This window comes from Cellulomonas palmilytica (assembly GCF_021590045.1).
Classification (GTDB): Bacteria; Actinomycetota; Actinomycetes; order Actinomycetales; family Cellulomonadaceae; genus Cellulomonas; species Cellulomonas palmilytica.
Window position 1 is genome coordinate 2,870,791 of record NZ_CP062221.1, and the last position, 227,729, is coordinate 3,098,519.

Genomic DNA, 227,729 nt, shown 5'->3' on the forward strand with positions numbered 1-227,729 from the left:
GCGCCCGGGCGTACGGCGCGCGCCGGACTGGCCGCAGGACGAGGACCGGTGGTTCCCCGGCGGCGTGTCGGTCCCGGCCGCGCTCGCGGCGGCGGTGGCGTTGCAGGACGCGACGGCGACGGCGGCCGACCGCGACCGGCGGCTGCGCCCGCTCGTCGACGAGCTGCGGGGCACGGTCGCCGCACGCGTTCCCGACGTCGACGTCGTCGGCGACCCGGTGCGCCGGCTCCCCCACGTGCTGACGTTCTCGTGCCTGTACGTGGACGGCGAGGCGATCGTCTCCGAGCTCGACCGCCGGGGCTTCGCGGTGGGCTCGGGGTCCGCGTGCTCGTCGAGCACGCTCGAGCCGTCGCACGTGCTCGCCGCGATGGGCGCCCTCACGCAGGGCAACGTGCGCGTGGCGCTGCACCACGCCACCACGCCCCAGGACGTCGCCGACTTCCTGGCCGTGCTGCCGGGCGTCGTCGCGGACCTGCGCGCGAGCCTCGGCGTGGTGTGACGGGCGCTCCCGCAGGAACGACGAAGGCCCGCTCGCTCGCCGGGGGCGAGGAACGGGCCTTCGTCGTGCGAGGTCCGAGGCGTCAGCTGAAGGAGCCGCCGCACGCGCAGGCGCTGCCCGCGTTCGGGTTGTCGATCGTGAAGCCCTGCTTCTCGATCGTGTCCGCGAAGTCGATCGTCGCGCCCTCGAGGTACGGCACGGACATGCGGTCCACGACGACCTCGACGCCGTCGTAGTCGCGCACCGCGTCACCGTCGAGCAGGCGCTCGTCGAAGTACAGCTGGTAGATGAGGCCGGAGCAGCCACCGGGCTGCACGGCCACGCGGAGCCGCAGGTCGTCGCGACCCTCCTGCTCGAGCAGGCTGCGAACCTTGTCCGCCGCGACGTCGGTGAGGTTCACGCCGTGCGTGGCGACCTCGGTGGTCTCGCTCATGGGCACTCCTGACGGAAGACGAACGTTCTTCGCAGGACCCAACCACGGCGCGGTCGCAGATGTTCCCGGCGGCTGGCGCGGATCCTCGCCACCAGCGTACGCCCGCGCGCGCGACGCACCGCGCGACCGAGACGGATGCCACAGCGCGTCGCGGCCGGCGCCCCGGGGCGGCGGCGGTCAGGCGGGTGACCAGGTCCGCGCGACGCGGGCGACCCGCGCCGCGAGCGTGCCCGTCGGGTCGGCGAGCGCGGCGGCGACGAGGTCGTCGCGGTCGGCGACCGCGTACGCGCCCGCGAGCCCCGCGGCCGCCCACTCGCGGCGGCCCACCTCGACCTGACCGGCGACGACGATCGTCGGGACCGCGTACGGCAGGGCGCGCTGCGCGACGAGCGCGGCGACCTTGCCGTGCAGCGACTGCCAGTCGAACCGCCCCTCCCCCGTCACGACGAGGTCGCTCGCCGCGATGCGCGCGTCGAGGCCCACGGTGTCCGCGACGAGCGCAGCGCCCGGCACGACGCGTCCACCGAGGAGCGCGAGGCCGAAGCCCAGGCCCCCGGCCGCGCCGGCGCCCGGGGCGTGCGTCAGGCGCTTGGCCGCCGCGGCCGCACCCGCCGCGCCGGCGAGCAGATCGGGTCGCAGGTCTGCGCCGAGCGCGTCGACCGCGGCACGCGAGAACGTGGCGAGCGCGCGCTCGAGGTCCTGCGCCTGCTCGGGGGTCGCGCCCTTCTGCGGCGCGAATCCCGCGCTCGCGCCCTGCAGGCCGAGCAGCGGGACGTCGACGTCGGTCGCCACCAGCAGCTCCACGCCGCGCCACGCGTCGCGCAGTGCACGCAGCCCGCCCAGGTCGTCGGGGCGCACGCCCACGAGCGCGCCGCCGCCGTGCGCGAGCACGCCGCGCGGGTCCGGGTGGCCGAGCCCGACGAGCAGGCCCGCGCCGGCGTCGTTGGTCGCGGACCCGCCCAGCCCGACGACGACGCGGCCGGCGCCCGTGGCGCGCGCGGCGGCGAGCAGCTCGCCGAGGCCGCGGGTCGTCGTCCGCGTCGGGTCCCGCCGCTCGGCGGGGACGAGCGGGAGGCCGACGGCGTGCGCCGACTCGACGTAAGCGGTGCGTCCGCGCTCGTCGTCGACGACGAGCACCGCGGCCGGGGCGGGGTCGCCGAGGGGTCCCGGGACGGTCACCGCGACGAGCTCGCCGCCGAGCGTCGTGCGCAGCGTCTCGACGAAGCCGGGCCCGCCGTCCGACAGCGGGCAGCCCGTCACCTCGTCGTGCGGTGCGGCCGTGCGCCACGCGTCGACGACGGTCGACGTGGCCTGCGCGGACGTCAGGCTCGAGCCGAAGCAGTCGGGGGCCACCAGCACTCGCACGCCGCGCATCGTCGCACGCGCGGCCGATGTGTGACGTCGCCCACGCCCACAGCGGGGCGAAGGCCTCGCGGGCGCGCGGGCGCGTTGTGCGAGGATCGGCCCGTGAGCCTGACGACCCCTGGCACGTCCGCGCCGGCCTCTCGCGCGTTCGTCGAGCCCGCCCCCTCCGCCCTGCTCCTGCTGGGCCGCGGCGTGGACCTCGCGTCCGAGCGCGGTGTCGAGTGCGCGGGCGCCCTGCCCGCCCCAAGCGACCCGGACCTCGTCGAGCGTGCCCGTGCGGCGCGTGCGGCGCTCGGCGACCGCGCGTTCGTGCTCGGCCACCACTACCAGCGCGACGAGGTGATCGCGTTCGCCGACGTCACGGGCGACTCGTTCAAGCTCGCCCGCGAGGCCGCGGCGCGTCCCGAGGCGGAGTTCGTCGTGTTCTGCGGCGTGCACTTCATGGCCGAGTCCGCGGACATCCTCACGTCCGACGCGCAGCAGGTCGTCCTCCCGGACCTCGCGGCGGGCTGCTCGATGGCCGACATGGCCGCCATCGACCAGGTCGAGGACGCGTGGGACGTGCTCGTCGACGCGGGCGTCGCGGACGACACCGTCCCGGTCACCTACATGAACTCGACGGCGGCGATCAAGGCGTTCACGGGCCGCCACGGCGGCACGGTCTGCACGTCGTCCAACGCGCACGTCGCGCTGCGCTGGGCGTTCGACAAGGTCGGCGGCGTCGACGGCACCGGCAAGGTGCTGTTCATGCCCGACCAGCATCTCGGCCGCAACACCGCGGTGCAGCAGCTCGGCCTGTCGCTCGACGACTGCGTCGTGTTCGACCCGCGGCGACCCGGCGGCGGCCTCACGGCCCAGCAGCTGCGCGACGCGCGGATGATCCTGTGGCGCGGGCACTGCTCGGTGCACGGACGGTTCTCGGCGCAGAACGTCGCGGACGTGCGCGCGGCGGACCCGGGAGTCACGGTCCTGGTGCACCCCGAGTGCAAGCACGAGGTCGTCACGGCCGCGGACATGGTCGGCTCGACGGAGTACATCATCAAGGCGCTCGACGCGGCCCCCGCGGGCTCGTCGTGGGCGATCGGCACCGAGCTGAACCTGGTGCGGCGCCTCGCCGCCGCCCACCCGGACAAGACGGTGCACTACCTCGACTCGACGGTGTGCTTCTGCTCGACGATGAACCGCATCGACCTGCCGCACCTGGTGTGGACGCTCGAGTCGCTCGCCGCGGGGCGGGTCGTGAACCGGGTCGTCGTCGACCCGGACGACGCGCACTGGGCGCGCGTCGCGCTCGACCAGATGCTCGCCCTGCCCGGCTACTGACCGGCAGCAGTCCGCCCGCTCGTCCCCGGCCCGGCACCCAGGAGGAGTCGTGTCCACCGAGAAGCCCGTGCGCATCGGCCTGTTCGTGTTCGACGGCTGCGAGGAGCTCGACGTCGTCGGGCCGTACGACGTGCTCGCGTCGTGGGCGCACCACGTGCGCTCGGACACCGAGGTCGTGACGTTCTCGGCCGACGGCCGCGCCGTGCGCTGCGCGAAGGGGCTCGGCCTGGTGCCCGACCTCGGCGCCGACGACGTCGAGGACCTGCACGTGCTGCTGTACCCGGGCGGTCAGGGCACGCGCGCGCTCCTGCGCGACGAGGAGCACCTCGCGTGGGTGCGGAGGATGCGCGCGAGCACGCCGCTGGTCGCGAGCGTGTGCACCGGGTCGCTCGTGCTCGCGGCGGCGGGTCTGCTCGCGGGCCGACCGGCGACGACGCACTGGGCCTCGCTCGACCTGCTGACCGAGATCGACCCGAGCGTGCAGGTCGACCGCGAGGCGCGGTTCGTCGACGACGGCGACGTGGTCACGTCCGCGGGCGTCTCCGCGGGCATCGACATGGCGCTGCACCTGGTCGCGCGGCTCGACTCGGTCGATGCGGCGCGCGGCGTGCGGCGCGGCATCCAGTACGACCCGCGCCCGCCCGTGTGACCGGGTCCGGGTCGCGCCCCGACGGCGCACGACAGCACCCGGACGTACCGCTGAGTAACATCGCGACGTGATCCGCACCCTCCAGCTCGCGGCCGCCACGTTCCGTCCGCGCCGCGCGGTCCCCGGTCAGGACCTGTTCAGCCCGTCGGTCACGCGCATGCGCGTGCACCTGTCCGACCTCGACCTGTACCGCCACGTCAACAACGGCATCTACCTGCAGTGCATGGACGTGGCCCGGTCGAACTACCTCGCGGACCTCGGGTCCTTCGCCGCGCTCAACGAACGCGGCTGGTACCCCGTGGTCGCCGCGCAGACCATCAAGTACCGCCGCTCGCTCACGTTCCGTCAGCGGTTCGAGATCACGACGACGCTGCTCGGCTGGGACGCGCGCGTGGTCTACCTCGAGCAGTCGTTCTCGCGGCGCGGGAAGGACGGGCGGCCCGAGCACGTCGCGCGCGGTGTGGTCGCCGGGCGGTTCCTCGGGCGCGACGGCACCCGCGTCGCGGCGCCCGACGTGGTCGAGCTCCTCGCCGGCGCCCCGGTGCCGAGCCCGCCGGTCCCCGACGACGTCATGGCGTGGGCACGAGCGGTGGACGTCGCCGCCCGCTGAACCGGCCGCGAGAGCCCGGACGCGCGACGACCCGCGCAGCACGCGCCGCGCGGGTCGTCGGGAGACGGCGTCGAGGTCGACGCCGAGGTCAGTGCGCCAGGCGGTCCAGCAGGAGCGCCTCGGCCAGGACGACCTTCTCGAGCTCGCCCAGGTGCACCGACTCGTTGGCGCCGTGCGCACGCGAGTCCGGGTCCTCGACGCCGGTGACGAGGATCGCCGCGTCGGGCCGCAGCTCGAGCAGGTCCGCGATGAACGGGATCGAGCCGCCGATGCCGATGTCGACCGGCTCGGTCCCCCACGACTGCGCGAACGCCCAGCGCGCGGCCTGCATCGCGGGCGAGTCGGCCGGCGCCTGGAACGGCTTGCCCTGCTCGCCCTCGCGCACGGTGACGCGGGCGCCGAACGGCGCGTGCGCCTCGAGGTGAGCGCGCATCGCCGCCATCGCCTCCGCGGGGTCGCTGCCGGGCGCGATGCGGACCGACAGCTTCGCCGTGGCGCGAGGGGCGATGGTGTTGGACGCGCTCGCGACACGCGGCGCGTCGAACCCGATCACGCTGATCGCCGGACGCGTCCACAGCCGCGCGGTGAGCGGGCCGGTGCCGGCGAGGCGCACGCCGTCGAGCACACCAGCGTCGGCACGCAGCGCGGCCTCGTCGTAGTCGACGGCCGGGTCGGCGGCGCGGTGCAGGCCGGCGACCGCGACGTCACCGTTCTCGTCGTGCAGCGTCGCGACCAGGCGCGCGAGCAGGGTCGGCGCGTCGAGGACCGGGCCGCCGTACATGCCGGAGTGGATCGCGTGGTCGACGGCCTGGACCTCGACCTCGAGGTCGACCAGGCCACGCAGCGACGTCGTCAGGCCGGGCGTCCCGACCGCCCAGTTCGACGAGTCCGCGACGACCATGACGTCGGCGACCGCGAGCTCGTCGTGGTGCGCCTTCAGGAAGTCCGCGAACGTGGGCGAGCCGATCTCCTCCTCGCCCTCGACGAACACGACGAGGCCGACGCCGAGCTCGTCGCCGAGCACGCGCAGCGCGCCGAGGTGCGCGACGATCCCGGCCTTGTCGTCGGCCGCGCCGCGCCCGTACAGGCGCCCGTCGCGCTCGACGGGCTCGAACGGAGCGGTCTGCCACTCGGCGTCGTCGCCCGGGGGCTGCACGTCGTGGTGCGCGTACAGCAGCACGGTCGGCGCGCCCGGGGCGGCGGGGCGCGTGGCGAGGACCGCGGGGCGGCCGCGACGACCGTCGGCGCCCGCCGCGTGGACCACGCGCACGTCGGGCAGGCCGGCGCCCCGCAGCAGCTCGGCGACGTGCGCCGCGCTCGCCGCGACGTGCGCCTGGTCGAACTCGGCGTTGGAGACGCTCGGGATGCGCACGAGCGTCTCGAGCTCGGCGCGCAGCGCGGGGAAGGCGGCCGCCGTGCGCGCGCGCAGCTCCGCGACACGCTCGGGGGTGGGAAGGGCGGGAAGGGCGTGGTCGTTCGTCACGGCCAGCCACGCTACTCGACTACCCTGGAAGGGTGTTCGGACGCCAGAAGCCCCCTGTGACGACCCCCGGCCCGGTCGACGACGTGCCGGTCGGCATCATCGAGGAGGGCAAGGGCCGCCCGACTCCGCGCCGCAAGGAGGCCGAGGCCGCCAACCGGCGCCCGCTGGTCCCTTCCGACCGCCAGAGCGCCGCGAAGGCCGCACGGGCCGCGCAGCGCGAGCAGCGGGACCGCGAGTACAAGGCGCTGCAGGCGGGCGACGAGAAGGCGATGCCGCCGCGCGACCGCGGTCCGGTGCGCCGCTACGTGCGCGACTACGTCGACGCGCGCTACAACCTCGGCGAGTGGTTCCTGCCGATCGCGGCCGTGTGTCTGGTCGTGCAGCTCTCGTTCGCGCAGATCAACGCGTACGTCTCGGTGATCGCGCTGTTCGGGCTGTACGCGTACGTCATCGCCTCGATCATCGACGCCGTCGTGCTGTGGTTCCGCATCAAGCGGCGGATCATCGCGAAGTTCGGCGAGGTGCCGCGCGGCACGCTCATGTACGCCGTGATGCGCGCGTTCCAGCTGCGCCGCTCGCGGCTGCCCAAGCCGCAGGTGAAGCGTCGCGCCTACCCCGAGTGACGGGTGCCGCGCGCCCCCGGTCGAATCGGTTCGAGCGACGGCCTAGGGTGAGCCCATGGTCAACTACCGATTCCTGGGCCGCTCCGGCCTGAAGGTCACCGAGATCATCTACGGCAACTGGCTGACGCACGGCTCGCAGGTCGAGAACGACACCGCCAGGGCGTGCGTGCGCGCCGCGCTCGACGCCGGTATCACGACGTTCGACACGGCCGACGTGTACGCGAACACCGCGGCGGAGACCGTCCTCGGCGAGGCGCTGAAGGGCGAGCGCCGCCAGTCGCTCGAGATCCTCACCAAGGTCTACTGGCCCACCGGCCCCAAGGGCGCGAACGACTCCGGCCTGTCGCGCAAGCACATCCTCGAGTCGATCGACGGCTCGCTGCAGCGCCTGCAGACGGACTACGTGGACGTCTACCAGGCCCACCGGTTCGACCACTCGACGCCGCTCGAGGAGACGATGGTCGCGTTCGCGGACGTCGTGCGTCAGGGCAAGGCCCTGTACATCGGCGTCAGCGAGTGGACCGCGGACCAGATCCGCGCGGGCGCGGCACTGGCGCGCGAGCTGCGCGTCCCGCTGGTCTCGAGCCAGCCGCAGTACTCGATGCTGTGGCGCGTCATCGAGGAGGAGGTCGTCCCCGCGTCGCGCGAGGAGGGCCTGTCGCAGATCGTGTGGTCGCCGGTCGCCCAGGGCGTCCTGACGGGCAAGTACCTGCCCGGCCAGCCGGCGCCCGCCGGGTCGCGCGGCACCGACGAGAAGGGCGGCGCGCGCATGATCGGCGGCTTCCTGGAGAACCAGACGACGCTCGAGCGCGTGCAGCAGCTGCGCCCGGTCGCGGACGAGCTGGGCCTGACGATGGCGCAGCTCGCTGTCGCGTGGGTGCTGCAGAACGACAACGTCGCCGCGGCGATCATCGGCGCGTCGCGCCCCGAGCAGGTCGCGGAGAACGTCAAGGCGTCGGGCGTCACGATCCCCGACGAGCTGCTGGCCCGCATCGACGAGGTGCTGGGCGACAGCGTCGTGCGGGACCCGGGCGAGACCGCCAAGTCCTCGCCCGCGTCGCGCTGACCTGCCGGGTCAGGACACCTCGGGCGCGCGTGCCCGGTCGGGCCGGTCGTCGTGGTCGACGGTCGGCCCGGCCTCGTCCCGGGCGTCCACCACGACGACGTCCACGGTCGGGGCCTCGACGCGCAGGCGCGGCAGCAGCACGTGCACGAGCGGTCCGACGAGCAGCGCGTACGCGATCGTCGCCACCCCGAATCGCCCGCCGAGCAGCATCCCGGTCACCACGACGACGACCTCGATGGACGTGCGCACGACCGCGACCGACCACCCCGTGCGCGCGACGAGGCCCGTCATGAGCCCGTCGCGCGGGCCCGGTCCGAGGCCAGCGCCCACGTAGAGCGCGGTGGCGAGGCCGTTGAGCGCGATCCCCGCGGCCGCGACGAGCACGCGCCAGCCGAGCCCCAGGTCGCCCACGCCGTCGAGCAGCGCGAGGAACGGGTCGACGAGCACGCCGATGACGAGCACGTTGGCGATCGTCCCGAAGCCGGGTCGCTGCCGCAGCGGGATCCAGCACGCGAGCACGAGGGCGCTGATGGCCAGCGTGACGGTGCCGAAGCTCGCGCCCGTGCGGCGGGCCACGCCCTGGCTCAGCACGTCCCACGGCATGTTGCCCAGCCCGGCGTCCACGAGCATCGCGATCGACACGGAGTAGAGGACGAGGCCGACTGCGAGGCGCACGAGGCGACGACCGGCGGGGGCGGGGATCACGAGCCCATCCTCGCCGACGACGCCGACGTGCTGCGCGGCAGCTCGAGGGTGGTGCCCTCCGCCCAGTCCCGGCTCGCCGCGCCCGCACCGGCCCCGCGGCCTCGCGATCCGTCCCCGCGGACGACCCTCCCCAACGCTGCCACCAGCGCGACGAGCACACCCGCCGCGGCCATCACCATCTCCATGGCCCCAATCTGGCGACCAGTGGCTACCGAATCCAGGGCCACTTCTGCAAGAGTGGCCCCATGACCGATCTCACGAGCGACCGCCGGATCTCCGGCCACGGCGTCGCGACGATCATCGGCGCCTGGTCGCGGCCCGGTGCGGCCTACGCGGCGCTCGCCGACGCGCTGCGCCAGGCCGTGCTCTCCGGGTCGCTCCCGCTGCGCACGCGCCTGCCCAGCGAGCGCGAGCTCGCCGACGCGCTGCAGGTCTCGCGGACGACGACGACCGCGGCGTACGACGCGCTGCGCGACGAGGGGTACCTGGTCTCGCGCCGCGGCTCCGGCACGGTCACCACCCTGCCCGAGCGTCTCCCCCGCCCGGGCGCGCCCCTCACGCGGCCGACGAACCTCGACGACGACGTCGTCGACCTCACCACGGCGGCCCCGCAGGCGCCCGAGGGCCTGCACGACGCGGTGCGCGACGCGCTCGACCTCCTGCCCCGGTACCTGCCGACCACCGGCTACTCCCCCGCAGGCCTGCCCGAGCTGCGCGAGGCGATCGCCGCGCGCTACACCGAGCGCGGCACCCCCACCAGCCCCGACCAGGTGCTCGTCACCACCGGGGGCCAGGAGGCGATCCACCTGCTCGTCGCCGCGCACGCCGGTCCGGGCGACCGCGTCCTCCTGGAGCACCCGACGTACCCGCACGCGCTCGACGCGGTCCGGGCCGCCTCCGCGCGCCCCGTCGCGGTCCCGTCGGGACCCGACGGCATCGACCTCGACCTGCTCGCGTCGACCGTCCGCCAGGCCTCGCCGCGGCTCGCGTACCTCATCCCCGACCACCGTAACCCCACGGGCACGTCGCTGTCGGCCGACGACCGCGCCCGCGTGCGCGACCTCGCGCAGCGCACGCGCACGCTCGTCGTCGGCGACGAGGCGCTGACCGACCTCACGCTGGACGGCCCCGAACCCGCGTCGTTCGCGGGCGACGGGGCGGGCACCCACGTCGCGTGCCTCGGATCGGCGTCCAAGACGTTCTGGGGCGGGCTGCGGATCGGCTGGGTGCGCGCGCACCGCGACCTCGTCGGCCGACTGACGGCGCAGCGCGCGCACGTCGACATCGGCTCGTCGGTGATCGACCAGCTCGTCGTCGCACGCCTGCTCGCCGACCGCGACGCGGTCCTGACGCAGCGCCGGGTGATGCTGCGCGAGCGCCGTGACCTGCTGCGGGACCTGCTCGCGCAGCGGCTGCCCGGCTGGACCCCGAACCTGCCGCCCGGCGGCCTCGCGCTGTGGGTCGACCTGGGTGCGCCCGTCTCGTCGGCGCTCGCCGCGCTCGCGCCGCGGCACGGCGTGCGCGTCGCGGCCGGTCCGGTGTTCGGCGTGGAGCCCGGGCTCGAGCGCTACCTGCGCGTCCCGTTCACCGAGCCGCCCGCGCGGCTCGAGCGCGCCGTCGACGGCCTCGCGCGTGCCTGGGCGGAGCTCGGCGCGGCCGACCGCGAGCCGGCCCGGGCCGAGCCGTCGCTCGTCGTGGTCTGACGCGTCAGACGCGCGGCAGCGGGATCTGCGGCCCGACGGGTCGGTCCTCCTGGCGAAGCGACGCGGACGTCACGCCCTGCTCGGCGAGCGTGCGCCAGTGCTCGCCGAGCCACTGCTCGGCGTCGTACCGGTTGCCGAACACCGGGCTGACCGGCCGGTCCACCGGACCCGACGGCCCGGACAGCAGCCACTCCCACTGCGGACGCAGCGTGCTCACGCCGCCTGCCCCCGTCGGGCGTCGGTCGCCAGCGCGCGTCCGACGCGCGCCGCCCACGCGGGGCCCTCGTAGATGAACGCGGTGTACCCCTGCACGAGCGTCGCGCCGACCGCCAGGTACTCGCGCGCGTCGGCGGGCGTCGTGATGCCGCCCACCCCGATGATCACGGCGTCCTCGCCGAGCCGCGTGCGCAGCCGCGCGACGACGTCGAGGCCGCGCGCGAGCACCGGCGGGCCGGACAGGCCGCCGGGGCCCAGGTCGTGGCCGATCGTCGTGTTCACCGCGACCACGCCGTCGAGCCCGAGCTCGGCAGCCAGGTCGGCGACCGCGTCGACGTCCTCGTCCGACAGGTCCGGCGCGATCTTCACGAGCAGCGGCACCGGGTTGACCGCGGCCGCCGCGGTCGCCTCGTCCGCGGCCGTGCGGACCGCCTCGAGGATCGGGCGCAGCGCCTCGACCGACTGCAGGTCGCGCAGGCCCGGCGTGTTGGGCGAGGACACGTTGACGACGAGGTAGTCCGCGTACGGCGCGAGCCGCGACGCGCTCGTCGCATAGTCCGCGGCCGCCTCCTGCGCGGGCGTCACCTTCGTCTTGCCGATGTTGACGCCGACGACGAGCGAGCGCCCGTGCGGCGTGCTGCGCAGCCGCTCGAGGCGGCGCGCGACGACCTGCGACCCCTCGTTGTTGAAGCCCATCCGGTTGCGCAGCGCGCGGCGGTCCAGCACGCGCCACAGGCGGGGCGCCTCGTTGCCGGGCTGCGCCTGCGCCGTGACCGTGCCGATCTCGACGAACGAGAACCCGAGCATCGCCAGGCCCTCGACCGCGCGGGCGTTCTTGTCGAAGCCCGCCGCGAGCCCGAACCGGCCGGGCAGGTCGCGTCCCCACACGCGCACCGCGCCGCTGCGCGGGACCGCGAACAGCGGGGCGACGAGCCGGCGCAGCAGGGGCGCCCGCCCGACGAACGAGATCAGGCCGAACGCGACCTCGTGCGCGCGCTCGGGGTCCATACGCCGGAAGACCAGGTCGAACAGGAGGCGGTACACGCGCTCACCCTACGGTCGGCGGGGCCGCGTCGTCGGGCGTGTCCAGGTCCGCCGCCCGGCCCGTCCGGCCCGTGCGCCACAACCACCACAGCCCGAGGAACGGCAGCACGAGCGGGACGTACCCGTAGCCCGCGCCGAACTGCGACCACACGGTCTCGTCGGGGAAGTCGCCCACGTCGACGAGCGACAGCGTGCCCACCGTCAGCACCCCGACGAGCTCGAAGCCGACCGTGACCCACGCGAGACGGCGCAGGTCCCGCGCGAGCGCGACCGTTGCCACGACGTACACGATGCCTGCGAGCAGCGACAGCGCGTACGCGAGCGGCGCCTCGTCGAGCTTGGTCGTCACCTGGTACAGGCCGCGCGCCGTCGCCGCGAGGGCGAGCACGCCGTACACCGCCACGAGCAGACGTCCCGCGCCCGAGCCCGTCGAGCGGTGCGTCGGCGCACCGGACGGGCCGGCCGTCGCGCCCCCGGTCGGCTCGGTCACAGGGTCCCCCAGATCTGCAGGAGCCTCAGCTCCAGGAACGCGACGGTGAACGTCGCCACCAGCAGCACGACCGAGCTCCAGCGCGTGCGCTCGGCGAACGCCCAGGCCGCGGCGAGCGGCAGGATGATCAGCTGCGTGATGACGTAGCCCCAGATCAGCACGCCGTCGACGTCGTGCCCGCCCGTCGCCTGCACGACCGCGAGGACCACGGCCTGCACGACGAGCACGCCCTCCACGACCGCGGCGCCCCACAGCTGGCGGAGCACGACCGCGCGGTCCCGCACGACGAACCACAGGGCCCAGCCGGCGAGAGCCGCGCAGAGCAGGGCGACGAGCGCGGCGAGGACGAGGTTCACGGCTGCACAACCTACCCGCCCGACGCCGACCCCTCCCACCGCCGCGGCGTTCCCGGGGCGCGCGTCCCGGCGCACGTCCCGGGGCACGGCACCCTCGCGCGGTTACGATCGTCGCGTGATCTCACTGACCTCGAAGAACCCCGCCCAGCTCGCCGTCGACGCCCTCGTCGTGGCCGTCCGACCGCGCGGTTCCGCGGTCGGTGCGGTGTCCGCCGACTGGCTCCCCAAGGAGCTCGTGCAGCTCCTCGCGCGCGACGCGAAGCGCCTCGGGATCACGGGCGCGGTCGACGAGGTCCGTCGCCTGCCCGGGACCGGGATCAAGGCCACGACGATCGTCGTGACGGGTGTCGGCGACGCCCCGCTCGACGGCTCCCCCGCCGGGCGCGAGGCGCTGCGCCGCGCCGCGGGTGCCGCGACGCGCGAGCTCGCCGGGCTCGAGTCGGTCGCGCTCGCGCTGCCCACGCCCGACGCCGCGTCGGTCGGCGCGGTCGCCGAGGGCGCGCTGCTCGGCGCGTACGCGTTCAGCCGCTACCACTCGCTGCACGACGCTCCCGTGTCGCGCGTCGAGCTCGTGACCGACCGCGACCGCGACAAGGCCGCGCAGGAGGCGCTCGCGCGCGCCGAGGTCGTCGCCGCCGCGGTGCACGCGACCCGCGACCTGGTCAACACCGCGCCGAACGACCTGTACCCGGCCGTGTTCGCCGACGAGGCGAAGACCGCGACCAAGGGCGTCAAGGGCGTCAAGGTCACCGTGCTCGACGAGAAGGCGCTCGCCGGCGGCGGCTACGGCGGGCTGGTCGGCGTCGGCCAGGGCTCGGCCCGGCCCCCGCGCCTCGTCCGCGTCGCGTACGCGCCGTCGAAGCCGCGGGCGACCGTCGCTCTCGTCGGCAAGGGCATCACGTTCGACTCGGGCGGCATCTCGATCAAGCCCGCGGCCGGCATGGAGGCCATGAAGTCCGACATGGCGGGCGCGGCCGCGGTGCTGCACACCGTCGTCGCCGCCGCGCGGCTCGGCCTGCCCGTCGCCGTGACCGGGTGGCTGTGCCTCGCCGAGAACATGCCGTCGGGCACGGCCCAGCGCCCGTCCGACGTCATCACGATCCGCGGCGGCACGACCGTCGAGGTCCTCAACACCGACGCCGAGGGCCGCCTCGTCATGGCCGACGGCCTCGTCGCGGCGCTCGAGGAGAAGCCCGACGTCGTGCTCGACATCGCCACCCTGACGGGCGCGCAGGTCGTCGCGCTGGGCCACCGCGTGTCCGCCGTCATGGGCACCGACGACGCGCGCGAGCGCGTGGTCGCCGCCGCGGGCGAGTCCGGCGAGCTGTTCTGGCCCATGCCGCTGCCCGACGAGCTGCGCGCGGGCCTGAAGTCGAAGATCGCCGACATCGCGAACATCGGTGAGCGCTGGGGCGGCATGCTGTCCGCCGGCGTGTTCCTGCGCGAGTTCGTCGGCGAGTCGTCGTGGGCGCACCTCGACATCGCTGGCCCCGCGTTCAACGAGAAGAGCGCGCACGACTACACGCCCGTGGGTGGCACCGGTGTCGGGGTGCGCACGCTCCTGGCGCTGATCGAGTCGTACGCCTGACCTGACCCGCACTCGGCCGCGGTTCGGTCCGACGCACGTCCCGGCACGTCGTCGGACCGAACCGCGGCCGTGTCCCAGGTCGCACGGCTACCCTCGCGGCATGGGTCTGTTCCGCCGCCTGTCCCCGCGACGCAACCGCCAGGCCGCCGCGCCCGGCGGTGAGCCCGCGCCCTCGGCCAAGGAGGCGCGCGAGGCCACGCTCGCGCACCTGCACGAGTTCGTGCGCACGCGCGTCGGCGTCGAGGCGTACGTCGAGCCGCAGACCAACGTGACGCCGACGACCGTCATGCTCGTGGCGACCGACGGCGAGTGGACGCGGCGTCGCGTCCCCGACGCGCGCGCCGCCGCGCAGCTCGCGGCCACGCTCGGCATCCCGGTGTACGACGTGCAGCGCACGGGCTACCCGCAGCGCGTGCGCGACTGGAACGCCCGCCAGCGCGTCGAACGGCGCCGCGCGGCGTCGTCCTGACCCGCGCCGGGCGACCGGCCGGCGGTGGACCCGGCAGACCTGGGATGACTGTTCCGAGCGTCACACCGGCCGCCGAGCGGCTACGGTCGATCCGTCGCAGCGGTGATGACAAGATGGTCGCCGACTCGACAGACCCACACCTCGCGTGCGCGGCCTGCCATCCTGTCGTATGAAGCTGAGGAGTCTGCACGTGGCCGAGACCACCGGCACCGCCTTCGACATCGTCGTCCTGGGAGCGGGAAGCGGTGGCTACGCGGCCGCCCTGCGCGCGGCCCAGCTCGGCAAGAACGTCGCCCTCGTCGAGGCCGACAAGGTCGGCGGCACCTGCCTGCACAAGGGCTGCATCCCCACCAAGGCGCTGCTGCACGCCGCCGAGCTGGCCGACAACGCTCGAGAGGGTGCGCACTACGGCGTGCACACCACGCTCGACCACGTCGACATGGCGGGCGTCAACCAGTACAAGGACTCGGTGATCGGCGGGCTCTACAAGGGCCTGCAGGGGCTGATCAAGTCCCGCAAGATCACGGTCGTCGAGGGCTACGGCAAGCTCACCGGGCCGAACACCGTCGAGGTCGACGGCCAGACCCTGACGGGCGAGCACATCGTGCTCGGCACCGGCTCCTACGCGCGCTCGCTGCCGGGCCTCGAGATCGGCGGCCGGGTCATGACGTCCGACCAGGCCCTGAAGCTCGACTGGGTCCCGCAGTCCGCGATCATCCTCGGCGGCGGCGTGATCGGCTCGGAGTTCGCGTCGGTCTGGAAGTCGTTCGGCGCGGACGTCACCATCATCGAGGCGCTCCCCCACCTGGTCCCGAACGAGGACGAGGCGCTGTCCAAGGCGTTCGAGCGCGCGTTCCGCAAGCGCGGCATCAACTTCAACCTGGGCGTCCGGTTCTCCGGCGTCACGCAGGACGACAACGGCGTGCACGTCTCGCTCGAGGACGGCAAGACGTTCGACGCCGACGTGCTGCTCGTCGCGGTCGGCCGCGGGCCGAGCACCTCGGGCCTCGGCTTCGAGGAGCAGGGCATCACGCTCGACCGCGGCTTCGTGATCACCGACGAGAAGCTGCACACGGGCGTCGCGAACATCTGGGCCGTCGGCGACATCGTCCCCGGCCTGCAGCTCGCGCACCGCGGCTTCGCGCAGGGCATCTTCGTCGCCGAGCAGATCTGCGGCCTGAACCCCGCGCCGATCGTCGAGTCCGGCATCCCGCGCGTCACGTACTCCGAGCCCGAGGTCGCCTCGGTCGGCGTCACGGAGGCGCGCGCCAAGGAGCTGTACGGCGCGGACGGCGTCGAGACGCTCGAGTACAACCTCGCCGGCAACGGCAAGAGCAAGATCCTCGGCACGCAGGGCTTCGTGAAGCTCGTGCGCCAGAAGGACGGCCCCGTCGTCGGCGTGCACATGATCGGCGCGCGCGTCGGCGAGCTCATCGGCGAGGGTCAGCTCATCGTGAACTGGGAGGCGTACCCGGAGGACGTCGCCGCCCTGGTCCACGCCCACCCGACGCAGAACGAGGCGCTCGGCGAGGCCCACCTGGCTCTCGCCGGCAAGCCGCTGCACGCCCACAACTGACCTGGAATCGAAGGAGACGACGCGGTCATGTCCCAGAACGTGCAGCTTCCTGCGCTCGGTGAGTCCGTCACCGAGGGCACCGTCACCCGCTGGCTCAAGAACGTCGGCGACACCGTCGAGGTCGACGAGCCCCTGCTCGAGATCTCGACCGACAAGGTCGACACCGAGATCCCCTCGCCGTTCGCCGGCGTGCTCGAGCAGATCCTGGTCCAGGAGGACGAGACGGTCGAGGTCGGCGCGACGCTCGCGGTCATCGGCTCCGGCGAGGGTGCGCCCGAGCAGGCGGCCGAGCAGGCCCCCGCCGACGAGGCGCCCGCCCAGCAGGCGCCCGCCGAGGAGCCCGCCGCCGAGGCGGCCCCCGCGCAGCAGTCCGTCGAGGAGCACGAGGAGGCGGCGCCCGCGCCGGCCGCCGCTGCCCCGCAGGCCTCGGGCGACTCCTCGGGTGCCCCCTCGGGCGACACGGAGGACGTCACGCTGCCCGCCCTGGGCGAGTCCGTGACCGAGGGCACCGTGACGCGCTGGCTCAAGTCCGTCGGCGACACCGTCGAGGTCGACGAGCCGCTGCTCGAGATCTCGACCGACAAGGTCGACACGGAGATCCCGTCGCCGGTCGCCGGCACGCTCGTCGAGATCCTGGTCCAGGAGGACGAGACCGTCGAGGTGGGCGCCGTGCTCGCGCGCGTCGGCTCCGGCGCCGCCTCCGCCCCGGCCGAGGCCCCCGCCGCGCCGGCGCAGCCCGCCCCGGTTCCCGCGACGCCCGAGCCCGCCCCCGCGCCGGCCGCGGAGGCGCCCGCTGCTCCGGCGGCTCCGGCGGCGCCCGCTCCGGCGCCCGCTGCCCCGGCTGCCGCGGTCCCGCCGGCCGCCGCTCCGGCCGCTCCCGCGGCTGCCGGTGGCTACCTCACGCCGCTCGTGCGCAAGCTCGCGGCGGAGAAGGGCGTCGACGTCGCGACCCTGACGGGCACGGGCGTGGGCGGTCGCATCCGCAAGGAGGACGTCCTCGAGGCCGCGGCGAAGGCCGAGGCCGCGAAGGCGGCACCCGCCGCGGCGGCTGCACCCGCCGCCGCCCCGGCCGCCCCCAAGGTCCCGGCGGTCTCGCCGCTGCGCGGCACGACCGAGAAGGCGAGCCGCCTGCGCCAGATCATCGCCGAGCGCATGGTCGAGGCGCTGCACACGCAGGCGCAGCTCACGACGGTGGTCGAGGTCGACGTGACCAAGATCGCGCGTCTGCGCGCCGCCGCGAAGGAGGACTTCAAGGCGCGCGAGGGCACCAACCTCACGTTCCTGCCGTTCTTCGTGCTCGCCGCGATCGAGGGCCTCAAGGCGTTCCCGAAGATCAACGGCGTCCTCGAGGGCAACCAGATCACGTACCACGGCCAGGAGAACGTCGGCATCGCGGTCGACACCGAGCGCGGCCTCGTCGTGCCGGTCATCCGCGACGCGGGCGACCTCAACCTCGCCGGCCTGTCGCGCAAGATCGCGGACCTCGCGACGCGCACGCGCGGCAACAAGGTCTCGCCGGACGAGCTGTCGGGCGCGACGTTCACGGTCACGAACACGGGCTCGGGCGGCGCGATCATCGACACGCCGATCGTCCCGGTCGGGACGTCCGCGATCCTCGGCACGGGCGCGATCGTCAAGCGCCCCGCCGTGGTCAAGGGCCCGGAGGGCGAGGACGTCATCACGGTGCGCTCCATGTGCTACCTGTGCCTGTCCTACGACCACCGTCTGGTCGACGGCGCGGACGCGTCGCGCTACCTGTCGGCGGTCAAGGCCCGCCTCGAGGAGGGCGCGTTCGAGGCCGAGCTCGGTCTCTGACCTCTCGTCGCGAAACCTCTCGTCGCGAAACCTCTCGTCGCGAGGCCCGGTCCCCTCGGGGGCCGGGCCTTCGGCGTTCCCGGTGCCGGTCCTGCGACGGACGGGCGCGCGGGTCGCCCGCTGCCTAAGGTGACGGGCATGCACATCCTGGTCGCGGGCTCGCACGGCTTCATCGGCACGGCGCTGCTCACGCGGCTGCGGGATGCGGGCCACGACGTGCGCGTGCTCGTGCGCCGGTCCCCGACGGGTCCCGACGAGGTCACGTGGGACCCGGCGCGCGGCGAGCTCGACCCCGCGACGCTCCTCGGGATCGACGCCGTGGTCGACCTCGCGGGCACCAACCCGGGCACCCGGCCCCTGACGGCGGCACGCAAGCGGGACGTGCTCGCCTCGCGCGTCGACACTGCGGGGCTGCTCGCGCGCATGATCGCCGGGCTCGCCGGCGAGCGCCCCGCGCTCCTGCAGGCCTCGGGCATCGGCGCGTACGGGGACCGCGGCGAGACCGAGGTCGACGAGACCGAGCCGCTGGGCACGACGTTCTTCGCCGAGGTCGTCCGGCAGTGGGAGGAGGCGACGACCCCCGCGCGCGAGGCGGGCGCGCGCGTGGTCCTCCTGCGCACGGGCGTCGTGCTCGGCCGGGGCGGCGGGGCGCTGCGCCCGCTGTGGCCCGTGCTGCGCGCGGGGCTCGGTGGGCGGCTCGGGTCGGGCCGTCAGTTCTGGCCGTGGATCACGCTGCACGACGAGGTGCGGGCGATCGAGCACCTGCTCACGGCCGACGTCGCGGGGCCGGTCAACCTCGTCGCGCACGCCGACCGGAACGCGGACGTCGTGGCCGCGCTCGCGCGGGCCCTCGGCCGACCCGCCGTGGTCCCGGTGCCCGCGTTCGCGCTGCGGCTCGCGCTGCGGGACTTCGCCTCGGAGGTGCTCGGCTCGGTGCGCGCCGTCCCGGCCGTCCTCGACGCGAGCGGCTTCGTCGCCGAGCACGCCGACCTCGACACGGCAGCACGCTGGGCCGCGGGAGGTTCCTGAGCGTCACGCCCCCGCGGCGACGTCCCAGACCCGCCAGCCGTGCTCGGTCCACCGCAGGACGAGCACGACCGTGGACGTCGCAGCCGGCCCGCCGGCGCGGCGCGTCCCGTCGGGCGCGACGCGCTCGTACGCGCTCGTCGTGCTCGTGAGCCGCACCCGTGCCTCGTCCCCCGTGCCGTCGTCCAGGGCCTCGACGCGCGTGACCGTCACCTCGAGCCCCGCGACCCGGTCGTCGCCGAGGCTCGCGAGCATCCGCTCGTCGGCCTCGTGCGCGGGCGACCCCTCGACCTCGACCTGCTCCAGCGCCGCGCGCTCGCCCGCCTCGAGCAGCGCCGCGCGCCGCTGCGTGAGCGCGACCGCCGCGTCGTCGGGCGCGAGACGCCGCGACCCGTGCCCGGACCCCGCCCCCGGGACCGTCCCGGCGAGGGCGGGCGTCGAGGGCACGGACGCCGCGGCGGGTCCGCCGTCCGTCGTGCCGCGCCACGGGGCGACGAGCACCACGGCGGTCCCGGCGGCGGCGAGGCCGAGCGCGAGGGCACCGATGAGCACGGGTCGCACCACCCGGGCGCGCGTCCGCGACTCTCGTGCCCCCCGTGGCACGCGGTGCGCGCCCGCCCCTCCTCGACCTCCGTCACGCAGCGCGGCGATGCTGCGCGTGGGAGCGCCGGCCTCGTCGGCCCCCGGAGCGGTCCGGCGCGGCGCCGTGAGGTCCGGCGCCGCGGGCAGGCGCAGCGCGCACGGCACCGCGGCCCGGAAGCAGCGGTCGACGACCCGGCCCGCCGCGGGCGCGGTCTCGTGCCACAGGTCCTCGAGCGCGGCGCGCAACCCGTCTCCCGGGACCGTCGGCTCGCGCGCGACCGCCAGGTACGAGAGCACGGCCGCGAGCAGCGCGCGCACGTCCTCGGCGGACTCGTCGTGCGCACGCGGCACGTGGCGCAGCGCGGCGCCCAGGCCCGCGAGCACCGGCCGGCCGTCGTGCCCGACGACGACCGCGCCGGCCGTCACCGCGCCGTGCTGCACCCCGGCGGCGTGCAGCGCCTCGAGCGCCTGCGCGACGGGGATCGCGACGGTGGCGGCCTCCCCCGGCTCGAGCGGCTCGCGCGCCGCGCACAGCCGGTCGAGCGGCAGGCCTTCGACGTGGTCGGCGAAGACGCCGAGCCGTGCCTCGTCGAGCACGACGACCTCGAGCACGCGTGCGAGGTGCTCGTGCCGGGCGGACTGCAGGGCGTGCGCCCGCGCGGTCGTCGTCGCGTCGCGCGGCAGCACGTGCATCTCGACGGCGCGGTCCGAGCCGTCCAGCGCGACGGCGTGCCACGAGCCGTGCACGTCCCGTGCCGCCGCGCGGAAGCCCGCCGCGGCGAGCGCCCTGTCCACCGCTGGGTCCAGCGCTGGGTCCACCCGTGCGTCCATGGACCGCATGGAACCCGATCGCGCCCGAGCGCGTCGGGCGTCATCCACAGGCGGCTGGGCGACCGGGTCGCCCACCGGGTCCGTCAGCCGAGCGGGACCACCGCGTGGCGCTGCGCGGACGCGAGCGCGGCGTCCAGCACGCGGGCCGTCGCCACGGTGTCCGCGGGGTCGACCGGAGCGGGGGCGTCACCCCGGACCCACGCGGCGAGCGCCGGGTAGATCTCGTGGTGCCCGCCGCTCGGCGCGGGCACGGGCGTGCGCTGCGCGCCCCGCACGAGCCAGCCCTCGTGCACGGGCTCGCCCGGCCGCCGGCCCTCCTCGTACGCGTCGTCGAGCACGCCGAACGGTGTGGGCTCCCCCTCGAAGCTCGTGACGAGGTACGCGCCCGACGAGCCGAGCACGCGCGTGCGCGGGCCCGGTGCCCCGACGAGCCCGCCCGCCTGCAGGTGGCTGAGCACACCGGACTCGTGCCGCAGGGCGAGGAACACGTCGTCGACCGCGGGCGTGCTGCGCGCCGCGAGCTCGGCGTAGACCTCCTGCACGGGACCGAACAGCTGCACCGCGGAGTCCACGAGGTGCGCGCCGAGGTCGAGCAGCAGCCCGCCGGCCTCGACGTCGTTCTCCTTCCAGCGGTCCTGCGGCTGCGGCCGGAACCTCTCCCACCGCCGCTCGAACCGGTGCACCTCGCCGAGCTCGCCGCGTCCCAGCAGCCCGACGAGCGCGAGCTGCTCGGGGTCCCAGCGGCGGTTCTGGAACACGGTGAGCCGGTCGCCGCCCCGCGCGACGAGGTCCGCGGCGTCCTGCGCGGTCGTCGCGAGCGGCTTGTCGGCGAGGACGTGCGCACCCGCGTCGAGCGCCGCCGCGACGTGCGCCACGTGGTCGCCCGTCGGGCTCGCGACGACGACGAGGTCCACGCCGGCCAGGTCCGCGACGAGCGAGTCGACGTCCGGCACGACGCGCGCGCCCGGCCAGTCCGCCTCGACCTGCGCGGCACGGCTGCGGGTGACGACCGCCACGACCTGCTGCCCCGCGGCCCGCACGAGGCGCGCGTGGATCCCGCGTCCCGCACCGCCGTACCCGACCAGAGCGACCCGTAGCGTCCCCATGCGCCTCACCCTAGGCGTGCGAGCAGCACCTAGGGTGGGTGGCATGCGGTTCGAGGAGCTCGACCTGGGCGACCGGCTGGTCCCCTACGTCCCGACGTGGGACCTGCAGCGACAGGTGCACGCCCAGGTCGCCGACGGCGCACGCGAGGACACCGTGCTGCTGTGCGAGCACGAGGACGTGTACACCGCAGGGCGGCGCACGGCGCGCTGGGACCGGCCCGTCGACGGCACACCCGTCGTCGACGTCGACCGCGGCGGTCGCATCACGTGGCACGGCCCGGGCCAGCTCGTCGGCTACCCGATCGTGCGCCTGCGCGAGCCCGTGGACGTCGTGCGGTACGTGCGTGCGCTCGAGGAGGCGCTCATCCGCACGTGCGCCGACCTCGGCCTCGGCGCGGTGCGCGTCGACGGACGCAGCGGCGTGTGGTTCGAGGCACGTCCGGGCGGGCTGCAGCGCAAGGTCGCGCAGCTCGGCGTGCGCGTCTCACGTGGCGTGACGATGCACGGCTTCGCGCTCAACTGCGAGCCGGACCTGCACGCGTTCGACCGCATCGTGCCGTGCGGCATCCCCGACGCCGACGTGACGTCGCTGAGCGTCGAGTGCGGCCGGCGCGTCACGATCGCCGAGGTGCTGCCGTCCGTGCGGCGCCACCTGAGCGACGCGCTCGCGCCGGTGCGGGCTCAGGCCGCGGACTGCAGCTCCGCCGCGACCCCCACGGCCCACGCGCGCACCTCGTCGAGGTCGCGGTAGTCGCCGTCCTGTGCCCGCACGAGCGCGACGAGCGCGCGCTCGGACAGCGACAGCGACGCCTTGTCGAGCGCGCCGACGAAGCACCGCGCCTCGCGCGCCCCGGTCGCCTCGACCATGGCCTGCACGTCGTCGGGCTCGCTCGTCGTCGGGTTCGCCCCGACGGGACCCGACCAGAACAGCCAGACGGGACGCAGCCGCAGGTGCGCGCCCTGCCGCAGGACGAGATCGCGCAGCGACGCCGCGAGGCGCCCCACGTACACCGCCGAGCCCAGGACCACCGCGTCGTACGGCATGACCCGTTCGACGTCGTCGGGCTCCACGACGTCCACGAGGTGCCCTGCCTCGCGGAGCACCTCGGCGACCACGTCGCCCATCTCCTTCGTCGCGCCGTGCCGGGACGCGACCGTCACCAGGACTCTCATCGCGGGTCTCCCTCCCTCGGGGCCTCGTCGCCTCCACGTCCAGCGTCGCCGTCGCCCGCCCGCAGGTCACGGGACCTGGGTCCCGACGAGTGTGACGCCCGCCTCTGCGGTGTACGGGTGCAGGCGTCGCCGCGGCGGCTAGTGTGGCTCGCGTGACGATCGCACCCGAAGGGCGCCGGATGCTGCGCGTCGAGGCCCGCAACGCCGCCACGCCCATCGAGAAGAAGCCCGAGTGGATCCGCACGCGCGCGACCATGGGCCCGGAGTACTCCGAGCTCAAGGGCCTCGTGAAGCGCGAAGGCCTGCACACGGTGTGCGAGGAGGCGGGCTGTCCCAACATCTTCGAGTGCTGGGAGGACCGCGAAGCCACGTTCCTCATCGGTGGCGACCAGTGCACGCGGCGCTGCGACTTCTGCCAGATCGACACGGGCAAGCCCGCGGACTTCGACGCCGACGAGCCGCGGCGCGTCGCCGAGTCCGTCCAGGCGATGGGGCTCAAGTACTCGACGGTCACGGGCGTCGCGCGCGACGACCTGCCCGACGGCGGCGCGTGGCTGTACGCGGAGACCGTCCGGCAGATCCACGCCCTCAACCCCGGCACCGGCGTCGAGCTGCTCATCCCCGACTTCAACGCCGTCCCCGAGCTGCTCGACGAGGTCAACGAGTCGCGCCCCGAGGTCCTCGCGCACAACCTCGAGACGGTGCCGCGGATCTTCAAGCAGATCCGCCCGGCGTTCCGCTACGAGCGGTCGCTGTCCGTGATCACGCGGGCACGCGAGGCGGGGCTCGTCACCAAGTCCAACCTCATCCTCGGCATGGGCGAGACGTACGACGAGGTCGTCGACGCGCTGGGCGCGCTGCACGAGGCCGGGTGCGACCTCATCACCATCACGCAGTACCTGCGCCCGTCCGTGCGGCACCACCCCGTGGAGCGCTGGGTGCGGCCCGAGGAGTTCGTCGAGCTGTCGAAGGTCGCCGAGGAGCTCGGCTTCCTCGGCGTCATGTCGGGTCCGCTCGTGCGCTCGTCGTACCGTGCCGGGCGCCTGTGGGGCCAGGCGATGCGGCGCCGCGGGCTGCCCATCCCCGAGGCGCTCGCGCACCTCGGGGAGCCGACGACCGCGCGCCAGGAGGCCGCGAGCCTGCTCGCCCGCTGACGCGCGCGGGAGGGGTCTCCCGGCTCGGTAGACTCGCCCGCATGGCCCGAGACAAGTCCGCCTCCTCGAACGCGCCCAAGACCAAGAAGGTCCGCTGGTACCACCAGCTGTGGCAGGCGTACCAGATGACGCGGGAGACCGACCCCGCCGTCACCTGGGTCATCGTCGGGGCGTTCGTCGTCGTCCTCGGGATCGGTGTGATCGTCGGGCTCCTGCTCGACTCGGTCGTCTACTTCATCCTGCTGTCGCTGCCGTTCGCGCTGCTCGCCGCGATGTTCCTGCTCGCGCGCCGCGCCGAGGCCGCCGCGTACTCCCGGATCGAGGGTCAGCCCGGTGCCGCGCTCGCGGCGCTGCGCACGCTGCGCCGCGGCTGGACGTTCGTCGAGGAGCCCGTCGCGATCGACCCCCGCTCGCAGGACATGGTGTTCCGCGGTGTCGGCCGCCCGGGCGTCGTGCTCGTCGGCGAGGGCACCGGCAACGTCGCCCGCCTGCTCGAGGCGGAGCGCAAGCGCACCTCGCGCGTGCTGCCGAGCGTCCCGGTGACCGTGATCGTCTCGGGCCGCGGCGAGGGCCAGGTGCCGCTGCGCAAGCTCCCCGTCGCGGTCCGCAAGCTCAAGCCGAAGCTGACGAAGCCCGAGGTCGCCGAGGTGACCAAGCGCCTGCAGGCGCTCGGCGGCGCGCGGCTGCCCGTCCCGAAGGGCATCGACCCCCTGCGCATGCGTCCGGACCGCAAGGGCATGCGCGGCCGCTGACGGCCTGAGACGTCACGAAGGCCCCGTCCTCGACGGGGCCTTCGTCGTGTCCGGGGCCGACCGCCTCGTCCCGCCGGTCCGTGCCGGTCGGCTCAGCGGCGGACGATCGCGGTGCCGGCGGACCGGTCGTGCAGCCCGCGCCCGTCGGAGTCCCACACGACCGCGGGGATCACGAGGCACAGCAGCACGGTGCGCAGCGCCGCGCGGCCCAGCCCGGGCGCGCGGCCGTCGTCGGGCAGCGGACCGTCGGGCGTCATGCCCGCGCGGCGCACGCGCAGCCCGAGCACGCGGTGCCCCACGGTGAAGCCGAGCGTGCCGACGAGCAGCAGGTTCTCGACCGCGAACACCGCGAGCGTCACCATCCCGTCCGCGCGCTCCCAGAACGGGCCGTCGCCGGACGAGAAGAACGCCGACGCGATCAGCAGGCACAGGACCCAGTCGAGGACGAGCGCGACCGCGCGTCGCCCGAGCGGTGCGGCCGAGCCCGACCCGCGCGGCGCCAGCCCGAGACCGGCGCCCCGGTCGCCCTCGCCCGACGGCCCGCCCTCGAGCCACGACCCCACGTTCTGCCTCGTCGTCACCGCCCAAGCCTACGTGCGCGAAGGCGCCTGCCCCGTCCCGGCCACCGGGCGCCGCGGCCCCGCGTCCCGGCCGTCCGACCCGACCGTTTCGCACGATCGTTACACGCGGGCCACCCGCGTAACCTCGCGGAAACAAAGGACACACACCCGAGAAATCCCCCCGCCCTAGTTTCGGCACAGCCCGATGGGGGCACCACCAACCGAGGAGCAGCGGATGTTCAGCAAGCCAGAGGAAGTCCTGGCGTTCATCAAGAGCGAGGACGTCAAGTTCGTCGACGTGCGGTTCTGCGACCTGCCCGGCGTCATGCAGCACTTCAACGTCCCGGCCCAGTCGCTGGACCTCGACTTCTTCACCGACGGCCAGATGTTCGACGGTTCCTCGATCCGCGGCTTCCAGGCGATCCACGAGTCGGACATGAAGCTCGTGCCGGACATCAGCACGGCGTACGTCGACCCGTTCCGCACGGAGAAGACGCTCAACATCAACTTCCACATCGTGGACCCGTACACCGACGAGCCCTACAGCCGCGACCCGCGTCAGGTCGCCGCGAAGGCCGAGGCGTACCTGAAGTCGACCGGCATCGCGGACACGGCGTTCTTCGCCCCCGAGGCCGAGTTCTACATCTTCGACGACATCCGCTTCGAGACGAAGCAGAACGCGTCGTACTACTACATCGACTCCATCGAGGCCGCCTGGAACACGGGCCGCGTCGAGGAGGGTGGCAACCTCGGCCACAAGACGCCGTACAAGGGCGGGTACTTCCCGGTCCCGCCGGTCGACCACTTCGCCGACCTGCGCGACCAGATCTCGCTGCAGCTGGACGCCCTCGGCCTGGGCGTCGAGCGCGCGCACCACGAGGTCGGCACCGCCGGCCAGGCGGAGATCAACTACCGCTTCGACGAGCTCGCGAAGTCGGCCGACAAGGTCCAGCTCTTCAAGTACGTCGTGAAGAACGTGGCCCACGCCGCGGGCAAGACCGCGACGTTCATGCCGAAGCCCCTCTTCGGCGACAACGGCTCGGGCATGCACGTGCACCAGTCGCTGTGGAAGGACGGCGAGCCGCTGTTCTTCGACGAGAAGGGCTACGGCGGCCTGTCCGACCTCGCCCGCTGGTACATCGGCGGTCTGCTCAAGCACGCGCCCGCGCTGCTCGCGTTCACGAACCCGACGGTGAACTCCTACCACCGCCTGGTCCCGGGCTTCGAGGCGCCGGTCAACCTGGTCTACTCGGCCCGCAACCGCTCCGCGTGCATCCGCATCCCGGTCACCGGTTCGAACCCGAAGGCCAAGCGCATCGAGTTCCGCGTGCCGGACCCGTCGTCGAACCCCTACCTGGCGTTCGCGGCCATGCTCATGGCCGGCATCGACGGCATCCAGAACCGCATCGAGCCGCCGGAGCCGGTCGACAAGGACCTGTACGAGCTGCCGCCCGAGGAGCACGCGCAGATCCAGCAGGTCCCGGGCTCGCTGTCCGAGGTCCTCGACAACCTCGAGGCCGACCACGACTGGCTGACGGCGGGCAACGTGTTCACGCCCGACCTGATCCAGACCTGGATCGACTACAAGCGCTCGGCAGAGGTCGACCCGATCCGGCTGCGTCCGCACCCGCACGAGTTCGAGCTCTACTACGACGTCTGATCGGCTGCTCCCGATCAGTTCGGCACGAGGGGCGTCCCGTTCGCGGGGCGCCCCTCGTGGCGTTCCCGGCCGTCAGCCCCCTACCGCGTCAGGGGCGCATGCCGGCGAGCGGGATGTCGACGAGGCGCGGGACCAGGTCGGGGACCTCGCGGGTGACCGGCTCGGGCAGTGGGCGGGTCACGAGACCGACGGCCAGGACGAGCTCGAGCGGGGCCAGGTCGGGCCGGACGAGTCCGGCCCCGCGGGCCACCGTCAGCACGCGGTCGACCGCGGCGAGCGCTTCGTCCTGGGCGGCGGTCGGGTCGCGGCGCCTGCGCACGGCAGCGGCGCGGGAGGAGCAGGTCGTCGCCGCCTGAACGCAGGATCCCCGAACCGAAAGGTGCGGGAATCCTGCCGAAAGGATTCGTGGCCTGGCGACCCTCGTCGACGCGTGACGAAGGTGTGATCGTTCACACCACGCTCGAGGGGAGACACAGCCATGTGGAGCGCGCAGTTCAGAGCGACCACAGCGCGAGCAGCGCTCGTCGCACTCGTCGCCGTCGGGGCGGTGGCGGCGACCAGCACGGCCGCTGACGCCGTCACGACCACACCGAACGTGGCGTACGCGCCGGCCGACCCGGCCGGCAGCCGCGGGCACCTGCTCGACCTCTACGTCCCCGACGGCGCCGGGCCGTGGCCGCTCGTCGTGTGGTCCACCGGGTCCGCCTGGACGTCCGACGACGGCAAGGCCGGGGCCAACGCGATCGCGCAGCAGCTCAACCCGCGCGGCATCGCGGTGGCCGGCGTCAGCGTCCGGTCCAGCTCGCAGGCGAAGTTCCCCGCCCAGGTCCACGACGTCAAGGCCGCGATCCGGTACCTGCGCGCCAATGCCGCGCAGTACCGGCTCGACCCCGGCAAGTTCGCCACGATGGGCGACTCCTCGGGCGGGTGGGTCGCCGCGATGGGCGCCCTCACCGGCGGCGTCGCCTCGCTCGAGGGGAACCTCGGCACGACCGGCGTCTCCAGCGCGGTGCAGGCCGGCGTCGACTTCTTCGGACCCACCGACTTCATCCGCCTCGCGCAGCAGGACCAGGGCGGCTGGATCGACCACAACAGCCCCGATGCACCCGAGGCCCAGCTGCTCGGCTGCGCGATCCCCTCGTGCCCCGACAAGGCGCGCCAGGCCGACCCGATCAGGTACGTCGACGCGAACGACCCGCCGATGCTCCTGCTGCACGGCCGAGCGGACAACGTCGTGCCGCACGCGCAGACCGAGATCCTCTACGACGCACTCAAGGCCGCGTGCGTCGACACGCAGTTCTTCTCCGTCCCCGGCGCGGGCCACAGCCACGCCGACGTCACGAGCTCGTCGCGCTTCGGCCAGCAGACCGTCCGCACGACCGACGGGTGCCGGGAGACGGTCACGCAGGGCACGCCGAACCCGAGCTGGGACACGATCGCCGCGTTCCTCAAGGACGCCTGGGCCGACGTCGACCCGGGTCCCGGGCCGACGGACGAGCCGACCGACGAGCCGACCGACGAGCCGACCGACGAGCCCACGGACGAGCCGACCGACGAGCCCACGCAGGAGCCCAGCGACTACCCGACGACCCAGGGGCCGCGAGAGCTGTGCACCGCGACCTACACCGTCACCAGCAGCTGGCCCGGCGGATTCGTCGCCGACGTGCGGGTCACCGCCGACACCGTGCCGCTCACCGGCTGGCGGGTCACCGTCTCGCTGCCGTCCGGCTCCGCGACGAACGTGTGGAGCGGGACGCCCAGCGGCACGGGATCGACCATCACCGTGGCGAACGCCCCGTGGAACGGGCGTCTGGACCCGAGGCAGAGCACGACGTTCGGGTTCCAGGGCACCGGCTCGGGCGCGGGCGCGACCGTGAGCTGCTCCGCGGCGTGACGACCGCCTGACACGGACCGGCGGGCACGGGCAGGACCCGCGCCCGCCGGTCCTGTCGTCCGCGCCACGGCCGGGCGCGTCGAGCCGGTTCCGACCTGTGGCCGACGGCCCCCGCCTCTGCCACTCTCGGGGCATGGAGGCGCCCGACGAGGGATGGCGGGAACGCCGGGTGCTCGTCGGCGAGCACCGGGTGCTGGTGCGGTGCAGCGAGGACACCCACCTCGGCCGGCTCCCGGTGGTCCACGTGCACGGCTTCGCGATCTCGGGCGCCTCGCTCATGCCGACCGCGCGACGGCTCGCCGCCCACGGCACGCAGGTGGTCCCCGACCTGCCCGGGTACGGCGGGAGCGAGCGGTGGGGACCCACGCTCGGCATCCCGGCGCTCGCGGACGCGCTGCTGCGGGTCCTCGACGCCCTCGAGCTCGAGCGCGTGGTGCTGCTCGGCAACTCGATGGGCTGCCCGGTGAGCCTCGAGCTCGCGCACCAGGCACCCGACCGGGTGGACCGCACGGTGCTGGTCTCCCCCGCCGGCGGCGTGCAGAACCAGCCGTTCGGGCGCGCGCTGCGCCAGCTCGCCCGGGACGTGCTGCGGGAGAGCCCGCGCATGGCACCCATCGCGATCCCGGACTACGTGCGGTTCGGGCCGCTCAACGCGTTGCACCTGTTCAGCGAGCTGACGCGGTTCCCGTCGCTCGAGCGGCTGCTGCGTACCCCGGTGCCGGCGCTCGCGGTGCTCGGCAGCCGCGACCCGCTCATGCCGCGGCCGGCGCGGGTCCGGGAGATCGCGCGGCTCGCTCCCCCGCACGTCACGGTGGTGCTCGTCGAGGGCGCGGCGCACGCCGTGAACTTCAGCCACCCGGGCGAGCTCGCGCACGTCGTGCGCTCCTGGCTCGACGGCGTCGAGATCCGCGACGACCCCGACGAGCCGGGGCTGACGCGGGTGCTGCAGATCGGGCGGCGCTAGCGGCCGCCCGACAGGACGTGCGTGACGACGAGGTCCTCCAGGGCCGGGTCCGCGAGCGCACGGAAGTGGCCGGGCGTGGGCAGCGTGACGTCCGGGAGACCCTCGGGCGCCGCGGCGTCGGGCACGTGCGGGTCCCACACGCTGCGCACCGCGACGATCCGGGCGTCGACCGTACGGTCGAGCACGAGCGCACGGATCGCGGCGTCGCCGGGCACGAGGGCACGCACCGCGGGCAACGGCACCCAGCGCGCGTACCGCGAGCCGGCGAACGGGGTGTTGACGGTGATCATCGACCCGATGCGTGGGGCGCCCGACGCGAGGTCCTCGATCATCGCCCGCTTGCCGATCAGGCCGCCCTTGCTGTGCGCGAGCAGGACGACGTCGCGCAGCCCGAGCGCCGCGATCGCCGCGCGCAGGATCTCGGCCGACTGGCCCACCGGGCGGTGGTTGCGGCCCAGCCCCGGGACGGCGTGCACCGCGAGGCCGCGCGCGTGCAGCCGCCGGGCGAGCGGGCGCAGGAAGTGCCACGCCTCGTACACCCCGGGCACGAGCACGACCGGCCGTCCCCGCACGGGTGGGGCGACGAGGTCGTCGGCGCCACCGGGACGCACCGCACCCGCGAGGATCCAGCCCGTCGCCGACGCGTAGTCGCGCGCGCGCCACACGGGGTGCGCGCCGCGGACCCACGCCGCCGGGCGCACCATGCCGCCGCCGGTACCTCAGAGCGCCGGGGCGGTCGGCGGCCCTGCGGGTGGCGCGGGTGCCGACGCCCCGGCTGGTTCGACGCTCGCCGGTCGCGCGAGCAGCGACGTCACGAGCAGGACGAGCACCGCGACGAGCGCGGTCCAGCCGACGAGTGCGGGCGTGATCCGGTCGGCGAGCACGATCACCAGGCCCGCGACCGATGCGACCACGATGCGCACGAACACCCGCTGCTCGTCGAGCCAGCGGCCCACGGGTCCGGTCGAGACGCCGTGCCGGTCACCGAGCCCGCGCAGCCACGCCGCACCGCGCCGCCACGACGCGCGCAGCGCCCGCGCCGCCGACGACCCGCCCGCGACGAACGCGACGACCGCCACGACGAGCCCCAGCACGGCGACCGCGCGCAGCGCGACCCGCAGGAACCAGACCACCTGGTCGTACACCACGACCGCGACGTCCGGTCGCTGCACGGCGTCCGGCAGCGACTCGACATACAGCGACCGCCCGACCGCGATGCCGATCCCGAGCAGCAGCATCGCGCCCGCGAGCGAGAGCCCCGCGACGACGAGCGTGCGCGCCCGGTGCTGCGCGGCGACCACGCCGCCCGCGAGCAGCAGCACCGACACCCACGGCAGCCACGTGCCGAGCGCGTGCAGCGCGCGGTACGCGTTCTGCAGGCGCACGAGGTCCGCGCTCTGCATGAGCGGGAACGACGCGTTGATCTCGGGGACCCGCTCGAGGATCGTGAGGCCCCGGTCGATGAGAAGCTGCTTGACGGCCTCGATGACTGTCGTGAGCTCGACGCTGAGCGTGCCGTCCGCGCCGATGCTCGCGATCGCGTCGGGGTCGCCCTGCAGCGACGCGACGAGCTGCTCGTGCGCGGTCCTGTTCGCCTCGGTCCAGGCGGTGGCGAACGCGTCCGACGTCACGACGTTCTCGACGCCGCGCCGCACGAGGTCCGTCGCGGCGGTGGCGAGCGGCCCCTGCAACGACTCGACGAGCGTGGAGACACGTGGCGGCAGGCCGAGCCCGGCGAGCGCGGACGTCGCGTCCGCCGCGAGCTCGTCGACTCCCACGGCCTCGACGATCGCGTTCGTGATCCGGTTGGTGACCGCCTGCTGCACGCCGGGGTCGTCGGCGAGCGGGCCGACCGTCGCGACCCACCGGTCGGTGTCCTCGACGAGGTTGCTCGCCCAGGACGCGACGACCGCGACGGGCGCGAGCAGCGCTCCGGCGACGACGAGCGCGACGGCGAGCGCCGACCGACCGACGTGCCGCCGCTCGCGCGCGACCGGCACGGCTGCGGTGGGTGGCGCCACGGCCGCGGGCGCCGCGCTCAGCCGCTCACGCAGCCGGGCGTTCTCGGCCTCGAGCGCCGCGAGCCGCACGCGCAGCTCGTCGTCCCCGGCACCACCGACGGGCACGGGCTCCGTCACGTGCTCGACGGGGTGCGCACCGGGATCGGGGCGGCGGGGCCGTGACCCCTTGGCCGTCCGCGGGGTCGACTCGTCGTCCGCCATGACGCACCTCCGTCGAGGGTCGGGTGAGGCCGCAGCCTCGACGACCATCGCAGCACCGGTCCCGCGGCCGCACCACCCGCCGTGGGCGATGCGCCGAGCGAGCACGACGTCGCGCGCGGGGACGAACGGACAAGCGGGCGGACGGGGTCGAACGGCATGGCCGGGTTCCGCCCGCGCAGGTCGCGGTCCCGGTACCGTCGTCGCGACACGCACCGCGACGCCCCGACGTGACGAGGACCGATGCCGAAGCCCCGTACCGCGTTCGACGCCCGCCGGCCCCCCGCCTGGCTGCCGCGAGCGCTGCTCATGTGCGTGCTCGCCGTGTTCGCCGCCGTGCTCGTGTGGCGCTCGCTGGGGCTGCTGACGAACGTCATCACGATCATCGCGTGGGCGTGGTTCATCGCGCTCGCGATGGAGCCGCCGATCCGCTGGCTCGTCCGCCGCGGGATCCGCCGCACGCGCGCCACGGGTCTCGTGATGCTCACCGCGGGTGTGCTGATCACTGTCGTGATCGCCCTGTTCGGCAGCCTGTTCGTGCAGCAGGTCGTGGACTTCGTCAAGCACCTGCCCGAGTACTACGAGAACCTCGCGGAGTGGCTCGACGACCGGTTCGGCGCGCAGATCCCGACCGCCGACGAGGCGCTGGACACGATCGGGAACCACTGGCAGGACCTCGCGCCCGGCCTCATCGGCGCGGGCGCGTCCCTCCTGGGAGGGATCTTCAACGCGTCGTCGATCCTGCTCGTCACGTACTACATGGCGAGCGCCGGACCGCGGTTCCGCGCCGCGGTGCTCGCGTACCTCGAGCCGGGTCGCCAGCGCGAGGTGCTGCGCGTCTGGGAGGTCTCGCAGGAGAAGGTCGCCGACTTCATCAACTCGCGCGTCGTGCTCGCCGCGCTGTCCACCGTCTTCACGTGGGTGTTCTTCGTCGTCATCCAGCTCCCGTACGCGCTGCCGCTCGCGGCGTTCACGGGCGTCGTCTCGCAGTTCGTGCCGACGATCGGTACGTACATCGGTGGCGCGCTGCCCGTCGCTGTCGCGCTGACCGTCTCGCCGCTGAAGGCACTGCTCGTGCTCGCGTGGATCATCGCCTACCAGCAGCTCGAGAACTACGTGTTCTCGCCGAAGATCTCGGCGCGTGCCCTGCAGCTCAACCCGGCGGTGTCGTTCCTCGGGGTCATCGGCTTCGGTGCCGTGTTCGGGGCGATGGGCGCGTTCCTCGCGCTGCCCGTCATGGCGACGATCCAGGCGGTCGCCTCGACCTACGTGCGGCGGCACGAGATCGTCGACGACCCGCTCCTGCACGAGGACGCCGAGGCGATGCGGCGCAACCGCGGGTGGGAGGACGTCGAGACGGAGACCGCCCCCGACGCCCCGCGCTCGTGGTCGGAGCGCATGCGCACGCGCCGCTCGTCGGCCGTCGCCCCGCTGCCGCCCGAGGCCACGGACGACGACGCGTCCGACGACGGCCGGGACGACTGAGGACGGGTTTTCACCCGGGTCCTCCCCCGGTCCCGCGGCGGTCGGCCGGCTCGTGTGACGCGCGCGTGACGCGCGTGAGGCGCCCCGCGACGCACGCTCCGTCCCGGGGGCTGTGACGCAGGCGTCCGAGCCTGCGGGCTTCCGTCGCCGGTGCACCGCGCCGGTGGTCGTCGCGCGAGGAGGAAGCCATGGCGACGCTCGTCGTACCCGGGGTGCAGGTCGAGACACGGTTCGACGTCCTGCCGCCGCTGCCCGCCTCGTCGGGCGTGGTCGGCATCGCCGGCATCGTCGACCGACCACCGGTCCCCGCCGCGTTGGTCGGCCTCTCGCGGGCCGCGGAGATCCCCGGGCTGCTCGGCCCCGGGACCGTCGCGTCCGCGCCCGAGATCGTGCACGCGCTCGCCAACGGCGCCTCCGAGGTGCTCGTCGCGCCCGTCGGCGGCGGCGGCGCGGCCTCGCTCGTGCTGCGCAACGCCGTCTCGACCGAGGCGGTGCTGCTGCGCGCACGGTCTGTGGGGACGTGGGCGCACCAGGTCGCGGTCGACGTGCGGACCGTCACGAACGCCGCGGGCGAGACCGTCCGCGTGAGCCTGCGCGTGTTCCGCGCCGGCCAGGTGGTCGAGGAGTTCACCGACCTCGTCGTGGAGCCCGGCTCGCACCAGGACCTGTTCGACACGATCAACACGCGCTCGCTGTACCTCGTCGCGCTCGACCCGTCGCTCGCCGACGCGCTGCCCGCAGCGGGCACGTACGTCATCCCGGCGGACGGGACGGGCGTCGCCGTGCCGCGCTCGGGCGCCGCGCAGACGCTGCTGACCCTCTTGGCCGAGCCCGAGGTGGACCCCGCGGGGCTCACGGTCGAGATCCTGTCGCCGTCGGCGGACAACATCCGGGTGCGGGTGTTCCGCGACGGCGCCCAGGCCGAGGAGTTCACGCGTCTGACGATGAACCCGGACTCCGCGAACTACCTGCCCGCCGTGGTGCTGCGCGAGAGCGCGCTGGTCCACGTGCGCCAGGCGTCGTCGCTCGCGGGGCCGGACCGGCTGCCCGTGGCGATCGCCCCGACCCCGCTCGCGGGGGCCACCTCGCCGTCCGTGGCGGACTACCAGGCCGCGATCGACCTGCTCGCGACCGAGCCGCGGATCAGCCTCGTGGCCGCGTCCGTCGAGCCGACGCGCGGCGAGACGCTCGTCGCGGCCGTGCACCAGGCGCTCGTCGCGCACGCCGTCGCGCAGGCCGACGCGGGCGCGCCCCGCATCGCGTTCGGGTCGGTGACGCCGGCCGAGCAGGGCAACCTCGACCGCATCCGCGACCACGCCGCGGGCGTGCGCAACCGCCGGTTCGTGCTCGTCACGCCCGCGGGCGCGGCAGGTGCGGTGCTCGGGGCGGTCGCCCGCACCGGCCCGTCGGTCTCCCCCACGTTCAAGCCGGTGCCGCTGTTCGGCATCCCGCCGGCCCGCTACACCGACAGCGAGCTCAACCGCCTGCTCGGCCCGACGCACAACGCGCTCGTCGTCGCGGAGCGGTCCGGCCGTGGCGTGATCGTGCTGCGCGGCCTGGACACCAGCGGCGACCAGATCTCCGTGACCCGCGTCGCGGACGCGTGCGTGCGCGAGGTCAAGGCCATCGCGGAGAACTTCATCGGCCAGCTCAACACCGTCGACGCGCGCACGGCCCTGCGTCAGCAGATCGTCGCGACGTTCACCCGCATGGAACGCGCCGGCGAGCTCGTGCCGTCGACCGACGGGACCGACCCGGCGTTCCTCGTCGACGTGTACTCCACGCAGCTCGACTTCGCGCAGGGCAACGTCCGCATCGACATCGCGGTCCGCCCCGTGCGCGCCATCGACTTCGTCTACGCCACCATCCGCGTGAAGAACTGAGAGGCGCGCCATGCCCACCGTGTACGCAGCCAACGAGAGCTCCGTCCTCGTCAACGGGACGCCCGTCGAGGGGGTTCGCTCCGTCGAGCACCGCTCCCTCGTCGCCCGTTCCGACCTGTACGCGATCGGCTCGTCCGAGCGCATCGGCGTCATCACCGGAGGCCGCAGCGTCGAGGGCCGGATCCGCGTCGCGTCGTCGGCGCCCGACCTGGACGCGCTCGTCGGCGACGCCTTCTTCCAGATCACCGCGCCGCTGCGGCAGGGCGAGACCACGGTGACGGTGAGCTTCGACGAGTGCCTGCTCACCGAGAAGTCGTTCGCGATGAGCGCGGGCGGCCACGGCGAGACGGTCTACGCGTTCACCGCGACGCGCGTGCGCGAGGAGCGGTGAGGTCGACCAGCCATGGGTGCTGCGGTCCAGCTCGTCGCCGGGCAGGTGCGGGTCGGCGACGCGACGTTCCCGGGGGCGCTGCTGCCCGACGGGCGGGTCGCGCTGCTGGGCGCGCACCTGCGCCGGCTGCGGCTCGGTGAGCGCGACGACCTCGTCGCGCTGGCCGCGCAGCTCGCCGGGCGCGACGCGGTGCGCACGCTCGCACGCCTCGTCCTGACGGCGGCTGGTGGTCTCGGCGACGACGAGGGGGGCGGGGACGACGAGGCCGCCCGCGCCGTGCTCGAGGCGGTGGCGCTGCACCTGGCGGGGGCCGAGCACGACGGTGCCCTGGTCCGCACGCGCCTGCTCGCCGCCCGGGCTGCCGGGGCCGCGTCCGCCGACCTCGCGGCCGTGGACGCCGACGACCTCGCGGACGGGCTGGCGGACGCACTGACGGACGACGGCGGCTGGACCCGGATCACGCTCGACGGCGCCCAGGGCGCAGCCGCCCGCGGAGCACCGCGCTCGCCCGACGACGTGCGCGACCACCTCGCGGCCGCGCTCCTCGCCCGCGCCGCCGAGCCCTTGGACGCGCAGCTCGCGCGCGTGCTCGTGCTGACCGGCCCCAACGACCCGCCGGACCCTGGACGGTGGGCCCCCACCGCCCCTCCGGACCTCCGGCCCGCCCTCGCGGATGCACCCGGGGCACCGGGCCCGACCGCGCCGACCGACCCGGGGACGTGGTCAGGCCTCCGTGAGCCGACCAGCGACGCGACGCTCGTCGCCGGCCGAGGGCCGACGAGCCAGGACGACACCCGGTGGCGTGCGCGCGGCGGCGGGGACCCGGCCGCGTCCCGGGCGAGCGACCTCGCCTCCGTCGCGACCGACCCACCGTCCGCCGTGGCGTCCGCGCGCCGCGAGCCGCCCGCCCGCGGTCACGCGCACGCCGGGCCGCGCACCCCGAGCACTACGACGGGCCTCCCGCCGGCACCCGTCCGCACCGTGCAGCGCGGCGGCGGGCCGGGCAGCGGGACGGCCGGGCCCGCGACGCCCGGGCGGACGATCGCGGTCGACGCCGCCGCGTCCGACCCCCGTGACCGATGGGGCGCCCCGGCGGCCGACCCGTCCGCAGCGACCGCGCGCGACCCGTGGTCCGACGCGGGCTCCTGGCCGCTCGGCGTGCCGACGCCCGGCACGAGCGCGCTCGTCGGCTCCCCTGCCGCGGCCGTGCCGGAGCCCGGCCGCCTCGCCACGGGGTCGCTCGTCACGCGGGGGCGCGGCTCGACCGGTCCCGGCACCGACCCCCGGACCCGCGAGGCGACGCCCCCGCTGCCGGCCTGGACGCCGGACGCCCCCGGTGGACCGGCCGGTCCGGCGCAGCCGATCGACACCGACGCCCTGGCCCGCGCGCTGCACCGCGCGGCCGACCTGCGGGGGGTGCGGCGATGAGCATCCCGACCTCGCTGCCCGCGACCGGCCCGGAGCCCGGCGCCCGCCCCATGCCCGTCATCGGGGACGTGACGCTCACCGCCGCCCAGCGCGTCGACCACGCGCTCGACGGCGGGTTCGTCGACGTGCCCGTGCTCGGCCTGCCGGGGCACGCGCAGCAGCGCTCGGGGCGGCCGAGCCACCGCGTCGCGATCGCGGCGGTCCTCGCCGGCCCGAGCGCGCTCGACGACCTCGGCAAGCTCCAGGCGCTCGCGGCGTCCGGCGAGCCGACCACGTTCAGCGCGGACATCGTCACGGCGCTCGAGCTGCAGCAGGTCGTCGTCACACGGCTCGCGGCGAGCGAGGTCGCGGGGCGCCCCGGGGTGGTCGACGTGCTGGTCGAGCTCGCCGAGGACCCCCCGCTGCCCCCGCCCGCCCAGCTCGCGGGCTTCGGCGGGCTCGACGACTTCGGGCTCGGCGACCTCGGGTTCGACACCGACCTGCTCGACGACCTCGCGGGCCTGGCGGACGACGTCGCCGGTGCGGTCGAGGGCGCGCTCGCGGCCGTCGACGCGCTGTCCGCGCTGTCGGGGCTCGCGTCGTTCGACTTCGACGGCGTCCTGGCCCCCGTGCAGGACGTGCAGCGGTCGATCGAGGACGCAGGCGCGCAGCTCGGCACGGCGCTCGACGCGCTCGGGCAGGTGTTCGGCTCATGACCCTCACGACCGGCGCCACCGTGACGCTCGACGACCTGCGCTACACCGTGCAGATCCGCTCGGTCGCGGCCGAGCTGGTGCTGCTGCCCGGCGTGAACCGCGCGGAGGTCGCGATCGCCGCGGGCGTCGACGTGCCGGCCGCCGCGGGCGCGCGGGCGAGCGTCGAGCTCGACGGTGGGGACGGCGCGGCGGTCGTCCTGACCGGGACCGTCGACCACGTCGAGCGCACGACGAACGGCGCGGTCGTCGTCGTGACCGACGCGGGTGCCGCGCTCGCGGCGACCCGGCCCGCCGAGACGTACAACGGGCTGACGGGCGTGCAGGTCGTCGGCAAGCTCGCCGACCTCGCGTCGGCGGACACGGGTCAGGTCGTGGCGCTCACGCAGACCGCGGCGTACGTCGCGGACGCGAGGCGCACCGCGGCCGAGCACGTCGCGACGATCGCGCAGCGCTCCGACGCCGTCGCCGCGGTCGACGCCGAGGGACGCGTGACGGTCGTCGCGTGGCCGGTGGGCGTGGCGACGGCCGCGATGCGGCTCGACCGGGAGTTCACGTCGTTCACGACGTCCGCGCACTCACCCGGCCACGAGTTCGCGCCCGTGGGCGCGGGTGGCTCGGGCGCCGCGCAGGCCCCCGACGTCTGGGTGCCGAGCACCGACGCGGTGACGGGAGCAGACGACCCCGACGGCACGCGCACGTGGTCGCCGGACCCGGTGCTGCGCACGCGCACCGACGTCGACCTCGCGGCGCGCGGCGAGGCGAGCCGGCGCGGCGCGGCGACGGCTCGCATGCGCGCCACGTGCTGGTTGCAGCCCGCGCGTCGCCCGGGCGACGTGGTGCGGATCGACGAGACGAGCGACGCCGCGCAGTCCGGCCCGTGGCTGCTCACGTCGGTGCGGCACGAGCTCGCACCGGGCATCGCCCGCACGACGCTCGCGGGGGTCGCGGCCGGCTCGTCCGACGGCCTGCTCGGCGCGACCGCCGGAGCACTGGGAGGTCTGCTGTGACCGACGTGCTGTACGACGCGGTCGCGCGCATCGCGCGCCACGAGGCCGACGCGCGCTCGTGGGTCTCGGTCGCCACCGTGACGGAGGTGCACACCACCGCCGCGGGCTCGCCCGTGCACGCCGTGAGCGTGCGCCTGCGCGACACCGCGGTCGTCGTGCCGTACGTCCCGGTCGCGGTCGGCGCGCTCGGGTTCGTCGCGACGCCCGCCGTCGACGACCTCGTCGTCGTCGCGTTCGCCGACGGCGACCCGCACGCGGGCGTCGTCGTCGGACGGCTCTACCACCGGGACCTGGCGCCACCCGAGCACGGGGACGGGAAGGTCGTCCTGCAGCTCCCGCCGGGGAGCAAGGACGTCGACCTGCAGGTCGACGCGAGCGCGCCGCAGGTCACGCTCGTCGTCGGGGACACGAACGTCGAGATCGCGAAGGACTCGACCACGCTCACGATCGGCGACTGCGAGGTCACGGTCGACGGCGCGTCCCCCGGGAGCGTCACCGTCAAGGCGAAGGACAGCACGCTCACGCTCGGCGGCAACGGCGAGGTGAGCCTCGAGGCGTCGACGAAGCTGACCCTGAAGGCCCCCGAGGTGGTCATCGACGGCTCGGCCAAGGTCACCGTCTCCGGCGGCGTCGTGGAGGTGAACTGAGATGGGCACCCCCGCCGTGGGCGCCGACGCGATGGTCGTCGCGGTCGACACGCACATCGTGCTCGTCCCGACGCCCGGCGGCACCGTCCCGACCCCGCTGCCGCACGTGTTCTCCGGCACGATCTCGAGCGCCACCTCCTCGACCGTGAAGGTCGGCGGGAAGGCGGCGGCCACGCTCGACTCGGTCGCCAAGAACCAGCCGCCGCACATCGCCATGCCGCCCGGGACCTCGTTCCAGAGCCCGCCCTCCGACGAGGGGAAGGTCACCCAGGCGTCGACGACCGTGACCGTCGGCGGCAAGGGTGTCGCGCGCGTCGGCGACCAGGTGACCACGTGCAACGACCCGACCGACCAGCCCGTGGGCAGCCTCGTCGGACCCGTCGGGACGGTGATGGTCGGATGAGCGACGTCCTGGGCACGGACCTGCGCGTGCTGCTCGGCCCGCCGGGCATGGCGGCGCACGACGCCGCGTACCTCGACCTGCGGCTGGGCGCGGGTGTCGTCGACCGCGCCGCGGACGGTCCGCAGCTCGTCTCCGACCGGCACAACCTCGGCCAGGCGCTCGTGCTGCGCCTGCTCACACCGCGCGGCACGCTCGCCGACCTCGGGCACGCGGAGTACGGCTCACGCCTGCACGAGCTCATCGGCGAGCGCAAGGACGAGGCGAGCCGCGCGCGGTGCAAGGCGTTCGTGCTCGAGGCGGTGGCGGCCGAGCCGCGCGTGCAGGACGAGGTGGTCGAGCTCGCGTTCGACCTCCCGTCCGAGCGCCCGTCGGAGCTGCGGTTCCTGCTCACGGTGCAGCCCGTCGACGGCGGGGCGCCCGTGTCGGTCGGACTGGGGGTGGAGCTGTGAACGGCCTGCCGGACGGCTTCTCGCCGCGCCCGTACCCGGAGATCGTGCGCGACACGCTCACCACGCTCACGGGCGGCACCGTGCGCGAGGTCGTGACCGTGCCCGCGGGCGACCTCGTCCTCCTCGACGCACTGCGCGACCGCCCGATCCGGCGGGTCAGCCACCTGCAGGGTGTCGTCGAGGTCACGCGGCCGCTGCGCGACGCCAACGGTGACCTCGTGCGGGACGCGCAGGGCCGCACCGTCGAGGAGCAGGTCCCCGTGCCGTACCGGTTCACGGACGCGGACTTCGAGGTCGTCTCCACCGGACGTGAGGGCGTCGAGCGCGACGCGATCCGGTTCCGCCCGACGGGCCGCCGCCCGCCGACCGGCTCGACCGTCGTCGTCAACTACTACCCGTCGCAGTCGCGCCCCGCGCCGATCACCGACCTGAGCGTCGGGTCGGTCGCGCGCACGCTGCTGGAGTCGGTGGCGCGCGAGCTCGCGCTGGTCGAGCTGCAGCTCGACGCGGTGTACCGCTCGGCGTTCCTCGAGACCGCGCAGGGCACGTCGCTCGACAAGGTCGTCGCGCTCGTCGGGATCGCCCGGCGGCCGGGCGGCGTCCCGACCGCACGGGTGCGGTTCACGCGCGCGACCGGCTCGACCGGTCGCATCACCGTGCCCGTCGGCACCGTCGTCGCCGACACGCAGGCCAACCGCTACGCGACGACCGTCCCGCTGGTCCTGGAGATCGGCGAGGACTCGCGCGAGGTGCTCGCCGCCGCGCTGTCCCCCGCGACGGCCGCGGTCGAGGCGGGCGCGCTCGACCGCCTCGAGGTGCTCATCGCGGGCGTCGGCGCGGTGACGAACGAGGCCCCCGCCGCGGCGGCCGGCGGCGCCGAGCCCGACGACGACCTGCGTCGGCGCGCGCGGGGCGCGCTCGCGGTCGCGGCGCGCGGCACGCTCGACGCGCTGCGGCTCGGCGTGAAGAACCTGGAGGGCGTGCAGGACGTGACGGTCACCGAGTTCCCGCACGGTGTACCGGGCGAAGTGCTGCTCTCGGTCGGCTACGACGGCGAGCCCACCGCGGAGCTGCTGCAGCGCGTCGCGGAGCGGGTCGACGACCTGCGGCCCGCCGGGGTGCGGGTCACGACCGACCGCACGCAGCCCCAGCCGGTGCAGGTGACCGCCACGCTCGTGCTCGCCGGTTCCGGGGTCGGCGGTGCCGAGCTGCAGTCGCTGCAGGCCGCGCTCGAGGAGCGCGTCGCCGCGATCCTGGGCGCGCTGCCGCCCGGCGGGACGGCGCGCACCGCGCAGCTCGCGGCCGCCGCGCTCTCCGACCCGCGCATCGTGGACGCGACGTTCGGGCTCGACACGGGTGCCGGGCCGCAGCCGACCGTGACCGCGCCGACGGGGCACGTGCTGGCGGCCGTGCGGCCGTTCACGCACGTCGTGAGCACCGAGTCCGGTGCGGGACCGGGCGCGACCGTCCTGGTCGACGCGCTCGTCCCCGTGCACCTCGCCCCCGGCGTCACGGCCGGGCAGGCGGAGCAGGCGATGAGCCTCGCCGCGCGCTCGTGGGCCGCGGGCCTCGGGCCGGGCACGCAGATCTCGGTCGACGCGTTCGTCGCGGCCGTGCGCGACGACACGCGCTACGCGGTGGTCCGCGCGGACGTCGCGCTGACCACGGAGGCGGGCGACCGGTTCCTGCGCCTCGCCGACGGCCTCGGCACGCACCCGCTGGGCGCGCAGGACTCCGCCGAGATCCGGTCGGTCGCGCTCGACGTACGTGAGGGAGGCGTGTGATGCGGACCGACGCCGTGCTGTCCCACCTGCCCACGCTGTACCGCGAGGGCGAGCTGCTGGGCGCGTTCGCCGGCACGTGGGGCGTGCAGCTCGACGGTCTCGACGAGGCCGGCGTGAGCGTGCAGCGCGCGCACTGGTTCGACGCGACCCCGGACCTCGACGAGGCCGCGGCGCTCGCCGCGCTGCTCGACATCCCGCCCGAGCCGTTCCACGCGGGCCTCGGCGAGTACCGCGCGTGGGTGCACGCGATGGTGCGCTCCCGCCTGCAGCTCGGCGCGGTCACGCGCGAGGCACTACGCGTGCTCGTGAGCGACTACGCCGAGGGCTTCCAGCGGGCCGCGGGCATCCGCACGGTGGAGCGCGTCGACGCGTGGTCGGCCACGTCCGACGGCCCGCAGCTCGTCGACAACCCGACGCTCGTGCGCGAGACCCGGCTGCCGGACGCGGGCGGGTGGGAGCCGCTCGCGCACCTCGAGCTCGAGAACCGGGGCATGGACCCGGCGCCGTGGGCGGTCGTGCTGCGCGGCACGGGCGAGACGCCCGAGCACTCCCCCGTCGTCGTGAACCGCACGACGGGCCACGCGGTGCTGTTCCGCGGCTCGCTCGCGCTCGGCCAGCGTCTGACGATCGCACCGTCGGCCGACGACCGGTCGCTGCTGCGCGCCGACCTCGACGGGCACGACGTGACCTCCCGCCTCACGGTCTGGACGGACCTGCGCGCGAGCGCCGACGGGCCCGGCGACCCGGCGGGCACGCTCGTCGCGGGGACGCTCGCGCGCGGCACCAACGTGCTGTGGTTCCTGCCCCTGGCCACGTACGACGCGCCGGGCCTGGGCCGCTACCTGCTCGCGATGGCGGACGACTCGCTCACGCAGGCCCGCTTCGACTCGACCGCCTTCGACCGCTCGCTGTTCGCGCAGCCCGCGCTCGTCGCGGCGCGCGTCGCGTGGGTCGAGGCGCAGCCCGCGACGCTCGAGGTCCGGCTGCCCGCGAGCACCCTGACGAGCGACGCGGACGGCGCCGAGGAGGCCGTGCTCGCCCGCGACCGCCTCGAGGCCGGCCTGGACGCCGCGGTCGAGCGGACCGCGGGCGCGGGCATCGCGGCGGACGTGGTGCTGCGCGCGTTCACCGAGCGGCAGCCCGGCGAGGCGCACCTCGTCGGCGTCTGGCCGCGCACGTTCCGTGAGGCCGGACCCACCGGCGCGGACGCGCTGCCCGACGCGGGCGGAGCGTTCGACGTCACCGACTTCGACGACTCGGTCCTTGCCTGAGGAGGCGTCATGAAGGCGAAGCTGCACCTGGTCCTGACCGACCACGACGGGTCGGTCGTCGACGAGCGCCGCGCGCACAACACCGTCATGGCGAGCGGCGCGCGGATCATCGCCGACCTGTTCGCCGGGGTCGGCAGCCCCATCACGCACATGGGCGTGGGGACCAACGACGACTCGCCCGAGGACGTGTCGGTGACCGCGCTGACCAACGGCAGCGGCGACGACACGGCGCTGCAGGGGGCGACGACCACGCCGATCGCGGCGACGGCGTTCACCTCGACGCTCGTCCCGGAGCGGCGCGTCGTGCGGGTCCGGGTGCGCGCGACGCTCCCGAACGACGCGGCCGTGGGGCGCATCCGCGAGGCCGGCCTGGTCTCGCAGGGCGACGACGAGTCCGTCCTCTACAACCGCGTGGTCTTCGCACCCGTCGACAAGGGCGACGACCACGAGCTGACGCTGTTCTGGGAAGTCGAGTTCCCGTACGGCGACCTCCAGTGGCTCACGTGAGTCGAAGGGAACCCGACCATGGCCAAGGCAGCGTTCGACATCCGCCTCGAGGGCTACGTGCCCGCGAACCGCGACGCGGTCGTCAAGCTCGTGAACCAGTCCACCGGGCAGCAGGTGGAACGCAAGCCGTTCCTCGACGGCTCGCTGCTGGTGCGCGACCTCGACCCCGGCAACTGGGAGCTGACGGTCACCCACCCGAACCTGGTCAGCGCGATCGACCGGCGCGTGGTGCGGCTGTTCCCGCAGGACATCCCGACGCGCGTGCCCGTCGTCGTGCCGCCGGACCTGTTCCGGGACACGCCGATCCGCGACATCCAGGACGCGGACCTCGCCCCCGTGCAGCAGCAGGCGGGCGCGATCACGACGAACGTGGGGCGGCTCGCGAACAAGGCGCCGGGCGAGGTCATCCGCGCCGAGGACTGGAACGTGCTCGCGGCGGCGGTCGCCGACCTCGCGCGCGCGGTCGGCGAGCTCACGCGGCTCGTGTCCCCCGTGGGCCACGACCACCCGGAGATCGCCGAGAAGTTCGCCGAGGTGCAGGGCAACATCCTGCGGTTCAGCGAGTCGTTCGGGCGCAGCCTGCTGGAGCTGCGGCGCGAGGTCGAGAGCCAGAACCTGCGCGGCCGCCTGACCGCCGTGCTCGACAAGGGCGCGGCGACCACCGCGGTGCGCGACCGCGTGCTGAGCCGGGTCACCGAGCTGCAGCAGTCGACGCTCGTGACGACCGCGCAGTGGACGCCGCTCATCGCCAACCACTCCAACGCGGCGATCCGCGAGGTCCTGGAGCTCGCGAACGAGCAGGGCACGGGCGCCGACGACTTCCTCGCGTCGCCGGAGGTCAGCGGCGCACTGACGCTGCTGCAGACGTTCTCCGCCGTGGGCGGCGTGAGCCGGCCCGAGGAGGAGCTCGAGACGTACCGACGCGGCGTCGCGGCCACGGGGCCGTCCCTGTTCCGGACCCTGTGACGGCTCGACCACCGAAGGAGGACGACCATGGCCACCGCCGTCGAGATCGAGCGGCTGCAGGCGCTCGTCGAACGCCTCGGCCCGCTCGCGGGCAAGACGCGCGGCGAGCTCATCGCGGCCGACGACTGGAACACGCTCGTGTCCGCGATCGTCGAGATCGGCCGCGCGACGGTCGCGACCGGGCAGGCGGGCGTGCCGCAGCACGAGCACCCGGACCAGGTCGGGATCGGCTGGCTCGACCCGCAGCTGCGGCAGATCGTCACGGGCGGCGGCCTCAAGGACCCGGCGCTGGACTCGGCGCTCATCAAGCTGCGCCGCGACGTGAGCCTGCTCGACACGCGCCTCGGGCGCGTGGGCGACGACCTCGCGGCGACGCGCACGCGCGTCGACGTGGTCGCGACGAACGACGTGACGCGCACGGCGACGCTCGACCGGCTCAACCGCAAGGTCCTGGGAGCGGCCGACGACCGCGGTGACATCGCCGACCTGCGCTCGACGCTGCGCACGCTGCAGACCGAGGTCGGGCGCGCGGTCGAGGTGGGCAGCCTGCTCGAGGTCGACGGCGAGCCGCTCGACGTGCCGGGGCTCGTGCAACGGCTCGGCTCGGTCGAGCAGCTGCGGGACCGGCTCACGCGCCCGGACGGCTCGTTGCTCGACGCGTCCGGGCTCGAGATCCGGCTCGCCGAGCTGCAGGCGGCGCTCGTCACGCAGGAGCAGCTCACCGAGGCGATCGACGAGGTGCGCTCCGGCGGCGGCAACCCGCGCGACCTGGACCAGGTGCTCGACGCCGCGCGGCAGGCGGGCCGGGCCGAGGCGACCTCGGCGGTCGACACGCTCGGCACGGACCTGCGCTCGGTGCTGAGCGCGCGGCTCGCGGAGATCGGCGACGAGGTGGACGCGCGCGTGCGCCGCGCGACCGCCGCGTTCGTCGACGAGGTGCTGACCACGACGCGCGCCGAGCTCGGCGAGGGCCTCGACTCGATGGCTGCGCGGCTGCGCGAGAGCATCGGCGCGGACGTCGCGGCGCAGCTGCGCGCGGCCGACGAGGCGACGCGCGAAGCCCTCGCGAACTTCGACGCCGCCCTGGGCGGTCTCGTCGAGAAGACCGTCGAGGGTCGGTTGGCGAACGTGCTGGGCGAGCTCACCGCACGGGTCGCCGCCGTCGACGAGCGCATGTCCGGGTTCGAGGGCGTGGTCAAGGAGATGAGCGTGCGGGTCGACCGGCTCGAGGAGCGCATCGAGGTCAACCGGCGCGACGAGATCGGCGAGCGCGACTCGCTGCGCAAGGAGCTGCTCTCGGAGATCGGCCGCCTCGAGCGGGACACCGGCACGCGCATCGGACGCGACGTGCAGGACGCCCGTACGCAGCTCGGGCTCGACCTGCAGGCCGAGGTCACCGCCGCACGACGCGACCTCGAGGTCAGCCTCGCCGAGGTCGCCCGGCAGGCGGCGGCCACCGAGGTGCAGGTGCTCGGCACGGGCCTGCGCACCGACGTCACGGGCGTCGTGCGCTCGGCGGTCGCGAGCGAGACCACGGGCGTGCGGGACACGGTCGCGGCCGAGCTCGCGGGCCTGCAGCTGCAGGTCGCCGGCCTGGTGACCAACGAGGTCGCGCGGCAGACGCAGGACATCCCGGCGATCGTGGAGAAGCAGCTCGCGACGCTGCGGCCCGAGCTCGAGCGGATCGTCGACGTGCGGGTCGGGCGGAGGTGACGCGTGCTCACCGAGCTCGAGTCCCGCCTCGCGGACGTCCTCGGAGCGGCGCTGCCGGCGCCGTTCGGCGGGCGTGTGCGGCGGCGCGGCGCCGCGCCGCCGAACGGCGCCGGGCCCGTGGTGCGGCTCGGCGTCGAGGCGTTCGCGCCGCTCGAGCCCGACCTGTTCTCGACCCGCCCGGAGGTCGACGCCGGTGCGCCGTCGCTGCGCCGCGTCGTGCGGCTGCGCGTGCGGCTCGGCGTGGACGTCACGACCGACCCGCCGGGTGACCGGCTCGGCGAGCTCGCCGGCGTGGACGCGCTGCTGTTCGCGCTGCAGGCGCCCGAGGTACGGTCCGGGCGCGCGCTGGTCGCCCCCGGCGACCAGGGGTTCCGCCTGGACTCGCTCGAGCTGCTCGAGGCGGGCGACGACGACCCCGCGGTGCTGCTCGAGGCCGTGGGCTGGTTCTGGCCCGTCGGCGTGGCCGGTCAGGACGGCCGCGCGATCGCCCGCGCCCTCGTGCGCGAGGTCCGCCTCCCGGTGCGCCTGACGTTCGGCGCGCCGCTCGTCGCGGGCGGCACGGGCGTCGCGTGCGACCTGGTGTTCGGCTCGACGGGGACGCTTGACGTCACCGCGGAGGCGACGACGAGCGCACCGTTCGGCGAGGTCGCGCTGCACCTGCTCGACGCGGGCGGCGGTCCCGGCGCCGGCGCGCTCGACACGCCCGCCTCGCCCGCCGGGACGCAGGTCGTCGCGAGCGTCGACGGCGCGGGCACGACGTTCACGTACGTCCCGCCCGCGACCGCGGCGCGCGAGCAGCTCGTCGTGCTCGCGCGGGCGGGGTCCGGCGCCGACGCGCGCACGGGGCTCGAGCTCGCACGGTTCGACCTGGTGGTGGCGCCATGACCGTCACGGGGTTCGGGCTGGTCGGCGTCGAGGCGGTCGCCGTGGGCGTGTCCACGGGCGGGTACGCCCTGCTGCTCCCGCCGCCCGTCACGGTGCCGCCCGCCGGGCACGTGCTGAGCACGCCGTGGCGTGCCGTCGCGGGTGCGACCGGCGCGCGCGTGGGCCGCGCGCTGCTCACGGTCGACCCGGTGACGTCGGGCGACGGCCGCGACGTGGGCGTCGTGGCGCCCGCGAAGCAGCCGACGACGTCCATCACCGTCCGCCCGCCCGACCCGCGCGTCCCCACGCGCGCGCTCACGATCCCGCGGTGGGTGAACGCGCCCGACGGCGAGACGTTCCCGTGGTCCGCGGACCTGCACGTCGTCGTGCGGCAGAACGGGCAGCCCGTCGTGGCCGCTCCCCCGCTGCCGGCGGTCGGCTACGTGCCGGCGCAGCTCCCCGGCGGGTCCGTGTCCGGCTCCCGGGTGACGCTGCCCGACCTGCTGGGCGACCTCACGGTCACCGTGGTGGCGGGCCGCTCGCTCGACGCGCTCACCGAGCTGCCGTTCGCGCACGGCGACGTCCGGCTGCGGGCGGCGCCCATGCCCGTCGGGCTGCACGTGGACGGACCGGACGGCGACGAGCAGCTCGCGGTCGGCGGGCCGGTGCGCTCCCGCGTCTCGCACGACCTGGCGCCCGCGCTGCAGCGCCACCTCGCCGCCGCGGTGCGCACCGAGCCCGGCGGGTCCGCGCCCGTGACCCTGCGCTCGGACGTCGTGGGCGACGCGCACGTCCAGCTCGACGTGCGGGACGTCGTGATCGAACGGGCGCTCGACGGCCGGCTCACCGTCGAGTGCGACGGGAGCCCGACGAGCGTCGTGCGGCCCGGCGTGGCACCCGGACGCGCCCCGACCCGCACGCGCGCCGACGTGACCGTGACCCACCACGGCGCCGCGCTGCACCCCGCGTCCGACCCCGTGCCGACCGCCGACGCCGACCTCGGCGGCCCGGCGGTGCGCGACGAACCCGTGACCAGGCGCGTCGCGGCCGCGACGCTCGCGGCCGAGCGGCTCGTGCGGGTCGGCGTCGTCGGCTGGCCGTCGGCCGGGACGGACCTGTCGCTCGCCGTGCTCGGCCGCACGCTCACCGCCACGGGGCTCGTCGGGCCGGCGGGACGGTCCGCGCCGCAGGTCGTCTGGTTCGACCTCGGCGGACCCGTCGCCGTCGACGGCCCGCTCGAGGTCACGCTGCGCGCGACGCGCGGCACGTTCGGCTGGCTCGCGGCGCCCGAGCCCGCGCTGCGCCTCGCGGTCGAGGCCCCCGCGGCGGGCGCGCACGTCACGGTCGGCGGGCTCACGCTCACGCTCACCGGTCCCGAGACGCACGTGCCGGGTGCCTCGCTCGCGGGCACGGACGGGTGGGACGTGTCGACCGACCAGCTCGTCACGGTCGCGCTCTCGAGCGCGGTCATGGAGTTCGCGCCATGAGGAGGCTCGCATGACGCTGCTGGACGACCTCCAGGGTCTCGACCTGTCGGCCGTCGTCGACGGGAAGCTCGACATCGCCGCCGCGCTCGACGTCTCGGACGTGCAGGCGCTGCTGGGCGACGGCGCCGTCGCGAGCGTCCTCGGCGACCTGGGCACCGCGGTGAGCACCGCGGTCGCGGCCGTGGAGGATCCCTCCTCGCTCGTCGAGCCCCTCGCCGCGGCGCTGCTCGAGCTGCTCGACCAGGTCGGCGCCGACCTGCCGCTCGCGCAGTACGCGAGCGCGGTGGCGGACGGGGCGCGCATCGTCGCCGGGCTCGTCGGCGCACTCTCCGGCGACCCGCTGCGCCTGAGCCTGCCCGGCACGGGCGACGCGGGAGGCGCGCTGGCGCGCGTGGCCGACGGCCTCGGCGACCAGGGCAGCGCGATCTCGGGCGGCATGGCGCAGCTCCGGTCGCTCGTGCAGCAGGTCGACCGCGGCCTGCCGAGCGACCCCGCCGCGCTCGTCGGCGTCGCGATGCAGATCCTGCTGCCGTTCGGCACGGCCGCGGTCGACCCCGTCCGGGCCTGGGCGCGCACGGTCGACGCGCAGCTCGACCGCGTGCGCATCGACCCGCGGATCGGTGAGGGGCTCGTCGTCGCGCTCGGCCGCCTGCGCACCGCCGCGGACGCGGGCGACGTCGCCGCGGTGCGCGCGGCGCTCACGACGCTCGCCGAGGTCCGCGCCGCGACCGTCACGCAGCTCGCGGCGGCGCTGCGCGCCGTCGCGAGCGTGCTGTCCGCGACGCGCGTGGGCGACCTCGCGGCCCCGGTGCGGGCCCTGCGCGGCTCGTTGCACACGGTCGAGAAGGGCGCGCTCGACCAGCTCGACGAGTGGCGCCGCATGCTCGTCGACGCGCGCGGGTTCGTCGAGGGCATCGACCCGCAGGCGGCGCTCGACGCGGCCCGCGCCCTGCTCGACGACGTCGAGCGCGCCGCGCGCGAGACCGTGCTGGGCCTCGTCGACCAGTCGGTCGAGGTCATCAAGGGCTGGGTCCGTGACCTGCTGCGCGAGCTGCCCCTGCGTCCGCTGCGCCAGGAGCTGTCGGAGGCGATCGCGCGGCTCGCGCGCGTGATCGACGACGCCGACCTCGACGCGCCCGTCGCGTTCGTCCGGGACACCCTCACGCAGGTCTCGCAGACGCTCGCCGAGGCGGACCCCGCGGCGCTCGTCGCGTCGGCCGTCGAGCGCGTCGAGGACGTCGTCCGCGACCTCGTCGACTCGGTGAGCGCCGCGCTGGGCGGGATCGCCGCGGGCGTCGAGGCGGTCGCCGACGAGGCGCAGGCCGTGCTCGAACGTGCGGTCGAGGGCCTGCGCGCGTTCTCGGAGGCGGCGCGCGGGATCGCCGACGCGGTCGGCGGCACGCAGATCAGCGACGCGGCCGACGCGATCGCCGCGCAGCTGCGCGAGCTGCGCGAGGAGGTCAGCGAGGTGGTCTCGTCGGTCGAGCTGCCCGAGCCGCTGCGGGCGGGCGTCGACCAGCTCGTCGGGCTGCTCGAGTCGATCGACCTCGACGAGGCCGTGCGCCGGCCGCTCGAGGACGCCGCGTCGCGGCTCACGGTGCCGCCCGTCGTCGGCCAGACCGTGCGCGAGGGCTTGCAGGCCGTGAGCGACGCGATCTCGTCGCTCGTACCGACGGACCTCGTGGGCGAGCTCGACGCGCTCCTCGCGGACGCGCTCGACCAGCTCTCGTCGATCGACATCTCGTCGCTCACGTCCGGCGTCACACAGCTGCTCGACGACGCGGCGGGCACGATCGAGGGCGTCCACCTGACCGAGCTCGTGGCCCCCGCGAGCGACGTGTTCGCGCAGGTGCTCGGCGCGGTGGACCGCGTGCACCCGCGCACGCTGCTGTCCCCCGCGATCGACCTGTACCGCCAGCTCACCGGCGCGATCCCGGTGCCCGCACCGGATGCGATCGGCGCGCGTGTCGGCACGGTCACGTCGCAGGCGGGCGAGGCCGCGGCGCGTGCGGTCGTCGAGCCGACGCTCGGCGCGGTGGGTGCGGGCGGCTCGACGCCACCCCCGAACCGCCCGCAGCCGACTCCCCCGCCGGACCTGCGGCTGGGCGACGTGGTGCGCCTCATCGGCTACCTGCCGGCGCGCCTGCGCGAGGCCCTGGCGTCGATGGGCGCCGGACCGGTCGGCGAGGTGCTCGCGACGATCGACGACACGCTCACCGGCACCGCGGGCGCGCTGCGCTCGACCCGCGACCGGCTGCTCGGTCTGCAGGCGCAGGTCGAGGCAGGGCTCGCGGCCGCGCTCGCGCCCGTGGGCGCCGCGCAGCTCGACGCCCAGCTCGCGCTGCGCGGCTCGGCCTCGCTGCGCTCGGGCGGGCTCGACGTCGACGTGTCCGTCGAGCTGGTCGGCGGCGTGTCGCCCGGGGCGCTGCTGCGCGCGGTGGACGGCGAGCGCACGATCGTGCTCGCCGGCACCCGCGGGCTCGCGGGCGCGCTCGTCGGACCCGTCGCGGACGACCTGGAGAACGTCGCGGTGCTGCTCGAGACCGCGCTGCCCAGCGGCGTGCTCGCGGACGTCGACGGCCTGCTCGCCGCACTCGACCCCGAACCGCTCGCGGCCGAGCTCGACGCGCTGTTCGCATCGATCGTCGCCGCGGTGCCCGCGTTCCTCACCGCCGCCGGGGCCGCGGTGACTGAGCTGGCCGACCGCGTCCGCGCCCTCGTCGAGGAGTTCAACCCCGGCTCTCTCGCGCAGCGCTACCTCGGCGTGATCGAGGTCCTGCGCGACGAGCTCGCGCTGCTCGACCCCGCGCGCCTGGCCGACGAGCTCGGCGAGGTCCACGCGGTGGTGCGCGCGACGATCGCGGCGTACGACCCCGCGCTGCTCGCCGCCCAGCTCGACGGGCTGCTCGGCCAGGTCGCCGGCGCGATCCGCGGGCTCGACCCCGCGAACCTCATGCCCGACCTGTCGGGCGTCGCGGAGCAGGTCGCGCGCATCACGGACGTGCTGCCGGTCGCCGCGCTGGACGGTGTGGGCACGCAGCTCGTCGCGGTCGGCGAGGAGCTGCGCGCGCTGGACGTCGAGGGGATGCTCGCGGTCGTCGACGCGATCCCGCCCCAGGTCGCCGACGGCGTGTCGTCGCTCGTCGAGGCGATCCGCGACGAGCTCGTCGCGCTGCTCGAGTCCATCCGGTACGCGGGCGCGTCGGCGTCGGCGTCCGTCTCCGTCTCCGGCTCCGTGGGGTGACGACCATGACGACCACCGACCAGCGCCTCGACGGCCGCGCCGCGACGGACCGCGTGACCGCGGTCGACCTCGGTGACGCGGGCGTGCTCGAGGTGGAGCGCGACGCGGAGTCCGGCGTGCTCGTCGCGCTGCGCGGAGGCGGGCGCGACTACCTCACGGTGGGCCACGACGGCACGCGAGCGTGGCACGGGGTGTGCACGACGAGCGAGCGGCTCGGCGAGGGGACGCTCGAGCGACGGGTGCGTCCGACGACGGGCGAGGCCTGGACCGAGCGGTACCGGTGGTCGGGCGACGACCTGGTGCACGTCGACGGCGTCGAGGTGCGCCGCGACGCGAGCGGGCGCGTCGTCGCGTGCCTGCCCGGTGGCCCGGACCCGGCGCCGGCCGAGCACCGCTGGTTCTACACGCACGACGAGCGCGGGCTCGTCGAGGTGCGCGGGCCGGGCCGCGAGCGCCGCGTGGTGCTGGGACCGGACGGTCGCGCGCGCGAGGTGCACGACGACTCGGGCGCGGTGGTGCTCCCGCACGACGCGGACGGCCGCCGGCTGACGGCCGTGCGGACCGCGGGCGACACCATCGACGACGAGGGCCGCACGTGGGTGACGCGCACGCCCGACGGCCGGGTCAGCCGCGTCTTCCTGTGGGACGGCATGCGCTGCCTCGCGCGCGTCGACGGCCCGCTCGGCTCCCCGCTCGCCGCGGTGCTCAGCCTCGACCCGTCGGGCACGCCGGTGCGCGTCGTGACGCCCGGCGGCGTGCGGCGCGTGCCGCGCGACGCGTACGGCGAGGGCCTGCTCGACGTGCCGGACGTGCCGGGCCTGTTCGGCGGTCGCGTCCACGCGGGCGTCGTGCACCTGCCGCTGCGCCGCCTCGACCCGCGCACGGGCACGTTCTGCGAGCCGGACCCGTGGCACGGCGGCGACGACGACCCGCGTCGGCCCGCCGGGTACACCGGCCCGGTGCCGGTCGAGAAGGAGCCGCGCTCGGCGTACGAGGTGTGCCGCGGGGACCCGGTCGGGCGCTCGGACCCGACCGGCGGGGTCTCGGCGGGCCTCGTGCTGTCGACGTTGACCTGGTCGTTCCAGAACAACGTCATGACGTTCTTCGGGATCGACTGGTGGTTCAACCTGTTCCTCAGCCTGCTCGCGGCCCCGTTCGCGGGCGACAAGTACGACTTCTTCTCCTCGACGGGCCTGTCGTCGACGGACCGGCTCGGGTCGTTCGGCGTGCGGCGCGACGGGTTCATGAACGTCATCACGGGCGGGCGCGCGTTCACGACGCAGCACATCGTCTGGTCCCCCGACGGCGAGTTCGCGGACCTGCAGCGCGGCGAGGTCGTCGACCCGCGCGGCGCGTACGAGCCCACGCACTACGGCACCGTGCTCTCGCTCGCGCCCACCGGCGCGGCCGTGTCGTTCCTCGCGTGCGGCCCGACGACGAGGATGCCCGGGCTCCCCGGCAACCTCACCACCTGGTCCCGCCACGGCGGGCTGGGCGTGCCGGCCGCACCCGGCACGCTCACGCCGTGGTTCCCTTCCGGCGGGCTGCACCTGGACACGTCCCGCGAGGACACGCGGCACGACGTCGAGGCGACGCTCACCGAGCTGCAGCCGGGCCCGGTCGGGGTCGGCGACTTCGAGCAGCGCTCGGTGCTCACATCGACCGCCGCGACAGGGCTCGCCGCAGGGGCACGCGTGCTCGTCGACGACGGCACCGCGCTCGCGATCGCGACCGTCGTGGGCGTGGTGGCCGTGCCCGGCGGCGAGCGCGTGCAGCTCGCCGAGGAGCTCACGGTCACGGGCACGACGCTGCGCGTCACGCCGCTCGAGGACGCGCCCGCCTCGTCGGAGACCCGACCCGCGGGCGCGCCCGCGGCGTCCCTCGACGCGCGCGGCACGACGACGACGTACGCCCCGGCGGACCTCGTGCGCGTCACGGCGACGAGCGGCCAGGTGCTCGTCGCCCGGGTCGCGCACCTCGAGGCGCGCCTGCCGCTCGAGCGCCCGCTGCCGGCCTCGCTCGCCGGGCCCATCGCGGTCGCGACGGGGACGGCGGGCCCCACGGTGCCCGTCACCGCGACCGGCACGACGCTCGACTTCGGCACCGCCACGCCACCGGGCCAGGGCACCACGGGCCTGCTCGTGGGCGGCACGACGACGGGCGTGCGCGTCGAGACGCCACCGACCGGCTCCACCACGACGGTCGACCTCGCGGCACCCGCGGGCACCACGGGCTTCCAGACGGTCACCGCGAGCACGGTCCTCGGCTCACGCACCGACGCCGCCGAGGCGGACCCCGCGCTCACGTACACGCCGCTCACCGCGGGCTCCGCCCCGGACGGCTCCGCGGGGCTCGTCCTGGTGCGCGTCGAGTCCGCGGGCACGGCGCACGCGCGCGTGGTGCCGGGCGCACCGGCGCACGACGTCGTCGTGCTGGACCGCCCGCTCGTCGGGACCGGACCGTTCACCGTCGAACGGTGGCGCACGCGCGGTGCGGCGCTCACCTCGCTCACGCTCGCGCAGGTCCTGTCCGTCGTCGTGCCCTCGCCCGAGCGGTTCGAGGGCATGCCGCTGCTGCTCACGCGCGTGGCCGGCGAGCCGCCCACCGTGACCGCGGCGCTGACCGGCGTCGACGTGACCGACGGGACGACGACCCTCGCGACGCCCACCGCGGCCGCCGGGCTGCGGGCGGGCTTCCCGGTGCGCGTCGGCACCGAGCACACCGCGGTGCGCGACCTGCGCTGCGACGTGACGTTCGCGCCCCCGGTCGACCTCGGCGGCGGCGACCTGCGCCTCGTGCGGCTCGAGCCGACGGGCTTCGCGTACGACGCGGTCGTCGCGGCCGCCGACGCGATCGACGTGCGGCCGACCGTGACCGTCGGCGGGACACCGGTCGCGGCGCCGTTCCTGCGCGTGCGGCCCGGCGACCTCGTCGAGGTGACGTCCGGCGGCACGACGACGTGGCACCGCGTCACCGCGGCGAGCGCGGGGCGGCTGACCGTCACGGCCGCGGCGACCGCCCTGACGCCCGGCGCGACGGCGACCGTCCGGCAGGCCGCCGTCGACGACCCGGACACCGGCTGCCCGTTCCTCGGCATCCGCGGCGCGCGCACGGGCACGGGGCCGACGACCACCGCGACGTTCTCGCTGTGGCGCTCGGACGACCTCCCGGCCGGGACGGCCGCGCTCGGCATCGTCGACGGCGACGTCACGCACCCGGTGCAGCAGAGCGCGGCGGCGGTCGTCCGGTCGGTCACGTTCTCGACGTCCTTCGCCGCGTCCGCGGTCGACGTCTCCGTCTTCACGCACGTCACGACGGCGGTCCTCGCGTCGGTCACGCGCGACGGCGGCGTGCTGCTCGCGGAGACGCCGCCCGGCGCGGGCACCATCACCACGGCACCCGGTCAGTCGATCGTGGCCGTCGCGCTCGAGGCGGTGGGCGACGCGCGCACCGTCACGCTCGGCCCGGGCACGCTGCTCGTCCCCGACGAGGAGACCACCGAGATCGACCGCGGGCAGTCCCTGACCAACCACGAGCTCACGCACACCGTCCAGTACGCGCGGTGGGGGCCGCTGTGGTTCTGCGCGTTCCCGATGATCGCGCTCGAGCTCCCGGCGATCCTCACGTCCGACACCGAGCTGCCGGAGTTCTCGGCGTTCCTCGACGCGACCGTCGCCGCGGGCGCGGACGCGCTGTGGGACGTGACGATCCCGCAGCGTGCGGGGGTGTCGATCGCGAAGGACGACACGCTGCAGGTGGTGCAGGGCTCGCGCATCGTCGAGGTGGAGGTCCGGTCCGTCGCGGGCGACGTGGCGCGCGTCCGCGTGGCGTCCGGCACCCTGCCGACCGGCCGCGTCGCGGTCCGCAAGAAGCAGCGCTCCGCCGGGTGGGACGTGTCGATCGCGATCCTCGACCTCATGACGCACGGCGGCCTCGTCAACCTGCTCGCCGGGTCCACGTGGGGCGGCATCTTCTGGCTCGTCGGCAAGGCGTTCTACGGGCTCGGGCGCGCGATCGGCGGCACCGGCGACCTGTACGCGGGGACGGTGACGGTCGGCGGCACGACGATCACGCTCGCGCAGGCCGCGGACGCGGAGAAGATCCCCGTGACCGGCCGCGTCACCATCCGGCGGGGCGAGGACACGGTCATCCGGTCCGCGACACGCGCCGGGCAGACCCTCTCGCTCGGTGAGGCGATCACGTTCACGGGCGACGTGCGCGTCGCCGCGTACGACTCCCACGAGCCCGGCAGCGCGTTCGACTGGTACGACTACCGCGCCGGGACGGTCGACGCGGCGAACCACTTCGCGGTCGACCTCGGCGCCGACCACGGCCTCGATCCCGAGGACCGCGTCGTCGTGCGCTACCGGTCCGGCCGCCCGTTCCGCACGGACGTGCTCGCCGTCGCGGGTGCGCGCGTCGAGCTGTCCGAGCGCGTACCCGTCACCGGCGGTGAGCTGTCCGTGCGCATCGCGCGCGTCGGGGCGAGCGACCCGCTCGGCAACGCGGACTCGGCCGCGATGGTCGAGATGGGCATGGGCTGGATGAAGTGGCTCTTCGACCCGTTCGGGCAGATCGAGCCCGCGGTCGCGCCGGGCGACTGGACGCGCTGGCTGCTGCGGGTCGTGCGCTGGCTGCTCGGCACGCAGAACTTCTCGCTGCTGCCGTTCGGGTACGTGTGGTGGGGGCGGCTGTTCGGGATCCAGAAGGAGCACGAGGCGCCCATCGAGCAGGAGGCGTCCAGCGAGTCCGGCGACGTGTACTCGCCGCTCGGCCGCCTCACGGGCGAAGTCGTGCACTCCGACGGCGCGATCGCCGACGCGCGCGCGACCGTCGGGGACGTCATGCGCTACCGGTACACGCCGGGCTCACGGTTCCGTAGCTTCGTCGTCGCCGGCCGTCTCGACGGCCCCGGCGTGCACCTCTCGCGCACCCTGCGCGTGATGCCGACGCGCTCGTCCACCGGGGCGGCCGCGGACCCCAACGGCACGGTCCGCTCGGACGCCGGCACGGCGGACCCCGGACGGTTCGTCGACCCGACGCTCACCGACCACGACGGTGACACCGACCCCCGGATGCTCCCGCGCAACGGCGGCGGGGCAGGCGACGCGCTCGGCTTCCGTGCCTCAGCGCTCGGCTCCGTGCCCGTGAGCGCACGGGTGCAGCGCAACGAGAGCATCTACGCGGCGTTCACCCGGCCCGGCGACCACCGGGTCACGACGCTCAACGGCATCGCCGGCGCGACCGAGGCGGTCGAGGCGCACGCCAAGGGCCTGCAGACCCTCTGGTTCGACCTCACGGTCGCGGACGTGACCGTGACCGCCGCGGGCCGCACCCTCGACGCCTCGAGCCCCGGGACGAGCGATCGGCTCGTGCTCGTCCCGTCGCAGTCCGTCGACGTCACGACGACGCCCGCGACGCCGCGCGTGTACCGAGTGACCGCGCTCGACCCCACGAGCTCCGTCACGGTGAGCGACGCCCGCCTGACGGCCGTCGCGGCGACCACCGCGCCGGTGCCGGTCGAGGTCAGCCGCTACTACGCCGCCACCGACGGGCGGTACACGGGCGGGCTCGCGTACGCCGGCATGCACCTGTCGCGCGACCTCGACGTGCCCGTGCGGACCTTCACCGTCGAGGTCGTCACGACGCTCCCGCTGCGCGCCGCCGCGCGGGCGGACGCGACCGAGGTCACCACGCTCGCGCGCGGCACCGAGGCGTTCCTGCTGGTGCCCGCCAACGTCACGGTGCCGCCGGCGGTCACGTCGATCGGCGGCGCGCTGCCCTCGGCCGGCACGCCCGACCCGGCGACGCGCGTCGACGCACCGGATGCGGCCGCGTTCCTGGGCGCGACGGGGTCGGCCTGGCGCGTGCTGTTCCCCGCGAGCGCGACCCCGGGAGACTACGAGCTCACGGTGACCGTGGGCGACGGTGCGACGCCCCACCCGCTGACCTGCAGGGTGACGGTCACCTGAGCGGCGCTCACGTGAGCACGGCGTCCGCCCGGTCCGGCACGACGAGCGCGCGCGTGCCGCTCGCGAGCAGCGCCGCCGTCGCCGCCGACGGCTCGACCCCCAGCTCGGCGTGCAGGAGCGCGCGGCACGCGGCGAACGCGCGTCGCGCCTCGGCCACGTTGCCTTCCGCGAGGTGCACCGCGATGACCGTGCGGTGCGCGCTCTCCCGCAGCGGGTCGGCGCGCAACGCGGTGAGCGCGAGGTCCACGGCCGCCGCGAACCGGTCCTGCTCCGCGAGCGCCCGCGCGACGGCCTCGAGCAGGTGCAGCCGCAGCTGGCGCACGCGCTCCCGGTCCTCCGCGACCCACTCGTCGTCCCAGTCGGGCAGCAGGTCCGCGTCCGCGAGCCGCGGCAGGTCCGCGACGTCGTCGGCGACCTCCCGCACCCGCAGCGCACGCTGCGTGACGTCCCGCACGTCCACCGACACCCCCGGCCCGAGCTCGAGCCAGCCGCGGTCCACGCGCAGCACGTGCGGCGCGACCGCGCCGACGCGCCACAGCGCGGTGCGCAGGTTCGCACCCGCGCGCCGGTCGGCCACCGCGGGCCACAGCGTGCCCGCCGCGCGGGCGCGCGGCACCGCACCGCGCAGGCACACGAGCGCGACGACGCGCCGGCAGGACGCCCCCAGCTCGACCGAACGCCCGGCCACCTGGAGCCGGAAGTCGCCCAGCAGCGTCACGCGCGCGCCGCGCTCCCTCGCGGGACCGTCCACGGTCCCCGCCGACTCCGTCTCCCCCGCACGGGATGACATCGCCCCTCGCCGCCCGTCACCGGCCGACCGGTGCGGGCCGGCCTCGCTCGCCCGACATCGTCGTCACCGCGCCCCTCCGCAGGTTCGACCGCCATGGTCGCCCTGAAGGAGCCCGCGGTCCCGCACGCAGATACGCCGGGCGCGACCGACCGGGGGCCGCGGCGCGCGCGTCAGCCGTAGAAGACGCGCTCGACGACCGCGCGCGCCCGGCGCGCCGTGCGCAGGTACGTCTCCTCGAGCTCCCCGCCCGAGCCGGGCGGCATGCCGATGACGCGCGCGAGCCCCGCGAGCGTGCGGTGGTCGTGCGGCAGGACGTCCGCGTGCGCGCCCTCCGTACGCCCGGTCCACAGCACGTTCGCGTCCCGCAGGCGCGACGCGAGCTCCCACGCCTGCACGAGCACCGGAAGGTCGTCCTGCTCGAGCAGGCCGGCCTCGTGCGCGGCCGCGAGCGCGTCGAGCGTGCTCGTCGTGCGCAGGCCCGGCACCGCGTGCGCGTGCTGCAGCTGGAGGAGCTGCGCGGTCCACTCGACGTCCGCGATCCCGCCGCGGCCGAGCTTGAGGTGCCGCGCCGGGTCCTGGCCGCGCGGCAGCCGCTCCGCCTCGACGCGGGCCTTGATGCGCCGCACCTCGCGGACCGTCGCCGCGTCCAGGCCGCCGTCCGGGTAGCGCAGCGGGTCGATGAGCGCGACGAACCGCTCGCCCAGCTCGTCGTCGCCCGCCACGGGGCGCGCGCGCAGCAGCGCCTGGCTCTCCCACGGCGACGACCAGCGGCCGTAGTACTCGACGTACGCGTCGAACGACCGCGCGAGCGGGCCGTTGCGACCCTCGGGGCGCAGGTCGGCGTCGACCGCCAGCGCCGGCTCGGTGCCCACCGCCCCGAGCAGCTGGCGCACGGCGGTCGCGACCGCGACCGCGAACTCCTGCGCCTCGCGCGCGTCCGCACCGGGCACCGGGTCGTGCACGAACAGCACGTCCGCGTCGGACGCGTAGCCCATCTCGCCGCCGCCGAGGCGGCCCATCGCGACGACGAGCATCCGCGTCGGGTCCTGCGCGAGCCCGCGCGCCTCGCGCACCTCCCACTGCGCCACGCGCAGCGCGCCGGAGAGGACCACGTCGGCCGCGACCGTCATGCTCTGCGCCGCCCGGGTGCCCGTGACCACGCCCAGCACGTCCGCGACGGCGGTGCGCGCGAGCTCGCGGCGGCGCAGCCCGCGCAGCAGCGTCACCGCCGGGACGGGCTCGTCCGCGCGCGTGAGCATCGCGTCCGCCTCCGCGGCCAGACGCGCACGCGTGCGCGGCTCGAGCTCGTCGTCGTCCGCGAGCCACGGCACCGACTCGGGCGAGCGCATGAGCGCGTCCGCGACGAACTTCGACGTCGACAGCGCGTGCGCGAGCCGCTGCGCGGCCGTGCCCGAGTCGCGCAGCAGCTTGAGGTACCAGTGCGTGCGACCCAGCGCGTCCGACAGCCGGCGGAACGCGAGCAGGCCGCCGTCCGGGTCCGGGCCGTCCGCGAACCAGCCGAGCATCACCGGCAGGAGCTGGCGCTGGATCGACGCGCGGCGCGAGACACCCTCGGTGAGGGCCGCGATGTGCCGGACCGCACCGCCCGGGTCGCGGTACCCGATCGCCGCGAGCCGGGCCTTCGCGGCGTCCGGCGCGAGGCTCGCCTCCTCGTCGGACAGGCGGGCCGTCGCGGGCAGCAGCGGGCGGTAGAACAGCTCCTCGTGCAGGTGCCGCACGTCGCGGCGCACCTGACGCCACCGCTCCAGCAGCCCCTCGGCGCCCTCGGCGCGCATCCCCACCGACCGCGCGAGCCGGCGCAGGTCCGCGTCCGCCGTGGGCAGCAGGTGCGTGCGCCGCAGCCGGTGCAGCTGGATGCGGTGCTCGAGCAGGCGCAGGAACCGGTAGCAGACCGCGAGCCGTGCCGCGTGGTCACGCCCCACGTACCCGGCGGCGGCGAGCGCGGCGAGCGCCGTGAGCGTGCTGCCCGAGCGGATCTCGTCGTCGGACCGCCCGTGCACGAGCTGCAGGAGCTGGACGGTGAACTCCACGTCACGCAGCCCGCCGCGGCCGAGCTTGAGCTGACGGTCCGCCTCCGCGGCCGGGATGTTCTCCTCGACGCGGCGGCGCATGCGCTGCGAGTCCTCGACGAAGTGCTCGCGCTGGACCGCCGCCCACACGAACGGCTGCGCCATCTCGACGTACGCGCGCCCGAGCTCACGGTCGCCCGCGAGCGGGCGCGCCTTGAGCAGCGCCTGGAACTCCCACGTCTTGGCCCAGCGCTCGTAGTAGGCCCGGTGGCTCGCGAGCGTGCGGACCAGCGGGCCGTCCTTGCCCTCGGGGCGCAGCGCCGCGTCCACCGGCCACAGCGCGGGCTCGCCCGACGGCGTCGCGCACGCGCGTGCGAGACCCGACGCCAGCCGCGTGCCCGTGGCCAGCGCGTCCGCCTCGCTCACGCCCGCCGCCTCGTCGGGCTCGCACACGTAGACCACGTCGACGTCGGAGACGTAGTTGAGCTCGCGGCCACCGGCCTTGCCCATGCCGATCACCGCGAGCCGCACGCCCGCGCCGTGGTCGGGCAGGTCCGCGCGCGCGAGCGCGAGCGCCGCCTCGAGCGCCGCCGACGCGAGGTCCGCGAGCGCCGCCGCCACCCCGGGCATGCGGTTCAGCGGGTCGACGACCGTGAGGTCGGTGGCGGCGATCCGCAGCAGGCGCGTGCGGTACGCGCGGCGCATCGCGTCCACGCCCTCGGTCCCGACGAGCGTCGCGACCGGCACCGCCGCCTGCGGGTCCGCCCCCACGGCCTCGAGCAGCTCCGCGCGGACCTGCGCGACCGGTACGCCCGTGCCGGGCGTCGTGTCGGCCAGCACCCGCAGGTTCCCGGGGTGTGCGCCGAGCGTGTCGCCGAGCGCGACCGAGGCCCCGAGGACCGCGAGCAGCCGCTGCCGCCGCTCGTCGTCGTGCGTGAGGACGTCGCCCAGCAGTGCGCGCAGGTCCGCGTCCTGACGGACCGCACCCGCGAGCTTCGCGAGCGCGAGGAGCGTCGCGTCCGGGTCGGCGACGTCCGCGAGCGGTCCGACGAGCACGTCGGCGGCGTCCGGGACGACCTCGAGCAGCGCGGCGTCCTCGAGCAGGCGCTGCGCGCGCGGGACGTCGTCGACCCCGGCCCGCGTGAGCCGGCCCGCCAGCGACGTGCCGCGCTCGCTCCGCTCGCTCATCGCGCTCACAGGACGGGCAGGAACCGCTTCAGCTCGTAGGGCGTCACCTGCGAGCGGTACTCCTCCCACTCCTGGCGCTTGTTGCGCAGGAAGAAGTCGAAGACGTGCTCACCCAGGGTCTCGGCGACCAGCTCGGAGCGCTCCATGACCTCGATCGCGGCGTCGAGCGACTGCGGCAGCGGCTCGATGCCCAGCGCCCGGCGCTCGGCGTCGGTGAGCTCCCACACGTCGTCCTCGGCGCCGTCGGGCATCTCGTAGCCCTCCTCGATGCCCTTGAGACCGGCCGCGAGCAGCACCGCGAACGCGAGGTACGGGTTGGTCGCCGAGTCCACCGCGCGGTACTCGACGCGCGCCGAGTTGCCCTTGCCCGGCTTGTACATGGGGATGCGCACGAGAGCGGAGCGGTTGTTGTGGCCCCAGCAGATGTAGCTCGGCGCCTCGGAGCCGCCCCACAGGCGCTTGTAGGAGTTCACGAACTGGTTGGTCACCGCCGTGATCTCCGCCGCGTGCCGGAGCAGGCCGGCGATGAAGCTGCGCGCGACCTTCGACTGCTCGAGGTGCGCACCCGGCTCGTGGAACGCGTTGCGGTCGCCCTCGAACAGCGACAGGTGCGTGTGCATGCCGGAGCCCGGCTTGTCGGCCAGGGGCTTGGGCATGAAGCTCGCGAACACGCCCTGCTCGAGCGCGACCTCCTTGACCACCTGGCGGAACGTCATGATGTTGTCAGCGGTCGTCAGCGCGTCCGCGTACCGCAGGTCGATCTCGTTCTGGCCCGGCCCCGCCTCGTGGTGCGAGAACTCGACCGAGATGCCCATGGACTCGAGCATCGTGATCGCCGCGCGCCGGAAGTCGTGCGCGGTGCCGCGCGGGACGTGGTCGAAGTAGCCGCCCTGGTCGACCGGGACCAGCGGCTGCGTCGGGTCGGCCGGCGCGTCGAACAGGTAGAACTCGACCTCGGGGTGCGTGTAGAACGTGAACCCCTTGTCGCTGGCCCGGCTCAGCGCACGCTTGAGCACGTTGCGCGAGTCCGCGAGGCTGGGCTCGCCGTCGGGCGTCAGCAGGTCGCAGAACATGCGCGCGGTCCCGTGCCGCTCGCCGCGCCACGGCAGCACCTGGAACGTCGACGGGTCGGGCCGCGCGATCATGTCGGCCTCGTACACGCGCGTCAGGCCCTCGATCGCGCTCCCGTCGAACCCGATGCCCTCGGTGAAGGCGGCCTCGAGCTCGGCCGGCGCGACCGCCACCGACTTCAGGATGCCGAGAACGTCGGTGAACCAGAGGCGGATGAAGCGGATGTCCCGCTCCTCGACCGTGCGGAGCACGAACTCCTGCTGCCTGTCCATGGCGCATATCCTGCCCGATCCGCGGCCCGCCGCCGCCCCCATCCCACCCACCGGCGCGCCCCACCCCTCCGAGCCCGCACCTCACCCGACCTCGAGCGCGCACGTCCCGGCGCGAGCGCGCCCGCCGTGCGTGCGCAGTGGGGCGGGAACGTGCGCGGTCGGCGGGGATCGGGGTGGTGCTGGGTAGGGTCGGGGGGTGAGTCGAGTGAGGATCGCTGCAGCGCAGGTCGACACGTGCGTCGGGGACCTCGAGGGGAACGCGCGCCTCGTCCTGGAGTGGACCCGCCGTGCGGCGGACGCGGGTGCCGACCTCGTCGTCTTCCCGGAGATGACGCTGACGGGCTACCCCATCGAGGACCTCGCGCTGCGGGCGTCGTTCCGGCGCGCGGCGGCCGCGACGCTCGACCGGCTCGCCCAGGACCTCGTCGCCGCCGGCCTGGGACAGGTCGCGGTGCTCGTCGGGTCCGTGGGCGAGCGCACCACCGCGGGCGTCCAGCGGCCGACGAACGACGCGGTGCTGCTGCGCGCCGGCCGGGTCGAGTCCCGGTACTCCAAGCACCACCTGCCGAACTACGGCGTGTTCGACGAGTTCCGGATCTTCACCTCGGGCGACGACATCTGCGTGGTCGAGGTGGCCGGTCGTCGCCTGGGCGTCGTGATCTGCGAGGACATCTGGCAGGACGGCGGCCCGGTGTCGCAGATGGACGCGAACGACGTCGCCGCGCTCGTCGTGCTCAACGGCTCCCCGTTCGAGGAGGGCAAGGGGCACGTCCGCACCGAGCTCGCGGCACGCCGCGCGGCCGAGGTCGACGCGCCCGTCGTCTACGTCAACCTCGTCGGCGGGCAGGACGACCTGGTGTTCGACGGCGGGTCGTTCGTCGTGGACCGTGACGGCACGACGCTCGCGACCGCCCCGCAGTTCGTCGAGCACCTGCTGGTGTGGGACCTCGCCGACGAGGGCGAGCCGTCGCTGCCCGGCCCGCAGGTGCCGCCGCTCGGCGCGGACGAGGAGACGTACCGCGCGGTCGTGCTCGGCCTCGCGGGCTACGTGCGCAAGAACGGCTTCCGGTCGGTCGTGCTCGGGGTCTCGGGTGGGATCGACTCGGCGCTCACGGCGGTGATCGCGGCGGACGCGATCGGCGGCGAGAACGTCGTGGGCGTCTCGATGCCGTCGTCGTTCTCCTCGCAGCACTCGAAGGACGACGCGGCGGACCTCGCCGAGCGCATCGGCGCGGACTACCGCGTGCAGCCCATCGCGCCCATGGTCGACGCGTTCCAGGACCAGCTCGCGCTCGAGGGGGTCGCCGAGGAGAACCTGCAGGCGCGCGTGCGCGGCGTGGTCCTCATGGCGATCTCGAACCGTGAGGGGCACCTGGTCATCGCGCCGGGCAACAAGTCCGAGCTCGCGACCGGCTACGCGACCATCTACGACGCGGGCAGCATCGGCGGGTTCGCACCGCTCAAGGACGTCGACAAGTCCCGCGTGTGGGCGCTCGCCCGCTGGCGCAACGACCACGCGGTCGACCGCGGCGAGATCCCGCCGATCCCGGAGTCCTCGATCACCAAGCCGCCGAGCGCCGAGCTGCGCCCCGGCCAGACCGACCAGGACTCGCTGCCGCCGTACGACCTGCTCGACGAGGTGCTCGACGCGTACGTCGAGCACGCCGAGGGCCGGGCGGAGCTGCTCGCGCGCGGGTACGACGAGGCCGTCGTCGACCGGGTGCTGCAGCTCGTGGACCGCGCGGAGTGGAAGCGGCGCCAGTACCCGCTCGGCCCGAAGGTCACGGCGCTCGCGTTCGGCCGTGACCGCCGCCTCCCGGTGACCTCGCGGTGGCGCGAGCCCTGACCGGCCGGGCCGTCGACCGGGTGGTCGACCGGGCGACCACCGGGTACGACAAGCACGCGACAGCCGCGAGGACACCACGACTCAGCACGACGACCCAGCACGACGACCCAGCACGACGACGCACCACCCCCGACCCCCACGTCCGCGGGACGTACGAAACGGAGCGACGATGAGCGAGACCAGCAAGCGCGTGCGGGTGCACCACCTGCGGGCCGCGAAGGAGCGCGGTGAGCGGCTCACGATGCTCACGGCGTACGACGCGGTCACGGCGCGGATCTTCGACGAGGCCGGCGTCGACATGCTGCTCGTCGGCGACTCGATCGGGAACACGATGCACGGGCACGCCACGACGCTGCCGGTCACGGTCGAGGACATGATCCCGCCGGCGCGCGCGGTCGCGGGCGCGGCCAAGCGCGCGTTCGTCGTCGTCGACCTCCCGTTCGGCTCGTACGAGTCGGGGCCGCAGCAGGCGCTCGAGACCGCTGTCCGGGTCATGAAGGCGACCGGCGCGGACGCGGTCAAGTTCGAGGGCGGGAAGCGATCGGCCGCGCAGATCCGCGCGATCACGACGGCGGGCATCCCGGTCGTCGGCCACCTGGGCTACACGCCGCAGTCCGAGAACCTGCTGGGCGGCCCGCGCGTCCAGGGCCGCGGTGACGTGGCCGCCGAGGAGCTGTCCGAGGACGCGCTCGCGGTCGCGGACGCCGGTGCGGTCGCCGTGGTCCTCGAGATGGTCCCGGCGCCCGTCGCGGCGCGCATCACGGAGATCGTCGCGATCCCGACGATCGGCATCGGCGCGGGCGCGGAGTGCGACGGCCAGGTGCTGGTCTGGGTCGACATGGCGGGCATGGGCGACTGGTCGCCGCGGTTCGCCAAGCGGTTCGGCGAGGTGGGTGCTGCGCTGCGCGCGGCGGCGACGGCGTACGTCGACGAGGTCCGCTCGGGCGCGTTCCCCGACGCGGCGCACAGCTTCGAGAAGTGACGGGACGGGCCGCCCGCGGACGTGCGCGGGCGGCCCGGTCCGGTCATCCGCGCGTCAGCGCTCGGCCTCGTCCTGCGCGTCCCACGCGGCCGTCCGGGCGCGCGCCTGCTCGAGCGCGTGCTGCGCCGCCTCGCGCGTGGGGTACGGGCCCATGACCTTGCTCCAGTCGCTGCGCTGACCCTCCTCGACCTGCCCGGTCGCGGTGTTGTACCAGTACTGCTTCGCGTCGTCGCTCACGCCGGCTCCTTCCTCGTCCCTGCACGTCGGGCCGCACGTCGGGGGGCTCGTCGTCGTGCCCGGTCCGTAGACTGCCAGGCATGTCGCCCGTCCGCTCCGCGCTCGTCCCGGGCACGATCAGCCCGCGTCGTGCCGTCCCCTCCACCATCGCCCGCCCCGAGTACGTGGACAAGCCGGCACCGACGCCGTACCACGGGCCCGACGTGCTGGACGACGAGACGGTCGCGCGGATCCGGGTCGCGGCGCGCCTCGCGGCGCAGGCGCTCGCCGAGGTCGGCGCGCACGTGCGGCCGGGCGTGACGACCGACGAGCTCGACCGCATCGGTCACGAGTTCCTGCTCGACCACGGTGCGTACCCGTCGACGCTCGGCTACCGGGGCTTCCCGAAGTCCCTGTGCACGAGCCTCAACGAGGTCATCTGCCACGGCATCCCGGACTCGACGGTCGTGCGGGACGGCGACATCGTGAACGTCGACATCACCGCGTACATCGGCGGCGTGCACGGCGACAACAACGCGACGTTCCTCGCGGGCGACGTCGACGAGGAGTCACGCCTGCTGGTCGAGCGCACGCGGGAGTCGCTCGAGCGCGCGATCAAGGCGGTCAAGCCGGGGCGCGAGATCAACGTCATCGGTCGCGTGATCGAGAAGTACGCAGCACGATTCGGGTACGGCGTGGTGCGCGACTACACGGGGCACGGCGTGGGAACGGCGTTCCACACGGGCCTCGTGGTCCCGCACTACGACTCGGCACCGCAGTACGACACGGTCATCGAGCCCGGCATGGTGTTCACCATCGAGCCCATGCTCAACCTCGGCACGCCGGACTGGGTGATGTGGGACGACGACTGGACGGTCCTGACGGCCGACGGCCGCCGCTCCGCGCAGTTCGAGCACACCTTGCTGGTCACGGACGACGGAGCGGAGATCCTGACACTGCCATGAGCAAGCGAGCGTTCGGCATCGACATCGGCGGCAGCGGCATCAAGGGCGCCCCCGTGGACCTCAAAAAGGGGGCGTTCGCCGACGACCGGCTGCGCATCCCCACCCCGCAGCCGGCGACGCCGGACGCGGTCGCACGGACGGTCGGCGAGATCGTCGACTCGTTCGACCTGGGCAAGGACGTGCCGATCGGCGTGACGTTCCCCGCGGTGATGCTGCACGGCGTCGCGCAGTCCGCCGCGAACGTCGACGACTCGTGGATCGGCACGAACGCCCAGAAGCTGTTCGCGGAGGCGACGGGCCGGCACGTGGTCGCGGTCAACGACGCGGACGCCGCGGGCTACGCCGAGGCGCGCTACGGCGCGGCGAAGGGCGTGGACGGTGTGGTGCTCGTCGTGACGCTCGGTACGGGCATCGGCTCGGCGCTCGTCGTCGACGGTCACCTGGTGCCGAACACCGAGCTGGGGCACCTGGAGATCGACGGGCACGACGCGGAGTCGCGCGCGTCCGACGCGGCGCGGGACCGCGAGGACCTCGACTTCCCGCAGTGGGCGCAGCGGCTGCAGCGCTACTTCACGGTGGTGGAGAACCTGTTCTGGCCGGACCTCATCGTGGTCGGCGGCGGCGTGAGCAAGCACCACGAGAAGTTCCTGCCACTGCTGGACCTGCGCACGCGCATCGTCCCGGCGGAGCTGCGCAACGCCGCGGGCATCGTGGGGGCGGCGGCGCTCGCCGCGGCCGCAGAGAAGGACTGACCCCGCTGGGCTCGGCAGGGCCGCGTCTCGTCGAGGTCGCGCCGGGCGTGCTCGTCGCGACGAGCGCGGTCTACGCGACCACGACGAGCGTGCTCGTCGGGTCCGGCGGCGCATGCCTGGTGGTCGACCCGGGCGTGACGGCCGACGAGGTCGCGGCGCTGGGCGCGGCCGTGTCGGCACACGCGTGGCGCACGGTCGCCGTGTGGTCGACGCACCCGCACTGGGACCACCGCCTGGACGGGCCGGCGTTCGCGGGTGTCCCGCGCTGGGCCGTCGGCCGCGACGACGAGCACAGCGGCGACGAGGCCGCGGCGCTCGCCGCCGCGCGGGACGCCGACGACGAGCTCGCGCGCGTCCTGCGTTCCCGGCCGGGCGACGCCCCGGCCCAACTGGCTCCGACGCCCTCGCCCGCACCGTTCCTGCCCGCTCCGCCCGACGCGCCGCCCGGCTGGCGTGCGCTCGACACGGCCGCGATCGGCTGGGCCGGACCGCGCGTGCTGGTCCTCGCGCACCGCGCGCACGCCCCGGGGCACGGCGCGCTGCTGCTCCCGGACGCGGGCGTGCTCGTCGCGGGCGACATGCTGAGCGACGTCGAGGTCCCGCTGCTCGACGAGGACGCGGAGGACCCGCTGGGCGACTACGCCGCGGCCCTCGACGCGCTCGCCGCGTCGGGCGCGGACCTCGTCGTCCCCGGCCACGGCTCTCCCGGCCCGCTGGACGCGCGCGTCGCGGCCGACCGTGCGTACGTCGCGGGGCTCACGGAGCCGGCCCCCACGTGCTCGCCCGACCCCCGCCTGTCGTCGTCGTGGCAACGCGACGTCGACGCCCGGCAGCGTCGGCTGGTGCGCCCCTGACCTGCCCGGTCCCCACCCGGAACCTCCACACGGACCGGCCTCGCGGCCGGCGCACGCCGTGGTGAGGTGGTCGCGTGCTGCTCCCCCGGCGCATCGTCGCCCCGCTGGCCCACGCCCGGTCCGCGGTGGAGCGCGGCTTCACCGCGGTGGAGCAGCGCATCGACGCCGCGGCGCACCGGCGGCTCGCCCGGCTGCCGGCGGACGGTCCGCGCGCGTGGTCCGTCGCGCTCGTCGTGTTCACGCTCAAGCAGACGTGGGCGTGCCTGTTCGGCGGCCTGCTGCTCGCGGTGATCCTCGCGACGCGCCTGTGGTACCCGGACGACGTGCCGCTCGCGCGCAACGACTTCCTGACGCTCGCGGCGCTCGCGCTGCAGGTGGGCATGCTCGCCACGCGCCTGGAGACGGTCGCGGAGCTGCGCGTGGTCGGCGTCTTCCACGTCGTCGGGACGGCGATGGAGCTGTTCAAGACCGACGTCGGCTCGTGGTCGTACGCCGCGGACGGCGTGCTGCGGCTCGGCGCGGTGCCGCTGTTCTCGGGGTTCATGTACGGCGCGGTCGGCTCGTACCTGGTGCGCGTCATGCGCATCTTCGACCTGCGTTTCGCGCGTTACCCGCGCCGCTGGGTCACGGCGCTCGTCGCGGCCGCGATCTACGCCAACTTCTTCACGCACCACTGGTGGTGGGACGCGCGCTGGGCGCTGGTGGCCGCGGTCGTGGCGGTCTGGGCACGCTGCGTGATGCACGTGCGCGTCCTGACGCGCGTCGTGCGCATGCCTGTGCTGGTGGCGTTCGGCCTGGTCTCAGCGGTGATCTGGGTCGCGGAGAACCTGGCGACGTTCGCGGGCGCGTGGCTGTACCCGGCGCAGGCCGCGGGCTGGCACCTGGTCTCGCCGCACAAGCTCGTCGCGTGGTTCCTGCTGCTGGTGATCTCGGTCGTGCTCGTGACGTGGGTGCACGTCCCGCGCGCGCCGGACGGCTCGGGGACCGCCGGCGCGGCGCGGGACGAGGTGCGGCGTCAGGGACGGCGACGACGCACGGACAGCACCGCGACGACGGCGACGGCCGCGACCAGGGCGAACAGCGCTCCGACGACGAACGCCGCGGGGCCACCGCCGCGCGGGCCCGGGTCGATGGTCGGCAGCGCCGACGGGGTCGGGGACGGCGCGACGGTCTGATCCGCGCTCGGGCTGGGCGCGGCCGTCGTCGGTGCCTCGGTGGGCGTCGGGGCGGGCGCCCCGCCGCTGTCCGCCGCGACGAACGCGAACGTCCCGTCGACGGGGTGGCCGTCGGCGGAGGTGACGCGCCACTGCACGGTGTAGCGGCCCGCGGGCAGCTCCCCGGACAGCGCCTGCGTCACGGTCGCGTCGACGAGCTGCGGCTCGCCGTCCGCGACGTCACGGCCGTCGGGCGCGAGGACGACGACGCGAGTCCCCATCGCCAGCGCGGGCGACGAGAACGTCAGCGTGACCGCGTCGGGTGCCATCGGGAGCGTCGCGCCGTCGGGCGGGTCGGTCGACAGCAGTGTGTCGTGCGCGGAGCTCGCGGTCGCTCCCCCGACGAGCAGCAGACCGGTCGCGACGAGGCCCACGAGGGCACGCAGGGTGCGCACGTCACTCCTTCCCGACGGGTGCCGACCGACGACCGGTCACGGCGACGACCACCGCGACGATACCCAGCGCGAGCCCGGTGGCGCCCAGGGCGCGTGCGACGCCGTCACCCGTGGACGTCTTTGCGGGCACAGCCGCCGCCGACACGTCGGAGGCGTCGTCCGCACCGCCCTCGTCCGCGTGCTCGTCCTGACCCGCGGTCACGACGAAGGAGGGCGCCGGGTGCTCCGGCGCGTCGTCGCCCTCGGCGACCTCGTCCCAGCTCACGACCGTGCCGTCCGAGTAGGTCTGGTCCGCGGGGAGCACGACGAGCGCGCCGATCTCCTCCGGGAGCGGGCCGGCGGAGATCGCGAACTCCTGGAACTGGCCTGCGGCGACGCCGGTGCCGTCCTCGGCCTCCCACGTCACACGGACCGGCGCCTGCGTGACCGTCGTGCCGTGCAGGTCGACGGGCTCGGGCAGGTCGCCCTTCTCGACGGTCGCGGTCCAGCCGGGCACGGGCTTCGTGGACACGGACAGCAGCGGCGTGTCCGTGGGCAGCTCGACCGAGACGGCGACGGTCGTCGCGGTGGTGGACTCGTTCGGCACGCGGAACGTCAGGGCCGCCCACGCGCCCGCGGCGGTGGTGTCGGGCAGCACGCGTACGTGCGCGGAGGCGGCGGTGGGCAGGCCGACGACGAGCGCGCCGCCCACGAGGACGGCGGCGGTGAGGGCGGTGACGCCGCGCCGGAGGGCGGTGCGTCGAGCGGTCCGGGGCGCGTCAGGGCGCGCGGTGGTACGGCGGAGGAGGTGCATGGGACGAGGGGTCCTTCACGAGCGGGCCGCGGTGCGGCGGGGTCGGTGCGGCGCACCGGGGCCGCGCGCGGTCGGCGCGTCAGGTCCTCGGTGTGCCGGTGGGCGGGAACGCCACCCCCGGGGGGCCGCGCCGCGCGGGCGTCCCGCGCAGGTGCAGCGACGCGACCCGCAGGTCGGGCTCGTCGGCGGGCAGCATCCGCACCAGCACGGGTGCGACGAGCGCGGCCGGTGCACGGAACAACGGTGCGAGCACCGCGGCGACGTGCCGGACGCCTCGCTCGACACCCGCGACGACGAGCGCCGTGGCGAGCGTCGCGAGCACGTGCCACGCGAGCATCCCGGAGCCGCTGACGAGCGACCCACCGGCCGCGTCGACCCCGGCCGCGCACGCGTGCTGCAGGTGCGTACCCCCGTGGTGCGCGTGCGCACCGACGTCGACGACCGACGCCCCGCACGAGCCGACGACGGAGAACGCCCCGTGCAGCAGCAGCTGCCCGACACCGAGCACCGCGAGCGCGACCACACGCCCGACGGGCCGACCGCACACCAGCACGGTCACGGGCAGCGACAGCGCGACGAGCGCCACGACGAGGCCCGGCTGCGGGGCGAGTCCCCCGCCGAGCCCGTGCCCGACCGTGGCGAGCGCGACCACCAGGACCGACAGCGCCACCGCCCGCGCGAGACGCGCTGGTGCGGACGACGCCCTGGTCATGTCCCGAACGCTAGCCCGCGCACGGGACCAAGGTCCTCACCGTGAGGTGTGACGACGACCGCACCTCAACGGTTAGGCGGATGAGTCAGCCGGTACGCCGGGTTCTGTCCCCGTGCGCAGTCGCCCGCGCACGGGTGGCGGCCATCCATCTACGACGTACGTTGCCGCACGCCTCCAGCGACCTACCCGGGAGCTCGGGCGGGCCGCCCTCGAACGCTCCCTGTCTGGTCTTGCTCCGGGTGGGGTTTGCCGAGCCGCACCGGTCACCCGGTGCGCTGGTGGTCTCTTGCACCACCGTTTCACCCTTACCCCGTCAGAGCCGGCGAACCGGCTCGTCGTGGCGGTCTGTTCTCTGTGGCACTGTCCCGCGGGTCACCCCGGGTGGGCGTTACCCACCACCCTGCCCTGCGGAGCCCGGACGTTCCTCGGCGGTGCGGTCCGAGGACCTCACCGACGCGGCCGCCTGGCTGACTCATCCGCGCGACGAGTCTACGCACGTCCCGGGCGCGTGGAAGCATGGGCGCATGGGTTGGGTCGCCTGGGTCGTCGGCATCGCGGTGGTCGTCGCGTTGCTCGTCGTGGCCGACCGGCTGGTCGCGAGCGGGCGGCTCGACCGGTTCCTGGACCGCCCACGCCCGGTGCGCACGGACGTGGGGAGCACGGTCGGCGGGTTGTTCGACTCGCTGGGAGACCTGTTCCAGCCGAACCGGGAGCACCTGACCGCCGAGAAGGAGCGCCAGCGCCTCGACATCCACTACGCGGGTGACGACGCCCCGCCGTTCGACCTCGACTCCGGGACGGTCGTGCTGCGACCCGAGGCCCCGCGGTCGGGCGAGGACGACGCACATCACTCCGCGCCGCGCGCGGACTGAGCGAGGCCGCACGGCCGAGGCGGCCTACAGTCGTCCGGTGCTCCTGCTGCTCCCCCCGTCCGAGGGCAAGACCGCGCCGCGCCGCGGCGCCCCGGTCGCCCTCGACTCGCTGTCCTCGCCGGCGCTGAACCCGCTGCGCGCGAAGGTGCTCGACGCGCTCGTCGAGGTCTCGGCCCGACCGGACGCGACCGACGTGCTGCACGTCTCGCCCGGCCTGGCCGACGAGGTCGCGCGCAACGTCGGGCTGCGCGAGGCACCCGCCGCGCCCGCGCGCGGCGTGTACACGGGCGTGCTGTACGCAGCGGCGGGGCTCGACGACCTGACGCCCGCGCAGCGACGACGAGCCGCGGCGTGCGTGCGGATCTTCTCCGGGCTGTGGGGTGTCGTGACCCCGGAGGACGCGGTGCCGGCGTACCGCCTGTCCGGGGGTGTCGACCTGCCCGGGATCGGGCCGCTCGCGGCGGCGTGGCGTGCCGCGCTCCCCGACGTGCTGGACGCCGAGGCGGACGGCGCGCTCGTCGTCGACGGGCGCTCGGCCGACTACGTCGCGATGTGGCGCCCGCCCGCCGGTGCGGACTGGGTGGCCGTGCGCGTCGAGCGCGAGCTCGCCGGGAAGCGGTCAGTGGTGTCGCACAACGCGAAGCACGCGCGCGGCGTCCTCGCGCGGCACCTGCTGACGCGCCGCGCGCAGCCGCCGCGTGATGCCGACGGGCTCGCGCACGCGGCGTCCGAGCTGGTCGGTGCGGAGCTGCTAGGCGTCGAGCTGGGCGAGGCGCGCGCACGCGGCCCGCGCACGCTCACGCTCGTGGTGGGGTGAGCACCCCGCCCCGTGGCCGCCCGTGGTGGGCGGTCGCGCTCGTCGTGTCGGTGGTCGTCGTCGCCACCGGGTGGCTGCCGCGGGACGACGCGGCCGCGCTCGCCGAGCGCACCGGTCCGGTGCTGCTGTTCGTCGCCGCGCTGACCGTCGTGTCCGAGCTGTGCGCCGGGGCGGGGTTGTTCGCCGCGGCCGCGGCCCTCGCTGCGCGCGCCGCGCGCGGCCGGCGCTGGGTCCTGTGGGCAGGGGTCGTGGTGCTCGCGACGGCGACGACCGCCGTGCTGTCGCTCGACACGACCGCGGTGCTCCTCACGCCCGTCGTCATCGCCCTCGCGCGCCACACGCGGACCTCGCCGCTGCCGTTCGCGCTCGCCGTCGTCGCGCTCGCGAACACGGCGTCGCTCGTCCTGCCCGTCTCGAACCTCACCAACCTGCTCGCCGACCACGAGATCCGCCGCTCGGGCACCGACTACCTCACGCTCATGGGGGCGCCCGCGCTCGCGGCGATCGTCGTGACGGTCGTCGTGCTGGCCGTGCGGGACCGTGCCGCGATCCGCGGGCGGTACGAGCCGGTCGCGATGCCGGAGTCCCCCGACCCGCTCCTGCTGCGCGTGACCGGGGTCGCGGTGGCCGCGATGGCCGTCGCGTTCGTCGTCGGCGTCACGCCCGCGCTCGCCGCGTGCGTGACGGCGGTCGTGCTGCTCGTCGTGACGCTCGCCCGGCGCCGACCGCTGCCCGTCGAGCCCGCCGACATGGTGCCGTGGCGGACGCTGCTCGTCGTCGCGGGGCTGTTCGTGCTCGTCGCGACCGCGCACGCGCACGGACTCGCCGACGTGCTGCACCGCGCCGCCGGGGACGGGCACGCCCCGCTGGACCTGCTGCGGCTCGCGGCCGTCGGTGCGCTCGCGTCGAACGGGATCAACAACCTGCCCGCGTTCCTCGCGCTCGACCCGACGACGGCGGGCGACCCGCTGCGCATCGCCGCGCTGCTCGTCGGCACGGGCGTCGCGCCGATCCTCACGCCATGGGGGTCGCTCGCGACGGTCCTGTGGTGGCAGCGGTGCCGCCAGGTGCTGCTCGCCGTGCCGGCCGCGACGATCGCGCGCCAGGGTCTGCTGCTCGCTCCGCTCGCGCTCGTCGCGTCGGTCGCGGCGCTCGTCGCGACGTCCTAGGACCAGCCCTCGCTCGGCGCCCCCGCGACCGCGATCTCGTGGCGCCGGTCGGCGTACAGCCGCACGATGCTCACCGACGCGGGCGAGACGCGCAGCTGGCTCCACGAACCGGGGTTCGCGCCCATCGCCAGCCCGAGCGCGGCGCGGATCGCCACCGCGTGCGACACGACGACGACCGTGCGCCCGCCGCCGCCGGCGAGCAGGTCGTCGTACACCGACCGCAGGCGCTCCCCCACGTCGACCACCGACTCGCCGCCCGGAGGACGGACGGTCGCGAGCGTGTGCCACGGCTCGATCGTCCCCGGCCAGCGCTCCTCGATCTGCTCGGCGGTCAGTCCCTGCCACGCGCCGAAGTCGGCCTCCTTGACGCGCTCCTCGGTCCGCACGGGCAGTCCCAGCCGCTCGGCGACGATCCGCGCGGTCTCCTGCGTGCGGACCATCGGCGACGCGACGATCTCGCTCGGGTACTCGATGTCGCCCCACAGGTCGCGCCCCACGCGGTCGACGAGCGCCGCGGCCGCACGCGCCTGCGCGCGACCTCGCTCGTTCAGCGGCGGGCCGGGCTCGCTCGAGCCGGAGTAGCCGCGCGAGACCGTCATCGCGGTCTCGCCGTGCCGCACGAGCACCACGGTGACGGGCTGGTCGTCGTCGAACCGCACGCCCGCGCCCGACGGGCCGGGTCGCCGCTGCCGTCCCGTGGGCGCGCCCGACGAGGCGTGCGGTGTGGCGCGCGGCGTCGACGACGACGCGTCCGTGACCACCGCGGCGCGCGAGTCCATCGCGCGGTTGGCGAGCCGGTCCGCGGCGGCGTTCTCCGCGCGCGGCACCCAGGTCCAGACGACCTTCCGGGCGCCGACGAGCGCGCGCGCCTCCGCGGCGAGCCGGCGCATGTCGTCGTGCTTGATCTGCCACTCGCCGCTCATCTGCCGGATGACGAGCTGCGAGTCCATCCGGACCTCGATCTGCGCGTCGGCGTCGATCGCGACCGCCGCGCGCAGTCCCGCGACGAGCCCCGAGTACTCGGCGACGTTGTTCGTCGTGATCCCGAGGTAGTCGGCGCGCTCCGCGAGGACCTCGCCGCTCGCCGCGTCGCGGACCACGGCGCCGTACCCCGCCGGGCCCGGGTTGCCGCGCGAGCCCCCGTCGGCCTCGACGACGAGCCGCCGCATCAGTGGTCCTCGGGCAGCAGGACCAGGATGCGGCCGCACTCCTCGCAGCGGACGACGGCGTCCTCGGGCTTCGCCTTGATGGCGTCGAGGTCGAGCGGGTTGAGCTCGAGGCGGCAGCCCTCGCAGCGGCGGCCGCGCAGCGCCGCGGCGCCCTGCCCGCCGAGCTGGCCCCGCAGGCGGTCGTACAGGGCGGTCAGGCCCGCGTCGAGACCGGCCGCGGCGGTCGCGCGCTCGGACTGCACGCCCGCGACCTCGGCGTCGATCTGCGCGAACGCGGCGTCGCGCTCCGACTCGACCTGCACCTTGCCGTCCACGAGCTGCGTGTGCGCGGCGGTGACCTCGGCGAGCGCGGCCTCGTGCGCCTCGAGGCGCTCCATGACCTCGAGCTCGACCTCCTCCAGGTCGCCCTGGCGCTTCGCGAGCGACTCGAGCTCGTGCTGCAGCGCCTGCAGGTCCTTGGCGGAGCCCTGGCCCGCGTCGAGTCGCGCCTGGTTGCGCGCCGCGCGGTCCCGCACCTGCTGCACGTCCGCCTCGGCCTTCGCGAGCTCGCGGCGCAGGTCCGCCACGGCGGTCTGCGAGGTGACCAGCGCGGTGTGCAGGTCCGCGAGCTGCGACTCGAGCTCGGCGATCCGCGCGAGCTCGGGCAGCGTGCGGCGTCGGTGCGCGAGCTGGTCGAGGCGGGTGTCGAGCGCCTGCACGTCGAGGAGTCGTCGCTGGTCCGCTGCGGGGGCGTTGGGCACGGGCAGTCCTTCCGGTACGCGGCTGGCGCGTGGGTCGTCGTCGGCTCTCGCCGGCGAGCCGGGCTAGCTGGTGCGCGCGTCCGTGCGGCCGACTCGACCCGTCCACGGGTCGGTGCACCGCACGCTCACGCGGGTCTCCACCGTAGTGCCCTGGGCCTGCAGATCCGCCGTCAGGTCGCGCGCGGCGAGCTGCAGCCACGGCCACTCGGACGCGAAGTGCGCGAGGTCCACGAGGTAGGGCGTCGCGGGTCGGCCGGCGCGCGCGTCGAACTCGGCGCGCTCGCGCTGCTCGGAGGCCGGGTGGTGGCGCAGATCCGCGGTGACGTACGCGTCGGCGCCCGCGGCGCGCACCGCGTCGAAGAACGGGTCGCCCGACCCGCCGACGACCGCGACGCGCTCGACGCGACCGTCCGGGTCGCCCGCGAACCGCACGCCCTGCGCGGTGGCGGGGGTCGCGTCCGCCGCGCGCTGCGCGAACGCACGCAGCGTCGTCGGCTCCGCGAGCCGCCCCACGCGGCCGGTCCCGGTGCCGCCCGGCAGGCTCGCGGTCTCGAGCACGTCGAACGCGGGCTCCTCGTAGGGGTGCGCCGCGCGCATCGCCGCCACCACCCCGGCGCGAGCGCTCCGCGGGGCGACCATCTCGACGCGTGCCTCGACGACGACCTCGCGCGTCCCGACCGACCCGATCGCGGGCGACGCCCCGGGCTGGGGCGTGAACGTGCCCTCGCCGGTCGTCGTCCACGCGCACCGCTCGTACGCGCCGAGCGCGCCGGCACCCGCGCGCGCCATCGCGTCGACCACCCGCGGCGCGTCGGCGACGGGGACGAACACCACGTGCTTGTCGAGCGCCGGTCCCGCGTCGGCGAGCAGCGGCTCGACGTCGACGAGCCCGAGCGCCTGCGCGAGCGCGTCGGCGACGCCGTCCGTCGCGGCGTCGGCGTTCGTGTGCGCGGCGAGCAGCGCGCAGCCGCCGCGCACCAGCCGGTGCAGCACCGCTCCCTTGAACGTGGTCGCGGCGATCGAGCTCACGCCCTTGAGCAGCAGCGGGTGGTGCGTCACGACGAGGTCGGCACCCCACTCGAGCGCCTCGTCGACGACCGTCGCGACGGGGTCCACGGCGAGCAGCACGCGCCGCACCGGCTGGTCGGGGTCGCCGGTGACGAGACCGACCGCGTCCCAGGACTCGGCGCTCGACGGCGGGTAGCGGCGTTCGAGGACCCGGACGACGTCGGCCAGACGAGGAGCGTTCACGGACGATCACGCTACCCGCGGGGCCCGGGCCGACGTCGCACGTCAGGGCAGCGGCTCCACGGGCGCGCCGACGACGAGCTCGCCCGCCTGCTCGGGCACGAGCCGCACGCCGAACCACACCTTGCCGTCCTCGCGGCGGTGGCGAGCGAGCGTGCGCGTCGGCTCCGAGCCGGTGCGCAGCGTGTCGAGGTCGACCGTCGTCATGACGCACCGGTCGCACCGCTCCGCGAACCGGAGCACCACGTCACCGACCCGCACGCGCGACCAGCGGTCCTCCGCGAACGGCTCGAGGTCCCCGTCGACGACGAGAGTCGGCCGGAACCGCTCCATCGGCAGCGGCGCGTGGCCCTGCTCGTCGGCCAGCCAACGGTTCAGCGCGGCGAGCGACGCGGTCGTCGTGAGGTGCACGGGCGCGGCGTCGGCGAGCGACAGCGGGTCGCCCGGCCGACCTCCGTGGTCCAGCGAGACCGAGCGGCGCGCCGGGTCGTCCAGCCAGACGAGCCGCACGGGCCGCGCGAGCGCGTCGGACAGCCACGCGTCGGCCTCGGGCCCGCACGCCGTCGCCTCCCCCACGCGGGACAGCGTCACGGGGACACGCTCGCCGCCGTGAGGCTCGTGGACGACGAGGGGCGCGCGGTCGCGGGCCGTGAGCTCGACGCCGCCGACGAGCGGCCGCGCCGTGATGCCCAGCATCGCGGGCAGCTCACGCGCCGTGACCGTCGCTCCCTCGAGGTCGACGACCATCCAGCGCCGGTCCCCCCGCGGCCCGAGCCGGTCGAGCGCGACCCGCTCGACCTCGACCCCGCGCAGCGACTTCACCGGCCGCACCGCGAGGGACGCGACCCGCAGGCCGTCGCTCATCGGCGCCTCCTCGTCGCGCGTGCGGGCTCGTCGAGCGGCACGCGCGTCGCCGTGTCCGCGTGGTGGGCCCGGCCGGGTTCGAACCGGCGACCCCCGCGGTGTAAGCGCGGTGCTCTGACCAGCTGAGCTACAGGCCCCTGCTGCCGCGCGCCCGGGCGCCCGACGGCGGCACAGCCTACCGGCAGCCTCGGGTGCCCCGCGCAGCCGCTCAGACGCGGTCGAGCGCCGCCTCGACGTCGGCCACGAGGTCGGCCACCGACTCGAGCCCGACGGACAGCCGCACGACCGCCTCGGACACCTCGAGCTCGGTGCCCTTGACCGACGCGTGGGTCATGCTCGCCGGGTGGTTGACCAGCGACTCCACGCCACCGAGCGACTCGGCGAGCGTGAACAGCGCGGTCGACTCCGCGAACCGCCGGGCGGCCGCGCCGTCGGCGAGCTCGAGGCTCACGATGCCCCCGAACCCGCTCATCTGCCGCGCCGCGAGCGCGTGCCCGGGGTGGTCGGGCAGGCCCGGGTAGTGCACGCGCGCGACCGTCGGGTGCTCGGCGAGGCGCTGCGCGAGCGCGAGCGCGTTCTCGCAGTGCCGCTGCACGCGCACGACGAGCGTCTTGATGCCGCGGGTCGTGAGCCACGCGTCGAGCGGGCCGGACACGGCACCGGCGGCGAACTGCAGGAACTTCACCTGCTCGGCGAGCTCGTCGTCCTTGAGCACCACGGCGCCCCCGACGACGTCGGAGTGCCCGCCCAGGTACTTGGTGGTCGAGTGCACGACCACGTCCGCGCCCAGCGTGAGCGGGCGCTGCAGGGCGGGCGTCGCGAACGTGTTGTCGACGACGAGCAGCGCGCCCTGGGCGTGCGCGAGGTCGGCGAGCGCGGCGATGTCGCTGACGCGCAGGTACGGGTTGCTGGGCGTCTCGACCCACAGCAGCTTCGCCGCCGACTCCTCGAGCGCGACCCGCACGGCGTCGAGGTCGGTCAGGTCCACCACGCGGTGCTGCACGCCCCACGGGCCGAGCACACGCGACACGAGCCGGTACGTCCCGCCGTAGACGTCGTTGCCGATGACGAGGCCGTCGCCGGGTCGCAGCGTCGCGCGCAGCAGCGCGTCCTCGGCCGCGAGGCCCGACGCGAACGACAGCGCGCGCGTGCCGCCCTCGAGCGCCGCGAGCTGGGTCTCGAGCGCGGTGCGCGTCGGGTTGCCCGAGCGCCCGTACTCGTAGCCGCCGCGCAGGTTGCCGATGCCGTCCTGCGCGAACGTCGAGGACAGGTGCAGCGGCGGGATGACCGCGCCCGTCGTCGGGTCCGGGTCCTGCCCCGCGCGGATGGCGAGCGTCTCGAACCCCGCGCCGGTCAGGTCGTGGGCGTCGCTCATGCGTGCACTCCTCGGTGTCGTCAGGGGTCGGCTCAGTGGCTCAGGAACGTCAGCAGGTCGGCGCGCGTGAGGACCGACACGGGCGCGCCCTCGTCGACGACGAGCAGCGCACCGGCCGTGCCGAGCGCCTTGCGCGCCTGCTCGACCGACTCGTTGACGCCGATCTGCGGCAGGCCCTCCTGGAGCACGGCCGAGACCGGGTCGCCCATCTCGACCTCGCCCGAGAACACCTTCTCGAGCAGGGACTCCTCGTCGACCGCGCCGACGACCTCGCCGATCACGACGGGCGGCTCGGCGGTCAGCACGGGCAGCTGCGAGACGCCGAACTCCGTCATCATCGCGATCGCGTCGCGCACGGTGTCGACGGGGTGCGCGTGCACCAGCGCGGGCAGCGAGCCGTCCTTCGCCGTGACCACGTCCCGCACGGTTCGCTCGGCCGGCAGGTCGCTGAACCCGTAGCTGCGCAGCCAGGCGTCGTCGAAGATCTTGCCGAGGTAGCCGCGCCCGCCGTCGGGCAGCAGCACGACGACCACGTCGTCCGCGCCCAGCCCGCGCGCGACCCGCAGCGCGGCCGCCACGGCCATGCCGCTCGACCCGCCGACGAGCAGCCCCTCCTCGCGCGCGAGCCGGCGCGTGAGCTCGAACGACTCGGCGTCGCGGATCGCGATGACGTCGTCGACGACCGTCGGGTCGTACGCGCCGGGCCAGATGTCCTCGCCGACCCCCTCGACGAGGTACGGCCGGCCCGTCCCGCCCGAGTACACCGAGCCGACGGGGTCCGCGCCGACCACCCGCACGGCCCCGTCCGAGACCTCCTTGAGGTACCGGCCCGTGCCGCTGATCGTCCCGCCCGTGCCGATGCCCGCGACGAAGTGCGTCACCCGCCCGTCGGTGTCCTGCCAGATCTCCGGACCGGTGGTCTCGTAGTGGCTGCGCGGGCCGTTCGGGTTCTCGTACTGGTTCGGCTTGAACGCGCCCGGGATCTCCGCGGCGAGCCGGTCGGAGACCGAGTAGTAGGAGCGCGGGTCGTCGGGCGCGACCGACGTGGGCGTCACGACGACCTCCGCGCCGTACGCGGCCAGCACCGCACGTTTGTCCTCACCGACCTTGTCCGGCACGACGAACACGCAGCGGTACCCGCGCTGCTGCGCGACGAGGGCCAGCCCGACCCCGGTGTTGCCGCTCGTCGGTTCGACGATCGTGCCGCCCGGCTTCAGGAGCCCGTCACGCTCGGCGGCGTCGATGATGCGCGCCGCGATGCGGTCCTTCGACGAGCCGCCGGGGTTGAGGTACTCGACCTTGGCGAGCACGAGCGCGTCGATGCCCTCGGTCACGGCGTGGAGGCGCACGAGCGGCGTGCCGCCGACGAGGTCGGTGATGCGGTTGGCGTACTTCATGGCTGCTGTCCTTGCTCAGCTCGCTCGGCGCGAGGCGCTGATCGGGTCGGGGCGCCCTGGGGCCGGGTGGCCGGGGGCGCGTCGGGACGCATCAGGGACGACAGCAGCGCAGCACGGGTCCACGGTAACCCGCGCGGGCTCACAACGCGGCGAGCGCCTCGCGGTAGGCCACGAGCGGACGCGCCTGGCCGCGCGCGTTGACGACGCTCCACCGCAGCACGCCGCGGGCGTCCACGAGGAACGACCCGCGCAGCGCGTGGCCGGTGCTCTCGTCGAACACGCCGAACGCGCGCGCGACCTCGCCGTGCGGCCAGAAGTCGGAGAGCAGGTCGAACGTGTAGCCCTCGTGCTCCGCCCACGCCCGCAGCGTGAACATCGGGTCGCACGAGACGACGAGCAGCCGCACGCCGGCCTCGTCGAACGCCGCGAGGTTGTCCCGCAGCTCGCACAGCTCGCTCGTGCAGATGCCCGAGAACGCGAACGGCACGAACACGACGGCCACGGCGCCGCCGCGCAGCTCCGACAGTGTGACGGGCGTCCCGTGCGTGTCGGTCAGCGTGAAGTCCGGCACGGGCTCGCCGACGACGAGCGCGCGCGCCTCGGTCGCGGTCACTTGCCGCGGCCGCGCGTGCCGAGCCGCGTCGCCGACCAGTCGGGCGCGATCGCGAACGTCGACATCGCGTGCAGGCCGGACGTGGTCGCGGCCTCCTCGATGTCGGAGTGCGACACGTGGCCCGCACGGCCCGACTTCGGCGACAGCACCCAGATCGGCCCGTTGTCCTCGAGCACCGTCATGGCGTCGACGAGGTAGTCGGTCAGGTCCCCGTCGTCCTCACGGAACCAGATGACCGCACCGTCGGTGACGTCGTCGTACTCCTCGTCGACCATCTCGGCGCCCGTGATCGCCTCGATCGCCTCGCGCAGGGCCTCGTCGACGTCGTCGTCGTAGCCGAGCTCCTGGATCACCTGACCCGCGGCGAATCCCAGTCGGGCGGCCTGCTGCTGCCCGGCGTCCGCACTCGCTGACACGTCCTGTCCGATCCCTTCGTCGCGGTTCCCACCCCTGCGGGAGCCTTCCGATGTGCGCACAACCTAGCCCACCGCAGCACGCGCCACCTGGCAAGAGTCGACCGACGCCCTCGCGTCGTCCCGTGCGGCCGACCCCGTCGCGGTCGAGCCGGCGGCGGGCCGGCCCTGGGCAACTGTCACGGACATCACGTGCACCAGACATCACCCGCGTGTGACTTTCGGGCCGTCAGGGTCCGAGAATGGGGCGGACTACCCGCCCCGTGCACGCGGCACCCAGCCGCGCTCGGGCCCGGGCCGACGATGTGCGCCGTGGCCGATCCGGCCCGTGCGCCGACGAGAGGCGAGGAGCACTGGTGGCTCAGATCGACGAGACAGGCCCGCTCATCGGCGGCCTGCTCAGCCAGGTACCGGACATCGACCCCGACGAGACCGGGGAGTGGGTCGAGTCCCTCGACGGACTCATCGACGACAAGGGCGGCCCGCGCGCGCGGTACGTGCTCATGAGCCTGCTGCGCCACGCGCGCGAGCGGAACGTGGCGATCCCCTCGTCGCTCAACACGCCGTACGTGAACACGATCGCGGTGCACAACGAGCCGTACTTCCCCGGCGACGAGGTCATCGAGCGGCGCTACCGCTCGTGGAACCGCTGGAACGCGGCCGTCATGGTGACGCGCGCGCAGCGCCCCGGCATCGGGGTCGGCGGCCACATCTCGTCGTACGCGTCCGTGGCGACGCTGTACGAGGTCGGCCTCAACCACTTCTTCCGCGGCAAGGACCACCCGGGCGGCGGCGACCAGGTGTACTTCCAGGGCCACGCCTCCCCCGGCGTGTACGCCCGCGGGTTCCTCGAGGGCCGCCTGAGCGAGCACCAGCTCGACGGGTTCCGCCAGGAGCTGTCGCACCCGGGCGGCGGCCTGCCGTCCTACCCGCACCCGCGCCTCGCGCCGGACCTGTGGGAGTTCCCGACCGTGTCGATGGGTCTCGGTCCGTCGGGCGCGATCTACCAGGCGTGGACCAACCGTTACCTGCACAACCGCGGGATCAAGGACACGAGCCAGCAGGACGTGTGGGCGTTCCTGGGCGACGGCGAGATGGACGAGCCCGAGTCGCGCGGCCTGATCCACCTGGCGGCGCAGCAGAACCTCGACAACCTGACGTTCGTCGTGAACTGCAACCTGCAGCGCCTCGACGGCCCGGTGCGCGGCAACGGCAAGATCATCCAGGAGCTCGAGGCCGAGTTCCGCGGTGCCGGCTGGAACGTCATCAAGGTCATCTGGGGTCGCGAGTGGGACGTCCTGCTCAACGCCGACAAGGACCGCGCGCTCGTCCACCTGATGAACATCACGCCGGACGGCGACTTCCAGACGTACCGCGCCGAGAACGGCGCGTTCATCCGCGAGCACTTCTTCGGGCGCGACCCGCGCACCAAGGCGCTCGTCGAGAAGATGACGGACGACGAGATCTGGGCGCTCAAGCGCGGCGGTCACGACTACCGCAAGATCTACGCGGCCTACAAGTCGGCGCGTGAGCACACCGGCCAGCCGACCGTGATCCTGGCGCACACGATCAAGGGCTACGGGCTCGGCTCGGGCTTCGCGGGTCGCAACGCGACGCACCAGATGAAGAAGCTCAAGATCGACGACCTCAAGCTCCTGCGCGACACGCTGCACATCCCGTTCACGGACGAGCAGCTCGAGGAGAACCCCTACCTCCCGCCGTACTACCACCCGGGTGCCGACGACGAGGCGATCCAGTACATGCTGGAGCGCCGCCGTCAGCTCGGCGGGTTCGTGCCCGAGCGCCGCTCGACGCACAAGCCGGTCACGACCCCCGCGCCGGAGAAGTACGACGGCCTGAAGAAGGGCTCGGGGCAGCAGGAGGTCGCCACGACCATGGCGCTCGTGCGCCTGTTCAAGGACCTGCTCAAGGACAAGGAGTTCGGCCACCGCCTGGTGCCGATCATCCCGGACGAGGCCCGCACGTTCGGCCTGGACTCGATCTTCCCGAGCGCGAAGATCTTCAACACGGTGGGTCAGCACTACCTCGCGGTCGACCGCGACCTGATGCTGAGCTACAAGGAGTCCGAGTCCGGGCAGATCATGCACACCGGCATCAACGAGGCCGGTTCCGCGTCCGCGTTCCAGGCGGTCGGCACGTCCTACGCGACGCACGGCGAGCCGCTGGTCCCGTTCTACTTCTACTACTCGATGTTCGGTTTCCAGCGCACGGGCGACCAGTTCTGGGCGGCCGGTGACCAGATGGCGCGCGGCTTCCTCATCGGCGCGACCGCGGGCCGCACCACGCTGACCGGTGAGGGCCTGCAGCACGCCGACGGCCACTCGCCGCTCATCGCGGGCGCCATGCCGCACGTCGTCCACTACGACCCGGCCTACGGGTACGAGATCCGGCACATCGTGCGCGACGGCATCGAGCGCATGTACGCGCCCGACAACGGCGGCCGCGAGCGTGACGTCGTCTACTACCTGACGGTCTACAACGAGCCGATCGTGCAGCCGGCCGAGCCGGAGGGTGTGGACGTCGAAGGCATCCTCAAGGGCATCCACCTGCTGTCCCCCGCCGAGGGCGACGGGCCGCGCGCCCAGATCCTCGCGTCGGGCGTCGCGGTGCCGTGGGCGCTCGAGGCGCAGAAGCTGCTCGCCGAGGACTGGGGCGTGCGCGCCGCGGTGTGGTCCGTGACGTCGTGGAGCGAGCTGCGCCGCGACGGGCTCGAGGCCGACCAGCACGCGTTCCTGCACCCGGGCGAGGAGCCGCGCACGGCGTACCTCACGCAGAAGCTCGCCGGTGCCGAGGGGCCGTTCGTCGCGACGACGGACTACGACCACCTCGTGGCCGACCAGGTCCGCGCGTGGGTGCCCGGCGCGTACGCGACGCTCGGCGCCGACGGCTTCGGCTTCTCGGACACGCGCGCCGCCGCCCGCCGGCACTTCAAGATCGACGGCCCGTCGACCGCGGTGCGCGTGCTGCAGCAGCTCGCGCGCTCGGGCGCCGTGGCCGCCGACGCGCCCGCGCAGGCGATCGAGCGCTACCGCCTGCACGACGTCACCGCCGGCACGTCCGGCAACACGGGCGGCGACTCCTGACCGTCCGCGCCTGACACGCGCGAAGGGGGCCGACGAGCGATCGTCGGCCCCCTTCGTCGTCCCGCCGCCCTCGCGGGCGGCGTGGTCCGGTGGTGCTCCGGTCAGGTCCCCGGCATCGCCTGCTGGGCCTCGGCGACGACGTGCGCGAGCTCCTCGCGCAGCTCACGCACGGACGCCTGGTCCGGGTACAGGTCGAGGTTCGCGAGGAACTGCTTGGCGTCGAGCGGGCGGTCCGCCTCGACGGCCGCGAGGACGAGCTGGCGCGCGACCTCGGGGTCGTGCTCGCGCGGGCGCCAGTGCCCGACCCCGATCCCGAGCGCGTCGACGGGCTTGCCGGCCTCCCGCAGCAGGCTCAGAGCCTGTGCGAGGGCCGTGCCCGACGGGTCGCGCTCGGCGCCCGTGGTCAGGCGGCGCAGCGTGCCCTCGTGGTCGTCGTGCACCGACAGGCGCGCGACCTCGATCAGCGGGTACCAGGCGCGCGGGTTCCCGGCGAGCTCCTCGCCGAGCGACCAGACCGCGAGGTCGGCGGCGCGCTGGCGCGCGAGCTCGTCCTGCGGGGCGGTCAGCGGGTCGCCGTCCGGGCCGGTCTCGGCCGCACGGCGGCGCACGATCTCGGCGAGCGCCGCGAACGCGCGCGTGTTGTTCGGGTCGTCCGACAACATCGACCGCAGGGCGTCCTCGTGGAGGGTGTCACCGCGGCGCGCCGTGCTCGTCGGGCGGCGGGCGCCGACGCGCGACGCGGACGAGGGCCGACGCATCAGCTGTCTCAGACGGGGCAGCAGAGCCATGCAGCGACACTAGCCCGTCGTCGTCGCGGCGCCGAGCCGAGAAGCCGCGAACCGGGCACGCCGGGCGATCCGTACCACGCCGACGCGCCCGCGACGCGCGGTCGCCACGCCCCCTGCTTTGTCGACTTCCCACAAGCGGTCCGCCTATGCTCGGCGCATGCCCCGCTCCTCCGACCGCGCCGCGCGCCCCACCACGACGCCCCGGGCGGCCGCTGCGGGCGCGCTCACGCCGTCCGCGGCCGTGGCCCAGCACGTCCCGACGGCCGAGACGCAGCGGCGCGTGCGCGAGGGCGCGGGTCTGCTCGCGGCGGCCGCGATGCGTCGCCTCGACGAGGACCTCGACTGGTACCGCGCGCTGCCGGCCGAGGACCGCTCGTGGGTCGGGCTCGTCGCGCAGGCCGGCATCAGCGCGTTCATCACGTGGTTCGCGGACTCGACCCGTCCGCCGCACGGCGTGAGCGACATCTTCGCGAGCGCCCCGCCCGAGCTCACGCGTTCGATCTCGCTGCAGCACACGCTGCACCTGGTGCGCGTCGTCGTCGACGTCGTCGAGACGCACGCCGAGCGCCTCGCTGCCCCAGGCGAGGAACGCGAGCTGCGCGAGGCGGTGCTGCTGTACTCGCGCGAGGTCGCGTTCTCGGCGGCCGAGGTCTACGCGCGCGCCGCCGAGGTGCGCGGCGCGTGGGACGCCCGGCTCGAGGCGCTCGTCGTCGACGCGCTGGTGCGCGGCGACGTGGACGACTCGGTCCGCTCGCGCGTCGCGGCGCTCGGCTGGGGCGGGCGCGGCCCGACGCTCGTCGTGGTCGGCACGACCGCGGCCCCGATCGACGAGGTCCGCGCGGCGGACCTGCGGCGCGCGACCAGCCGGGCCGCGGACGACGCGCTCGTCGGGATCCAGGGCGACCGGCTCGTGATCTTCCTGGGCGGCGAGGGCGACCTGCGCGCGGCCGTGCAGTCGCTGCTCCCGAGGTTCGGGCCCGGTCCGGTCGTGGTCGGCCCGCAGGTCGCGGACCTCACGGAGAGCGCACGTTCGGCCCGGGCCGCGCTCGCCGGGCTGCAGGCGGCGGCCGCGTGGCCGCAGGCGCCGCGCCCCGTCGCGGCCGACGACCTGCTGCCCGAGCGCGTGCTCGTCGGTGACCCGCTCGCGCGGCGCACGCTCATCGCGCAGGCGTACGAGCCGCTGTCCGCGAGCCAGGGCGCGCTGCTGGAGACGATCTCGGCGTACCTGGGCACGGGCCGCTCGCTCGAGGCGGCTGCGCGCACGCTGTACGTGCATCCGAACACCGTGCGGTACCGCCTCAAGCGGGTCGCCGACGTGACCGGTTGGGACCCGCTGGACCCGCGCGAGTCGTACGTGCTCCAGACCGCCCTCGCGGTGGGGCAGCTCGACGCGTCCGCCTGAGCGCGCCGCGGGCCGGACTGCTCGCAGCGCTTTGTAGGAGACCCACAACGGCTCGCCGCATTCTCGGTGCGCGCCGCGTACCGGTGCCGCGGGAACGGGAAGGCACAGTTGACGGGTGCTCGTCGTCGTCTGCCCCGGACAGGGTGCCCAGTCCCCCGGCATGCTCGCCCCTTGGCTCGAGCTGCCGTCCGTCGCCGAGGCCGTGGGCCGTGCGTCGCAGGCCACCGGCCTCGACCTCGTCGCGCACGGCACGACGTCGGACGCCGACACCATCCGGGACACCGCGGTGGCGCAGCCGCTGCTGGTCGCCTCGGCGCTCGCCACGCTGCGCGCGGTCCTGGAGCTCGACGCGAGCGCGCCGCTCGGCGCGTCCGTCGCGGACCGCGTGGACGTGACCGCCGGTCACTCGGTCGGGGAGCTGGCCGCCGCTGCGGTCGCGGGAGTCCTGACCGACGACGAGGCGCTGCGGCTCGTCGCGGTCCGCGGTGCCGCCATGGCGCGCGCCGCGGCGGTCACCCCGACCGGCATGAGCGCCGTCCTCGGGGGCGACCCCGAGGAGGTGCTCGCCGCCCTGGACCGGCACTCCCTCGTCCCCGCGAACGTCAACGGCGGCGGCCAGGTCGTCGCCGCCGGCACGCTCGAGGCGCTCGCCGCGTTCGCGGCCGAGCCGCCCGCGCGGGCGCGGGTCGTGCCGCTGCAGGTCGCGGGCGCGTTCCACACCGAGCACATGGCGCCCGCGGTCGACGAGCTGCGCGCCGCGGCCTCCGCCGTGACGCCCGGCGAGCCCGGCGTCACGCTGCTGTCGAACGCCGACGGCTCGGCCGTCGCGGGCGGCGCCGACGCGCTCGCGCGGATCGTCGCGCAGGTCGCCAACCCGGTGCGCTGGGACCTGTGCTGCGCGACCCTCCTCGAGCTCGGCGTGACCGGCCTCCTCGAGGTCGCCCCCGGCGGTGTCCTCACGGGCCTCGCGCGCCGTACGCTGCCCGGGGTCGAGACCGTCGCCGTCAAGACCCCCGCCGACCTCGACGCCGCACGCGACCTCGTGCGCCGCCACGCGTCGTCGGCCGTCCCCACGTCCGCGAGCAGCCAGGAGCAGTCGTCGTGACCCGTCCCACCCTCACGCAGGCCACCGGACCCGCCCACACCCGCATCCTCGGGATCGGCGGCGTCCGCGGCGAGAACCTCGTGACCAACGACGACATCGCCGGGCCGATCGACTCGTCCGACGAGTGGATCCGCCAGCGCACCGGCATCGTCACACGTGTGCGGGCCGGCGCCGACACCGACGTGCTCGACCTCGCCGAGGCCGCCGCGCGCAAGGCGCTCGACAGCGCCGGCCTGACGGGCGCGGACATCGACGCGGTGATCCTGTCGACCGTCACGTACTTCCACCAGACGCCCGCCGGCGCCGCGATCGTCGCGGACCGCATCGGCGCGACGCCCGCCGCGGCGTTCGACATCTCGGCCGCGTGCGCGGGCTATTGCTACGGCATCGGCCAGGCGGACGCGCTCGTGCGCGCCGGCACGGCCCGCCATGTCCTCGTCATCGGCGCCGAGAAGATGAGCGACTTCATCGACCCGACGGACCGCTCGATCTCCTTCCTGCTCGGCGACGGCGCGGGCGCGGTCGTGATCGGCCCGTCCGACACGCCGGGCATCGGCCCGACGGTCTGGGGCTCCGACGGCGGCCAGGCCCAGGCCATCCGCCAGACGCACTCCTGGAAGGAGACGCAGACGGGCGCGGGCTGGCCCACGCTGCGCCAGGAGGGCCAGTCGGTCTTCAAGTGGGCCGTGTGGCAGATGGCTCCCGTCGCGCAGAAGGCGCTCGACGCCGCGGGCGTCACCGCTGACGAGGTCGAGGCGTTCATCCCGCACCAGGCGAACATGCGGATCGTCGACCAGATGATCAAGCAGCTCAAGCTGCCCGACTCGGTGGTCGTCGCGCGGGACATCGCCGACACGGGCAACACGTCCGCCGCGTCGATCCCCCTCGCCACCGAGCGGCTGCTCCGCGAGGGCCAGGTGTCCTCGGGCGCGCTCGCGCTGCAGATCGGGTTCGGCGCGGGACTCGTCTACGCGGCCCAGGTCGTCGTCCTGCCCTGACCCACCCCGGGGGTGCCGCCGCCGGCGCCCCGTACTCCCCGTCGGTCCGGCCGCCCGGCTGTACCGTTCGTCCGACCCCAACGTCCCACGAAGGAGACACCCATGGCGTACAGCGAGCAGGACATCCTGGCCGGTCTGGCCGAGATCGTGAGCGAGGAGACCGGCCTGCCGACCGACGCGGTCCAGTCGGAGAAGTCGTTCACCGACGACCTCGACATCGACTCCCTGTCGATGATGACGATCGTCACGCTCGCCGAGGAGAAGTTCGACGTGCGCATCCCCGACGACGAGGTCAAGAACCTCGCGACGGTCGGCGACGCGGTCAGCTTCATCGCGAACGCGCAGTCCTGAGCCACCGCGTCCGTCCTGCGCCCCGCCGCGCAGGACGGACGCGCAGGGGCGTCGCCGGCGACCCGGCACACCCGCACCTCCGCACGACACCCGCGAGACCGGGACCCGACCTCACTGGGAGCAACGATGAGCCACACGACCGACGTCGTCGTCACCGGCCTGGGCGCCACCACGCCGCTGGGCGGAGACGTGAAGAGCACGTGGGCCGCGGCGCTCGCCGGGGAGTCCGGCGCCCGTCCGTTCGAGGAGGACTGGTCGGAGCGCTACGGCATCCCGGTCCAGTTCGCGGCGACCCTCAAGGTCAAGCCCGAGGAGGTCCTCGAGCGGCCCGAGCTCAAGCGCATGGACCCCTCCGCGCAGTACGCGATCGTCGCGGCGCGTGAGGCGTGGGCCGACGCGGGCTCGCCCGAGGTCGACGGCGAGCGCCTCGGCGCGGTCGTCTCGTCGGGCATCGGCGGCATCTGGACGACGCTGGACGGCTGGGACGTGCTGCGGGAGAAGGGCGCGCGCCGCGTCCTGCCCATGACGGTCCCCATGCTCATGCCGAACTCCCCCGTCGCGTACGTGTCGCTCGAGTTCGGCGCGAAGGCCGGTGCGCACGCGCTCGTCTCGGCGTGCGCGTCGGGCGCCGAGGCCATCGGCTACGGCGTCGACATGATCCGCGCCGGGCGCGCCGACGTGGTCATCGCGGGCGGCACCGAGGCGACCATCCACCCCATGCCGATCGCCGCGTTCGCGGCGTCACGCACGCTGTCGCTGCGCAACGACGACCCGCAGGGCGCGTCGCGACCGTACGACGTCGACCGCGACGGCTTCGTCATCGGTGAGGGCTCGGGCGTGGTCGTGCTCGAGAGCGCGGAGCACGCGGCGGCCCGCGGGGCGCGCGTGTACGCCCGTATCGCGGGCGTCGGCCTGTCCGCGGACGGCTACCACATCACGTCGCCCGAGCCGAGCGGCGACGGGCAGATCCGCGCGATGCGCTCGGCCCTGCGGGAGTCGGGCGTCACCGCGCCCGAGGTCGTGCACGTCAACGCGCACGCGACCTCGACGGTCGTCGGCGACCTCATCGAGGCGCGTTCGATCCGTGGCGTGCTGGGCGACGACGCGGACCACGTCGCGCTGTCGGCGACGAAGTCGATGACCGGCCACCTGCTGGGCGGCGCGGGCGCGCTGGAGACGATCTTCACGGTCCTCGCGCTGCACGAGCGCCAGGCCCCGCCGACGATCAACGTCAGCAGCCCGGACCCGGAGCTCGTGCTCGACCTGGTGCGGGACACCCCGCGCGCGCTGCCCGCGGGCGACATCGCCGCGATCAACAACTCGTTCGGGTTCGGCGGCCACAACGTCGCGCTCGTCGTCACCAGCGCCTGACCTCCCGCACGACGAGACGCGCGAGCAGACGCACGACGAAGGGGCGCCCCGCCGGGGACGCCCCTTCGTCGTCTCGTCAGGTGCGGCGGCTCAGCCGACGCGGTGCAGCCAGCGCACGGGCGCGCCAGCGCCCGCGTAGCGGAACGGCTCGAGCTCGTCGTCCCACGCCTGGCCGAGCGCGAGGTCGAGCTCGGCGCGCAGCCGCGCCGGGTCGCCCGCGTGCTCGAGCGCGGCGCGGATGCGGTCCTCGGGGACGACGACGTTGCCGTGCACGTCGGTCTGCGCGTGGAAGATGCCGAGGTCGGGCGTGTGGCTCCAGCGCGAGCCGTCGGTGCCGTGGCTCGCCTCCTCGGTCACCTCGTACCGCAGGTGGGCCCAGCCGCGCAGGGCGGACGCCAGCCGCGCGCCCGTCCCGGGCACGCCCTGCCACGAGTGCTCGGCGCGGTAGAACGCGGGGCCGGCCGGCTGCTCCGTCCAGTCCAGCGAGACGCGCTGACCCAGCACGTTGCCCGCCGCCCACTCGATGTGCGGGCACAGCGCACGCGGTGCCGAGTGCACGAAAAGCACACCGCGGGTGATCGCACCTGCCATGTCGTCCTCCATCAGCGGCTCGAGGTTCGCCTTCCCCAACGACCTCGTGACTGCTGCGGAGCACCCGTGGAGCGCGCGCGGCGTACGGGCTCAGGATGCACGACGAGGCGAGGTGACGCCAAGCGGAACCGCCGCGCGTCGCCCGGATGCGTGAACACGGGCGTTCACCGACGCAACCGCTCGGCATTTGACAGGCTCGCCCCCGCTGGACTTCACTCGGGGCCGGGCCGCGCGATATGTCCGGCCCCGGCCGGCGTCCGCCGGCCACGCGGCACCGAGCCGCCTGACGAGAGGTCGACGATGCGCACGTGGACGACGGGCACCTGCACGGCTGAGCCTTCGGGCGCGGCCGTGATGTGTCCGTGCACCGCGCACCGTCGAATGCCCGCGTCCTGCTGAGCCGCGTCGGGTCGCACGTCCGACCGGTGCCGCAGGGCACCTGACGACGTCCCCAACCTCGCCGCCCCGCTCCTGCTCCGGAGCGGCGGCCTGCGGCACGTCGGCGCACACTGGCCGCACGACGACCTGACGCCTCCGCACCGCCGCCGCGACCCCGCGGCGGCACCGTCCCACGGCTCTGCTCCTCGGCATCGCCCGCCGCACGCCTCGTCGGCGGCACCGCCCCGCAGCACTTGCCCCGCCCGTCCCACGGCACACCCGTACCGGCCGACCCACGGAGACCCACCATGTCCGACAGCACCTCCCCGACTCCCCCGTCCGACGGCGCGCCCGTCCTCCCCCCGAAGGCGCGCTCGTCCCGGCGCGGCCTGGCCGCCGGCCTCGTCGTCGCCGCGCTCGTCGTGGTCGGCGTCGTGGTCGCCCTCCTCGTCAACCGCGGCTCCGACGAGCCCTCCGCCGGGTCGGCGGGCTCGTCGGCGTCCGACGGTGCGAGGGTCGTGCGCCTCGGGACCACCGAGATCGCGCAGCCGCACTGGCAGATCCTCAAGGACCTGGCCGCGCAGGAGGGGATCGACCTCGAGCTCGTGGGCTTCTCGGAGTACACGCAGCCGAACCCGGCGCTCGCCGACGGCGAGATCGACCTCAACGCGTTCCAGCACCTGCTCTACCTCGCGGACCACAACAACAACACGGGCGACGACCTGCAGCCGATCGGCTCGACGCTGATCGTGCCGCTGCCGCTGTACTCGGAGAAGCACGACTCGGTCGAGGAGTTCACCAAGGGCGAGCAGGTGGCGATCCCGAACGACGCGACCAACCAGGCGCGCGCGCTGTTCGTCCTCGAGTCGGCAGGGCTCGTGACGTTCACGGGCGACCCGTCGGTGCCCACGCCGGACGACGTCGACACCGACGCGTCCACGGTCGTCGTGCGGCCCGTCGAGGCGTCGCAGACGGCAGGCCTGATCGGCGACCCCGACATCGCGGGCGTCGTCGTGAACAACAACTTCGCGACCGACGCGGGCTTCGACCTGGACGGCTACGTCTACGCCGACGACCCGTCGTCCGAGGGCGCGAAGCCGTACATCAACGTGTTCGTCGCGCGGCCCGACGAGGTCGACGACCCGGTGTACCAGCGGATCGTCGAGCTGTACCACGACCCGTCGGTGCTCGAGTCGGTCGTCGAGTCCTCGGGCGGCACCGCGGTGATCGTCGAGGGCTACGACGCGGCCGCGCTGCAGGAGATCCTCGCCACGACGCAGGAGAACCTGCAGGCCACGAGCTGATCCCCGTCGTCGTGCCGTCCCGGTCCGGGGCGGCACGACGACGTCCACCCCTCCTGCCGGGAAGGCACCATGTCCCCCATCATCGAGATCGACGACGTCACGAAGGTCTTCGACTCGCCGGCCGGGCCGGTGCGCGCGGTCGACGGCATCTCGCTGGACGTCGAGCGTGGCGAGGTGTTCGGCGTCATCGGCTACTCGGGCGCCGGCAAGAGCACGCTCGTACGGCTCATCAACGGCCTCGAGCGCGCCACGTCCGGACGCCTGGTCGTGGACGGCGACGACGTCACGCGCCTCTCCGAGCGCCAGCTCGAGCTCAAGCGCCGGCACATCGGCATGATCTTCCAGCAGTTCAACCTGTTCTCCTCGCGCACCGTCGCGGGCAACGTCGCGTTCCCGCTCAAGGTCGCGGGGTGGCCCAAGGCGGACCGGGACCGCCGGATCGCCGAGCTGCTGGACTTCGTCGGGCTGCTGCCGCGCGCGCACGACCACCCGAGCCGGCTCTCGGGCGGGCAGAAGCAGCGGGTCGGCATCGCGCGTGCGCTCGCGGCGCAGCCGTCGATCCTGCTGGCCGACGAGTGCACGAGCGCGCTCGACCCCGAGACGACGCAGGACGTGCTGCGCCTGCTGCGCAAGGTGAACACCGAGCTGGGCGTGACGATCGTCGTGATCACGCACGAGCTCGACGTGGTCCGCTCGATCGCCGACCGGGTCGCGGTGCTCGAGCACGGCAAGGTCGCCGAGCTCGGCTCGGTGTTCGACGTGTTCGCCGCGCCGCGCGCGGACATCACGCGCCGGTTCGTCTCGACCGTCCTGCACGACCGGCCCCGCGAGGGCGACCTGGCGCGGCTGCGGCGGCACCACGACGGCCGCATCGTCACCGCGGACGTGCGTGACGGCAGCCGGCTGGGTCAGGTCCTCGGGTCGGCGAACGGCCTCGGGGTGAGCTTCGAGATCGTGTACGGCGGGATCGGCACGCTGCAGGACCGCTCGTTCGGCTCGCTCACGCTGTCGCTCGCGGGACCCGGGGACGCGGTGGACACGCTCGTCGCCCGGCTGCGCGAGGTCACGGACGTCCAGGAGGCGCGATGATCCCCGTCCCCCGTGCCGACCACGGCTTCGACTGGTCGTTCCACGGTCCCAAGCTCGTCGAGTCGTTCGGCGAGACCCTCTACATGGTGGGCGCGACGCTCCTCATCGGCGGCGCGCTGGGCCTGGTGCTCGGGCTCGCGCTGTACACGACGAGGCGCGGCGGGCTGCTCGGCAACCGCGGCGTGTTCGCGGGTCTCAACCTCGTGGTGAACGTGTTCCGGCCGATCCCGTTCCTCATCCTGCTGATGGTGATCGCGCCGGTCACGGTGTTCCTGCTGGGCACGCGGCTCGGCAGCTCGGCGATGGTCGTCGCGATGTCGTTCGCGGCGACGTTCGGCGTCTCGCGCATCGTCGAGCAGAACCTCGTCGCGATCGACCCGGGCATCATCGAGGCGGCCCGCGCGACGGGTGCGAGCCGGTGGCGCATCATCACGACGCTCCTGGTGCCCGAGGCGCTCGGCCCGCTGATCCTCGGGTACACGTTCGTCTTCGTCGCGGTCGTCGACATGTCCGCGCTCGCGAGCATCATCGACGGCGGCGGGCTCGGCGCGTTCGCGCTCGACTACGGCTACAAGCGCTGGAACTTCGCGGTCGTGTGGGTCACGGTCGTCGTGATCATCCTGCTGGTGCAGGCCGCGCAGGCGCTGGGGAACTACCTGTCGCGTCGCGTGATGCACCGCTGAGGTGCGGGCGGGCGCGACGACGACCGTCGCGCCCGTCCCCCTCGGACGTGCGGTCCGGTCAGAGCTGCTCGCGGATCGCGCGCATGGCCTTCTTGCGCACGGACCGCTCGAGGCGGTCGAGGTAGAGCATGCCGTCGAGGTGGTCGACCTCGTGCTGCAGGCAACGCGCCATGAGCTCGGTGCCCTCGACGACGACCTCCTTGCCGTCGAGGTCGTGCCCGACGACGCGCGCGTACCAGGCGCGGCGCGTCGGGTACCAGAGGCCGGGCACCGACAGGCAGCCCTCGTCGCCGTCCTGGTACTCGTCCTCGGACAGCTCGACGATCGTCGGGTTGAGGACGTAGCCGATCTCGTCGTCGATGTTCCAGGAGAACGCGCGCAGGCCGACGCCGATCTGGTTCGCGGCGAGCCCGGCGCGGCCGTCCTCGTCGACGGTCTCGAGCAGGTCCTCGACGAGGGACCGGACGCGGTCGTCGATCGTGGTGATCGGGTCGCACGGGGTGCGCAGCACGGGGTCGCCGACGGTCCGGATCTCTCGCATCGCCATGCGGAGCATCCTCCCATGCCTCCCGCGTGGACTCTCGCGCGGCCCGCTCGCTCGCGCGTGTGACTCGACAGACACCCTCTCGGCCCGTCCGGTCCGCTCGACATGCGTAGACTTCTGTACTGACCGGTCAGTCAGGAGAGGAACGCATGGTCCCGCAGACAACCGCCCACCGCGCCACCCCGACGGGGTCGAGCGACCCGACCGCGCACCCGAACCCCGCGCCGGCACCGGCCGCCGTCGTCGCACGCGGGCTCGCGCTGCACGGCGAGCGCGGCGTGGTCTACGGACCGGTCGACCTCGACGTCCCCGCGGACGGGCTCACCGTCGTGCAGGGCCCGCAGGGCGCCGGGCGCTCCAGCCTGCTGCTGACCCTCGCGGGCCGGATGGTCCCGGACACCGGCTCGTCGCTCACGGTGCTGGGCCGCTCGCTCCCCCGCGAGCGCGACCGCGTCCAGCGCGAGGCCGCCGTCGCCGGGTTCGCCGGCATCGACGAGCTCGACGACAGCGTGACGGTCGGCGAGGTCGTCCGCGAGCGCCTCGCGTGGCTCGCGCCCTGGTACCGGAGGGTCCCGCGCGTGGACCAGCGCACGTTCACGACGCTCGCGCGGCCGGTGTTCGGCGAGCGCCCGCTGCCGCGCGTGACGAGCGTCGTGTGGGACCTCGACGAGGTCGACACGCTCCTGCTGCGCGTGACGCTCGCGATGGCGCAGCGCCCGCGCCTGCTCGTCGTCGACGACGTGGACCAGGTCCACGACACCACGCGCCGCGCGACCCTCTGGTCCCGCCTGGAGGCGATCGCGGAGGCCGGGACGACCGTCGTCGCGTCCGTCGCGTCGCTCGACGAGGTCGCCCGCACCGCCTGGCGCACCCCTGTCACGCGCGTGACCCTCGCGACCGGCCCGCACGCCGTCCCCGCGACCGACGCGGCCTGACCGGCCGCACCCGAAGACCCCGATGCCCCACCCAAGGACTGCCATGCCTGCGCTCACCACGACCGGCACCGAGCTGCGCCGGTTCCGCCGCGGACGCCTGCCGCGCCTCGCGGTCGCCGCGATGATCCTCGTCCCCCTGCTGTACGGCGCGCTGTACCTGTGGGCGTTCTGGGACCCGACCGGCAACCTCGACCGGCTGCCCGTGGCGCTCGTGAACGCCGACGCGGGCACGCAGGTCGACGGCGCACCGCTGCGCGCGGGCGACGAGGTCACCGACGCGCTCACGGCGTCCGGCGACCTGGACTGGCGCGTCACGGACGCGCAGGACGCCGCCTCCGGCGTCGAGGACGGCACGTACTACTTCGCGGTGACGCTCCCCGAGGACTTCTCGCAGGACGTGGCCTCCGCGTCGGGCGACGAGCCGACGAGCGCGCGCATCCTCGTGACGTACGACGACGCGAACTCCTTCCTCGCGTCCACACTGGGCCGCAGCGCCATGACGCAGGTCGAGGCCGCGGTGTCGGCGTCGATCGGCGAGCGGGTGACCGAGCGCGTGCTCGTCGGGCTCGGCGCGGCGCGCGACGGCTTCGCGCAGGCGTCGGACGGCGCGCTCACGCTGCGCGCGGCGGCGGGCGACCTGGGCGACGGCGCGACGCGGGTCGCGGACGGCGCACGCGACGCGGCCGACGGCGCGCAGGCGCTCGCCGAGGGTGCGGGCACGCTCGACGCCGGGGCGGCGCGGCTCGCGTCGGGCACGACCACGCTCGCCGACGGCACGACGAGCGCCGCTCGGGGCGCGAGCGACGCGGCCACGGGCGCCGCGGACCTCGCGGCCGGGCTCGGCACGCTCGACGACGGCGCCGGCCGGCTCGCGCAGGGCGCGCAGGACGCGGCCGACGGCGCAGCGTCGCTCGCCGACGGGGCGACGACCCTCGCCGGCTCGGCGCGGACGGCCGCCGACGGCGCGGCGCGCATCGACACGGGCGCCGGCGCCCTCGCCACCGGGCTGGCCTCCGCCGCGTCGGGCGCCGCGGACCTGCGCGACGGCACAGTGGCGCTCGCCGCGGGCGTGGACGCGCTCGACGACCGGCTCTCCCCGCTCGTCGCGGCCGTCCCGTCCCTGCGCAGCGGCATCGGGCAGGTCGCGGGCTATCTCACGGCGCGCGCGCAGGCGGGCGACGCCACGGCGGCCGAGCTCCTGGCGGCGCTGTCCGAGCAGTCCGGCATGCTCCCCTCCGACGACGACCTCGCGGAGCTCGCCGACGGGCTCGCAGCCCTGTCCGAGGGCGCGACGAGCGTGGCGACCGGCGCGGACGACCTGTCCGGCGGTGTCGCGGCGCTGTCCTCCGGGGCCCAGGACCTCACCGCCGGCACGAGCGACCTCGCCGCGGGGCTCGACCGTCTGGCGACCGGTGCCGGCGCGCTCGCCACCGGTGCGTCGTCGCTGTCCGCGGGCGTCGACACGCTCGCCGACGGCTCCGGGACGCTCGCCGAGGGCACGACGAGCGCGGCCTCGGGCGCGGGCACGCTCGCGGACGGCACCGCGCGGCTCGTCGACGGCCTCACGCAGCTGCGCTCGGGCTCCGCGAGCGTCGCGTCGGGTGCGGGCGAGCTCGCCGCGGGGACCGGCACGCTCGCCACGGGTGCGGGCACGCTCGCTGGCGGCACCGCGACGCTCGCGGACGGCGCAGGTCAGGTCGCCGACGGGTCCGGTCTGCTCGCGGACGGTGCCGGGCAGCTGGCCGAGGGCCTCACCGGCGGTGAGGAGGCGATCCCGGAGGGCATCGCGACGCCGGAGCGGGCGAGCACCATCGCGTCCCCCGTGCACGTCGAGGAGAGCCACGTCAGCCAGGCCGAGGGCTTCGGCGAGGGGTTCGCGCCGTTCTTCCTGCCGCTCGCGCTGTTCGTCGGCGCCCTCATCACGTGGCTGCTGCTGCGCCCGCTGCCCACGCGCGCGCTCGCCACGCCCGCCTCGGGCGGCCGCGTGACGCTCGCCGGCTACCTGCCCGCGCTCGCGCTCGGCGCCGCGCAGGTCGTCGTCATGCTCGGCGTGGTGCACCTCGGGCTCGGGCTGGACCTGAGCTCGGGGGTCGGCACGCTCGCGTTCACGATGCTCGTCGCCGCGACGTTCCTCGCGCTGCAGCAGATGCTCATGGCGGTGCTCGGCCCTGCGGCAGGCAAGGTCGCGATCCTCGCGCTGCTCATGCTGCAGCTCGCCTCGTCGGGCGGGACCTACCCGGTCGAGACGACTCCCGCGTTCTTCCGTGCGATCCACCCGCTGCTGCCCATGAGCTACGCGGTCACCGGCCTGCGCCAGGTCATCACGGGCCCGGTCGACGCCCGGTTCTGGGTGTCGGTCGTCGTGCTGGCGGGCGTGCTCGTCGGCTCGCTCACGATCACCGCGTGGCGCGCCGGGCGCCTGCGGACCTGGACGCTCGAGCGCCTCCACCCGGCGCTGTCGATCTGACGGCGGGTGCCCAGGTGAGCTGCGCGGGCAGGCGACGACGAGAGGCGGATTAGGGTTGCGCACCATGACGGACACGCGGCGCCAGATCGTCGACGCCGCCCTCGCGCTCGTCGCGGACCGGGGCATCGGCGCGACGACGGTCGACGACATCGCCGCGGCCGCGGGTGTCGCCAAGGGCAGCGTCTTCTACAACTTCGGCTCGAAGTCGGGGCTGTTCGAGGCGATCATCGCCGAGGGCGTCTCACGGCTGACCGCCGCCCTGAAGTCGGCCGCCGAGGGGCTCACCGGTCGCGCCGCGGTCGAGTCGATGGTCGGGGCGCTGCTCGAGCAGGTGCGGGCGCACCCGGACTTCGCCAAGCTCGTCGTCGCCGAGTCGTTCCGGTCCGGCCGCGCGTGGCAGGAGTCGATCCGTCAGGTGCGCCAGGAGTCGATGGGGACGATCGCGGACGTCGTCGAGCGGGCGTGGCCCGAGCGCGACGCGTGGTTCACCGCCGCGGCCCTGTTCGGCGCGACGCTCGTCGCGGGGCTCGAGTGGCTCGTGTTCCAGCCGGACCGCCCGATCGAGGACGTCCGGGACGCGGTCCTGGCGACGCTGTCCTGACGCTGCACCCTGCCCCGACACCGGACACCCGGCGACCGGTCCGGGACATGACGAAGGGCCGGTGACGAGTCACCGGCCCTAGCGCCTGACGTGCGTGCGGGACGCTCCCGCCGAGCTCACTCGCCCGTGCGCTGCTGCGGGACACCCTGCAGGAGCTGACGGACCTCGGCCTCGTGGAAGCGGCGGTGCCCACCGAGGGTGCGGACGGCCGACAGCTTGCCCGCCTGCGCCCAGCGCGTGACCGTCTTCGGGTCGACGCGGAACAGGACGGCGACCTCACCGGGGGTGAGCAGGGCACCCTGCTGGAGGGGGGCGTCGGTGTGGGGGGTGGTGATGGCCATGATGGCTCTCCTTCGTCGTTCGGTAGCTCGGCTGACCCGGTGGGCCCCGTGGCTTTGCGTCCCCTCCTCGCGGAGGGTTTGCCGTTGTCGCTGACAACTAAGAACTATCCCCGAAACTGGACACGTGTGCAAGAAGCGCGGCCGTGGGAGACCACGGGCATTCGGGTGAATTTCGGACGTCCCGGACCAGGAGGAAGGCCGACGAGTCGGACGTCCGGCTTGGTAGTCGGACATATGTCCAGGTCACGCGCCGATTCTGTCGGGGCGGCAATCGCGTCACCCCAACGGGCGAAAGATCGCGTGACGTCGGTCACGTCAGGCGCGTCGCGGCCTCCGCACGGGTGACGGGACGAACCGGTCGCACGCGGACACTGCTCCGACGGGTCTAGAGAAACGGACATCGCGTGTCCGGCGGGTAGCCTGGCGAGCGATCTCGGGGCAGTAGCTCAGCCGGTCAGAGCAGCGGACTCATAATCCGTGGGTCGTGGGTTCAAGCCCCACCTGCCCCACCCGTGTTGACCTGCAGTGACGCTGCGCGGGCACCTGCTGCCTCGGTGCTCGTGCAGCAGATTTGCAGCAGACCCCGCGTCGGTGACCCGGCCGAGCGCCGCGCGGAGACGCCCCAGGGGCGCTGCTCCCCCGCCTGTCTGGTACCGGCCGGAACCAGCGTCAGGACTTGTACAGGCGCTCAACTTCGGATGCCGGCAGCCACACCGACCGTCCGTGAGTACCTCGGCCTGACGAGCGCGTCCCTCGCCGGCATGCTCGGCGTGCGCCACGACACCTACCGCCGCTGGGAGTCCGGCCGCGAGCGTGTGCCCGTGCGGGTGCGCGAGGAGGTCGAGGCGGTCGAGGAGTACACCGCCCGCGCAGTCGACGAGCTCGTGGCCGCACTTGAGGACGCTCGCGACCCGGTCGTGCGGGTGTACCGCACCGACGCCGAGATGCACGCTGCCCGCCCGGACATCGCGCACCTGCCGGCCCGGTGGTGGCGACACGTGGTCGCCAGGGCGTGCGAGCGGGTGCCGGGCGTCGAGATCGTCAGCGTCGACGCATGACGAAGCGCCCCCGCCCGCACCTCCGAAGAGGCGGGGCGGGGGCGGTGTCGTGGGGGCGGGCTAGACGATCGAGACGTCGTCGACGTCAAGGATCTCGCCAGGGCTGATCGCTGCATCGGTGTCGACGTACACCGCGACGCGGCACGTGGTGCGCGAGTCCGGGATGACGCCCTCGATGAAGAGCTGCTGCCAGTCGCCGGTCGCGATGACCTTGGCGCCGATCTCCTGACCGCCGCCGGGCCCGTAGTTGAGCGTCGGGTAGATGCGCCGCCCGGCGACAGCGCGGACCCAGAGCGAGCCCTTGCGGTGCTGGCCGGGCGCCACCGTGCCCGTCGCGCTGATCACTCCGTACCCCGTTCCGCCCGCGCCCGAGTAGGTGCCGCGCAGCAGGTACGACCCGCTGTGAGGGCTTGCTCCGGTCGGGCGCGAGAGCGTGGCGTTGAGCGACGTGGTGCCGGTCGAGTTCGATTCGAACGACGGATCGGCCAGCAGGTTCGTCAGGGTCGACCCGTCGTCCGTCACGTTGTCCGAGATCAGGTCGCCGCCGCTCACGACCTGAACGACGGCGAGCCCGTCATCCCCATTCCCCACGGCCGTGTTGCGCTGGATGGTGGGGTCGGTCGCGTACATGGTCGCCCCAGACAGGTAGACGCCGCGGCCGGTGTTGCCGCGCACGTCGTTGTCGACGATCCGCAGCGACGCCGAGGACGCGGAGAGCAGCACGCCGTCGCCCGTGTTGTCGTGGACGATGTTCGACGAGAGCTCGGCGCGCACCGTCGTTACCTCGACCTTGACGCCACCACCCCCGTTCCGGCAGACGCGGTTCTGCGCGAGCCTCAGCCCGGGGCCGACCTTCGATCCGGACGGAGCGGTGACGCCGGCTCCCGTGTTGTCGGAGATGTCGTTGCCGCGAAGCGTGTACGACCCTGCGGACGTGTCGAGTAGCGCGACACCCGCGGTGGCGTTCTTCGCGAGCACGCTGTCGACGATCAGACCCTCGACGCCGGCCTGCGACGCTGCGCCCGTGCCGCGGAGCGCAGCGCCGTACGTGTTGCCCGTGAAAGATCCGCTCTGCACGACCGCGCCGCGGCCTCCCGCGTCGAAGAACCCCGTGTAGCAGCCCGTCGCGGTGGCGCCAATGAGGCGGAAGCCGCGCGAGTAGTGCTGCGCCTCGGGGCGGTCCAGGTGCTCGATGAAGAAACCGTGCGTGTAGCAGTCGCGCGCGACGCAGTTGATCACGGTGACGGGCTCGACGGGCTCGTAGCCCATGCCGACGCCGAAGCCCGCACCGGTGCCCCACCGCGACGCGGGCGTGCCGCGGCCGGCGTTGACGGCCTCGCAGTCGACGAACGTCGCGTCGGACAGGAAGTCGCAGCCGAACGCGGTCGCCCACGAGTCGCGGATCGTCACACGCTCGAAGCGCAGGCGTCGCATGTGCTGGATGAAGACGCCCTTCATCGCGTAGTCGTACGCCGTGTGGTCCTGCCCAGAGCAGTCGATGGTGAAGTCGGAGAACGAGCAGTCCAGGTACTCCTCGCCATCCCAGTCCCCGGGGGCCGCCCAGCCGTTGACCGCGCAGACGCGCCCGACGGGAGCGAGCGCGGTGTCGAGTCGCCCCGCACCACGAAGCCCGACGCGACTGCGCCAGGTCAGGCCGACCTCGAGCCGGAACCGCCCGCGAGGCAGCGTGAGCACGCGCGGCTGCCCATCAGACGCCGCGGCCGTGCCCAGTGCATCCACCGCCCGCTGCAGGATGACGTGCGCGTCCTCCTCACCGGTGAGGTCCAGCGTCTCGCCCGGTTCGATGAAGTCGCGCACGTCGATGACGAGCGGAAGGCGCAGAGGGCCAGCGAGTTCACTCGCCAGGTCGTCCGCCGAGACGTTCGCCGTCTTGCCCGCGACGCTCGTCACCGCGGGCAGCGGCGCCGACACGGACGGCAGGACCGTGCCCTTGCGCGGGAGGTCGTCGAGGTCGACCGTGAGCTGGCCCAGGACGACCTGGAGCCGGTACTCGTCGACCTGCTGACGGGCCCCGAACTTCACGGTGAGGGTGATCGTGTAGAACCAGTTCGTGACCGCCTCGCCGGTGTTCGCGTCGAGGACGCCGGCCTGGTTGACGTGGATGAGCGGGAACGAGAGCCCATCACCGATCGGCGCGACCGGGATCGCCTGCTGGCCGTACAGGGTCTCCCCCGTCTCCGCCCACACCAGGTCTCGGTCCGCCTTCACCGTGGCGCTCACGAGCGTCCCGAGGTTGCCGAGGATGTCCTTCGGCGGGGACTTCGTGACCGTGCACGTCGAGATGCCAGCAGGAAGAGCCACAGTGACCTCCGGGTTCGAAGTGATGAGTCCGGGCACGACGAAGCCCGCGAGCGCGGGTGTGCGAGGGCGTCGGCGTGGCAGGACGGTGGTCAGGCGATGACGCCGGCGGCACGCAGTGATCGGCCGGAGCGGAGGCGCATCGGACGGGGTGCGGTGCCGGGGCCGAGGTGGTCGGTGACGGGCAGCGCGGTGTTGGTGCAGGTGTCGCCGCCGTAGCCGAATGTGAGGGTGGCGCCGCTGTTCCTCGCGGGGACTCGGTACGTGACGGTCTTGCCCGAGCCGAGAAGGGTGACGGGCGGTCCGGCGAGCTGGGTCCACTCGCCTCTGCCGGTCGCGGCCAGCACTCCCTCGCCCCAGGGTGCTTGCACCTGGTCGGACCCGCAGATGCCGGTGACCGGGTCGGGGCAGTAGTCGGCGCGGCCGTCGTCGATCGACCACTGGATCAGGTCAAGGATCAGCGTGCTGGATGCGGTGGTCTTCCCGATGCGGAACGAGTCGAAGGTCGTGATGCCGGTGTTCTTGTCGGTGAAGAGCGCGCCGTCGTGGAGGACGGTGAGCGAGCCGTCGTCCTCGACCCTGCGGAACTTGTGCTTGGCCTTGCCGTCCGCAGTGGTCGTGCCGTTCTCGTTCCAGATGTCCCAGACGTAGAGCTCGTCCTCGGGTACGAGCGTGTACGGCACCGTGTCGAACGTGGTCCCGTTGGCGTTGAGCGTCGGGGTGTTCGCGGACGTGAGGCGCGCCTCGATGTTCCCGGTGCTCGCGCCGCGCATCGCGCCCATCACGGTGAGCGAGGACGGAAGCGCCATCACCCGGAACATCAGCTGCCAGGCACCGCGGGAGACCGCGGGGGTCGTCTTGCGGGTCTCGAGCGCTGTTCCGGTGCCCTCGTACCGGATCACGGTGCGCTCCGTCACGGGGTTCGGCACGTCGTCGACGTACTGGATGCCGGCGGTGTTGCTCGGCGTCACGACCGTGAACGGCGGGTCGCCGCCGTCGCCGGTGTTCCCGGTCTCCGACGTGGTGAGGTAGAGCCCTGGCTCGCCGAGCGCGAACCACGTGCGCAGCGTCATCTCGCGTCACCCCACCCTGATCGGCACGGGCGCGCCGTTGTCCATGAACACGTTCGCGTCGGGCCCGTACACCCAGTCGGACGTCGATGCGCCGTTGCTGGTGCCGGACTCCGCGCCGCAGCTCGTCGGGACGAGGTTCGGGGCCTTCACGAAGCACTGGCCGCTGTTCTTCCCGGCGCGTGAGATCCGGTTCCGCTTGACCGACAGGTTCCCGATGCTCGCCGTCGTCGCGACGTTGAGCGTGGACCCGTTGAGCGGGTCGCCGTAGCACCAGTTGTCCTCGACGATGCAGTCGCCCCACCCGTGCGCCGGGACGTCGGTGTTGATGATCACGCACGAGGTGCGACCGCCGTGGAGCGCGTTCCCGATGATCTCGAGGTCGAGCGACCCGAGGCCCTGGATGCAGTCGTTGTGCGTCCACCCATCGGACTGCGTCGACGGCGACACGATCAGGTCGTGGATGTAGGTGCCCAGGATCCTCACGCGCTGTCGCGCAACTGCCTTCGTCGGTGTGTAGACCTGAAGGCCGTCGACGGCACCGGACAGGTCGCAGCGGATCACGTCGACGCCGCGGCCGCGGATGCAGGTCGACTGCTCCTCGGTCGCGAGGCCCGGGTCACCGACGGTCACGCGCGTGAACTCGACGAGGTTGCCGTGCGAGTTCTCAGCGTTGAACTGGATGCCGTTGATCTGCGTCGTCGACGGCTGCATGATCACCTCGACGTCGCGGATGATCACCCCGCTCTCCGCGGTGACGTTGATCCGCCCGTAGACCCTGATCCGCTCGGTCACGCCGGGCATGCTGATCGTGTACGTGTACGGAGACCCGGGCGACCCGAACGTCTGCGTCGGCGGGACGCGCGGCCCGGTGTTCTCCGCGGTCGGCTCGGTGATCTTGAGGTGGAACACGAGCCCGGGTCCGGGGATCGAAGGACGACCGCGCTGCCTCCACCTCCCGCCCCGCGCGACGCGGACGCCGACCACCGCGGCGAACCCCGTGAGCACGAACCCCCGAATGGTGGCCGCCGCGATCCGGGACGAGAACCGCTCCGCGGCGGACGCTGTCACCTGCCGCGTCGCGCGCATCACGCCCCGTCCTCCTCGTCGCCCCCCTCAGTCCACAGGTGCAGGTCCTCCATCCACGACGGCGGCGGCCCTCCGGGCAAGCCGACGAACGCGATAGTGTCGCCCTTCTCCGGGTCGTATCCCGCCGCGAGCGCAGCGTCCTTGTCCTCGAAGAGCCAGGTCTCCGTGTCGGGGTCGTAGAGGTTCGCCACGACCACCGGCGGCCGCGACGACGTCGACGCGGTGCCGGGTGTCGTCGAGTCGACGATCAGGCCGAGCTCGGCGAGCGTCGTCAGGAGGGACGCGAGCGCCTCGCCCGAGGCGCGTTCGCCGGTCACGGTCACCGGGAAGCCCAGGCCCGCGAGGAGTTGCTCGGCGGTCACGCCCCCGGTGTAGCCGACGACGCTCGACACCGCCGGCAGGGGCGCGGACACGCTCGGTAGGACGAGGCCCTTGCGCTGGATCTTGTCGAGGTCGAGCGTCGCCTGATTCTGGAGGGGCTGGAACCGGTACTCGTCGGTCTGCGTGCGGTTCCCGAACGCCACGGTGACCTTCACCGTGTAGTACCAGTACGTCACCGCGAGGCCGGTGTTCGGGTCGAGGACACCGGCCTGGTTGACGTGGATGAGCGGGAACGACAGGCCGTCGCCGACGGGGGCGACGGGGACCTCCTGCTGCCCGTACAGGGTCTCCCCCGTCGCGGACCACACCAGGTCGCGGTCCGCCTTGACCGTCGCGCTCTTGACCACGCCTGCGTTGCCGAGGATGTCCTTCGGCGGCGACTTCGTGACCGTGCACGTCGTGATGCCGGCAGGAAGAGCCACGGTGACCTCCCGTTCAGTGTGAGTCCTCGCACGCCGCAGCGGCGAGCGGAGACGGGTGCATTGACGGGCACTGCGTGCACGAGTGCAGCGGGATCGGCGGGACGAACTCGGGCGTCAGGCCGCGTGCGACCCTCGCCTCCCGCTCGGTCAGTCCGCGCAGCCGCGCGTTCTCAGCGACGAGGTCCGCGACGAGGTCGCAGCGGTCCGCGCACAGGGGCGTGCTCACCTCGACGTCCAGGGGCACGACGGGCAGTAGTGGAAGATGTCGTGGTACTCGGGCGTCGGGCATGCCGCGATCGCCGCCTGGCCCTCGTCGCTCAGCTGCTCGACTTCCGCGACCTCCGCCAGGACGGCATCCGCGGGCGTCAGCGCGTACACGGGGGTGCGCACGGAGCCGAGCACGATGCGCACGAGCCACAGCGGCAGGTGCCGCTCGAGGCGCCGCCAGACCCAGTACCAGAGCGCGATCACGAGCGTGACGACGAGGCCGAGCACGACGTCGGACGCGAGCACGTCCGCGAGCGCGTCGGCGATGTTGTCGGGGAGGTGGCCGGCGAGGACGGCCAGGAGGGCGGCGACGAGGGTGCCCCAGAGTGCGGGGACGGCCGTGCGCAGCGTCGCGACGGCGAGCTCGGAGAGGGCCTGGTGCTCGTCGGTCGAGGGGGTCGGTGCGGTCATGGCTAGCTCCTGACGGGCCGAGGGGGCGGGGGTGGCGGTGCCTGGCGGTAGATGTGGTCGATGAGCACGCGGCTGTACTCGCGCTCGTCCTCGAGCTCGTCGAGGAGCCGGTCGGCGCGGGCGGTGACGCGAGCGACCTCCGCGCGCAGGCCGTTGACGTCCTCCTGGAGCTGGTCGATCTGGGCGTCGCGGTCGGCGATCGTGTCGCGGCGCTGGGCGGCCTCGTCGCGGCGTGCTTCGCGCTCGTCGCCCTTGATGCCGGCGGCGCGGGAGGTGCGGGTGCCCCAGATCGCGGCGATGCCGGACAGGACGCCGCCTGCGCCGAGGACGTAGGAGACGATCTGGTCCGTGCTCACGGGCGGCCCTCCGCTCGCCGGGCCGCTCGCCGCCTCTCCATGCGTCGATGGGTGCGTGCGACGGTCACCGTGTTGACGTGGAACACCCAGCAGTCGAGGGCGCGGCGGCCCACGCCGAGCGCGCCGAGCGTCATCGCTGCGGCGGCGGACAGGCGGGTCGGGACCTCGTCGATGCTCACCCACACGGGGAGAGCGCGGGCGCCGAGCAGGAACACGAGGACCGAGGCAGCGATCCACTCCATCCGCCAGCGGCGTGCGATGACGCCGGCGAGCCCGAGGACGCTCATGGTGGCGATCGCCCAGGTGCTGATGTGGATCTGCAAGTCCGGGACGACCCCGACGATCGTCAGCGAGGGCGCGAAGGCGTCACCCGCTGCGACGAGGCCCGCGAGAACGTAGGACAGGAAGCACACGCACCACCCGACGACCTTTGCCCACCGCGGGAGGTGCCTGTCCGGGCTCACGACTGCGAGCGCTGCTGGAGGCGCTCGCCCAGGCCGTCGAGGATCTTCGCCGCGAGCGCGGCCGCGTCCTCGGCGGGGACTCCCCCGTTCGTGAGGATCGTCGTGATGTCGCCGGAGACGGCGGAGAGCTTGACGCCCTGCTCGCGCAGGAGGCGGACGATGCCCTCGCGGCCGTGCTTGCGGTCCCACGCGGTGTCGGCGGCCGCGGCGGTCGCCTGCTGGGCGGCGGTCTGCGCGTTCGCGTTGATGCGGCGCAGGAGCTTGTGCGTGTCGATGTCGTCGACGTCTGTGCCGGTGGGCTTGTAGGCCCAGACCGCCTGGGCGATCTCCTGAGGCGTGGGCATGTCGTCGTCCTCCTCGTGCGCGGGGGTGAGCGTGGCGACGAAGCGCGCCACGTCTCGGGCGGTCTTGCCCTTGGCGATGTCGAAGTGCATGGCGTCGCGCCAGCCGGGGTTGTAGTCGAGGCCCCAGGCGAAGAGACCGCCTGCCTCGGCGAGGATCTGACGGACCTTCTTGACGCCCTCGGTGCCCCACCCGCCGGTGCCGTACGTCGAGCTGTGCTTGCCGGCCTCGTACGGGTGCAGGTGCCCGTTCACGTCGACCGCGGTTCCGGACATGTGGTTCGAGCCGGGCGCGCCGCCGACCTGCTGGTTGTAGGCGGCGGACCGCCACCCGTTGACCTTGGTGACGCGCTCGACGCGGGCGTGGATCTGCTCGACGAGCCAGCTGAGCGCGATCGCGACGTCGCCGGTCAGGATCTGCGCGCCGTCGGCGTCGGCGGCCAGGTAGACGCGCGTGACCGCCGGCTCGTCGACGACGCGCCAGTCGTTGTTCGTGGTCGCCACGATCACCTCCGGGCATGAGGAAGCCCCCGGGCCGGGTGGCGCGAGGGCGCAGGATGAGGAGCGTTCAGACGCGGAAGGCGAGCGTGCCGACCATGCGGCCGTTCGCTGCCCACGTGCCGGGGGTCGTGGTCGTGAACGCGGTCAGCGCGGCGGGGGTGCCGGTGTGGAACCGCAGCGACACCGGGTTGGTCGGTGTCGTCGACAGCAGCGCCGGGGTGATCGGGTGCGCGGTGCCGTTGTAGACGGGTCGCGCGATGCCGTGCCCCGTGACGTACCCGTGGGCCGGGGTGAACCCGGCCGGGAGGGTGATCGTGACGTCCCCCGCGATGTTCGGCGACGTGCCGAGCGTGATGTCGAAGTCCACGACGACGGTGTCGTCGCCGAGGACCGCGTACTGCGTGTCCACCACAGCCCCGGTGCCGAGCGACCCGCCGCCCCCGACCGCCACGGTCGCCGTGTAGGGCACGAAGGTGCCCCGGCTGCCGAGGGTCGTGAGCTGGGACCAGAGGTCCTCGAACCACTTCTTGAAGCCGTTGCCCGCGCCGCCTGCCGGCGTGCCGGGGACGAGCAGGGATGTCCCTGTGGGGGCAGGCATCAGAGGCCTCCGATCGTGAGGAGCCAGGTGTCCAGGTCGTCGAACGTCGTCAGGCCCTTGGACCCGAGGAACGTGTCGAACTGGTCGAACGTCGTGACGCCGAGGGCGACGAGCGCGCGGTCGAGGTCGTTGAACATCGGGGCGAGGACGACGAGGCGCAGCCTCTGCGACAGGTCCCCCGCTTCGGCGGACAGCGACGTGCCGGCGACGAGGACCTTCGCTCCTATGCCGGTGAAGGTCGGGTCGACGAGCTTGCGGACGTCGCCGAGGCGGATTCCCATGTCGACCTGTGTTGCCTCGACCTGCTCGAGCACGGCCATCGGGGCGGAGGTCATGGCCTGCAGCCAGGACAGCGCCTCGGCGGCGAAGTCGGCGTCCTGCACCCAGGGGCCCAAGTCCACGGTCAGCGGGTTGCGGGCGGCGGTCGCCTCGGCGCCGGCGGCGATCGTGACCGGCTCGCCGGGCCGGGCGAGCGCGTTGCCGCGCAGGATCAGCGTGGGCGACCCGCTCGAGTCGACCGTCCAGAGCGTCGAGGAGGTGGTGTTCCGGATCGTCAGGACGACCCTCGACGCGGACGTCTGCACGGCCGTGACCCGCAGCGCGGAGTCGTTCGGGCGCGTCCCCCCGCCGTTCGCAGACGTCGCCGCGGCCCACCGCGAGTACGTGCCCGCCGGGGCCAGGCCCAAGTTGTCGGACCAGATCGGGAAGAACGGCGCGAGCAGCGACGCGACCGCGTTGTCGAGGTCGACGACCTTCTGGACCGTCCGGCCCGGCCCGACCTTGATCGGCTCGTCGGCCTCCCAGATCGTCACGGAGTAGTCCTCGGCGAGCGTCAGGTTCGCGGGCCGGTACGACACCTCGACGCGGTCCGCGACGTCGTCCATCGACAGCGACCACGGCAGGTCCGTCACCCCGTCCGCCGTGATCATGCCCTGCGACACCCCCGCGCCGCGCATCACGTCCCGCGGGCGGTAGACCAGGTTGCCGAGCTCATCGATCCAGACCGCGCCCATCGTCGCCGCGGCGACCTCCTGGGCGAGGTCCCAGGCGCCGCGCGAGCCGACCCCCACGACCGCGTCGAGAGTCGACCCCGACGCCGCGATCGTCGCCGTCGGAGGCGTCCACAGCGCGGCGTCATCGGCGCGCGCGATCTGCACGCCCGCGACGTTCATGAACCAGTCGAGACGTGTGATCGGCGCGGGGAGACTCGGGTGCGTGAGCGTCACCGTCCCGGCGAACGCGACACCCGGGCGGTCGCGTCCGGAGAAGCGGGTCTGCGTCGCGGACAGCCGTTCGATCTTGAACTGGAAGCGCTCGGGGTAGTCCGGCTTGTCGAACGGCAGACTCCAGGCACCCGACCCCAAGGTCTCGACGCCCCCGACGACCACCTTGCACTCGAACGACGACGCGGGAGCGACCATGACGTAGGTCGTTCCTGCGTCGTCAGGATGCAGCTGGATGAGACCGCTGCCCGCAGCCTTGCTCGTGAACGTCACGTAGACCGTCTCGCCCACGGCCCAAGGCTCGGTCAGGAGGTAGTCGCCGGGAGCCTGGTAGGCGAAGATCCGACCCCGCGGGTCCGTCTCCCAGAAGAGGTTGGGGTTGACACTCGGGACCGCGGTCCCGACCTCCGCGTCGAAGTTCCCGCACAGCGGAGCCGCGAGGATCGCCGAGGCAACGGGTGGCGGCACGGCGTGCCGGCCGCCCGCCTTCGCCGCGAGGTAGATCAGCCACGCGGCGTCGACTGACGTCGCGTTGATGCCGCCCGACGTCCCGATCAGAAGCGTCGGCGGGATCGTGAGCTCGCCGCGCATCGCCCGCACGTCGTCCGTGATCGTCAGCGACCGCTCGGCCGACAGCGCGGTCGGCGTGGCGACGTCCGTCACGACCATGCGCGCGACCGGCTTCGGCGAGAACTGGAAGGCCGTCCCCGTGTCACCGTCGGCGTCGATCGCCACCGTTCCCCCGGGCAGGAACCGGGACGCCCGCCACGGTGTGCGCACCGCCGTGTCCTCGAGCGAGATCTCCCCCGACCCGACCGATGCGCCGGTCACAGCGCGCACCTGCCCGGGCAGACCGCTGCCCGTCAGGTCACGGTCGACCGACCACGACAGCGCGACCGCGGCCTCTGCGCCGGCGCCGACGTCGACCGTGACAGCGTGCTGCGGGATCGAGACCGGGCGCGGCGTCGTCATGCAACCACCCCGGACACGCCGACCTCACGAAGCACGACCGACCGGTCCGAGCGACCGTGCCCCGACTCGAGGAGCAGCTGCAGCGTCCGCTGCGGGTCCAGGACCTGCACACGACACGGCATGCCCTGCCCCGGCTGCCACGTCGTCGCGGCGTCCGCGAACGTCGAACCCGAGACGGCCTGCACCAGGCGCAGGTTGCGCACCGTGCTCGCCGTGATCGTCACCGCGAGCACGACCGACGACGCCGGCGTGAGGACCACCGACCACCACCGCGAGCCAGACCCGGAGGGTGCGACGACGTTCACCGCCGCCGCCGTGCCGAGCTTCGTGGTGCCCAGCACGGTCCCGGACGCCGACGTCGTCACGCCCGAGAGCCGGTACTGCACCCCCGCGCGGACCGGCACCTGGACGACCTGCCCCGCAGGCACGTTCGGCATCGCCGGCAGGCCCGTCGTGGCGTCCATCGACCCCTGCCACGAGCTCGCCGAGCGAGGCGCCGTGAACTCCGGCGGCAACATGTTCTCGCGCGCGAGCGACTCGTCGAGGAACCATACGTCACCGTCGATCCGGCCCTGCGCTGCCATGTGCAGCAGCGCGATCGTCGAGTCCGGTGCCCCCCACGGCGCGAGGGAGAGCTCCCACTGCCGCGCGGCACGCGGTGCCTGCCGGATGAACTGGGCGCCCGACAGCGCCATGCGCGACGACGTCGGACGCTCGGTCGTCGTCGCGACGCCCGCCTGCACCCCATCCAGCTCGACCATCGCGGCGTACGGCCCCAGCCACAGACCCGACTTCACTTCGCCCCCAACTTGTCCGCGGCCGTCTTGCCGGCCTGGTGGAGACGCGCCTGCTCGCGCTGGGTGAGCGCGAGGATCGCCTTGGGCGGGTTCGCGAGCAGCGCCGCCGCCTGGTACTCGCCGATCTTCTTCAGCTGCCACTCCGGCAGCTTCACGACCGTCGCCGACGCGGACGCGCTCGACGACGCGCCCGCGGTCGACGGCATCGCCTTCGGCGTCGACGAGCGCACCGCCGACGACCGCGACGAGCCACCGCCGGCGTCCAGGCCCAGCGCGCGGCGGATCGCGTTCGCGTTCAGCTTCGCGATCCGCTCGATCTCCTTCGCGATCGCGTCCCGCTTCTTCTCCAGTCCCTCGAGCACGCCCTCCGCAGCGGACAGACCACCGTCGTAGAACCCGCGGGTCACGATCTCGCCCGCACGGTCGGAGAAGCGCTGGATGTCCTTGAACGACTGCCGCAGCTGGCGCGACTCGCTGGCGTTCATCGACAGGATCGCGTCGGCCGCGACCGTGCCGTCCTCGACGCCCAGGCTCACCAGCTCCTGCAGGATCACGCCGGACGTGGGCCCGAGCTTCTTCTGCACCGCGTCGAGCTTCTTCCCGAACGCCTTGAGCTTGTTCGCGTACCCGCGAGCGCCGGCCAGGATCGACGACTTCGTGACGGGCTTGTCGTAGCCCCAGGCGTCCTTCTGCCCGAAGACGCTCGACAGTGAGAACCCGCCCCGCAGCGAGGACGACGCGGACGCCTTGATCGACGACAGCTCGGACACCCGGTCCCGTGCGTCGGCGAGCTTGCCCTCGAGCTTGTCGGCCTGCCCGTACAGCCGCTTGAACGCCGACTCCGCGCCCGCGGCCTGCTTCGCGAGGAAGTCGCGCTGCCCCTTGGAGAAGTCGCCGCTCTGCGCCATGCCCCGCAGCTGGTCGACGAGCCCGTACGCGCCCGAGAGGGACGACGTCGCGCCGGACACGAGCGTGCCCCGGCGGGACGCGAGGATCGTCTCAGAGCGCATCTGGCGGAGGCGCTCGAGCTTGTCCTGCGCGGCCTCGTAGCGGTCGCGTGCCTTCTCAGCGGCATCCTCGTCGGACTGCCTCCTCGAGCGGCGCGCACGGGCCATCGCCGCGTCATACGCACGGCGTGCGGCGTCGCGCTCGTTCGCGGCCGCGCCAACCGCGCCGCCAGCCGCGAACCGCGCCAGGCCTGCGCGGACGGCCGCCCGCATCCGGTACATCGCCTCGTGACCGCCGGCCTTCGCGACCTCGTCTGCGGTCCACATGTGCTCACCGTTCGACGCGGCGATCAGCATCGAGTCGGACGTTCCGCTGCCCGGGCCTGAGATCGCGCCGCCACCCGCGAAGCCGCGAACCGTCGTGCCCGGGACCCGGAACGCCTCGCCGACGCGCGCGTCGACGTAGACGCTGATCCGGCGGCCGTTGTTCAATTCGATGAAGCGGTCGATCTCGTCCCGGGCACCCGCCGTCTCCATGTGCGCCTGGATCGTCCACTCCTGCGGGATCAGGCCAACCGCGTCCGCGAGCGCCTTCGCCTCCTCGCTGCCCATGCCAGCGCTCTCGGCGAAGTCGATGTAGGCCTGGCGCGTGCGCTCGATCTCCGCCTGCAGGTCACCCTGGGTGGCGCCCGACTCGCGCATGGACTCGGCGACATCCATGCCCGACCTTGCGATCTCGTCGAGCGCCTCCTGGTTCGCGCGGCCCTTCTCGGTTGTGATGTCGAGGGTCGCGCCGTTCTCCTTGAGCGCCGCCGCGGCGTCGTCGATTGCCGCCTCGTAGTTCCGCTGGGCGTCGCGCAGCGACAGTGCGATCCCGGCCGCTTCACGCTGGGCGTCGATGACCTCCTTCAGCGCGTCGGTGTACGACTCCGCACTGCCGGTGCCGTCCTCGAGCGCGGCGGCGTAGTCATCGAGCGCGGACGTCGACTCGACGGTCTTCGCCGCAGCCTCCTCGGAGGCGATCCCGGCCTGACGGTCCGCTTCGGCCTTCTGCGCGGCCTTCTTCTCCGCGTCGGTGAGCGAGTCGGCCTGTGCGTTGAGGGCACCCTTGAAGAGGTTCGCTTCCTCGGTGGCCTCGCGCTGCTTGATCTCGGAGAACGAGTTGCGGTACTGGTCGAGTGCGCTCGTGACCTTGTCGACGGCGTCCGCGTTGCCGAGGATGTACCCCCGCAGGTCCTCGACCGCGAGGCCGTACTTCTCGGCGTCGTCGATGAGGCTGGTGGCGTCCTGCCCGAACATGCGGTCGAGCCAGTCGCGCCGGTCGGCGGACAGTGCGTCGTTGATCTTGCTGATCGTCGCGTCGGTGCGGTTCCCGAACTCGTCGAGGGTCGCGGCGTACTCCTCGGTGCGCGCCTTCGCGTCCGCCTGGGCTGACGCCCAGGCGGTGACGGCGACGGTCGCGATGCCGAGGGCGGCACCAACGCCGGCGACGGCGATGCTCGCCGTCTTCGCGCTGACGTTGAGCGCCTTGAGTGAGGCCTTGACATCACTGACGCCCACGACGAGCTTGCCGAGCCCCGCGACGCCGAGCGCAACGAGTCCGCCGCCGCCGATGATCGCGGTCGTCGCGGACTGCACACCGGAGGGCAGGTCGGAGAACGCGTTCACGACGTCCGTCGCGCCCTGCACGAGCCCGCGGAGCGGGCCGTTCGCGCCCTCGCCCATCTTGATGAGCGCGGTCTCGAAGGCGCCGGACAGCCCTTCGAGGTCGCCCTTGAGGTTGTCGAGCTTCGTCGCTGCGACCTCGGCTGCGTAGCCCTGGTCGTCGACGGCGTCGATCCACCCCTGAACGCCCGCGGCGCCCTCGGAGTAGAGCACCGAGGCGGCGCGCACGGCGTCCGAGCCGAACATCACACTCAGGGCAGCGTTGCGTGCCTCGGGCGTGAGGTCGCGCATCTTGGTCTGCAGCTGGCCCGCGAAGTCGGCGAGGCCGACGAAGTTCCCTTGCGCGTCGTACGCCGAGACGCCGAGGCGGTCGAACGTCGCCTGCGCCTCGGCTGACTGCGGCGTCAGGCGCTGCAGCATCGTCTTGAGCGACGTGCCAGCGTCCGACCCCAGCAGACCCGCCTGGGCGAACACCGCGAGCGCGCCGGTCGTCTCCTCGATCGACAGGCCAGTCTGCGCGGCGACGAGGCCGCCCTGCTTGAGCGCCTGGCCGAGGTCGGAGACGTCGCCCATCGCCTTGCCCGCGCCGGCCGCGAGCAGGTCGGCGACGTGCGAGGCCTGGTTGCCTCCGAGCTTGAACTGCTGCAGCGCGACCGAGGTGTAGCCGGCGGCGTCGGCGAGGTCGAGCGTTCCGGCCGACGCCAGGCTGAGCGCTCCGTCAAGACCGCCACCCAGGATGTCCGCGGCCGAGAGGCCGGCTTTCGAGAGCTCCTCGATCGCCGCAGCCGCCTCGGTGGCGGAGTAGACCGTGCGTGCGCCGGCGTCGAGCGCGGCCGCGCGAAGCTGGTCGATCGACCCGGCAGCCTCGGCCGATGTTGACTCGACGGCCGAGATCGCCTGGTCGAAGTCGGCGAACCGCTTCACCGCGAGCACGGCCACACCGGTCAGGCTGGCTCCCAGGAGTGCCACCTTGTTCGACAGCGAGTCGATGTGCGCGGCGTTCTTCTCGATGCCCTTCGAGAGCTTCGAGCCGAACTCCGTCGCCGCCCCGGCCGCGGTCCGCAGCTTGCTCTGCAGGCCGGTGATGTTCGCGTCGATGACGAGCTTTACGGAGCGGTCAGCCACAAGTTCACCCCTTCCGGTCAGCGGGCTTGCGGGAGGATGCGGGCATGACCGATGAGCCGGTGACGCCGCGCGACGAGACGCCGAAGAAGGGCGGCTGGGGCTGCCTGTGGCTGGCCGTTCTCGTGATCGGCGTCCCGGCTGCGTGCACTGCGATCGCGTCGTCGAGCGGACAGGGCTCCTGGGAGCCGACCTCCCGGGAGGCGACCGCCGTCTGTGAGGACTGGGTCCGCGAGAAGCTCAAGGCACCCTCGTCTGCCGAGTTCTCGGGAGCCACTGCCTCCGGGTACGGAGCGGGTCCCTACACGGTGTCAGGCAAGGTCGACGCTCAGAACTCGTTCGGGGCGCTCATCCGGTCCTCGTGGACCTGCACCATCGAGTACCGCGCGTCCGATGAGAAGTGGCACGGATCCGCGTCGCTGCTCGACTAGTCCGCCACGCTCGCACCCCACAGGAGCGCGTCGTCGTGGGTGCCCGCTGTGCCGTACTGCTGGTGGCGGGCGGACTGCTCGCGGCGGATCGCCGTCGTCACGTGGCACCGGATCGGCGGCGGAACGGACACCTTGAACTCCGTCGCCGGGTCCTGGCAGATCGACTTCTCCATGCCGCACAGCGGGCACAGGTGCTGCTCGCGCCACGCCGCGAGTGCGAGCATCCACTGCTGCTCGACGTCGTCCCACTCGGGCTCGAGCGTTGATGCGACCATGCGGCCGTCCTCGTCGTACTCGTAGACCGTGCGGGGCTCCCAGCCCTTGAACCGCTTGTAGGAGATCCCGAGCGCCTCGGCGCGCTCGAGCTCCGCCCTCAGGACTGGGTCGCGAGCGATGCGGCCTGCGAGAAAGGGGCACCGGTCACCCCGCGGTTCAGCCGCAGGACCGTCAGTGCGAACTCGTTGTACTGCGCGTTCGAGATCTCGTCGGCGAGCGCCGGCCAGTCGTTCGGCGCGTCGAACGGGATCGGCTCGCCGTCGGACTTGCGCGCGAGGCCGACGATGCTGACGGGCAGGACCGCGTCGAAGAACGTCGACGTGTTCACGCCGAGGCTCTTGTCCTCGTCGTTGCCCTCGCTCGGTGGGTGCGCCTCCTCGAACTCCGCCCACCGCTTGTGCGGCAGCGCGCGGAGCGTGAAGACGACGGTCTGGGCGGCCATCTCGTGCTCGACCTCGCGCACCTTCTCGGCGAGGTCGCGCACGGCCTGCGAGGCCATCGTCCTCTGGTCGCGGCGCGCCTCGAGGAGCGCGCGCTCGAGCTGCTCGTGCTGCGCCTTCAGCGCGAGGTCGGTGCAGACCTCGACGGTCGTCTCGGCGCGGTTGATGGTGAGGCTCACGGTGGTGGGTCCTTCCGGTGGTCACGGTGGTGACGGTGGAGACCCCGGCGCCCGCCCCACCGTGTAGCGGGCGCCGGGGTGGTACGTCAGGCGCCGGCGACGACCGGGACCTCGACGTGCACGGGGCCCGTGACGAAGCAGGCCCACGTGGAGCGGATGACGCTGTTCGCCTCGGGCGGGACGTCCTGCTTGACGCCCGGCTGGAACGGGATGACGGTCACCTTCTGGGTGGCCGCAGCCGTCGTGTCGAACGCGATGCCGCGACGACGGACGAGGTACTGCGCCGCCCCTTCGACGAGGGTGTCGACCAGCTCGTTCGCGTCGTCCTCGTCGTCGGAGTTGGTGTTGTCGATGCCCGTGAGGTTCAGGCCGTACGTCTTGCGACCCGGCTTACCGAACGTCTCCGTCGAGCAGAGACGCTCGTCGGTGATCGTCGCCTGGTCCACCGTCAGCGCGAAGCCGTCCGGCGTCAGGTAGCAGGAGACGTCGACGACGCCGGCCGCGGTGAGCTCGGCGACCGTGGGCGCGGACGGGTCCGCGATCGCGGGGACGAGCCAGGTCGCGACGTTGCCGTCGGACGGGGTGCTGGGGATCTCGGCCATGTTCAGGACTCCTTCGGGGTGCTGGCCTCCACCGGCGCCTCGGACGAGGGCGCCGACTCACGCGAGGCCGGACGGCCCGCGAGCTTGATGTGGTGCTTGGGCGGCCGGGGGCGCGACGTCGGCGGGTACCGGTCGCTCTTGACGCGGTCGAAGGCACGTCCGATGCGCGGGTCGCCCTCGGGCACGTCGAACTCGTGCTTCGTGTCGCGGTCCTTGACGCGGACGAACACCGTCACGGGAGCCTCCTCGGGCGGGGTGGGGGGCCTGGTCGCCGGCGGGTGCCGGCGGCGGGTCAGAGAGCCGGTCGCGCGGACGCGGTGAGCTCGAACTCGAGGACCGCGTAGAAGGCGGCCGTGTTGGTCGCCGGGAACGTGACCTGCGGGTCCCGCTCGACCGGACGTGAGTTGACGTGACGCAGCGGGCTGCACGTCCAGCCCTCCGCGTCGACGCGCGTGCCCTCGAGCGCGCGGACCTTCTCGGCGAGCACCATGCAGGCGTGGGCGTTCGCGGCCGCCACGGTCACGCGCATCCGCGCACGGTGCGCCATGACAGAGCCCGCGAGCGCGCGATCGCTCGGCGTCGGGATGTCGAGGACGGCAACGGTCCACGGCAGCGGTGCCGAGGCCGGGGCCTCCCCCTCGTAGGTGCCGACCGGGAGGGGCGCGAGGAGCGCCTCACGGAGCGTCACAGGAGCTTCCCCAGCGCCTTTGCGAGCGACGCCACCAGGCGGGGCTCCTCGGCCGCGAGCGGGCCGTCCAGATCGAGGGTGCCGCCGCCGCGCGACGTGCCGAAGTAGGCGATGTTGCCGAGCGCGCCGCCTCGGCGCTTCTTGTCCGGTCCGATCTCCGCCTCGACGCCTCGGCGCGTGACCTCGGTGTCGTACGAGATCGACGACGTCATGCCCTTGAAGTGCGCGGAGGCCGCGGCGTCCGCCTGCAGGTCCCGCTTGATGTTCAGTGCGCCGCGCTGCACGACGGGGCGCACGAGGTCCGTGGTGGCGGCGGCCGCCTTCGTGAGGTCGACCGCGAGCACGCGCAGCTCGGTGGTGTCGACGAAGATGCCGTCGGGCATGGTGCTCACCCCCGGTTCACTGCGACGATGCGGTGCATGGCAACGGAGCCCTGCAAGGTGTGTGGAAGCTCGGACGTGCGCGAGGTTCGCGTGCAAGGCGAGAGGTCGATCACGGACGTCACCGCGCCCGTTCACATCGAGCGGAGGTGTGGCAACCCCGACTGCCCGACGAACACCGGCGACGCGTCGGCCCGCGACGTCGTCTAGGCCGGGAGCTCCTCGACGGCGAGGCGGTAGGCGGTCGCCTGCGACTTGTGGAGCAGCCCGACGACGCGGAAGTCGCGGTCGACGAGGTTCGGGTCGTCGACGGCCGTCGAGATCGTGACGACGTCGCCGATCACCGGCCTGTACGACCCGGACGGGATGTGCACGGCGTAGCGCTGGACCGTCACCGTCCCGGCCGCGCCGATCTCCGGCGCGCGCTCCTGCGGCTCGGTCGTCTGCACGCGGCACACGCCGTCGTACACGGGATCGGAGTACACCGGCGTGACGTTCCCGTCGTCGTCGACGTCGGTGTCGACGACCCGACGCACGATGCACGCGTCGTGCATCCGCGAGCGCGCCTGCTCGCGCAGGAGCGGGAGGGCGGTGGCGATCTCGTCGCCGAGGCTCACGGTCGACCCCAGCGAGTGAGTGGCGCGCCGTGCCAGCCCGGCTCGTACCGGATCGGCGAGGAGAACGCGGTGGGGACGTCGGGCGGGTCCAGGAGGGCCCACTCGTCGTCGGTGACGTACAGGCCGCCGGCGGAGGTCGCCTGGTCGCGGGTCTTCGTGACGGACCCGTCGTCGACGGCCACGGTCCAGGTGCGCAGGCCCTCGGGGTTGCGCAGGACGCGGACGACGGCGTTCGCCTCGACCATGACGGCGAGCTCGAGGAAGACCGGGTCGAGCGCGCGGTCATCGAGGTCGCGGATGCGGTTGCGGATCATCGCCTCGACGTCGCGGAGCAGCGCGTCGACCTGAGGTGCTTCGTCGTCGGCGATGGGGCGGCCGAGGCGCGTCTGCACGTCTTCGACACGAGCGAGCGTCACGGCCGCCCCACCTCCTTACTGCTGCTGCGTCGCGGCGGCGACCGCGGCGCGGATGTCGTCCTTCGGCGCGTCGTCGGCGACGTCGACGCCCTGCTCCTTCGCCCACGCCAACCACGCGTCGCGGCTCGAGCGGCCGTCGGGCGGCGTGCTGGCGGTGCCGGCGTCCTGCGCCTCGGGCTCCGGCCCGGCCGGCGTGTCGTCGGCGGGCGGGTCGGTGGGGGTCGTGGGCTCGGCGGGCTTCTGCTCGCCGCTCGCCTTCGACGTCTTCCCGTCCGCGAGCAGATGGTCGCCCACCTTCGCGCCCTTGGGGACGTCGTCGCCGGCGCGGAGCGCGACCGGCAGGTCGTTGACGTACACGAACGTGACGCCCTCGAGGTCGTCACGGATCTTCTTCCCGGCCATGTCCGGGCCTCCTTCGCGGTGGGACGGGCACGGGGGCGGTCGCGCGAGGTGACCGCCCCCGTCTCGTCAGCAGGTCAGGACAGGACGGTCGCCTTGAACGACAGGTCCGCGTTGGCGAGGACCGGCATGCCGATCGCGTCGCCGTGGACCTCGGCGATCATGGGCGGCGTCTCGTGGCGGTAGACGCCCGTGACGATGCCCGGCTGGTCGGCGAGCTCGATGCCCCAGTCCTCGGCCGTCGAACTGAGGGTCTGCCCCCAGAACGAGGCACCGAGCTGGGTGCCCTCCCATTCGTCCGGGTCGACCGGAGCCGGCAGGAGCAGGAGCTCGTTGTCCGGCAGGACCAGGCCCGACGCGGTGCGCCGCGTGTAGACCTCGATCGGCGGGAGGCCGGCACCCTCGACGATCGCGTTCACGTCCGCGGCGGTGGCCGGGCGCGAGCCGCCACCCACGAGCGACGTCTTGAACTCGTCGCCCTGGGCCATCACGCGCAGCACGCGGCGCGGCATCAGGATGACGCCCGGCGCGACGCCGTTCGTGGCCTCGTAGGTGTCGCACCACGTCTGCAGGTCCGTGAGGCGGGAGACGCTGGTCGCGGACGACCACAGCGCCGACGCCGTCACGGTGTGGCTGCCCGAGCGGCCGAACGAGTCCGCCGCGCCGATCTCGGGGATCGTCGCGACGCCGGTCCGCAGGACGACGCCGCGAAGGCGCTCCATGCGGTCCGCGATGGCCTGCGCGACCCGCCGGCCGGTACCGAGGATCTCGTTGAGGATCGTCTCGTCCGACGCGCCGCGCGTGCGCAGCTGGTCGTACTCCGACACCGGGATGATCTGCCCGATCGGGGGCAGTTCGAGGATGGTGCGCTTGCCCGACGGCTTCTTGCCGACGGTCGGCTCCGCGTCGTACGCGCGGAACTCCGCCTCGACGACGAGCCCCGCCTGGCCGGCGACGAACCGGACCTGGACGTCCGGGACGGTGCGGTTGGGCAGGTAGCGCGCGAGGCTGCCGCGGCGCGCCTCGATGTCGGCGAGCGACTCCCGCACGTACCCCGTGAGGGTCGCCGGGTCGATGAGGTCGGTCCAGAGTCCCATGTTCCGACTCCCCCTCTCAGATGAAGACGAACGTGGTGGCGGCGCGCTTCGCGGCCGCCGCGGGGGCGGTGAACGCGATGGGCAGCTTCGCCGTGCGGATGCGGCCGTGGTCGATCAGCGGGACCGCGAAGTCCGCCGTGCCCACGACCTTCTGGTCGGTGAGGACGAAGCCGGCGAGGATGCCCGCGCCGGTCGTCGTCCCCTCCGTCGCGTCGTAGGGGACGAGGACGCCCCCGACCTTCGCGACGGGCAGGCCCGCCGGGATGTACCCGTTCGGGTAGTGCGTGCCGGCGGTGAAGGTCGAGATGTCGAGGATCTCGGTGCGCGCGTCGTTGATGCCGTGCGTCGAGCCGAGCCAGGACAGGTCGCCGCCGCCGAACGTCTCGGTCGTGAGACGAGGCATGGTGATCCCTCCTCAGGGAGTCGTGGTCAGGACTTCTTGCTGGGGTGCTTCTCGAGCCAGAGCTGACGCCCCGCCGAGACCGACGCCCCCTTGTCGGCGTCACCGTTGCCACCGCCCTGCGACCGGTCCGGCTTCGGACCGGTCGGCGCCGCCGCCGGGATCAGCGACTTGAGCTCGTCGGCGTCGGCCTCGAGCTCCGCGCGCGTCGACCCCGTCAGGCGCCCCGCGAGCTTGAGGTCCAGGCCCTTGTCGGCCGCGACCTCGTACCGCAGCGCCCTCAGCTGAGCCGCGGCAGCGTCGCGCTGCGCGGCGGCCAGATCGGCCGCGGCCTTCTCCTCGGCGGACAGCTTCGAGTCCTCGATCTCCTTGCGGAGCTTCGCGAGCTCGGCCTCGGCGGCGGCCCGAGCCTCACGCTCGGCGACCAGCGCCTTCTTGCCGCCCTCGCCGAGGGGCTCGTCGCCCGCGGCGCTCTTGCTCTTATCGCCGCCGGCGTTGCCGCCGTCGTCGCCGTTCGGGTTCGCCGCACCGGGAGTCCCGCTCTCGTTGCTCTGCGGGCCCGTGATGAACCGCAGGCGCGCGAAGCGGCCGGGCGTGCCGTGGGTGTGGGTGATCGGCCACGCCGTCGCGGCGCGGGCGGTGCTTCGGTGCATGGTGACTGTCTCCGAATCGCTCGGGAGGGCCCGGCCCGCATCGCGCGGTCGGGAGTCTGTGTGGCGGTGTCAGCCGCGCAGGTAGCCGTTCGCGCGCAGCAGCCGCAGGTAGTCCTCTGGGCTCGTCGCGACGGCGCGGATCGTCTCAGGCATCAGGCGCGGACGGACCCGGCCGCGGCTGCGCTGCTGCCCCGACGGGTCGAGGTAGCGACGGGCGGTCCCCCGCCGCGTCGTCCCCTCGGTCGTGATCTGGACCCTGCGGCCGCCGATCTGCGCCGCGCGCATCCCGCGGCGAGCGTTCACGACCTGACCGATGTCTGCACCGTTGCGGATCGCCTCCGCGCCGGCCGCCGTGAACACCTCGTCCTGCTCCGCTCGGGACAGCGAGTCGAAGTACTCGGTGGCGTTCACCGTCAGGTCGTCGGCCACCGCCTCCGACGCGGGGATGTGTCGACAGTCGCACCGCGGGTGGCGGAGGAACGGTGTGCCCGAGCGGTACACGCGACCCGCCAGGATCGCGCAGCGCGAGCAGGACGGCGGGTTGAGCATTCGCACGTACCCGGTGATCTGCGGTCGCACGCCCATCGCGAGCGACTCCGACTGCCGGCCCGTGTCCGACAGGACGGTCATCGTCGCCATCGAGAGCCACTGCCCTGCCTGCCGCAGCGCCTCCGGCCACGCGAGTGCCGGCCCCGACGACGCGACGAGCTGCTTCGCGTGCGTGACTGCTCCGTACAGCAGCGACTCGAGCGGACGCCCGTCGCCGGCGCGCCCGACGAGCGGCCGCGGGTCGGCCGTCGCGACGGGTCGCGCCGCCGAGCTCGAGCCCAGGTCCGCCAGGACCGCCGGCACGTACTCCTGGGCGCCGGTCGCGAGCGACTGCTGAGCCGCCGTGACCGCCGCGAGGAGGTCGGGCTCGATCGCCGCGTACGAGACATCGAAGTCGTCCCGCATCCGGCGCCAGAGGCCGAGCGTCCGCGCGACCGTGCGCGTGATGACCACGCGCTGCTCGGCGGCGTAGACCTCAGCGACCGCCGGCAGCGTCTGCAGAGGCACCAGCGTTGTCCTTCGCGTCGAGCAGGCTCAGCGTCGGGTCCTGCTCCTGCGCACGGAAGTACTCCCGCTCGCGCGCCTTCCGGGCGTCGGACCAGCCCATCTCGTCCCACGCGCCCTCGCGCGACAGGACCGGCACACCGCCGGTCATCTTCGAGATCGCGTCGGCACGCTCGGCGTACGTCGGGGTCGCGGGGTCGAACCAGATCGTGCGGATCCTGTTCGCCTCGGGCCACTCACCCGTGCGGATGCGGGTCGAGAGGCCCTGTACCCAGCCCCAGCCGTCGCCCCAGTCCAGGGCCTTGCGCTCGGCGTTCTTGATCAGGCGCGACTCGTCCGCGCGGATCGCGCCCTCTGCAGCGGGGTTCGCGGCCGACGCGACGAAGTACCGCAGCGGAAGCCCCGAGACTGACGCCACGAGCTTGCCGTAGTGCTCGATCGTCCCGGTGAGGTTCGACAGCTCGGCGGCCGCGAACGTTCCGGCCTTCGCGTCCTTCTCCGCGTAGACCATGAGAGCCGTGTAGTAGGCCTCCCACGTCGGGAGCGGCTCGCCGGTCGTCGGGTCGACCATCTTCTTCGGGTCGACGCCGAAGATGTACCGCCCCGGCACCGCGTGCGCCTCCTGCGCGATCTGGAGGTTCGTCAGCGACCGCGCTGCGGCGTCCGTGAGCGGGATCGCGTCGGCCATCTCCGAGGTCCCCCACCAGTCGCCGGGGCGGCGACGGTTGAGGAACATCACGACGGGGGGCCGCCCGAGCTGGTGGTCGTCGCGGTCCTCGACCGTCCAGCCGTTCCTCGTGGCCTCGAGCCAGACCGTGGCGTCCGGGAGGTAGAGCGTCCGCCGCTGGCGGCCGTCCTCGTCCTTGTAGGCCCGCAGGTAGCCCAGCGCGCGCCGGGTCCGCGCGTCGACGAGCCCCGCCATCTGGCGGGTCGGCTCGACGGTGATCAGCGGGTGGTCGGGGTCGTCCTCGTTCGTGCCGACCGTGACGAACCCGCGCCCGTACTGTGCGGTCTCCTGGTGCAGCATCGGGGCGCCCGACTCGAGGTTGTTCGCCTCCCACTGCTCGCGCAGCTCCTCGGACGAGCCCTCCTGCCCCGCCTCGACGAACCCACGGACCTCGAGACGGTTCACGACCTCGTCGACGACGACGCGCGGCCAGTTCACGACGGTCTCGAACCGCCGCAGCTCGGGCGGCACCGCGATGCCGATCTGGTCGAGCCGCTGCGACCCCTCGTAGTACTTGCCCATGCGCGCGTCGTGCTTCGCGCGAGCCGTGAGCCGCTTCGCGAGCCGGGTCATCAGGGCCTGCTCGTCGTCGTCGAGCTTCACCGTCTGCAGGAGCTCGGCCACGGGCACCCCCTCACCGGAACATGTACATCGAGCTGTCGGACTCCCGTACCCGGCGCAGGTACCCGTCGAGTGCGGTCACCGTCGCCTGGATCCCGTCGATGCGGGTAGAGGACTTCTTCCTGTCGGGCTTCACCGGCCGGATGTTGTCCAGCCCGTCGTTCTTCACCTCGACGACCGACGCCATCCACCGCAGTACCGGGTTCCCGCCGTGTCGCAGCGCCCGCGCGCCGATCAGCCGCTCGAGCTCCTTCGACGCCGGCGACAGGCCCATGAAGGTCTGCGCCACCGGCGCGAGCTCGACGCCGCCCAGCTCCTCGTCAAGCTCCTGCACGAGCTGGCCCGCGAACATCCGGTCGTACGAGACGCGCTGCACGTCGAAGTGCCGGCAGTCGCCGATCACCGCGGCCTTGACCGCGGTGTAGTCGATGACGTCGCCCTCGGTCGCCGTCACGAAGCCCTGGTCGATCCAGCGGTCCAGCGGGACCATCAGCTTGCGCTGCAGGTCCTCGACGCGGTCGCCCGGCACCCAGAACCTCGCGAGAAGGTCGAGTTCGGCGCCCGGTCGGTTCGCCTCGACGAGCACGGTCCACGCCGTGAAGTCCGAGACCGCCGAGAGGTCGAGCCCGCCCCACGCCCGCCGACCGCGCAGGCCGGTGCGGTCGATCGCGCCGTCGAGCAGGTCCCAGCGGTCCAGGTCGATCCAGCGCGCCTGCTCGCGGCGCCGCAGGTTCAGCGTCAGCCGGCAGTACGTCGGGAAGTAGGACGGCGTCGTGCGCGCCTTCTCCGCTTCGCGGTGCAGGTACGCCCACGTCGGGGACTTCCCCGCTCCCGGGTTCGCCCTCGCGAGCGTCGCGTCCGCGAACGGGTCGTCGCCGTCCTCCGCTGCCCAGATGACGCCGTAGTGCCCGGGGTCCTTGACGATGCCGTTCGCGGCGTTCCGGGTGTACGTGTGCTTCTCGTCGTAGATCGTGCCGTCCTCGGCCTCGTCGGCCGTGGTGATGAACACGACGAGAGGCTGGTCACGCGCACCCGTGCCTGTCTCGATCGCCTCGACGAGCGCGCGGCGCAGGCGCAGCGTGTGCACCTCGTCGACCACCGCACCCGAGACGTTCAGGCCGTGCGCCGTCTCCGCGACGCGCGACAGCACCCGCAAGATCGAGCCCGTGCGCGGGACACGCACGACCTCCTTGAGGGGCTCCACGCGCTTGCGTGCCGCCGGCGAAGTCGCGAGCATCCGCTTCGCGTCGTCGAACACACGCGCCGCCTGCGTCGTCGAGCCGGCCGCGTTGTAGACCTCCGCGCCCGCCTCGCCATCCGCGAGGAGCAGTACGTTCGAGATCCCCGACGAGAGCGTCGACTTCCCGTTCTTGCGCGGGACCTCGATCCAGACCGACCGGATCACCCGCACGACCGCGTCGATCTCGGCGTCGTGGTAGACCCAGCCGAACACCGGGGCGATCACCCAGACGACCTGCCACGGGTCCAGGCCCTCGCCCAGCCGCAGCCGCACGCCGGCCCAGCGGCCCTTCGTGTGCTTGAACGCCGCGAGCGCGCGCAGGGCCTTCTGCACCCGCCGGACCTCGAACCAGGCGCCCGGGTGCTGGTCTGCCTGGCACGCCATCACGAGCGGCGCGTGCGCCAGAGCGTCGTCGATCTGCTCGTCCGTCAGCCCGAGCTCGAGCAGAGCGTCGCGCGGGACGGGCAGCCTAGGAGTCGAAGGGGTCGTCCTCGTCGTCGTCACCGGCGCCCCCTCGTCCACCCACGCGGGCCAGAGACGACGGCGTGAGGCCGAGCTCGGCTGCCAGCGACCGGAAGTGCGAGCGGTACTGGTTGAGGACCGTCGTCCACGGGTTCTTGACGCTTCCCCGCTCGGACTCGGTCACGACGCCCTGCATCGACAGCGCGCGCTCGCCCTGGTCGATCCGCGCGAGCGTGATGCAGAGCTCGACGAGCGAGTCCTGCTGCTCACCGGTGAGGCCGACCGAGCGGGACAGCGTCGGAGCGAGCCGGCGCCAGTGCGTGGCCGCGACCGCTCGTGCGCGCCGCTCGGACCGCCGAGGGCCGGGGAACACCTCGCTCCACTTCGGCTCGATCAGTGCGGACGGGGGCAGCTTCACCGCGTCACGGACAGGCCGGTGACCGGGGTTCCCCTCGCGCACGACCGCGAGCGAGGGCTTCGGCTTGCGTCCGACCGTCGCCACGGAGCCCACCTCCTCACGCATTGCCGCAGGTCAGCCCGCAGAAACCGTTCATTTCGCGGGGCGGGGAGTTTGCCTCCCCGGCGGTCCCGCGGTCTGCCCCCTCGGGGGTACCCCCCTGGGGGTCATGCCCGATTCGCGGCCGCCGCGCCGCGCCTGCCGCCCGCGCCGCGGTTGCAAGGCAGGCACTGCGGTCCGAGGTATCGACGGCGGTCCTCGTCGTGACCGAGGTCGAACGCCGACTCCGCGAGCTGGACGCCGCACGTCACGCAGAAGACCAACGTGCCCGACCGGATCCGATCCACGATCGCGGCGCGGCGGCGGTCGTGCTCACTGCCGTACCCGCGCTGCTGCCGCGTCCCTCGGCGCTGCTCGTACGCAACCGCGTGCGCCGGGCAGTACCTGACGCCCGCGGGGAGCATCGCCGGGCACGTCGACGAGCCCGTGCACCTGTGTCGAGGGGCGGTCGGCATGGAGCGGACCTCCTCACGAAGGGGGGCCGGCACCGTCGGGCCGCTCGACGGTTCGACCACGACGCTCGGAGCCCCACCCAGGTGATGACGCGTCGCCCGCCGACCCCAGCAGCGCGGCCCCGGGCTTGACCCGGCCGCGCACGGCCTGCACCCCGGGGCCGTGCGTGCCCCCGGGAAGCACGAAGGCCCGAACCAGCGGTCCGGGCCTCTCACGTGGGCATGACGAACCCACTGAGGCGCAGGCTAGCAGCGACGCGCCGCCTCCGCCAACAGGCAAGGCGCGGCGGCGCGTCGCTGCCGTCAGTCGCCCTTGACGTTCACGATCTGCCGGAGCGTGTGGCGGATCTCGACGAGGTCGCCCGCGTCGGCCATCACGCGGTCGATGTCCTTGTAGGCCGCCGGGATCTCGTCGATGAACGCGTCCGTGTCGCGGTACTCGATGCCGGCCATCGCCTCACGGAGCTGCTCGTGCGTGAAGGTCCGACGCGCGGCCGAGCGTGAGTACTCGCGTCCGGCGCCGTGAGGCGAGGAGTTCAGCGAGAGCCGATCGCCCTTGCCGACCACGACGTACGAGGCCGTGCCCATCGACCCCGGGATCAGCCCCGGCCGGCCCTCGTCTGCCTGGATCGCGCCCTTGCGCGAGACCCACACCTTCTTCCCGAAGTGATGCTCCTGCTCGGTGAAGTTGTGGTGGCAGTTGATGCGGTCGAGCTCGTCGACGTCCTCGCCCATGTGCTCGGCGATCGCTGCGATGACGCGGTCCATCATCTCCTCGCGGTTCAGCAGCGCGAACCGCTGCGCCCACCTCAGCTCGCGGATGTAGGTCCAGAACTCGTCCGTCCCCTCGACGAGGTACGCCAGGTCCGGGTCCGGCAGCGAGATCCACCAGCGACGGCACAGGTCGGCCGCCACCTTGATGTGGTGCTGAGCGATCTTGTTGCCCACGCCACGGGATCCGGAGTGCAGGAACAGCCAGACCGCACCGGTCTCGTCGACTGACACCTCGATGAAGTGGTTGCCGGACCCGAGCGTGCCCAGCTGCAGCTTCCAGTTGCTCGCGTACGTCGCGGGGTCGAACCCTGCTCGTCCAGCCTCGGCCTCGAGCTCCTGCCCCCGAGACGCCGCGGACTCGGTGAGCGCCGTGTTGTACACGCCTGCGGACAGCGGGACGCGGGCCTCGATCGACTCCCGTAGAGGTGCGAGCGCACCGCGGGCCCGCACCTCGTCCTCCGTCCACTGCGTCCGGACCGCGATCATGCCGCAGCCGATGTCGACCCCCACCGCCGCCGGGATGATCGCGCCGCGCGTCGGGATGACCGATCCGACGGTGGCACCCTTGCCGAGGTGCGCGTCCGGCATGAGGGCGAGGTGCGGGTAGATGAACGGCATGCTCGCCGTGCGAATCGCCTGGTCGGCGGTGTTGGGCTCGATGATCGACGCCCAGGAGATGAGCGTCCTGGACAGGTGCTGCCTGGTCATGGTGGAGGATCCTCTCAGCGGGTCGATGTGCTGGGCGTAGGAATTTCCGAGCGGTCCTCGCAGTCCGCGGCGAGCGAGGGGATCGCGTGGTGCGTCTGGCGGCAGGCGCAGTGCCAGGGGGTGCGGCCGTGGCCGGTGCGTGCGGGCTCGGTCACGGGAGGACGGCCTCGCTGATCGGGTCGCCGAGCATGATGCGGATGTGCTCGCCGAGCACGCCGATCGTCGTCGAGTCCCACGCCGCGCCGCAGCCCAGGCACACGGCGAGCAGCGGCTCGAGCCGGACCTGGAGCTTGCCGCGGACGTCGCAGTTCATGCACGGGACGTGCGGCTTGAGCGGTGCGGTGTCCCAGGTCGTGACGACCCGGGCCCGCGCCCAGAACCGGAGGACGTCGTGGTCGATGCATCGCAGGTCGTCGCGGTCGACCGTCGGCAGCCTGCGGATCAGGTCGACGGTGAGGTGCTCGACGTCGGCCGCCGGCTGGCGGTTCGTGATCGCGCCCACCCAGAAGCGCATGCCCTGGTCGATCGTCGTCCACGCGTCGAGCGCCTCGAGGTTCGCGGTCGGGCGGGACTCCGGTCCGCTCGACGACGCAGCGCCGGCCGTGGACCCCACGATCGCGTCGTGCAGCTGCTCGAGCAGCGGCGGGTGTTCGACGACGTGCGAGCGGGGCACGAGCCGCTGACCGTCGCCGGCCCGCAGCGCGTACCCGCACTCGACGCACGTCGGGATCCCACGGTGCTCGGGGGTGAGCCGGCGCATCGCGGCGGCGTAGGACGTCGACGGGGCGGGCGGCGGCACCGGGCACGGCCCGGCGTGCGCGCGGACCCACGACGGGACCGACGTCGTGCGCGGCTCGATCAGCTCGCGCAGACGGTCGGTGATGCGCTCGACGACGCGGCTCGACGCGGCGCGCTCGTCGGTGCGGTCCTGGGGTCGGGTGGTGGTCATCGGGCGTCGCTTCCGGTCTGGCACTTGCGGCAGGGCTCGGGAAGGTTGTGGGTCGGGCAGTGCGTCTCGTCGCCCATCGGGTCGCGGGGGCCGCGGTAGCCGTGCCACGGAGATCCGTAGCGGCCAGGCGCAGGGGGCGGCTCGGGTGCAGGCCCGGCGTCGAGGGTCTGCGCGGGGCGGGGCCGGTCCTGACGCCCACCACGGCCACGACGACGGCGACGGCCCGAGCGGGGCGGAGCGGGCGACCCTGACGCCGGACCTTCTCCCGGACCCTCACCCTGTCCCTGACCCTGACCCGGACGCGTACCCGCGGGCGTACCCGCACGCACGCCCGAGGAGACGATCGGGGGTTGCTTCGAGCTGTGCTCGGAGCTGTGCTTCGAGCTGTGCTCCCGGCCACCCGCGGGCTGCTCCTGGCGGCCCGTGTGCGACGCGGACGGCGCGGGCGAGGGCTCTGCGGCGAGCGGCGTGCTCGGCAAGCTCTCAGCGGCCGCGGCGGCCTCCTGGGCGGGCGTCAGGGCCCTGGGTGCGGCCCTGAGCGTCATGTCGGCGTCGCTGGGCGTGCGGCGGCCCTTGGTGCGGTTGCAGCCGCCGCACGCAACGACGAGGTTTCGCACACCGCGGGCCTTCGTCGGGTCGACGTGGTCCAGCGTCGGCTTCGCGTTCTCGTCCTTGCTCGAGCGGTCGTACCGCTTCACGCGGCGGCCGCAGTAGCGGCAGTCGGCCTGGTTCTTGAGCTTCGGGTCGAGCGGGTCCACGCAGTCGCGCAGCCACACCGCGTTCACGACGTCGGGGTTCTGGAGCTCGCCACGCTTCGCGCGGGTCTCCCGCACGACCGCCGCGCGGTCGTACTTCATGGCCCACCAGTCGTGGTACCGCCAGCACGGCTGCTCGATGCCCGAGACGGGGTCCACAGCCGGCACCGGTTCGCAGCGATCGCAGTCGTGACCCGGTGCGTGCCAGAGCCCAGCGTCCACCAGCAGGTGGGCGAGCTCGAGCGCAGCGGACCGGTCGAAGATCAGCGACATCAGCGACTGCAGCGACACCAGACCGTCGGTCCCGACGTCCTGCGATGTCGAGCCGGCGAGCGTCCACACGCCCAGCGCGGCAAGGCCGCGGTCGTCACCCGCGAGCATGCGACCCGTCAACGCGCGGACCTTGCGGTTCGCGTGCAGGTGGTCGTCGACCTGGAAGAAGGGCACCAGGAGTCCTCTCGGTTCAGTCAGAGCACCGGCACTCGCCGGTGAACGGGTTGATCACGCCGTTGCAGGACTCGCAGCGCTGCGGGTCCCGGCGGCTCTGGTCGTCGGTCATGAGGTTCACCTCCTCCGGTCCTCGAAGGGCTCGGCATAGGCGGGAGGGTCCGCGGTGAAGCCGATCTGCCGCGTGTCCGCGCGCTCGACCAACGCGTCGATCTGCACCTCGCGGTCGCCCGCGTCGTCAGCGGGACGAGCACGCTCGACTTCGAGGGTCAGCGACAGGCGGATCCTCATGACGGCGTTCCCAACAGCTCGGCGATGACGCGCTCCCCCAGCCAGTCCGACGGACGCCAGACCCCGGCGTCCGCGCCGGCGACCGTCAGCGCCTCGAGCCACTGGCGCTGCTCGGGGCGGACGCGGCCGCTCTCGGCCTTCAGCTCGCGGAACAGCACCAGCCCGCGCCGCGGGTGGACGAGCACGAGGTCCGGAAAGCCCGGCTGCGAGCGCCGGGAGTCGTGGGTGTGATACGCGAGCCAACCGGCGCTACGGGCGGCGGTGAGGATCTGGGCCTGCAGGGCGGCCTCGGTCATCTGGTCGGCGACGAGCGCGCGGTGCTGCAGCGGCGTCAGCGAGCGCGGGGCGGTCATGGTGCGTACCCGAGGATGGCGAGGACGCGGCGCGCCTGGTCGCGGACGTGGTCGCGGCGGCGGGTGACGAGCTCGGTGAGGGTGCCGTGCTCGCCGTGCTCGGGGCAGGGCGTGAAGTCGGTCTCCCAGGGGCTGGGGTCGATCGCCTGTGCGACGGCCTCCACCCGTCCCGCGCTCACGCTCGGGGCGGGCTGGGGCGAGCGGGCGGCGAGGGCATCGCGCTCAGCGGTGACCGCGGCCAGCGCCGCCCTCGTCTCCTCGTGCGCGCGCAGCTCCCGGTCGTACTCACTCCACCATGCGTCGGCCGACCCTCGCAGCCGCTCGACCAGCGCCTCCTCGTCGGACGGGGCGGGGGCGTCGGGGCGCGGGTGCAGGATCGCGAGAGGGAGTCGCAGCGACTCGACGCGACGCCCAAGCCCCTCCTCGTCGTCCTCGCGCCACGACCACGCCCACCAGCGGCCGTCCTCGTCCTCCGTGAGGATCCACACGCGGAAGCCCTCGCGGACGACGACCGGCTCGGCCATCTCGCCCGCGGCTGCTAGGAGCGCGTCCAGCTCGGCGGCTGTGGTGATCTGCTCAGCCACGGGACACCTCGCGCGCGATCCTCGGGGCGTGCTCGGTGAGCACCTCGACGAGCGCGTCCGCGAGACCGTACTCGCCCTCGGCCTGGGAGATGTGGTGACCGTGCTCGTCGAGGGTCCGCACCAGGGCGCGGACAGCCTCCTCGATCGGGGAGAGGTCGACCGTCGCGGGGGTGGAGTCGTGGTCGTCCGTGAGGCCGTTGTTCGCGAGGGTGTCGCGTCGGCCGAGCGCCTGGAGGAGCATGTCCCCGTCGATGTGGTCGATCTCGTCGTGGTTCAAGCCGAGGTGCTCGTTGAGCGCCGCGAGCTCGTCGAGCCGCGCGGCGGCCACGCGGCGCGCGCTGTCCAGTTCGCCCTCCGCGCGGGTCTCCCGCTCGCGCGCTGCGGTGAGCACGTTGACGGCCATCCAGCGCGCGGCGATCACGGCGCGGTCGATCGCGTTCGGGATGTGGTCGGTCATGGGTTCCTCCTGTTGCGGTGGTGTGCCTGCGCGGCGCGCACGGCCTGGTAGGTGGCGGTCGTCGAGCTGCGCTTGCCGGACGCGATCGCGCGGTCGTCGACGACCGTCGACGTGGGCAGCGGGTGCGACGTCGCGGCGATCGCACGCGCGGCGCGGAGGCGGTCGAGCTCGCACGGCACGCCCGGGACCCGGTTCGGGTCCGCGCGCGGCAGACCGCGGCGCGCCCACGGGGAGTGCGGGTCGCACCGCCAGCCCTCCGCGTACGGGTGCGCGTCCGTCGACGAGCACGCCGGCACCGTGCACCGGCGGCCCGTCGACGCACGCTCCGCGGAGGGTGCGACGACCGGCTCCTGCACCGCCGCGAGGAGCTGGTGCACCAGGTGCCACGTCTCCTCCGACGGGGACCGGTCCAGACCCGCGTCCCGCCACACCGTGCGACGCATCCCTCCACCGACCGCGATGCCCTCGACCGTCACACCGAGGCGGCGCATCGAGTCCGCGAGCGCGCGGGCCTTCCTCTCGCGGTTCTCGCGGGCAAGGGCGGTGTGCGCGTAGTCGACGGGGGTCACGAGGTCACCGCCTCGTCGAGGGTGCGCAGGTGCGACGGGTGGACGTCGGCGCCCCACACGTCGTCGCCGTCCCAGTGGACGTGCACGGCCGGGGTGCCCTTCGTCGCCGGGCAGTCGGACCTCACCGTGCCCCGGACCTCTCTGCCGCCGAACGTCATCGCGACACGGGTCCCGGGGATCAGCGAGCAGCCGCACTCCGCGCGAACGTCGGGCAGCGGCGCGCCCGAGACCGCGGCCATGAGCTCGTCGTCCGTCGCGTCGCCGAGGTCGCTGTCACACCCGTTGCACATGCGGTGCACCCGGAACCGCGTCGCGCCCGTCTCCGGGTCGCGCGTCGGCGGGGTCGAGGGGCGCGTCACGACGCACCGCCGTTCGCCAGACGGAGGCCGTTCGCCTGCAGTAGCGTCCAGCCGGTGCAGACCTTCGACTGGCGCTCCTGGGTCCTTGGGATCGTGAGCGCGCTGATCGTTGCCGGGGTGCTCGGGTTCGTCAGCTGGCTGCGTCGCCCCCGCGGACACCTACAGCCGTCCTTGGGCCGACTCCCCAACGGCGTCGTCCGCGTCACCGTGCGCTGGCTTGGTGCCGGAGAAGCGTGGGACGTCGTGCTGCTCCCCGAGGGGGGATCTGCGCTCAAGACCCCGGCGCTCCATGTCGGGCGGCTATCCGATGGGAACGGCGCCGCGTACATCGACCTGCCCCCAGGCGGCGCGACCGTCGTGTCCGCGCGCTGGCGCACGAAGTCGCTCGGCCGACGGGCGGCCGGCCTCGTCATCGACACGGAGACGCTGCGCACGCGGAAGCTCACGCACCGAGACATCCAGCGAGGCGCCTGACACCGGGCGCCGACGTTCACGACCTGCTCCCGCGGAGGAACGCGGCCGCGCGCTGGACCTCGTCGAACGTGACCGCGACTCCGGGCAAGGCGGTGTCGGGGTGGGTGTGACGGCGTGCGCGGCGCACGAACGCGTCGAGGTCGACGACGCGGTGCGCGACGTCGTACTCGAGTCCGACGGCGTGCCTGTCCGGGTACACCGCGGCGACGAGAATCCGAGCGGCCTCGAGGTCGGTCATGGGTGCCTCGGTGACGATCGCCGAGGCGCCGCCGATCTGCCGGAAGCCGCGGTAGTGCTCGCCGGAGGCCGCCGCGCCGTACCGGTCGACGGCGCGCAGGCACTCGAGGGTGCGGGCGACGGCGTAGACGTTGTGCTGCCACGGCTCCTGCATGCCGGAGCGCGACCAGTAGCCCGGCGCGGAGTACTGGTCCGACCGGTAGAGCAGCGGGCCGTGCTTCGACTCGAACGCGACGACGACGGCAGGCTGGTCGGCGCGCGCGTTCGCGCGGAGCATCCCGTCGAGGCGCACGTCCTGCTCGCGGACGTCAACCTCGATCACGAGGTCGACGCCGTCGATCATGACGAGCTCCCGCTCGAGCAGCTCAAGCGCGCCGGTCCACGTCACCCTGAACGGAGAGGCGGTGCGCTCGGCGGGCGGGCGCAGCCACGCGCGATCCGACAGGGGGCGGGTCGTGTACCTCACAGCGGCCTCCACTCGACGAACGGGAACGTGAGGAGGACGCGGTGCTGCCGGCACCTGCGCCGCTCCCCCTGGGCGGCCATGTGGTCCTCGACGACCTCGAGGTGTCGGCGGTGCTCGGCGCACGTGTTGATCCACGGGCACCCGTGACCGCACGACGCCCGCCCGGCGTACTGCGCGAGCGCGGTGCAGTCGGTGACGGCGCACACGACGTCGAGCGCGAGGCTCTGCTCGAGGGTGGTCAGGTCGGTGTCGACGACGTCGTTCACGCGGACCACCTCGACTCGACGCCCAGGCGGTGGCGGATCCGCATCACGGTGTTCGCCGAGGTGCGGCACAGCCGTGCGATCTCGGGATCCGGGATGCCGCGGCGCGCGAGCTCGGGCACGAGGTGCTCACGCTCAGCGACGGTGGTGGCGTGCTCCTGGCCGGCCAGGACGACCGCGACGACGGTCTGGTCGACGTCGTCGTGCAGGCCCGGGCGCGGCCCCGTCACGGCGGGCGTGCCGTCCGGGTCGTCGAGGGCGTCGTCGTCCCACGCGAGCGGCGGCACCCAGCCGCGGGCCAGTGCACGCTTCGTCGCGACGCTCCCCGGGCCCGGGGTCATCGACAGGTCGTCGTAGATCGCGCGGACACGGGCATGCAGGTCCGCCGACACGCGGCGCTGACGGCCCGACCGGACCGACGACAGCGTCATCATCGGCACGCCGTACCGGGCGGCGAGCTCGTCGGCGGACCACCCCAGCACAGCGAGCGCCTGCAGGCGGCGGGCGAGACCGAACGCACCGAGCGACCCCTCCGTGGGCCATGGCTGCGAGGCGAGGATCGCGGCCGCGATCGCGCGGGACCACGACGCGGCCTCACCCGCCGCGCGGCGGTACAGGGCGCTGCGGATCGTCCGCTCGGGGACGCCCGCGGCCGACGCGATCGCCGACGGCGCCCACTCCGCCGCGAGGCGCGCGTCGACGACCTCCCACGCCTCCTGCGAGCGCGAGGGCGGCAGGAGGCCGAGCTCGGTGAGCTTGCGCAGGCGGCGGTGGATGCGGCGGCAGTCCGGGCAGGGGCACGACGGCCAGGTGCCGGAAGGCCGGCGGATGCAGCGGGTCCCGTCAGGCATCGTGGTCACCCGCGTTCTGGGCGGGGATGACCGTGATGTCGGTGACGCCGGCGGCGCGCAGGGCGCGGGCGGTCTCGCGGAGGTCGTCGACGACGGACTCGGGCACGTCGACGTCCGTGGGGCGGCGCAGAGGGCCGAGGCCGGTTCGCCAGGTGGCGAGGTCGGTGCGCTCGGCGTCGCGGGCGTCGTCCCGCAGGAGCCAAGCGGGGACGGTGCCGAGGACCGTCGCGCCGAGACGCACGAGAACCGTGGCGGGGTCGTCCACGCCGTGCAGGCGCAGGGACGCGTCGTTGTACCAGGCGGCGACCGCGTTGAACCGGGCGACGTACTTCGCCTTGACCCGGTACGCGTCACCGTGGGACGGGACACCCTCGAGCGCGTCGAGGAGCAGGCGCGGCACGTCGGGGTACTTGTCGGCGACGTTCGCCGGGACGATGCGCTGCACGCGCAGCTGGCGGCCGTCGAGGAAGTGCCCGAGCTCGGTGAGCACGACGTGCTCGCGCGTCACCTCGATCCGCAGGAGCTCGTCGCACCAGTGCATGCGCGCCTCACCCGACGGCGGGGTGAACACGGCGAGCGCGGCGCGGACCTCTCCCACCGGCAGGTCGAACGGCTCGAGGTCGCCGTCCTCGTGCTCGACGGCGGCGTGCGCGACGACCGCCGTCGCGTAGTCGGTGCACCACGCGAACACGGCGTCACCGGTCGGGACGAAGCGCACTCGGCCGAGGAGCGGGGTGTCGTCGGTCTCGCGGCCGGCGTGCGGGGCGGTCGCGAGGAGCAGCCCGCGGGCGTCCTGGCGGGTGATCGTGAAGCGCGTCATCGACCCGCCTCCGCGTCCTGCGCGGTCTGCGCGCCGTCGATCAGGAAGTACGCGGCGACGCTCACGACGTTCGACGCCACAGCGAGCTCGTTGCCGTTGGAGACGCCGTCCTCGCGGACCTGCTCCGCGATGGCCCCAAGGGTCGCGGCCGCCCTGATCAGCGCCGCACCGGCCGCCGCGGCGTCGCCCTGCGCGCGGGCGGTCGTGGCGGCCAGGTGCTCGGCGAGACCGCGGCCTTCCTCGACGACACCGCCGATGAACGTGTCGTACTCGGCGAGCGGGATCACCGCGTCGCGGATGTTCGCGACCTGCGCCTGCACGAACGCCGACTCCTGCGCAGGTGTCACCGGGGCGCTCACCGGGTCACCACCGCGTCGGAGGTGACGACCGGGGCACCCGGGGCGACGCGCACGCCGACGGACGGCTGACCGCACAGGGCGCACTCGCCGCGGCGCGCGGAGTCCTGGCGGAGCTGGTCCTTCTCGTCCGCGCGGATCACGGACTCCCAGCAGCTGCCGCACGCGACGTCGCCGAGCCACGTGCCGCGCGGGTGCTCGAGCTTCCTGCACCGGGCGCGGGCGCGGGCGGCGAGCCGGTGGGTCTCCGACAGGTGCCAGCCAGACCCCTTCGCGCGGTTGCGGACCTTGCCGGCCTTGACGCGGCCGATCTGGATGCCGCGGGTCAGGCTCCGCTGCCCGGCGCGGATCTCCTCCTGCTCCTGCGGCGACAGGTTCAGCAGCGCCAGGCGCCCGGACACGTACGACTGCGGGCGACCCACACGCTCGGCGACCTGCAGGTGCGTGAAGCCGTACACCGCCTGCAGCCGCGAGTACGCCCGCGCCTCCTCGATCGGGTCCAGCAGCACGCGCTGCTGGTTCTCCGCCAGCATCGCGACGAGCACCTGGTCCGCCGGCATCTCACGGCGCACGACGACGTCGACGTCACGCCACCCGAGCTTGCGCAGCGCCGCGAGGCGGCGGTGCCCACACACCACGACCAGACGGCCCGCGTCCCGGCGGACGATGATCGGCTGCAGCAGGCCCACCTGCGCGATGGACGCCGCGAGATCGGCGATCTCCGTCTCCTCGTCGCGCGGGTTGTTCGGGTCGCGGTGCAGCTCGGTCAGCGCCACGCGCTGCAGCTGCTGCGGCGGGGTCGCGGTCCGCGTGCGCGGGGCCGTCGGAACGGGCGGGCCGGCGACCGCGTCGAGCGCGGCCGCGAGCGCGGCGTTGGTGTCGGTCGTCGTCATCGGTCAGTCCTCCGAGGTCGAGTCGGTGGTGGTCGTTGTGGTGGTGTCGTTCGCCGGGCCCCCGCCCGACCAGGCGACGCGGACCGGCAGGCCGTGCTCGCGCTGGATCGCCCTTCGGTCCGCCTCCGAGGTGCCTCCCCAGATCCCGTGCACCGCGTGCGTCAGCGCGAACGCGAGGCAGTCGCGCTGGGCCGGGCAGCCCGAGCACACGCGCTTCGCCTCCGCGACCTGCGCGACGTGACGCGTCGACGCCGGGAAGAACAGCTCCGGGTCGTTCACGCAGGACGCGGGCTCGGAGAGCACCGGGAAGAGGAAGCCGTCAGGCATGGGTCAGTCGTCCTCGCCCGACTCGTCGGCGTCCTCGTCGTCGTCCAGCGGGACGACGAGCGCGGCGCGCTCCGCGTCGGACACGACGTAGCCGAGCTGCTCGAGCAGCGCGTACCAGCGCGCCGTCGTGACCGACCGGCCGCCGTACCGCCAGGTGTCCTCGCCGATCGGCTCGACCGCGGCCGCGAGCGCGGCGAGGAGCCGTTGCGGCGCGCTCAGGTCGGCGGCCGCGGCCGCGACGATCGGGAGGAGTTCGTCGCGGTGGTACGAGGGCCGGTAGTCGTCCGGCAGCTTGATACGGAGCCAGTCGACGAACGCGTCCGCGTCGGAGGTCTCCGTCGGGAACGGGTAGCCGCGGAACGCGCCCTTGTGGTACGTGCCGTCCCACGGGTGCTCGGCGGCCGCTGTCGCCACGTAGTCGAGCAGCGCCGCGGTCTGGTCCTTGGTGAGGGCCTTGCGGTCGTGGATCAGGTGCTCGAGGAACTCCCGGCGGGTCGCGGCCGTGACCGTCGCGAACTCCGTGCGCACCGCACGCGCCTGCGCCGCACGGGCCTGGGCCTCCTTCCACTCGGCGTCGACCGTTGCACGCCGCTCGGCGGCCTCCGCCTGCTCCTGCGCCTCCTCGAGCGTGAACGGGCGGTAGACGATGATCTCGCCCCAGTACCAGCGCCAGGTCCACCCGGCGTCGACCTTGCCCGCGAGGTCCTCCGCGGCACCCGTGGCCCGACTCGCATGCGCGCGGAGGTGGACCACGGCGCCCTCGGGCGACTGCCACTCGTTCTTGGGCAGCTCGGTCGCGCCGGCGTCAGCGAGGACCTTCAGGAGCGGCGCGACCTCCTCCTCGAGGGCGACCGCCTCACGGGCCTTGCGGACCTCGTAGGCGAAGTTCGGTGTGCCGATCGCCTTGAGGACCGGCTCCTGCCGGTCCGGCGGGAGGGCGCTCAGCGCGGCGGCGTCCTCGAGCGTGATGTCACGGGCGTGGATCGCGTCGCGGGCCTTGCCCGGCAGCGCGGCGAGGCGCAGGCGGGAGCGCACGGTGGTCTCGGAGCGGCCCGTGTGCGCGGCGATCGTCGCGACGTCGACGCCGAGGTCGAGCAGGTCCTGGTACCCGTCGGCCTCCTCGACCGGGGTCAGGTCGACGCGCTGCAGGTTCTCGACGAGCATCAGCTCGCGCTGCGAGATCTCGTCGAGGCCGTGGTCGACGACGACGGGCACCGCCGTCAGTCCGGCGTCGCGGGACGCGGCCGCGCGGCGGTGACCGATGACGATGCGGAACGCGTCGCGGTCGTCCGGGTCGGGCACGACCAGCAGGTTCTGGCGCACACCGTGTGCGCGGATCGACGTCGTGAGCTCGGTCAGGTCGCCGAGGTTCTTGCGAGGGTTGTGCGGGTGAGGGCGCAGCCGCTCGAGCGGGACGAGCACGGCGTGCGAGTCACCGCCCGCCGTCGGCTGCGCGGTCAGCGCGTCCAGCGCACTGGAGGACGACGCCGGCGCGGCGACCTCGGGCACGGACGCGCGGCCGCGGCGCGGCTTCGCGGTCGTCGTGGTGGTCACGGTGGGCTCCTGTCCGCCGGGGTCGAGACCGGCATCGGGTGGGTCGGTGGGTCGTGGTCGGTCTGGGGGTCAGACCGGGGTGCGGTGCCAGACGCGCGCGTACCGGTCCTCGAGGAGCTCGGCGGCGAGCGCGTAGTCCGCTGACAGGTCGGGGTCGTCGAGGCGCCAGTACGTGGCGGCGGAGTGCGCGAGCGCGGCGGCCGACGCGAGCGTCGCGGCCGGTCGCACCCGGGTGGTCGAACCATCCGGGTGGATCTCGAGCGGGCGGCTCGTCGACGTGCGCTCCCGCTGCAGCAGGACCGCCGCCAGGCGCCGCGGCCGCGGCACCGCGCGAGCGGCCGATACCGGGCTTTGACGGGCCGGGCACGTCGCGAAGTGCGTCAGCGCCGGGAACTCGTGCGGGGCGATCGGGTGGTCCACCGTCAGCGGCCGGCACGTCGTGCGGCCCGTCGACAGGGCGTGCGACGGCGGCACCGGGGACAGCGCGTCGTTGTAGTCCAGGTCCAGCGGGATGTACGAGCGCTTCTTGCTCTTGCGCGGGTGCTCCGGCACCACCAGCACGAGCGCGATCCGCGCACCGCACTCGTCGCACGTCGTCAGGTGCCTCACGCGGACCACCTCGACTCCACGCCCAGGCGCTGCCGCTCACGGCGGACCGTCTCCGGCACGACACCGAGCTGCACCGCGATCCACCGGTCGGAGCGACCCCCCGCCGCGAGCGCGGCGATGACCTCAGCGCGCTCGTCGCGGTTCAGGGGCACGGACATGTCGCCGTCGAGTGCGCGGGCGACCGCGACCGGGTCGACGTTGTCGGTGTCGATGCCGGTCTGCGGGCGTGCGTCGGGGTCGTCGAGGGTGTCGTCGTCCCACGCGAGCGGGGGTGCGTAGCCCAGCACCGCGGCGCGGCGGCGGGTGCGCTCGGACGGGCCCGGGGACATCGCGAGGGCGTCGTACGCGGCGACGACCGCGTCGTGCGTCTCGCGCGCGATCCAGTCGCCCACCTGGTGCAGCACGAGCTGCGACGTCGTCCTCGTGCCCATCCGCTCGGTGATGTGCGCGTGCGCCCAGCCGAGCGCGAGCAGCGCCTCGATCCGGCGTCGGGCGCCGAGGTTCGGGACGAAGCCGGGACCGTGCGGCCGGTTCAGGATCGAGTCCGGGCGGACCGCGAGGAGCGTGCGGGCGACCTTCACGGTCACGGTGGGCTGCTTGCCCGCCCCGATCTTCGAGACGACGGACGGGCTGAGGCCTGCGCACTCCGCGATGCCGCGCACCGAGCAGCCCGCGGCGCGCAGCCGCTCGATGTGCCGGCGCGCCCTCGTCGCGGGCACAGTCCGAAGACGCCCCTGCTCGCGGTCGAGGCGCCACCGCTTCTGGTACGCCAGGTCGTACGTCATCGGGCACCGCCGACGGCGTACTCGAGGTCCGGCTCGTCGACGAGCGCGAACGACACGTCCGCGCCGGTGCGCGGGGTGGACGCGGCGGTGGGAAGCCAACGGTCCACCGGACGCGGGTCACGGCCGTGGCACGCCGTGCATACGCGCCCGTGGTGCGGGCCGCGGTCGGCCAGCGAGCCCACCGTCCGCTGGCACCGGTCACACACCAGGTCGCCGGTCCCGCGGAGGGTAATCATCCCGGCGCGGCGCGCGACGAACCACAGGCTGTCCGGTGCGCGGTGCGCGGCACCGCCGAGCAGCAGGTGCCCCGCCGTGCCGTCGCCGACGAGCACGCCGCGACGGTCGAGCGGGCGCAGCATCGCCGAGCCCGTCTCGATCAGCGCCAGACGGGCCGCGTTGACCTCGGCCGGCGACTGCGCCGCCGCGAGCGCGAGGAGCGCGTCGGTGGGCGTGAGACGGGCGGGCATCAGAGCTCACCGCCGTCGCGGGGGTTGCGGGAGACTCCGATCGCGATGATGCCCAGCAGGACCGCGAGCACGATCACGATGAACGCGACGCCGGTGTCGATGCCCGTCGCCGCGAGCGCGTCAGGGCTGGTCGGGGTCCGAGGGGACGAGGTGGCGTCCGAGGAAGGCTGGGGCTCGGCCGCCGGAGGTGCGGTCGACGGCGCGGCAGAAGGTGCAACTGGCGGGGTCGTGGGAGCTGGGCCCAGCGAGGGCGGCGCCGAGGGTGTGGCGGACGTCGGCGTCGGGCTCGGGGCCGGGCTCGTCGACAAGCTCGGGCTGGGCGTCGGGCTCGGGGCCGGGCTCGTCGACGGTGAGGGCTCGGAGGTAGGCGTCGCGGTGGGCTCGGGCGAGGCGGTCGGCGTCGGCAAGGTAGTCGGCACCGGGCTCGACGTGGGTGAAGGCGTGGTCGGGCACGGGGTCGGCTCCTTCGTCGTGAGGCAGACGGGCGGCTGGCCGCCCTCGCCGTAGTGCTCGTCGTACTGCGATACCTGCACCCACACGACGCACCCGTCGGTGATGCCGAACGCGGACCACGGGACGAACGTCGCGCCGATCCACGACGCGCCCGGATGCCCCTGGTTCGGGTCGAGGTGCAGTCCGTGCGTCGTGCCGTCGTCGGTGCGGACGTTGATGTGGCCGTGCGCCGGCAGGGGCGTCGGGAACGTGAGACCCGCGGTCGTGACGGTGTACGGGGTCGGGTCGTCGGATGCGGCGCGAGCCGCGGCCGCCCCGGCGATCGCGCCGAGCGCGAGGAACCCGAGCAGGACGAGCACGACGAGCACGCGACCGAGCGCGACCGACTCCGGGGGCATCGTGTCCGTCGCGCGGACGCGGGGCCGCGCGTGACGAGGCGTCGGGGCGGTCACGCCGACACCTCGTCGGCGACGAGCTGCGGGACCACGATCGACTCAGGCACGACCGCGACGTCGCCGAGCAGCGTGACGAGCGGCGGGTACGCAGGCTCGCCCGCGTGGCCGAAGTCCGAGCGGACCGTGCCGTGCGCGGCCGAGTACTCGTGCTCCGCCGCGAGCGCGGAGGCGTGCTCGAGCGCGTTGACGAGGGCGTCGAGGTTGAGGGGGACGGCGGGGCCGTCGTAGTCGAGGACGCGCTCGGCGGCGTCCTGCAGGACCGCGGACAGGGGTCGGGTGGTCATCGCGTGCTCCCGGCGAAGGCGGGGCGGCGCAGGGGCCGCACGGTGGCGAGGGGCAGCGTGGTCGCGGCCGGGTCGGTGTCGAGGTCCGCGATGACGGCCTCGTACGACTCCGGGTCGGTCCACGTCGGGGTGGTGATGACGTCGGCCGGGACGGGCGCCGGGGGCTCGGCGACGGCGTCCGCGAGGGACGTGACGGACTGCCGCTGCGACGGCGTCGGGGCCGCGTCCGCGGCGTCGAGGATCGCGGCCCAGTGCATGAGCGCGGCCTGGACCTGCGGCGAGTCGGCGCCGTGGCGCGCGATCAGCGCGTCGACGCGGCGCCGGGCCGCGGCGTACAGCAGCGACGGGGGCGTCGAGCCGCCGACGACCGTGCCGGGCATCACCGTGCCCTGCGCGTCGGCGCCAGCGCGCAGCGACGCGAGGCCGGCCACGCTCGAGGAGCGCTCGTTGAAGTTCGTGGACATGGGCGGTGCCTTCCGTGTCGGTCGAGGAACAGCGGTGGGCCGGGTCAGGAAGCCGCTGGGGCGGCGTGCTTGATGGCGTGGACGTGGCCGCGGTAGATCGCCTGCCGTGCGGCCATGTCGGTGCAGACGGGGCACGCGTCCCCGCTGGAGGAGGGGCGGTCGGTCGGGGGCGACGAGGGGGCGGCGTCGCCCCCGACCGAGCTCGTGTCGACGACGCGCGGGAGGCTGACGGAGCCCAGAGCCCCGGGCTTGCTCGTCGTCGCGGGGGCGGGAACGGGAAGCGCCTGGGGCGCGTCGTCGAGCTGGTCCGCCGCGACACCCGTCGCACGGCGGGCGGCGCGACGCTGGCGGGTCGCGTAGGTGGACTCCCCCACCGCGACCGCGAGCGCGAGCAGGGCGAGCACCAGCGTCAGCGCGGTCACGAGGCGGCCCTCGAGCCGATCGGCACGACGTTCGACTTCTCCGCGCGGTGCGAGCACAGCTGCCCGGCCTCCCACGCCGCGAGGCAGGCCGGCTCGATGAGCCAGCGGCCCTTGCGGGTGCGCTGCTTGCCGTGCAGTGTCCCGTCCGCGAGCGCGCGGCGGATCGTGTCCGGGTGTCGGCCCGAGGCCGCAGCCGCCTGGTCGGCGGTCAGGTCGCCGATCACGACGCCCTCCGCGTGACCGTTGCGGTGTGCTCCGCGCGGCGGGTGATCTCCGACGCGGTGAGCCCGAGGATCTGGGCGACGTCGCCGAGCAGCGACGGACTGAACGCGATGTGGCCGTTGAGCCGGGCGGAGAGCGTCGCGCGGCGGAGCCCGAGGGTGTCGGCGATCCCGGTTACCGTGACCCCCTGCTGCCGAGCGATCTCGGCGCGCACCTCTTCCGCGACGGCCTCGTCGAGGGTGGTGAGCCCATTTCGGTTCGTTGCCATGCGCACACCTTGGACCCATTTCGGTTCAGCGTCAACCCCCTTGTGCCGGGTGAACCGAAATCGGTACGGTTGTGCGCATGGCCAGAGTCCCGAAGCCCCTAGAGCCGCTCGACCTCGAGATCGCCGACGTGCTGAACGAGGCCGTGGGACAGTCGGGCATGAGCCGCCGCGAGCTCGCGCTCCAGCTCGGCATGTCGATGAACCGGATCGGCATCATCCTGCGGAAGGAACCCCCGCCGGCGACCGTCGGCGAGGTCGGTCTCCTGGCATCGATCGCGGGCCTGTCCGCGTCGCAGGTGATCGCCACCGCGGAGGAACGCCTCGCAGCCAAGGCGGGCACCCGCGCTCTGCGACTGGTTCCCGACCAGATCGAACATTCGTTCGAAGTAGATGGTCTGGTCACCCTCAACCCCGCCGCGTCGGATGCCGATGACGTTGACCCTGACGCCGAGGTCGAGGCGCAGCAGAGCGAGCCGTGATGGGAGAGTGCGTGGACGAGATGCTCGAGGTCGCGCGTGAGCGCGGTGTACGTGTCGCGTGGCGCGACCTGGGGCGGCGGAACGGCGAGTACCATTCGACCGGTCTCATCCTGCTCAACCCCAAGCGCAGCCAGACCGTGCAGCGCGTGACGCTCGCGCACGAGCTCGGGCACGCGAAGTACGGGCACGCGTGGACCGACGACCCCTCGGAGCACGCGCGCCAGGAACGCCTCGCGGACGAGTACGCCGCCGCGCTGCTCATCGACGCGCAGGACTACGCCCTCGCCGAGGCCGTCGTCGGCCCGCACGTCGGCGCGCTGGCGCGCGAGCTCGGCGTCACCGCGAGCATCGTCCAGGCGTGGCAGCGCGTCGCTCGGCGTCGCAGGAGGAGTGCATGACGGCGCGTCGCGGGCCGTTCACCCAGCGGAGTGAAGCGGCGATAGCGGCCTCAAGAGGACAGCACTGGCTGTCGACGACCGGTGCGACGACAGAGGGGGTGCGTCCGTGGTCGCAGTGAGCTCCGGAGAACCACCCACGCGCTCCTGCCGGCAGATGGACGGGAGGGCGGGCACGGGCGGCACGTGGTCGCACTGCCGGGGCCGCAGTCCGCGGAGCCTGAACTACTGGATCGCCGAGCTCAACGCGCTGATGAGCGCGTGCAGCACGGCGGACGGCCGGACTCTCAAGGCCGAGTTGCGGCGTCTCATGCAGCGCGCCGAGCAGGGCGATCTCCGGTTCGGCCGCGGTCAGGATGTCGATCGCATGGTCACGGCCAAGACAGTCCTCGAGATCCGGGCCCGGCGGAACGTGGGCATCACCGTTGGAGACGACACAGGGGACCGCGTCGTGCGGCTCTACTTCTCGGAGCCCGAGCATGCGCCGGACATGCTGCTGGCTGCGAAACTGGGGTGGAAGCACCCCGAGGGCAAGACCGAACAGAACGAGCACGCCGCCGAAGCCGCCGCCCGCGTGAGGGATTTCTTCACCTGAACGGTGGCCACGTGCACCCAACTGCACATGGCAAGATGCGTGACGCGTGGTGTCGGAGGACTGTGGTACCGGCACACCAAGGAAGGGGATGACGGTGGACCTTGACGAGATGCTCGGCTTCGACCCGAACAACCGTGACGACCGGCACGCCGAGATCCTGGTAGACGAGCACGACGAGCTTCTTCGGCTGCTGGTCGAGGCGCGGCGCAGACACAACCTGGACCAGGACGACGTTGCCCTGCTCATGGGCATCGACCGCAGCGGCGTCTCGCGCATCGAGTCGGGCAGCCGCGATCTTCACCTGTCGACGCTGCGTCGGTACGCCTTTGCGGTCGGCGCGGTGATTCGCCACCAGGTCGAGGACATCGACACCGTCATCCGACGCGAGCGCGAGGCAGCGGCAGCTGGCTCCCTGCGCGCGCTCCCCTCCGAATGGGCGACGCCCCGCGGCTTCCGCAGCGAGAAGCACACGCTCCCCGCGAGCTCGCGGTGACCGACTCGACCTACCCCGGCATCCCGATCGCCAGCAACGCGCCTGACACCATGCTGGCGGCCGTGGATATCGTGCGCTCCATCATCCAGCCGGTGACGGGAGACCGCGAGGCCGAGGCCCGCGAGCACGACAACGACGTCTGGACGATCTACGGAGATCAGTTCAGAGTGACGCCCGATCGACTGGCGTTCCGACTCTTCGGCGACCTCTCGATCTTCGACAACGGCTGGTTCGTGGGCGTGACGGTTGCAGTCATGGTCGACATGCGTGGCAACGACAGGCCCGCCACGCTTCCTGACGGCACATGGTCGCCTGCGACGGAGAACGCCCTGACCGAGCGTCTCGGCGCCTGGGCGTCTCACGTCATGTGGGACGTCGCGTCGTCGTGCGCACGGCGCCTCGCGGCGCAGAGCTACGCAAGCAGCCCCCACGTCCCCATCACCACACCGGAAGCGGTCCTCCTACTCTCCGAAGAGGAATAACCGGTGGCGTGGACCCGCAAGCTCGCATCGGGGTCGTATCAAGGGCTGTTCCGCGATCGCGACGGGAAGGTCCGGACCGCTGACGGCGGACCTTGGTCGCGGAAGGCCGAGGCGATGCGCCGCGCGGGTGAGGCAGAGGCTGCGGCGCGCGCTCTGGGGTGGCGCGACCCCGCGGCCGCGGGCGAGCTGTGGGGTGCCTGGCGCGTCGAATGGGAGAAGTCCCGGACCGTCGAGCCCTCGACGAAGCGCGCCGACGACGGCCGCCTCACGAAGCACGTTGAGCCGCGCTGGGGGCGAGTCCCGCTCGTCGAGATCACGCGCCACGACGTCAAGGCCTGGTACGCCGAACTGCAGCGCGGCGGACTCTCCCCCGCCACCGCCCAACGGTGCGTCCACCTGCTGTCCGCCTCGCTCAACGCCGCCGTCGACGCCGGCGTGCTCAGCGCGAACCCCGCAGCACGCTTGCGTCTGCACGTGCCCGCGCCCTCCACCGAGCGCTACCTGAGCCACGAGGAGTTCGACGCGATCGCCGCACAACTCGACGAGCCATGGGCTCGCATGGCCCGGCTGCTTGTCGGCACCGGCCTTCGCTGGGGCGAGGCCGCTGGCCTGCACGCGCACCGCGTGACGCCGAGGTGGGTAGAGGTCGTCGACGTCTGGGACCAGCACGGCCGGCAGATGCGCTCCTACCCGAAGGGCAAGAAGCGTCGACAGGTCCCCCTACCCGCGTGGCTCGTGCTCGACACCGCGAGCGCGACCTGCGGCCTGCGTCACGCGCGCGGGGTGTGTCGCGCGGGGCTCGTCGTCACGTCACCCGGTGGCTCCGTGATGGACGCCGGGCGGTTCCGCTCGAAGTGGGACGCCGCGTGCCGGGCCGCCGGCGTCGGGCACGTCCGCGTGCACGACCTGCGCCACACGTACGCGTCGTGGCTCCTGCAGGCTGGCGTCTCCCTCGCTGAGGTCGGGCGCCTGCTCGGGCACACCTCGCCGCTCACGACCCAGCGGTACGCACACCTCGCCGAGACACCGTCCGCAGCCGTGCTCGGCGCGCTCGGCGCCCACGGCCCCGCCCTCGTCGACGACGGGGCCCCGCGCCTGCGCGTCGTCTGACGCCCTACGCCGAGGGCGGCTGGGAACCGGGCGCCCCCGGCTGCGGCGGGTACGGCTGACCTCCGTACGGCGCGGGAGGCTGGCCCGGGTACCCGTACGGCGGCTGTCCCCTGTACGGCGGCTGCGCGGCCTGCCGCGATGAGCGCGTCGCGAGCCGCACGATCAAGACGATCCCCCCGACCACCGCAGCGACGATCAGGAACAGGACGACGAGCACGATCAGGTGCATCGGCGTGAGCGAGTTTCGGGCCATGGCCGGAACCGTACGCCAGCGTGCGCCTGCCGCACGTGAGGCGCCGCGGTCGAGTCCTGAGCGCATCGGGCGCGTGCAGCAAACGTGCAGCAAACTCCCGCCAGATGAGGGCGCGTGATGTCGCAAGAGCACGGACGCAGCCACGCCAGATCGGCGGCCTGACCTGCGCGAACGTCGCGTCGCGTCGCACCCCGTCGCATGACGTCGCACCCCGTGGAGCGGGCTCATAATCCGTGGGTCGTGGGTTCAAGCCCCACCTGCCCCACCGAACCTCCCCACCGGACGTCCCCACCGGACGTCCCCACCGAACGTCCCCGGCAGGGCGACGGAGGCGGGCGGGTACCGTTTGCCCGTGGCCGGCTTCCTCTCCACCCGAGCGATCACGGACGACGACCGTCGTCTGCTCGATCTTCGTCGCGGCGACCGTGTGCTCGTCGCGGCGACCCTCACGGACGGTCGCCGTGTGGTCGCGACACGTCTCGCGCTGCACGTGCTGCGCGACGACGAGGTGGCCCGCACGCCCTGGGCGGACGTCGACCGCGGATCGCTCGACCCCGAGACCCGCGCGCTGTCGGTGCGCTGGGTGTGGGGCGCGACCGACACGTTCGTGTTCGGCTCGGACCGGCACTCGGTGCGGTTCACGCAGACGTTCCGCGAGCGCGTGCAGTCGTCCGTGGTGCACGCCACGTCGGTGGCCCTGCCCGGCGGCGACCAGGCCCGGGTCGCGCTGCGGCGCGACGAGGACGGTGAGCTGTTCACGCAGGTCGTCGCGGACGAGGGTGTCGACCTCGCGCGCCCCGAGGTGGCGGCGCTCGTCGACGCGGCGGAGTCCGTGCTGCGGTCGAGCGCCGGCCTGCCGGCCTGAGGTGGTCGGGAGCACCCCCGAACGGCTGCTAGAGTTCTGCAGCGCGATCCCCCGTAGCTCAATTGGCAGAGCATTCGACTGTTAATCGAAGGGTTACTGGTTCGAGTCCAGTCGGGGGAGCTCCACGAGGCCCTGACCTGCATCGCAGGCAGGGCCTTCGTCGTGTCCGGGCAGGCGTGCGGACCATCTCTCGGACCAAACATCAGATGTCTGGGCGCGTCCAGGACGGCGGCACCGCGCGGCGGACGTAGGGTGGTGGTCGGTTCGGCGAGGCACCTGCCCCGAACCTCCCACCGAGACGGAGTCCAGCTCCCCATGACCGACGCGCCGCGCCCCGTGCGCGCGTCGTCGCACCGCGCGATGGTCGTGTTCACCGCCGCGGTCGCCGCCTACTTCGTCGCGGTCCTGCACCGCACGTCGCTCGGCGTCGCGGGGGTCGAGGCCATCGAGCGGTTCGGGCTGGGCGCGACCGCGCTGTCCATGTTCTCGGTCGTGCAGCTCGCGGTGTACGCGGGCATGCAGCTCCCGGCGGGCCGGGTGCTCGACCGGTTCGGGGCGCGGGTCGTCATCGGCGGCGGGTCGGCCGTCATGGCCGCGGGGCAGCTGCTCCTGGCGTTCGCGGACTCCGTGCCGCTCGCGCTCGTCGCGCGCGTCCTGATCGGCGCGGGCGACGCGGGCATCTTCATCTCGGCGGTGCGGCTCGTCGCGCAGTGGTTCCCGCCGATGCGCGCGCCGCTCATGGTGCAGCTCACCGGCCTCGTCGGGCAGTCGGGGCAGCTCGCGTCAGCGATCCCGGTGGCCTGGCTGCTCCACCACCACGGGTGGTCGCCGACGTTCACGGTGCTCGCGGTGGTCGGCGCGCTCGCGACCGTGGGCTCGTTCCTGGCGATCAGCGAGCCCGCGGGCAGCCGGGACGGCACGCCTCACGCGGACACGTCGTTCGTGCGCGCGGTGCGCGCGGCCGTCGAGCCGCCCGGCACGCGCCTGGGCTGGTGGAGCCACTTCGCGACGCCGTTCTCCGCCAACGTCGTCTCGCTGCTGTGGGGCGTCCCGTTCTTCGTGACCGCGCAGGGCCGCTCGGCGGCCGAGGCCGGCGCCCTGCTGACCGTGCTGACGCTCACCGCGATGTCGACGGGACCGCTCGTGGGGCGGTTCACGGGACGGCACCCGCTGCGGCGCACGTGGGTGGTGCTCGGGTCGTGCGGCGCGTCGCTGGTCGCGTGGCTCGTCGTCCTCGTGCCCACGACCCCGCGCCCGATGTGGCAGCTCGTGCTGTTCGTGGTGCTCATCGGCGTCGGCGGGCCGGTCTCGCTCGTGGGCATCGACTTCGCGCGGACGTTCAGCGCCCCCGAGCGGCTCGGCACCGCGTCAGGGTTCGTCAACACCGGGGGGTTCGTCTCGACGATCGTCGGCGTCCTGGCCGTCGGCGTCGTGCTGCAGGCGGTCTCCCCCGCCGGCGCGACGACGTACTCGCTCGACGCGTACCGCTGGGCGTTCACGGTGCTGCTCGTGCCGTGGGCATTCGGCGTGTGGGGCGTGCTGCGCGGCCGTGCGCGCACGCGGGCCGCGATGGCCGACGACGGTGTCGTCGTCCCCGCGCTGCGCGACGCGGTGCGCCGCCGCCCCGGCCGACGTCGCTGACGCACGACGCCGGAACGCCCGTCAGAGCTTGCCGTACCGCGTGCGGACGACGCAGTACACGCCGAACGCGATGAACCCGAGCGCCACGAGCGTGAGCAGCAGCGTCCCCGCGGGGCCCTCCTTGAGCGTGCGCATCGCGCCGTCGAGCCCGGTGGCCTCCGACTCGTCCGCGTGCCACGCCGCGAGCCCGAACAGCACGCCGACGATGCCGAGCGCCACGCCCTTGGCGATGTAGCCGACGCGACCCGCGACGATGGTGCCGCGCCCCGCCTGCCCGCCCGGCAGGCCGGTGAGGTCCTCGAGGAACTTCTTCCGCCAGCCCTTGACCACGTGGTAGATCCCGACGCCGAGCACCGCGAGCCCGACCGCCCCGACGAGCAGCCGCCCGCCCGGTGCGGACATGAGGTCCGCGGTCATGCTCGTCGACTGCCCGGACGACGACGATCCCGCGCCGTTCGCCCACGCGAAGGACGTGACCGCGAGCGCCAGGTAGACGACGGCGCGGCCCACGGCCTTGGCGCGGTCGCCGCGGTGCGCGCGCCCCGCGTGGCCGACGTGCGCGGCCTTGGCGCCCTGCCAGGCACCGAGCGCGAGGAACGCCACGGCTGCGATCCAGAGCACGGCCTGACCGAACGGCTCCTGCGCGACCGTCGAGAGCGCGCCGGACTGGTCGGCGGACGCCGAGCTGTCGCCGAACGCGAGCTGCAGGGCCAGCACGCCGATGAGCGCGTGCAGCAGGCCGCTGACGGCGTACCCGGCGCGTGCGGCCTTCTCCCAGGCGTCCTGGGTGGTGCCGGCGACGTACGTGGTGCTGGACATGAGGTCTCCTGTCGTGGGGGTGCGGCGGAGGCAGGACCGATGCTGGCAGCGCCTCGGCCGGCCCGCGACCGGAAGCGCCCGGGGCACACGCGCCCCGCGTCCGCCGCGCCGCCGCGCGAGCCACCGAGGCACGCCGGTACGCCCCGCTGACCTGCGGCTTCGCACCCGCGCACCGGTGGGCTTGTCGAACCGTGCTCCGAGCCTCACACTTGCGCTGCCCCCTCGTGATTCCGGCCACCGACAGCCGGGGAAATGGACCCGCCGGCCGTGCTGCGCACCGTCTCCTGCCACCTCTCCCTCGACGTGCGCAGCCCCCTCGAGCTCTACGTCGCCGTCGCGGTCGCGGACGGCTCCTACGACCGCACCGAGCAGCTCGTCGTGCGGCACGAGGACGGCCTCCTCGACGTCCTGGAGATCAAGTCCGGGCACGGCGGCCGGTCCCACCGCGTGCACGCTCCCGCGGGCCGCGTCGTCGTCGACTACCAGGCGACCGTGTCCGGCGCGGCGGGTCCGTCGCCGGTCGACGACCTCGACCTCGTCGAGTACCGCCGGCCGAGCCGGTACGCCCAGTCGGACCGGCTGCTCGCGTTCGCGCGCGACCAGTTCCGCGGACTGACGGGCACCGCACTCGTCGAGGCGGTCGTGGGGTGGGTCTCCGCGCACGTGCGGTACGTGCCGGGGGCGAGCCAGCCGACCGACGGTGCGACCGAGACGCTCCTCGCGCGCCGCGGTGTCTGCCGCGACTTCGCGCACCTCGTCGTCGCGCTGCTGCGGGCGTGCGACACGCCCGCCCGCCTCGCGTCCGTGTACGCGCCGGGGCTCAAGCCCATGGACTTCCACGCGGTGGCCGAGGTGTACGTCGACGACGCGTGGCACCTCGTCGACGCGACGCGCCTCGCCCCGCGGGACACGATGCTGCGGATCGCGACGGGCCGCGACGCGACCGACACCGCGTTCCTGTCGTACTACGGCGGCGACCTGTCGCTGCGGGCGATGACGGTGACGGCGAGCGTGGTGCACGGGGCCGACGAGGGCGCCCGGGACGACGACGGCACGGGGCTGCGCACGCTGCGCTGACGCCCGGGCGCACGGAGCGTGGGGTCCCGGGCGGTCAGGCGCTCTCGCGCAGCGTCCGACGACGGCCCTCGAGCGCGACGAGCTCGGCGAACGCCTGCTGGTAGGCCGCGGGGTCGGCGCCGGAGTCCATGCGCTGCAGCCGGCCGCGCAGCTCCGCGATCTGCCGCGTGAAGCCCATCTCCACGAGCCGCAGCACGACGCCGCGCACGTAGTCCGCCACCGCCTCGGGCCGGTCCTCCGGCACGGGCGCGACCGCGAGCTCGGTGACGAGCGCACGCACGGGCTCGGCGGCCTCCTCGAGCACCGCGCCCACCCACGCGGCGGCGCTGCCGTCCGCACCGACGGACGCGGCGCCGGCGGCGATGCCGCCCGCGGCGCGGATCGCCTCGTGCACCGCGCGGTGCGCGGGCGCTGCGAACGCGTCGGCCCCGAGCTCGTCGAACTCCGTGGGCACGAGCGAGGGCGCCTGGAGCACGACCTCGAGGGCCGTGCGCTCGACCAGGAGCACCGGGTCGGAGCGGTCCGGGCGCGACGGGCGCGAGGGGCGGACCTGGTCGGGCGCACCGGGCCGCGACGGCCCGTTCGTCGGACCCCGCCCGGACGACGACGCGCCGCGGCGTGCGCCGTCGACCGCGCGCTGCACGGTCGACAGGTCCTCCATGCCGAGCCAGCCGGCGAGCTGGCGCGTGTACTCGGGACGCAGCGCGGTGTCCCGGATGCCCGCGACGACGGGCGCGGCGGCCCGCAGTGCGGCGACGCGACCCTCGGCGGTCGCCAGGTCGTACGCCGCGAGCGTCGAGCGCAGCACGAACGCGAACAGCGGCTGACGACCGCTGACCAGCGCGTGCACAGCGTCCGGTCCGCGCGCGAGACGCAGCTCGCACGGGTCCATGCCGCTGGGCTCGACCGCGACGAACGTCTGCGCGGCGAACGTCTGGTCCTCGCCGAACGCGCGCAGCGCGGCCTTCTGCCCGGCCTCGTCGCCGTCGAACGTGAAGATCACCTCGCCGCCCACGGACGCGCCGGTCGCGAGCTGCACGCCGCTGCTCGCGCCCGAGTCGCCGATGAGGCGGCGCACGATGCGCGCGTGGTCGGACCCGAACGCGGTGCCGCAGGTCGCGACCGCGGTGCCGACGCCCGACAGGTGCATCGCCATGACGTCGGTGTACCCCTCGACGACGACGACCTGCTTGGCGCGCTGCATCTCGCGCTTCGCGAGGTCGAGCCCGTACAGCACGTGCGACTTGCGGTAGAGCGCGGTCTCGGGGGTGTTGAGGTACTTGGGCCCGTTGTCCTCGTCGAACAGCCGGCGTGCGCCGAACCCGATGGTCTCGCCGGTGACCTCGCGGATGGGCCACACGAGCCGTCCGCGGAACCGGTCGTACACGCCGCGCTGCCCCTGGCTGACGAGCCCCGACGCGACGAGCTCGGCCTCGGTGAACCCGCGCCCCCGCAGGTGCCGCATGAGCGCGTCCCACCCCGTGGGCGCGAACCCGACGCCGAACTGCTCGGCCGCGGAGCGGTCGAACCCGCGCTCGGCGAGGAACTGCCGGCCCGCGGCGCCGGCGGGCGTCGTGAGCTGCTCGCGGTAGAACTCCTCGGCGACCTTGTGCGCCTCGATCAGGCGGCGACGACGTCCGGGCTCCTGCTCCGGCCGGGCGGGACCGCCGCCCTCCTCGTAGCGCAGCTGGATCCCGACGCGGCCCGCGAGGTACTCGACCGCCTCGGTGAAGCCCAGGCCGTCGACCTTGATGACGAAGTCGATGACGTCGCCGCCCTCGCCGCACCCGAAGCAGTGGTAGCGGCCGACCTGGGGCCGCACGTGGAAGGACGGTGAGCGCTCGTCGTGGAAGGGGCACAGGCCCTTGAGCGAGCCGACGCCCGCGGTCTTGAGCTGGACGTGCGCGCCGACGACCTCGTCGATGCGCACACGCTCGCGGACCGCCTCCACGTCCTCCCGCCGGATGCGACCCGCCACGCCCGAAGTCTAGGTCGTCGGCCACCCCGTCCGGTCCCGCCGACCGGGTGGCGAGCGGAGGGGCCGGTGACGGCCGACCCCTCCGCCGTGGCGTCAGCCGATGCCGGCCCGCAGGGCCGAGACCAGCTCACCGTTGCTCGTGTCGCCGGACAGCTCCCAGAAGAACGCCCCGCCCAGGCCCTTGTTCTTGGCCCAGGCCGTCTTGGTGGCGATCGTCGACGGTGTGTCGTAGCTCCACCACTCGCTGCCGCACTTCGCGTACGCGGTCCCGCCGACCGTCCCGGTCGCCGGGCAGCGGTTCTTCAGGACCTTGTAGTCCTCGATGCCCGCCTCGTACGTGCCCGGTGCGGCGCCGGTCGCGGTCCCGCCGGGTGCGGTCTGCGTGACGCCCGTCCAGCCGCGCCCGTAGAACCCGACGCCGAGCAGGATCTTGCTCGCCGGGATGCCCTTGGCGATGAGCTTGTCGATCGCCGCCTCCGCGTTGAACCCCGCCTGCGGGATCCCCGGGTAGGACGTGAGCGGCGAGTGCGGGGCGGTCGGGCCCTGCGGGTTGAACGCGCCGAAGTAGTCGTACGTCATCGGCATGATCCAGCTGAGCTTGGTCGCCGCGCTCGCGTAGTCGGTCGCGTCGATCTTGCCGCCGTTGCTGCCGTCGGCCGTGATCGCCGCCGTCACCAGGTAGCTGGACCCGAACTTGCTCCGCAGCGCCGAGATGACCCGGTCGAACGCCTGGGGGCCGCTCGCGTCGCAGCTCAGGCCGCACGCGTTCGGGTACTCCCAGTCGATGTCGATGCCGTCGAACAGCCCGGCCCAGCGCGGGTCGTTGAGCAGCGTCCAGCACGACTCCGCGAACGCCGTGGGGTTCGCCGCGGCCTGCGTGAAGCCGCCCGACCAGGTCCAGCCGCCGAACGACCAGATGACCTTGAGGCCCGGGTTGGCCGCCTTGAGCTTGCGCAGCTGGTTGAAGTTGCCGCGCAGGGGCTGGTCCCACGTGTCGGCGACGCCGTCGACGCTCTGGTCGGCGGTGTACGCCTTGTCGTACGCGGCGTACGCGTCACCGATCGAGCAGCGCCCGCCGGTCGTGTTCCCGAACGCGTACAGGATGTGCGTGAGCTTGGCCGCGCTGCCTGACGTCCTGATGTTGTTGACGTGGTAGTTGCGCCCGTAGACGCCCCACTCCGCGAAGTACCCGACGAGCTTGCGGCCGCCCGGCGGCGGGGTCGTCGGGCCCGTCGTCGGCGTGGGCGTCGTCGTCGGGTTCGTCGTCGGGTTCGTCGTCGGGTTCGTCGTCGGGTTCGTGGTCGGGTTCGTGGTCGGGTTCGTGGGGACCGTCCCGCCCGTGCAGGTGGCGCCGTTGACCGTGCAGCCCGTGGGCTGCGCGAACGGGCCGCTGCCGATGTACCCCCACGTCTGGGTGGCGCCCGGGGCGAAGGGGCCGGCCCAGCTCTTGGAGGTGACCTTGTAGTGGTTGCCGGTGCGGGTCACGTCCGCGTCCCACGAGCTGGTGATCGTGGTGCCGGCCGGCAGGTCGAACTCGAGCATCCACGTGGTCGCCGTGCTCGTCGTGCCGTTGGCGACGGTCACGGACGCCTGGTGACCGGTCCCCCAGTCTCCGGCGGACGTGAACGTCGCCGTGAAGGTCCCGGCCGCGGTGGCCGGGAGGGCGGCGACGAGGGCGGTCGCGACGAGGGCCGCGGCTGCGGCCATCGCGACGAAGGCTCCTCGTCGCCGCTGCTGGTGTGCGGGTCCGGCGCCGTCGCCGGCCCGCCTGGTGGGGTGATGCATCCTTGCCTCCCTGTGCGATGGGGAAGTGCGTGCATTTTGTAAGGGAAATTCACAAATCCCTCACCCATGAAACTAGTCAGAACGCCGGAATCCGGTCAACGACCGGACGGAAAATGGCGCGGCACTCCCCCGCACGCCCACAGGGCGCGCGGTTCGCGAGCAGGCGGTCAGTGCCGCGGCGGGCGCACGAGACGCGCGTGCGTCTCGGCGGCGGACACGTCGGTCAGCGACGCGACCTGGTCGATCACGACGCGCAGGCGTCCGGCGTCGTCCGGGGCCTGCGCCCAGTCGGCCGCGAACGGCGGCTCGAGCGCGAGCGGCGCACGGTCCGCCATGACGTGCACCAGGTCGGTGAGGACCTCGCGCTGACGGTGGTAGAGCGGCTCGAGCTCACGCGGCGCCATGACGTACGCGACCGCGAGGCCCTTGAGCACGAGGATCTCGGCCTGCGTCTCGACCGGCACGACGAGGTCCGCGGCGTACCGCGTGAGCGGGCCGGATCCGTACTGCGCGCGCGTCGCCTTCTGCGAGGCCTTGGCGAACCGGCCGATGAGCTGGCTCGTGGCGTCCTTGAGCATCGCGAGCGCGCCGCGCGACCCGTCGAAGCCCGTCGCCCACAGCCGCGCCGCGATCAGGCGGTCCATCGCGTCCAGCAGGCCGTTCTCGTCGACCGCGTCGCCGTACCAGGTGGAGATCGCCTCGGCGACGCGCGCCCGCTCGCCGGGGATCGACAGCACCGCGAGGTCGAGCCGCCCGCCGACGACCGCGTCCTCGACGTCGTGCACCGAGTAGGAGATGTCGTCCGCGAGGTCCATGACCTGCGCCTCGAGGCACTTGCGCCCCGCGGGGGCGTCGCGGCGCAGCCACTCGAACACCGGCAGGTCGTCCTCGTAGACGCCGAACTTGTGGGTCGGGCGACCGCTCGCGGGGCTCACCGGCCCCTGCAGGTACCGCCACGGGTACTTGACCGACGCGTCGAGCGACGCGCGCGTGAGGTTGAGCCCCACCGAGCGCCCGTCGGGCGCGACGACCTTCGGCTCGAGCCGCGTCAGCAGACGCAGCGTCTGCGCGTTGCCCTCGAACCCGCCGATGCCCTTCGCGAGCGCCGCGAGCGCGCGCTCGCCGTTGTGCCCGAACGGCGGGTGCCCCAGGTCGTGCGCGAGGCACGCGGTGTCGACGACGTCCGGGTCGCAGCCCAGCGCCTTGGCGATCTCGCGGCCCACCTGCGCGACCTCGAGCGTGTGCGTGAGGCGCGTGCGCACGAAGTCGTCCGACGACGGGCCGAGCACCTGCGTCTTCGCGCCGAGCCGGCGCAGCGCCGAGGAGTGCACGATGCGCGCGCGGTCGCGCTCGAACGGCGTCCGTCCCTTGGACTTCGCGGACTCGGCGACCCAGCGCTCACGGTCGACGTCGACGTAGCCGCCGACGTCCAGGTGCTCGAGCGTGGTCATCGGTGCCCAGCGTACGCAACACCGGCGACGCCGCGGCGCACCGGCCGGGTCAGCGGGTCACCCGTCGGGGCCGGCCAGGTCCGCTCACGAGAGCCGCCAGACCTGCACCGACGGCCCGGCGGCCGGCCCGATCACGAGCCCACCGGGTGCGAGGGTCGTCCCCGCGTCCTCGCCGTACAGCCGCTCGGCCGCGCGCGCCGCCACCGGGAGGCGCGCGCCCGGCCAGGCGTCGCGCGTGAGCACGACGAGCACGCGCTCGTCGGCCGTCTCGCGCAGGTACGCGACCGCGTCGTCCTGCGCGAGCACCCAGCGCAGCCCGCCCTCGCGCAGCGCGCGCGAGGAACGCCGCAGCGCGACGAGCGCGCGGTAGGTCGCGAACGTCTCCGGGTCCCACGGCGCACCGCCGGCGCCCGGGCGGCCGTCGATGCGGTCCCACGGCATGGGGACGCGCCCGTGCTCGCCGTTCACCCCCGTCAGCCCGCCCTCGTCCCCCGCCCAGATCACCGGCGTGCCGGGGTAGGTCAGCAGCAGCGCGGCGGCGACCTCGACGCGCTCGCGCGAGCCGGTGACGGTCCGGATGCGGGCGGTGTCGTGCGAGCCGAGCAGGTTCCACTGGTGCCGCGTGACCGACCACGGGACGGTCGCGTCGAAGTCCCGCATGGTCGCGACCATGTCCGCTCCCCCGGCCCGCGGGACCGGCACGGGCATCCCCATGAACGGCAGCTCGGAGCCCGGCGCGACGAGCCACGTCCACAGCGGTCGCGTGAACGCCGAGTAGTTCATGTTGACGTGCCAGCCGCCGACGGCCAGGTCGCCCGCGGCGTCGTGGAAGTGCTCGGCGACGAGCGCCGCGCCGGGCTTGATCCCCGCCATGCGGGCGCGCAGCGCGCGGGCGACCGCGTGCGCGTGGTCGTCGTCGCGGTAGCGACCCGTCATGTTGGCGACGTCGATGCGCCAGCCGTCCAGGTCGAACGGGGGACGCAGCCACCGCTCCGCCACCGAACCCTCGCCGGTGATCATCCGCTCGGTGAGCTCGGGTGCGCCGTAGTTGAGCTTCGGCAGCGACGCGTGCTCGAGCCACCCGACGTACCCGGGCTCGTCGTCGGTCCAGTAGTAGAACGACGCCTCGGCGCTCGACCGGTCCGCGCGGGCGCGCTCGAACCACTCGTGCCCGGAGCCCGTGTGGTTCGTCGTGAGGTCGCCGACGACGCGCATGCCGCGCGCGTGCACCGCCGCCGACAGCGAGGCGAGCGCCTCGTCGCCGCCCAGCAGCGGGTCGACGCGCGCGAAGCTCGTCGCGTCGTACCGGTGGTTGGAGCGCGCCGGGAAGATCGGCGTGAGGTAGAGCGTGTCGACGCCGAGCCGCTGCAGGTGGTCGAGCCGCTGCTCGACGCCACCCAGGTCGCCCCCGTACAGCTGCTGCGCGACGCCGTGCCCGGACCCGATCGGCTCGTCGGCCCAGCCCGCGGGGATCGCCCACTCCGGCAGCGGTCCGCGCGGCGGGCCGTCGTGCCCCGACGACCGGGCGAACCGGTCGGGGAACACCTGGTAGACCACCGCGTCGTCCAACCAGCGCGGTGCGGCCTCGTGCACCGTGAGGCGGAAGTCCGCGGCGTCCGTGACGTCCCGCGTGTGCAGGCCGCGTCCGTTGAGCCAGCGGTACCCGCCGGGCTCGTCGAGCAGGAAGCGGTACTGCGTGACGGGGTTGTGCACGACGACGTCCGCGACGTACCAGCGCTCGCGCTCGTCGGCCCGTTCGAGACGAGCAGGCACGAACCGCGGCTCGCCGTCGCGGACGACGCGCACGTGCACGCCGCGCTCGGCCCGCGACGCGGGGACGCGTACCCGCACGGGTACGACGTCCCCGAGCCGCGGCGTGCCGCGCGCGACGTACCGCTCCGACCCGTCGTGGTGCGGCAGGTCCGGCAGCGTCATCCCTTGACGGAGCCCGCCGTGAGACCGCCGACGATGTACTTCTGAAGGAACATGAACAGCAGCACCACGGGCACGGCCGCGACCACGGCCCCCGCGGCGAACAGCCCCCACGGCGCCGTGCGCTCGTCGGCCGCGAGCGAGTACAGCCCCACCGCGACGGTCCAGTTGTCCGCGCGCTGCAGCACGACCTTGGCGATGAGGAAGTCGCCGAACGACGAGATGAACGACAGCAGCCCGACGACCGCGAGGATCGGCGTGACCATCCGCAGGATGATCGTCCAGTAGATCTGCCCGTGCGTCGCGCCGTCCATCTTGGCGGCCTCGTCGAGCTCACGCGGCACGGTGTTGAAGAACCCGTACATGAGGAACGTGTTCACGCCGAGCGCGCCGCCGAGGTACACGAAGATCAACCCGAGAAGGCTGTCCAGGCCGAGCGCCGGGAACACGTCCTTCAGCGTGAGCAGCAGCAGGAAGATCGCGACGAACGCGAGCGTCTGCGGGAACATCTGCGCGAGCAGCAGGCCGGTCAGGCCCTTCTCGCGGCCCTTGAACCGGAACCGCGAGAACGCGTACGCGGCGGCCGCGCCCATGAGCACCGTGCCGATCGCGGTGACGGTGCACACGACGAGCGAGTTGCCGAGCCACGTCCAGAACCCGCGCGCCTCGAGGTCGGCGAAGTTCTCCCCCGACACGGTGCGGAACAGGCGGTTGGACCCGACGAGCGAGCCGCCCGGGTTGAGCGACGCGGAGATGACGTACAGCAGCGGCGTCACGCAGATGATGATCATCACGGCGGCCACCACGTAGCGCCAGAACACCTCGCGCCACCAGCGGCGTCCGCGCGTGCCGCTGCGCCGCAGGTTCGTGGTCTCCGCCTTGGCCGGCTGGGTCCGTGCGGTCTGGGTGGTCATCACAGCTCCTCGAGACGACGCGTGCGACGGAAGCCCCACCAGGAGATCGCGCCGACCATGATGAAGATGAGGATCGACAGCGCGCTCGCGAAGCCGTACTGCTTGAGGCCGCTCTCGAACGCGACGGAGTAGACCATCGAGATGAGGATGTCGGTGTGCCCGACGACGACGGGGGTGCCGACGAAGTTGGGCCCGCCGCCCGTGAGCATGTAGATCAGCGCGAAGTTGTTGAAGTTGAACGCGAACGACGCGACGAGCAGCGGCGCGACCGACACCATGAGCAGCGGGAGCGTGATGGAGCGCATGATGCGCCACGGCTTCGCGCCGTCCATGCGTGCGGACTCGTAGACCTCGCCCGGGATCGACTGCAGCGCGCCCGTGCACACGATGAACATGTACGGGAACCCGAGCCACAGGTTCACGCCGATGACGGAGAGCTTCGCGAGCCACGGGTCGGTCAGCCACGGGATCTCGGCCCCGCCGAGCAGCACCTGGTTGAGGAAGCCGCTGCGCGTGTTGAGCATGCCCTTCCACACGAGCGCGGAGATGAACGCCGGGATCGCGTACGGCAGGATCATCAGCGCGCGCAGCAGCTTGCGGGCCCGCACGCGCGGGTCGTTGAACACGACCGCGAGGAACAGGCCGAGCACGAACGTCGTGAGCACGGACAGCAGCGCGAACGCGAACGTCCACAGGAAGATCTCGACGAACGCCGTGCGCAGGCGGTCGTCGCTGAACGCGCGCGTGAAGTTGTCGAAGCCGACGTTGACGCGCCACCCGGGCGAGATCGTCGAGCCGTCCTCGGCCGCGAACTGCCCCTGGTCGTTGGGTCGGTAGACCACGCCGGTCTGCGTGTTGGTCATCGTGTCGGCGGCCGGGTCGTACTCCATGACCGACTCGAAGACGTACCCCGTCGAGGCGTCCTGCGTGCGCAGCGAGCCGTCGGCGGCGTCGTCGGACACCGGGACGCGCAGGTCGACGATCTCCTGCTGACGCTGGGCGACCGCGGCGAAGCCGAGCACCTCGTGGTCGGGCAGGGCCGTGACCTTGTCGCTCTCGACCGTCGCGCCCTCGGCGGGGGCGAGCGGGTCGTCCTGCGTGCCGGCGAGCGCCTGCCCGTCGCGCACGATCGCGAACGTGAGGTCACCGTCGGAGTCGGTGAGGATCGTCAGCGGGTACGCCTGAGACCCCTCCACGCGCTGCTCGTTCTGCGCGAGGATCGCGGAGACCGCGTCGGCCTTCGTGGAGTTGTGGCCGTCCCCGTAGTTGGTGAACGCCACGTACGCCGTGTAGCAGGCGGTGAAGATCACGTAGACCAGCAGGAAGACCAGGCCGGGCAGCAGGTACTTCGCGGCGAGCGCGCGCCGCGAGAAGTACGCCCAGTTGACGGCGACGAGCGCGAGGACGAGGAAGCCCACGATCGCCCACTGCTCGACCGAGATCGCCGTGAGGATGCCGTACAGCCCGATCGCGTCGATCAGGCCGACCAGCACGAGCTTGGCCAGGAAGCCCTTGGAGAAGTCCCGGGCGGGTGACGAGTCACCGCGGACGGGCCGCGCGTCGCCGGGGGGTGGTTCGGGGGGTGCGTGCTCGCTGTCGTGCGCGATCGTCTGCTGCGACATGGGGTCCTCCGCGCGTCGCCCGTCGTCGGGCGTCGATGTGTGCAGTGTGCTCCGCCGCCGCACGGCGCGCGCGTGGGGCGCGGTGCGGGGCGCGGGGTCCGGGGGTGCCGACGGCGCGGCACGTGAGTCGGCCGCCCGCACGCGCCGTGCGGCGGTGCGGGCGGCCGGTCAGGTCACGCAGCGTCGATCGCGTCCTGCATGTTCGTCACCATCGTGTTCCAGGCGCCGACCGGGTCGCTCGCCTGACCACCGATGATCTGCACCTGCGTGGTGCCCCAGAACTGCCACATCGCACCCATCTCGGGGATCGACGGCATCGGAGCACCGGTCGCGCCGGCCTCGTTGAAGCCCGCGAGGATCGGGTCGGAGACCTTCGCCGCGGCCGTCTTGAGGGCCGGCAGGCGGCCGCCCAGCTCGTAGAGCTCGGACTGCACGGGCTCGGTCGTCAGGTAGTTGACGACGAACTCGTTGGCGAGGACCGGGTTGGCCGACTTGGCCGAGATGAACGCACCCTGCACGCCCACGAACGGCTTGGCCTCGGACCCACCGGCGCTCGGCACCGGGAGGACCGAGATGTCGAGGCCCGCGTTGGTGAACTCGGTCGTGTACCAGGGGCCCGTGACGATGTACGGGGACTCGCCGGCGAGGAAGGCCTCCTTGACCTGGTCGCCGCCGAGCGCCGGGTCGAGCACCTTGTCCGCGCCGAGCTTCTGCAGGTACGTCGCGAACTTCTCGCCGTTCTCGCCGCCGAGGCCGAGCTCGGAGGTGTACGAGCCGTCCTCGGTCTGCGTGAAGATCGGGGCGTCGAACGAGGTCTGCAGCGGGTACAGGTGGTACGCGTCGCCCTGGTCACCCTGCTGGATGAGCACCGGGTACTTGACGCCGGCGGCCTTGCCCTCGGCGACCAGCTCGTCGAACGTCGTCGCCTTGGTCTCGGGGACGAGCTTGTTGTTGCGGACGAGCGCGATGTTCTCGATCGCGTACGGCGCGCCGTAGACCTGGCCGTCGTACGTGAACGCCTGCACGGCGGACGGCGCGAACTCGTCGCTCTTGTCGCCGAACTGGATCGGGGCGACGACGCCGTTGTTGACGAACTCGCCGGTCCAGTCGTGCGCGCCGATGATGACGTCGGGGCCCTGGCCGGTCGGGACCTGCGAGACGAAGTCGGTGCGGATGTCGCCCGAGACCTTCTGCACGAGGTCGACCTTGACGCCGGTCTCCGTCTGGAACTCCTCGACGATCGGCTTCATGACGTCGATGCGGGTCTCGTCGACCCACATGGTGAGCGTGCCGGTGAGGGCCGGCTCGGTCGTGGCCGCGCCCTGCGTCGGCTCGGCGGTCTCGTTCGCACCGTCGTCCCCGTTTCCGCCGCACGCGGTGAGGGTCAGTGCGAGCCCCAGAGCGGCCGCGAGGGCCGGGATGCTCCGTCGCATCGTGTTGTCTCCTGATCTTGGGTGGCGTAGCCCAGAGACGACCACGCGACGACCGTGCAGTGACGGGCCCGTGCGACCGGCTCTGGCCTGATGTCGCTGACGCTAACGCCGTTGCAACGACCCCTGCAAGTCGTTACGGTAACTTTCAGGCAACGGTTTCAGACAGTCGTCCAGGCTGCCGATGACTGCTCCTGAAACGACTCGAAGTACACGAACTGACCCGAACGGGCGAGGACGAGGAGGTCCCATGTCCCCTACGCTGCCTCCCGTGCGTACGCGGTTGACGGACCTTGCGGAACAGGCCGGTGTCAGCACCGCCACCGTCTCCCGCGTCCTCAACGGCAAGCACGGTGTGTCGGCGCAGGCACGCCAGGCCGTGCTTGCCGCTCTCGACGTGCTCGGCTACGAGCGCCCCGAGAAGCTGCGCACGCGCTCGGCGGGCCTCGTCGGCCTCGTCGTGCCCGAGCTCGCCAACCCCGTGTTCCCCGCGTTCGCCCAGGTCATCGAGTCGATGCTGACCGAGCGCGGCTACACGCCCCTGCTGTGCACGCAGTCGCCCGGCGGCACCACCGAGGACCAGTACGTCGAGATGCTCCTCGAGCACGGCGTCGCCGGCATCGTGTTCGTCTCCGGGCTGCACGCCGACACCTCCGCCAGCAAGGAGCGCTACCACCGGCTGCGCAGCCGCGGCATGCCGATCGTGCTGGTCAACGGCTTCGCCGCGGGGGTCGACGCACCGTTCGTCTCGACCGACGACGAGGCCGCGCTCGACCTCGCGTTCCGGCACCTCGTCTCGCTCGGCCACCGCTCGATCGGCCTCGCGATCGGTCCCGACCGGTTCGTGCCCGCGCAGCGCAAGCGCGACGCGTTCGCCGTGAACCTGCGGCGGCACCTCGGGGTCACGGACGCCGCCGACCACATCGTCTCGACGCTGTTCACCGTCGAGGGCGGCCAGGCCGCCGCGCTCGAGCTCATCGCGTCGGGCCACACCGCGATCGTCTGCGGCTCGGACCTCATGGCGCTCGGTGCCATCCGCGCCGCGCGCTCGCGCGGGCTCGAGGTGCCGGACGACCTGTCGGTCGTCGGCTTCGACGACTCGCCGCTGATCGCGTTCACCGACCCGCCCCTGACCACGGTGCGCCAGCCCGTGCTCGCCATGGGGCACGCGGCCGTCTCGGCGCTCGTCGCCGAGATCAACGGCACGCCCGCGTCGCGCATCGAGCTCAAGTTCCACCCCGAGCTCATCGTGCGCGGGTCCACCGGGGCCGCGCCCGCCACCGTCGAGCTCGCACCCGCGGAACCCGCCGCGACCCGCTGACCAGCGCACGCGCCGGCCCAACCTCCCGGTCCGGGGCGCCCCGCCGCGCTCGTCGTCGTCCTGCCACGCCCGACGGGCGTCCCTCCCCCGGGCCTCCCCGGCCCCTGCCCTCCACCCTCGTCCGCGCCCGCGGACCCCACAGAGAGACCACCGAGTGACCACCCTCGACACCCGACCGACCCTCGTCCACGCACCCGGCTCGCCCGACGGCGAGTGGTGGCGCGACGCCGTGATCTACCAGGTCTACCCGCGCTCGTTCGCGGACGGCACGGGCGACGGCGTGGGCGACCTGCCCGGCATCACCGCCCGGCTGCCGCACCTCGCCGAGCTCGGCGTGGACGCCGTCTGGCTCTCGCCGTTCTACCGCTCGCCGCAGGCCGACGCGGGCTACGACGTCGCGGACTACCGCGACGTGGACCCGCTGTTCGGCACGCTCGCCGACTTCGACGTCATGCTCGAGACCGCGCACGGCCTGGGGCTGCGCGTGATCGTCGACCTCGTGCCGAACCACACGTCCGACGAGCACGCGTGGTTCGTCGAGGCGCTCGCGGCCGGCCCCGGCTCGCCCGCGCGCGAGCGCTACCTGTTCCGCGACGGCCGCGGCGAGCACGGCGAGCTGCCGCCGAACAACTGGCAGTCGATCTTCGGCGGCCCGGCGTGGACGCGCGTGCCGGACGGCCAGTGGTACCTGCACCTGTTCGACTCCAAGCAGCCCGACCTCGACTGGGAGCACCCGCAGGTCCGCGCCGAGTTCGAGGACGTGCTGCGGTTCTGGCTCGACCGGGGCGTCGACGGGTTCCGCATCGACGTCGCGCACGGCATGGTCAAGGCGCCGGGCCTGCCCGACTGGGACGGCCACGTGTCGATGATCGAGGGCTCGGAGGACGCCTTCGAGGCCGCCGAGCACGCGCTGCACGACGCACCGGCGTCCGCGTCGGCGCTCGACCGCGTCGACGAGGTCACGGGGTCCGGCAACCAGGGCCCGATGTTCGACCAGGAGGGCGTGCACGAGATCTACCGCGCCTGGAACCGGGTGCTGGCCGAGTACGACGGCGACCGCGCGCTCGTCGCCGAGGCGTGGGTCGAGCCGCTGTCCCGGCTCGCGCGCTACGTCCGGCCCGACGAGATGCAGCAGGCGTTCAACTTCGCGTTCCTCGCGACGCTGTGGCACGCGCCGTCGCTGCGTGACGTCATCACCGCCTCCTACACCGCGAGCGACGCCGTGGGCGCGCCGACCACGTGGGTGCTGTCGAACCACGACGTGGTGCGCCACGCCTCGCGCCTGGGCCTGCCGGTGCCGGGCTCGCGCCCGAACGGGATCGGCGAGCGCGACGAGCAGCCCGACGAGGAGCTCGGCCTGCGCCGGGCGCGCGCCGCGACCCTGCTCATGCTCGGCCTGCCCGGCTCGGCGTACGTGTACCAGGGCGAGGAGCTCGGTCTGCCCGACCACACCGCGCTGCCCGACGACGCGCGGCAGGACCCGGCGTTCTTCCGCACGCAGGGCGCCGAGCTCGGCCGCGACGGCTGTCGCGTGCCGCTGCCCTGGTCGGCCGAGGCGCCGGCGTTCGGGTTCTCCCCGACGGGCGCGTCCTGGCTGCCGCAGCCGTCGTCGTGGGCGCGGTACGCGCTCGACGCGCAGCGCGGCGTGGCCGGCTCGACGTACGAGTTCTACCGCTCCGCGCTCGCCCTGCGGAAGGCCGAGACGCTCGGCTCGGGCGGGCTGGCGTGGCTGGCATCGGACGACGACGTGCTCGACCTGGTGAACCGCGACGTGCGCGTCGTGGCGAACCTCTCGGCCGGGCCGGTCGCGCTGCCCGCGACGACGCAGGTCCTGCTCGCGTCGGGCCCGGTCCCGACCGACGCGTCGGGCGCGCTGCTGGTCGAGCCCGACACGACCGTCTGGGTGCGCGCCTGACGCACCGCCGTCCGGCAGCACGACGGGCCGGGTCTCGCGGACGCCTCCCGCGGGACCCGGCCCCTCGTGTGCCAGGCGCGTGTCAGCGCGTGCGGCTCACGTCCCACGCGACGGCGGCACCCGCGGGCACGACGACGTCGACCTGCCCGTCCCGCACGCGCGTGGCCGCGCAGTCCTCGCCGCCGGCCAGGACGTCGCAGTACTCGCCGTCGGGCAGGCTCGTCGCGAGGGTCGTGCGCAGCTCGTCGTCGCCGAGGTTCACGACGACGAACCCGCGCTGCCCGCGCCCGAGCGCGACCGCGTCGCCCTGCGACCAGGTGTCGACCACGGGGGCGTCGCCCACGACCGTGCGCCAGCCGACCATGCCCGCGACCTGCGGCCAGCGGTGCTGGCAGACCCAGTCCCCCGGGGCGAGGTCGTCGCCCGGGGCCGGGGCGGGGCCGCACGCCGCGTCGAGCACGCGGCCGTCCGCGCCCTGCCGCGGGCCGGTGTCGGTGTCGTCGAACGCGTAGCCCGAGTACACCTGCGGCGTGCCGTACGTGCCGGCGAGCATGAGCACGGTCGCGAGCGCGTCGTCCGTGCGGGCGCGGTAGGACAGCGTCGAGCCGTTGCGCTCGGTGTCGTGGTTCTCGACGAACGAGATCGCGTCGTCGGACGGCACGTACCGCGCGGTCGCCTCGCCGAGCTCGAGCGCGAGCCCGGGCGACCCGGCGACGACCCCGGCGAGCTCCTTGCCGTACGTGAACTCGTACACCTGGCCGTTGGCGGTGTACTCCTCGGGCGTGATCGGCTCGGCCGAGCCGCGGATGACCTCCTGCATGACGGCGATGTCGTCGGGCAGCGCGCCGACGATCGCCGCGACGTCCTCGGCGGCCATGTGCTTCGCCGCGTCGATGCGGAAGCCGTCGACGCCGAGGTCCACGAGGTCCTGCAGGTAGGCGGCGAGCCGCTCGCGCACGCGCGGGGCGCCCGTGTCGAGGTCGGCGAGGTTGAGCAGCTCGCACGTCTGGACCTGGGCGCGGTCGAGGTAGAGCGCGATGTCGTCGCCGGGCGTCAGGCCGCAGTGGTGGAAGTCGGTCGTCGTCCAGATGCCCGGGTACTCGTAGTGCTCGTACGACGAGCCGGCCCAGCCGGTGCCGGGCGCGTCCTGGCCGGTCATGTGGTTCACCACGGCGTCGACGCGCACGTCGACGCCCGCGTCGTGGCACGTCTCGACCATCGCCGCGAGCTGCTCGCGCGTGCCGAGCCGCGACTCGAGGCGGTAGCTCACGGGCTGGTACGACGTCCACCAGGGCTCGCCCGTGATGTGCTCGTTCGGCGGCGACGTGAGCACCCACGCGTACCCGGCGGGGCCGAGCGTCGTGGTGCACTCGTCCGCGATCGCGTCCCACGTCCACTGGAAGAGCTGGACGCCCACGTCGTGCCCGCTGCCGTCGGAGGCGGGCTGCGTCGCGGGGTCGGGGGGCTCGCTCGTGCAGGCGGCCAGCGCGGCCGGCAGCAGGAGCAGGGCCGCGAGCGCGGCCGTGCCACGTCGGGTGCCACGTCGGGTGCCACGTCGGGCGCCACGTCGCGTGCGGCGTGCGAGGTGCGTCATCGTCACCACCAGGTCGTCGTCGACAGGTCGGCCTTGCTGCAAGCCGTTGCAGCAAGTTTCGTCAAATGCTTCCAGAATACGGCTCCCGCGCCGTACGTTGCGTGCGTGACCCACGTCGTCGTGAACGGTCCCGCCGCCTGGAACACCGTCGTCCGGGTGGCCGACCTCCCCGAGCCGTACCCGCACATGGTCCTGGCCTCCGCGCACCACGAGAGCCTCGGCGGCACGTCCGCCGGGAAAGCCGTGACGCTCGCCGCGCTCGGCGTGCCCACCACCCTCGTCACCACCCTCGGCGACGACGACGACGCGGCACGGGTCCTCGCCGCGCTGCGCGCGGGCCACGGAGAGTCCCTCACGGTGCGCGCCCGGCCCGCGCTCGGCGGCCGCACCGAACGGCACGTCAACCTCGTGTCCGACGAGGGCGACCGGCTCTCCGTCTACCTCGAGCTGCCCGCCGCTCCACCGGCCGACGACGCGCTCGGCGACCTCGTGCGATCCGCGGACGCCGCCGTGCTCGACCTCGCCGACTCCTCGCGCGAGCTGCTCGACGTGGCGCGCGCCGCCCGCGTCCCGGTCTGGTGCGACGTGCACGACGACGACGGCGTCGGCGACTACCAGCGCGCGTTCGTCGCGGCCGCCGACGTCCTGCTCGTCTCCGACGCCCAGCTCGTCGACCCCGGCGCGTACCTCTCCGCCGCGGTCGCGAGCGGCGCGACGCTCGCGGTCTGCACGCGCGGCGCACGCGGCGCGATCGCGCGCGACGCCGACGGCTGGTGGGAGGTCGGCCCGGCCGACGTCGGACCGGTGCTCGACGCGGAGGGAGCCGGCGACGCGTTCCTCGCCGGCCTGCTGCGCGCCGTGCTCGCGGGCGAGCCGCGCGCGCAGGCACTCGCGGAGGCCGCCGCGACCGCCGGGCTCGCCGTGACGCACCCCGGTCTCGGCGCCCCGCACGCGACGCGGCACGACGTCGCGCGGCTCGCCGCAGCGGTCCGCGTGGCCCGGGTCGAGTGAGCCGCCCGGTCAGCCCCCGGAGACGCTGAGCTCCGCCTCGTGGAGCTCGCGGCGGAAGTCGTCGGACAGGTCGCGCGAGTCGAGCCACCCGTACGGCAGGACGACCCTCTTGGGCGACCCCGCCCGCCCGCGCTGACCCTCCGCCGGCTCGCCCGGGTACGGCTGGTCCAGGTCGAGCTGCGCGACCAGGTCGTCGAGCTCGGCCAGCGTGCTCACCAGGCCGAACCGCGCGCGCAGGTCACCGCCCACCACGTAGCCCTTGAAGTACCACGCCATGTGCTTGCGCATCTCGCGCAGCGCCTTCGACTCGTCGCGGAAGTGCTCGACCATGAGCTCGGCGTGCCGGCGCACCGTCGTCGCGACCTCGCGCAGCCCGGGCCGCACACGCTCGTCGGACCCCGCGAACGCCGCCGCGAGGTCCGCGAACAGCCACGGACGGCCCTGGCAGCCGCGCCCGACGACCACGCCGTCGCACCCGGTCTGCTCGACCATCGCGAGCGCGTCCTCCGCCGACCAGATGTCCCCGTTGCCGAGCACCGGGACGTCCGTGACGGTCTGCTTGAGCCGCGCGATCGCCTCCCAGTCCGCCGTGCCCGAGTAGTAGTCCGCCGCGGTGCGCGCGTGCAGCGCGACCGCCGCGACGCCCGCGTCCTGCGCGACCAGCCCCGCCTCGAGGTACGTGAGGTGGTCGTCGTCGATGCCCTTGCGCATCTTGACCGTCACGGGGATCCCGTACGGCTGCGCGGCCCGCACCGCGCGCGTCACGATCGCCTGGAACAGGTCGCGCTTCCACGGCAGCGCGGAGCCGCCGCCGCGGCGCGTGACCTTCGCGACCGGGCAGCCGAAGTTGAGGTCCACGTGGTCCGCGCGGTCCTCCGAGACGATCATGTGCACCGCCGCCTCGACGGTCCCCGGGTCCACGCCGTACAGCTGCACCGAGCGCGGCCGCTCGTCGGGCTCGTGGTGGATGATCCGCAGCGACTCCTCGCCACGCTCCACGAGCGCGCGGCTCGTCACCATCTCCGCGACGTACAGCCCGGCACCCTGCTCGCGGCACAGCCGCCGGAACGCCGCGTTGGTCACGCCGGCCATGGGCGCGAGCACGACGGGCGTGTCGACCTGCAAGGGGCCGATGCGCAGCGGCGGGAGCACCGCCCCCGGCGCGCGCGTGCTCGCCTCGTTCGTCACAGTCACGCGGGCCATTCTCCCATCGACACGAGAAGGCACCCCGCACTCAACCTTCGCGCACGCTCGTGCGTCTCCTACGGTGTGACCACCATGACAGCCGGGACACGCGACGACGACGGGACGGTCCGCGTCGAGCAGCTCACGGTCGTCCCCACCCGGGCCCGTGGCGCACGCACCCGCAGCGCGACGGACGAGCAGTTCAGCGCGTTCGTCGCGGAGCACGGCGACGACCTGCTGCGCACCGCGTGGCTGCTGTGCGGCGACGCGCACCGCGCCGAGGAGCTGACCCAGCAGGCGCTCGTGCGCACCTACGCCGCATGGCACCGGGCGCAGGACCCCCTCGCGTACGCGCGACGCGTCCTGGCGAACCTGCGCGTCGACACGTGGCGGCGACGACGACGCGAGGTGCTCACCGCACCCGAGGACCTGCCGGAGCACGCGCGCTCCGACGTGCACGCACGCACCGAGGACCGCGACCAGCTCGCGCGCGCGCTCGCGCTGCTCAGCCCGCGGCAGCGGCGCATCGTCGTGCTGCGGCACATGATCGGCATGCCGGAGGCCGAGGTCGCCGCCGAGCTCGGCGTGAGCGTCGGCACCGTGAAGTCCACCGCGTCCCGCGGGCTCGCCACGCTGCGCGCCGCGCTCGCCACGCACCAGGAGGAGGCCCGATGACCGCCGACCTGCGTCCCGACCCGGACCTCGCCGCGCGCGCCGCGCAGGCGACCCCGCCGATGTCGCTCGACACCGACGCGCTGCTGCACGCCGCGCACCGGCACGTCCGCCGGCGCACCGCGACGCGCGTCGTGGGCGGCGTGCTCGCCGTGACGACGGTCGCCGTGCTCGCCGCCGACCTGGCCGACCGGGCCGCCGAGCCGCAGCCCGCGCAGCCGCCGACGCAGATCGCGCTGCCGCTGGGCGACGACCACGTCGTCGAGGTCGCGCAGGGCCTGCTGGCCGTCAACCGGGTCGGCGAGCCCCGCCCGCCCGAGCCGCGATCGGTGCCGCTCACCGACGGCGCACAGTGGCAGGTCGACCTCGGGCTGAGCTCCGGGGCCCATGATCTCGTGCTCACCGTCGGCCACCCCGCCGACGGCGAGCAGGAGGCCGCCGTCTACTACACGCGCGTCGACGACACGACGGCCGAGGGCTCCGGCGGCGCCACGTGGACGTGGGGCGCCGCGCCTGCCACCGACGGGCTGCGGTTCTCGGGCGAGCTCGACACCGGCGAGTGGTCCGAGCTCGTCGTCGTGCCGCCGGACCTCACCGAACCCCACGTGCTGCTCTGGAACACCACCGGCTTCGCCGTGACGGGCGGGGCGACCACCGTGGTCGAGCTGCCGACGTTCGCGGCACCCGACGGGCAGCTGCTGTCCGCCGCGCTCGGCGACTACTCCGTGGCCGCCCGGATGCGGACGGGCCGGTCCGGGGTCGTCCTCGTCGACCGCGACGGCGACGTCGTGCAGGTGCCGTGCGACGAGGCGGGCACCGATGGCTGCGCGGGCGTCGACGAGGTGCCCGGCCTGCAGGACGCCGTCGCCGCGGTCCTCGCCGAGCCGCGCGACGCCGCCCCGTCCGTCGCCGACCTCGTGCCGGACGTGCGGGCGTCGAACGGGCTCGCCCGCTCCACGGGCGCCGGGTGGGACACCGGCCTGCGCGTACCCGTCTCGACCGTCGCGACCCTCGAGCGCAGCGTGTCCGTCTCGCGCGCGTCGGTGGCCGACCTGCTCGCGGCGAGCACGCCCGGCCGCGAGCGGCCGGGCCGTGGCGTGATGGTGAGCGTCGAGGGTGCGGGTGTGTCCCTGCCCGTCACGTGGTCCGACGACGACACCGCCGAGCGGTTCGATGCCGGCGCGCCCTACCCCGGGACGCAGCGCTGGACCGTCGGCGACGACCTGCGGCTCGTCGCCGGCGTCGTGCCGCGGTGGATGGACGACGACACGATCGTCGTCCTCTGGTTCCCCGACGGCATCACCGGCGCCGACGGGCGCGTCGTGCACGCCGTCGACGTGCCGACGTACCCCGACCCGACGGGGACGCCGGCCCGCCTCTACGCCGTCGCGCTCGCCCTCGACGACCGGACCCGTCCGTCCGACCCGGACGACGTGCTCGTCCTGCACCTCGGCGGTGTCGGGAGCGGCGAGGTGCACGACGCGAGCGGGCTGTGCACCGGGCTGCCCGCGGCGTGCCTCGCCGCGCAGCCCGACGGCGGCACCGCGCTGCTCGGCGAGCTCGTCGCCCGCGGCGTGCTGGACGACGCCGCGGGCGCGCGGGAGGACTGACCCGGCACCGCGGCGCGTCGGTCCGCGGCACATCGGTCCGCACCGATCCCGGCGGGGACTCAACAACAGGCCCGGGCGCTGCGTTCTCTACGGTGTGACCACGATGCCGCTCACGTCCACGTCCGACGACCACCGAGGGCCGGAGCCCGGCCCACCGGGGGTCCCCCGCGAGTCCGGGCGGGTGCTCCTGCGCAGGCGCGCCACCTCGCGCGGGACCTCGCCCGACACCTCGACGGACGCCGAGTTCACGGCGTTCATGACCGAGCACCGGCGTGACCTGCTGCGTGCCGCGTAGCTCCTCGTCGGTGACGACCACCGCGCCGAGGAGCTCACGCAGCAGGCGCTCGTGCGCACGTACACGGCGTGGTCGCGCGCCCGCCGGGACCCCCTGGCCTACGCGCGGCGGGTGCTCGTGAACCTGCGCGTCGACACGTGGCGGCGCCGGCGCCGCGAGGTGCTCGTCTCGCCGCACGAGCTCCCCGACGCCCCGGTGGTGGCCTCGCGGCGCGCGGAGGACCGTGACCAGCTCCTGCGCGCGCTCGCGCTCCTGACGCCGCGCCAGCGCCGCATCGTCGTGCTGCGCCACCTGCTCGACCTGTCCGACACGGAGGTCGCCGACGACCTGGGGATCAGCCCCGGGACCGTCCGGTCGACCGCGTCCCGCGGGCTGGCGGTGCTGCGGGCCGCGATGACCGCCGGCACCGACCAGCGGCCGCCTCGGGTCCCTCACCAGCCCGCACCGACCCCCACCCCGCAGACCTGGACGGAGACGCCCCGATGAGCGACCCGCTGCTCGACCACCTGCGCGCGACCGCGCACGACACCGCGCCCGAGCCCGGCCCGGCGCTCGACCCCGCCCTCGTCCTGTCGCGCGGCCGCCGCCGGCGTCGCACCCGGTACACGGTCGGCGCCGTCGCCGGCGTCGCCGCGTTCGCCACCGCCCTCGCGGTCGGCGCACCGCTGCTCGACCGCGCCGACGGCACGCTCGACCCGGCCTCCGCACCGTCCGCCACGGCCACCGTCCGGTCGCTCGAGACCGCCGAGCCCACCGCCCCCGAGACCGCGCAGGCCGTCCCCGCCACCCCGCCGGAGCCCGTCGACCTCGGGTACGACACCCGCGCCGTCGTGGGCCCCGGCGCCGACGGCTACCTGGGCGCACCGGGCGGCGTCAAGGTGTGGCTGCGCTCCACGGACCGCACGGACGTGTTCGACCTCAGGCTCGAGTTCCTCAACGGGCACGTCTTCCAGTCGCCGATCGGGCACGACGAGCCGCTCGAGGACCGTTCACGCGAGTACTACCACCTGAGCTACCGCTCGGCCGACTCCCCGGACGACGAGGAGCCCCAGAACGCTCTGGCCTCTCCGCGCGTGGTCGTCGGGCACCTCGGCAAGGGCGGCGGGGCAGCACCCCGAGCTGCGGTCATCACGAGCCCGACCACCGCGGCCGAGCTCCCACTGTTCCAGGTCCCCGGCTCGGACCGGTGGTTCTACGTCATCTGGGAGGGTGAGAACCGCGTCGAGGGGCTCGGCCAGCGCGTGGTGATCCGCCGGGCGGACGGCAGCTACGAGATCGGGAGCTGCAGCTCGCGGCACCTCGAGGACACGTGCGAGGTCGAGGACCACGAGACGTGGATGGAGGACCTCGCGCGCGAGGTCCTCGAGTGAACCACTAGCACACGACGAGGCCCGTCCCCGGGTGATTCGGGGACGGGCCTCGTCGTGGTGCAGGGCCGCGCGGGCCCGGGGTCAGGCGCCCAGGAGACGCGGCGCGAGGTAGGACGTGACCTGGTCGAGCGCCACGCGCTCCTGCGTCATGTCGTCGCGGTGGCGGATCGTCACGGCCTGGTCGTCGAGGGTGTCGAAGTCGACCGTGATGCAGAACGGCGTGCCGATCTCGTCCTGGCGGCGGTAGCGGCGGCCGATCGCACCCGCGTCGTCGAAGTCGACGTTCCAGCTCTTGCGCAGCTCGGCCGCGAGGTCACGCGCCTTGGGCGAGAGCTGCTCGTTGCGCGACAGCGGGAGCACCGCGGCCTTGACCGGTGCGAGGCGCGGGTCGAGCTTGAGCACGACGCGCGTGTCGACGCCGCCCTTGGTGTTGGGGGCCTCGTCCTCGGCGTACGCCTCGACGAGGAACGCCATGAGCGAGCGGGTCAGACCCGCGGCCGGCTCGATGACGTACGGCACGTATCGCTCGTTCTTGGCCTGGTCGAAGAACGACAGGTCCTGACCGGAGTGCTCGGTGTGCGTCGACAGGTCGAAGTCGGTGCGGTTCGCGATGCCCTCGAGCTCGCCCCACTCGCTGCCCTGGAAGCCGAACCGGTACTCGATGTCGACGGTCCGCTTCGAGTAGTGCGACAGCTTCTCGGCCGGGTGCTCGTAGTGCCGCAGGTTCTCGCGGTCGATGCCCAGGTCGACGTACCAGTCGGTGCGGAAGTCGATCCAGTACTGGTGCCACGTCTCGTCGGTACCGGGCTCGACGAAGAACTCCATCTCCATCTGCTCGAACTCGCGCGTGCGGAAGATGAAGTTGCCGGGCGTGATCTCGTTGCGGAACGACTTGCCGATCTGGCCGATGCCGAACGGGGGCTTCATGCGCGCGGCGGTGTAGACGTTCTTGAAGTTCACGAAGATGCCCTGGGCCGTCTCGGGCCGCAGGTAGTGCAGGCCCGACTCGTCCTCGACCGGGCCGAGGTACGTCTTGAGCATCATGTTGAAGTCGCGGGGCTCGGTCCACTCGCCCTTGGTGCCGCAGTTCGGGCACGGCACGCCCGCGAGGCCGCCCTCGGCCGCGCGGCCCTTGCGCTCCTCGAACTCCTCGAGCAGCTGGTCCTCGCGGAACCGCTTGTGGCAGCTCAGGCACTCGGTCAGCGGGTCGGTGAACACCCCGACGTGGCCCGAGGCCACCCAGACCTGGCGGGGCAGGATCACCGACGAGTCGAGGCCGACGATGTCGTCACGGCTCGTGACCATCGCACGCCACCACTGACGCTTGATGTTCTCCTTGAGCTCGACGCCGAGCGGCCCGTAGTCCCACGCGGAGCGGGTACCGCCGTAGATCTCGCCGCTCGGGAACACGAAACCTCGCCGCTTGGCGAGGGAGACGACGGAATCCAGACGCGAAGGTGCTGCCACGGCGGTGCTCTCCAGGTGTTCGACGCCCGCCGCTGGGTGCTGCGGGCTGGGGTGTGACCGAAGTCCGCGCGCGTCACGCTCGACGCCGCACGGAGCCCGCCCAGGCTACCGGTCCCGCGGCCGTGGCCTGCCACCCGATCGTCCCTGGCGGAGCCGGGTCACGACCGGCGTCGCACCCCGGCACCGCCCGCTCCGGCGTGCGGCGCGCCCTCAGGACTGCGAGACGCAGAACTGGTTGCCGTCCGGGTCCGCGAGGACGGTCCACGTGAACCCACCCTCGGTGTGCGTGTCGACGTACGTGGCGCCGTCCGCGACGAGCCGGTCGACCTCCGCCCTGGCGTCCTGCGCCGACAGGTCCAGGTGCACGCGGTTCTTGCCGGGCGTGACCGCGTCGACCTTCTGGAAGCCGACGCGCGCGACGCCCGTGACGTCGACCGCGACGACGAACCAGCCGTCCGCCTCGTCGCGCACCTCGCCGCCGAGCTGACGCGCCCACCAGGTCGCCAGCGCCACCGCGTCCGTCGTGTCGAACGTGACCATCTCCACCGTGAGTGCCATGCGCCCACCGTAGGGGCCGGCACCGACACGCAGGCGCAGGTCAGCGCGCCGAGGTCGGCGGGCCGATCGCCGGGTCGGGTCGGCGCGGGGTCACTGCGTGCCGTCGCCCCGCCTGGTCCGGGCGCGCACGTGCATGCGCTCGCCCTGCGGCCCGAACAGCGTCAGGAGCTCGGTCGGCCCCGGGCCGGGGTTGAGCAGCGCGTGCGGGGTGCGCGTGTCGAACTCCGCGACCTCGCCCTCGGCGAGGACCAGGTCACGGTCGCCCAGCAGCAGCCGCAGGCGGCCCGTCAGCACGTAGACCCACTCGTGCCCCTCGTGCACCTTGAGCCCGCCGTGCGGGGCGCTCTCGACCGGCAGGACCACCTTGTACGCCCGCATCCCGCCGGGCCGGCGGGTGAGCGGCACGTACGTGCGCCCACGCCGGTGGATCGGCGTGGCGTGCACGCGCGGGTCGCGGGACTCGGGCGCGCCGACGAGGTCGTCGAGCGCGACGCGGTGCAGGCGCGCGAGCGGGAGCAGCAGCTCGAGCGTCGGGCGGCGCTGGCCCGCCTCGAGGCGCGAGAGCGTGCTGACCGAGATCCCGGTCTCCTCCGCGACCGCCGCGAGCGTGAGGTCCCGGCGCTGGCGCAGCGCCCGCAGCCGAGGACCGACGCCGGCGAGCACGTCGTCCGTCATGGCCGCCATGTTGCCAGTCTGGCAACGATCCTTGCCAGACCGTCGCCCACGGGTGGACGGTTCCGGCAGACCGCAGCACCGGGAGGCAGGAGCCCACGATGACGAACGACACGACGAACGACACGACGGACGACACGACGGACGAGACGACCGACGAGTCGAGGGGACGGGCCGCGGCCGACCGGCCCTGGGACGTCGTCGTCGCCGGCGGCGGTCCGGCCGGTCTCGCGGCGGCGCTCGTGCTGTCCCGCGCCCGGCGGCGCGTGCTCGTCGTCGACGCGGGATCGCCGCGCAACGCCCCCGCCGCGCACGCCCACGGCTTCCTCACACGCGACGGCATCCCGCCGCGCGCGCTGCTCGCTCACGGCCGCGACGAGGTGCTCGGCTACGGCGGCGAGATCGTGCCCGGCCGCGTGACGGCCGTCGAGGGCGAGATCGGCGCGTTCACCGTGACGCTCGAGGACGGCACCCGGCACGCGGCGCGCGCGTTCGTGAGCGCCACCGGCGGGCGCGACACGCTGCCCGACGTGCCGGGCCTCGCGCAGCGGTGGGGTCGCGACGTGCTGCACTGCCCGTACTGCCACGGCTGGGAGGTCGGCGACGGGCGCGTCGTGGTGGCCGCCGCGGGCCCGCTCGGCGTGCACGCCGCCCTCCTGTGGCGCCAGTGGACGCCGCACGTCACGCTCCTGCGCCCCGACGCCGCACTGCCTGCCGACGAGGCCGCCCGGCTCGCCGCGCGCGGGGTGCGCGTCGCGCTCGGCCGGCCCGCCGAGCTCGTCGTGACCGACGACCGGCTGACCGCCGTGCGGTCCGACGCGGACGAGACGCTCGCCGCGGACGCGCTCGTGGTGCGCACCGTGCTCGAGGCCGACGTCGCCCACCTCGCGCCGCTGGGCCTGACGGCCGAGCCCGTGGAGAGTGCGGGGACGGTCGTCGCGCGCGCCGTGCCCACGGACGCCTGGGGCGGCACGGGCGTGCCCGGCGTGCGCGTCGCGGGCAACGTCTCGGACCCGGCCGCGACCGTGCTCGTGTCGGCCGCGCAGGGCGCCACGGTCGCCGGGATGCTCAACGCCGAGCTCGTCGAGCTCGACGCGCGCGAGGCCGTCGACGCGTGGCGGCGGCTGACGTCAGGCCCCGACGCGACCTCGGCGTGGTCGCTCGACGCGGACGACTGGGAGGAGCGCTACGGCACCGCGCACGTGTGGAGCGGTCGGCCCAACGCCGCGCTCGTCGAGCAGACCGCGCACCTGACGCCCGGCACCGCGCTGGACCTGGGCGCGGGCGAGGGTCGTGACGCGGTGTGGCTCGCGCAGCAGGGCTGGCGGGTCACCGCGGTGGACTTCGCCGCCACCGCGCTCGCACGCGGGGCGCACGCGGCGCAGGACGCCGGCGTCGACGTGCGCTGGGTGCAGGCGGACCTCGCCACGCTCGACGCGCGGGACCTCGACGGCGACGTGTCGTTCGACCTCGTGACCTCGCACTTCCTGCACCTCGCACCCCAGGCACGCCGCGGGCACGTGGCGCGCGCCGCGCGGCTCGTCGCGCCCGGCGGCACGCTCCTGCTCGTGCAGCACCACGCGCTCGACCTCGCCGCGCCGCTCGGACGGCCCGACGACCCGTCGATGTTCCCGGGCGCCGACGAGGTGCGCGACGAGCTGCTCGCGCTCGACGCGTCCTGGACGGTCGAGGTCGCGCTGGCCGTCCCGCGGCACGCGACGACGCACGACGGCGTCACGGTCACGGTGCACGACGCGGTGCTGCGAGCGCGACGCGCCTGACGGGTGGCCCGAGAGCCACGCGTCGCACCGTGACCGCACCGCTGACCGCGGCCAGCACGACGACGCCCGCACCGACCAGCGCGAGCCGACCCGCCCCGAGCCACAGCTCCGCGACGGTGAACGCGTGGTCCGACGGGACGGCCGCCCACACCGGCAGCAGCGCGCCGTACAGCAGCGACCCGAGCAGGGCACCCGCGAGCCCGTGCGACGCGGACTCGACGACGGTGAGGCCGAGCACCTCGCGCGGCGTCGCGCCGAGCAGGCGCAGCGTCGCGAGCCGCTCGTCGCGCCGCTCGGCGCCCGCACGGACCGCGGTGCCGCCCAGCATCACGAGCGAGACGGCGAGCAGGACCGTCGCGACGAGCGCGAGCCGCACGTCCGGGTCCGCCAGCCACAGCAGCCGCGCCGGACCGGTGGTCCCGGGCGCGGCGCGGCCCGCGGACGCGAGGCTCACGGCGACCACGCTCGCCGTCAGGGCCGTCGTGACCGCGAAGGCCGCGACCGCGACGGTCGTCGCCACCCGACCGTCGCGTCCCTCGGCGCGCCGCAGCCGCGGCGCGAGCGCGAGGACGGGGTTCATGCGGTGACCCGCGTGGCGCTCACGTCCGCCGGGGCGACCCGGCCGTCACGCACGTGGACGCGGCGGTCGCACCACCCGGCCACCCGCGCGTCCCGCGTCACGACGACGAGCGACGCGCCGGTCGCCCGCGTGGCGTCGACCAGGACGCGCGCCACGTCGCGGCTCGCCTCCTCGTCGAGCAGCCCCGCGGGCTCGTCGGCGAAGACCACGTCCGGCCGCGTCACGAGCGCCCGCGCGACCGCCGCACGCTGCACCTGCCCGGCGGACATCTCGCCTGGCCGGCACTCCAGCTCGCCGGCCAGGCCGAGACGCGCGAGCCACTGCGCCGCCAGCCCCTCCGCCTGGGCGCGTGGCTCCCCGTCGAGCATCGCCGCGAGCGCGACGTTCTCGAGCGCCGTCAGCTCGGACAGCAGCTGCCCGTGCTGGAACACGAACCCGAACCGCCCACGCCGCAGCAGCGCCCGCTCCCGCTCCGACATGCCCTCCACATGCCGGCCGCGCAGCGCCACCGTGCCCTCGTCGGGCGTCAGGATGCCCGCGAGCACGTGCAGCAGCGTGGACTTGCCCGAGCCCGAGGGCCCCATGACCGCGAGCGCCTCCTCCTCGCCGAGCTCCAGGTCGACGCCCGCGAGCGCGGTCGTCGCGCCGAAGCGCTTGACGAGGCCCCGAGCCACGAGACGCGGCTGCCCGGGCGTCGTGATCTCGAGGAGCGGGTGCGTGACGGTCGAGGTCATGCGCCCAGCCTGGTGCCGGGTCCGTCGACCGGTCGTCCCTCACGGGTCTCGTCGTCCCCGGGGCACGTGCGACCCTCGGCGGGCCACCCGGTCGGCGTTGTCATCCCCTCGGGGGATCTTTCGCGCTCAGACCTGCGGGCGGTCGACCGCTCCCCCGTACCGGCGGTCACGACGCGCGTACTCCTCGATCGCACGCCACAGGTGCCGCCGGTCGACGTCCGGCCACGGCTCGTCGAGGAACACCATCTCCGCGTACGCCGCCTGCCAGATGAGGAAGTTCGACGTGCGCTGCTCACCCGACGAGCGCACGAACAGGTCCACGTCCGGCAGGTCCGGCTCGTCGAGGTACCGCGCGAAGACCTTCTCGTTGACACGACTCGGGTTCACCCGGCCCGCCTGCACGTCGCGCGCGAGCGCCGCGGCCGCATCGGCGATCTCGGCACGACCGCCGTAGTTCACGCACATCGTCAGCGTGCACACGGTGTTGCCCACGGTCCGCCGCTCCGCCTCCTCGAGCTCCGCGATCACCGAGCGCCACAGCCGCGGGCGCCGGCCCGCCCACCGCACGCGCACACCCCACGACGCCATCTGGTCCCGCCGGCGCCGGATCACGTCACGGTTGAAGCCCATGAGGAACCGCACCTCGTCGGGCGAACGGTTCCAGTTCTCGGTCGAGAACGCGTACGCCGAGACGTACTCGACGCCGATCTCGATCGCCCCCGCGACCACGTCGAGCAGCGACGCCTCGCCCGCCTTGTGCCCCTCGATGCGGCTCAGGCCGCGGGCGTTGGCCCAGCGGCCGTTGCCGTCCATGACCACCGCGACGTGCCGGGGCACGAACTGACGCGGGATCGCCGGGGGCCGCGCACCCGAGGGGTGCGGGAACGGGGGCTGCACGCTCGTCGTCACGTCCGCCATTCTGCCGCCCGGACCGGCGCGCGCGGGACGCCGTGGGAGGGGCGGGACCGGTCGGCTAGACCCGCTCGACGTGCGGCAGGGAACGCAGGCGGCGCTCCAGGTGGAACTGGCTGAACGCCGCGACGAGGCCCGCCGCCTCACCCCGGTGCCGCTCCGCGCTCGCGTCGGCGACCACCCAGTCGCCCGAGATCAACGCCGCGAGCAGCGCGAACGTCTCCGGTGCCGGCGACGCGGACCCCGGCGGGCGGCAGCGCCCGCACACCGCCCCGCCCGACTGGACGCTGAACGCGTGGTGCGGCCCGGGCTCACCGCAGCGCGCGCAGTCCGCGAAGCTCGGCGCCCAACCCGCGACCGCGAGCGCACGCAGCAGGTACGAGTCGAGCACCAGCCCCGGGGTGTGCTCCCGGGTCGCGAGCGCCCGCACCGCACCCACGAGCAGCCAGTACTGCTGCAGTGCCGGCTCGTGCTCGGCCTCGACCAGCCGCTCGGCCGTCTCCAGCATCACCGTGCCGACCGTGTACAGCGCGTAGTCCTCGGCGATCGCCCGGCCGTACGGGCCGAGCGTCTCCGCCTGCGTCACGATGTCGAGGTTGCGGCCCGTCGAGAGCTGCAGGTCGACGTGCATGAACGGTTCGAGCCGCGAGCCGAACCGCGACGTCGTGCGGCGCACGCCCTTGCCGACCGCGCGCACCTTGCCGTGCCGGCGGGTCAGGAGCGTGACGATCCGGTCCGCCTCGCCCAGCTTGTGGGTGCGCAGCACGATCGCCTCGTCGCGGTAGAGGCTCACGGGGTCCATCCTCCCCCACGCCGCCCACGCAGGGTCGAGGTCAGCGCAGGTGGCGGTTGATCGCCGAGACGATCGCCTTGAGCGACGCCGTCGTGATCGACGGGTCGATGCCCACGCCCCACAGGATCTGGTCACCGATCGCCAGCTCGACGTACGCGGCCGCCGTCGCGTCGCCACCCGCGGACAGCGCGTGCTCCGCGTAGTCGAGCACCGCGACGTCGACACCGACCTCGTGCAGCGCGGCGACGAACGCCGCGACCGGGCCGTTGCCCGAGCCCTCGAGCGTGCGGACCTCACCCCGGTCGACCAGGTCGACCGAGAGCGTGTCCGGGCCGTCCTGCGCGCTCGTCGTGCGCGTGCCCTGCAGCGAGAACCGGCCCCACGGGACCAGGTCGCCGAACTCCTGCGCGGGCGTCGCGATCTTCGCCGCCTCCACGGGCAGGTACTCGTCGACGAAGATCCGCCACAGGTCGTCCGCGGTGACCTCGGTGCCGTGCTGGTCGGTGTGCCGCTGCACGACCTGCGAGAACTCGATCTGCAGGCGGCGCGGCAGGTCCAGGTCCTTCTCGGACTTCATCAGGTAGCTGATGCCGCCCTTCCCGGACTGCGAGTTGACGCGGATGATCGCCTCGTACGAGCGGCCCACGTCCTTCGGGTCGATCGGCAGGTACGGGACCGCCCACACCACGTCGTCGACGGTCCGGCCCAGCGCCGCGGCGCGGGCCTCGAGCGCGTCCAGGCCCTTCTTGATCGCGTCCTGGTGCGAGCCGGAGAACGCGGTGAACACCAGGTCGCCGCCGTACGGGTGGCGCTCGTTCACGGGCAGCTGGTTGCAGCGCTCGACCGTGCGCCGGATGCGGTCCATGTCGGAGAAGTCGATCTCCGGGTCCACGCCCTGGCTGAACAGGTTCATGCCGAGCGTCACCAGGCACACGTTGCCCGTGCGCTCGCCGTTGCCGAACAGGCAGCCCTCGATGCGGTCCGCGCCCGCCATGTAGCCCAGCTCCGCGGCCGCCACGGCCGTGCCGCGGTCGTTGTGCGGGTGCAGGCTCAGCACCACGGACTCGCGGAAGCGCAGGTTGCGGCTCATCCACTCGATCGAGTCGGCGTACACGTTGGGCGTCGCCATCTCGACCGTCGCCGGGAGGTTGATGATCACCGGCCGGTCCGGCGTCGGCTGCCACTCCTCCAGCACCGCGTTGCAGATCCGCACCGCGAACTCCAGCTCGGTGCCCGTGTAGGACTCCGGCGAGTACTCGTAGTAGACCTCGGTGTCCGGGACCAGCTCCTCGTACTTCTTGCAGAACCGGGCGCCCGAGACCGCGATGTCGACGATCCCGTCCTCGTCGGACCGGAACACCACGTCACGCTGCAGCGTGGACGTCGAGTTGTACAGGTGGACGATCGCCTGCTTCGCCCCCGCGATCGCCTCGTACGTGCGCTCGATCAGGTGCTCACGCGACTGCGTCAGCACCTGGATCACCACGTCGTCCGGGATCCGGTCCTCCTCGATGAGCATCCGGACGAAGTCGAAGTCCGTCTGCGACGCGGCCGGGAAGCCGACCTCGATCTCCTTGAACCCCATGTCGACCAGCAGCTCGAACATCTCGAGCTTGCGCGCGGGGTTCATGGGCTCGATCAGCGCCTGGTTGCCGTCGCGCAGGTCCACCGCGCACCAGCGCGGAGCCTTCGTGATGCGCGTGTCGGGCCACGTGCGGTCCGGCAGGTCCACGCGGATCTGCTCGTGGAACGGGCGGTACTTGTGGATCGGCATGCCCGACGGCTGCTGCGGGCTGGTCTGCTGGTAGCTCGCGCCGGTGGGGGTGACGCTCATGAGGGGTCCTGCTTCCTTCGGTGGTTCGACTCGGCGAGTGGTCAGCCGGCGCATCACGACACCGCGGCAGGGATCCGGCCTAGAAGGCCCCGCCGCGGCACCGAAGGAGGAAGCTCACGCCTGTCGTGCTCAGCACGTCGGTCACCTTACTCCCCCGCCCGGCGGGGTCCGCAAACCCGTCCCCACCGTCGTGGACACCCCGTTCCGCCCGCGGCCCGCGCTCAGGGGCCCAGCAGGACGATCCCGTCGGCCGTCCGCCCGACGAGCAGACCACCCACCGCGGCGAGCTGCGTCACCTGCCGCGGCAGCTCCACCTGCCACCGCTGCGCACCGTCGCGCAGCCCACGCGCCATCAGCGTCGTGACGCCGTCGTCGCGCGACGCGGTCAGCACGAGCGAGCCGTCCGTCAACGGCGGCCAGTCCGGCGCGTCCGACGGGTCCGACCACAGCGGCGTCCCCGTGCGCACGTCGTACGCCGCGTACCGGCCGCCGTCGGAGGTGAGCAGGGTCTCGTCGACGACGGCACGCGGGGTCGCGCGCAGGCCGAGCGACCACAGCTCGTCGCCCGTCTCCGCCTCGAGCCCGCGCACGGCCAGGCCCGTCGACACCACGATGACGTCCAGGGCCGAGTCGTCGTCCACGTCGAGGCGCGACGGCACGGCGGGCAGGGGCGGCCCCTCGCCGCCGTCGCGGTCGTACAGCCGCCCCGCGCCCGCCGGCGTCCAGGCCGCGTAGCCCTCACGGAACGGCGTGAGCGCGAGCGCCTTCCCGCGCGCGTCGTCGCGCAGCAGGGTCCCGTCGTCGAGCCGGAGCACCGCGATCTGCGCCCCGCGCACCACCGCGACCTGGTCGGTGAGCTCCATCGCCGAGCGTTCGATCGCGAGCGCGCTCGAGAACCGCTCCCGCGACACGTACGACCACCGCACCTCGCCCGTGCGGGCGTCGCGCCGCTCCACGGCGGTGCGCCCGTCCGGCTCGGTGACCGCCACGACGACGTCGTCGCCGACCCTCCCGAAGCCCGTGAGCGTCCCGACGCGCGTCCACGACCCACGGTCCTGCCCCGTCGCGGCGTCGAACGCGACGATCCGCAGGCCCGCGGTGACCTGCTCGCCCGCGACGTAGACCGGCTCGATGAGGCCCGTCATGCACACGACGAGCGAGTTCACCCTGCCGTCGCGCCAGCTCGGGCACTGCACGGGCACGTCCTGGGCGCCCGCCTGCGCGGGCGTCACGCGCGCCGTCCAGCGCTGCGCGCCGGTGCCGGCCTCGTAGCCCGTGACGTGCCGCCCGGCGGAGTCCTGCGTCACGACGACGACCGTGTCGTCCGCGACGAGCACCGTGCCGTCGCCGGGCTTCGCGGGTGCCCGCCACCGCACGTGCACCGGACCGTCCACCGGGGTGAGGAGCCCCGGCACCGTGACGGCCTGCTCGTACGCCCGGTCTCGGCGTGCGGCGTCCACCCCGGCGAGCACGGCCACGAGCGCCACCACGACGAGCCCCGCGACCCCCCAGAGCACCGCGTGCCGCCGCAGGATCCCCGGCCGGACGGGACCGGCGTCGTCGGCCGCGCGAGCCGGCTCCTCCTCGGGGTCGGCCTCGTCGCGCTGCGCGCCCGGGTCGACACGCGCGGGATCGCCGACGGGGACCGCGGGTGCGGTCTCCTCGTCGACTTCGACAAGCTGCAGCTGTGCAGCCCGACGACCGCTGGCCATGCCGCCAGCGTAGGGCGACCCGGTCGCGCACGGGCGGCGAACGCCCAGACCGATACCCCGACGTGACCTGCCGGGGCACCGTGGGTCCCGTCGCGGGGAGCCCGGGGGCGGCCTCGCTCGCGTGGCGGGTCAGGACGTCGCGACGAGCCGCATCGCGCAGTCGCCGAACACCACGACCGACCCCGGGCGCAGCCGCACCGGCTGGTCCACGGGGCAGATCACCTGGGCACCGTCCGGCAGCGTCACGACGGTCCCGTTCGTCGAGCCCCGGTCAGCGACCCACACGCCCGACTCCTCGACCGCGATCTGCAGGTGCGTCTTGGAGACCGACCGGCCCGGGTCGACGACCCGCACGAGCTGGACGCCGTCCGTCGCAGCCGCAGGGTTGCGCCCGACGAGCGCGGTGCGCCGCACCTCGACGCGCTGGCCGTCGCTGATCTCCACGACCGCGACCGACACCGGCCCACGGTCCTGCGCGGGCGGCGGGACGGGCGCCAGGTCTCGGCGGCGCGTCGACTCGACGTCCTCGTCGTCGCCCGACGGGTGCGGTACGGGCACGGCGTGCGACGTCGCGAGCGCCTCGGAGGCGGGGGCCGGCGCGGGAGCAGCGGCCGCCGACGGCGGGGGCGGGACCAGCGCCGACGGCGCGACCGCGCCGGGCTGCGCCGCCGCGGGCTGGGGGACGGGACGCGCCCACGAGGGCGTCGCCGGACCGTCGCCGGCGGCCCCGGCACCGGCCGACGCCGCAGGAGCGACGACCGGCGGAGGCGGGACGAGCGGCAGCGCACGCGTGTCGAGGTCCGGACCCGCGCGGTGCGGGGCCAGCGGGGCGAGGACGAGCGGCCGCGGGACGGCACCCGTGACGGTCGGGACGCCCGTCGGACCACCGGTGGGGACGCCGGGCGGCGTCGGCGGCACGGGCGGGACCGCGGGCACGGGCGCCGAGTGCGGCGAGGACGCCACCGGCGAGGGGACGCCGGCGACGGGCGGCGGCGGCACGGGGCCGACGTCCGACGCGGACACGGGCGCGCGGAACGACGTCGTCGTCCCCGCCCGCAGGAGGTCGGCACGTGGCGGCGGAGGAGGCACCGCGGCCGCGCCGTGGCCACCGCGCACGTCGAGCACGAGCGCGCGCGCCGCACGGTCGTGCCAGCCCTGGCGCCGGCCCGACGAGTCGAACAGCGGCGACAGCAGCACGACGACCTGACCGACACCCAGCGCGAGGGAGCCCGCCGCGACGACCAGGCCGCGCAGCAGCACGCGCCACATCCCGATCGGCCGGCGGCTGCGCGCGTCGACCGTCCGCACGCCCAGCAGGCGCCGGCCGATCGTCCAGCCGAGCCGCCCGTGCAGCACCCACTGCACGACGACCAGCACGAGCACCGCCGCCGCGCACGCGGCCGTGACCCACGCCGGGAAGCCGGTCTCGTCGAGCGCGGACGTGCGGCCGTCGGCCGCGGCGGACGCGGAGCGCACGCCTGCCACCACCCACAGCCAGCCGCCCACCAGGAGGGCCAGCAGGCCGTCGACGACCACCGCGACAGCGCGCCGACCGAGCCCGGCAGCGGGGGCTGCCGTCGACTGTCGGATCACCGGGACTCCTTCCTGGACCTGCGAGCGCTGCCCGCCGCGAGCGGGAGCACCTCCTGGGTACGCCGGGCCCGGCGCCGCGCCCGCACCGAGCGCAGCGACAGCCGCGCACGGACCCGACCGCGCCACCCGACGGACGCCCGCATCGTCGCGAGCGCCTCCTCGACCTGCGACCAGTACCGGCCGACGAGCGCGTCGTCGGGCTCACCCGGCCCGAACACCGCGCGGTCCGCACCCCGTGCGAGCGTCGTGACGCGGCCCGAGAGCTCACCCGCGACCGCGTGCCGCCGCTGGCCGGCGTCGGCCGGCGGGGCGAACGCCGCGACCACCGCACGGGCCGCCTCGAGGCGGGTCGCGCTCGGCGGCGGGTCGCGGCGCAGGTCGACGGCCTGGTCGAGCACCTCGTCCCAGCCACCGGCCACGCGCGTCACCGTGTCGCCGCGGCGCCGGCGGCGCCGCCGGCGCGACGCCTTGATCGCGCCGACCACGACGAACGGCGACGCGAGCACCAGCAGCGGGATCCCGACGGCGATCGCGACGACCGCGACCGTGCGCCACAGCGCCGAGTCGTCGTCCTCGTCCTCGGGCTGCTCGGGCGCGGGCTGCTCGGTGTCGTCGTCGGGCGGCGTCACGGCACCGGGCGGCGGCGGAGGCGGCTGGACGACCTGCGGGTTCGGGTCCTCGTTCGTCTCCGTGGGGTCGGTCTCGGGCGTCTTCTCCTTGGGCGGCGTCGCGTCGAACGGCACCCAGCCGTGGCCCGCGAACGCGATCTCGACCCACGCCTGGACGTCGGACCCGGTCACGACGACCGGCTCGCCCTCGGCGACGTCCTCGGTCGTCGGGACGAAGCCCAGCACGACGCGCGCGGGCAGACCCATGGAACGCGCCATGAGCGCCATCGCGGCGGCGTACTGCTCGCCGTCGCCGATCATCTGGTCCGCGCCCAGCAGCGTCCCGATCCGGTCGGCACCGTGGCCCGACAGCGACGCGACCTGGCCCTCGAGCCCGTCGCTGTAGTAGCCCTCGTCGACGAGCCAGTCGGCCAGCGCCGACGCGATCTCCACGGAGCGGCCCGCCTCGCGGGCCACGTCCGCCGCCGTCACCCCGACGATCTCGGGGACGCCCTGCAGCGCGGGCTGCGCGACGTCCGCGGCGGCCGCTGACGCGAGGTCGTCCTCGCCGGGCACGGCCGGCACGACGACGTCGATCTCGTACGTGGCGCCCTTGCGCAGCCCGCCGGTGAGGACGGCCGCACCGGTCGCGTCGTTGTACCGCAGCTGCGACGCCTGGTCGCGACCGAGGTGGAACGACGTCGCGTGGCCGACCGTCGGCAGCCACACGCCGTCGAGCTCACCGACCGTGATGCGCATGGTGCGGCGCTCGCCGCGCACGCTCGTCGGGAGCTCGTCGCCGACGCGCCGGAACTCCCCCGAGCTCTGGGCGGAGCCGTCGCCCGCGACGTTCCAGACGACGCCGTCGTACCGGTCCATGGTCGCGAGCCGCACGCGGTCCCCCGCGCCGAGGCCCTCGACGGTGAGCAGCGTCGACTCGTCGAGGTCCTTGAGGTACTCGCGGAAGCCGGACAGCGGGCTCGCGTAGTCGCGCGGGTCGAACGGCGGGACGATCTCGTCGCGCAGCACGTACCGCTCCTCGTCGCCGACGACGGCGGGCGAGCCGAGCACGGCCGAGCCGACGCCCACGGCCGCGAGCACCCCGAGCGCCACGACGCGTCGCGGCCGCAACGCGCCCGTGCGCCACGCCGCCCAGGTGGGCAGCACGACCGCGAGGACGACGCCCGTGAGGAGCGGCGGGACCGTCGGGAACCGCGTGCCGAGCAGGATGACGACGACCCCGACCGCGACCGGCACCAGCGCGGCCGCCGCCGACCACCGGCCGCGCACGCGCACGGCCGTCGCGACGGCGACGAGCGATCCCACGTACGCGAGCAGCAGCGGGGCCACGAGGAGCGTGCCGCCCGACCCGAGCGGCGGCTGGAGCGTCACGACCTGCGACCAGGACGTCACCGCACCGCGGGCGAGCGCGAGGACGGTCTGCGGCGTGGGCACCACGCCGGCCACGGTCGTCGTGGGCGCCGCGAGCGCGCCGCCCGCCAGTGCGTACGTCGCGAGCGCGACCGCGACGACCGACAGCGCCGACCACCGCGCCCACGCGCCCGCGAGCGCGAGCAGCGTGCCGAGGAGCAGCCCGCCGGCCACCGCGGGGAGCGCGGCACTGCCGCCGTACACCTCCAGCAGCGGCCACAGCACCAGGGCGAGCACCCCGACGAGCACGACCGCGTCCAGCGTCCCCGACGCGAGCGAGCGAGGCCGCCGCCGCGTGGCCGACCGCGGGCGCTGCGCCGGGGCGGGCGCGGGCGAGGTGCGCGGCCGCTCGAGCGTGGCGGTCACGAGACGGCCCTGCGCAGCAGCCGGGGCAGGTCGTCGAGCGCGCCCAGCGTCCCGAGCGTGAGCTGGCCCTGCGTGCGCACCGACACCTCCGCACCGAGCTCGCAGCGCACGACGAGCGTGCGCGTCCCCGCGGGCAGGTGGCGTGTGCCCAGGCGCAGGTCCGCGTCCGTCGGCACCGAGCCGGTCACGAGCACCGCGACCGAGCACTGCGGCGTCTCGCGCACCACGCGCCGGCCGAGCAGCGTCACGTCCGCACCGGTGGGCTCCGGCTCGAGGCCCGAGCAGTCGTCGAGCAGCAGCGGCGGCGTGTTCACGCGCAGCGACCCGGGCCCCGCGAGCACCGCGAGGTCACGCTCGTCGCGCAGCGTCTGCACACCGATCGACGCGACGGTCGACACGGCGATCTCGAACTCGTCGTCGTCCGCGTAGTCGCCGGGGTTCGTCGCGAGCGCCAGGACGGTCTGCGTGCGCCGCGTGTCCTCGAACTGCTTGACCATGAGCTTGCCGCGGCGTGCCGTCGTCCTCCAGTGGATGTACCGGCGGTCGTCGCCCGCGACGTAGTCGCGCAGTGCGTGGAACGACATGTCGGAGTCGGACAGGTCGCGCGTCGACTGTCCCTCCAGGTCACGCAGGAGGCCCGCGCTCGCACCGCCCAGCGCGACGAGCGCCGGGTGCACGTACAGGTCGACGGGCCGCGTCCACAGCACGCTGCGCCGCGCGATGCCCAGCGGGTCGCCACGCACCGAACGCACCGGCCCGACGACGACGACCGCGCGCCGCGCCGTGGGGATCGCGAACAGCTCGTCGTGCGTCGCGTCGGGTGCGAGCGACGGGACCGCGAGCTCCGCGAGCCCCGCCCCGACGGGCAGCTCGAGGCGCGACGGCAGCGCCCGGCGCCGTGCGGCGTTGCGGATCTCGATCCGCCCGACCGCACGCTCGCCGATCTTCACGCGGTTGTCCGCCATGTCGAGCGTCACCGCGTACCGCGCGCGGCCGACCGTCATGAGCAGGCACACCACGAGGACACCGGCGAGCCCCGCGCCGAGAGCCGCGAGCTCGACCCACCCGAGCACCCGGCCCAGCACGAGGCCGAGGAGCGCGACGAGCACGCTCCCCCAGCCGACGCCCGAGATCCGCATCAGGCCGCCCGCAGCACCGGAGGCGCGACCTGGTCGAGCAGCCGCGCGAGCACGTCGACCGCGGTGACGCCCGCGAACTCCGCCTCCGCGTCGAGCACCAGGCGGTGCGCGAGCACCGGCTGGGCGAGGTCCTTCACGTCGTCGGGCAGCACGTACTCGCGGCCCTGGGCCGCGGCCCACACCTTCGCGGTGCGCACGAGCGCGAGCCCGCCGCGCACGCTCGCGCCCAGCGCGGTCTGGCTGTCGTCGCGCGTCGCCTCGGTGATGCGCGCGACGTAGTCGAGCACGACGGGGTCGATGTGCACGGTCCGCGCGAGGTCGGCCATCGTGCCGACCGCCTCGGTGGTGATACGCGCCCCCAGGCCCACCGTGCGGTCCTTGGCGCCCGCGAGGATCTCGACCGTCGACGCCCGGTCCGGGTAGCCGAGGCTCGTCTTGATGAGGAACCGGTCGAGCTGCGCCTCCGGGAGCCGGTACGTGCCCGCCTGCTCGATCGGGTTCTGCGTCGCGATCACCATGAACGGGCGGCCCACGGGGCGGGACACGCCGTCGACGGTGACGTTGCCCTCCTCCATGACCTCCAGCAGCGCCGCCTGCGTCTTCGGCGAGGCGCGGTTGATCTCGTCGGCCAGCACGATCGTCGCGAACACCGGACCCGGGTGGAACTCGAACCGGGCAGTGCCCTGGTCGTAGATCGTCACGCCCGTCACGTCGGACGGCAGCAGGTCCGGCGTGAACTGGATGCGGTGGTGCGTGCCCTGCACGGTCGCCGCGAGCGCCTTCGCGAGCGACGTCTTGCCCGTGCCGGGCGCGTCCTCGAGCAGCAGGTGGCCCTCCGCCACCATCGCGGTCAGCGCGAGGCGCACCGTGTGCTCCTTGCCCAGCAGCACGCGGCTGACGTTCTCCGCGAGCGCGGAGAACGTCTCCGCGAACCAGGCGCTCTGCTCGGGGGTCATCTACGAGGTCTCCTCAGGTGTCCGACGGGGGTCGTGGTGGGCACGGCGGGTCAGCCCCCGCCGTCGGGGTCGGGGCTGGGTTCGGCGTCGGGGTCGGAGATCGTGAACGACGCGGTCCCCTGCCCTGCGGGTCCGTCCCCGAGCGCGTTCACGGCCCGGACCGTGACGATCAACGTGTACTTGCCCGGCCGGCGCCCACCGACGACCTCCGAGGCGTCGATCGTCGCCTCCAGGGCCTTGCCGACGGACCGCCAGCCCGAGAAGCTGCCGCCCTCCTGCACCCGGAAGCCGATCTCGTACTTCTCGATCGCCACGCCGCCGTCCGAGGGCGCCGTCCACGCGACCGCGAACGAGCCCGGGTCGGTGGCCGAGTCGGGCGTCACCGTGATCGACGTGACCTCCGACGGACGGTTGCCCCACCCGTCGAACGTCCACTGCTGCGTCATCACGCCGCCGTCGCGCGGACGTCCCTCGAGCTCGGTCACCGCGGTGACGCGCAGCGTCACGGTGCGCTGGCGGCCCGGGGGCCAGTCCCACCGGGAGATGTCGACGGGGATGCTGCGCGACTCTGTCGCGTTCGACGACTCCGCGGAGTTCTCCGCCGTCCACACGGCCCACTTGTAGCGGACCTTCGCGTCGGACCCCGCGTCGCTCGGCGGCGACCACGAGACCGTCAGCTCGGTGGGCTTGCCGTAGCTCTCCCGGGCCGTGATGGTCGCGTCGCCCCCCGTGGGCGCGGACGCGGTGGTCGTCGGGGTCGCCGACACGGGGTCGCTCCACGCGCCCGCGCCCGCGGCGTTCACCGCGCGCACCTGGTACGAGTGCGACACGCCGCCCTTCAGCCCGGAGAAGCTCGTCGACGTCGCGGACCCGACCGCGACCTCGGCGCCGGAGTCCTGCCGCACCTCGTAGCGGACCTCGGAACCGTTGTCGTCGGCCGCGTCCCAGCTGAGGTCGACCCTGCCCTCGAACGGCGGGGCGGAGGGCGTCCGCATCTTCGGCACGCCCGGCAGGCCGTACGTGAGCGCCTGGGCCGTCGCGGCCTCCCCGGCCCCCGCCTTGTTCACGGCCTGGACGGCGAACGTGTAGCTGACCCCGTTCTTGGCGTTCGTGAACGAGAAGGACGTGTCGGTGATCTGGTCCTCGACGCGGCTGTTCGGGCCACCGGAGATCGTGAGCCTGTAGTGCTTGATCTTGTCGCCGTTGTTCGACGGCGGTCGCCAGCGCACGACGATCTGCCCGCCCATGTCGGTGTCGACCCGCGTGGCGGTGACCTCGGGCGGTGCATCGGGCTTCCCCGCGGGGATCTCGGTCGCCGACGAGGCGGACCAGGCGCTCGGCTCCTCGAGGTCGTTGTACGCACGCACGCGGATCGAGTACGACGTGCCGTTCTGGAGACCGTCGGTGCTGTAGCTCGTCGTCGTCGACTCGCGGACCGCCTTGCCGTTGGGCGGCGTCGGCGAGATCTCGATGTCGTACTTGCGGATCTTCGAGCCGCGCGTCTCGGCGGCCGACCAGCTCCACGTCAGGGACTCGTCGCCGAAGCCCTCGACGTTCACCCGGTCGGGAGCCTCGGGCTTCGCGTCGGGGATCGCCTGGCCGGACGGCGCGGACTCCTCCGACCACCCGACCTCGTTCATCGCCGCGACCGTGAACGTGTACTTCTGGGCGTTCGTCAGCCCCTCGAACGTGCAGGTCGTCGACTTGCACGGCCACGTCCGGCCGTCCTGGGTGGTGAGCCGGTACTCCGTGATCGGCGCGCCCCGGTTGTCGGGAGCCGCCCACGACAGCAGGACGGTGCGGTCGCCGCTCTCCTGGACCTTCGGCGGGGTCGGCCGCTCCGGCACGCCGCGGACCTTGAGCGTGACCCGGCCGTCGACCTCGCGGTCCGCCTCGTCGATCACGTCCCGCACGCGGTAGCGCACGACGAGCGTGCCGATGAACCCCTCGGCGGGCGTGACCGTGACGCGCGACGAGGTCGCGGAGGCCGTGCCCTGCCCGGACTCCACGGTCGCCCCGACCACGCGCAGGGGCTCGGGCGCGAACGGGTTGAAGGCACCCTCGAGCACGTCGAGCGTCTCGGGCCTGCCCTCCTCGGCCTTGTCGACCGTCCAGTCGAGGACCTTCGCCTTGGGGCGGGTGCTCGCGATGGCGCGCAGGTCGACCTGGGCGTCGAGCTTGCCTGCGCGGCCGTAGCCGATCGTCAGCTGGAGCAGCCCGCGCGTGCCCTTGTCGGTCGCGAAGTCCGCCTCGACGGACAGCCGCGACTCGTCGAGCGTCGCCTTGAAGCCGGCCGGCACCGCGCCGGAGATCGCGTACGTGTACCGGCCCTCGGCGGGCTCGGTCCCCTCGGGGGTCTGGGTGAACGCCCGCAGGTCGACCGTCTTCGCGGGGTCGCCGGGCGCGACCTCGACCACGGACGCGAGGAACGTCGGCGGGTGGTCGTCGACCGCGAACACCTCGATGGGCAGCGTGAGGTAGGCGGTCCGCGCGGACGTGTCGTTCGCCGAGGTGGCGTCGGTGACGGGCATGGTGACCGAGGCCGGGCCGGAGTAGTCGTCCGTCGGCGTGAACGTGACCGAGCGTCCGTCCTTCGCGATCTTGACCGTCCCGCGCGTCGCGGACACCTGGAGCGGGTCGGCGACCGACGGCCGACGACCCTGCGCGACCTTGATCTGCTCCTCGAGCTCGATCGTGAGCGTCTCGCCGGACGCGACCCGCAGCGCCGGCGCGCCGGGTCGCAGCGAGGGCCGGATGAACCCGAGCGGCGGCACGGTGATGAACGCGTACGCGTTGGCGTTCTCCGGGTCGCGCACGTTGACGAGCTCGAACGGGAGCGTCTGGGTCTGGTCCGACAGCGTGACGAGGACCTTGCGGTCGGCGGTGACCTTCGCGACCGACGCGACGGACGCCGGGATGCGGATGTCGAGGTCGCTCTCGGGCCCGCTCGGGTTCTGGGCCGTCGCGAGCACGTCGACGACGACCTCGGTGAGCCCGAACGTCTCGGTGGCGGGCACGACGACGTCCTCCGCGATCGGCGGCAGCACGGGGGCGTCGGCGGTCACCTTGACCGTCAGCACCGCGGTGTCCTGCCCGCCGCGCGAGTTGGTGACCGTGTACAGGATCTGCAGCACGGTCTCCTCGTCGGGCGCGGTGACGACCACGCGACGACCGTTGATGACCGCGTCGACGCCCTCGCCCGGCTGGATGCCCGCGAGCGTGAGCTCGTCGCCGGAGTTGTCGACGTCGTTCGCGAGCACGCGCACCTCGATGCGCTCACCGGGGCGGATCGTCACCTCGTCGTCGCGCGCGACGACCGCGGCCGCGTCGCTCGGGCGTGGGCTGATGCCGACGCGGATCGTGCCGACGGCGCGCTGGCCGACCCAGTCCTCGACGGCGTACTCGAACTCCTCGGTGCCGGTCGAGTCGGCGTAGGCCTCGTACTCGATCCAGTCGGCGCCCACCGCGCGGACGCGGCCCTTCGTCGTGCCGCTCGCGAGACCGAGCAGCGCGACGCCGTCGCCGTCGGGGTCGATGCCGATGAGCGGGACGTCGATGCGCACGACCTCACCGGCGAACACGCGCGCCTCGAGGTCGCGCGGCTGCGGCGGGGCCTTCGTGTCCGGGTCGGACTCGTGCACGCGCACGGTCACGCTCGCCGCGGTCACCCGGCCGGTCGAGTCCTCGACGGCGAACACCGCGCGTGCCGTCACGGGCTTGGACGGCGCCTGGTACCGCAGGACGTCGCCCGAGACGAACATCAGGCCCTCGCCGTCGCCGAGCTCCTCGACGAGCGCGCGCTGCAGCGTCAGCGCGTCACCGTCGGGGTCGTACGCGCTGTCGAGCACGGGGATGGTGACGACGCCGCCCGTGCGGACCGTCGCCTCGACGGGCTCGACGACGGGCGGCTGGGTCGACGACGCGGGCGGCACGGGCTGGACGACGATCTGGCCGGTCGCGTTCTTGCTGCCGTTCGAGATCGTGTACGGCAGCACGACGACGCGGTCGAGCGTGCGCTCGGAGCGGATCTGCACGAAGTGGTGGTCGAGGATCGCGACGCTCAGGCCGTCCGCGTCGGACGTGTCGACCGACTGCAGCACGAGCAGGCCGCCCGCGGGGTCGGAGTCGTTGGCGAGCGGGTCGATCGTCACCTCGCCGCCCGCGGGCAGGAACGCACGGTCGCGCACCGCGACGGGCGGCTCGGCCTCCTCGGGCCAGTCCCGCACGTCGATGCGCGCGATCCCCGTGGCCTGCTGGGGCGGTGCCGCGACGACGAACTTCACGTAGTACGAGCCGGTGCGCGGCGCGGAGAACGTGAACGTGCCGGCCTGCAGGTCGGACGTGACGGTCGCGCCCGTGACCTCCTCGACCGACGCGAGCCGCGCGGGCTCGGCACCGGTCGACCGCACGGCCTTGAGCGGCTCGAGCAGCACGGGCTGGTCCACGTACGTCACCGCGTGCACGGGGTCGATGAGCGGCGGCAGCGAGCCGGCCGAGCGCACGTCGACCTCGATCTCGCCGGGCGTCGGGTCGAGCGACGAGCCGTCCGACACGAGGACCGTGACCTTCGCGCGGCCCAGCTTGCCGCCGTCCGCACGGAACGTGATGGTCCCGTCCTGGCGGAACTGCACGGTCCCGATCGAGGCGTCCGTGGTGGCCCCGACGAGCACCATGTCGTCGCCGTCGGGGTCGTGGAAGTTCGCGAGCGCGTCGTAGCGCGCCTGACCGCCCTGCTCGACGTCCAGGGAACCACGCCGGTCCTGGACGGGTGCGGAGTTCTCGCCGTCCCCGTGCACCTCGAGCTTCACGGTCGCCGTGGACGGGGCGGACGTGCCGCGCCCGTCCTCGATCGTGTACGAGAACTCGACCTCGCCGGCCGCGTCGCCGTCGACCTCGACCTGCAGCGCGCGCCCCCCGTAGATCGCCCGGACGCTGCCGAACGCCGCCGGCACCTTCTCCGACTCGAACTCGCTGACGACGAGGATGCCGCAGTCGGACGAGGAGTCGTTCGCGAGCACCGGCAGGATCGTCGTGCGTCCCGGGCGCACGCCGAACGTGTCGTTCTTCGCCAGCGGCGGCGCCGACTCGGCGGAGCACTCCGCCTGCAGCTCGCTCGAGCTGACGTCGGACTCCTCCTTCTCGGGGTCCTCGTCGTCCTTCTTCTTCTGCTCGATGTCGTCCCAGTTGAGGGCCCGCAGCTCGGTGTCCTCCTGCGGCTCCCAGACCCGCCCGCGCAGCGCGTCGTTGAGCACGACCTGCGAGCGGTTCACGCGGAAGACGAGCTGGTCCTCGACCGACATGTCCTGCAGCGCGAGCTCCACGGGCGCCGCGCCGTCGCACAGCCGCTGGTAGGAGCCCTTGACCGATGCCCACGCGCCGTGCGCGCACGTCCCCACCTGGACGGGGGCGGCCGGCTTGCCCGAGCCGCTCGACGGGTGCTCGATGGGCGAGCCGCCGTCCAGCGGCACCTCGATCAGCGCGGTGTCGCTCGAGACGAGCACGCGCGACGACGCCGGTCCGGGCTGCTGGAGCGTGAGGTTCGTGCCGGTCAGGTCGACGGAGCCGTGCCGGGTGACGACCGTGCTGCCGCGCAGCCCCACGGGCTCGTCGCCGACCGCGGTGAGCTGGTCGAGCTCGCCCTCGCCGAGCGACCCGTCCTGCGAGGTACGCGCACCGTTCCCGGACACGGCGACCTCGGTGACCGTGCCGTCGGGTGCGACGCCGTACGCGACGCCGTCCGTCCCGACGACCGCACGGCCGCCGCGGCCCAGCTCGGCGTCGGGCTCCCCCTCCCCGGGCCGCATCGAGTCGAGGTCGCCCAGCGCGCGCACGTGCAGCCCGCCCTCGGAGTCCACGAGCGACAGGACGCCCGCGGTCATCGACACCGCGGAGTCCTGGACGAGGGACGGCTGCACGCCCGGGGCGGTGACCTGCGTCGTGAGCGACACGGACGCCGGGTCGACCACGGAGACGCGGCCGGACTCCACCAGCACGACGTCGGCGGCGTCCTGCAGCACGTCGAACGAGCCCTGCTCCGCGACGAGACCGGCGTTGAGCTCGTCGATCTGCACGTTGTACCGGCCGAGCTTGTGGTCCTGCGTGGCGGTGAGCCACACCGCGCCGTCGTTCAGCTCGACGCGTGCGAGCGGGAAGCCGGGGTTGAGCAGCGCGAGGACCGCGACGACCGCGGGGACGGTGACGACCGCGGCCGCGGTCGTCACGTGGCGACGTGACGCGAGGCCCCTCATGCGCACGCCTGCGCGGGCTTGGCGGACACGCGCCGGTCGGCGCGCACGATCGACACCTCGATGCACACCTCGTCGCCGGCCCGGGCGGCGGGGATCGTCACGGTCGGCTCGTCGGCCACCTCGCGCTCCGGCTCGCCGGTCACCTTCAGCACCCCCCACAGGTAGTGGTCGTCCGGCCTCGGGTCGGGGTTCACCCAGGAGAACGTCACGTCGCCCGAGGCGTCGCGCGCGCCCTCGAGCGAGTGCGGCGCGGGCACGACCGCCTCGACCGCGGTCCCGTCCGTCGGGGCGAAGTCCGTGTCGCCGGGTCGCGGCTCGGGGTCTCCCCCGTTCAGCGCGGCCGCCGCGACGACCGCCAGCGCGGCGAGCACGACGGCACCCGAGACGAGCGCCGCCACGGTGCGGCCGCGGGCCGGCGCGTCGTCGTCGTGCTCGACCTCGCCAGCCGGGACCGGCTGCGGCGGGGCGGGCGGCGGCGCGAGGAAGCCCGGGCCGACCTGCTGCGGCTGCGGCTGGACCGTGACGGGGCCGCGCACGCGCGTCTGGGCGTCGTCCACCGGGGGCGCCTGGGGCGGGGCGGACGAGATCTCGACGATCGAGCGCAGCCGCGTCGCGTCGGCCGCTGCGGTGTCGGACCGCGGCTGCGAGGGCTCGACCACGCCCTCGTCGAGCAGGTCGAGCGGGGTGACCGGCAGCCGCAGGTCCGCCTCGACCTGCTGCAGAGCGCGGCCGAACGCCGCCGCCGACGGGTGACGCAGCTCGGGGACCTTCGACATCGCGCGCTCGAGGACCGCGTGCAGGTCGGCGGGCACGTCGTCGCGACCCGTGGGTGGCAGCGGAGCGCGCTCGATGCGCGCGACGAGCTGCTGGGCGCCGTTCTGCCCGCCCGGGATCTCGAACGGCGTGCGGCCCGCGAGCAGCGAGTACAGCGTCGCCGCGAGCGAGTACACGTCCGAGCGCTCGTCGCCGTGCGGGTGCTCCGCGAGCAGCTCGGGCGGCGACCACGGGATCGACATGCCGACCGTCGCGCCCGCACCCTGCCCCGTGGTCGCGGCGATGCCGAAGTCGGTCAGGGCGGGCCAGCCGAAGTCCGTCGTCAGGACGTTCGCGGGCTTGATGTCGCGGTGCAGGATGCCCGCGCGGTGCGCGGTCTCGACCGCCGACGCGAGGCGCACGCCGATGCGCAGCACCTCGGCCACGCTGATCCGCTCCGCGCGGTACCGCTCCGCGAGGCCCGGCCGCGAGCAGTACTCCATGACGAGGTACGGCCGACCGTCGGACGCGATCGCCGCCTGGTAGACGGTGACGATCGACGGGTGGTGCGACAGCTGGGCCATGAGGTTGGCCTCGGTCTGGAACCGGGCCCGCACCTCGTCGTCCAGGCTGCCCGCGAGCAGCACCTTGACCGCGACGTCACGCCGCGGCAGGTCCTGCCGGTACAGGAACACGTCGGCGAAGCCGCCGAGCCCGAGGGTCCGGACGTGCGCGTACCCGGGGAGCGTCGGCGGGGCCGACGCCTCGCGTCTCGCCGTCATCCGCGCCGCCCCGTGCGGCGCGTGACGGTGCGGGCCGTCGTGTGCGAAGTCATGCCGCGACCGTCACCGCCCGGCCTCCACCGTGAACGTGACGCCGTCACCGAGGTCGACGACCTCGCCCGGCACGACGACGCTCGCCTCGCCCGGGTGCAGCCGGCGCGCCCCCTCGCCCTGCCGCGTGACGTGCACGCCGTTGGTCGAGTGCAGGTCGGTGACGAGCACGTGCTCGCCCTCGGCGCGGACCTCGGCGTGCGTGCGGGAGATGTCCTGCTGCGGGCTCGGCACCGCCACCAGGCGGGGCAGCTCGCGGTTCGTCACGCGCGCGACCTGCGGCGCGCGACCGAGCAGGACCGTGCGGTCGAGTGTGACCTCGACGCCCGTGGAGAGCACGAGGCGCGGCGGGTCCTGCGGCGCGGCGGGCTCGGGCACCGTGAACGGGCCGGGCGTCGCGCCCTCCTGCGGCCACTGCGCGGCCCACGCGGGCAGCTGCTCGCGGATCTGCGCCAGGTCGGAGGACAGGATCGTCAGGCCGTCGTGGTCGTCCTGCGACGCGGGGCCGACGAGCGTGCGCACGTCGTCGACGGTCGACTCGACGTCCGCCTCGGGCGTGCCGAGGGCGACGAGCGCGGGCACCGGCTCGGGCGCCGAGGGCTCCGGGCGCGCCGGGACGTCCGGGACCACCGGGTTCACGTGGGTCGCGGTCACGTCCACCGGTGACCCGGCGACGTCGGCCTCGTGCGCGGGCCGCTCCGCGGGCTCGTCGGCGACGTCGTCGGCGACGCCCTCGCCCGCCGCAGGGACGGTGACCGCCTCGGCGGGCTGCGGCGCATCGGGCTCGCTGCGCTGCGCGGGCACCTCGGCCGCCTCCTCGAGCGGCTCGCCCAGGATCGCCGCGCCCGGCGGCGGCAGCACCGGCAGGCTCGGGGCCGACGGGGCTGCCGGTGCCGCGGGCACGTCGATGACGGCAGGTGCCGGGACGTCGTCGCTCGCGGTGTCGCTCTCGGCGTCGCTCGCGGTGTCGCTCTCGGCGTCGCTCGCAGTGTCGCTCACGGCGCCGGCCGCCAGGTCGGCCGCGGGCTCGTCCTCGGCCGCCCCGGACTCCTCGAGCTCGTGCGCGGGCTCCTCGGTGGCCGGCTCGGGCTCGACGTCGGGCGCGGCGACGACCACCACGTCGTCGGCCACCTCGTCCGCCTCGCCGGCCGCGACCTCGTCGGCCACCAGGTCGGCACCCTCGACGAGCACGACGCTCAGCGCCGACGCCGGCGCGACGCCGTCCGCGAGCGGCAGCCGCGTCCCCTCGTCGGACGCGTCGTCGCCCCGCAGGCGCACCCACGTGACGTCCTCGACGACCTGCTCGCTCCACGTGCCCACGTCGCCCGACCGCAGCGTGCGCGTGCCGGAGGCCGTGCCCACCTCGGCCGTCACGTCGCCGCGCAGCGCGAGGTGCGCACGGTCGCCGTCGAGGTGGACGAGCGCGAACGCGGGCAGCCCCGCGAAGCCGTTGCGGGCGAGCACGACGAGCGCGGCGAGGAGACCGTCCGACGACGCCTCCCACACCGCGCGGGCGGTCGCGGGCGCCGCGGTCGGGCCGAGCAGGGCCACGAACCCGGGGCGCGACGCGGCGGTCCACCGGCCGGGCAGGTACTCGGGGACGCTCATGACGTGACCTCCTCGGACGACGGGTCGCCGGCGCCGGGCGCCTGCGTGGACGAGCGGCGGGCGCGGGGCACCGTCGCGCCGTGCAGCATCTCGTCCCACAGGTGCGGGCCGAGCTGCGAGCCCGCGCGCGGGACGGTGATGTGCACGTCGTCGAGCGCGCCGACGGACGTGGCGACGTCCACGACGACCGCGCTGACGTTGTCCCGGGCGCCCGCGTCGAGCGACCGCCGCACGAGCTCGTTGGCGGCGTCCTGCGCGTCGGCGACCTGCGACAGCACGGCCTCGATCTCGCCGTCCCCGAGCTCACGGGTGAGCCCGTCGGTGCAGATGAGGAGGCGGTCGTGCAGCCCGGCGGGCAGGAGCCAGTAGTCCGGCTCGGGCTCGTCGCCCGTGCCGAGCGCACGCGTCAGGACGTGGCGCTCGGGATGCGTGTCCGCGTCCGCGGGCTCGATGCGCCCCTGGTCGAGGAGCTCCTGGACCACGGAGTGGTCGACGCTCACCTGCTCGAGCACGTCCTCGGCCCAGCGGTACACGCGCGAGTCGCCGACGTTGAACACCAGCCAGTAGGCCGTGTCGTCGTGCACGGTGACCGCGACGCCCGCGACCGTCGTCCCGCCCTGGCGCCCGCCGGTGAACTCACCACGGATGCGCGCGGAGGTGCGCGAGAAGCACGAGTGGATGTCGTCCGCGGTCGCGGCGCTCTGGCCGGCGAGCTGGGCGAACTCCTCGACCGCGATGCGGCTCGCGAGGTCCCCCGCGTCGTGACCGCCCATGCCGTCGGCCACCAGGAACACGGGCGGGTAGGCCAGCAGCGCGTCCTCGTTCACCTCGCGGATGAGACCGCGATCGGTCGCAGAACCCCACGACGTTCGCACGCGACCCCCTCTCCGCCTCGTCTGGTGCCGGACCGCCCGGATGGCGGCCACCACATGGTGCCTCACGACGGCGACCCACGGTGGTCACCGCCCGAAAGGCGGTCGATCGTCGCAAGTCGCCCTGATCGCTCGGGGCATCCTAGATGCCGAGCTGGTACACACCCCAGTAGGCGAGCACGACGAGCAGCACCGCGGACGCCGCGACCACCCCACCGAGCGACACCGTGCGTGCCGCACCGGGTGCGATCGGCACCGCGTGCGCGCGGTTGCGCACGATCGAGCGGAACAGCAGGCACCCGGCGGCGACGACGAGCACGCCGACGAGGCGGATCGCGATCCACAGCCCGGTCACGACGAGCCCGTTGCTCGTGTAGTCCAGCGCGAGCCGCGCGACGACGAGGATGTACCAGACGAACGCGGCGGTCGTGACGACCGCGCCGACGCCGAGCGCAGCCGCCCAGCGCGCGACGCCCGGCGCGAACCGGCGCGTCGCTGAGGTCCGCGACCCGCGGCGTGCGGCCACGAGCTCGAACCCGCGCGCGACGGGGACGACGAGCCCCGCGAGCAGCACGACCGCGCACGACGCGAGGATCGTGACGGCCACGACGTCGCCGTTGTGCAGCCACCTCGGCTCGGGCACGGGCATCGCGAGGAACGTCTGGTTGGGCTGGTCCCCCGCGATCTTCGGGGACGCGCCCGCGGTGTCGGGCAGCCCGACGACCCAGCCGGCGACGTCACGCAGGAACGTCGGGACGATCACGTCGTCGACGCGGATGCCGTGCGACGCGCCCTCGTAGTACCGGACCGTGACGTCGCTGTTCCCGGCGATCGCGGCGTCGCGGATCACCTGGACCGCGCCCTGCACGATCGGCATCGACGAGTCGCCCGTGCCGTAGACCATGAGCACGGGCTGCGTCATGCGTCGCTGGTAGGTGGTGGCGTCGAAGTCGACGTACTCGAACCCGCCGCCCGGGATCGCCATGCCGACGGCGCGCGGGATGGCGCGGAACACGCCGTGCGGCACGCCCGTGGCACGCAGGTACGTGTCGGCGGCGAACGCGGCTTGCTGGCGCGGCGGGACGACGGGTGCGGACACGAGCACGACGAACTCGAGGTCGGGGTCCTGCGCGGCCATGACGGGCGCGATCCACGCGCCCTCGCTCTCGGCGTAGACGCCGACCCGCTCCGGGTCGACCTCGGGCAACGACCTCAGGTACGCCACCGAGCGCGCGTAGTCGTCGGCCATCGCCACGTAGTCGCGGTGCCGCAGCGTGTACGTGTCGAGCCGCTTGTTCGGCACGAGCGTCACGACACCCGCCTCGGCGAGCGCGTGCGCCTGCTCGAAGAACGCGTCGGAGTACGTGCGCGTCCCCGCTCCGTGCACGAACACGGCCGCGCGGGCGGGCTCGGCCAGGCCGACGGGCACGCTGAGCTGCGCCTCGACGGTCGTGCCGTCGAGCTGCAGCTCGACGATCTCCTGGCGCACCTCGTGGTGCTCGAGCGCCGGGGCGTCGCCGATCGCGGTGGAGGTGGTCTCGACCGCGAGCGGGTCGGTGAGCGGCATCGGGTCCCACTGCGGGCCCATGACGGCACCCAGGACGGCGAGCACGACGACGCCGAGCACGGTGCTGGCGAGCACGCGGTACGGCCCGGTGAGCAGGTGCTCGTCCCGGTGCCGCACGTGCACCGTGCCGGTACCCGTCGGCGTGCCCGAGGCCGGGCTCCCCGTCGGCGGGGTGCCCGTCGGTGGTGTGCTCGTGGTGGTCGTGGTCCCGGTCCCTTCCCTCACGACTGTCAGAAGCCGAGGCGTCCGAGCTGCTTGGGATCACGCTGCCAGTCCTTGGCGACCTTGACGTGGAGGTCCAGGTAGACGCGCGCGCCGAGCAGCGCCTCGATGCCCCGGCGCGCCTCGCTGCCCACGTCCCGCAGCCGCGCGCCGCCGCGGCCGATGACGATCGCCTTCTGGCTGTCGCGCTCGACGTACAGGTTGACGCGCACGTCCAGCATGGGCGTGCCGTCGGCGGCCGGCGTCTCGCGCGGGACGATCTCCTCGACGACGACGGCGAGCGAGTGCGGCAGCTCGTCGCGCACGCCCTCGAGCGCCGCCTCGCGCACGAGCTCGGCGACCATGACGTCCTCGGGCTCGTCGGTGAGCTCGCCGTCCGGGTAGAGGGCGGGCCCGACGGGCAGGTGCCCGACGAGCACGTCCGCGAGCACGTCGACCTGGTACCCGCCGACCGCGGACACGGGCACGATGTCCGCCCACTCGCCGAGCGACTGCACCGCGAGCAGGTGCTCCGCGAGCCGCTGCCGCGAGACGAGGTCGGCCTTGGTGACGATCGCGACGACGGGCGTGCCGCGGCCGTCGCGCGCCATGTCCGCGAGCTGCTCGGCGATGAACCGGTCGCCGGGGCCGACCTTCTGGTCGGCCGGCAGGCAGAACCCGACGACGTCGACCTCGGTCAGCGTGTCCTTGACCAGGTCGTTGAGGCGCTCGCCCAGCAGCGTGCGCGGGCGGTGCAGACCGGGGGTGTCGACGAGCACGAGCTGCGCGTCGTCCCGGTGCACGATCCCGCGGATGGTGTGCCGCGTGGTCTGCGGGCGGCCGGACGTGATCGCCACCTTCTGGCCGACGAGCGCGTTGGTCAGCGTCGACTTGCCGGCGTTGGGCCGTCCGACGAAGCAGGCGAAGCCGGACCGGAAGGGCGCGGCGGTGGTGTCGGTCATCGTGTCTCGTCCTCGTCGTCGGGGTCGTCGTCGTGCTCGACGCGACTCACCAGCACGGTCGCGAGCCGCCGGCGGCGTCCCTCGACCTTCTCGGCCACCAGGTGCAGCCCGTGGATCTCGCCCGACGACCCCGGGAGCGGGACCTTGCCGAGCGCCTTGGTCAGCAGGCCGCCCGCGGAGTCCACGTCCTCGTCGTCGACCTCGAGCCCGAACAGCTCCCCGAGCTCGTCGCGGCCCAGCCGCGCGGGCACGCGGTACACGCCGTCGCCGAGGTCCTCCACGACCGGGGCGCTCGGGTCGTGCTCGTCGGTGAGCTCGCCGACGATCTCCTCGAGCGCGTCCTCGATGGTCACGAGGCCCGCGATGCCGCCGTACTCGTCGACGACCATCGCGATGTGCGACGAGCCCTCCTGCAGCTCGCGCAGCAGGTCGTCGACCGGCTTGGACTCGGGCACGAACACCGCGGGCCGCGCGAGCGACTCGGCGGGCGCGTCGAGCGCGTCGTCGTCGTCACCCTGGGCGTCCGCGACGGAGATCCGCCGCACGACGTCCTTGAGGTAGAGCACCCCGCGCAGGTCGTCGACGGACTCCCCCACGACGGGCACGCGCGAGAACCCGGAGCGCAGCAGGAGCGCGAGCGCCTTGCGCAGCGGTGTGTCGACCTGCGTGACCACCATGTCGGTGCGCGGCACCATGACCTCGCGCGTGAGCGTGTCGCCGAGCGACAGCACCGAGCGGAACAGCTCGCGGTCGTCGTCCTCGATCGCCTCGGACTCGCTCACGCGCTGCACCATGTCGCGCAGCTCGGCCTCGTCGTCGTCCGTGACGCCGCGCGCCGACGTGCTGCGCCGCGCGAGGGGCCCCGCGAGCGCGGACACGCCCGCGAGCAGGCGCGACAGGACGGTGAGGACGCGCACGGGGTTACGGCGACCGATCGTGCGCGGGCTCACGCGCACGACGAGGTAGGCGAACACGACACCCAGCGCGAGCCCGCCGAGCAGCACGCCCCACCACGGCAGGTCGGTCGAGGCGACGACGATCGTGAGGCACACCGTGGCGAGCACCTCGGCGACGAGGCGGAAGAACGCCGCGGACGACGCCACGCGCTGCGGGTGCTCGACGAGCGCGAGCACCCGGTCGGCGGCGTGGTGGCGTCGCGCGACGAGCTCGGTCACCGCGGCGCGCGTGACCCGCAGGACCGCGACCTCGCCCGCCGAGAGCGCCGCCGCGAGCACCCAGCCCAGGACGGCGACGACGACGAGCAGCGCGACTGGCGCGTCGTTCACCGGCCGGCCAGGAAGGTCAGCAGGAGCCTGCGCTGCAGGCCGAACATCTCCTTCTCCTCCTCGGGCTCCGCGTGGTCGAAGCCGAGCAGGTGCAGGATCCCGTGCGTCGTGAGCAGCAGGAGCTCCTCGACGGTCGAGTGGCCCGCGGCGACCGCCTGCTGGGCGGCCACCTCGGGGCACAGCACGACGTCGCCGAGCAGGCCGGCGGGCGTCACGTCGCCCTCGCGGCCGGGGCGCAGCTCGTCCATCGGGAAGGACAGCACGTCGGTCGGGCCGGGCTCGTCCATCCACTTGACGTGCAGCTCGGACATCACGTCGGTGTCGACGAGCATGATCGACAGGTCCGTCTGGGGGTGCACGTGCATCTCGTCGAGCACGTAGCGCGCGAGCGCCGCGAACTCCGCCTCGTCGACCGCGAACCCGGTCTCGTTGTTGACCTCGATGCTCATCGGCGGTCGTGGCTCCCGTCTGCGTCCCAGCGCGCGTACGCGTCGATGATGTCGCTCACCAGGCGGTGCCGGACCACGTCGGACGACGACAGCCGGCAGAACGCCACGTCGTCGACGTCCCCGAGGATCCGCTCGACGACCCGCAGGCCGGAGGTGGTGCCCGAGGGCAGGTCGACCTGCGTGACGTCGCCGGTCACGACGACCTTGCTCCCGAACCCGAGGCGCGTGAGGAACATCTTCATCTGCTCGACGGAGGTGTTCTGCGCCTCGTCCAGGATGATGAACGAGTCGTTGAGGGTGCGCCCGCGCATGTAGGCGAGCGGCGCGACCTCGACCGTGCCCGCCTCGAGCAGCCGCGGGATCGACTCGGGGTCGACCATGTCGTGCAGCGCGTCGTACAGCGGACGCAGGTAGGGGTCGATCTTCTCGGCGAGCGTGCCGGGCAGGAAGCCGAGCCGCTCGCCCGCCTCGACCGCGGGCCGCGTCAGCACGATCCGGTTCACGGAGCGGTCGTTGAGCGCCTGCACGGCCTTGGCCATCGCGAGGTACGTCTTGCCGGTGCCCGCGGGCCCGATGCCGAACGTGACCGTGTGGCGGTCGATCGCGTCGACGTACTCCTTCTGCCCCGCGGTCTTCGGCCGGATGGTCTTGCCGCGCGTGGACAGGATGTTGAACGTCAGGATGTCGGCCGGCCGCGCGTGCGACCCGGCCGTGAGCATCGCGACCGTGCGGCGCACGACGTCCGGGGTGAGCGGCGTGCCGGCCGCGGTCATCTCGACGAGCTCGTCGACCAGGCGCGTCACGAGCGCGACGTCACCCGCCGGGCCCGCGAGGCGCACCTCGTTGCCGCGCACGTGCACGTCGATCCCGGTGAACCCGGACTCGATCTCCTTGAGCACCTCGTCGCGCAGCCCGAGCAGCTCGACCATCGAGACCTCGGACGGGACGGTGATGCGGTGCTCGACGAGCGCGGGTGCGCCGGTGTGCGGCGCTGCGGTGCTCGCGCCGCGCGGTGCGGGGTTCGTCTCGGCCATGTGCTCGGCGTGCGCCGTCGCTCCTTCGTCGTGGTCTGCTGCCCCATCCTACGTTCCCCCACCCCCACCGCTCTTCCCCGCTGCGCGCTCCCCCCGCCTTCCCACGGGCCGACCCCGCGGTTGCTCCGGGCATGGACGTCCGGAGCCGGAGCAACCGCGGGGTCGGCATCGCAGCAGGTGGTGACGCCGGACGTTGGTCCCGTGGAGGTGTCCGCCTGGTGGGACGAGACTGGGACCGTCACCCGCGCGACGGGGCTCGGGTGTGCTACTCGCGGTCGGGCAAGGACGCCTGGCCGTACTCCCAGGAGGTGGAGCCGTGGCCGGCTACGTATGGGACTTCAGCGAAGGCGACAAGGACGCCCGCGACCTGCTCGGCGGCAAGGGCGCGGGACTGGCGGAGATGACCCGCCTGGGCCTGCCCGTGCCGCCCGGGTTCACGATCACGACACAGGCGTGCCGTGAGTACATGGCCGACGGCGACGTGCCGGCCGAGCTGCGCGTCGAGGTCACCATGGCGATGCGACGGCTCGAGGACGCCATGCAGCGGCACTTCGGCGACCCGGCCGACCCGCTGCTCGTCTCGGTCCGCTCGGGCGCGAAGTTCTCGATGCCCGGGATGATGGAGACCGTCCTCGACGTCGGTCTGAACGATCTCACCGTGCACGGCCTGGCCGCGTTCACCGGTGACGAGCGCTTCGCGTGGGACTCCTACCGGCGGCTCGTGCAGATGTTCGGCCGCACCGTGCTCGGCATCCCGGGCGAGGAGTTCGCCGACGCGCTCGACAAGGCGAAGGCCGCCCGCGGCGTCAGCTCGGACGTCGAGCTCGGCACCGACGACCTGCGCGACCTCGTCGGCGTCTACAAGGACATCGTGCGCGACCAGACCGGGCGCGAGTTCCCGCAGTCGCCGCGCGAGCAGCTCGACCTCGCGATCACCGCCGTGTTCGACTCGTGGAACACCGAGCGCGCGCGGCTGTACCGCCGCAAGGAGCGCATCCCGGACGACCTCGGCACCGCGGTCAACGTGTGCGCGATGGTGTTCGGCAACCTCGGCCCGACCTCCGGCACGGGCGTCGCGTTCACGCGCGACCCCGCGACCGGCCGCTCCGGCGTGTACGGCGACTACCTCGCCAACGCGCAGGGTGAGGACGTCGTCGCCGGCATCCGCAACACCTCCGGCCTCGCCGAGCTCGAGCGTCTCGACCCCGAGGCGTACGAGGACCTGCGCCGCGCGATGCGCCGGCTCGAGACGCACTACCGCGACCTGTGCGACATCGAGTTCACCGTCGAGCGCGGCAAGCTGTGGATGCTGCAGACGCGCGTGGGCAAGCGCACCGCGCCCGCCGCGTTCCGCGTCGCCGTGCAGCTCGTCGACGAGAACCTCATCACGATGGACGAGGCGCTCGACCGCGTCACCGGCGCGCAGCTGTCCCAGCTGCTGTTCCCGCAGTTCGACGCGGACGCCGAGCGCGACCTCCTGGCGAAGGGCATGGCCGCCTCCCCGGGTGCGGCCGTCGGCATGGCGGTGTTCGACGCGGAGACCGCGCAGGAATGGGCCGCGGAGGGCAAGGACGTCGTCCTGGTCCGCCGCGAGACCAACCCCGACGACCTGGGCGGCATGATCGCCGCGGTCGGCGTCCTCACGGCACGCGGCGGCAAGACGTCGCACGCCGCGGTCGTCGCGCGCGGCATGGGCCGCACCTGCGTGGTCGGCGCCGAGGCCCTCGACATCGACCTCGCCGGCCGGCGCCTGCACGTGGGCCCGCGCACGGTCCACGAGGGGGACGTCATCGCGATCGACGGCAGCACGGGCGAGATCTTCGTCGGCTCCGTGCCGGTGCGCCCCTCGCCGGTGAGCCGGTACCTCGACGACGGCATCGACGCCGCGCTCGCCGAGGCACCCGACGAGGAGACGGCCGAGCTGGTCGTCGCGGTCGACCGGATCCTCACGCACGCCGACGCCGTCCGCCGCCTCGGCGTCCGGGCGAACGCCGACACGCCCGAGGACGCCGCCCGCGCGCGGCGCCTGGGTGCGCAGGGCATCGGCCTGTGCCGCACGGAGCACATGTTCCTCGGCGACCGCCGCCTGCTCGTCGAGCGCGTGGTCCTCGCGGCCGACGACGACGAGCGCCAGGCCGCGCTCGACGCGCTCCTTCCCGTCCAGCGTGAGGACTTCGTCGGGATCCTGCGGGCCATGGACGGGCTGCCGACCACGATCCGGCTGCTCGACCCGCCGCTGCACGAGTTCCTGCCCGACCTGACCGAGCTCTCGGTGAAGGTCGCGCTGGCCGAGTCCCGCGGCGAGGTCGACCCGCACGACGTGACCCTGCTCGCCGCGGTGCGGCGCATGCACGAGGCCAACCCGATGCTCGGCCTGCGCGGCGTGCGGCTCGGGCTCGTGGTGCCGGGGCTGTTCGCGCTGCAGATCCGCGCGGTGTGCGAGGCGGCCGCGCAGCTGCTCACGGACGGGCTCGCGCCGCGCCCCGAGATCATGGTCCCGCTCGTCGGCTCGGTGCAGGAGCTGCGGCTCGTGCGCGAGGAGGCGCTGCGGATCATGGCCGACGTGTCCGCGGAGACCGGGCAGACGCTCGACCTGCCGGTCGGCTGCATGATCGAGCTGCCGCGCGCGGCGCTCACCGCGGACCGTCTCGCGACGCAGGCGCAGTTCTTCTCGTTCGGCACGAACGACCTCACGCAGACCACGTGGGGCTTCTCGCGCGACGACGTGGAGGGCGCGTTCTTCCCGCAGTACAACGCGAACGGCGTGCTCGCGGTCTCCCCGTTCGAGACCGTCGACACGCGCGGCGTGGGCCGGCTCGTGCAGATCGCGGTCGAGGAGGGCCGCGCCACGCGGCCCGACCTGCACCTCGGTGTCTGCGGCGAGCACGGTGGCGACCCGGAGAGCATCCGGTTCTTCCACGCGGTGGGTCTGGACTACGTGTCCTGCAGCCCGTTCCGGGTGCCGGTCGCGCGGCTCGAGGCCGGTCGCTCGGCGGTCGCGGCGGCGAGCGACACGCGCTGACCGCCCCCTTCCCGGCGGGGTGAGTCCGGGCACGAGCACGGCGCCGGTCCGCGCGGAGATACGCGGGCCGGCGCCGTCGTGCTCCCCGGGCGCGCCGGGCGCCGGTGCGGGTGCGGGGTCAGCCCCAGCGGCCCAGGCGCGTCGCGAGCAGCGCGAGCGCGACCGGGCCGGCGGTCGAGGTGCGCAGCACGTGCGGGCCGAGGCGCACGGGCCGAGCGCCCGCGTCGACGAGCCGCGCGAGCTCGTCGTCGCCGATCCCGCCCTCGGGGCCGACGACGACGAGGACGTCGCCGTCGTCCGGGAGCGCAGCCTCGGCCAGCGGGTCCGTGGCGGACTCGTGCAGCACGAGCACCGCTCCTCCCGCGGCGACGACCTCGCGCGCCCGGGCAGCGAGCGCCTTGGAGTCGAGCGCGACGTCCACGTCCGGAACCCACGCGCGCCGCGACTGCTTCGCGGCGGTCCGCACCGTGCCCAGCCAACGCGCGCGGGACTTGGCGGCGCGCTCCCCTCGCCACACGACGATCGAGCGGTCCGCCTGCCACGGGACGACCGCGTCCGCCCCCACCTCGGTCGCGGCCTCGATCGCGAGCTCGTCCCGGTCGCCCTTCGCGAGTGCCTGCACGAGCACGAGCCGCACGCGCGGCGTGGCCTCGCGCACGAGCTCGAGCACCTCGACGTCCACGCCCTCGTGGCCGACCTGCGCGACGACCCCGACGACCCGCACGCCGCGCGTGTCCACGACGTCGACGCGCTCGCCGCGCGCCTTGCGCTGCACGACCCCCGCATGCCGCCCCTCGGCGCCGTCGAGGCGGAAGGTGTCCCCCGCCGCCAGGGTGTCGAGGCGGCCGGGGTCGACGACGAAGACGGGTGCGGTCATCGGGCGTGCGGGTCCTGTCTCGAGGCGGTGACGGTGTGGGTGAGGTGCGGGTGAGGCGCGCGTGACGGTGCGGCTGGTCGGTGCGGCTGGTCGGCGCGGGCGGCGTCGGCCTGGCTCAGCGGCCGGCGAGCTTGTCGCGCAGCTTGCCGAACACGCCCTGGTGGGCGGCGGCGAGCCGGCCCTCGGGGCGCTCCTCGCCGCGCAGCGCCGCGAGCCGGCGCAGCAGCTCGGCCTGCTCGTCGTCGAGGTTCGTCGGGACGGTGACCTCGACGTGCACGTGCAGGTCGCCGCGCCCGCCGACGTGCAGGTGCCCGACGCCGAGCCCCTTGAGCGTCACGACCTGCTCGGGCTGCGTGCCCGGGCGCAGGTCGACCTCCTGCTCGCCGTCGAGCGTCTCGAGCGTGAGCACCGTGCCCAGCGCGGCGGCGGTCATCGGCACCGAGAGGGTCGCGTGCAGGTCGTCGCCGTCGCGCGTGAACACCTCGTGCCGGCGCTCGCGCACCTCGAGGTAGACGTCACCGGGCGGGCCGCCCGCCGGGCCGACCTCGCCCTGGCTCGTGAGCTTGATCCGTGTGCCCGTGTCGACGCCCGCGGGGACGTCCACCGCGATCGTGCGACGTGCACGCACGCGGCCCTCGCCCGCGCACTCGGTGCAGGGCTCGGGGATCGTCGTGCCGAACCCGCGGCACGCGGCGCACGGCTGGTTCGTCATGACCTGGCCGAGGAACGAGCGCGCGACGCGCTGCACCGTGCCGCGGCCGTGGCACACCTCGCACGTGCGGGGCGACGTGCCGGGACGGCAGCACGTCCCCTGGCAGGTGGGGCACACGACCGCCGTGTCGACCGGGACCTCGCGGTGCGTGCCGAACGTGACCTCGGCGAGGTCGAGGTCGAGGCGCAGCAGCGCGTCCTGGCCGCGACGCGCCCGCGGGATCGGCCCGCGCTGCGCGCTCGCCCCCGTCGCCGCGCCGAAGAACGTCTCGAAGATGTCCTGGAAGCCGAAGCCCCCGCCCATGCCGCCGCCGGGCGACGACGGGTCGCCGCCCAGGTCGTACGCGCGGCGCTTCTCCGGGTTGCCGAGCACCTCGTACGCGCGCGAGACGTCCTTGAACCGCTCCTCGGCGGCCGGGTCGTCGCCCGCGACGTCCGGGTGGTGCTCGCGGGCGAGCTTGCGGTACGCCTTCTTGATCTGCTCGGGCGTCGCGTCGCGCGGGACGCCGAGGATCGCGTAGTAGTCGTTGCTCACGAGGTGGTCTGCTCGCTTCCTGGCGGGCTCGTCGGGTGGTCGGGACGCCGGGGCGTCCGCGGTGCGCGCGGCCGGGTGCTACCCGGCCAGGATGCGCGTGAGGTAGCGCGCCACGGCACGCACGGACGCCATGGTCGCCGGGTAGTCCATGCGGGTCGGGCCGATCGCGCCGATCCGGGCGACCGAGCCGCCCTCGTCGCCGTACCCGCTCGTGACGAAGCTCGTCTCGACGAGGCCGTCGTGCTGCGTCTCGTGGCCGATGCGCACCGAGACCGACGCGGCGTCCTCGGCCATCTCGGACAGCAGCCGCAGCAGCACGACCTGCTCCTCGAGCGCCTCGAGCACCGGCCCGAGGCTGCGCGCGAAGTCCGTCCCGCCGCGCGCGAGGTTCGCGGTGCCCGCGAGCACCACGCGCTCCTCGCTCTCCTGCGCGAGCGTCTCCTCGACCACGCCCACGACCTGCCGCAGCAGCGCGACGTCCTCGGGCGCGTACTGCTCCGCGACCTCGTCGACCAGCCCTCGCAGCTCGGCGAGCCGACGGCCCGCGACGCGCACGTTGAGCGTCGCGCGCAGCTGCGCGACGACGGCCTCGTCGAGCTCCGCGGACGTCTCGAGCGTGCGCTGCTCGACGCGGCCCGTGTCGGTGATCAGCACGACGAGCAGGTGCCGCTGCGCCACGGGCACGAGCTCGATGTGGCGCAGCGCCGAGCGGCGCAGGGACGGGTACTGCACGACCGCGACCTGGTGCGTGAGCTGCGCGAGCAGCCGCACCGAGCGGTCGACGACGTCGTCGAGGTCCACCGCGTCCTCGAGGAACGCGCCGATCGCGCGCTTCTCGGGCGCCGACAGCGGCTTGACGGTCGTGAGTCGGTCGACGAAGACGCGGTAGCCCTTGTCGGTGGGGATGCGACCGGCGGACGTGTGCGGCTGCGCGATGAACCCGCTCTCCTCGAGCGCGGCCATGTCGTTGCGGATCGTCGCGGACGACACCCCGAGCGCGTGGCGCTCGACCAGTGCCTTCGACCCGACGGGCTCGCTCGTCGAGACGTAGTCCTCGACGATCGCGCGCAGCACGTCCATCCGCCGCTCGTCGCTCATCTCGCCTCCGTCCGTCGCGCTGCGCGTCGCTCGCAGCCGTGCCGCCGTGGTAGCACTCGCCTGGTCCGAGTGCCAATCCTACGCCGCGCCCGTGGGGCACCGCCCGAGCCGTCCGCTCGCACCCTAGGGTGACGGACCGACGGACCGCGACGAGGGAGAGCCAGGGTGATGGATCGCTACGGGTCGGACGTGCTGGGCGGCGGGCGCACCGAGCACCACCGAGGGCCGCGGACGTCCCGGCCGCAGGCCGCCGAGCGCGGGCTCGTCGTCGAGGAGGTCACGACCGGCTGGGTCGGGGCCGTGGTGCGCGTCGAGAAGTCCGGCGGCCAGCACGTCGTCGTGCTCGAGGACCGCAAGGGACGCACGCGCACGTTCCCGCTCGGTCCGGGGTTCTGGGTCGACGGCGAGCCCGTCGAGCTCACCGCGCCCGTCACGTCCACGGCGCCGCGCGCACCCGAGCGCACCGCGTCCGGCTCGCGCGCGGTCCAGGGTGCCAAGGCGCGCGTGGCGCGGGGCAGCCGCATCTGGGTCGAGGGCAAGCACGACGCCGAGCTCGTGGAGAAGGTGTGGGGCGACGACCTGCGCGTCGAGGGCGTCGTCGTCGAGCTGCTCGAGGGCGTGGACCACCTCGTCGAGGCGCTGCGCGAGTTCTCCCCCACGCCGCAGCGGCGCGTGGGCGTGCTCGTCGACCACCTCGTCAGCGGGTCGAAGGAGGCGCGGATCGCCGCCGAGGCGGTGCGCGTGGCACCGCGCGGCACCGTGCTGGTGCTGGGCCACCCGTACGTCGACGTGTGGCAGGCCGTGCGTCCCGCGCGGCTCGGGCTGACCGCGTGGCCGACGATCGAGCGCGGCACCGAGTGGAAGCTCGGCATCCTGCGGGAGCTGGGCTGGCCCGCCGCGGACCAGGCGGACGTCGCGCACGCCTGGAAGCGGATCCTCGGCTCGGTGCGCACGTACGCCGACCTCGAGCCTTCGCTGCTGGGTCGCGTCGAGGAGCTCATCGACTTCGTCACGGCCTGACCGACCCGGGACGCAGGACGGGCTCCCGCGCCGCGCGCGGGAGCCCGTCCTCGTCGAGCCGGGTCAGGCGGCGACGGGCTCGTCGTTCAGGCGGCGGTACACGTACGCCTGCGCGAGCAGGGCGACGGGGACCGTGACGAGCGCACCGACGCCGCAGACGAGACCACCGACGGCGCTCGCGAGCGCGGCGCCGAGGAAGATCAGCACCGCCGGCACGAGGTTGTCCCGGACGAGCTGGAAGCTCGCCTTGAGCGCGTCCACGGCGCCCGTGCCGCGGTCGACCACGTAGTACAGCGTGAACTGCGCGAAGAACGCGACCACGATGCCCGGCAGGTAGCACAGCGCGTAGCCGACCGCGGTGAGCGCCGCGACGAGCAGCGACGCGAGGATCACCGCGGGCAGGTTCTTGAACTTGAAGAACGTGTCGACCGTGAGCGACTCGCCACGGCTGATCCGCAGCGCGCCCTGGATGAAGCCGGCCTGCACGACCGACAGCACGAGCACCGCGACGAGCGAGATCAACGCGCCGGCCAGCAGGACGGCGACGAAGCTCGGACCGGAACCGAAGTGGATCTCCCCGTCGTCGTCGATCGTCGTCTCCGTCGTCCCGAGGAGGACGCCGGAGATCACGAGGTACCACAGGCCGATGAGGATCGCGGACCCGACGACGTAGACGAGGATCGCGATGAGGATCGGGCCGAGGTTCTCGGTGAACTTCTTCCAGCCCCACTTGAAGCCCTCGACCACGTCGACGCTCGAGTCGCCGCCGTAGCCGCCCGGCGCGGGCGGCGGCGGGTACCCACCGGGAGGCGGCGGGTAGGCACCGCCCGGGGGCGGGTAGGCGCCGGCAGGAGGCGGCGGGTACGCACCCTCGGGCGCGGGCGGCGTGGGCTGCTGCGGCCCGGGCGGGACCGGCGTGCTCCCGTCGTCCGGCCGCGGTGTGGTGTCGCTCATGCGTCTCCTTCGACTTCTCGGGCCCGGGGTGGCCCGACGAAAGCGAACCGAAGTGGACCAACCGTGTCAAGGAACCGTGGACGACCTGTGGACGACCGTGAACGACTACCCTGCGACCAGCAGAGTCGCCCCTCTCACCGAACCGGGTGACGCACTGCCAGGACGGACCACACGACGGAGGTACACCGTGAGCACGACACCCCCGAACGGCCAGGGCTGGGACGCGGCTCCGCCGCCGCCCGCGTACGGCGCGGGCCCGCAGCCGCTGCGGCCCGACGAGGAGAAGACGTGGGCGATCCTCGCGCACGTGCTGCCCCTGATCGGCCTCGGCTTCATCGCGCCGCTCGTGATCTGGCTCGTGTTCCGCGGCCGCGGCCCCTACCTGGAGAACCAGGCGAAGGAGTCGCTGAACTTCCAGATCACGCTGCTGATCGCGGTCGTCGTCGGTGCGATCCTCACGATCGTCCTGATCGGCTTCGTCATCCTCGTCGTCGCCGGCATCGGTGCGCTCGTGCTCGAGATCATCGCCGCCGTCGCCGCGAGCCGCTTCGAGTGGTACCGCTACCCGCTCACGATCCGCTTCATCAAGTGACGCGACGCTCGCGGGCGGGCGCTCTCAGGAGCCGAAGCCCGCGAGCGTCCGCACGACGAGGTCCGCGAGCAACCGACCGCGCCGCGTGAGCACCAGCCGCCGCGCCGTCAGGAGCGTCCGACCGTCGAGGAGCCCGTCGGCGACGAGCCCGGCCACCCGGCCCCGCTCGTCGTCGGCGAGCTCGTCGAGCGGCATCCCGTCGGCGAGCCGCACGTGCAGCATGAGCCGCTCGAGCGCCGCCGCCTCGTCGTCGACGACCTCCCGCCCCGCCGCCGGGCTCAAACCCGCGTCCAGGCGGGCCGCGTACGCGCGCGGGTGCTTGACGTTCCACCAGCGCACACCGCCGACGTGCGAGTGCGCGCCGGGACCGACGCCCCACCAGTCGTCGCCCCGCCAGTAGGCAAGGTTGTGCCGGCACGCGTGCTGCGCGCTGCGCGCCCAGTTCGACACCTCGTACCAGCCGAGGCCCGCCTGCGTGAGCAGGTCGTCGGCGAGCTCGTACTTGGCCGCCTGGTCGTCGGCGTCGGGCAGCGTGAGCTCGCCCCGGCGCACCTGCGCGGCCATCTTCGTGCCCTGCTCGACGACGAGCGCGTACGCCGAGACGTGGTCGACGCCCGTGGCGAGCGCCGCCTCGAGGGAGACGCGCCAGTCCTCGAGCGACTCCCCCGGGGTGCCGTAGATCAGGTCGAGCGACACGTCGAGCCCCGCGTCGCGCGCCCAGCGCACCACGGCGGGGATGCGTGCCGGGTCGTGCGTGCGCTCGAGCGTGCGCAGCACGTGCGGGACGGCCGACTGCATGCCGAACGACACGCGCGTGAACCCGCCGGCGGCGAGCGCCGCGAGCGACTCCGGCGTCACGGAGTCGGGGTTCGCCTCGGTGGTCACCTCGGCGTCGTCGGCCAGTCCCCAGGCGTCGTCGACCGCACGCAGCATCGCGACGAGGTCCTCGGGCGGCAGCACCGTCGGGGTGCCGCCGCCGACGAAGACCGTCGAGACCGGCCGCGCGGGCACACCGGCGTCGCGCAGCACCCGCGCACCGAGGGCGACCTCGCGCACCGCGGTCGCGGCGTACGAGACCTGGCTCGCTCCCCCGCCGAGCTCGGTGGCCGTGTACGTGTTGAAGTCGCAGTACCCGCAGCGCACCGTGCAGAACGGCACGTGCAGGTACACGCCGAACGCGCGCTCGTCGGCACCCGCCACGACCGACGCCGGCAGGGCACCGTCGTCGGGGGCGGCGTCGCCGTCGGGCAGGGCCGGGCTCACGGCGCTCCCACCAGCGGGGTCACTTCTTCTTGGCGTCCTTGGGCGCGGCGGCGTCCGACGAGAGCGCGGCGATGAAGGCCTCCTGCGGCACGTCGACCCGACCGATCGTCTTCATGCGCTTCTTGCCCTCCTTCTGCTTCTCGAGGAGCTTGCGCTTGCGGGTGATGTCACCGCCGTAGCACTTGGCCAGGACGTCCTTGCGGATCGCGCGGATCGTCTCGCGCGCGATCACGCGGCTGCCGACTGCCGCCTGGATCGGCACCTCGAACTGCTGGCGCGGGATGAGCTCCTTGAGCTTGGCGGTCATCATCACGCCGTACGAGTACGCCTTGTCCTTGTGCACGATCGCGCTGAACGCGTCGACCTGCTCGCCCTGCAGCAGGATGTCGACCTTCACGAGGTCCGCGACCTGCTCGCCCGAGGGCTCGTAGTCGAGGCTCGCGTAGCCGCGCGTGCGGGACTTCAGCTGGTCGAAGAAGTCGAACACGATCTCCGCGAGCGGCAGCGTGTAACGCATCTCGACGCGGTCCTCGGACAGGTAGTCCATGCCCAGCAGGTCTCCGCGCTTGGACTGGCTGAGCTCCATGATCGCGCCGACGAACTCGCTCGGCGCGAGGATCGTCGCCTTGACGACCGGCTCACGGACCTCGCGGATCTTGCCGCCGGGGAACTCCGACGGGTTCGTCACGTGGACCTCGGTGCGGTCCTCCATGACGACGTCGTAGACGACGTTCGGCGCGGTGGAGATGAGGTCGAGGTCGAACTCGCGCTCGAGCCGCTCGCGGATGATCTCCAGGTGCAGCAGGCCGAGGAACCCGACGCGGAACCCGAAGCCGAGCGCGACCGACGTCTCGGGCTCGTAGTTGAGCGCCGCGTCGTTGAGCTTGAGCTTGTCGAGCGCGTCGCGCAGCGCCGGGTAGTCCGAGCCGTCGATCGGGTACAGGCCCGAGAACACCATCGGCTTGGGGTCGGAGTAACCGCCGAGCGGCTCGGCCGCGGGCTTGCTCGCGTTGGTGACCGTGTCGCCGACCTTCGACTGGCGCACGTCCTTCACACCCGTGATGAGGTAGCCCACCTCACCCACGCCGAGGCCCTTCGTCGGGACCGGCTCGGGGCTGATGACGCCGATCTCGAGCAGCTCGTGCGTCGCCTTCGTCGACATCATCGCGATGCGCTCACGCGGGTTGAGGTTCCCGTCGACGACGCGCACGTACGTCACGACGCCGCGGTACGTGTCGTACACCGAGTCGAAGATCATCGCGCGCGCCGGGGCGGCCGCGTCACCGACGGGCGCCGGGATCGTCTCGACGATGCGGTCCAGCAGGGCCTCGACGCCCGCACCCGTCTTGCCGGACACCTTCAGCACGTCCGCCGGGTCGCCGCCGACGAGGCCCGCGATCTCCTCCGCGTACTTCTCCGGCTGGGCGGCGGGCAGGTCGATCTTGTTGAGCACCGGGATGATCGCGAGGTCGTTCTCGAGCGCGAGGTACAGGTTCGCGAGCGTCTGCGCCTCGATGCCCTGCGCCGCGTCGACGAGCAGCACCGCACCCTCGCACGCCGCGAGCGACCGCGAGACCTCGTACGTGAAGTCCACGTGCCCCGGCGTGTCGATCATGTTCAGCGCGTACGCGGTGTCGCCCACCTGCCACGGCATGCGCACGGCCTGCGACTTGATCGTGATGCCGCGCTCGCGCTCGATGTCCATGCGGTCGAGGTACTGCGCCCGCATCGCGCGCGCCTCGACGACGCCCGTGAGCTGCAGCATGCGGTCCGCCAGCGTCGACTTGCCGTGGTCGATGTGGGCGATGATGCAGAAGTTGCGCAGGAGCTCGGGCGCGGTGGCGGCAGGGCGGATGCGGCCTGCGGCTGCGGCACTCGGGATCGGGGACACGCGGCGGGTGCTCCGGTTCTCGTCGGGGGTACGGCTGGCGACCCGGGCGGACCGGGTCTCGTCGGACTGCTCGAGGCCTGGCAGAAGGTGCCCGGAACTCGGCCGGACCCGTCCTCGTGGGTGTCGGTGCCCGGCGCCACCATGGTCCCATGACCCGGGCCCCGTCCGACCACGCGACCACCGTGCCGACGACAGCGACGACGACCTCCGTCGCACCGGACGGTCTCGACCACCTCGCGCACCTCGTCGCCGCGCAGCACGCGTTCCTCGCGTCGATCGCCGAGGTCGACCCGACGACGCGCGTGCCGTGGTGCGGCCGGTGGCGCGTGCGCGACGTCGTCGTGCACCTCGGGCGCATCCACCACTGGGCCGCGGGCCAGGCGTCGAAGCGGCAGGAGACACCGCTGGGACGCGGGCCGTTCGTGCTCGACACGTTCTACGCGACCCAGGCCGCCGAGCTGCGCGAGACCCTCGTCCGCCTCGGCGACACCGAGGGCTGGACCCTGGTCGGCAACGGTCCCGCGTCCTGGTGGCGCCGCCGCCAGCTCCACGAGACGACCGTCCACCTGTGGGACCTGCGCACCGCGGGTGGGCTCCCCCTCGACGACGACGCCGCCGTGTGGTCCGACACGGTCGACGAGGTCGTCACCGTCATGCAGCCCCGCCAGCAGGCGATGGGGCGCATGCAGCCCCTGCCCGCCCCGGTGCGCCTCGTCGCGACCGACGCGGACCAGACCTGGCTGCTGGGCGGCACGGGCACACCCTCCGTCACGGTCGAGGGCACCGCGCAGGACCTCGCGCTCCTGGTGTGGGGCCGCCGGTCGCCCGACGAGGTCGCGGTGCGCGGTGACGCCGCCGCACTCGACGACGCGCTCGCCCGCCGCCTGACGCCCTGACGGCGCTCCGTCCGGTTGCGGGCTGGTGTGACCGCGGCCACAGTCGAAGGACGGTCGGCAGCGAGCGCAGCACCACGCACGGCCCGCGCTGACCTGCCACCGCACCACCAACCCACAGGAGGTCGCGTCATGTCCGTCGCCCGCATCACCACCATCAGCGCCCGCTCCGAGAAGAGCTTCGACGACGCCGTACGGCTCGGGGTCGAACGCGCGTCGGCGACCCTGCGCAACGTGTCGGGCGCGTGGGTCAAGGACCAGAAGGTCGAGGTGGCCGACGGCACGATCACCGCGTACCACGTGGTGCTGGAGGTCACCTTCGTCCTCGAGTGACGTGCCCATCGATGCGCCCCGCGCCCATCGGGCCGCGGGGCATGTCCGCGCTCCAGGGCCGGACGCTCGTCCACAGCCTGGCGGAAGATCGCTCCACGCCATGTCCGCTTTGAGTACCTTCGGGCCATGCGACCAACGGTGGCTTCTTCCACACCCGCTGAGGCTCGGCTCCACCGACGCTCCGCTCGCCGCCTCACGTGGAGCGCCCTCACTGCCTTCGCTCTGGTCGTCGCCGCGGTCGCGGGGTGTTCTCCGGAGCCCGCGGACATCGCCGCCACACGATCTCCCGCGACGCGCGGTGCCATGCCCTCGCCATCGCCTACCGCGCCGCCGACACCCGAGGCGGCCCAGACCACCGCAGTGCCCCCGGTCCCAGGAACCGATCCGACGACCCGGCCGCAGCGGCCCGCCGCATTCGATGGCCCCGCCGACAAGGAGTCGGCAGGAGCGATCGCCGAGTACTACCTGCACCTCTTCGCCTACGCCGCGGCCACGCACGATCTCGATGAGATGAAGGAACTCACGTCGAGCACGTGCACGTACTGCAACAAACTCATCGACCTCATCGAGCAGTACGAAGCCGAGGGAGTCGTCACCGAAGGTGGCGCAATCCGAGTCGACGACATCGCTGTCATGGACCGGAGCGACACGCTCTTCACAGCGACGGTCACCTACACCCAGGCTGCATCGCGCGAGATCGGTCCTGGGGGCGACGTCGTTGCCGAGGGGTCAGGAGGCAAGCGCGTTCACGAGATCGACGTCCTGAAGCACGAGGGTTCGTGGGTGGTGACGGCGTGGCTCAGCCGTTGACCAGTGCGGCATGCCGTGCGGTTGTCATCGCTCTCGCGCTCTCGTCCGGGTTCGTCGTCGGCGCTGCAGGTCGGGCGGCCGCACTCGAGACAGACGAGGACATCGTCGGCGGCGACATCTTCCTTCGCGCTCGCCAGGCGACCGACGGCTTGAACCACTACGAAGACGACCCAGGGCGAGGTGCGTACGAGTGGAAGCGCGACCTCCCGTGCTGGAGCCGCGCTCCGGAGATCGACGACGTCAGCCACGATCTCTGCTGGGGTGGATCGGCAGTCCAGCACGATCCGCCTGAGTGTGAGGACGGCGACGCGCTCCAGCCGATCTGGCGTCGCATACGGGACGTGAACCCGTGGGAGCAGCAGGTGGGATGGCACTGCCCGGAGGACCTGCTCCCCGCCGTCGCCGAGGACGACTTCCGGCAGCTGACGATCACGCCGCTGCGAGCGCACATGCAACCGGATCGGGGTGAGGTCCTCGTCAACAAGCCCACGATCGTCTACACGGAGGCAGAACCGGCCACCTTCCGGACGGAGCTCCTGGGGTTCGGACTCGATATCGAGGCGACACCGATCGCTTTCGTGTGGGACTTCGGCGACGGCGAGCGTCCGTTGGAGACGACGAGTCCCGGTCACCCCTACCCCGACCACGACCTGGCGCGGTCGTACCGTGAGCCCGGGAGCGCGCGGATCACCCTGTACACGACATGGACGGGTCGCTACCGAGTGGACATCGACCCGTTGCACAAGTGGCGCGACATCGACGGCACGGCGTTCACGACGTCGAGCACGCCCCAGTTCGAGATCGTCGAGCTCCGCAGCCACCTCGACGGCTGACCGGCGCCTGCTTGCGGGTCAGGCCTCGCGGGTGATGCGGACCTCGACGTCGAGCTCCTGCGTGCCGGCGCCTGCGTAGATGCCGCGCAGCGGCGCGACGTCGTCGTAGGACCGACCTCGCGCGAGGACGACGTGGTGCCCGCCCGCGGGGACGCGGTTCGTCGGGTCGTAGGCGACCCACTCGCCGACCCACCACTCGACCCACGCGTGGGACTCCCCGGTGACGGTCTCGCCGACCTCACCGCCGCGCGTCGGGTGCAGGTAGCCGGAGACGTAGCGAGCCGGGATCCCGATCGCCCGCAGGGCGCCGAGCGCGAGGTGTGCGACGTCCTGGCAGACGCCCGCGCCGGCCTGCCAGGCCTCCGCGGCGGGCGTATGGACGGTCGTGACGCCGGGGATGTACTCGAGGCGGTCGCGCAGGGCCTCGCACACGGCGACGGCGGCGTCGGAGGGCTCGAAGCCCTCGGCGGCGGTGCGGGCGAGCTCGACGACCTCGTCGGGCGCCGCGGTGGTCGGGGTGTCGGCGAGGAACTCCGCCATGCGGTCGCGGACCTCGTCGGTGCGCAGCGCAGCCCAGCCGAGGACGGCGCGGGGCGGGGCGGCCTCGCGCACCTCGACGACGTGCTCGGCGGTGATGACCATCGACTCGTGAGGCACGAGCACCTCGAACGCGGTGACGGCGGTGCCCCAGTAGTCGCGGTACTCGTACGACCAGGTGTGCGGCTGCGCCTCGAACCGGCTGGACACGACGGTCTGCCCGGCCTGCGACACGGGCGTCATGCGCGCCTCGTTGTAGGACGCCTGCACGGGCGCGGCGTAGCGGAACGTCGAGGTGTGGACCACGCGGAGCCGGTTCACAGGTTCTCCCCCACCCAGGTCGTCGTGAGCGCGGACGGGAAGTACCGGCCGCGGACCGCGTCGGACGCGGCGGCGCACGCGCGCTGCACCTGCTCCATCTCGCGCGGCAGCGCGTCGAGCACGTCGATGAGCGGCCGGTACTCGAGGTTGGTGCGCACGAGACCGATGTGCCGGCGCGCGTCGTCGACGCTCGCGCGGTCCACGACGGGCTCGAGCGCGGTCAGGCACGCCTCGGCCTGGTTGAGCGCGAAGACGATCGAGCGCGGGAACAGCCGGTCGAGCAGCAGGAACCCGGCCGCACGTTCGTCGGACGCCGTGCCCCGGTAGGTGCGCAGGAACGCCTCGTGCGCACCGCACGAGCGCAGCAGCGTGGTCCAGCCGGGCCCGCCCGAGCCCGCGAGCGCGCGGGTCGTGAGCAGGCGCGCGGTCATGTCCGCGCGTTCGATGGAGCGGCCGAGCACCATGAACGCCCACGTGTCGTCACGGGAGGCGGTCGCGTCGACGACGCCCGCGACGACCGCGGCGCGCTCGCGCACCCACGTGAAGTAGTCGTGCGGGCGCGCAGGGCGCATGTGCGACGGGAGCTGGTTCCACGTCGCGTTGAGGCTCTCCCACAGCTCGGTCGAGATGACCTCGCGGGCGCGGCGCGCGTTCTCGCGCGCGGAGACGAGCGCGCCCGCGATCGACGAGGGCGAGAACCGGTCGTAGGCCAGCACGTCGAGCACCTCGACGCGGCCGATCGGCGCGCTGCTCGCGGGCAGCTGGCGGTCCATGACCGACAGCAGCGAGCGGCACGCGAGGTCCTCCTCGGCCCACGGGTCCTCGAGCAGGATCTGCAGGTGCACGTCGAGCAGGCGCGCGGTGTCGTCGGCGCGCTCCACGTAGCGGCCGATCCAGAACAGCGACTCGGCGATGCGGCTCAGCACGTGCCCACCTCCTGGTCCGACGACGAGGGCGCGGCCGGCCGGCCGTCGAGCGACTGCTGCTGCTGCATGACGTGCGCGCGGATGTCCTGCGGGTTCGCGTCGATCGGGACCGCGTTGCCCACGGGAACCGGGTGGTGCACGGCCGCGCTCGCGGCCTCGCGCCGCGGCGGGGAACCGCCGAGCACCCACGTGTCCTTCGAGCCGCCGCCCTGCGAGGAGTTCACGACGAGGCGGCCCTCCGGCAGCGCGACGCGCGTGAGCCCGCCGGGCAGGACCCAGATGTCGTCGCCGTCGTTCACCGCGAACGGTCGCAGGTCGGTGTGCCGGGGGCGCAGGCCGTCCTCGACGAGCGTCGGGACGGTCGACAGCTGCACGACCGGCTGCGCGATCCAGCCGCGCGGGTCCTCGACGAGGCGCGAGCGCAGCGCCTCGAGCTCCGCACGCGAGGCGGCGGGTCCGACGACGAGGCCCTTGCCGCCCGAGCCGTCGACGGGCTTCACGACGAGCTCGTCGAGACGGTCGAGCACCTCCTCGAGCGAGCCCGGCTCCTCCAGGCGCCACGTGTCGACGTTCGCGAGGATCGGCTCCTCGCCCAGGTAGTACCGGATGAGGTCCGGCACGTAGGTGTAGACGAGCTTGTCGTCGGCGACGCCGTTGCCCACCGCGTTGGCGATCGTGACCGTGCCGTTGCGCGCGCACGTCATGAGCCCGGGCGAGCCGAGCAACGAGTCGGCACGGAACGTGACCGGGTCCAGGAAGTCGTCGTCCACCCGCCGGTAGATGACGTCCACGCGACGACGACCCTGCGTGGTGCGCATCCACACGCGCCCCTGCGCGCAGAACAGGTCGCGCCCCTCGACGAGCTCGACGCCCATGGTCCGGGCGAGCAGCGAGTGCTCGAAGTACGCGCTGTTGTAGACGCCGGGGGTCAGCACGACGACCGTCGGGTCGTCCACGCCCGCGGGTGCCGCGGCCGTCAGCGCGGCGAGCAGGCGACGCGGGTAGTCCGACACGGGCCGGATCCGCAGCGCGGCGAACAGCTCGGGGAACGTCTGCGCCATCGCGCGGCGGTTCGACAGCACGTAGCTCACACCGCTCGGGACCCGCACGTTGTCCTCGAGCACGCGCCACCCGCCCAGCGAGTCGCGGATCAGGTCGATGCCCGAGACGTGCACGCGCACGCCGTTGGGCGGCGTGATCCCGCGTGCCGCACGGCAGTAGTTCGTCGACGACACGATCACCGAGCGCGGCAGGACGCCGTCGGCGATCACCCGCTGCGGCCCGTACACGTCAGCGAGGAACGCCTCGAGCGCGCGCACACGCTGCTTCACGCCCGGTGCGACGTGCTCCCACTCGTCGCCCGCGAGCACGCGCGGCACCACGTCGAGCGGGAACGGACGCTCCTCGCCCGCGAAGTCGAACGTCACGCCCTGCGTCAGGTACGTCCGTGCGAGCGCGTCCGCTCGCGCTCGCAGCTCGCCGGCGGAGAGCTGCGCGAGGGCCGCGTGGACGTGCTTGTACGCCGCGCGCGGGCCGGTCGCGGGGTCGAGCATCTCGTCCCAGGCGACCCCGGCCGGGTAGTCGTCGAAGAGGTCCGCCATGCGCCGAACGTAGCCCCGCCAGATCACCGGCGCGTTACGGGGCACCCCCCGGGGCGGGGCGGCAACGGCGACCCGCGGGGCGCGCGCGGCGGAGGCGGTCGGGCTTGCACGCGGGAGCGGGCGAACCGATAGGTTCCCGCCCGTGGCCGCTTCCTCGTCCGTCTCCCGACTGCTCCGGAGCACCGCGTCGACGCTGCTGCGCGTGCTCGTCTCCCGCGGCTCGTCGCGCTCCTCGTCCGGCCCGACGTCCACCTCGACCGCCACGTCGACGGTCCCGACGCACGAGCGTGCGCACCGGCCGGGCCGGGTCCACCGCCCGCACGCCCGCACGACCAGCACGACGAGCACGACGCCGGCCCAGCCGGCGCGCACCGTGCTGCCCGACCACGTCGGCCCGGTCCCGATCCACTACAGCCCCGAGCTGGACGGCGCGGCGGACCCGGGCGAGATCGTGTGGACGTGGGTCCCCTACGAGGAGGACGCGACGCAGGGCAAGGACCGGCCCGTGTTCGTCGTCGGCTGGGACGGCCCGGTCGTGCTCGGGCTGATGCTCACGAGCAAGGACCACGACCGCAACGCCGCGCGCGAGGCGCGCAAGGGCCGCGTGTGGATGGACATCGGCTCGGGCCCCTGGGACTCCAGGCGCCGCGACAGCGAGGTGCGCCTGGACCGGGTGCTGCGGCTCGACCCCGACACGATCCGTCGCGAGGGGGCCGTCGTGGACCACGACCTGTTCGTCAAGGTGGCCGACGCGCTGACGG

215 protein-coding genes, 3 tRNA genes, 1 other RNA gene, 1 pseudogene and 1 riboswitch (2 of these 221 only partly in view) are annotated in these 227,729 nt (G+C 74.0%); of the genes and pseudogenes, 88 read left to right on the forward strand and 132 right to left on the reverse strand.

Going from position 1 to position 227,729, the window contains the following annotated elements; genetic code table 11:
• Positions 1-499, forward strand: partial view of a cysteine desulfurase family protein gene (locus tag F1D97_RS12945; protein ID WP_317618874.1) — the end only. Its footprint begins 755 nt before the window's first position; the window shows 499 of its 1,254 coding nt (coding positions 756-1,254); the start codon falls outside the window, past its left edge; it ends in the stop codon at positions 497-499.
• Between the two features lie 82 nt (positions 500-581).
• On the opposite strand, the gene erpA is transcribed toward F1D97_RS12945, so the two are convergent.
• On the reverse strand, positions 582-932 hold the full coding sequence (gene erpA, locus F1D97_RS12950) for an iron-sulfur cluster insertion protein ErpA (RefSeq protein WP_094182205.1): 351 nt from the start codon (positions 930-932) through the stop codon (positions 582-584).
• A 177-nt stretch (positions 933-1,109) separates the two neighbouring features.
• Complete coding sequence (locus tag F1D97_RS12955; protein ID WP_236120895.1) at positions 1,110-2,306, reverse strand: glycerate kinase family protein; 1,197 nt, start codon at positions 2,304-2,306, stop codon at positions 1,110-1,112.
• A 93-nt stretch (positions 2,307-2,399) separates the two neighbouring features.
• Between F1D97_RS12955 and nadA the strand changes: the two genes are divergently transcribed.
• The 3 genes from nadA to F1D97_RS12970 all read left to right on the forward strand — a co-directional run bounded on the left by nadA (position 2,400) and on the right by F1D97_RS12970 (position 4,879).
• Positions 2,400-3,620, forward strand: a complete 1,221-nt coding sequence (gene nadA, locus F1D97_RS12960) for a quinolinate synthase NadA (protein WP_236120896.1) — start codon at positions 2,400-2,402, stop codon at positions 3,618-3,620.
• Positions 3,621-3,669: 49 nt separating this feature from the next.
• Positions 3,670-4,269 carry a DJ-1/PfpI family protein gene (locus tag F1D97_RS12965; protein ID WP_236120897.1) on the forward strand — a complete coding sequence of 200 codons (600 nt, stop codon included), beginning with the start codon at positions 3,670-3,672 and terminating at the stop codon, positions 4,267-4,269.
• 67 nt (positions 4,270-4,336) lie between these two features.
• On the forward strand, positions 4,337-4,879 hold the full coding sequence (locus F1D97_RS12970) for an acyl-CoA thioesterase (protein ID WP_236120898.1): 543 nt from the start codon (positions 4,337-4,339) through the stop codon (positions 4,877-4,879).
• An 88-nt stretch (positions 4,880-4,967) separates the two neighbouring features.
• On the opposite strand, the gene F1D97_RS12975 is transcribed toward F1D97_RS12970, so the two are convergent.
• Positions 4,968-6,362: a dipeptidase gene (locus F1D97_RS12975; protein WP_236120899.1), complete on the reverse strand. Its 1,395-nt coding sequence runs from the start codon at positions 6,360-6,362 to the stop codon at positions 4,968-4,970.
• Between the two features lie 56 nt (positions 6,363-6,418).
• Between F1D97_RS12975 and F1D97_RS12980 the strand changes: the two genes are divergently transcribed.
• Entirely contained in the window at positions 6,419-6,985 is a 567-nt protein-coding gene (locus F1D97_RS12980; RefSeq protein ID WP_236120900.1) for a DUF3043 domain-containing protein, read from the forward strand.
• A gap of 55 nt (positions 6,986-7,040) precedes the next feature.
• Complete coding sequence (locus F1D97_RS12985; protein ID WP_236120901.1) at positions 7,041-8,051, forward strand: aldo/keto reductase family protein; 1,011 nt, start codon at positions 7,041-7,043, stop codon at positions 8,049-8,051.
• Positions 8,052-8,060: 9 nt separating this feature from the next.
• Here the strand turns inward: F1D97_RS12985 and yczE are convergent, their stop codons facing one another.
• Positions 8,061-8,756 (reverse strand): membrane protein YczE, encoded by a 696-nt coding sequence (gene yczE, locus F1D97_RS12990; RefSeq protein ID WP_236120902.1) that lies wholly within the window; start codon positions 8,754-8,756, stop codon positions 8,061-8,063.
• Positions 8,757-9,001: 245 nt separating this feature from the next.
• Here yczE and yczR point away from each other — a divergent pair, with 245 nt between their 5' ends.
• Positions 9,002-10,459, forward strand: coding sequence for a MocR-like transcription factor YczR (yczR, locus tag F1D97_RS12995; protein WP_236120903.1), 1,458 nt, complete (start codon positions 9,002-9,004; stop codon positions 10,457-10,459).
• Between the two features lie 4 nt (positions 10,460-10,463).
• Here yczR and F1D97_RS13000 read toward each other — a convergent pair whose 3' ends face one another.
• Genes F1D97_RS13000 through F1D97_RS13015 form a run of 4 tightly spaced genes read right to left on the reverse strand, consistent with a single transcriptional unit; the run spans position 10,464 to position 12,565 of the window.
• Positions 10,464-10,676, reverse strand: coding sequence for a hypothetical protein (locus tag F1D97_RS13000; RefSeq protein WP_236120904.1), 213 nt, complete (start codon positions 10,674-10,676; stop codon positions 10,464-10,466).
• Positions 10,673-11,719, reverse strand: coding sequence for a quinone-dependent dihydroorotate dehydrogenase (locus tag F1D97_RS13005; RefSeq protein ID WP_236120905.1), 1,047 nt, complete (start codon positions 11,717-11,719; stop codon positions 10,673-10,675). The genes F1D97_RS13000 and F1D97_RS13005 overlap by 4 nt, the downstream gene beginning before the upstream one ends.
• A gap of 4 nt (positions 11,720-11,723) precedes the next feature.
• Positions 11,724-12,209 (reverse strand): hypothetical protein, encoded by a 486-nt coding sequence (locus F1D97_RS13010; protein ID WP_236120906.1) that lies wholly within the window; start codon positions 12,207-12,209, stop codon positions 11,724-11,726.
• On the reverse strand, positions 12,206-12,565 hold the full coding sequence (locus F1D97_RS13015) for a hypothetical protein (protein WP_236120907.1): 360 nt from the start codon (positions 12,563-12,565) through the stop codon (positions 12,206-12,208). Before F1D97_RS13015 ends, F1D97_RS13010 begins: the two co-directional genes overlap by 4 nt.
• Positions 12,566-12,680: 115 nt before the next feature.
• Here F1D97_RS13015 and F1D97_RS13020 point away from each other — a divergent pair, with 115 nt between their 5' ends.
• From F1D97_RS13020 to F1D97_RS13040, 5 genes are all read left to right on the forward strand, one after another.
• Positions 12,681-14,153, forward strand: a complete 1,473-nt coding sequence (locus F1D97_RS13020; protein ID WP_236120908.1) for a leucyl aminopeptidase — start codon at positions 12,681-12,683, stop codon at positions 14,151-14,153.
• 100 nt (positions 14,154-14,253) lie between these two features.
• Positions 14,254-14,622: an oxidoreductase gene (locus F1D97_RS13025; RefSeq protein ID WP_236120909.1), complete on the forward strand. Its 369-nt coding sequence runs from the start codon at positions 14,254-14,256 to the stop codon at positions 14,620-14,622.
• Positions 14,623-14,791: 169 nt separating this feature from the next.
• Complete coding sequence (gene lpdA, locus F1D97_RS13030) at positions 14,792-16,198, forward strand: dihydrolipoyl dehydrogenase (protein ID WP_236120910.1); 1,407 nt, start codon at positions 14,792-14,794, stop codon at positions 16,196-16,198.
• Positions 16,199-16,225: 27 nt separating this feature from the next.
• Positions 16,226-18,013: a 2-oxoglutarate dehydrogenase, E2 component, dihydrolipoamide succinyltransferase gene (sucB, locus tag F1D97_RS13035; protein ID WP_236120911.1), complete on the forward strand. Its 1,788-nt coding sequence runs from the start codon at positions 16,226-16,228 to the stop codon at positions 18,011-18,013.
• Between the two features lie 138 nt (positions 18,014-18,151).
• A complete protein-coding gene (locus F1D97_RS13040) occupies positions 18,152-19,042 on the forward strand; it encodes a TIGR01777 family oxidoreductase (protein WP_236120912.1) in 891 nt (296 codons plus the stop codon).
• Between the two features lie 3 nt (positions 19,043-19,045).
• Here F1D97_RS13040 and F1D97_RS13045 read toward each other — a convergent pair whose 3' ends face one another.
• Entirely contained in the window at positions 19,046-20,452 is a 1,407-nt protein-coding gene (locus tag F1D97_RS13045; RefSeq protein ID WP_236120913.1) for a protein kinase family protein, read from the reverse strand.
• Positions 20,453-20,535: 83 nt separating this feature from the next.
• Positions 20,536-21,558: a Gfo/Idh/MocA family protein gene (locus F1D97_RS13050; protein ID WP_236120914.1), complete on the reverse strand. Its 1,023-nt coding sequence runs from the start codon at positions 21,556-21,558 to the stop codon at positions 20,536-20,538.
• 43 nt (positions 21,559-21,601) lie between these two features.
• On the opposite strand from F1D97_RS13050, the gene lipB reads away from it, so the two are divergent.
• On the forward strand, positions 21,602-22,309 hold the full coding sequence (gene lipB, locus F1D97_RS13055) for a lipoyl(octanoyl) transferase LipB (RefSeq protein WP_236120915.1): 708 nt from the start codon (positions 21,602-21,604) through the stop codon (positions 22,307-22,309).
• Here the strand turns inward: lipB and F1D97_RS13060 are convergent.
• A complete protein-coding gene (locus F1D97_RS13060) occupies positions 22,240-22,731 on the reverse strand; it encodes a flavodoxin domain-containing protein (RefSeq protein ID WP_236120916.1) in 492 nt (163 codons plus the stop codon). The genes lipB and F1D97_RS13060 overlap by 70 nt on opposite strands.
• 152 nt (positions 22,732-22,883) lie before the next feature.
• Between F1D97_RS13060 and lipA the strand changes: the two genes are divergently transcribed.
• The gene (lipA, locus tag F1D97_RS13065) at positions 22,884-23,885 is read left to right on the forward strand and encodes a lipoyl synthase (RefSeq protein WP_236120917.1); all 1,002 of its coding nucleotides are present in this window, start codon (positions 22,884-22,886) and stop codon (positions 23,883-23,885) included.
• Positions 23,886-23,926: 41 nt separating this feature from the next.
• Positions 23,927-24,637, forward strand: a complete 711-nt coding sequence (locus F1D97_RS13070) for a DUF4191 domain-containing protein (RefSeq protein ID WP_236120918.1) — start codon at positions 23,927-23,929, stop codon at positions 24,635-24,637.
• Positions 24,638-24,729: 92 nt separating this feature from the next.
• Here F1D97_RS13070 and F1D97_RS13075 read toward each other — a convergent pair whose 3' ends face one another.
• Positions 24,730-25,218, reverse strand: coding sequence for an RDD family protein (locus F1D97_RS13075; protein WP_236120919.1), 489 nt, complete (start codon positions 25,216-25,218; stop codon positions 24,730-24,732).
• Between the two features lie 214 nt (positions 25,219-25,432).
• Here F1D97_RS13075 and glnA point away from each other — a divergent pair, with 214 nt between their 5' ends.
• Positions 25,433-26,857: a type I glutamate--ammonia ligase gene (gene glnA, locus F1D97_RS13080; RefSeq protein ID WP_236120920.1), complete on the forward strand. Its 1,425-nt coding sequence runs from the start codon at positions 25,433-25,435 to the stop codon at positions 26,855-26,857.
• 88 nt (positions 26,858-26,945) lie between these two features.
• On the opposite strand, the gene F1D97_RS13085 is transcribed toward glnA, so the two are convergent.
• Positions 26,946-27,176 (reverse strand): SbtR family transcriptional regulator, encoded by a 231-nt coding sequence (locus F1D97_RS13085; protein ID WP_236120921.1) that lies wholly within the window; start codon positions 27,174-27,176, stop codon positions 26,946-26,948.
• A 159-nt stretch (positions 27,177-27,335) separates the two neighbouring features.
• On the opposite strand from F1D97_RS13085, the gene F1D97_RS13090 reads away from it, so the two are divergent.
• Together F1D97_RS13090 and F1D97_RS13095 are read left to right on the forward strand one after the other, a co-directional pair.
• On the forward strand, positions 27,336-28,751 hold the full coding sequence (locus F1D97_RS13090; RefSeq protein WP_236120922.1) for a cellulose binding domain-containing protein: 1,416 nt from the start codon (positions 27,336-27,338) through the stop codon (positions 28,749-28,751).
• Positions 28,752-28,884: 133 nt separating this feature from the next.
• Positions 28,885-29,715, forward strand: coding sequence for an alpha/beta fold hydrolase (locus F1D97_RS13095; protein ID WP_236120923.1), 831 nt, complete (start codon positions 28,885-28,887; stop codon positions 29,713-29,715).
• On the opposite strand, the gene F1D97_RS13100 is transcribed toward F1D97_RS13095, so the two are convergent.
• Complete coding sequence (locus F1D97_RS13100; protein WP_236120924.1) at positions 29,712-30,419, reverse strand: esterase/lipase family protein; 708 nt, start codon at positions 30,417-30,419, stop codon at positions 29,712-29,714. The genes F1D97_RS13095 and F1D97_RS13100 overlap by 4 nt on opposite strands.
• Before the next feature lie 15 nt (positions 30,420-30,434).
• Positions 30,435-31,937, reverse strand: a complete 1,503-nt coding sequence (locus F1D97_RS13105) for a hypothetical protein (protein ID WP_236120925.1) — start codon at positions 31,935-31,937, stop codon at positions 30,435-30,437.
• Between the two features lie 240 nt (positions 31,938-32,177).
• On the opposite strand from F1D97_RS13105, the gene F1D97_RS13110 reads away from it, so the two are divergent.
• The 18 genes from F1D97_RS13110 to F1D97_RS13195 all read left to right on the forward strand — a co-directional run bounded on the left by F1D97_RS13110 (position 32,178) and on the right by F1D97_RS13195 (position 58,130).
• Positions 32,178-33,419 (forward strand): AI-2E family transporter, encoded by a 1,242-nt coding sequence (locus F1D97_RS13110; RefSeq protein WP_236120926.1) that lies wholly within the window; start codon positions 32,178-32,180, stop codon positions 33,417-33,419.
• Between the two features lie 188 nt (positions 33,420-33,607).
• The gene (locus F1D97_RS13115) at positions 33,608-35,302 is read left to right on the forward strand and encodes a hypothetical protein (protein WP_236120927.1); all 1,695 of its coding nucleotides are present in this window, start codon (positions 33,608-33,610) and stop codon (positions 35,300-35,302) included.
• A gap of 10 nt (positions 35,303-35,312) precedes the next feature.
• Positions 35,313-35,693, forward strand: coding sequence for a hypothetical protein (locus tag F1D97_RS13120; protein ID WP_094180266.1), 381 nt, complete (start codon positions 35,313-35,315; stop codon positions 35,691-35,693).
• Between the two features lie 12 nt (positions 35,694-35,705).
• Positions 35,706-37,121 carry a hypothetical protein gene (locus tag F1D97_RS13125; RefSeq protein ID WP_236120928.1) on the forward strand — a complete coding sequence of 472 codons (1,416 nt, stop codon included), beginning with the start codon at positions 35,706-35,708 and terminating at the stop codon, positions 37,119-37,121.
• Positions 37,118-37,816: a hypothetical protein gene (locus tag F1D97_RS13130; protein ID WP_236120929.1), complete on the forward strand. Its 699-nt coding sequence runs from the start codon at positions 37,118-37,120 to the stop codon at positions 37,814-37,816. The genes F1D97_RS13125 and F1D97_RS13130 overlap by 4 nt, the downstream gene beginning before the upstream one ends.
• Complete coding sequence (locus F1D97_RS13135) at positions 37,813-38,823, forward strand: hypothetical protein (protein ID WP_236120930.1); 1,011 nt, start codon at positions 37,813-37,815, stop codon at positions 38,821-38,823. The genes F1D97_RS13130 and F1D97_RS13135 overlap by 4 nt, the downstream gene beginning before the upstream one ends.
• Positions 38,820-39,470, forward strand: coding sequence for a phage baseplate assembly protein V (locus F1D97_RS13140; protein WP_236120931.1), 651 nt, complete (start codon positions 38,820-38,822; stop codon positions 39,468-39,470). The genes F1D97_RS13135 and F1D97_RS13140 overlap by 4 nt, the downstream gene beginning before the upstream one ends.
• A gap of 1 nt (position 39,471) precedes the next feature.
• The gene (locus F1D97_RS13145; protein ID WP_236120932.1) at positions 39,472-39,873 is read left to right on the forward strand and encodes a PAAR domain-containing protein; all 402 of its coding nucleotides are present in this window, start codon (positions 39,472-39,474) and stop codon (positions 39,871-39,873) included.
• Entirely contained in the window at positions 39,870-40,322 is a 453-nt protein-coding gene (locus F1D97_RS13150) for a hypothetical protein (protein WP_236120933.1), read from the forward strand. The genes F1D97_RS13145 and F1D97_RS13150 overlap by 4 nt, the downstream gene beginning before the upstream one ends.
• On the forward strand, positions 40,319-42,106 hold the full coding sequence (locus F1D97_RS13155; protein WP_236120934.1) for a baseplate J/gp47 family protein: 1,788 nt from the start codon (positions 40,319-40,321) through the stop codon (positions 42,104-42,106). The genes F1D97_RS13150 and F1D97_RS13155 overlap by 4 nt, the downstream gene beginning before the upstream one ends.
• The gene (locus F1D97_RS13160) at positions 42,106-43,377 is read left to right on the forward strand and encodes a hypothetical protein (protein WP_236120935.1); all 1,272 of its coding nucleotides are present in this window, start codon (positions 42,106-42,108) and stop codon (positions 43,375-43,377) included. Before F1D97_RS13155 ends, F1D97_RS13160 begins: the two co-directional genes overlap by 1 nt.
• A 9-nt stretch (positions 43,378-43,386) precedes the next feature.
• Positions 43,387-43,884, forward strand: a complete 498-nt coding sequence (locus F1D97_RS13165) for a hypothetical protein (RefSeq protein ID WP_236120936.1) — start codon at positions 43,387-43,389, stop codon at positions 43,882-43,884.
• Positions 43,885-43,902: 18 nt separating this feature from the next.
• Positions 43,903-44,850 carry a hypothetical protein gene (locus F1D97_RS13170; RefSeq protein WP_236120937.1) on the forward strand — a complete coding sequence of 316 codons (948 nt, stop codon included), beginning with the start codon at positions 43,903-43,905 and terminating at the stop codon, positions 44,848-44,850.
• A gap of 27 nt (positions 44,851-44,877) precedes the next feature.
• The gene (locus F1D97_RS13175; protein WP_236120938.1) at positions 44,878-46,563 is read left to right on the forward strand and encodes a V-type ATP synthase subunit I; all 1,686 of its coding nucleotides are present in this window, start codon (positions 44,878-44,880) and stop codon (positions 46,561-46,563) included.
• 3 nt (positions 46,564-46,566) lie between these two features.
• Positions 46,567-47,448, forward strand: coding sequence for a hypothetical protein (locus F1D97_RS13180; protein ID WP_236120939.1), 882 nt, complete (start codon positions 46,567-46,569; stop codon positions 47,446-47,448).
• The gene (locus F1D97_RS13185) at positions 47,445-48,914 is read left to right on the forward strand and encodes a hypothetical protein (protein ID WP_236120940.1); all 1,470 of its coding nucleotides are present in this window, start codon (positions 47,445-47,447) and stop codon (positions 48,912-48,914) included. The genes F1D97_RS13180 and F1D97_RS13185 overlap by 4 nt, the downstream gene beginning before the upstream one ends.
• A gap of 10 nt (positions 48,915-48,924) precedes the next feature.
• A complete protein-coding gene (locus F1D97_RS13190) occupies positions 48,925-52,158 on the forward strand; it encodes a hypothetical protein (protein ID WP_236120941.1) in 3,234 nt (1,077 codons plus the stop codon).
• Between the two features lie 5 nt (positions 52,159-52,163).
• A complete protein-coding gene (locus F1D97_RS13195) occupies positions 52,164-58,130 on the forward strand; it encodes an eCIS core domain-containing protein (RefSeq protein WP_236120942.1) in 5,967 nt (1,988 codons plus the stop codon).
• A gap of 7 nt (positions 58,131-58,137) precedes the next feature.
• Here the strand turns inward: F1D97_RS13195 and F1D97_RS13200 are convergent, their stop codons facing one another.
• From F1D97_RS13200 to F1D97_RS13210, 3 genes are all read right to left on the reverse strand, one after another.
• Complete coding sequence (locus F1D97_RS13200; protein WP_236120943.1) at positions 58,138-58,881, reverse strand: AfsR/SARP family transcriptional regulator; 744 nt, start codon at positions 58,879-58,881, stop codon at positions 58,138-58,140.
• Between the two features lie 209 nt (positions 58,882-59,090).
• Positions 59,091-62,138 (reverse strand): bifunctional [glutamine synthetase] adenylyltransferase/[glutamine synthetase]-adenylyl-L-tyrosine phosphorylase, encoded by a 3,048-nt coding sequence (locus tag F1D97_RS13205; protein WP_236120944.1) that lies wholly within the window; start codon positions 62,136-62,138, stop codon positions 59,091-59,093.
• Positions 62,139-62,143: 5 nt separating this feature from the next.
• Positions 62,144-63,481: a glutamine synthetase family protein gene (locus tag F1D97_RS13210; RefSeq protein ID WP_236120945.1), complete on the reverse strand. Its 1,338-nt coding sequence runs from the start codon at positions 63,479-63,481 to the stop codon at positions 62,144-62,146.
• Positions 63,482-63,677: 196 nt separating this feature from the next.
• On the opposite strand from F1D97_RS13210, the gene F1D97_RS13215 reads away from it, so the two are divergent.
• Complete coding sequence (locus F1D97_RS13215; protein WP_236120946.1) at positions 63,678-65,327, forward strand: NAD+ synthase; 1,650 nt, start codon at positions 63,678-63,680, stop codon at positions 65,325-65,327.
• A gap of 169 nt (positions 65,328-65,496) precedes the next feature.
• Positions 65,497-66,309, forward strand: a complete 813-nt coding sequence (gene panB, locus F1D97_RS13220) for a 3-methyl-2-oxobutanoate hydroxymethyltransferase (protein ID WP_236120948.1) — start codon at positions 65,497-65,499, stop codon at positions 66,307-66,309.
• Positions 66,310-66,363: 54 nt separating this feature from the next.
• Here the strand turns inward: panB and F1D97_RS13225 are convergent, their stop codons facing one another.
• On the reverse strand, positions 66,364-66,546 hold the full coding sequence (locus F1D97_RS13225; protein WP_236120950.1) for an SPOR domain-containing protein: 183 nt from the start codon (positions 66,544-66,546) through the stop codon (positions 66,364-66,366).
• Between the two features lie 80 nt (positions 66,547-66,626).
• Between F1D97_RS13225 and map the strand changes: the two genes are divergently transcribed.
• The 4 genes from map to F1D97_RS13245 all read left to right on the forward strand — a co-directional run bounded on the left by map (position 66,627) and on the right by F1D97_RS13245 (position 70,271).
• On the forward strand, positions 66,627-67,490 hold the full coding sequence (gene map / locus F1D97_RS13230) for a type I methionyl aminopeptidase (RefSeq protein WP_236120951.1): 864 nt from the start codon (positions 66,627-66,629) through the stop codon (positions 67,488-67,490).
• Positions 67,487-68,242, forward strand: a complete 756-nt coding sequence (ppgK, locus tag F1D97_RS13235; RefSeq protein WP_236120953.1) for a polyphosphate--glucose phosphotransferase — start codon at positions 67,487-67,489, stop codon at positions 68,240-68,242. Before map ends, ppgK begins: the two co-directional genes overlap by 4 nt.
• 47 nt (positions 68,243-68,289) lie before the next feature.
• Positions 68,290-69,096: an MBL fold metallo-hydrolase gene (locus F1D97_RS13240; protein ID WP_236120955.1), complete on the forward strand. Its 807-nt coding sequence runs from the start codon at positions 68,290-68,292 to the stop codon at positions 69,094-69,096.
• Between the two features lie 74 nt (positions 69,097-69,170).
• Entirely contained in the window at positions 69,171-70,271 is a 1,101-nt protein-coding gene (locus tag F1D97_RS13245) for a DUF817 domain-containing protein (RefSeq protein ID WP_236120956.1), read from the forward strand.
• Positions 70,272-70,411: 140 nt separating this feature from the next.
• Here the strand turns inward: F1D97_RS13245 and F1D97_RS13250 are convergent.
• The 4 genes and pseudogenes from F1D97_RS13250 to rnpB form a co-directional block, all read right to left on the reverse strand.
• Positions 70,412-70,579: pseudogene (locus F1D97_RS13250) on the reverse strand (copper resistance protein CopC); the annotation flags it as partial.
• A 127-nt stretch (positions 70,580-70,706) separates the two neighbouring features.
• Positions 70,707-71,498 (reverse strand): YcnI family copper-binding membrane protein, encoded by a 792-nt coding sequence (locus tag F1D97_RS13255; RefSeq protein WP_236120958.1) that lies wholly within the window; start codon positions 71,496-71,498, stop codon positions 70,707-70,709.
• Between the two features lie 79 nt (positions 71,499-71,577).
• Positions 71,578-72,210: a hypothetical protein gene (locus F1D97_RS13260; RefSeq protein ID WP_236120959.1), complete on the reverse strand. Its 633-nt coding sequence runs from the start codon at positions 72,208-72,210 to the stop codon at positions 71,578-71,580.
• A 77-nt stretch (positions 72,211-72,287) separates the two neighbouring features.
• An RNA gene (rnpB, locus tag F1D97_RS13265) (RNase P RNA component class A) lies at positions 72,288-72,685 on the reverse strand.
• 49 nt (positions 72,686-72,734) lie between these two features.
• On the opposite strand from rnpB, the gene F1D97_RS13270 reads away from it, so the two are divergent.
• From F1D97_RS13270 to F1D97_RS13280, 3 genes are read left to right on the forward strand one after another with little or no spacing between them, the layout of a single operon-like run.
• Entirely contained in the window at positions 72,735-73,082 is a 348-nt protein-coding gene (locus F1D97_RS13270; protein ID WP_236120960.1) for a DUF6191 domain-containing protein, read from the forward strand.
• Between the two features lie 37 nt (positions 73,083-73,119).
• Entirely contained in the window at positions 73,120-73,899 is a 780-nt protein-coding gene (locus tag F1D97_RS13275) for a YaaA family protein (RefSeq protein ID WP_236120961.1), read from the forward strand.
• A complete protein-coding gene (locus F1D97_RS13280) occupies positions 73,896-75,068 on the forward strand; it encodes an SLC13 family permease (protein ID WP_236120963.1) in 1,173 nt (390 codons plus the stop codon). The genes F1D97_RS13275 and F1D97_RS13280 overlap by 4 nt, the downstream gene beginning before the upstream one ends.
• Here F1D97_RS13280 and F1D97_RS13285 read toward each other — a convergent pair.
• The 9 genes from F1D97_RS13285 to F1D97_RS13325 all read right to left on the reverse strand — a co-directional run bounded on the left by F1D97_RS13285 (position 75,065) and on the right by F1D97_RS13325 (position 82,890).
• Positions 75,065-76,237 carry a bifunctional RNase H/acid phosphatase gene (locus F1D97_RS13285; protein ID WP_236120965.1) on the reverse strand — a complete coding sequence of 391 codons (1,173 nt, stop codon included), beginning with the start codon at positions 76,235-76,237 and terminating at the stop codon, positions 75,065-75,067. The genes F1D97_RS13280 and F1D97_RS13285 overlap by 4 nt on opposite strands.
• A complete protein-coding gene (locus tag F1D97_RS13290; RefSeq protein ID WP_236120966.1) occupies positions 76,237-76,977 on the reverse strand; it encodes a zinc ribbon domain-containing protein in 741 nt (246 codons plus the stop codon). Before F1D97_RS13290 ends, F1D97_RS13285 begins: the two co-directional genes overlap by 1 nt.
• Before the next feature lie 63 nt (positions 76,978-77,040).
• Positions 77,041-78,228: a Nif3-like dinuclear metal center hexameric protein gene (locus F1D97_RS13295; RefSeq protein WP_236120968.1), complete on the reverse strand. Its 1,188-nt coding sequence runs from the start codon at positions 78,226-78,228 to the stop codon at positions 77,041-77,043.
• Positions 78,229-78,270: 42 nt separating this feature from the next.
• A complete protein-coding gene (locus F1D97_RS13300; RefSeq protein ID WP_236120969.1) occupies positions 78,271-79,089 on the reverse strand; it encodes an MOSC domain-containing protein in 819 nt (272 codons plus the stop codon).
• 60 nt (positions 79,090-79,149) lie between these two features.
• Positions 79,150-79,226, reverse strand: a tRNA-Val gene (locus tag F1D97_RS13305).
• Positions 79,227-79,297: 71 nt separating this feature from the next.
• Positions 79,298-80,464 carry a cystathionine gamma-synthase gene (locus tag F1D97_RS13310; RefSeq protein WP_236120971.1) on the reverse strand — a complete coding sequence of 389 codons (1,167 nt, stop codon included), beginning with the start codon at positions 80,462-80,464 and terminating at the stop codon, positions 79,298-79,300.
• Positions 80,465-80,496: 32 nt separating this feature from the next.
• Positions 80,497-81,861: a cystathionine beta-synthase gene (locus F1D97_RS13315; RefSeq protein ID WP_236120973.1), complete on the reverse strand. Its 1,365-nt coding sequence runs from the start codon at positions 81,859-81,861 to the stop codon at positions 80,497-80,499.
• A 139-nt stretch (positions 81,862-82,000) separates the two neighbouring features.
• Positions 82,001-82,474: a peroxiredoxin gene (locus F1D97_RS13320; protein ID WP_236120974.1), complete on the reverse strand. Its 474-nt coding sequence runs from the start codon at positions 82,472-82,474 to the stop codon at positions 82,001-82,003.
• Complete coding sequence (locus F1D97_RS13325) at positions 82,471-82,890, reverse strand: DUF3052 domain-containing protein (RefSeq protein ID WP_236120976.1); 420 nt, start codon at positions 82,888-82,890, stop codon at positions 82,471-82,473. Before F1D97_RS13325 ends, F1D97_RS13320 begins: the two co-directional genes overlap by 4 nt.
• Before the next feature lie 353 nt (positions 82,891-83,243).
• On the opposite strand from F1D97_RS13325, the gene aceE reads away from it, so the two are divergent.
• The gene (gene aceE, locus F1D97_RS13330) at positions 83,244-85,991 is read left to right on the forward strand and encodes a pyruvate dehydrogenase (acetyl-transferring), homodimeric type (protein WP_236120978.1); all 2,748 of its coding nucleotides are present in this window, start codon (positions 83,244-83,246) and stop codon (positions 85,989-85,991) included.
• Between the two features lie 101 nt (positions 85,992-86,092).
• Here aceE and F1D97_RS13335 read toward each other — a convergent pair whose 3' ends face one another.
• Positions 86,093-86,779 (reverse strand): hypothetical protein, encoded by a 687-nt coding sequence (locus F1D97_RS13335; RefSeq protein WP_236120980.1) that lies wholly within the window; start codon positions 86,777-86,779, stop codon positions 86,093-86,095.
• Positions 86,780-86,936: 157 nt separating this feature from the next.
• Here F1D97_RS13335 and F1D97_RS13340 point away from each other — a divergent pair, with 157 nt between their 5' ends.
• The 5 genes from F1D97_RS13340 to F1D97_RS13360 all read left to right on the forward strand — a co-directional run bounded on the left by F1D97_RS13340 (position 86,937) and on the right by F1D97_RS13360 (position 92,006).
• Entirely contained in the window at positions 86,937-88,181 is a 1,245-nt protein-coding gene (locus F1D97_RS13340) for a PucR family transcriptional regulator (RefSeq protein WP_236120982.1), read from the forward strand.
• A gap of 115 nt (positions 88,182-88,296) precedes the next feature.
• Positions 88,297-89,286: an ACP S-malonyltransferase gene (locus F1D97_RS13345; protein ID WP_236120984.1), complete on the forward strand. Its 990-nt coding sequence runs from the start codon at positions 88,297-88,299 to the stop codon at positions 89,284-89,286.
• Positions 89,283-90,284, forward strand: a complete 1,002-nt coding sequence (locus F1D97_RS13350; RefSeq protein WP_236120986.1) for a beta-ketoacyl-ACP synthase III — start codon at positions 89,283-89,285, stop codon at positions 90,282-90,284. Before F1D97_RS13345 ends, F1D97_RS13350 begins: the two co-directional genes overlap by 4 nt.
• Positions 90,285-90,386: 102 nt before the next feature.
• Positions 90,387-90,635 (forward strand): acyl carrier protein, encoded by a 249-nt coding sequence (locus F1D97_RS13355; protein WP_236120988.1) that lies wholly within the window; start codon positions 90,387-90,389, stop codon positions 90,633-90,635.
• Between the two features lie 126 nt (positions 90,636-90,761).
• Positions 90,762-92,006, forward strand: a complete 1,245-nt coding sequence (locus F1D97_RS13360) for a beta-ketoacyl-[acyl-carrier-protein] synthase family protein (RefSeq protein WP_236120990.1) — start codon at positions 90,762-90,764, stop codon at positions 92,004-92,006.
• A 90-nt stretch (positions 92,007-92,096) separates the two neighbouring features.
• Here the strand turns inward: F1D97_RS13360 and F1D97_RS13365 are convergent, their stop codons facing one another.
• Positions 92,097-92,597, reverse strand: coding sequence for a DUF3145 domain-containing protein (locus tag F1D97_RS13365; RefSeq protein ID WP_236120991.1), 501 nt, complete (start codon positions 92,595-92,597; stop codon positions 92,097-92,099).
• Positions 92,598-93,283: 686 nt separating this feature from the next.
• Between F1D97_RS13365 and F1D97_RS13370 the strand changes: the two genes are divergently transcribed.
• From F1D97_RS13370 to F1D97_RS13380, 3 genes are all read left to right on the forward strand, one after another.
• Complete coding sequence (locus tag F1D97_RS13370; protein ID WP_236120993.1) at positions 93,284-94,279, forward strand: MetQ/NlpA family ABC transporter substrate-binding protein; 996 nt, start codon at positions 93,284-93,286, stop codon at positions 94,277-94,279.
• Between the two features lie 69 nt (positions 94,280-94,348).
• Positions 94,349-95,368: a methionine ABC transporter ATP-binding protein gene (locus F1D97_RS13375; RefSeq protein ID WP_236120995.1), complete on the forward strand. Its 1,020-nt coding sequence runs from the start codon at positions 94,349-94,351 to the stop codon at positions 95,366-95,368.
• Complete coding sequence (locus F1D97_RS13380) at positions 95,365-96,051, forward strand: methionine ABC transporter permease (protein ID WP_236120997.1); 687 nt, start codon at positions 95,365-95,367, stop codon at positions 96,049-96,051. The genes F1D97_RS13375 and F1D97_RS13380 overlap by 4 nt, the downstream gene beginning before the upstream one ends.
• Positions 96,052-96,109: 58 nt before the next feature.
• Here the strand turns inward: F1D97_RS13380 and def are convergent, their stop codons facing one another.
• Positions 96,110-96,598 (reverse strand): peptide deformylase, encoded by a 489-nt coding sequence (gene def, locus F1D97_RS13385; RefSeq protein WP_236120999.1) that lies wholly within the window; start codon positions 96,596-96,598, stop codon positions 96,110-96,112.
• Between the two features lie 146 nt (positions 96,599-96,744).
• Between def and F1D97_RS13390 the strand changes: the two genes are divergently transcribed.
• The 3 genes from F1D97_RS13390 (at position 96,745) to F1D97_RS13400 (ending at position 100,598) form a co-directional block, all read left to right on the forward strand.
• On the forward strand, positions 96,745-97,530 hold the full coding sequence (locus tag F1D97_RS13390; RefSeq protein WP_236121001.1) for an ATP-binding cassette domain-containing protein: 786 nt from the start codon (positions 96,745-96,747) through the stop codon (positions 97,528-97,530).
• 43 nt (positions 97,531-97,573) lie between these two features.
• A complete protein-coding gene (locus tag F1D97_RS13395) occupies positions 97,574-99,997 on the forward strand; it encodes a YhgE/Pip domain-containing protein (protein WP_236121003.1) in 2,424 nt (807 codons plus the stop codon).
• Between the two features lie 64 nt (positions 99,998-100,061).
• On the forward strand, positions 100,062-100,598 hold the full coding sequence (locus tag F1D97_RS13400; RefSeq protein WP_236121005.1) for a TetR/AcrR family transcriptional regulator: 537 nt from the start codon (positions 100,062-100,064) through the stop codon (positions 100,596-100,598).
• Positions 100,599-100,714: 116 nt separating this feature from the next.
• Here the strand turns inward: F1D97_RS13400 and F1D97_RS13405 are convergent, their stop codons facing one another.
• Complete coding sequence (locus tag F1D97_RS13405; protein WP_236121006.1) at positions 100,715-100,939, reverse strand: BldC family transcriptional regulator; 225 nt, start codon at positions 100,937-100,939, stop codon at positions 100,715-100,717.
• A gap of 18 nt (positions 100,940-100,957) precedes the next feature.
• Positions 100,958-101,032, reverse strand: a riboswitch (cyclic di-GMP riboswitch).
• Positions 101,033-101,374: 342 nt separating this feature from the next.
• On the opposite strand from F1D97_RS13405, the gene F1D97_RS13410 reads away from it, so the two are divergent.
• Positions 101,375-101,448: transfer RNA gene (locus F1D97_RS13410), tRNA-Ile, on the forward strand.
• Between the two features lie 189 nt (positions 101,449-101,637).
• Positions 101,638-101,997 (forward strand): helix-turn-helix domain-containing protein, encoded by a 360-nt coding sequence (locus F1D97_RS13415; RefSeq protein WP_236121008.1) that lies wholly within the window; start codon positions 101,638-101,640, stop codon positions 101,995-101,997.
• A gap of 60 nt (positions 101,998-102,057) precedes the next feature.
• On the opposite strand, the gene F1D97_RS13420 is transcribed toward F1D97_RS13415, so the two are convergent.
• From F1D97_RS13420 to F1D97_RS13475, 12 genes are all read right to left on the reverse strand, one after another.
• Positions 102,058-104,319, reverse strand: coding sequence for a right-handed parallel beta-helix repeat-containing protein (locus F1D97_RS13420; protein WP_236121010.1), 2,262 nt, complete (start codon positions 104,317-104,319; stop codon positions 102,058-102,060).
• Between the two features lie 89 nt (positions 104,320-104,408).
• Entirely contained in the window at positions 104,409-105,389 is a 981-nt protein-coding gene (locus F1D97_RS13425; RefSeq protein ID WP_236121011.1) for a hypothetical protein, read from the reverse strand.
• A 6-nt stretch (positions 105,390-105,395) separates the two neighbouring features.
• Entirely contained in the window at positions 105,396-106,478 is a 1,083-nt protein-coding gene (locus F1D97_RS13430) for a hypothetical protein (protein WP_236121013.1), read from the reverse strand.
• Positions 106,475-107,278, reverse strand: a complete 804-nt coding sequence (locus tag F1D97_RS13435; protein ID WP_236121015.1) for a hypothetical protein — start codon at positions 107,276-107,278, stop codon at positions 106,475-106,477. Before F1D97_RS13435 ends, F1D97_RS13430 begins: the two co-directional genes overlap by 4 nt.
• Positions 107,279-107,500: 222 nt before the next feature.
• On the reverse strand, positions 107,501-107,956 hold the full coding sequence (locus tag F1D97_RS13440) for a hypothetical protein (RefSeq protein ID WP_236121016.1): 456 nt from the start codon (positions 107,954-107,956) through the stop codon (positions 107,501-107,503).
• A gap of 2 nt (positions 107,957-107,958) precedes the next feature.
• Positions 107,959-108,312, reverse strand: a complete 354-nt coding sequence (locus tag F1D97_RS13445; RefSeq protein ID WP_236121017.1) for a hypothetical protein — start codon at positions 108,310-108,312, stop codon at positions 107,959-107,961.
• Positions 108,309-108,725, reverse strand: a complete 417-nt coding sequence (locus F1D97_RS13450; RefSeq protein ID WP_236121019.1) for a hypothetical protein — start codon at positions 108,723-108,725, stop codon at positions 108,309-108,311. Before F1D97_RS13450 ends, F1D97_RS13445 begins: the two co-directional genes overlap by 4 nt.
• A 47-nt stretch (positions 108,726-108,772) precedes the next feature.
• Positions 108,773-109,621, reverse strand: coding sequence for a M15 family metallopeptidase (locus tag F1D97_RS13455; RefSeq protein ID WP_236121020.1), 849 nt, complete (start codon positions 109,619-109,621; stop codon positions 108,773-108,775).
• 64 nt (positions 109,622-109,685) lie between these two features.
• Positions 109,686-110,216: a hypothetical protein gene (locus tag F1D97_RS13460; protein WP_236121022.1), complete on the reverse strand. Its 531-nt coding sequence runs from the start codon at positions 110,214-110,216 to the stop codon at positions 109,686-109,688.
• Entirely contained in the window at positions 110,216-112,411 is a 2,196-nt protein-coding gene (locus tag F1D97_RS13465) for a hypothetical protein (protein WP_236121023.1), read from the reverse strand. The genes F1D97_RS13460 and F1D97_RS13465 overlap by 1 nt, the downstream gene beginning before the upstream one ends.
• A complete protein-coding gene (locus tag F1D97_RS13470; RefSeq protein WP_236121024.1) occupies positions 112,408-113,208 on the reverse strand; it encodes a hypothetical protein in 801 nt (266 codons plus the stop codon). The genes F1D97_RS13465 and F1D97_RS13470 overlap by 4 nt, the downstream gene beginning before the upstream one ends.
• Positions 113,205-116,945 carry a phage tail tape measure protein gene (locus F1D97_RS13475; RefSeq protein WP_236121025.1) on the reverse strand — a complete coding sequence of 1,247 codons (3,741 nt, stop codon included), beginning with the start codon at positions 116,943-116,945 and terminating at the stop codon, positions 113,205-113,207. The genes F1D97_RS13470 and F1D97_RS13475 overlap by 4 nt, the downstream gene beginning before the upstream one ends.
• 44 nt (positions 116,946-116,989) lie before the next feature.
• Between F1D97_RS13475 and F1D97_RS13480 the strand changes: the two genes are divergently transcribed.
• Positions 116,990-117,373 (forward strand): hypothetical protein, encoded by a 384-nt coding sequence (locus tag F1D97_RS13480; protein WP_236121027.1) that lies wholly within the window; start codon positions 116,990-116,992, stop codon positions 117,371-117,373.
• Here the strand turns inward: F1D97_RS13480 and F1D97_RS13485 are convergent.
• The 25 genes from F1D97_RS13485 to F1D97_RS13605 all read right to left on the reverse strand — a co-directional run bounded on the left by F1D97_RS13485 (position 117,370) and on the right by F1D97_RS13605 (position 134,838).
• Positions 117,370-117,648, reverse strand: coding sequence for a hypothetical protein (locus tag F1D97_RS13485; RefSeq protein WP_236121028.1), 279 nt, complete (start codon positions 117,646-117,648; stop codon positions 117,370-117,372). The two genes, F1D97_RS13480 and F1D97_RS13485, sit on opposite strands and share 4 nt — an antisense overlap.
• A 98-nt stretch (positions 117,649-117,746) precedes the next feature.
• Positions 117,747-118,268 carry a hypothetical protein gene (locus tag F1D97_RS13490; protein ID WP_236121030.1) on the reverse strand — a complete coding sequence of 174 codons (522 nt, stop codon included), beginning with the start codon at positions 118,266-118,268 and terminating at the stop codon, positions 117,747-117,749.
• 86 nt (positions 118,269-118,354) lie between these two features.
• Complete coding sequence (locus tag F1D97_RS13495) at positions 118,355-118,870, reverse strand: phage tail tube protein (RefSeq protein ID WP_236121032.1); 516 nt, start codon at positions 118,868-118,870, stop codon at positions 118,355-118,357.
• Positions 118,871-118,872: 2 nt separating this feature from the next.
• Positions 118,873-119,106, reverse strand: a complete 234-nt coding sequence (locus tag F1D97_RS13500; RefSeq protein WP_236121034.1) for a hypothetical protein — start codon at positions 119,104-119,106, stop codon at positions 118,873-118,875.
• Positions 119,107-119,162: 56 nt separating this feature from the next.
• Positions 119,163-119,558 (reverse strand): hypothetical protein, encoded by a 396-nt coding sequence (locus tag F1D97_RS13505; RefSeq protein WP_236121036.1) that lies wholly within the window; start codon positions 119,556-119,558, stop codon positions 119,163-119,165.
• Positions 119,555-119,941 carry a hypothetical protein gene (locus tag F1D97_RS13510; protein WP_236123607.1) on the reverse strand — a complete coding sequence of 129 codons (387 nt, stop codon included), beginning with the start codon at positions 119,939-119,941 and terminating at the stop codon, positions 119,555-119,557. Before F1D97_RS13510 ends, F1D97_RS13505 begins: the two co-directional genes overlap by 4 nt.
• Positions 119,942-120,144: 203 nt before the next feature.
• A complete protein-coding gene (locus F1D97_RS13515; RefSeq protein ID WP_236121038.1) occupies positions 120,145-120,555 on the reverse strand; it encodes a DUF6093 family protein in 411 nt (136 codons plus the stop codon).
• Positions 120,552-120,971, reverse strand: a complete 420-nt coding sequence (locus tag F1D97_RS13520; RefSeq protein ID WP_236121040.1) for a Gp19/Gp15/Gp42 family protein — start codon at positions 120,969-120,971, stop codon at positions 120,552-120,554. Before F1D97_RS13520 ends, F1D97_RS13515 begins: the two co-directional genes overlap by 4 nt.
• A 15-nt stretch (positions 120,972-120,986) precedes the next feature.
• Positions 120,987-121,373: a hypothetical protein gene (locus tag F1D97_RS13525; protein ID WP_236121041.1), complete on the reverse strand. Its 387-nt coding sequence runs from the start codon at positions 121,371-121,373 to the stop codon at positions 120,987-120,989.
• Between the two features lie 74 nt (positions 121,374-121,447).
• Positions 121,448-122,467 (reverse strand): major capsid protein, encoded by a 1,020-nt coding sequence (locus F1D97_RS13530; protein ID WP_236121042.1) that lies wholly within the window; start codon positions 122,465-122,467, stop codon positions 121,448-121,450.
• A 16-nt stretch (positions 122,468-122,483) separates the two neighbouring features.
• Positions 122,484-122,870, reverse strand: coding sequence for a head decoration protein (locus F1D97_RS13535; protein WP_236121043.1), 387 nt, complete (start codon positions 122,868-122,870; stop codon positions 122,484-122,486).
• A gap of 26 nt (positions 122,871-122,896) precedes the next feature.
• Positions 122,897-123,520, reverse strand: a complete 624-nt coding sequence (locus F1D97_RS13540) for a hypothetical protein (RefSeq protein ID WP_236121044.1) — start codon at positions 123,518-123,520, stop codon at positions 122,897-122,899.
• A 69-nt stretch (positions 123,521-123,589) separates the two neighbouring features.
• Positions 123,590-124,576 carry a hypothetical protein gene (locus tag F1D97_RS13545; protein WP_236121045.1) on the reverse strand — a complete coding sequence of 329 codons (987 nt, stop codon included), beginning with the start codon at positions 124,574-124,576 and terminating at the stop codon, positions 123,590-123,592.
• Positions 124,545-125,924, reverse strand: a complete 1,380-nt coding sequence (locus F1D97_RS13550; protein ID WP_236121046.1) for a phage portal protein — start codon at positions 125,922-125,924, stop codon at positions 124,545-124,547. The genes F1D97_RS13545 and F1D97_RS13550 overlap by 32 nt, the downstream gene beginning before the upstream one ends.
• Before the next feature lie 10 nt (positions 125,925-125,934).
• Positions 125,935-127,665, reverse strand: coding sequence for a terminase large subunit (locus F1D97_RS13555; RefSeq protein ID WP_236121047.1), 1,731 nt, complete (start codon positions 127,663-127,665; stop codon positions 125,935-125,937).
• Complete coding sequence (locus F1D97_RS13560; protein ID WP_236121048.1) at positions 127,631-128,125, reverse strand: phage terminase small subunit P27 family; 495 nt, start codon at positions 128,123-128,125, stop codon at positions 127,631-127,633. The genes F1D97_RS13555 and F1D97_RS13560 overlap by 35 nt, the downstream gene beginning before the upstream one ends.
• Before the next feature lie 770 nt (positions 128,126-128,895).
• Complete coding sequence (locus F1D97_RS13565) at positions 128,896-130,074, reverse strand: RtcB family protein (protein WP_236121049.1); 1,179 nt, start codon at positions 130,072-130,074, stop codon at positions 128,896-128,898.
• A 151-nt stretch (positions 130,075-130,225) separates the two neighbouring features.
• Positions 130,226-131,023 carry a DUF7341 domain-containing protein gene (locus F1D97_RS13570; RefSeq protein WP_236121050.1) on the reverse strand — a complete coding sequence of 266 codons (798 nt, stop codon included), beginning with the start codon at positions 131,021-131,023 and terminating at the stop codon, positions 130,226-130,228.
• Positions 131,020-132,225, reverse strand: coding sequence for an HNH endonuclease (locus F1D97_RS13575; RefSeq protein ID WP_236121051.1), 1,206 nt, complete (start codon positions 132,223-132,225; stop codon positions 131,020-131,022). The genes F1D97_RS13570 and F1D97_RS13575 overlap by 4 nt, the downstream gene beginning before the upstream one ends.
• 117 nt (positions 132,226-132,342) lie before the next feature.
• Complete coding sequence (locus F1D97_RS13580) at positions 132,343-132,516, reverse strand: hypothetical protein (RefSeq protein WP_236121052.1); 174 nt, start codon at positions 132,514-132,516, stop codon at positions 132,343-132,345.
• On the reverse strand, positions 132,513-132,869 hold the full coding sequence (locus tag F1D97_RS13585) for a VRR-NUC domain-containing protein (RefSeq protein ID WP_236121053.1): 357 nt from the start codon (positions 132,867-132,869) through the stop codon (positions 132,513-132,515). Before F1D97_RS13585 ends, F1D97_RS13580 begins: the two co-directional genes overlap by 4 nt.
• The gene (locus F1D97_RS13590) at positions 132,866-133,453 is read right to left on the reverse strand and encodes a hypothetical protein (RefSeq protein ID WP_236121054.1); all 588 of its coding nucleotides are present in this window, start codon (positions 133,451-133,453) and stop codon (positions 132,866-132,868) included. Before F1D97_RS13590 ends, F1D97_RS13585 begins: the two co-directional genes overlap by 4 nt.
• Positions 133,446-133,910, reverse strand: coding sequence for a hypothetical protein (locus F1D97_RS13595; RefSeq protein WP_236121055.1), 465 nt, complete (start codon positions 133,908-133,910; stop codon positions 133,446-133,448). Before F1D97_RS13595 ends, F1D97_RS13590 begins: the two co-directional genes overlap by 8 nt.
• A complete protein-coding gene (locus F1D97_RS13600) occupies positions 133,907-134,479 on the reverse strand; it encodes a hypothetical protein (protein WP_236121056.1) in 573 nt (190 codons plus the stop codon). The genes F1D97_RS13595 and F1D97_RS13600 overlap by 4 nt, the downstream gene beginning before the upstream one ends.
• The gene (locus tag F1D97_RS13605; RefSeq protein WP_236121057.1) at positions 134,476-134,838 is read right to left on the reverse strand and encodes a hypothetical protein; all 363 of its coding nucleotides are present in this window, start codon (positions 134,836-134,838) and stop codon (positions 134,476-134,478) included. The genes F1D97_RS13600 and F1D97_RS13605 overlap by 4 nt, the downstream gene beginning before the upstream one ends.
• Positions 134,839-134,892: 54 nt before the next feature.
• Here F1D97_RS13605 and F1D97_RS13610 point away from each other — a divergent pair, with 54 nt between their 5' ends.
• Positions 134,893-135,312 (forward strand): hypothetical protein, encoded by a 420-nt coding sequence (locus F1D97_RS13610; RefSeq protein WP_236121058.1) that lies wholly within the window; start codon positions 134,893-134,895, stop codon positions 135,310-135,312.
• A 16-nt stretch (positions 135,313-135,328) separates the two neighbouring features.
• On the opposite strand, the gene F1D97_RS13615 is transcribed toward F1D97_RS13610, so the two are convergent.
• The 17 genes from F1D97_RS13615 to F1D97_RS13695 all read right to left on the reverse strand — a co-directional run bounded on the left by F1D97_RS13615 (position 135,329) and on the right by F1D97_RS13695 (position 145,508).
• Positions 135,329-136,015, reverse strand: a complete 687-nt coding sequence (locus F1D97_RS13615; RefSeq protein ID WP_236121059.1) for a hypothetical protein — start codon at positions 136,013-136,015, stop codon at positions 135,329-135,331.
• Positions 136,012-136,281, reverse strand: coding sequence for a hypothetical protein (locus F1D97_RS13620; protein WP_236121060.1), 270 nt, complete (start codon positions 136,279-136,281; stop codon positions 136,012-136,014). The genes F1D97_RS13615 and F1D97_RS13620 overlap by 4 nt, the downstream gene beginning before the upstream one ends.
• A complete protein-coding gene (locus F1D97_RS13625; protein ID WP_236121061.1) occupies positions 136,278-137,129 on the reverse strand; it encodes an uS11 family ribosomal protein in 852 nt (283 codons plus the stop codon). Before F1D97_RS13625 ends, F1D97_RS13620 begins: the two co-directional genes overlap by 4 nt.
• Positions 137,122-137,949, reverse strand: a complete 828-nt coding sequence (locus F1D97_RS13630) for a hypothetical protein (protein WP_236121062.1) — start codon at positions 137,947-137,949, stop codon at positions 137,122-137,124. Before F1D97_RS13630 ends, F1D97_RS13625 begins: the two co-directional genes overlap by 8 nt.
• Positions 137,946-138,308: a hypothetical protein gene (locus tag F1D97_RS13635; protein ID WP_236121063.1), complete on the reverse strand. Its 363-nt coding sequence runs from the start codon at positions 138,306-138,308 to the stop codon at positions 137,946-137,948. Before F1D97_RS13635 ends, F1D97_RS13630 begins: the two co-directional genes overlap by 4 nt.
• Entirely contained in the window at positions 138,305-139,198 is an 894-nt protein-coding gene (locus F1D97_RS13640) for a ParB/RepB/Spo0J family partition protein (RefSeq protein ID WP_236121064.1), read from the reverse strand. Before F1D97_RS13640 ends, F1D97_RS13635 begins: the two co-directional genes overlap by 4 nt.
• A gap of 3 nt (positions 139,199-139,201) precedes the next feature.
• Positions 139,202-139,525 carry a WhiB family transcriptional regulator gene (locus tag F1D97_RS13645; protein ID WP_236121065.1) on the reverse strand — a complete coding sequence of 108 codons (324 nt, stop codon included), beginning with the start codon at positions 139,523-139,525 and terminating at the stop codon, positions 139,202-139,204.
• A gap of 3 nt (positions 139,526-139,528) precedes the next feature.
• Complete coding sequence (locus F1D97_RS13650; protein WP_236121066.1) at positions 139,529-141,079, reverse strand: ParB/RepB/Spo0J family partition protein; 1,551 nt, start codon at positions 141,077-141,079, stop codon at positions 139,529-139,531.
• Between the two features lie 69 nt (positions 141,080-141,148).
• Positions 141,149-141,688 carry a hypothetical protein gene (locus tag F1D97_RS13655; RefSeq protein ID WP_236121067.1) on the reverse strand — a complete coding sequence of 180 codons (540 nt, stop codon included), beginning with the start codon at positions 141,686-141,688 and terminating at the stop codon, positions 141,149-141,151.
• Positions 141,685-142,473 carry a helix-turn-helix domain-containing protein gene (locus F1D97_RS13660; RefSeq protein WP_236121068.1) on the reverse strand — a complete coding sequence of 263 codons (789 nt, stop codon included), beginning with the start codon at positions 142,471-142,473 and terminating at the stop codon, positions 141,685-141,687. Before F1D97_RS13660 ends, F1D97_RS13655 begins: the two co-directional genes overlap by 4 nt.
• Positions 142,470-142,940 carry a hypothetical protein gene (locus tag F1D97_RS13665; RefSeq protein WP_236121069.1) on the reverse strand — a complete coding sequence of 157 codons (471 nt, stop codon included), beginning with the start codon at positions 142,938-142,940 and terminating at the stop codon, positions 142,470-142,472. Before F1D97_RS13665 ends, F1D97_RS13660 begins: the two co-directional genes overlap by 4 nt.
• Positions 142,940-143,845 (reverse strand): hypothetical protein, encoded by a 906-nt coding sequence (locus F1D97_RS13670; RefSeq protein ID WP_236121070.1) that lies wholly within the window; start codon positions 143,843-143,845, stop codon positions 142,940-142,942. Before F1D97_RS13670 ends, F1D97_RS13665 begins: the two co-directional genes overlap by 1 nt.
• The gene (locus F1D97_RS13675; RefSeq protein WP_236121071.1) at positions 143,842-144,132 is read right to left on the reverse strand and encodes a hypothetical protein; all 291 of its coding nucleotides are present in this window, start codon (positions 144,130-144,132) and stop codon (positions 143,842-143,844) included. The genes F1D97_RS13670 and F1D97_RS13675 overlap by 4 nt, the downstream gene beginning before the upstream one ends.
• Complete coding sequence (locus tag F1D97_RS13680; RefSeq protein WP_236121072.1) at positions 144,129-144,596, reverse strand: hypothetical protein; 468 nt, start codon at positions 144,594-144,596, stop codon at positions 144,129-144,131. Before F1D97_RS13680 ends, F1D97_RS13675 begins: the two co-directional genes overlap by 4 nt.
• Before the next feature lie 44 nt (positions 144,597-144,640).
• Complete coding sequence (locus F1D97_RS13685; protein ID WP_236121073.1) at positions 144,641-145,018, reverse strand: hypothetical protein; 378 nt, start codon at positions 145,016-145,018, stop codon at positions 144,641-144,643.
• Positions 145,015-145,242 carry a helix-turn-helix domain-containing protein gene (locus tag F1D97_RS13690; protein WP_236121074.1) on the reverse strand — a complete coding sequence of 76 codons (228 nt, stop codon included), beginning with the start codon at positions 145,240-145,242 and terminating at the stop codon, positions 145,015-145,017. The genes F1D97_RS13685 and F1D97_RS13690 overlap by 4 nt, the downstream gene beginning before the upstream one ends.
• Positions 145,239-145,508, reverse strand: a complete 270-nt coding sequence (locus F1D97_RS13695; RefSeq protein ID WP_236121075.1) for a helix-turn-helix domain-containing protein — start codon at positions 145,506-145,508, stop codon at positions 145,239-145,241. The genes F1D97_RS13690 and F1D97_RS13695 overlap by 4 nt, the downstream gene beginning before the upstream one ends.
• A 77-nt stretch (positions 145,509-145,585) precedes the next feature.
• On the opposite strand from F1D97_RS13695, the gene F1D97_RS13700 reads away from it, so the two are divergent.
• The 6 genes from F1D97_RS13700 to F1D97_RS13725 all read left to right on the forward strand — a co-directional run bounded on the left by F1D97_RS13700 (position 145,586) and on the right by F1D97_RS13725 (position 149,062).
• Positions 145,586-145,987 carry a hypothetical protein gene (locus F1D97_RS13700; RefSeq protein WP_236121076.1) on the forward strand — a complete coding sequence of 134 codons (402 nt, stop codon included), beginning with the start codon at positions 145,586-145,588 and terminating at the stop codon, positions 145,985-145,987.
• A gap of 20 nt (positions 145,988-146,007) precedes the next feature.
• Positions 146,008-146,385: an ImmA/IrrE family metallo-endopeptidase gene (locus F1D97_RS13705; RefSeq protein ID WP_236123608.1), complete on the forward strand. Its 378-nt coding sequence runs from the start codon at positions 146,008-146,010 to the stop codon at positions 146,383-146,385.
• Between the two features lie 106 nt (positions 146,386-146,491).
• Positions 146,492-146,977: a hypothetical protein gene (locus F1D97_RS13710; protein ID WP_236121077.1), complete on the forward strand. Its 486-nt coding sequence runs from the start codon at positions 146,492-146,494 to the stop codon at positions 146,975-146,977.
• A gap of 94 nt (positions 146,978-147,071) precedes the next feature.
• Positions 147,072-147,470: a helix-turn-helix domain-containing protein gene (locus tag F1D97_RS13715; protein WP_236121078.1), complete on the forward strand. Its 399-nt coding sequence runs from the start codon at positions 147,072-147,074 to the stop codon at positions 147,468-147,470.
• Positions 147,467-147,952, forward strand: coding sequence for a hypothetical protein (locus tag F1D97_RS13720; protein ID WP_236121079.1), 486 nt, complete (start codon positions 147,467-147,469; stop codon positions 147,950-147,952). Before F1D97_RS13715 ends, F1D97_RS13720 begins: the two co-directional genes overlap by 4 nt.
• Before the next feature lie 3 nt (positions 147,953-147,955).
• Positions 147,956-149,062 (forward strand): tyrosine-type recombinase/integrase, encoded by a 1,107-nt coding sequence (locus F1D97_RS13725; protein WP_236121080.1) that lies wholly within the window; start codon positions 147,956-147,958, stop codon positions 149,060-149,062.
• 4 nt (positions 149,063-149,066) lie between these two features.
• On the opposite strand, the gene F1D97_RS13730 is transcribed toward F1D97_RS13725, so the two are convergent.
• On the reverse strand, positions 149,067-149,315 hold the full coding sequence (locus F1D97_RS13730; protein WP_236121081.1) for a hypothetical protein: 249 nt from the start codon (positions 149,313-149,315) through the stop codon (positions 149,067-149,069).
• Between the two features lie 352 nt (positions 149,316-149,667).
• Between F1D97_RS13730 and F1D97_RS13735 the strand changes: the two genes are divergently transcribed.
• From F1D97_RS13735 to F1D97_RS13745, 3 genes are all read left to right on the forward strand, one after another.
• Complete coding sequence (locus F1D97_RS13735; protein WP_236121082.1) at positions 149,668-150,180, forward strand: hypothetical protein; 513 nt, start codon at positions 149,668-149,670, stop codon at positions 150,178-150,180.
• A gap of 47 nt (positions 150,181-150,227) precedes the next feature.
• Positions 150,228-150,300 (forward strand) — tRNA-Asn (locus F1D97_RS13740).
• A 195-nt stretch (positions 150,301-150,495) separates the two neighbouring features.
• Positions 150,496-151,821: an MFS transporter gene (locus F1D97_RS13745; protein ID WP_236121083.1), complete on the forward strand. Its 1,326-nt coding sequence runs from the start codon at positions 150,496-150,498 to the stop codon at positions 151,819-151,821.
• A 21-nt stretch (positions 151,822-151,842) separates the two neighbouring features.
• Here the strand turns inward: F1D97_RS13745 and F1D97_RS13750 are convergent, their stop codons facing one another.
• Entirely contained in the window at positions 151,843-152,640 is a 798-nt protein-coding gene (locus tag F1D97_RS13750) for a DUF1206 domain-containing protein (RefSeq protein WP_236121084.1), read from the reverse strand.
• Positions 152,641-152,907: 267 nt separating this feature from the next.
• Between F1D97_RS13750 and F1D97_RS13755 the strand changes: the two genes are divergently transcribed.
• On the forward strand, positions 152,908-153,717 hold the full coding sequence (locus F1D97_RS13755; protein ID WP_236123609.1) for a transglutaminase-like domain-containing protein: 810 nt from the start codon (positions 152,908-152,910) through the stop codon (positions 153,715-153,717).
• 34 nt (positions 153,718-153,751) lie between these two features.
• Here F1D97_RS13755 and dnaG read toward each other — a convergent pair whose 3' ends face one another.
• The 7 genes from dnaG to F1D97_RS13790 all read right to left on the reverse strand — a co-directional run bounded on the left by dnaG (position 153,752) and on the right by F1D97_RS13790 (position 164,832).
• Complete coding sequence (gene dnaG / locus F1D97_RS13760) at positions 153,752-155,695, reverse strand: DNA primase (RefSeq protein WP_236121085.1); 1,944 nt, start codon at positions 155,693-155,695, stop codon at positions 153,752-153,754.
• 93 nt (positions 155,696-155,788) lie between these two features.
• Positions 155,789-157,402 (reverse strand): glycosyl hydrolase family 18 protein, encoded by a 1,614-nt coding sequence (locus F1D97_RS13765; RefSeq protein WP_236121086.1) that lies wholly within the window; start codon positions 157,400-157,402, stop codon positions 155,789-155,791.
• 245 nt (positions 157,403-157,647) lie between these two features.
• The gene (locus F1D97_RS13770) at positions 157,648-158,931 is read right to left on the reverse strand and encodes a deoxyguanosinetriphosphate triphosphohydrolase (protein ID WP_236121087.1); all 1,284 of its coding nucleotides are present in this window, start codon (positions 158,929-158,931) and stop codon (positions 157,648-157,650) included.
• Positions 158,932-159,015: 84 nt separating this feature from the next.
• Complete coding sequence (locus F1D97_RS13775) at positions 159,016-160,866, reverse strand: glycoside hydrolase family 13 protein (RefSeq protein WP_236121088.1); 1,851 nt, start codon at positions 160,864-160,866, stop codon at positions 159,016-159,018.
• Positions 160,863-161,777, reverse strand: coding sequence for a sugar ABC transporter permease (locus F1D97_RS13780; RefSeq protein WP_236121089.1), 915 nt, complete (start codon positions 161,775-161,777; stop codon positions 160,863-160,865). The genes F1D97_RS13775 and F1D97_RS13780 overlap by 4 nt, the downstream gene beginning before the upstream one ends.
• A complete protein-coding gene (locus tag F1D97_RS13785) occupies positions 161,777-163,399 on the reverse strand; it encodes an ABC transporter permease subunit (RefSeq protein WP_236121090.1) in 1,623 nt (540 codons plus the stop codon). Before F1D97_RS13785 ends, F1D97_RS13780 begins: the two co-directional genes overlap by 1 nt.
• A gap of 173 nt (positions 163,400-163,572) precedes the next feature.
• Complete coding sequence (locus F1D97_RS13790; protein WP_236121091.1) at positions 163,573-164,832, reverse strand: sugar ABC transporter substrate-binding protein; 1,260 nt, start codon at positions 164,830-164,832, stop codon at positions 163,573-163,575.
• A 247-nt stretch (positions 164,833-165,079) separates the two neighbouring features.
• Here F1D97_RS13790 and F1D97_RS13795 point away from each other — a divergent pair, with 247 nt between their 5' ends.
• Both F1D97_RS13795 and F1D97_RS13800 read left to right on the forward strand, forming a co-directional pair.
• The gene (locus F1D97_RS13795) at positions 165,080-166,150 is read left to right on the forward strand and encodes a LacI family DNA-binding transcriptional regulator (protein WP_236121092.1); all 1,071 of its coding nucleotides are present in this window, start codon (positions 165,080-165,082) and stop codon (positions 166,148-166,150) included.
• Positions 166,151-166,304: 154 nt separating this feature from the next.
• Entirely contained in the window at positions 166,305-168,065 is a 1,761-nt protein-coding gene (locus F1D97_RS13800; RefSeq protein ID WP_236121093.1) for a glycoside hydrolase family 13 protein, read from the forward strand.
• 82 nt (positions 168,066-168,147) lie between these two features.
• On the opposite strand, the gene F1D97_RS13805 is transcribed toward F1D97_RS13800, so the two are convergent.
• Positions 168,148-169,659: an alpha-amylase gene (locus tag F1D97_RS13805; RefSeq protein WP_236121094.1), complete on the reverse strand. Its 1,512-nt coding sequence runs from the start codon at positions 169,657-169,659 to the stop codon at positions 168,148-168,150.
• Between the two features lie 105 nt (positions 169,660-169,764).
• On the opposite strand from F1D97_RS13805, the gene F1D97_RS13810 reads away from it, so the two are divergent.
• Positions 169,765-170,670: a carbohydrate kinase family protein gene (locus tag F1D97_RS13810; RefSeq protein WP_236121095.1), complete on the forward strand. Its 906-nt coding sequence runs from the start codon at positions 169,765-169,767 to the stop codon at positions 170,668-170,670.
• Positions 170,671-170,679: 9 nt separating this feature from the next.
• Here F1D97_RS13810 and dusB read toward each other — a convergent pair whose 3' ends face one another.
• A complete protein-coding gene (gene dusB, locus F1D97_RS13815; protein ID WP_396022521.1) occupies positions 170,680-171,873 on the reverse strand; it encodes a tRNA dihydrouridine synthase DusB in 1,194 nt (397 codons plus the stop codon).
• Between the two features lie 75 nt (positions 171,874-171,948).
• Here dusB and F1D97_RS13820 point away from each other — a divergent pair, with 75 nt between their 5' ends.
• The 5 genes from F1D97_RS13820 to F1D97_RS13840 all read left to right on the forward strand — a co-directional run bounded on the left by F1D97_RS13820 (position 171,949) and on the right by F1D97_RS13840 (position 175,802).
• Positions 171,949-172,530: a SigE family RNA polymerase sigma factor gene (locus F1D97_RS13820; RefSeq protein WP_236121097.1), complete on the forward strand. Its 582-nt coding sequence runs from the start codon at positions 171,949-171,951 to the stop codon at positions 172,528-172,530.
• Positions 172,527-174,137: a hypothetical protein gene (locus tag F1D97_RS13825; protein WP_236121098.1), complete on the forward strand. Its 1,611-nt coding sequence runs from the start codon at positions 172,527-172,529 to the stop codon at positions 174,135-174,137. The genes F1D97_RS13820 and F1D97_RS13825 overlap by 4 nt, the downstream gene beginning before the upstream one ends.
• 103 nt (positions 174,138-174,240) lie before the next feature.
• Positions 174,241-174,432 (forward strand): hypothetical protein, encoded by a 192-nt coding sequence (locus tag F1D97_RS17500; protein ID WP_236121099.1) that lies wholly within the window; start codon positions 174,241-174,243, stop codon positions 174,430-174,432.
• Between the two features lie 51 nt (positions 174,433-174,483).
• Positions 174,484-174,918 carry a sigma-70 family RNA polymerase sigma factor gene (locus tag F1D97_RS13835; protein ID WP_236121100.1) on the forward strand — a complete coding sequence of 145 codons (435 nt, stop codon included), beginning with the start codon at positions 174,484-174,486 and terminating at the stop codon, positions 174,916-174,918.
• Positions 174,915-175,802: a hypothetical protein gene (locus tag F1D97_RS13840; protein ID WP_236121101.1), complete on the forward strand. Its 888-nt coding sequence runs from the start codon at positions 174,915-174,917 to the stop codon at positions 175,800-175,802. Before F1D97_RS13835 ends, F1D97_RS13840 begins: the two co-directional genes overlap by 4 nt.
• Positions 175,803-175,883: 81 nt before the next feature.
• On the opposite strand, the gene F1D97_RS13845 is transcribed toward F1D97_RS13840, so the two are convergent.
• The 3 genes from F1D97_RS13845 to F1D97_RS13855 form a co-directional block, all read right to left on the reverse strand.
• Positions 175,884-177,269 carry a glycine--tRNA ligase gene (locus F1D97_RS13845; protein ID WP_236121102.1) on the reverse strand — a complete coding sequence of 462 codons (1,386 nt, stop codon included), beginning with the start codon at positions 177,267-177,269 and terminating at the stop codon, positions 175,884-175,886.
• Between the two features lie 210 nt (positions 177,270-177,479).
• Positions 177,480-177,827 (reverse strand): VOC family protein, encoded by a 348-nt coding sequence (locus tag F1D97_RS13850; protein WP_236121103.1) that lies wholly within the window; start codon positions 177,825-177,827, stop codon positions 177,480-177,482.
• Between the two features lie 90 nt (positions 177,828-177,917).
• Positions 177,918-178,511: a helix-turn-helix domain-containing protein gene (locus tag F1D97_RS13855; RefSeq protein WP_396022522.1), complete on the reverse strand. Its 594-nt coding sequence runs from the start codon at positions 178,509-178,511 to the stop codon at positions 177,918-177,920.
• A gap of 89 nt (positions 178,512-178,600) precedes the next feature.
• On the opposite strand from F1D97_RS13855, the gene F1D97_RS13860 reads away from it, so the two are divergent.
• Positions 178,601-180,280 carry a bifunctional NAD(P)/FAD-dependent oxidoreductase/class I SAM-dependent methyltransferase gene (locus tag F1D97_RS13860; RefSeq protein ID WP_236121104.1) on the forward strand — a complete coding sequence of 560 codons (1,680 nt, stop codon included), beginning with the start codon at positions 178,601-178,603 and terminating at the stop codon, positions 180,278-180,280.
• Here F1D97_RS13860 and F1D97_RS13865 read toward each other — a convergent pair.
• The 19 genes from F1D97_RS13865 to F1D97_RS13955 all read right to left on the reverse strand — a co-directional run bounded on the left by F1D97_RS13865 (position 180,240) and on the right by F1D97_RS13955 (position 208,751).
• Positions 180,240-180,860 (reverse strand): FtsX-like permease family protein, encoded by a 621-nt coding sequence (locus F1D97_RS13865; RefSeq protein ID WP_236121105.1) that lies wholly within the window; start codon positions 180,858-180,860, stop codon positions 180,240-180,242. The genes F1D97_RS13860 and F1D97_RS13865 overlap by 41 nt on opposite strands.
• Positions 180,857-181,594: an ABC transporter ATP-binding protein gene (locus F1D97_RS13870; protein WP_236121106.1), complete on the reverse strand. Its 738-nt coding sequence runs from the start codon at positions 181,592-181,594 to the stop codon at positions 180,857-180,859. Before F1D97_RS13870 ends, F1D97_RS13865 begins: the two co-directional genes overlap by 4 nt.
• Before the next feature lie 126 nt (positions 181,595-181,720).
• On the reverse strand, positions 181,721-182,512 hold the full coding sequence (locus F1D97_RS13875; RefSeq protein WP_236121107.1) for an isoprenyl transferase: 792 nt from the start codon (positions 182,510-182,512) through the stop codon (positions 181,721-181,723).
• Positions 182,513-182,567: 55 nt separating this feature from the next.
• Positions 182,568-183,299: a DNA repair protein RecO gene (recO, locus tag F1D97_RS13880; protein WP_236121108.1), complete on the reverse strand. Its 732-nt coding sequence runs from the start codon at positions 183,297-183,299 to the stop codon at positions 182,568-182,570.
• A 40-nt stretch (positions 183,300-183,339) separates the two neighbouring features.
• Positions 183,340-185,133, reverse strand: coding sequence for a 2-isopropylmalate synthase (gene leuA / locus F1D97_RS13885; protein ID WP_236121109.1), 1,794 nt, complete (start codon positions 185,131-185,133; stop codon positions 183,340-183,342).
• 221 nt (positions 185,134-185,354) lie between these two features.
• Entirely contained in the window at positions 185,355-186,845 is a 1,491-nt protein-coding gene (locus F1D97_RS13890; RefSeq protein WP_236121110.1) for an outer membrane protein assembly factor BamB family protein, read from the reverse strand.
• 129 nt (positions 186,846-186,974) lie between these two features.
• Complete coding sequence (locus F1D97_RS13895; protein ID WP_236121111.1) at positions 186,975-188,438, reverse strand: RDD family protein; 1,464 nt, start codon at positions 188,436-188,438, stop codon at positions 186,975-186,977.
• Positions 188,435-190,843: a transglutaminase domain-containing protein gene (locus tag F1D97_RS13900; protein WP_236121112.1), complete on the reverse strand. Its 2,409-nt coding sequence runs from the start codon at positions 190,841-190,843 to the stop codon at positions 188,435-188,437. Before F1D97_RS13900 ends, F1D97_RS13895 begins: the two co-directional genes overlap by 4 nt.
• Positions 190,840-191,982, reverse strand: a complete 1,143-nt coding sequence (locus F1D97_RS13905) for a DUF58 domain-containing protein (RefSeq protein WP_236121113.1) — start codon at positions 191,980-191,982, stop codon at positions 190,840-190,842. The genes F1D97_RS13900 and F1D97_RS13905 overlap by 4 nt, the downstream gene beginning before the upstream one ends.
• Positions 191,982-192,938, reverse strand: coding sequence for an AAA family ATPase (locus F1D97_RS13910; protein ID WP_236121114.1), 957 nt, complete (start codon positions 192,936-192,938; stop codon positions 191,982-191,984). Before F1D97_RS13910 ends, F1D97_RS13905 begins: the two co-directional genes overlap by 1 nt.
• Positions 192,939-192,988: 50 nt before the next feature.
• Positions 192,989-199,159 (reverse strand): Ig-like domain-containing protein, encoded by a 6,171-nt coding sequence (locus tag F1D97_RS13915; RefSeq protein WP_236121115.1) that lies wholly within the window; start codon positions 199,157-199,159, stop codon positions 192,989-192,991.
• A 23-nt stretch (positions 199,160-199,182) separates the two neighbouring features.
• The gene (locus tag F1D97_RS13920; protein ID WP_236121116.1) at positions 199,183-200,721 is read right to left on the reverse strand and encodes a serine/threonine-protein kinase; all 1,539 of its coding nucleotides are present in this window, start codon (positions 200,719-200,721) and stop codon (positions 199,183-199,185) included.
• A 63-nt stretch (positions 200,722-200,784) separates the two neighbouring features.
• Positions 200,785-202,380, reverse strand: a complete 1,596-nt coding sequence (locus tag F1D97_RS13925; RefSeq protein WP_236121117.1) for an FHA domain-containing protein — start codon at positions 202,378-202,380, stop codon at positions 200,785-200,787.
• The gene (locus F1D97_RS13930; protein WP_236121118.1) at positions 202,377-203,207 is read right to left on the reverse strand and encodes a PP2C family protein-serine/threonine phosphatase; all 831 of its coding nucleotides are present in this window, start codon (positions 203,205-203,207) and stop codon (positions 202,377-202,379) included. Before F1D97_RS13930 ends, F1D97_RS13925 begins: the two co-directional genes overlap by 4 nt.
• Before the next feature lie 187 nt (positions 203,208-203,394).
• Positions 203,395-205,044 (reverse strand): alpha/beta hydrolase family protein, encoded by a 1,650-nt coding sequence (locus F1D97_RS13935; RefSeq protein ID WP_317618880.1) that lies wholly within the window; start codon positions 205,042-205,044, stop codon positions 203,395-203,397.
• Positions 205,045-205,049: 5 nt separating this feature from the next.
• On the reverse strand, positions 205,050-205,982 hold the full coding sequence (gene era / locus F1D97_RS13940) for a GTPase Era (protein WP_236121119.1): 933 nt from the start codon (positions 205,980-205,982) through the stop codon (positions 205,050-205,052).
• Entirely contained in the window at positions 205,979-207,268 is a 1,290-nt protein-coding gene (locus tag F1D97_RS13945; protein WP_236121120.1) for a hemolysin family protein, read from the reverse strand. The genes era and F1D97_RS13945 overlap by 4 nt, the downstream gene beginning before the upstream one ends.
• Entirely contained in the window at positions 207,265-207,717 is a 453-nt protein-coding gene (ybeY, locus tag F1D97_RS13950) for an rRNA maturation RNase YbeY (RefSeq protein ID WP_236121121.1), read from the reverse strand. The genes F1D97_RS13945 and ybeY overlap by 4 nt, the downstream gene beginning before the upstream one ends.
• Positions 207,714-208,751, reverse strand: a complete 1,038-nt coding sequence (locus F1D97_RS13955; RefSeq protein WP_236121122.1) for a PhoH family protein — start codon at positions 208,749-208,751, stop codon at positions 207,714-207,716. Before F1D97_RS13955 ends, ybeY begins: the two co-directional genes overlap by 4 nt.
• A gap of 316 nt (positions 208,752-209,067) precedes the next feature.
• Here F1D97_RS13955 and ppdK point away from each other — a divergent pair, with 316 nt between their 5' ends.
• A complete protein-coding gene (gene ppdK / locus F1D97_RS13960; protein ID WP_236121123.1) occupies positions 209,068-211,773 on the forward strand; it encodes a pyruvate, phosphate dikinase in 2,706 nt (901 codons plus the stop codon).
• A 118-nt stretch (positions 211,774-211,891) separates the two neighbouring features.
• On the opposite strand, the gene F1D97_RS13965 is transcribed toward ppdK, so the two are convergent.
• The 3 genes from F1D97_RS13965 to hrcA form a co-directional block, all read right to left on the reverse strand.
• Positions 211,892-212,650 carry a 16S rRNA (uracil(1498)-N(3))-methyltransferase gene (locus F1D97_RS13965; RefSeq protein ID WP_236121124.1) on the reverse strand — a complete coding sequence of 253 codons (759 nt, stop codon included), beginning with the start codon at positions 212,648-212,650 and terminating at the stop codon, positions 211,892-211,894.
• Positions 212,651-212,765: 115 nt separating this feature from the next.
• Positions 212,766-213,896: a molecular chaperone DnaJ gene (gene dnaJ / locus F1D97_RS13970; RefSeq protein WP_236121125.1), complete on the reverse strand. Its 1,131-nt coding sequence runs from the start codon at positions 213,894-213,896 to the stop codon at positions 212,766-212,768.
• Between the two features lie 78 nt (positions 213,897-213,974).
• A complete protein-coding gene (gene hrcA / locus F1D97_RS13975; protein WP_236121126.1) occupies positions 213,975-214,994 on the reverse strand; it encodes a heat-inducible transcriptional repressor HrcA in 1,020 nt (339 codons plus the stop codon).
• 168 nt (positions 214,995-215,162) lie between these two features.
• Here hrcA and F1D97_RS13980 point away from each other — a divergent pair, with 168 nt between their 5' ends.
• Positions 215,163-216,014 carry a DUF3097 domain-containing protein gene (locus F1D97_RS13980; RefSeq protein ID WP_236121127.1) on the forward strand — a complete coding sequence of 284 codons (852 nt, stop codon included), beginning with the start codon at positions 215,163-215,165 and terminating at the stop codon, positions 216,012-216,014.
• Positions 216,015-216,077: 63 nt separating this feature from the next.
• Here the strand turns inward: F1D97_RS13980 and F1D97_RS13985 are convergent, their stop codons facing one another.
• On the reverse strand, positions 216,078-216,968 hold the full coding sequence (locus tag F1D97_RS13985; RefSeq protein WP_236121128.1) for a DUF2189 domain-containing protein: 891 nt from the start codon (positions 216,966-216,968) through the stop codon (positions 216,078-216,080).
• Positions 216,969-217,155: 187 nt separating this feature from the next.
• On the opposite strand from F1D97_RS13985, the gene F1D97_RS13990 reads away from it, so the two are divergent.
• Positions 217,156-217,560: a DUF4870 domain-containing protein gene (locus F1D97_RS13990; RefSeq protein ID WP_236121129.1), complete on the forward strand. Its 405-nt coding sequence runs from the start codon at positions 217,156-217,158 to the stop codon at positions 217,558-217,560.
• A 24-nt stretch (positions 217,561-217,584) separates the two neighbouring features.
• On the opposite strand, the gene hemW is transcribed toward F1D97_RS13990, so the two are convergent.
• Together hemW and lepA are read right to left on the reverse strand one after the other, a co-directional pair.
• Positions 217,585-218,823 (reverse strand): radical SAM family heme chaperone HemW, encoded by a 1,239-nt coding sequence (gene hemW / locus F1D97_RS13995; protein ID WP_236121130.1) that lies wholly within the window; start codon positions 218,821-218,823, stop codon positions 217,585-217,587.
• 19 nt (positions 218,824-218,842) lie between these two features.
• Positions 218,843-220,714: a translation elongation factor 4 gene (gene lepA / locus F1D97_RS14000; RefSeq protein ID WP_317618881.1), complete on the reverse strand. Its 1,872-nt coding sequence runs from the start codon at positions 220,712-220,714 to the stop codon at positions 218,843-218,845.
• Positions 220,715-220,863: 149 nt separating this feature from the next.
• On the opposite strand from lepA, the gene F1D97_RS14005 reads away from it, so the two are divergent.
• The 4 genes from F1D97_RS14005 (at position 220,864) to F1D97_RS14020 (ending at position 223,583) form a co-directional block, all read left to right on the forward strand.
• Positions 220,864-221,610, forward strand: coding sequence for a maleylpyruvate isomerase family mycothiol-dependent enzyme (locus F1D97_RS14005; protein ID WP_236121131.1), 747 nt, complete (start codon positions 220,864-220,866; stop codon positions 221,608-221,610).
• A gap of 129 nt (positions 221,611-221,739) precedes the next feature.
• Entirely contained in the window at positions 221,740-221,940 is a 201-nt protein-coding gene (locus F1D97_RS14010) for a dodecin family protein (protein WP_094180364.1), read from the forward strand.
• A gap of 303 nt (positions 221,941-222,243) precedes the next feature.
• Complete coding sequence (locus F1D97_RS14015; protein WP_157732527.1) at positions 222,244-222,750, forward strand: DUF6318 family protein; 507 nt, start codon at positions 222,244-222,246, stop codon at positions 222,748-222,750.
• A complete protein-coding gene (locus tag F1D97_RS14020; protein ID WP_236121132.1) occupies positions 222,720-223,583 on the forward strand; it encodes a hypothetical protein in 864 nt (287 codons plus the stop codon). Before F1D97_RS14015 ends, F1D97_RS14020 begins: the two co-directional genes overlap by 31 nt.
• A gap of 18 nt (positions 223,584-223,601) precedes the next feature.
• On the opposite strand, the gene F1D97_RS14025 is transcribed toward F1D97_RS14020, so the two are convergent.
• Genes F1D97_RS14025 through F1D97_RS14035 form a run of 3 tightly spaced genes read right to left on the reverse strand, consistent with a single transcriptional unit; the run spans position 223,602 to position 226,968 of the window.
• A complete protein-coding gene (locus tag F1D97_RS14025; RefSeq protein WP_236121133.1) occupies positions 223,602-224,441 on the reverse strand; it encodes a transglutaminase family protein in 840 nt (279 codons plus the stop codon).
• Positions 224,438-225,367, reverse strand: a complete 930-nt coding sequence (locus F1D97_RS14030; RefSeq protein ID WP_236121134.1) for an alpha-E domain-containing protein — start codon at positions 225,365-225,367, stop codon at positions 224,438-224,440. The genes F1D97_RS14025 and F1D97_RS14030 overlap by 4 nt, the downstream gene beginning before the upstream one ends.
• Positions 225,361-226,968: a circularly permuted type 2 ATP-grasp protein gene (locus tag F1D97_RS14035; protein WP_236121135.1), complete on the reverse strand. Its 1,608-nt coding sequence runs from the start codon at positions 226,966-226,968 to the stop codon at positions 225,361-225,363. Before F1D97_RS14035 ends, F1D97_RS14030 begins: the two co-directional genes overlap by 7 nt.
• Positions 226,969-227,110: 142 nt before the next feature.
• On the opposite strand from F1D97_RS14035, the gene F1D97_RS14040 reads away from it, so the two are divergent.
• On the forward strand, positions 227,111-227,729 hold the 5' portion of the coding sequence (locus F1D97_RS14040) for a type II toxin-antitoxin system PemK/MazF family toxin (protein WP_236121136.1). 20 nt of this gene lie beyond the right edge of the window; the window shows 619 of its 639 coding nt (coding positions 1-619); it begins with the start codon at positions 227,111-227,113; its stop codon lies off the right edge, out of view.

Excerpts from the sequence above, each read along its gene's own strand:
- erpA (WP_094182205.1), bottom strand. The coding sequence starts at position 932 with ATGAGCGAGACCACCGAGGTCGCCACGCACGGCGTGAACCTCACCGAC.
- F1D97_RS12955 (WP_236120895.1), bottom strand. The coding sequence starts at position 2,306 with ATGCGCGGCGTGCGAGTGCTGGTGGCCCCCGACTGCTTCGGCTCGAGC.
- F1D97_RS12985 (WP_236120901.1), top strand. The coding sequence starts at position 7,041 with ATGGTCAACTACCGATTCCTGGGCCGCTCCGGCCTGAAGGTCACCGAG.
- yczR (WP_236120903.1), top strand. The coding sequence starts at position 9,002 with ATGACCGATCTCACGAGCGACCGCCGGATCTCCGGCCACGGCGTCGCG.
- F1D97_RS13025 (WP_236120909.1), top strand. The coding sequence starts at position 14,254 with ATGGGTCTGTTCCGCCGCCTGTCCCCGCGACGCAACCGCCAGGCCGCC.
- lpdA (WP_236120910.1), top strand. The coding sequence starts at position 14,792 with ATGAAGCTGAGGAGTCTGCACGTGGCCGAGACCACCGGCACCGCCTTC.
- sucB (WP_236120911.1), top strand. The coding sequence starts at position 16,226 with ATGTCCCAGAACGTGCAGCTTCCTGCGCTCGGTGAGTCCGTCACCGAG.
- F1D97_RS13040 (WP_236120912.1), top strand. The coding sequence starts at position 18,152 with ATGCACATCCTGGTCGCGGGCTCGCACGGCTTCATCGGCACGGCGCTG.
- F1D97_RS13045 (WP_236120913.1), bottom strand. The coding sequence starts at position 20,452 with ATGGACGCACGGGTGGACCCAGCGCTGGACCCAGCGGTGGACAGGGCG.
- F1D97_RS13050 (WP_236120914.1), bottom strand. The coding sequence starts at position 21,558 with ATGGGGACGCTACGGGTCGCTCTGGTCGGGTACGGCGGTGCGGGACGC.
- lipB (WP_236120915.1), top strand. The coding sequence starts at position 21,602 with ATGCGGTTCGAGGAGCTCGACCTGGGCGACCGGCTGGTCCCCTACGTC.
- F1D97_RS13060 (WP_236120916.1), bottom strand. The coding sequence starts at position 22,731 with ATGAGAGTCCTGGTGACGGTCGCGTCCCGGCACGGCGCGACGAAGGAG.
- F1D97_RS13070 (WP_236120918.1), top strand. The coding sequence starts at position 23,927 with ATGGCCCGAGACAAGTCCGCCTCCTCGAACGCGCCCAAGACCAAGAAG.
- glnA (WP_236120920.1), top strand. The coding sequence starts at position 25,433 with ATGTTCAGCAAGCCAGAGGAAGTCCTGGCGTTCATCAAGAGCGAGGAC.
- F1D97_RS13090 (WP_236120922.1), top strand. The coding sequence starts at position 27,336 with ATGTGGAGCGCGCAGTTCAGAGCGACCACAGCGCGAGCAGCGCTCGTC.
- F1D97_RS13095 (WP_236120923.1), top strand. The coding sequence starts at position 28,885 with ATGGAGGCGCCCGACGAGGGATGGCGGGAACGCCGGGTGCTCGTCGGC.
- F1D97_RS13100 (WP_236120924.1), bottom strand. The coding sequence starts at position 30,419 with ATGGTGCGCCCGGCGGCGTGGGTCCGCGGCGCGCACCCCGTGTGGCGC.
- F1D97_RS13105 (WP_236120925.1), bottom strand. The coding sequence starts at position 31,937 with ATGGCGGACGACGAGTCGACCCCGCGGACGGCCAAGGGGTCACGGCCC.
- F1D97_RS13110 (WP_236120926.1), top strand. The coding sequence starts at position 32,178 with ATGCCGAAGCCCCGTACCGCGTTCGACGCCCGCCGGCCCCCCGCCTGG.
- F1D97_RS13115 (WP_236120927.1), top strand. The coding sequence starts at position 33,608 with ATGGCGACGCTCGTCGTACCCGGGGTGCAGGTCGAGACACGGTTCGAC.
- F1D97_RS13120 (WP_094180266.1), top strand. The coding sequence starts at position 35,313 with ATGCCCACCGTGTACGCAGCCAACGAGAGCTCCGTCCTCGTCAACGGG.
- F1D97_RS13125 (WP_236120928.1), top strand. The coding sequence starts at position 35,706 with ATGGGTGCTGCGGTCCAGCTCGTCGCCGGGCAGGTGCGGGTCGGCGAC.
- F1D97_RS13130 (WP_236120929.1), top strand. The coding sequence starts at position 37,118 with ATGAGCATCCCGACCTCGCTGCCCGCGACCGGCCCGGAGCCCGGCGCC.
- F1D97_RS13135 (WP_236120930.1), top strand. The coding sequence starts at position 37,813 with ATGACCCTCACGACCGGCGCCACCGTGACGCTCGACGACCTGCGCTAC.
- F1D97_RS13145 (WP_236120932.1), top strand. The coding sequence starts at position 39,472 with ATGGGCACCCCCGCCGTGGGCGCCGACGCGATGGTCGTCGCGGTCGAC.
- F1D97_RS13150 (WP_236120933.1), top strand. The coding sequence starts at position 39,870 with ATGAGCGACGTCCTGGGCACGGACCTGCGCGTGCTGCTCGGCCCGCCG.
- F1D97_RS13160 (WP_236120935.1), top strand. The coding sequence starts at position 42,106 with ATGCGGACCGACGCCGTGCTGTCCCACCTGCCCACGCTGTACCGCGAG.
- F1D97_RS13165 (WP_236120936.1), top strand. The coding sequence starts at position 43,387 with ATGAAGGCGAAGCTGCACCTGGTCCTGACCGACCACGACGGGTCGGTC.
- F1D97_RS13170 (WP_236120937.1), top strand. The coding sequence starts at position 43,903 with ATGGCCAAGGCAGCGTTCGACATCCGCCTCGAGGGCTACGTGCCCGCG.
- F1D97_RS13175 (WP_236120938.1), top strand. The coding sequence starts at position 44,878 with ATGGCCACCGCCGTCGAGATCGAGCGGCTGCAGGCGCTCGTCGAACGC.
- F1D97_RS13185 (WP_236120940.1), top strand. The coding sequence starts at position 47,445 with ATGACCGTCACGGGGTTCGGGCTGGTCGGCGTCGAGGCGGTCGCCGTG.
- F1D97_RS13190 (WP_236120941.1), top strand. The coding sequence starts at position 48,925 with ATGACGCTGCTGGACGACCTCCAGGGTCTCGACCTGTCGGCCGTCGTC.
- F1D97_RS13195 (WP_236120942.1), top strand. The coding sequence starts at position 52,164 with ATGACGACCACCGACCAGCGCCTCGACGGCCGCGCCGCGACGGACCGC.
- F1D97_RS13205 (WP_236120944.1), bottom strand. The coding sequence starts at position 62,138 with ATGAGCGAGCGGAGCGAGCGCGGCACGTCGCTGGCGGGCCGGCTCACG.
- F1D97_RS13210 (WP_236120945.1), bottom strand. The coding sequence starts at position 63,481 with ATGGACAGGCAGCAGGAGTTCGTGCTCCGCACGGTCGAGGAGCGGGAC.
- panB (WP_236120948.1), top strand. The coding sequence starts at position 65,497 with ATGAGCGAGACCAGCAAGCGCGTGCGGGTGCACCACCTGCGGGCCGCG.
- map (WP_236120951.1), top strand. The coding sequence starts at position 66,627 with ATGTCGCCCGTCCGCTCCGCGCTCGTCCCGGGCACGATCAGCCCGCGT.
- ppgK (WP_236120953.1), top strand. The coding sequence starts at position 67,487 with ATGAGCAAGCGAGCGTTCGGCATCGACATCGGCGGCAGCGGCATCAAG.
- F1D97_RS13255 (WP_236120958.1), bottom strand. The coding sequence starts at position 71,498 with ATGCACCTCCTCCGCCGTACCACCGCGCGCCCTGACGCGCCCCGGACC.
- F1D97_RS13260 (WP_236120959.1), bottom strand. The coding sequence starts at position 72,210 with ATGACCAGGGCGTCGTCCGCACCAGCGCGTCTCGCGCGGGCGGTGGCG.
- F1D97_RS13270 (WP_236120960.1), top strand. The coding sequence starts at position 72,735 with ATGGGTTGGGTCGCCTGGGTCGTCGGCATCGCGGTGGTCGTCGCGTTG.
- F1D97_RS13285 (WP_236120965.1), bottom strand. The coding sequence starts at position 76,237 with ATGCGGCGGCTCGTCGTCGAGGCCGACGGGGGCTCGCGCGGCAACCCG.
- F1D97_RS13300 (WP_236120969.1), bottom strand. The coding sequence starts at position 79,089 with ATGAGCGACGGCCTGCGGGTCGCGTCCCTCGCGGTGCGGCCGGTGAAG.
- F1D97_RS13310 (WP_236120971.1), bottom strand. The coding sequence starts at position 80,464 with ATGAGCGACGCCCACGACCTGACCGGCGCGGGGTTCGAGACGCTCGCC.
- F1D97_RS13315 (WP_236120973.1), bottom strand. The coding sequence starts at position 81,861 with ATGAAGTACGCCAACCGCATCACCGACCTCGTCGGCGGCACGCCGCTC.
- F1D97_RS13335 (WP_236120980.1), bottom strand. The coding sequence starts at position 86,779 with ATGGCTCTGCTGCCCCGTCTGAGACAGCTGATGCGTCGGCCCTCGTCC.
- F1D97_RS13340 (WP_236120982.1), top strand. The coding sequence starts at position 86,937 with ATGCCCCGCTCCTCCGACCGCGCCGCGCGCCCCACCACGACGCCCCGG.
- F1D97_RS13355 (WP_236120988.1), top strand. The coding sequence starts at position 90,387 with ATGGCGTACAGCGAGCAGGACATCCTGGCCGGTCTGGCCGAGATCGTG.
- F1D97_RS13360 (WP_236120990.1), top strand. The coding sequence starts at position 90,762 with ATGAGCCACACGACCGACGTCGTCGTCACCGGCCTGGGCGCCACCACG.
- F1D97_RS13365 (WP_236120991.1), bottom strand. The coding sequence starts at position 92,597 with ATGGCAGGTGCGATCACCCGCGGTGTGCTTTTCGTGCACTCGGCACCG.
- F1D97_RS13370 (WP_236120993.1), top strand. The coding sequence starts at position 93,284 with ATGTCCGACAGCACCTCCCCGACTCCCCCGTCCGACGGCGCGCCCGTC.
- F1D97_RS13375 (WP_236120995.1), top strand. The coding sequence starts at position 94,349 with ATGTCCCCCATCATCGAGATCGACGACGTCACGAAGGTCTTCGACTCG.
- F1D97_RS13380 (WP_236120997.1), top strand. The coding sequence starts at position 95,365 with ATGATCCCCGTCCCCCGTGCCGACCACGGCTTCGACTGGTCGTTCCAC.
- def (WP_236120999.1), bottom strand. The coding sequence starts at position 96,598 with ATGGCGATGCGAGAGATCCGGACCGTCGGCGACCCCGTGCTGCGCACC.
- F1D97_RS13390 (WP_236121001.1), top strand. The coding sequence starts at position 96,745 with ATGGTCCCGCAGACAACCGCCCACCGCGCCACCCCGACGGGGTCGAGC.
- F1D97_RS13395 (WP_236121003.1), top strand. The coding sequence starts at position 97,574 with ATGCCTGCGCTCACCACGACCGGCACCGAGCTGCGCCGGTTCCGCCGC.
- F1D97_RS13400 (WP_236121005.1), top strand. The coding sequence starts at position 100,062 with ATGACGGACACGCGGCGCCAGATCGTCGACGCCGCCCTCGCGCTCGTC.
- F1D97_RS13405 (WP_236121006.1), bottom strand. The coding sequence starts at position 100,939 with ATGGCCATCACCACCCCCCACACCGACGCCCCCCTCCAGCAGGGTGCC.
- F1D97_RS13415 (WP_236121008.1), top strand. The coding sequence starts at position 101,638 with ATGCCGGCAGCCACACCGACCGTCCGTGAGTACCTCGGCCTGACGAGC.
- F1D97_RS13425 (WP_236121011.1), bottom strand. The coding sequence starts at position 105,389 with ATGACGCTGCGCACGTGGTTCGCGCTCGGCGAGCCAGGGCTCTACCTC.
- F1D97_RS13440 (WP_236121016.1), bottom strand. The coding sequence starts at position 107,956 with ATGACCGCACCGACCCCCTCGACCGACGAGCACCAGGCCCTCTCCGAG.
- F1D97_RS13460 (WP_236121022.1), bottom strand. The coding sequence starts at position 110,216 with ATGCCTGCCCCCACAGGGACATCCCTGCTCGTCCCCGGCACGCCGGCA.
- F1D97_RS13465 (WP_236121023.1), bottom strand. The coding sequence starts at position 112,411 with ATGACGACGCCGCGCCCGGTCTCGATCCCGCAGCACGCTGTCACGGTC.
- F1D97_RS13480 (WP_236121027.1), top strand. The coding sequence starts at position 116,990 with ATGACCGATGAGCCGGTGACGCCGCGCGACGAGACGCCGAAGAAGGGC.
- F1D97_RS13485 (WP_236121028.1), bottom strand. The coding sequence starts at position 117,648 with ATGGTCGCATCAACGCTCGAGCCCGAGTGGGACGACGTCGAGCAGCAG.
- F1D97_RS13495 (WP_236121032.1), bottom strand. The coding sequence starts at position 118,870 with ATGGCCGAGATCCCCAGCACCCCGTCCGACGGCAACGTCGCGACCTGG.
- F1D97_RS13510 (WP_236123607.1), bottom strand. The coding sequence starts at position 119,941 with ATGCCCGACGGCATCTTCGTCGACACCACCGAGCTGCGCGTGCTCGCG.
- F1D97_RS13525 (WP_236121041.1), bottom strand. The coding sequence starts at position 121,373 with ATGGCCGGGAAGAAGATCCGTGACGACCTCGAGGGCGTCACGTTCGTG.
- F1D97_RS13530 (WP_236121042.1), bottom strand. The coding sequence starts at position 122,467 with ATGGGACTCTGGACCGACCTCATCGACCCGGCGACCCTCACGGGGTAC.
- F1D97_RS13535 (WP_236121043.1), bottom strand. The coding sequence starts at position 122,870 with ATGCCTCGTCTCACGACCGAGACGTTCGGCGGCGGCGACCTGTCCTGG.
- F1D97_RS13540 (WP_236121044.1), bottom strand. The coding sequence starts at position 123,520 with ATGCACCGAAGCACCGCCCGCGCCGCGACGGCGTGGCCGATCACCCAC.
- F1D97_RS13565 (WP_236121049.1), bottom strand. The coding sequence starts at position 130,074 with ATGACCAGGCAGCACCTGTCCAGGACGCTCATCTCCTGGGCGTCGATC.
- F1D97_RS13570 (WP_236121050.1), bottom strand. The coding sequence starts at position 131,023 with ATGACCACCACCCGACCCCAGGACCGCACCGACGAGCGCGCCGCGTCG.
- F1D97_RS13580 (WP_236121052.1), bottom strand. The coding sequence starts at position 132,516 with ATGAGGATCCGCCTGTCGCTGACCCTCGAAGTCGAGCGTGCTCGTCCC.
- F1D97_RS13585 (WP_236121053.1), bottom strand. The coding sequence starts at position 132,869 with ATGACCGCCCCGCGCTCGCTGACGCCGCTGCAGCACCGCGCGCTCGTC.
- F1D97_RS13595 (WP_236121055.1), bottom strand. The coding sequence starts at position 133,910 with ATGACCGACCACATCCCGAACGCGATCGACCGCGCCGTGATCGCCGCG.
- F1D97_RS13625 (WP_236121061.1), bottom strand. The coding sequence starts at position 137,129 with ATGCCTGACGGGACCCGCTGCATCCGCCGGCCTTCCGGCACCTGGCCG.
- F1D97_RS13630 (WP_236121062.1), bottom strand. The coding sequence starts at position 137,949 with ATGACGCGCTTCACGATCACCCGCCAGGACGCCCGCGGGCTGCTCCTC.
- F1D97_RS13640 (WP_236121064.1), bottom strand. The coding sequence starts at position 139,198 with ATGACGACGACCGACACCAACGCCGCGCTCGCGGCCGCGCTCGACGCG.
- F1D97_RS13645 (WP_236121065.1), bottom strand. The coding sequence starts at position 139,525 with ATGCCTGACGGCTTCCTCTTCCCGGTGCTCTCCGAGCCCGCGTCCTGC.
- F1D97_RS13660 (WP_236121068.1), bottom strand. The coding sequence starts at position 142,473 with ATGACGTACGACCTGGCGTACCAGAAGCGGTGGCGCCTCGACCGCGAG.
- F1D97_RS13665 (WP_236121069.1), bottom strand. The coding sequence starts at position 142,940 with ATGCCCGCCCGTCTCACGCCCACCGACGCGCTCCTCGCGCTCGCGGCG.
- F1D97_RS13675 (WP_236121071.1), bottom strand. The coding sequence starts at position 144,132 with ATGACCACCCGACCCCTGTCCGCGGTCCTGCAGGACGCCGCCGAGCGC.
- F1D97_RS13680 (WP_236121072.1), bottom strand. The coding sequence starts at position 144,596 with ATGTCCACGAACTTCAACGAGCGCTCCTCGAGCGTGGCCGGCCTCGCG.
- F1D97_RS13695 (WP_236121075.1), bottom strand. The coding sequence starts at position 145,508 with ATGGCAACGAACCGAAATGGGCTCACCACCCTCGACGAGGCCGTCGCG.
- F1D97_RS13700 (WP_236121076.1), top strand. The coding sequence starts at position 145,586 with ATGGCCAGAGTCCCGAAGCCCCTAGAGCCGCTCGACCTCGAGATCGCC.
- F1D97_RS13705 (WP_236123608.1), top strand. The coding sequence starts at position 146,008 with ATGCTCGAGGTCGCGCGTGAGCGCGGTGTACGTGTCGCGTGGCGCGAC.
- F1D97_RS13730 (WP_236121081.1), bottom strand. The coding sequence starts at position 149,315 with ATGGCCCGAAACTCGCTCACGCCGATGCACCTGATCGTGCTCGTCGTC.
- F1D97_RS13745 (WP_236121083.1), top strand. The coding sequence starts at position 150,496 with ATGACCGACGCGCCGCGCCCCGTGCGCGCGTCGTCGCACCGCGCGATG.
- F1D97_RS13750 (WP_236121084.1), bottom strand. The coding sequence starts at position 152,640 with ATGTCCAGCACCACGTACGTCGCCGGCACCACCCAGGACGCCTGGGAG.
- F1D97_RS13765 (WP_236121086.1), bottom strand. The coding sequence starts at position 157,402 with ATGGCCGCAGCCGCGGCCCTCGTCGCGACCGCCCTCGTCGCCGCCCTC.
- F1D97_RS13770 (WP_236121087.1), bottom strand. The coding sequence starts at position 158,931 with ATGACCACGCTCGAGCACCTGGACGTCGGCGGCTACGTCGACGTCGAC.
- F1D97_RS13775 (WP_236121088.1), bottom strand. The coding sequence starts at position 160,866 with ATGACGCTGCCGGACCTGCCGCACCACGACGGGTCGGAGCGGTACGTC.
- F1D97_RS13780 (WP_236121089.1), bottom strand. The coding sequence starts at position 161,777 with ATGACCACCCAGACCGCACGGACCCAGCCGGCCAAGGCGGAGACCACG.
- F1D97_RS13785 (WP_236121090.1), bottom strand. The coding sequence starts at position 163,399 with ATGTCGCAGCAGACGATCGCGCACGACAGCGAGCACGCACCCCCCGAA.
- F1D97_RS13790 (WP_236121091.1), bottom strand. The coding sequence starts at position 164,832 with ATGCGACGGAGCATCCCGGCCCTCGCGGCCGCTCTGGGGCTCGCACTG.
- F1D97_RS13795 (WP_236121092.1), top strand. The coding sequence starts at position 165,080 with ATGTCCCCTACGCTGCCTCCCGTGCGTACGCGGTTGACGGACCTTGCG.
- F1D97_RS13805 (WP_236121094.1), bottom strand. The coding sequence starts at position 169,659 with ATGACGCACCTCGCACGCCGCACGCGACGTGGCGCCCGACGTGGCACC.
- dusB (WP_396022521.1), bottom strand. The coding sequence starts at position 171,873 with ATGGCCCGCGTGACTGTGACGAACGAGGCGAGCACGCGCGCGCCGGGG.
- F1D97_RS13820 (WP_236121097.1), top strand. The coding sequence starts at position 171,949 with ATGACAGCCGGGACACGCGACGACGACGGGACGGTCCGCGTCGAGCAG.
- F1D97_RS13825 (WP_236121098.1), top strand. The coding sequence starts at position 172,527 with ATGACCGCCGACCTGCGTCCCGACCCGGACCTCGCCGCGCGCGCCGCG.
- F1D97_RS17500 (WP_236121099.1), top strand. The coding sequence starts at position 174,241 with ATGCCGCTCACGTCCACGTCCGACGACCACCGAGGGCCGGAGCCCGGC.
- F1D97_RS13840 (WP_236121101.1), top strand. The coding sequence starts at position 174,915 with ATGAGCGACCCGCTGCTCGACCACCTGCGCGCGACCGCGCACGACACC.
- F1D97_RS13850 (WP_236121103.1), bottom strand. The coding sequence starts at position 177,827 with ATGGCACTCACGGTGGAGATGGTCACGTTCGACACGACGGACGCGGTG.
- F1D97_RS13855 (WP_396022522.1), bottom strand. The coding sequence starts at position 178,511 with ATGGCGGCCATGACGGACGACGTGCTCGCCGGCGTCGGTCCTCGGCTG.
- F1D97_RS13860 (WP_236121104.1), top strand. The coding sequence starts at position 178,601 with ATGACGAACGACACGACGAACGACACGACGGACGACACGACGGACGAG.
- F1D97_RS13865 (WP_236121105.1), bottom strand. The coding sequence starts at position 180,860 with ATGAACCCCGTCCTCGCGCTCGCGCCGCGGCTGCGGCGCGCCGAGGGA.
- F1D97_RS13870 (WP_236121106.1), bottom strand. The coding sequence starts at position 181,594 with ATGACCTCGACCGTCACGCACCCGCTCCTCGAGATCACGACGCCCGGG.
- F1D97_RS13875 (WP_236121107.1), bottom strand. The coding sequence starts at position 182,512 with ATGGCGGACGTGACGACGAGCGTGCAGCCCCCGTTCCCGCACCCCTCG.
- leuA (WP_236121109.1), bottom strand. The coding sequence starts at position 185,133 with ATGAGCGTCACCCCCACCGGCGCGAGCTACCAGCAGACCAGCCCGCAG.
- F1D97_RS13890 (WP_236121110.1), bottom strand. The coding sequence starts at position 186,845 with ATGGCCAGCGGTCGTCGGGCTGCACAGCTGCAGCTTGTCGAAGTCGAC.
- F1D97_RS13905 (WP_236121113.1), bottom strand. The coding sequence starts at position 191,982 with ATGCGGATCTCGGGCGTCGGCTGGGGGAGCGTGCTCGTCGCGCTCCTC.
- F1D97_RS13910 (WP_236121114.1), bottom strand. The coding sequence starts at position 192,938 with ATGACCCCCGAGCAGAGCGCCTGGTTCGCGGAGACGTTCTCCGCGCTC.
- F1D97_RS13920 (WP_236121116.1), bottom strand. The coding sequence starts at position 200,721 with ATGACGGCGAGACGCGAGGCGTCGGCCCCGCCGACGCTCCCCGGGTAC.
- F1D97_RS13925 (WP_236121117.1), bottom strand. The coding sequence starts at position 202,380 with ATGAGCGTCCCCGAGTACCTGCCCGGCCGGTGGACCGCCGCGTCGCGC.
- era (WP_236121119.1), bottom strand. The coding sequence starts at position 205,982 with ATGACCGACACCACCGCCGCGCCCTTCCGGTCCGGCTTCGCCTGCTTC.
- ybeY (WP_236121121.1), bottom strand. The coding sequence starts at position 207,717 with ATGAGCATCGAGGTCAACAACGAGACCGGGTTCGCGGTCGACGAGGCG.
- F1D97_RS13955 (WP_236121122.1), bottom strand. The coding sequence starts at position 208,751 with ATGGCCGAGACGAACCCCGCACCGCGCGGCGCGAGCACCGCAGCGCCG.
- F1D97_RS13965 (WP_236121124.1), bottom strand. The coding sequence starts at position 212,650 with ATGACCGCACCCGTCTTCGTCGTCGACCCCGGCCGCCTCGACACCCTG.
- hrcA (WP_236121126.1), bottom strand. The coding sequence starts at position 214,994 with ATGAGCGACGAGCGGCGGATGGACGTGCTGCGCGCGATCGTCGAGGAC.
- F1D97_RS13980 (WP_236121127.1), top strand. The coding sequence starts at position 215,163 with ATGGATCGCTACGGGTCGGACGTGCTGGGCGGCGGGCGCACCGAGCAC.
- F1D97_RS13985 (WP_236121128.1), bottom strand. The coding sequence starts at position 216,968 with ATGAGCGACACCACACCGCGGCCGGACGACGGGAGCACGCCGGTCCCG.
- F1D97_RS14005 (WP_236121131.1), top strand. The coding sequence starts at position 220,864 with ATGACCCGGGCCCCGTCCGACCACGCGACCACCGTGCCGACGACAGCG.
- F1D97_RS14010 (WP_094180364.1), top strand. The coding sequence starts at position 221,740 with ATGTCCGTCGCCCGCATCACCACCATCAGCGCCCGCTCCGAGAAGAGC.
- F1D97_RS14015 (WP_157732527.1), top strand. The coding sequence starts at position 222,244 with ATGCCCTCGCCATCGCCTACCGCGCCGCCGACACCCGAGGCGGCCCAG.
- F1D97_RS14035 (WP_236121135.1), bottom strand. The coding sequence starts at position 226,968 with ATGGCGGACCTCTTCGACGACTACCCGGCCGGGGTCGCCTGGGACGAG.